The sequence below is a fragment of the Xanthomonas sp. AM6 genome (assembly GCF_025665335.1).
In the GTDB taxonomy this organism is placed as follows: Bacteria; Pseudomonadota; Gammaproteobacteria; order Xanthomonadales; family Xanthomonadaceae; genus Xanthomonas_A.
Map to the genome: position 1 here is coordinate 1,261,832 of NZ_CP106869.1, position 230,686 is coordinate 1,492,517.

Genomic DNA, 230,686 nt, shown 5'->3' on the forward strand with positions numbered 1-230,686 from the left:
CATGACCAGCATCAGGGCGATGAAACGGACGTGCGCGGAGAGCGGGACGGAGCGTCGGATCATGGGTTCGGGCAGGACACGTCAGGAATACGAAGGGGCGATGATAGCCTAGTGGCCTGTCCGGCGACTGACTACGGCCGCCGCGACCCTCCCTTTCCGACGTAGCCGTGCCCTTTCATGCCCAATACCCTCCCGGACGCCCCCGAGGACGCCGCCCCCGACGGCCCGCGCCAGGCGCGCGTGCCCGACCATGCCGCCGGCCGCCGCTTCGACGCGGTGCTGGCCGAGCTGTTTCCCGAATTCTCGCGTTCGCGCCTGGCCGAGTGGATCAAGTCCGGCGACGCGCTGCTGGACGGCGCCCCGGCACGGCCGCGCGACGCCCTGCGCGGCGGCGAGATCGCCAGCCTGCACGCGGTGCTGGAGACCCAGACCCACGCGCTGCCGGAGGACATCCCGCTGGAAGTGCTGTACGAGGACGACCAGGTCATCGTGCTGAACAAGCCGGCCGGGCTGGTCGTGCACCCGGGCGCCGGCAATGCCAGCGGCACCCTGGTCAACGCCCTGCTGTACCGCGATCCGTCGCTGGCGGCGCTGCCGCGCGCCGGCATCGTGCACCGCCTGGACAAGGACACCAGCGGCGCGATGGTGGTGGCGCGCACGCTGCCGGCGCACACCTCGCTGGTGGCGCAGCTGTCGGCGCGCGACGTGCACCGCCAGTACCTGGCGGTGGTGGCCGGGCCGCTGGTCTCCGGCGGCACCGCCAATGCGCCGATCGACCGCCATCCGCGCGACCGCCTGCGCATGGCGGTGCGCGAGGACGGCCGCGACGCGGTCACCCACTACCGGCTGCGCGAGCGCTTCCGCGCCCATACCGCGCTGGAATGCCGCCTGGAGACCGGGCGCACCCACCAGATCCGCGTGCACATGGCGCACCTGAAGCACCCGATCATCGGCGATCCGCTGTACGGCGGCCCGCTGAAGCTGCCCAAGGGCGCCACCGAGGACCTGATCGCCGAATTGCGTGGCTTCAAGCGCCAGGCGCTGCATGCCGAGACGCTGGAGTTCAAGCATCCGGTGCATGGCGAACCGGTGCGCGCCACCGCCGCGGTGCCGGCCGACCTGCAGCGCCTGCTGGCGGCGCTGCGCGAGGATTCGCGGCTGGCCGCCGAACAGGCGCGGCGCTGAGCATGGCCGTGGCGGGCACGGTGAAGCCGGGCAGGGGCAGTGGCGGAGTCGCGCAGGCGGCGCGCCTGCGGGCTGCACGGTGCCCAGTGGTGCAGGACGCGGCCGGGACCGCCGGCCGGCTGCGGGCGACCACCGGCCGCATTGCGAAGCGCCGCATCGGGACCGCCGCCGTGCCGCGGGCAGCTCTCCATGGCTGACGCCGCCGGCTTCTTCCTCGCCGCGGACTGGCCGGCGCCGCCACGGGTGCGCGCGCTGACCACGCTGCGCCACGGTGCCGGCGCCTCGTTGCCGCCGTTCGACCGTTTCAACCTGGGCAACCGCAGCGCCGCCGACGGCGACGATCCGGCCACGGTGCAGCGCAACCGCGACGAACTGGCCGCCCGCCTGGCACTGCCGTCGCCGCCGCACTGGTTGCGGCAGGTGCACGGGGTGCAGGTGCTGCGCCTGGAGCGGCCGCCCGCCGCCATCGGCATCGACGCCGAGCCGACCGCCGACGCCGCGGTCACCGCCGTGCCCGGCGTGGTGCTGGCGATCCTGACCGCGGACTGCCTGCCGGTGGTGTTCGCCGCGCGCGACGGCAGCGAGGTCGGCGCCGCGCATGCCGGCTGGCAGGGCCTGGCCGGCGGCATGCTGGAGGCCACCGTCGCCGCGCTGCGCACGCCGCCGGCGCAGCTGCAGGCCTGGCTGGGGCCGGCGGCCGGCCCGCAGGCGTACGAGATCGGCGCGAACGTGCGCGATGCGTTCCTGGACCACGACCCGGCCGCCGCCAGCGCCTTCGCCGCCACCCGCCCCGGCCACTGGCGGGTGGATCTGTATGCGCTGGCGCGGCAACGCCTGGCCGCCGCCGGGCTGGACCCGGCGCATGTGCACGGCGGCGGACTGTGCACGATCTCCGATCCGCACCGCTTCCATTCCTATCGCCGCGACCGCCGCAGCGGGCGCATGGCGACGCTGGCATGGATCGCGGACTGAGCGTGCCGCTGTTCGCGCGGCTGCTCGGCGACGGCTTCGCGCAGTTGCCGCCGGCGCTGCGCACGCTGCATTCGGTGCCACGGCGGCAGCGCTACCATGGCCGTGCCGAGGTGCGCCGCGGCCGCCATCCGCTGCTGCCGCTGTGCGCGTGGCTGGCGCGGTTGCCGCCGGCCAGCGCCGCCACGCCGGTCGACGTGGTCTTCAGCGCCGACGCGCAGGGCGAGCGCTGGCAGCGCCGCTTCGGCACGCATGCGATGCCGTCGCGGCTGTGGCTGCAGGACGGGCGGCTGCGCGAGCGCTTGGGCGCGGTCGAGTTCGAATTCGCGCTGCGCGTGGACGGCGCGGCCATCGTCTGGAGCGCCGCGCGCGCCTGGGCGTTCGGCGTGCTGCCGTTGCCGCGGCGCTGGCTGGCCGGCGTGCATTGCCGCGAAAGCGAGCGCGACGGCCGCTACGCGTTCCTGGTCGAGGTGGCGCTGCCGTGGATCGGCCCTTTCATCCGCTACGAGGGCTGGCTTGAGCCGGCCTGAGCGCCCGCGCCCGGCAGCGCCCGCGCTGGACGCGGACAGCGCGATCGTCGTGTTCGACGGAGTGTGCCTGCTGTGCAGCCGCTGGGTGCGCTTCCTGCTGCGCTTCGACCGCCGCGGCCGCTACCGCTACGCGTCGGTGCAATCGGCCAGCGGCCGCGCGCTGCTGCGCGACAACGGGCTGGACCCGGACGATCCGCTGTCGTTCCTGTTGCTGACGCCGCAGCGCGCGTGGACCGAGTCGGACGCGGCGATCGGCGTGATCGCCGGCCTTGGCGGCGCATGGCGCGGCGTTGCCGTGCTGCGCCTGCTGCCGCGGCGCTGGCGCGATGCCGGCTACCGGCTGCTGGCGCGCAACCGCTACCGCTGGTTCGGCACCTCCACGCAGTGCTTCCTGCCCGATCCCGAGCAGCGTTCGCGCTTTCTGGAGTGAGCGCGGCCGGCGGTGCGGCCGCGTGCGGGCGCCGGGCTCAGGCGCCGCGATGTCCTGCGACGCCGCGGACCACCGCGGCGGCGCTTCGCCTAGCCGGCGCTGCGCAGCAGCGGGGTGACGTTGCTGCCGTGCGCGGCGGCGCCGCGGTCGATGCGGAACACCGCCACCGCGGTGGCCAGGCTGCCGGCCTGTTCTTCCATGCTGCGTGCGGCGGCGGTCGCTTCCTCGACCAGCGCGGCGTTGCGCTGGGTCACCTCGTCCAGCTGCATCACCGTGCGGTTGACCTGCTCGATGCCGCTGGACTGCTCGGCGCTGGCGGCGCTGATCTCGCCGATCAGCCCGGTCACGCGCTGCACCGAGCCGACGATCTCGTGCATGGTCGCGCCGGCGCGGTTGACCAGCCCCGAGCCCAGCGTCACCTTGTGCGTGGAGTCCTCGATCAGGCCCTTGATCTCCTTGGCCGCGTCCGCCGAGCGTTGCGCCAGCGAGCGCACTTCCGAGGCGACCACGGCGAAGCCGCGGCCCTGCTCGCCGGCGCGCGCCGCTTCCACCGCGGCGTTGAGCGCCAGGATGTTGGTCTGGAAGGCGATGCCGTCGATGACGCTGATGATTTCGCCGATGCGCCGCGAGGAACTGCTGATCGCGCTCATCGTGGCGACCACCTCGTCCATCACCTTGCCGCCGGACTGGGCGATCTCGCCGGTGCCCTGCACCAGGCCGTTGGCCTGCTGCGCGTTGTCGGCGTTCTGCTTCACCGCCGAGGTCAGTTCTTCCATCGAACTGGCGGTTTCCTCCAGGCTCGCCGCCTGCTGCTCGGTGCGGTCGGACAGGTCGGTGTTGCCGGCGGCGATTTCCATCGAGGCGCGGCGGATCGCCTCGACCGCGCCCTGGATGCCGACGATGATCTCGGTCAGCTTGGCCACGGTGCGGTTGGTGTCCTCGCGCAGCTGCGCGAACACGCCCTGCGCCTGGCCGTCGACGCGGTGGGTGAGGTCGCCTTCGGCCAGCGCGGCCAGCGCGCTGGCCAGCGCCGCCAGGTTGCTTTCCACCGAATCGGAGATGCGGTTGACGCCTTCGGCCAGCGCCTTGAGCACGCCGTCCATCGTCGCGGTGTCGATGCGGCGGCTGAAGTCGCCGTGCGCGGCGGCCTCGATCACCGTGGTCAGCGCCTGCTCGGCGTTGACCTGCGCGGTCACGTCCTCCCACTGCGCGATGGTGCCCAGGCGCACGCCGTCGGCGCCGGTGATCGGGCTGTACACGAAATCGATCTGGCGGCCGAAGAACGGCGCGCGCACGCGCTTGGAACCGGTCAGCGCGCGCATGCGGTCGATCGCCGCCTGGCTGTCCGGATAGATGTCGCCGATGCTGCCGCCGACGAAGCCTTCGGCGCGGAACTCGGGGCGGAAGCTCTGCACGTCCGGCTCGATCGCGCGCAGCATCTGCAGCAGCTTGCGGTTGGCGAAGTGCACGCGGCCGTCGTCGTCGGCGATGCGCACCATGGTGTCCAGGTCGTCCAGCGCCTGGATCACGAAGCGGCCGCGGCGCAGTTCGGCCTCGGTCTCGGCCTGGCGCGCGGCCAGCCGCGCCTGCGCGGCCTGCAGCGCGCGCAGCAGCGCCGCGTCCGCGCCATTGCCGGCGGAGGCCAGGCGCTGCTCGAAGCGGCCTTCGCCCAGCGCCTGCACCGCTTGCACCGCGTGCTGCAGCGACGGCGCCGCGAGCCGCAGGCCGGCCCAGTACAGCGCCGCCACCATCAACGCCGCGATCGCCAGCGCCGGCGCCAGGCGCGCCAGCGCCGGTCCGTCCGGCCCGAGCTGGCGGCCGACGTGCAGCGCGTACAGCGCCATCGCCAGCAGGCCCAGCGCATAGGCCAGGGCGAGCAGCAGCGGGCGCAGGTGCGGACGGGAGCCGCCGGTCGAGGGAAGGGCTGAGGCGTCTGGCAAGGTCATGGCGGCTACCGGCTGGGAAGCGTCGGCGCAGTCCATTCGCGTCGGCGGTTCATCGTGAATGTCTTCCAGTATCGGCCGGCAGGTTCGCCGGCTTGACCGCGCCGGGTGCCGCTCGTCGGAAAGATTCGACCTGAATGGGCACGGCAGGTAGCTGAATACGCTGGTTTTTATGCTGCGCTGCGATGTCGGGCGGCGCATGCCGCGCTCTCGGCCGGTGCACCGTCGCCGGCACGGATGGCCGCCGCAGCCGCAGCCGCAGCTGCCGGACGCGGCAACGCGGACGCGCCCCTCGGACCGGCGGGCCACAGCCTCCTCCAAACGAAACCGGCCGTCTCGCGACGGCCGGTGGGGTCGAACGGCAGCGGCGGGGGCGCCTATTTCGCCGTGGCGGCGTCGGGCAGCGTCCAGGCGATCACGCTGTCGCCGGGCTTGGTCTCCATGCGGTCGTGGCCGCCGATCGCGGCGACGATGTACTGCTTGCCGTCGACCGTGTAGCTCAGCGGCGCGGCCTGCGGGCCGGCCGGGACCCGCACTTCCCACAGCAGCTCGCCGGTCTGGGTGTCGTAGCCGCGCAGGAAGTTGTCCAGCGCCGCGCCGATGAAGGTGACGCCGCCGGCGGTGGCCAGCGAGCCGCTGTTGTTCGGCGTGCCCAGCTCGAACTTCATCTTCGACGGGATGCCCATCGGGCCCTGGTCGTAGCCGGTGCCCAGCGGACGCCGCCAGATCACCTGCTGGGTGCGCAGGTCCACGCCGGAGATGTAGCCCCACGGCGGGGCGATGCACGGGGTGTTCAGCGGCGACATCCACGGCTCCTTGCGCGCGCCGTAGGCCAGGCCTTCCTGGGCCATGTAGCCGGGCGTCCTGCTCTTGCCGTTGAACACCGAGACCACGCCCAGTTGCTCCATCTTCTGCCGCGGGTACACGTTCTCGGTGTACGGCAGGCGGTTGCTGTTCATCACCATGATGCCGCGCTGCAGGTCCACCGACACGCCGCCCCAGTTGATGCCGCCGTGGTTGCCGGTGAACGACAGCGAGCCGCCGAGGCTGGGCGGGGTGAACATGCCTTCGTAGCGTAGCTGCTTGAACTGGATGCGGCAGGCCAGCTGGTCGAACGGGGTGATGCCCCAGGCGTCGGACTCGACGATGGTCTCGTAGTCCTTGCTCGGCGCGCCGACGGTGTTGGGCATGCCCGGCGAAACCGGCTGGGTCTTGGCGGTCCAGTCGCCGTGGTCGGTGCCCTGCGGCACCGGCAGCTGCTGCACCGGCATGATCGGCTTGCCGGTCTCGCGGTCGAGCACGAACACCTGGCCGGACTTGGTCGCCTGGATCACCGCCGGGCGCGTGCCGCCGCCGGGCACCGGGAAATCGACCAGGTTCGGCTGCGGGCCGATGTCGTAGTCCCACAGGTCGTGGTTGACCGTGCGGAAGTGCCAGCGCTCCTTGCCGGTGGCCGCGTCCACCGCGACCAGCGAGGCGGTGTATTCCTCTTCCTGCGGGGTGCGGCCCTTGCCGAAGAAGTCGCCGGAGGCATTGCCGGTGGGCAGGTAGACCAGCCCCAGTTCGTCGTCGGCGGCCATCAGCGACCACACGTTCGGGGTCGAGCGGGTATAGGTCTGCCCGGCCGGCGGCGCGGCGTCGATCGCCGGGTTGCCCAGGTCCCAGGCCCAGCGCAACTGGCCGCTGACCGCGTCGAAGGCGCGCACCACGCCCGACGGCGCGTCGCGTTCCTGGCCGTCGCGGACCTGGCCGGTGGGCTGGATCACCACCCCGCGCATCACCACCGGCGGCGAGGTCGGGCCGACGAAGCCGGGCTTGGTGTTGCCGGTGTCCTTGTTCAGATCGACGTAGCCGTGGTCGCCGAAGCTCTCGCACAGCTTGCCGGTGGCGGCGTCGAGCGCGCCCAGGCGGCCGTCGACCATCGGCCAGAAGATGCGCTTGGCGCATTCGGCGACCGGGGTGGTGGCCTCGAAATAGGACACGCCGCGGCAGGTGGTGGCGGCGACGCCGGCCATCGCCTTGGGGTCGGTCTTGGGATCGAAGCGCCAGCGTTCCTTGCCGGTGCTGGCCTCGACCGCGATCACCTTCTGCGTGGGCGTGCAGATGTAGACCAGGTCGCCGACCTTCAGCGGGGTGTTCTGGAACGCGTAGCCGAGCTTGGAGCCAGCCGGCTTGAGGTCGCCGGTATGGAATTCCCAGGCGATCTTCAGGTCCTTGACGTTGGCCGGGGTGATCTGCGCGCCGGGGCTGTAGTGGTTGGACAGGTTGGAGCCGGCATAGGCGGTCCAGTTGCCGGCATCGTGGTTGGCGGCGACGTTGCCGTCGGGGCTGGGCACGGCGGCGCGGCTGAACGCGGCCTGCGGCCGCTGCGCGGCCAGCGCGGGGTCGGCCAGCTCGATCGTGCGCGGGAACAGCAGCGGACCGAACACCAGCAGCGCGCCGAGCACCGGCAGCACGCCGGCGACCAGCGCGTAGCCCAGGCCGGACAGCGGCGCCAGGCGCCGGCGCGCCACCTTCCAGAACGGCAACAGCAGCAGGCCCAGCACCGAGATCATCGCCAGGCGCGGGATCAGCGCCCAGCCGTCCAGGCCGACTTCGGCCAGCGCCCAGGCGATGGTCGCGGCCAGGGTCAGGCCGAACAGCCACAGCCCGGCGCGGCGGCCGAGCGCCAGCAGCACGCCGGACACGGCCAGCGCCAGGCCGGCCAGCAGGTAGTACCAGGAGCCGCCGACGGCGACCAGTTGCCCGCCCATGAAGGCGAGCGCGATGCCCAGCAGGGCGATGACCACGGCATAGGCGGCGAACAGCCAGCGGCCGGGTCCGTGTGTGGGGGAATGATCGGTCATGGGATGGGGAAGGTCTGGCGAGGGTCCGCGCGCGTCGCGGAAAGCGGCTGCGGCGCCGTGCGGATCGTGGAGGGGAGCAGGCGAGGGCATGGCCGCATCGGCGGTGGTCCTGCGCACTTCGGGACAGCGCGCCACCCCTCCCAGGGTGCAGACAACGGCGCGCTGCGTGCGCCAATTTTAAGCGCGGCCGGTGTGCTGACCGTGACGGCAAACGAAACCTTGCGTCCCGCGGGCAGGGTTTGCGAAGCCCGGAAATGGAGACGTGGTGCCCGGACATGCGTGGAAACCGGGGCATCACCCGATTTTTCGTCGCGACGCGCTCGACCATGCGGCATGTCGATTCATGCGTGCGCGCTCCACGAAGGCCTCGCAGGAGCGGCGCAGCGTGGCACGGCGTCGTGGAACGGGCACGCCGGCGACCTCGCCGCAACGATGGCCAGATTCCCGGCGCCGCCTCCCGCAGATTGCTCACCTGCGGGAGAAGGAGAGCGAAGCCTCAGCCCTCCAGCGCCTGCAGGTAGCGCTGCCGCCACACGCCGATGTCGTTCTTGCGCAGATGGTCCATCATCGTCTGCCAGCGTTCGATGCGCTTGGCCTTGGGCAGCGAGGCGGCGGTGGCGATGGCGTCGGCGACGCCGTCCAGGTCGTGCGGATTGACCAGCAGCGCCTCCTTCAGTTCGTCGGCGGCGCCGGCCAGCAGCGACAGCACCAGCACGCCCGGATTCTCCGGGTCCTGCGCGGCCACGTATTCCTTGGCGACCAGGTTCATGCCGTCGCGCAGCGGCGTCACCAGGCCGACCTGGGCGGCGCGGTAGAAGCCGGTCAGGGTGGCGTGGGTGAAGTTGCGGTTGACGTAGCGCAGCGGGGTCCAGTCCGGCTCGGCGTGGCCGCCGTTGATGTGCCCGGCGATCTGCTCGAGCTGGTTGCGCAGTTGCTTGTACTCGGTGACGTCGCCGCGCGAGACCGGCGCGATCTGCAGGTAGGTCAGGCTGCCGCGCTGGTCCGGATGCCGCTCCAGGTAGCGCTCGAAACCGAGGAAACGCTCGGGCAGGCCCTTGGAGTAGTCCAGCCGGTCCACGCCGATCGCCAGCTGGCGGTCGCGCAGGCTGCTGCGCAGGTCGCGCACCGCCGGCTTGGTCACCGCCGCGCGCGCCTGCTGCGCGATCAGCTCGGTATCGATGCCGATCGGGAACTTCTCGGCGCGGAAGCGGCGCCCGCCGGGCGCTTCCAGCACGCCGTCCTGGATCACCTTGCCGCCGCCGAACAGGCGCACGTAGGCCTGGAAGCGGTCCACGTCGCGCTGGGTCTGGAAGCCGACCAGGTCGTAGGCGTAGAAGCCGGAGAACAGCCGCGCGTGGTCGGGCAGGGCCTGGATCAGGTCGGCCGAGGGGAACGGCACGTGCAGGAAGAAACCGATCTTGCAGCCGATGCCGCGCTCGCGCAGCAGCGAGGCCAGCGGGATCAGGTGGTAGTCGTGGATCCACACCGTGTCGTCTTCGCGCAGCAGCGGCGCCAGCTTCTCGGCGAACATCGCGTTGACCCGGCGGTAGCCTTCGCGGGTGGCGCGGTCGTAGTCCACCAGGTCCAGGCGGAAGTGCAGCAGCGGCCACAGCGTGCGGTTGGCGAAGCCGTTGTAGTACGCGTCCAGGTCGGCGCGGTTGAGGTCCATGGTGACGAAGCGGATGTCGCCCTGGGTCTGCTCGTGCAGCGCGCCGCTGTCGCCGCGCACGGTCTTGCCGCTCCAGCCGAACCACACCCCGCCGCGTTCCTTCAGCGCGGCCAGCAAGCCCACCGCCAGGCCGCCGGCGCGGTTCTCGCCGGGCAACGCCACGCGGTTGGATACCACTACGAGTCTGCTCATGAAGCCTCCTGCCAGCTGCGCGACAATCGCATCGCGGCGATGATCAAGCCGACGTGCGAGTAGGTTTGCGGGAAATTGCCCCAGGCTTCGCCGCCGTCGAAGGCCAGATCCTCCGACAGCAGGCCCAGGTGGTTGCGGCGCGCGAGAATGCGCTCGAACAGTTCGCGCGCCTCGTCCTTGCGCCCGATCGCGGCGAGCGCGTCGATGTACCAGAACGTGCAGATGGTGAAGCTGGTTTCCGGCTCGCCGAAATCGTCCGGCGCCACGTAGCGGTACAGCGCGTCGCCGTGCTTGAGGTCGCGGCCGATCGCCTCGACCGTGGCGACGAAGCGCGGATCGTCCGGGGCGATGAAGCCGATGTCGGCCAGCAACAGCAGCGAGGCGTCCAGGCGATGGCCGTTGAAGGTGTCGGTGAAGTGGCCGCGCTCGGCGCTCCAGGCGTCGGCCAGCACCCGCGCGTGGATGGTGTCGGCGCGCTCGCGCCAGTAGGCCACGCGCGCGTCCATGCCCAGCCGCGCGGCGATCTTGGCCAGGCGGTCGCAGGCGGCCCAGCACATCGCGCTGGTGTAGGTGTGCACCTCGGCGCGGCCGCGGAATTCCCACAGCCCGGCGTCGGGCACGTCGTGCAGCGCGAACGCGCGCTCGCCCAGCGGTTCCAGGCGCAGGAAGGTATCGGCGTCGCCCGGGTCCTTCAGGCGCAGGTCGAAGAACAGCTGGGTGGAAGCCAGCACCACGCTGCCGTACACGTCGTGCTGCTTCTGGATCCAGGCCAGGTTGCCGCGCCGCACCGGGCCCATGCCGCGGTAGCCGGCCAGCGATTCGACCTCGTGTTCCTCCAGCGCCGCCTCGAAGCCGATGCCGTACAGCGGCTGCAGGCTGCCGTCGGTGGTGGCGATGTTGAAGATGTAGCCGAGGAACTGCTCCATCGTGCGGGTGGCGCCGAGCCGGTTCAGCGCGCGCACCACGAAGGCGGCGTCGCGCAGCCAGCAGTAGCGGTAGTCCCAGTTGCGCGGCGTGTCCGGCGCTTCGGGGATGGAGGTGGTCATCGCCGCGATGATCGCGCCGCTGTCCTCGTACTGGCACAGCTTCAGCGTGATCGCGCTGCGGATCACCGCGTCCTGCCAGTCCAGCGGCACCGACAGGTAGCGCACCCACTCGCGCCAGTATTCCTCGGTGCGTTCCTGCGCTTCCTGGATGTAGCCGGTCAGCGAGCGGGTCAGCGATTCGTCCACGCCGAGCATCAGGTTGACCGGATGGTTGAGCACGAACGGCAGTTCGTCGCGGATGAAGCGCACCGGCACGTCGGTGGTCAGGCGCAGGGTGAAGTCCGGCAACAGCCAGCGCACGTGGTTGCTGCCCCAGGTGCTTTCCGGCTTGCGCGCGCCCCAGTCGGCCAGCGGCCGCGCCAGCACGCGGATGCGCGGGTTGCCGGACAGCGGCCGCACTTGGCGGATGATGCTGACCGGCCGGTAGAAGCGGCCGTGGTTGCGCCAGCGCGGCGCGAAGTCGATCACCTCCACCGCGCCGCCGTGCGCGTCGCGCAGCACGGTGCGCAGGATCGCGGTGTTGGCCAGGTAGTGCTGCTCGCTGTCGACGAAATCCTCCAGCTCGATGCTGAAATCGCCGCCGGGGTGGTCGCGCGGCGACAGCAGCGCGCAGAACGCCGGGTCGCCGTCGAAGGCCGGCAGGCAGCTCCACACCACGCGGGCCTGTTTGTCGACCAGCGCGCCGAAGCTGCCGTTGCCGATCACGCCGAGGTCGAGGTTGGGGGAACTCATGGAGCGGGCGGGTCCTTGTGCAGGGCGGGAGGGAAGGCGGGGACGAATCGGGCGCGCGCTGGCGCAGGCGCCGCGCTCATGCGGCGTTGTCGCGCAACCATGCGTGTACGCCGTGTGTATCGGGCAGCGCGAACGTCGCCGCGCTGTCCTCGCGCGTGCCGACCAGCACGCTCCAGCCGCCGGCGCGGTTGGCGGCCTGGAAACCGAACTCGTCGGTGAGGTCGTCGCCGACGAACACCGGGCGCCGGCCCTGGAACGGCGGCTGCTGCAGCAGCGTGGTCACCGCCAGGCCCTTGTCGCTGCCCTCGGGCACGAACTCGACCACGTGGTCGCCCGGCTGCAGGCGGTAGCCGGGCAGCGCGCCGATCTGTTCCTGGGCGAAGGCAAGCACCTGCGCGCCGGCGTCCGGCGCGGCGCGCCAGTGCAGCGCCATGCTGGCGCCCTTGTCTTCGATCAGCACGCCCGGATGCGCCTGGCGCAGGTGCGCGGCGCGCTGGTGCAGGCCATGCAGCCACTGCGAGGTGTCGGCGGGCATCGCCGCGCGCGCATTGATGTCGCTGCGCAGCTCGTGGCCGTGCAGGCCGGCGGCCGGCAGGCGCAGGGGTGCGAACAATGCATCCAGCTGCGCCAGCGGCCGTCCGCTGACCAGCGCCAGCGCGCCGTGCAGCCGGTCGCTGATGCGGCCGATCGCCTCGCGCACCTCCGGCAGCAGGTGCACGCCGTCGGGACGGTCGGCGAAAGCGATGAGGGTGCCGTCCACATCCAGGAACAATGCGCAGGCATCGTCAAGGCGCGGCGGCGGCGGTCGGAGGGGGAGCGCGTCAGCCATCCGTTCATGGTGGCGCAGGCGGCGTTAGCGCGAGGTGGAGTGGGTGGAGCCGGGATTGGGGATTCGGGATTGGCAAAAAGCCACACGCGGCCCCGCTGTGACGAATCCCCAATCCCAAATCCCAATCCCGCACCTTCGTCAGAAGGTGTACCTCACCCGCCCATAGTAATAAGCGCCGTTGCTGCCGATCGGCGACAGCACGTCGTAGGGCAGGTTGCCGAAGTAGTAGATGTCGGTATTGGAGCGGTCGGAGTAGTTGTCGGTGAGGTTCTGCCCGCCCAGCGCCACGCTCCACTGCGGGGTGATGCGGTATTCGACCTCGGCATCGAGCTGCCACTCGGCGCCGTAGGTCTGCCGCGGCACGAAGCCGTCGCCGAAGTCGAACACGCGGGTGGCGCTGCCGTAGCGGCTGACGCGGGTCTGCAGCGCCCAGCGGTCGTTGCTCCAGTTCGCGGCGAACTGGGCGCGGGTGCGCGGTGCGGCGTCGGTCAGGGTGTTGCTCTCCTCCACGCCGAACAGCACGTAATCGGGATTCAGCGCCAGCAGTTGCGATGGAGTGGCGACCACGTTCTCCAGTTCGGTCTTGGCGTAGCTCCAGGTGCCGGTCAGCTGCAGCTGGCCGTTGCCCAGTGCCTGGCGCCAGTTGCTGACCAGCTCGGCGCCGCGGGTGCGGGTGTCGGCGGCGTTGACGAAGAAGCTGGCGCTCTGCAGGCCGCTGACGCCGAAGTTCTGCGCCACGAACGCGGTCAATGCATCGCCACTGATGTCCTCCGACAGCGCGATGCGGTCGTCGATGTCGATCTGGAACAGGTCCAGCGACAGGTCGAAGTGCGAACCGATGCGGCTGGTGAAGCCGAGGCTGTAGTTGACCGACTTCTCCGGCTTCAGCGCCTTCGCGCCCAACGCCTGCGCGATCGGGTTGTTGACCGACAGCAGCCGGCCCTGCAGCAGCTGGCCGGATGCGTCGTAGCCGGTGGAGGTGGCCTCGTAGCCGATCTGGCTCAGCGACGGCGCATGGAAGTTGTTGGAGATCGCGCCGCGCAGCGCGAACGCCGGCACGAACTCGTAGCGCGCGGCCAGCTTGCCGGTCAGCTCGCCGCCGAAGTCCTGGTAGTGCTCGTAGCGCGCGGCCAGGTCGGTGGAGAACTTGTCGCCGAACTGGCTGGACAGGCTGGCGTAGGCGCTGGCGACGTTGCGCGACAGGTCGGCCGCATCCTGCGGGGTCAACCCGCCGCCGGCCTGGGCGCCGGTGGGGCGGTCGGTGTAGGCGCCGGCGGCGTAGCTGGCCGGATCGCCGGGACGGGTGCGGTAGTGCTCGCGGCGGAATTCCACGCCGCTGCCGACGCTGTGGGTGGCGCCGGCCGCGTCGAAGCTGCGGCTCAGGTCCAGGTTGGCCACGCTCTGCTCGAAGGCGTAGTCGCCGGTCTTGAAGCGGGTCGGGCTGCCGGGGCCGAGCGAGGCGTTGAGCGAGTTCTTCAGCCGGTAGGTGAAGTCGTTGCGGCCGTAGTCGAGGCTGGCGTCGTAGGCCCATTCGCCCCATTGCCCGCGCGCGCCGGCCACGCCCTGCAGGTCGCGGTTCTCGCCCAGCGACACCGGCCGGTAGCCGTTCGGGTAGACCTCGGTCCAGTTGGCGTCGCTGTCGGGATAGCGGAAGTAGTTGGCGCCGCGCGTGTCGCGCTGGTTGTAGGTGCCGAAGAAGTAGAACTCGCTGCCCTGGCCGAACGGCAGCTTGCCGTTGATCCAGGCGTTGAGGTCCTTGCTGGCGCCGTCGCCGAGCACGTAGTTGCGCTTGCCGGCCAGGGCCAGGTTGGCCGGGGTCTGTGCCTCGAAGAACGGGATCTGGTCGTAGCCGGCGCGGTTGGTGCCCTCGCGGTTCTTCAACTCCAGGCCGACCTTGAAGAAGCCGCCGTCCTCGCCCAGGCGGGTGCCGACCTTGGCGCTGGCGTAGCTGGTCTGGCCGTCGGTGACGGTGCGGTCGATCGGCTTCACGTCGGTGTGGTGGGCGCCGAAGCTGGCCTCCAGCGCGCCGCTGTCCGGGTCGTCGTCGAGGATCACGTTGATCACCCCGGCCACCGCGTCCGAGCCGTACTGCGCGCCGGCGCCGTCGCGCAGCACTTCGATGCGCTGGATGGCGCTGACCGGGATCGCGTTGAAATCCACCGGCGTGGTGCCCTTGCCGATCTTGCTGTCGGTGTTGACCAGTGCCGAGGTATGGCGGCGCTTGCCGTTGACCAGCACCAGCACCTGGTCGGGCGAGAGCCCGCGCAGCTGCGCGGCGCGGATGTGGTCGGCGCCGCCGGAGTTGGACTGGCGCGGGAAGTTGAACGAAGGCAGCAGCGCCTGCAGCGCGCTGCCCAGTTCGCCGTTGACCACGCCGGCCTTGCGGATGTCCTCGGCGCTGAGCACGTCCACCGGCGCGGTGGACTCGAGCACGGTGCGGCCGCTGGCGCGGGTCCCGGTGACGATCACCGTGTCCAGGTTGGTCGCGGCGGCCGGCTCGGCCTGCTGCGCCAGGGCGGGGGCCGACAGGGCCAGGGCGATGGCCAGGCTCAGCGGCTTGGCGAACGGGTGCGACATGGGGGGCTCTCTCCTGCAGTGGCGCGAAGACCGGCCGCGGCGGTGGTCCGTGCGCCGCGGGCGGATCGAAATTTGGTTACATCCATCCGGATGAAGCGATATATTATCTTATCGTTAACGCGGCCGCGAGCTACCGCGTCCGTTCCGTTCGGCATCAGCTGATGCCCGGCGGTTATCGGGCGGGTGCCGCTGTCGTCGCCTACCATCGCGTCCTTCCGTTCCGACTGCCGAGACCTGCCGATGCTGTTGCGCGCCCCCTTGCTTGCCGTGTTCCTGGCCCTGACCGCCTGCGCCAGCGTGGCGCCCTCGGCTTCCACCGCGCCGGCCACGGCCAGCGCCACGCTGCAGGGCGACGCCGCGCGCCCGGCACAGGCCAGCGGCTGGGTGCGCAGCGAGCTGTACTTCGGCGTCGGCGAGGAGAGCGGTCCGGCCGATCGCCCGCAGGCCGAGCCGATCAGCGAGGCGCAATGGCGGGCGTTCCTGGACAAGCAGGTCACGCCGCGCTTCCCCGACGGGCTGACCGTGTTCGACGCCTACGGTCAGTGGCTGTTCCGCGGCGCCAAGGAGCCGAACCGGCTCAACACCAAGGTGCTGGTGATCCTGCACGAGGACACGCCGCAGCGCCGCGCCGACATCGAGGCGATCCGGCTGGCGTGGAAGCAGGCCACCGGGCACCAGTCGGTGCTGTGGTCGCGGCAGGCGGTGGAGGTGTCGTTTTGAAGCCGGGATTCGGGATTGGGGATTGGGGATTCGGAAGAGCGGGGCGATGACGTTCTCGATCCGCCAGGACGATCTGTCCGGTGAAGCGGTGCGCGCGTTGCTCGCGTACCACCTGCAGCAGATGCATGCGCAGTCGCCGCCGGGCAGCGTGTATGCGCTGGACCTGTCCGGATTGCAGCGCGCCGACGTGACCGTGTGGAGCGTCTGGCGCGGCGATGCGTTGGCCGCGATCGGCGCGTTGCGCGTGCTGGGCGACGGCGGCGGCGAACTGAAGTCGATGCGCACCCATCCGGACTTCCTGCGCCAGGGCGCGGCCGCGGCCCTGCTGGAGCACATCGTGGACGCTGCGCGCGCCGCCGGCCTGCGTCGGCTGAGCCTGGAGACCGGGAGCGGCGCGGCCTTCGATGCGGCGCAGGGCCTCTACCGGCGCCGCGGTTTCCGCGACGGCCCCGCGTTCGGGGACTACGTGCCGAGTGCGTTCAACCGGTTCCTGCACCTGGACCTGTAGCCGCGCTGCGTTGCGCGGGCCGGGATGCTGCATCCCTGGCTGCGCGCCAATCCGGCCGCACCGCTTCCATTACCATCCCTCGACCCCCACGCGACCACCGCCCGCATGCCCACCAGCACCGCTTCTCCTTCCTCGCGCCCGCGCTGGTTCGTCGCCGGCGATCTCAACGGTTTCTTCGGGCTGGTGGTCGACAACCTGTCGATCCTCGGCTTCATCACCGCGGCCCTGGTCGGCCTGTTCCAGTTCCCGGCCGAGGTGATCTTCACCCGCATGATTCCCGGCACCGCGTTCGGCGTGCTGATCGGCAATCTGCTGTACACCTGGATGGCGCGGCGGCTGGCCGCGCGCAGCGGGCGCAGCGACGTCACCGCGATGCCGCTGGGCCTGGACGCGCCGACCAGCATCGGCATGGCGCTGCTGGTGCTCGGCCCGGCGTTCGTGCGCTACAAGCAGCAGGGCCTGGATCCGCAGGCGGCGGCGATCGCCACCTGGCACCTGGGCATGGCCGCGCTGGTGGTGATGGGCCTGCTGAAGACGGTGCTGTCGTTCTTCGGCGATGCGGTCACCCGCGCCCTGCCGCGGGCGGCGCTGCTCGGTTCGATCGCCGGCATCGCGCTGGTGCTGATGGGCTTTTTGCCGCTGCTGGAAACGCTGCGCGCGCCGCTGGTCGGGCTGGTCGTGCTGGGCCTGCTGCTGTACGTGCTGATCGCCAGGGGCCGCTTGCCGTACGGCCTGCCCGGGGTGCCGGTGGCGCTGGTGCTGGGCACCGGCCTGTACTACTGGTTGAACGCGGCCGGTTTCGGCATTCCCGGCTACCAGGCGCCGCAGTGGGTGGCGCCGCAGCTGGTGCTGCCGTGGCCGAGCCTGGGCTTCGTCGCCGGCCTGGCCGACACCGTGCCGCTGCTGCCGCTGCTGCTGCCGTTCGGCCTGCTGATGGTGGTCGGCGGCATCAACGTCAGCGAGAGCGCGCGCGCCGCCGGCGACGACTACCGCACCCGCGACATCCTGCTGGTGGAAGCCTGCTCGACGCTGGTCGCCGGCGTCTGCGGCGGCGTCGCCCAGACCACGCCCTACATCGGCCAGCCGGCGTACAAGCACATGGGCGCGCGCAGCGGCTACACGCTGCTGACCGGCCTGTTCATCGGCCTGGGCGGCATGCTCGGGCTGGTCGCCGGGCTGGTGCAGTGGCTGCCGATGGCGGTGCTGGCGCCGATCATCGTGTACGTGGCCATCGACATCACCACCCAGGCGTTCCAGGCCACGCCCAAGCGCCATGCCGGCGCGATGGTGCTGGGCTTCCTGCCGTCGGTGGCCTACCTGCTGGCGATCAAGGCGCCGGGCTGGATCCCGCCGGACAAGCTGGCCGCCTTGACCACCGCGCTGGACGGGCACGGGCTGCCCGAGCTGGCGGTGATCTTCACCCTGGGCAACGGTTTCATCATCACCGCGATGCTGTGGACCGCGGCGGTGGCGGCGATGGTCGACGGGCGCCTGCGCCGCGCCGCGGTGTTCCTGCTGGTGGCGGCCGGGCTGACCCTGTTCGGGCTGATCCACTCGGTGGATCCGCGCGGCGGCATCTACCTGCCGTGGACGCTCAGCGGCCTGCCCAAGCTGATCGCCTGGCAGTTCGCCGGCGGCTACGTGGCCCTGGCCGCGCTGCTCGGCCTGCTGTCGCTGCAGAAGCCGCGCGCGGTGCTGGTGGATTGAGCGCGCCGATGCCGGCGGCTCGCTGAAAGCAGCAGGCAGGGACCTGGCGGCGCGCGGAATCGCGCGCCGCCACGCATCACCCATCCAGTTCCGGATAGCGGCGGAAGATCCCGTTCTGGTTGAACGGCAGGCGCCGCGGCGAGGCCAGATAGGCGGCGATGCCGGGGCGCTCGGACACGCGCTGCTGCAATGCGCGCAACTGCGGCAGCTTCGGCGAGAGCTTCTTCATCGCGTTGGGGAAGGCGTAGTCCAGTCCGCTCATCAGCTGGAACAGCGACAGGTCCACGTAGGAGTGCTCGCGCAGCGCATGGCGCCCGCCCCCCTGGCCCAGCACCTGCTCGAAGTAGCCGAGGAACTTGGGCAGGCGCTGCGTGCGCAGGTCCTCGGCGCGGCGCCGCGCTTCGGGCTTCTGGTCGTCGTAGTACAGCGCGCTGGCGATGGGGTGGTGGCTGTCGTGGATCTCGGTCACCAGGTCGGCGATGGTCAGCTGCAGTTGCAGCGCCTGCAGCCGCCGCGATTCGCTGTCCGGCACCAGCCCCAGCGACGGGCCGAGGAAGTGCAGGATGTTGGCGACCTGCGCGACCACCTGCCGCCCGGTCTTCAGGAACGGCGGCGCGAACGGGCGCGCGCCCGGCCGCTCGCCGTCGAGGAAGGGCTGCATCGCCGCGTCGCCTTCCTCGCGGGCGACGTCGCGGTAGGCCGCGCCGGCATCCTCCAGCGCCAGCCGCACGAACTCGCCGCGGCCCTGGATGCCGGTCCAGTAATAGAGTTCGTAGTGCATTGCGGCTCCTGTGCGGGATCGGGAAGGCCGAGGGTAGGGCATGACCGGTAGCGGCGTGTGACCGTGGTGCGACCGGTGCCGGAGTCGCCGGAGTCGCCGGTGCCGTTCGGGAGCCGCCGGCGCATGCGCGCGGCAGGCGGAACTGTCACGTCGGCGGCGCTCGTGCGCCGACCGCCGCGCCCGCAAGGCGTCCCGCCGCGCGGCGGACGCGAGCGGCGGCGTTCCCTCCGGGCGAACGATGCGCGCGCCGCCGGTGTATACAGGCGGTCCCGGCGGCCTTGAAACATGCCGCGCCAACCGCATCTGACTAGCATGCCGGCACGGCCGGCCCTTCATTCAGAGGAACTTCCCGATGCGGATGGACAAGCTCACGTCGCGTTTCCAGCAGGCGCTGGCCGACGCCCAGTCGCTGGCCGTGGGCCGCGACCACACCATCGTCGAGCCGGTGCACGTGTTCACCGCGCTGCTCGACCAGTCCGGCGGCAGCACCCGGCCGCTGCTGGCGCAGGCCGGCGTCAACGTGCCGGTGCTGCGCGAGCGCCTGGGCGAGGCGTTGGAGAAGCTGCCCAAGGTCAGCGGCCAGCCCGGCAACCTGTCGATCGGCAACGACCTGAGCCGGCTGCTCAACCAGACCGACAAGCTGGCGCAGCAGCACAACGACCAGTTCATCGCCAGCGAGTGGTTCGTGCTGGCCGCGGCCGACGATGCCGGCGCGCTGGGCCTGGCGCTGCGCGCCGCCGGCGCCGACAAGAAGAAGATCGAGGCGGCCATCGACAAGCTGCGCGGCGGCGAGACGGTGCAGTCGGAGAACGCCGAGGACCAGCGCCAGGCGCTGGAGAAGTACACCATCGACCTCACCGCGCGCGCCGAGAGCGGCAAGCTGGATCCGGTGATCGGCCGCGACGAGGAAATCCGCCGTACCATCCAGGTGTTGCAGCGGCGCACCAAGAACAACCCGGTGCTGATCGGCGAACCCGGCGTCGGCAAGACCGCCATCGTCGAGGGCCTGGCCCAGCGCATCGTCAACGGCGAGGTGCCCGAAGGTTTGCGCGGCCGCCGCGTGCTGTCGCTGGACATGGGCGCGCTGATCGCCGGCGCCAAGTTCCGCGGCGAGTTCGAGGAGCGGCTCAAGGGCGTGCTCAACGACCTGTCCAAGACCGAAGGCCAGGTCATCCTGTTCATCGACGAGCTGCACACCATGGTCGGCGCCGGCAAGGCCGACGGCGCGATGGACGCGGGCAACATGCTCAAGCCGGCGCTGGCGCGCGGCGAGCTGCACTGCATCGGCGCCACCACGCTGGACGAGTACCGCAAGTACATCGAGAAGGACGCGGCGCTGGAGCGGCGCTTCCAGAAGGTGTTCGTCGGCGAGCCGACCGTGGAGGACACCATCGCCATCCTGCGCGGGCTCAAGGAGCGCTATGCGGTGCACCACGGCGTGGAGATCACCGATCCGGCGATCGTCGCCGCGGCCACGCTGTCCAACCGCTACATCACCGACCGCCAGCTGCCGGACAAGGCCATCGACCTGATGGACGAGGCCGCCAGCCGCATCCGCATGGAGATCGATTCCAAGCCGGAGGAACTGGACCGCCTGGAGCGGCGCCTGATCCAGCTGAAGATCCAGCGCGAGATGCTGAAGAAGGAGAAGGACGAGGCCTCGCGGCAGCGCCTGGCCGACTTGGAAAGCGACATCGACAAGCTCGAACGCGAGTTCTCCGACCTCGACGAGGTGTGGAAGTCGGAGAAGGCCGCGCTGCAGGGCGCGACCAGGATCAAGGAGCAGATCGAGCAGGCGCGGGTCGAGCTGGAGGCGGCGCAGCGGCGCCAGGACTACGCCAAGATGAGCGAGATCCAGTACGGCCTGCTGCCGAACCTGGAGAAGCAGCTGGCCGCGGCCGGCGATGCCGAGCATCACGATTTCACGCTGGTGCAGGACCGGGTCACCGCCGAGGAGATCGCCGAGGTGGTGTCGCGCTGGACCGGCATTCCGGTCAGCAAGATGCTCGAAGGCGAGCGCGACAAGCTGCTGCGCATGGAAGACGAACTGCACCGGCGCGTGGTCGGCCAGGAAGAGGCGATCAAGGTGGTGTCCGACGCGGTACGGCGCTCGCGCGCCGGCCTGTCCGATCCCAACCGGCCCAGCGGTTCGTTCCTGTTCCTGGGCCCCACCGGCGTCGGCAAGACCGAGCTGTGCAAGGCACTGGCCGAATTCCTGTTCGACAGCAGCGACGCGATGATCCGCATCGACATGAGCGAGTTCATGGAGAAGCATTCGGTGGCGCGGCTGATCGGTGCGCCTCCGGGCTACGTCGGCTACGAGGAGGGCGGCTATCTCACCGAGGCGGTGCGGCGCCGGCCGTATTCGCTGATCCTGCTCGACGAGGTGGAGAAGGCGCACAGCGACGTGTTCAACATCCTGCTGCAGGTGCTCGACGACGGCCGCCTCACCGATGGCCAGGGCCGCACCGTGGACTTCCGCAACACCGTGATCGTGATGACCTCGAACCTGGGCTCGCACCAGATCCAGGAACTGAGCGGCGACGATTCGGCGGAGGCCTACACGCAGATGAAGGCGGCGGTGATGGGCGTGGTGCAGGCGCACTTCCGCCCGGAATTCGTCAACCGGCTGGACGACATCGTGGTGTTCCATCCGCTGGACAAGGCGCAGATCAAGTCGATCGCGCGCATCCAGCTGCACGGCCTGGACAAGCGCCTGGCCGAGCGCGGGCTGAAGATCGAACTCAGCGACCGCGCGCTGGAACTGCTCGGCAACGTCGGCTTCGATCCGGTGTACGGCGCGCGGCCGCTGAAGCGCGCGATCCAGTCGCAGCTGGAGAACCCGCTGGCGCAGCAGATCCTGTCCGGGCAGTTCCTCAGCGGCGACACCATCCGCGTGGATGCCGAGGGCGGGCACCTGGTGTTCGCGAAGGCGTGATCCCTGCCGGATCCCGCGCGCGGGCCGCCGAGCCGGCGGTCCGCGCCTTGCTGGTGGACCTGGACGGCGTGCTGCGCCTGTGGCCGGACGACGATGCGGCACTGGAACGTGCGCACGGCGTCCCGCCGGGTAGCTTGCGTGCGGTCGCGTTCGCGCCGGCGTTGCTGGAGCGCGCGATCCGCGGCGAGATGACCGATGCGCAATGGCTGGCCGACGTCGCCGCGCGCATCGCCGCGCTCGCGCCGCAGGCGGATGCGGCCGCGCTGGTCGCCGCATGGTCGGCGCCGCAGGCGGCCACACTCAATCTGCCCGTGCTGGAACTGGTGCGGCGCGTGCGCCAGCGCATGCCGGTGCTGCTGCTGAGCAACGCCACTTCGCGCCTGCCGCGCGATCTCGCGGCGCTCGGCATCGCCGACGCATTCGACGCGGTGGTGAACTCGAGTACGGTCGGGGCGATCAAGCCGGAGCCTGCGATCTTCCTGCATGCGCTGGCGCAGCTCGGGATCGCCGCGGACGCCGCATTGTTCGTCGACGATACCGCGGTCCATGTCGAGGCCGCGCGCGCGCTGGGCCTGCGTGCCGAGCGCTATGTCGATGCCGGGCAGCTGCGCGCCTGCCTGCTCGCCCACGGCGCGCTCGGCGACGACTGAAGCGCCCTCGGCACGCCACGGTGGTGCGCCTCGCAGCGCTGACAACCCGGCGGCATGGCCTCATAACCGCAGGTTTGCATTCCCCGCCCGGCATGGCGCTATCGTCTCGGCTCCTCTTGCCGAGACCCGCCCATGTCCGACCCGAACTGGAAGCTGGAGACCATCGCCGTGCACGGCGGCTACCGCCCCGATCCGACCACGCGCGCGGTGGCGGTGCCGATCTACCAGACCGTGGCCTACGCCTTCGACGACACCCAGCACGGCGCCGACCTGTTCGACCTGAAGGTGCAGGGCAACATCTACAGCCGCATCATGAATCCCACCACCGACGTGCTGGAGCAGCGCATCGCCGCGCTGGAAGGCGGCATCGGCGCGCTGGCGGTGGCGTCCGGGCAGGCGGCGGTGACCTATGCGATCCAGACCATCGCCGAGGCCGGCGACAACATCGTCTCCTCCAGCGCGCTGTACGGCGGCACCTACAACCTGTTCGCGCACACGCTGCCGCTGTCGGGCATCCAGACCCGCTTCGCCGACTACCGCGAGCCCGACGCGTTCGCCGGGCTGATCGACGACCGCACCAAGGCGATCTTCGTCGAGTCGATCGGCAACCCGCGCGGCAACGTCACCGACCTGGAAGCGGTCGCCGAGGTGGCGCATGCGCACGGCGTGCCGCTGATCGTCGACAACACCGTGCCCACGCCGTACCTGCTGCGGCCGATCGAGTTCGGCGCCGACATCGTGGTGCACTCGCTGACCAAGTACCTGGGCGGGCACGGCACCAGCCTGGGCGGGGCGATCGTGGATTCGGGCCGGTTCCCGTGGGCGGAACATGCGCAGCGCTTCCGCCGCCTCAACGAACCGGACGTCAGCTACCACGGCGTGGTCTATACCCAGGCGCTGGGCGAGGCCGCCTACATCGGCCGCGCGCGGGTGGTGCCGCTGCGCAACACCGGCGCGGCGCTGTCGCCGTTCAACGCGTTCCAGCTCCTGCAGGGCATCGAGACGTTGCCGCTGCGGATGGACCGGATCAATCAGAACACGCTGGCGGTGGCGCGGCATCTGCAGACCGAGGCCAAGGTGGAATGGGTCAACTACGCCGGGCTGCCCGGGCATCCGGAGCATGCGCTGGCGCAGAAGTACCTGCGCGGGCATGGCTCGGGTGTGCTCACCTTCGGCCTGCGCGGCGGCCGCGCCGCCGGCGCGCGCTTCCTCGACGCGCTGCAGCTGTTCACCCGGCTGGTGAACATCGGCGATGCGAAGTCGCTGGCCACGCATCCGGCCTCGACGACGCACCGCCAGCTGTCGCCACAGGAACTGGAGCGCAGCGGCGTCAGCGAGGACACGGTGCGGCTGTCGGTCGGGATCGAGCACATCGACGACCTGCTCGCCGACCTGCGGCAGGCGCTGGCGCAGGCCTGACCCGGCCAGGAACGCGCGTGGCCGGGGCGGCCTGCGCGCCATCGCCGCGACGCAGGCCATCGTCCGCGGCGGCGACGGACAGCTGGGCGAAAGGATGGCGCGCCAGGCTAGGGCGTGCCATCCATCCCGAGCAGGCCGCACCGGGCCTGGCGTGCCGTCGGCTGGCGGTGCATGGCGTCGCGCCAGGCTGGGCGGTCGGGCCGCGCCGCGCGCCGCCGGCCGACGACCTGCCAAGCACGGCCGCCGCGCCGTTGCCGGCACGCGCTGCTCCGGGATGGAGGGCACCCGATGTGCCGGCCGCCGTGCCGGCGTTGCCGTGTCCGCAGGCCAGGAGCTCTCGCCATGTCGTCCATCCCGCATGCCTGGTCGGTCGTGGTCGCCGCGGTGGCCGAGCATGCGGTGACGCCGCTGCTGGCGGCGCTGCACCTGACCGGGCTCCGCGACGATCCGCGCGAGATCGCCGCGTCGTTGCTGATCGCGGCCCTGCAGTTGTGCATCATCGGCGCGCTGTTCCGCCCGCTGGAGAGCCTGTGGCCGGCCGAGCGCTGGGAGCACCGGCGCCTGGCCAGGATCGACTTCCACTCCACCTGGCTGATGCTGGTCTGGGTGTTCCCGCTGTTCTCGTTCCTGATTCTGACCCGCTGGCCAATGCGCTGGGCGGGGCCGATGCCGACGCGGCGGCGGCGCCGGCGTTCGGCCTGCGCCACGCGTGGCCGTGGCTGGACCGGCATCCGCTGGCTTCGCGCTGTACTGCCTGGCCTACGACTTCACCTACTACTGGATGCACCGGATGCAGCACTGGCTGCCGTGGTGGCGGGCGACGCACAGCATGCACCACAGCCAGCGCCAGCTCAGCTGCTGGGCCAACGACCGCAGCAACTACCTGGGCGGCGCGCTGCAATCCTTCGTGCTGGCCGCGGTCGGCGTGGCGTTCGGCATCGTCGCCGACGAGTTCGCTGGCTGATGCTGCTCGGCGAACTGGTGCAGAACCTGTCGCATGCCAACGTGCGTTTCGGGTTCGGGCCGGTGCTGGACAAGCTCCTAGTCGATCCGCGTTTCCACCGCCTGCACCACATGCGCGTGGACCCGCAGCGGCCGAACCTGCACAACTGCAATTTCGGCCAGGTGTTCGCGTTCTGGGACGTGCTGTTCGGCACCGCCTTGTACGGCGAGCCGCTGCGTCCCACCGGGGGCGGCGACCCGATGGTGGGCCGCGACAACGCGCTGGGCTGGTCGCGCTGCAACTGGAGGGATTGAAGCGGTTCTGGGGGGCGGTACGGCGCCGCGCCGGATGGACGCCAGGCGAGGTCGCCTTCAGCGAGGACTATGGGCCGATCCCGGTCGCGCACGTCCCGGTCGCGCATGCGGCGGCGAGCGAATTCGCGGCAGCGGACGATGCGCACGCCGAGGCCGCGGTACAGGGCGGTTCCCGCGTCCCGAGCGGCCTGCCCGGGAGCGGACGACAGAGCCTGGCGGCGCGGCGTCGCTGCAGCCCGACGCCGCGCCGCCGGCCGATCACCGCTTCTTCAGGCAGCCGCTCATGAAGGTCTTGCGCGCATCGCCCTGCAGCTTCTGCGTGGCGGCTTGCGCATTGCAGTCCTTCATCCGCTGCTGCGAGGCGTTGGCCGCCGGCGCCGCACTGCCGCCGCTGAGGCAGGCCTTCTGCGCGGCCTTGTACTCGTCGCCCGTCTTGCCCTTGTTCTGGGCCGAGCACTTGGCCATCAACGACTGCTGCGCGGTCTGCGGCTTGGCCGCGGCATCGGCCAGCAGCGGGGCGGCGCCCAGGCTCAGCAGCAGGCACACGGCGAGGGAGATGGAGCGGGTCATGGCAGCGGTCCGGTCGGGTGGTGCGCGCATCCTGCGCCCGCGGATCTGACCGAACTGTGACCCGGTCCGCTGACCGGCGCACTGACCCCGAGGACCGTTCCGGCGGCTGGCCGCGCCCGGGCATCGCGGCGCGCGCCGGGTCGGCATCGCCCGGTTCGACCGCCATGCCGGCAAGCGGTCGCCGGCCGCCAGCCGTTCCAGCCCGGGCGTAGGCCCAGCGGCCGCCGCCCATCCGCCCCTCGCTCCGGCCTCAAACCTGAGCGAAGCCCCCGTCCACGAACACTTCGCTACCGGTCATGAAGCTGCTCTCGTCCGAGGCCAGGAACAGCGCGGTCGCCGCGACTTCTTCCGCCCGGCCGATCCGGCCCAACGGCAGCTGCGCGGTCATGCCGTCGATGATCGCCTCTCGCTGGCCGGTGCCGGACAGCGCCAGGTCCAGGCCCGGCGTCGAGATCGGCCCCGGCGACAGCACGTTGACGCGGATGCCGGTGTCTTTCAGGTCCAGCGCCCAGCTCCTGGCGAAGTTGCGCAGCGCGGCCTTGGTGGCGCTGTACACGCTGAATGCCGGTGTGCCCATGGTGCCGGTGGTGGAGCCGGTGAGGATCACCGAACCGCCGGCGCGCATCAGCGGCAACGCTTTTTGCACAGTGAACAGCGTGCCCTTGACGTTGACGCCGAAGGTGCGATCGAAGGAGTCTTCGGTGATCGCGCCCAGCGGCTGGAACTCTCCGAGCCCCGCATTGGCGAACAGCACGTCGATGCGGCCCTTGGCGGCTTCGACCTGGGCGAAGACGCGGTCCAGATCGTCCAGCTTCGAAATGTCGCCCTGAATGGCGATGGCGTCGGCACCGATCAGGCGCAGCGCCTTGTCCAGTTCCTCCTGCCGGCGCCCGACGATGACGACCTGTGCGCCTTCGGCCGCGAAGCGAATCGCGCTTGCCAGACCGATGCCGCTGTTGCCGCCGGTGACCACTGCAATCTTGCCGTTGAGCCTGCTCATGATGCGCTCCAGAGAATGGGGAGGCGCAACTGTAGATCTCGGCTATTATTTTGAATAGTATGCACCATTTGGTAAGTACCTTGGGAGCGATCGGATCATGGCGAACTCCACATTCAGTTGCGGTCTCGAGGCCGCCCTGTCCGTGCTCGGCGGCAAGTGGAAGCCGCTGATCCTCTACAACCTGGCCAAGAACGTGCATCGCTACGGCGAGTTGCGGCGCGCCATCGGCGGGGTGACCGACAAGGTACTGATCCAGCAACTCAAGGAGCTGGAACGCGACCAGGTCGTTGCGCGCATCGACTTCCAGGAGATCCCGCCCAGGGTCGAGTACTCGCTGACGCCTTTCGGGCAGTCTCTGGCGGCGGCGCTGGGAGGACTGTGCGTGTGGGGCACGGAACACATGCAGACGGTCGAACGCATCAGCGAACGTCGCGCGTCCGCCGTCTCCAAATCCAAGTCCAACGCCTGATCGCCGATGCCATGGCCGGCATCGGCGCTGCATGGTCTTGAGGTACGCGCCTGGCCGCGCGGACAGCGCATGCGCGGCGGTGGCGTTGGCCGGGCGCTGGCGGCCGCGCTGTCGAAGCGTCGAGGCGCTGCTGCCGCTAGCGGAAGAACTGGCTCGGCGGTTGGCCGAACTGGCGCTTGAACATCGCGGTGAACGCGCTGGGGCTGTCGTAGCCCAGTTCCACCGCCACGTCGATGATGCGGTCGCCGGCGGCCAGCCGTTCCAGCCCGCGCAACAGGCGCAGTTGCTGCCGCCATTGGCCGAAGCTCATCTGCAACTCGCGCCGGCACAGGCGCTGGATGGTCTTGACGTTCACCTCCAGCCGCGCCGCCCAGTCGTGCAGGGTGGTGGTGTCGGCCGGATCGGCATCGAGCGCGGCGCCGATGCGCAGCAGGCGCGCATCGTGCGGTTGCGGCAGGTGCAGCGGCAGCGCCGGCAGGGCGTGCAGCTCGTCGAGGATCAGCCGCATCAGGCGCCCGTCGCGCGATTCGGCGGCGTAGTCCCAGGGCACGCCGGCGGCGCTGCGGATCAGCGCTTCCAGCAGCGGCTCCACCGCCATCACCGACGGCTGCGCCGGCATGCCGGCGATCGCGGCGGGGCGGATGTACAGGCTGCGCATGCCCAGCGTGCCGACGCAGCGCACGCTGTGCACGGTGCCCGCCGGCATCCACAGCGCGCGGGTGCTGGGCACCACCCAATGGCCCTGGCCGGAGCGCACCACCATCAGCCCGTGCAGCGCGTAGACCAGTTGGTGGCGTTCATGCCGGTGCGGGGCGATGACGGTGTCGCTGGGATAGTCGGTGGCCTTGCACACCACGTCGCCCGGCGCCTCGTCAACGCTCCAGGCGCGCGGCGCAGGCGGGCTGGCGATGTCCTTTTCTCGACGAGCGATGGGCATGTCACGCAGGAAGGCCGGGGCGGCTCAGCCTACCATGCGCGCCGTCGCCTCCATTGCCCGGTCCGCCATGTCCAGCCTGCGTCCTGCCGCCGCCGTTCCCGCCGCCGCCGCACCCCGCCCGGTGGTGGCCGGCGTGCTCGCCGCAATCACCTCCTCGCACCTGATCAACGACATGATGCAGTCGCTGATCCTGGCGCTGTACCCGGTATTGAAGGGCCAGTTCCAGCTCAGCTTCGCCCAGGTCGGGCTGATCACGCTGACCTACCAGCTCACCGCCTCGCTGTTCCAGCCGCTGATCGGGCTGCGCACCGACCGCCGTCCGGCGCCGTACTCGCTGCCGCTGGGCATGACCTCCACCCTGTGCGGCCTGCTGCTGCTGGCGTATGCGCCGAGCTTTGCGATGGTGCTGCTGGCCGCCGCGCTGGTCGGGATCGGCTCGGCGATCTTCCATCCGGAATCCTCGCGCATCGCGCGGCTGGCCTCGGGTGGGCGGCACGGGCTGGCGCAGTCGGTGTTCCAGGTCGGCGGCAACACCGGCACCGCGCTGGGGCCGCTGATCGCCGCGGCGGTGATCGTGCCCAACGGCCGCCACGCCGTGGCCTGGTTCGGCGCCGCCGCGCTGCTGGGCATCGCCCTGCTGTCCTACGTCGGCCGCTGGTACGCGCTGCACCTGCAGGCGGTGCGCGCGGCGCCGCGGCCCGCCGTGGCGGCGCCGGCGCTGCCGCGCAGGACCGTGCTGCGGATCGTGGCGATCCTGCTGCTGCTGATCTTCTCCAAGTACTTCTACATCGCCGGGCTGAGCAGCTATTACACGTTCTACCTGATCCAGCGCTTCGGGGTGTCGGTGCAGAGCGCGCAGCTGCACCTGTTCGCGTTCCTGCTGGCCTCGGCGCTGGGCACGCTGATCGGCGGCCCGGTCGGCGACCGGATCGGACGCAAGCCGGTGATCTGGGTGTCGATCCTGGGCGTGGCGCCGTTCGCGCTGGCGCTGCCGTACGTCGGCCTGCACGCGGCGACCGCGCTGACCGTGCTGATCGGCTTCGTGCTGTCCTCGGCGTTCTCGGCGATCCTGGTGTACGCGCAGGAAATGATGCCCGGGCGCATCGGCACCATCTCCGGGCTGTTCTTCGGTTTCGCCTTCGGCATGGGCGGGCTGGGCGCGGCGGTGCTCGGCCTGCTTGCCGACCGCGAGGGCATCGTGTTCGTGTACCAGGCGATGTCCTACCTGCCGCTGCTGGGCATCGTGGCGGCGCTGCTGCCGAGCCGGCGCCCGGTGCCGGCGCACTGAGCGCGGTCCGGCCGGGCCAGGCGATCGGCGCAAGATCGGGACCGCGCAGGGCCGGTCGCCGCGGCACACTGCCTCGACCTTGCGGAGACCGGCCATGATCCAGACGCGGATGTCCTCCCAGCAGCGCGGCATCGAACGCGCGCTCGCGCACCTGCAGCAGCGGTTGCAGGCGCACGCGGCCGTGCCGGATCTGGCCGAGCTGGCCGCGGTGGCGCACCAGTCGCCGTTCCACTTCCACCGCGTCTACCGCGCCATGACCGGCGAGACCGTCGGCCGCACCGTGACCCGGCTGCGCCTGCTGCATGCCTTGCAGCTGCTCGCCGGCACCGGTTCGATCACCGAGATCGCGCTGGCCGTGGGCTACGAGACGCCACAGGCGCTGGCGCGCAGTTTCCGCACCACGCTCGGCGCCAGCCCCAGCCGGCTGCGCGCCGATCCTGCGGCGCTGGCCGCGCGATCGCAGGCGCTGGCGCGGCCGCCGCGGCAGGCCGCGGACGCGCCGCCGGCGCCCTTGCAGGTCGCGGTGCGGGCGCTGGCACCGTTCGAGGTGGTGGTGCTGCGCCGGCGCGGTGCCTTCGATGCGCTGGACGCCGGCTTCGGCCGCCTGTTCGCCTGGGCGCAGCGCGCCGGCGTCGCCGAGCGGCTGCAGACGCTGGCCGGCATTCCGCTCAGCGACCACCGCGACGTGCCGGCGCGCGCGCACGTGTTCGAGTGCGCAATGGGCTTCGCCGCAACGGTGTCCCCGCCGGCACCGTTCGCGCTGCGCACGCTGGGCGGCGGCGACTACGTGGTGCTTCGCCAGGTCGGCAGTTACGCGCAGCTGGAAGCGGCGCTGGACCGGGTCCTGGCCGATTGGTTGCCGGGCAGCGGCTACGCGCTGCGCGACGTACCGCTGCATTACCTGTACCTGGACGATCCGGAAACCGTGGCCGAAGCCGCGCTGCGCGCCGACATCTGCGTGCCGGTGCGACGCGCCCCCGGCTAGCCCGGGAGCGCACGACGGCGGCACGGGCCGGCGCGGCGCCGGCCAGGCATTGGCGCTCTTGCTGGGCCGCAGCGCACGCGCGATGCGCGCCCGCGTGCCCGCGTGCGGTTCAGCGCGGCGCGGCGCGCAGCGCGCGGTACGGCGGCGTCGCCATCACCATCTCGGCCAGCGAATAGGCCAGCTCGCGCTCGGCCATCACCGTGCCGTCGGCGCCGTGGTCGAGCAGGTGCTTGACCTCGGCATCGCTGTGCGCGCGCGCCAGCAGGGTCAGCCCCGGGTTCAGCGCGCGCAGCTTGGCCAGCGCCTCGCCGGCCTCCAGCGGCTGCGGGATCGCCAGGATCGCGATCTTGGCCTTCTCCGGGTGCGCCTCGGCCAGCACCCGGTCGGCGGCGGCGCTGCCGCGGATGCCGGGGATGCCGTCGGCATGCGCGCGTTCCACGTGTTCGCGGTTGTCGTCGATCACCAGCACCGGCACGCCGCGTTCGCGCAGCACCGCGGCCAGGGTGCTGCCGACCCGGCCGTAGCCGATCACGATGGCGTGGTCGACCAGGTCCAGCGACGGCCCTGGCGGCAGTTCCGCTTCCACCGTCACCGGCGCTTCCACCGCCTGCCTGGCCTGCCAGCGGTCCAGCCAGGTGAACAGCAGCGGGTTGGCGATGATCGACAGCAGCGCGCCGGCCAGGATCAGGTCGCGCCCGGTCTCGGGCAGGATCGCCAGGCTGACCCCGAGCCCGGCCAGGATGAAGGAGAACTCGCCGATCTGCGCCAGGCTGGTGGAGATGGTCAGGGCGATGCCGGTGGGGTGGCCGAACGCGCGCACGATCACGAACGCGGCCAGCGACTTGCCCACGGTGATGGTCAGGAACGTGGCCAGCACCTGCCACGGATGCTCGAGCAGGATGTGCGGGTCGAACAGCATGCCCACCGAGACGAAGAACAGCACCGCGAACGCGTCGCGCAGCGGCAGCGAATCGCTGGCCGCCTTGTGGCTGAGCTCCGATTCCTTCAGCAGCATGCCGGCGAAGAACGCGCCCAGCGCGAACGACACCCCGAACAGCGTGGCCGAGCCGAACGCCACGCCCAGCGCGATCGCCAGCACCGACAGCGTGAACAGCTCGCGCGAGCCGGTCGCGGCGACCTTCTCCAGCGCCCACGGGATCGCGCGGCGGCCGACCACCAGCATCACCACCACGAACGCGGCCATCTTCAGCAGGGTGATGCCCAGCGCGCCGAGGATCGAGCCGGCGCTGCCGCCATCGCCCTTGCCGCCGAGCGCGTCGGCCAGCGCCGGTAGCAGCACCAGCGCCAGCACCATCACCAGGTCTTCGACGATCAGCCAGCCGACCGCGATGCGCCCGCGCTGGGTTTCCAGCAGGCGCCGCTCCTCCATCGCGCGCAGCAGCACCACGGTGCTGGCCACCGACAGCGCCAGGCCGAACACCAGCCCGTGCAGCGTCGGCCAGCCCATGCTCCAGGCCAGGCCCCAGCCGAGCAGGGTGGCGACCGCGATCTGCGCCAGCGCGCCGGGGATCGCGATCCACTTCACTTCCATCAGGTCTTCGAGCGAGAAATGCAGGCCCACGCCGAACATCAGCAGCATCACCCCCAGTTCCGACAGCTGGTTGGCCAGCGCCTGGTCGGCGACGAAGCCGGGCGTGAACGGGCCGACGCAGATGCCGGCCACCAGATAGCCGACCAGCGGCGAGAGCTTGATGCGATGGGCGAGCGTGCCGAGGACGAAGGCGAGGGCGAGCCCGACCGCGATGATGTCGATGAGGCTGGTGTCGTGATGCATTCAGATTCGCAGAACAGGAATGCCGGGAGTGTGGCCGATGCGGGTTTTGTGGGCAAATCGGCGTGGCTACAACTCCAGGAGGCGGCGCTGCGCGAGGCCTGGCGAGGTTGCAGCTCGCACCGCTGCCAACGGACGCAGCCGACCGGCGTGCTGGCGTTTCGCTTGCCGAGTCGTGCGATGTCGCTGCCCGCCGCTGCTCGATGACGCGACCTCCGAGGTCGACACATCCAGGCAAGCGAACGCGCGCTGCCGATGCAGGGGCGGCGATCCCGCGTGCCCGGGGTTTTCCGTCAAGACATGCGTCGCGTTCTCATTTTCTGCGTTTCATCGGGTTTCACCCGGAATGGGCGTTCCATCCGATTGCAGTAAAGCTGCTCCGTTCCGACAGAACGCCGACATTCGCCGCGCCGCATGAGGCTGCAGCGCGTAGCGCGGCCGCCAGCCCAATGGCGGCGGCACTCTCACGGATTCGTGATACGCGAAACCGTCAAAATAGCCCGGGTTCCGGATCGGTCGAATGAGAAACCTGTCCCAGCCTCCCCGCGCTTCCCGCAAACCCCTGCCAGGCAAGGCATTGCCGCCGTTGTGTGCGCTGCAAACTGTCTACTGTCCGGGTTCTCGGCGTGCTGTATGTTTGCGCCAATTAGGCGTCCTGCCAAGGATCAAGGTGGCATGGCTACACTGAAAAAATTCGCTGGCGGCATCCTCCTGAGCGCGGCGTACTGCGCGCTCTACATGATCGTGTGGCGCTGGTCGGTGGACCAATGGTTCCTGCCGGCAGGCGTGCGCGCGGCCGCGTTGCTGTTCCTGCCGTACCGGCTGTGGCCGTACGTGCTGCTGGGCGATGCCGCCGCGTTGCTGGCGATGCGCGTGCCGATGGCCAACCACGACGGCGTGAGCGAGGTGTGGGCATACCTGAGCCCGTTCCTGGTCGCGCCCTTGTTCGCGCTGCTGCCGTGGGCGTTCCGCAGCCGCTTCCCCGCCTCGTGGGCCGTGCAGCGCTGGCTGCCGTTCCTCACCGTGGGCCTGGCGCTATGGGGCCTGCTGGTCAACAAGGCGGTCAACGCGATGTTGGACGGGCCGGCCGCATTCATCACCCTGGAGCACAGCATCCGGTACTGGATCGGCAGCTACCTGGGCATCCTGATGTTCTTCCTGCCGACGCTGCTGTGGCTGCATCGCAAGAGCGACAAATCCTTGTCCGGCACGTTGCTGCGCGACTCGGCGATCGCGGTGCTCGCCGTGGCCGGCATCTTCGCGCTGGCGATGGGCACCCCGGGCCTGTTGCACCAGTTCCTGTTGCTGATGCTGCTGGTGCCGGGCGCCTGGCTGACGCTTTCGCATGGCTGGCGCGGCTCGGCGGTCGGCGTGGTGCTGGCCAACCTGGCGGTCGCCATGTCGCTGCCGCGTTCCAACTATGCCGGCGCCTACGACCAGCAGGGGTTCGACGTGCAGATGCTGATCGCCGTCGCCGCGACCCTGCTGTTCGTGCTCGGCTCGAAGATCTCCAGCGCCTTCCGCCAGGCGCGGCATTACGGCTATGCCGAGCAGCAGGCGCTGCAGGTGGCGCAGGCCAGCTACATGTCCGCCGAGCGCACGCTGCGCAACCGGGTGATCGAGTACACCGACATCCATGTCCACCTCAACAAGCTGCGCCGCGACATCGCCTCCTCGCTGAAGGAGCGCGGCCACTACGCGGCGGCCATGGAAATGAACCGCACCGGCGTGATCCAGGCGCAGCTGCTGGACGACTACGTCGCGGCGCTGTATCCGCTGGACATCGAGACCCATGGGCTCTACGGCGCGCTGAGTTCCATCGCCTTCGCCAATGCCTGCGACACCGAGGTGGAGACGCGGCTGCGCGGCGAATCCAGGCTACTGTCGATCGGCCTGCAACTGGCCGCGTACCGCTGCGTGCTCAATGCGATGGAGATGCTGCCGCGCAGCGGCCGGCATCGGATCACGGCGCGCGTGTGGAAGGCGCGTGGCCGGCGCGGCCTGGTGGTGACCGTCGCCGCCGATCCGGCGCTGCTGCTCGGCGCCGGCGACGCCAAGAACACGGACGAGATCGAGTGGGAACTGGCGAGCCGGCTGAAGGCTCATGACGGCACCTGTCGGCGTCGCCATGAGCTGAAGATCAGCTTCCTCGTCTCCGAACCGTCGGAGCGGCGCCCCGTCACTTCTTGATGGTGACGGTCCAGGCGTCGCCATTGGCGGTGCTGGACCTCTGCACGGTGAAGTAGCGCGCATCGTAGAGCACGATGCCGCGGCTCTGGTCCAGCGCATCGACGATGCTGACCCGGTCCACGTCCTTGCCCATCGGGGTCACCCAGGCGGTGTTTTCGATGCGCGCCACCGCGCCGCGGACCTGCCCGTTCGCATCGTTGATCTGCAGGTAGGTCACCCCGCCACGCTCGAACTGATAGATGCTCACGGTGGCGTTGGTCGACAGATCGGTGGCGGCCGGCATGCTCTCGCCCAGGCCCTGCGTTGCGATGTGGCTGCCGCCGCCGGTGGGGCAGCAGGTCTGTGCGTGAGCGACCGAGGCGAACGCCGAGCACAGCAAGACTCCCGAGGCCAGCGTCGCGATTTTCGAGATATTCCAGTCCATAGCTTGTCCTTCCCCTGCTAAGGGTTTTCTATCGCCTGCCGTTCAGGCGATTCCACCTTACGCGAGTCGCAGCGGGCAGCTGTTGACAAATATCGGGTAAAGAAACGGAGTTTTACCCTATGTCATTGATGCGGCGCGCATTCCGTGAATGTCTACCAAAGTAACTTCCTCCTGTTCCTGATCTGTGTTAGTTGGTGGAGTTAATCGGCGGGAAGCGCGATCGTTAATACGCGACGACCGTTTCGCAGCGCGCGGCAGACAAAAAAGCCCCGGCGAACCGGGGCTTTTTCCTGCTCGGCAGCGCCGCATCCGCTACGCCGTGCCGGCCTGCCTCACCACTTGTAGTTGACGTTGGCGTAGGCGAAGGCGCCGTTGAAGCCGAACGGCGAGGAGGTGCTGTACGGGAGGTAGGTGCGGGTGCCGGCACCGGCGCGCGACTGGTCCGGGTACTCGTTGAGCACGTTGTCGCCGCCGATGGTGAAGTCCCAGTTGCCGAGCTTGTAGCTGGCGGCCAGGTCCAGCGTCCACTTCGCCGTATAGGTCTGGTCGGCCGCCGGGGTGGTGCCGAAGTCGGTGAACTCGCCCCAGCGCGTGGCGGTGGCGGTGAATGCCCAGTCGCCCGGCGCCCACACGCTGCTCAGGAAGAACTTGTCGCGCGGCGCGCCCTTGGTGATGCGGCCGATCTCGGCGCGGCCGATGCGCACCGCGGTCGGGTCGATCGCCTCCAGCACCGCCGGGTTCTCGGCGATCTGCTCGATCTCGGTCTTGTTGTAGTTGTAGCCGGCGGTCAGGTCCAGGTTGCTGTTGCTCAGCGCGATCTTGTAGGTGCCGACCGCGTCCACGCCTTGGGTCTTGGTGTCGATCGCGTTGGTGAAGTAGCGGCCGCCGCCGATGCCGGCGTAGCCGTTGGCCTGCAGGTAGTTGCGCACCGCGGTGGAGGTTAGGTTCTCCGACAGCACGATGCGGTCGTCGATGTCGATGCGGTAGGCGTCGACGGTGACGTACAGCGCGTCGACCGGTTGCAACACCAGGCCCAGGCCGTAGTTCTTCGACTTCTCCGCCTTCAGCGGTTCGGCGCCGAGCGCGACCGCGGCCGGGTTGTCGGTGCGGAAGGTGCCGATCTCGAATGGCGTGGCGGTGATGCTGCCGTCGGGCTGGGTGACGTTGATGAAGTTGGTGGCGATGGACTGGAAATACTGCTGCTGCAGCGACGGCGCGCGGAACCCGGTGGAGGCGGTGGCGCGCAGCGCGACCTTGTCGGTGAAGGCATAGCGCAGCGACAGCTTGCCGGTGCTGGTGTCGCCGAAATCGCTGTAGTTCTCGTAGCGCCCGGCCAGGCCGGCGGAGAACTTGTCGGTGATGTCGGCTTCCAGGTCCACGTAGGCCGAATAGCTGTTGCGGTCGTAGTGGCCCGAATCGCTGGGCTTGAAGCCGGCATAGACCTGCGCGCCCGGCAGCAGCGTGCCGTTGGCCGAGGGCACCCCGCCGTTGACGTAGGAGGCCACGTCGCCGGGCGATTCGTTGAACTTCTCGCCGCGCCACTCGCCGCCGAAGGCCAGCGTGACCGGGTAGGCCAGGCCGATCTCCAGCGACTTGCTGAAGTCGGCGTTGAGCAGGTTCTGGGTGACTTCCAGCGAACCGGCATAGAAGTCGGTGGGGCTGCTCAGGCCCAGGCTGTTGTTGAGGCTGTTCTTGACCTCGAAGCTGAGGTTGTTGCGGCCGTAGTTGTAACTGATGTCGATGCCCAGCCCGCCCTCGGTGCTGGCCTTGAAGCCGCCGACCCAGGAGACGTCCTTGCTGACGTTGTAGATCTGCGGCAGGAAGCCGCCGGGATAGATCTCCGGACGGTTGCGGTTGTCGCCGGACCAGCGGAAATAGCCGTTGGACAGCACCTCGCGGCGGCTGAGCATGCCGTAGGAATAGAAGGTGATGTAGTCGGCCGGGCTGTACTGGCCGTTGTAGGAGAACGCGCCCTGGTCGACGTCCGGGTCGCCGTAGCGCTGCTGCACTTCGCCCAGGTATGGCTTGGCGCGGTCGGTCTGGTCCTGGTGACCGGCCTGCGCGGCGAAATGCACGGCGCCGTTCTCGCCGAACGCGAGCCCGGCGTCGCCGGACAGCTGGTACTGCTCGCCGTCGCCGGCGCTGTACTTGCCGTAGCGCGCGGCGATGCTGCCGCCGTCGCCGCTGCCCTTGAGCACGATGTTGATGACCCCGGCGATGGCGTCGGAGCCGTATTGCGCCGAGGCGCCGTCGCGCAGCACTTCGATGCGCTCCACCGCCGCGATCGGGATGGTGTTGAGGTCGGCCGGCGAGGAGCCGCGGCCTTGCGCGCCGTTGAGGTTGACCAGCGCGGTGGTGTGGTAGCGCTTGCCGTTGACCAGCACCAGCACCTGGTCGGGCGACAGGCCGCGCAGCTGCGCCGGGCGCACCGCGTCCGAACCGTCGGTGATCGCCGGGCGCGGGAAGTTCAGCGACGGCACCGCGCGCGACAGCGCGGTGGCCAGTTCGGTGGTGCCGGTGGACTGCAGCATCTCCGGCGAGATGATGTCGATCGGCGAGGCCGATTCGGCGACGGTGCGGTCGGCCACGCGGGTGCCGGTGACGATCACGGTATCCAGCGTGCGGGCGCTGTCGGCATCGCTTTGCGCGAGCGCGGGTAGGGCGGCGGTGGCCAGCGCGAGGGCGACGGCAGTAGCGAGAGGGCTGAACGTGCGGGTCATTGGCGGTCGGCTCCAGAACGGGGGGACGTCGTGCGCCGCCAGGTCCGCGATCACCCCCTCCCGGGTGTTGCGCGTCTCGCGAATGTGGCGGCTGCACCATGGATTACCGGGATATGTCGATTGTGTCAATGTTCCGTTAAACCCCTGAAATCGTTGCAGGCGCAACCACCGCTGCGATCCTTTACGGCACCGGCGATGACGGTATTCGCCGCAGCCGTAGACAAAAAAAGCGGCCGGCAATGCCGGGCGCCCCGTACGCGATCAGGGTCACGCATCGCGCGTGCCGGCCTGGGCGCGAGCGTTACGCGCTGCGTGCGATCGCTTCGCCCGGCTTGGAATGCGCTTGGGGATCCCTGCGGAGAAACGCCCGCGCGATCTGGTTGCTGCAGGATCAGAAGTCGATGCGCACCGCCTCGGCGCTGCGTTGCGCGGGCCCGTGGAAGACGGCTTCGAGGTTGTTGCCGTCCGGGTCGAGCACGAAGGCCGCGTAATAGCCGGGGTGGTACGGGCGCAGTCCCGGCGCGCCGTTGTCGCGTCCGCCGTGCGCCAGCGCGGTGCGGTGGAACGCGTCCACCATCGCGCGGTCGCGCGCCTGGAACGCGAGATGGTGGCGCCCGGTCAATTCGCCCTGGGCCAGCGTGCTGCGGTCGGACACGAACAGTTCGTCGGCCCAGAAATACCCGTCGCCCTGGCCGCCGAGCGGGATGCCGAGTTCGCGCAGCACGGCGGCGTAGAAGGCCTGGCTCGCCTGCAGGTCGCGCACCACCAGGTGCAGGTGGTCGATCAGGCGTCCGCGGTACAGCTGTTCGGTTTGCATGGGGATGGCTCCGCCGGAGAGGACGGCATCTGATACCACCGCTGCCGGCGAGGCGCCTTCACGGCGCGTGGACCGGCACCGGCGCCGTCGGCGGCGCAAACGAGAACGCCCCGGACCGGCCGTGGCGTTCTCGTCATAAGCGCCGGGCGTTGCGGCTTACCAGCGGTAGTTGATCCGCCCGTACACGTAGGCGCCGTTGAAGCCGTACGGCGAGTAGTTGCTGTACGGCAGCATGCCGAAGGTGGAGTTGACCAGGTTGGTGGTCTTGTCCGGGTACTGGTCCAGCAGGTTGTCCGCGCCCAGGGTCAGGGTCCAGTTGGCGCTGGGCTTGAAGCTGGCCGAGGCGTCCACCACCCAGCTCGCGTCGTAGGTCTGGTCGCGGGCGGCGCTGGCCGAGTTGCGCACGGTGAAGTCGCCGTAGCGGGTGGCGGCCAGGTTGAAGTCCCAGTGCTGCAGCTTCCAGGTGCCGCTGAGGATGATCTTGTCCTTGGGGAAGCTGTCCTCCAGGCGGCCGATCTCGTCGCGGCCGAGGATGGTCTGGGTCGAGCCGATGGCCGCCAGCGCCTGCGGCTGCTCGACCGCGTCGGTGATCTCGGTCTTGCTGTAGCCGTAGCTGGCGGTGAGGTCCAGGGTGCTGGCCGCGAACGGGATCGTGTAGGTGCCGACCAGGTCCACGCCGCGGGTGCGGGTGTCGGCCGCGTTGCTGAAGTAGCGCACGCTGGTGACGTTGGAATAGCCCAGTCCGCGCAGCTGCGCCAGCACCGCGGCGTCGTTGAGGTTGGAGGACAGCAGGATGCGGTCGTCGATCTTGATCTGGTACGCGTCCAGGGTCAGGTACAGGCGTTCGGCCGGCTGCAGCACCAGGCCCAGGCTGTAGGACAGCGAGGTCTCGGCCTTCAGCGGCGCGGCGCCCAGCGCCTGGGCCACGGCACTGTCCACCGGGAAGGTGCCCGATTCGAAGAAGGTGCCGTTGATGTAGTTGCTGGTCACCGCCTGGTACTGCTGCTGCGCCAGCGACGGGGCGCGGAAGCCGCTGGCCACGGTGCCGCGCAGCGCCACCTTGTCGGTGAACGCGTAGCGCGCCGACAGCTTGCCCGAGGTCTTGCTGCCGAAGTCGGAGTAGTCCTCGTAGCGGCCGGTGAGACCGGCGGAGAACTTGTCGGTGAAGTCCGCTTCCAGGCCGGCGTAGACGGCGTAGTTGTGGCGGTCCGAATGCACCGCGTTGGCCGGCGAGAAGCCGGCGAAGCCCTGCGCGCCGCCGGTGGTGCCGCTGTAGGAGTCCGGTTCGCCCGGCGACTGGTTCCACTTCTCCTGGCGGTATTCGGCGCCGAAGGACAGCGTCACCGGATAGGCCAGGCCCCATTCCAGCGGCTGGGTGAAGTCGGCGTTGACGATGTTCTGGGTGTACTCCAGCGCGCCGTCGTAGAAGCTGCTGGGGCTGTCGATGCCCAGGCTGTAGTTGATGCTGTTGCGGGTGTTGAAGCCGATCTTGTTGTAGCCGTAGTTGTAGCTCACGTCCCAGCCGAAGCCGCCCTCGGTGCTGCCCTTGAGCCCGGCGACCAGCGAGCGGTCCTTGGAATACTGGCCGATCTCCGGCACGTAGCCGTCCGGGTAGGTCTGCGCCAGCAGCGCGCTCTGCCCGTTGTGGTTGCGCGAGCGGTAGAACGCGAACGAGGTGATGTCGCGGTTGCTGGCGATGGCGGTGGCGTAGCCGGTGACGCGGTCGCTGAAGCGGAACTCGCCGTTGGCCGAGACCGCGGTCGCGTCGACCTGCGGGTCGCCGTAGACGAAGGTGGTCTCGCCGATGCCCGGATAGTTGCTGGTGTTCGGCGTGGTGCCCTGGTACGGGCCGGCGCGGTTGGTCGCGTCCTGCTGGCTGATCTGCCCGGCCACGTGCACGCTGCCGCGGCCGTCGCCGAAGCCGATCCCGGCATCGCCGGAGAGCTGCGACTTGGCGCCGTCGCCGGCCGAATAGCGGCCGTGGTCGATCGCCAGGCTGCCGCCTTCGCCCGCGCCCTTGAGCACGATGTTGATCACCCCGGCGATGGCGTCGGAGCCGTACTGCGCCGAGGCGCCGTCGCGCAGCACTTCCACCCGCTCGATCGCCGCGATCGGGATCGCGTTGATGTCCACCGCCGAGGCGCCGCGGCCGATGCTGCCGTTGACGTTGATCTGCGCGGAGGTGTGGCGGCGCTTGCCGTTGACCAGCACCAGCACCTGGTCGGGGGAGAGCCCGCGCAGCTGCGCCGGGCGGATGCCGCTGGTGCCGTCGGTCAGCGCCGGGCGCGGGAAGTTCAGCGAGGGCAGGGCGCGCGACAGCGCGGTGGCCAGTTCCGAAGTGCCGGTGGACTGCAGCGCTTCGGGGGTGATGATGTCGATCGGCGACTGCGATTCGGCCACGGTGCGGTCGCTGACCCGGGTGCCGGTGACGATGACGGTGTCCAGCGTGCTCGGCGTCGCCGCGGTGTCGGCGCTCTGGGCGAAGGCGGGGACGCCGACGAGGGCCGCGACGACGGCGATCGCGAGCCGGGAAACAGGGTGATTCATGAATTCTCCAATACAGCGGGCGGGCCTCTGGGGGCCCGATGGGGGCGGAACGGCGGCGATGCGGCGGAGGCCGCGAGGAGGGGCCGGGAAGGGTGGCCCGCGCACGCCTGAGCGTCAATTATTCGTTAACGGTAGAATCGTGTCCCAGGAAGCATGCTCATCTGCATATTCCCAACGGTTCTTTGGACGCTCTCCCCCGATGATTTCGCTACGTAATTTCGCCATGCGCCGCGGCGAGCGGCTGCTGCTGTCCAACGTCGATCTGACCCTGCATGCCGGCTACCGCGTCGGCGTGGTCGGGCGCAACGGCACCGGCAAGTCCAGCCTGTTCGCGGCGATCCGCGGCGAGCTGGAGGCCGACAAGGGCGACGTGGAACTGCCCGGCAAGCTGCGCACCGCCAGCGTCGCCCAGGAAACCCCGTCGCTGCCCGATCCGGCGCTGGACTTCGTGCTCGGCGGCGACACCGAGGTGGCCGCGGCGCTGCAGGCCGAGGCCGACGCGCTGGCCGCCGAGGACTGGGAGGCGGTGGCCGCCGCGCACGTGCGCCTGGAAGAGGTCGGCGGCTACGACGGCACCGCGCGTGCCGGCAAGCTGCTGCACGGCCTGGGCTTCCCGGCGGCGACGCACTCGCGCCCGGTCAAGGACTTCTCCGGCGGCTGGCGGGTGCGGCTGAACCTGGCGCGGGCGCTGATGATGCCCTCGGACCTGCTGCTGCTCGACGAGCCGACCAACCACCTGGACATGGACGCGGTGCTGTGGCTGGAGCAGTGGCTGCTGAAGTACCCGGGCACACTGCTGCTGATCAGCCACGACCGCGAATTCCTCGACAACGTCGCCACCCACACCCTGCACCTGCATGGCGGCGGCGCCAAGCTGTACGTCGGCGGCTACACCGATTTCGAGCGCCAGCGCACCGAGCAGCTGCGCCAGCAGCAGATCGCGCACGAGAAGGAACAGGCCGAACGCGCCCACCTGCAGAGCTTCATCGACCGCTTCAAGGCGCAGGCCAGCAAGGCCAGCCAGGCGCAGAGCCGGATGAAGCGGCTGGCCAAGATGGCCGGCACCGAGGCGGTGCGCGCCGAGCGCGAGTTCCGCATCGAGTTCGCCCAGCCCAACCGGCTGCCGCATTCGCTGATCCGGCTCAACCACGCCGATTGCGGCTACGGCAGCGAGGTGATCCTGCACCAGGCCGGGTTCGGCCTGGAGGCGGGCGACCGCATCGGCCTGCTCGGCCCCAACGGCGCCGGCAAGTCGACCCTGGTCAAGAGCCTGGTCGGCGAGATCCCGTTGTTGCGCGGCGAGCGCAGCGCGCACCCGGACCTGCGCATCGGCTACTTCGCCCAGCACACGGTGGAGTCGCTGCACGAAGGGCAGTCGCCGATCGACCATTTCCGCGAGATCTCGCCGGACGCCTCGATCCAGGCATTCCGCGATTTCCTCGGCAAGTGGAACTTCCCCGGCGACCGCGCCTTCGAAGTGGTGGACGGCTTCTCCGGCGGCGAGCGCGCGCGCCTGGCGTTGGCGCTGATCGCCTGGCAGCAGCCCAACGTGCTGCTGCTCGACGAACCGACCAACCACCTGGACCTGGAGATGCGCGAGGCGCTGGCCGAGGCGCTGAGCGACTTCGAGGGCGCGATCGTGATGGTCTCGCACGACCGCCACCTGATCGGCCTGGTCTGCGACACCTTCTGGCGCGTGGCCGACGGCGTGGTCGAGCCGTTTGCCGGCGACCTGGACGAATACGCCGCCTGGCTGCGCAGCCGCCCGGCCGCGCAGGGCACCAAGCAGAAGATGGCCGAGGCCGCGCCGACCCCGCCGCCGCCGGTCAAGCCGTTGCCGGCGAAGAAGCCGCCGAACCCGCACAAGCTGGCCGCCGCCGAGAAGCGCGTGGCCGAGCTGGAAGCGGCGCTGGCCGAGCTCGACCGCCAGCTCGCCGATCCCAGGCACTACGCCGACGCCGAGAAGATGGCGGTGCTGGGCCGCGACCGCGAGGCCACCGCGCAGCAGCTGGCGCAGGCCGAGCAGGCGTGGCTGGAGCTGATCGAGGGCGCGTAAGCGGCAGCGTTCCCCTGGCGGCGCGCTGCCTGGCGCCGCACGTGCACGCCATTCGCTAAGCTGCGCGTCGGGCCGGCGGCGCAGGGAGCAACCATGATCAGCGGCATCATCGGCGTGGACGACTACCTGGCCGCGCAACGCCTGCACACCCGGCACCAGCTGCGGCGCGCGTTGGCGGTGCTGGCGGCCGCCTTGCTGGTCGGGCTGGTGCTGGTGCTGTCGCTGCCGTCCGAGGCCACGGTGTTCGGCGCCCTGCTGGTCGGCGCCGGCGGCGGCGGGCTGATCGGCCTGGGCGTCACGCGTGCGTGGATCCTGCCGCGCAAGGTGCGGCGCCTGCACGCGCAGCAGGCCACGCTGCGGCATGTCGTCACCTATGCCTGGGACGAGACCGAGATCGAGGTCTCGTGGGCGGGCGGACGGGCGCGCCATCCCTGGACCGACTACGTCCGCTGTCGCGAGAACGCGCAGCTGCTGTTGCTGTACCACAACGACATGCTGTTCGAGGTGGTGCCCACGGCGTGGTTCGCCGATGACGCGCAGCGCGAAGCGTTTCGGCGCCTGGCGACGCGGGTGGGAACCGCTGCCCGCGCCGGATAGCGGCGTGCGCGGGTCCGTGGCGCGCACACACGGGCGACGCGTGGCATGTGGGGTGTGCGTGCGGCAGCGCCAGGCAGCGCGCCGGGCGTCGCCCCTGGCGCGCTTGCCCGGCGTGGCGCCGGTGGCCTGGCTTGGCTCAGGCGGCGGCGCTGGCCACGACCAGCAGGCCGCCGGCGATGGCGGCCCAATCCAGCGGCGTGCGCGAGCGCAGGCTGCGCAGCGACGGACGCGCCGTCGGCGTCGGCCGCAGGCCGGCCTTCAGCCCCATCAGCGCCAGCCCGGCCGCGCTGAGCGCCCAGTGCCATTCGCTGGCGCCGCTGCGCAGGAAATAGGCCAGATGCAGCACGCACAGGCAGGCCAGTGCGGCGGCCAGGACGATGTCGCGCGAAACCAGGGCCGGACGAGCGGCCATGACGAGACGGTTCATTGCGTGTTCCCCCCAGGAACGTGATCGCCTTCCCCTGGCGCCCCTTGCAACTGCGACTCCGATCATAGTTCCGCTCTCGGGCGGCCGCCAAGTGGCGGTGCACAAATCTTCACGTGGCTTGCCCTTGGGCGCCGTGCTCTCCTCGGCCGCCCTTGCCGGCGATCGTCGCTCGGGCGCCCTGGCTGGTGTCCCGTGCGATGGCCGTAACCGGTCCCGGTCTGCGTTGGATCGCTTGGTGGGTGTGGCGACAGCCGCCTGCGCCGGATGCGATGGATGCGGCGCGCAGTGGCCCGCGCCGCTGGCAGTGCACACGACCTCAAGGAGAACGGGATGAACCGAGTCATGGCAACAGTGCTGCTGTCCGCCTTGCTGGCCGGCTGCGCCGGCTACGGCCAGCAGCGAACGCAGCGGACGATCTGCCGCGAGACCTCGTCCCTGTCCAGCGAGTGCAAGGCAGCGGAGTTCCTCGTGCTGGACGGCGATGGCACGGCGCCGGCGCCGGCACTGGCCTTCGTCGAGTTCGACCAGAACGGTGCGCCCTACGATCCGGCATCGATCGACGATGTCATGGGCAAGATCGCCGCGCGCGCTGCGCTGCCGCCGCAACGCCTACTGCTGGTCGTGTTCATCCATGGCTGGAACCACAACGCGGCGCAGGGCGATGGCAACGTCATCGCCTTCAAGGCCTTTCTGCGCCAGCTGCAGGCGCAGGAACAGGTGCTGGCGGTGGGCAAGCGGCGTGCGGTGGTCGGCGTCTACCTGGGGTGGCAGGCCAAGGCTTCGGACAACAGCCTGCTCGAACTGCTCTCGTACCGGGACAAGAAGGAGTTGGGGCTGACCACCGGCGTGGAAGGCGTGCGCGGCGTGCTGGCGCGCCTGGCCGAGCTGCGCCGCGCCGCGCCGGAAAGCCGCCTGGTGCTGATCGGGCACAGCTTCGGCGGCGGCGTGCTGTTCACCGCGGTCAAGGACCGCATCGTCGCCGCCGTCGGCGATCCGCAGGCGCGTCGGCAGAAGGCGTATGGCGATCTGGTGATCCTGCTCAATCCGGCGATCGAGGCCGAACAGTTCGTCGCGTTGCACCAGGCCGTCGCGCAGACCGCGTTCCGGGCGTGCGAGCCGCTGGCCATGGCCAGCTTCACCTCCGACGCCGACACCGCGCTGTCCAGGGAATTTCCGCGCGGCATGCGCTTGTTCTATCCGCAGCGGCTGGCGGCGGCGGGCACGGACGAGGCCGAACTGATCACCACGCCGTACGGCCTGTATCCGCCATTTGCGCGCTATCGGCTGCGTGTGCTGCCCGGGGCAACGGTGCAGACCGCGCTGACCCCGGCGGCGTTCACCGCGGCGGCACGCACCTGGGGCGGTTTCAGGGCCGGCACCGGCGCGTTCGCACTGGGCGGGATCGAATTGGCGTCCAGCGCCGCGCCAGCGCCGCAGCCCTGGGTGCCGCTGTTGAACGTGCGCGTGGACAAGGCGCTGATCCAGGAGCACAACGCGATCTGGGATCCCGGGTTCGCCTATTTCGTCCGCGGCCTGGTCGGCATGGAATTCGCCAAGGGCGATGCGTGCCGGTGAGCCGGCAGCGCGTGCGCCGCGGATGGTGCAGGCCATGGCGTGCGCACGCGTCCTGGCACACGGCTGAACCTTCTGCGCGCGTTCCGCTCAGCTCGCCGCGCGCTGCTGCTCGGCCAGCAGCCACTCGCGCAGGCGGCGGCCGGCCTCGCTTTCGGCGCGCGAACGCAGGCGGGTGAGCCAGTAGCGTCCGGCGTCGATGCGGGTCGGGAACGGCGCGACCAGGCGCCCGGCGTCCAGGTCCTGCGCGAACAGGCGCAGCGGCAGCAGGGCCACCCCGGCGCCGGCCGCCGCGGCGCTGGCCAGGGTCAGCGAGGAATCGCAGATCGGCCCGCTGGCCAGCACTTCCGGCGCGGCCGCCGCCTGCAGCCAGCGCGGCCATTCGTCCAGCCGGTAGGAGCGCAGCAGCGGCACGCCGGCCAGGTCGGCCGGCACGCGCAGCGCGCGCGCCAGCGCCGGCGCGCACACCGGTGCGAACGGCGCGTCCAGGATCGGCGTGGCGCACTGGCCCTGCCAGTCGCCGTCGCCGAAGCGGATCGCCAGGTCCAGGCCCTCGCCGGCCAGGTCGACGCGGTTGTTGTGGGTGTGCACGCGCAGTTCGATGTCCGGATGCGCGGCGTGGAAGGCGTCCAGGCGCGGCAGCAGCCAGCCGACCGCGAAGGTGCCGACCACGCCGACGCTCAGCGTCTCGCGGTAGCGGCCGCCGGCGAAGCGTTGCAGGGTCGCGGCGATGCGGTCGAAGGCCTCGGTCAGCACCGGATGCAGGCGCTGGCCTTCGTCGGTCAGGGCCACGCCGCGCGGCAGGCGCTGGAACAGCACCACGCCCAGGCGCGCTTCCAGTTGCTTGATCTGGTGGCTGAGCGCGGCCTGGGTCACGCACAGCTCGACGGCGGCGCGGGTCAGGTTCTGGTGCCGCGCGGCCGCCTCGAAGGCGCGCAGGGCGTTCAGCGGCAGCTGCGGGCGGATCATGGTCAGGCATTAATTCCGTTCATGGCTGCAATTGAATAACCTCGCTGGTGGGCGGCGGTCAAGCTGCGCATCATCGACGCTTCGAACGGAGGTGGACGATGCTGGCGAGACGACGGTTTCTGCAGGGGATGGGGCTGGCGGCGGCAGCGCTGGCGGTCGGGACGGACGCGAAAGTGCCGCAAATCAAGGCGCCGTCCCTGGCCCGGCGGCTGGCCGCGATCGAGCGCGGCACGGGCGGCCGGCTCGGGGTGGCGCTGCTCGACGGCAGCGGCGCCACGCTTGGCGGGCAGCGGCAGGACGAGCGTTTCCCGATGTGCAGCACCTTCAAATTTCTATTGGCGGCGGCGGTGCTGCAGCGGGTCGATCGCGGCGAATTGGACCTGGAACGGCGTGTGCCGATCCGTGCCGCGGACATGCTGGCGCACGCGCCGGTCACCGAGCGCCACGTCGGCGGCACGCTGAGCGTGGCCGAGCTGTGCCGGGCGACGATGATCTTCAGCGACAACCCGGCCGCCAACCTGCTGTTCCCGCTGGTCGGCGACCCGCCTGGGCTGACCCGCTTCCTGCGCGCGCTCGGCGACGCGCAGACCCGCTCCGACCGCTACGAGCCGGAGATGAACCGCTACGCCGACGGCGATCCGCGCGATACCACCACCCCGGCGGCGATGGCCGCCACCCTGCGCGCGCTGCTGCTCGGCGACGTGCTGCAGCCGGCCTCGCGCACCCGGCTGACCGAGTGGCTGATCGACAACCGCACCGGCGACGATTGCCTGCGCGCCGGCCTGCCACGCGGCTGGAGGATCGGCGACAAGACCGGCAGCAACGGCACCGACACCCGCAACGACATCGCCATCGTGTGGCCGCCGGGCCGGCGCACGCCGCTGCTGCTGACCGCCTACCTCAACGGCGCCAAGGTCGACAGCGCCGCGCGCGACGCGGCGCTGAAGGCGGTGGCGGTGGCGGTGCGCGAGACGCTCGCGGACTGAGCGCCGCGGTTATGCGGCGAAGGCGTCGCGCCCGGCGAACTTGGCGATGCAGCGGTTGCGCCGGCTGGCGGTCTCGCGCATCCCTGGCGGGTGCGGCCGCGGCGCGCGCATTTGCGGATCGCAAGATCCTGGCGCCGGCGGATGCGCTGCCCGGCCGCAAGCGAACGCTTCGCGATTGCCACGCATCGCTTCCCTGTCGTCCATCCTCCATCCACTGGAGCAAGAACGCATGCGCAATCCCCTCTTTTTCGTGGTTTCCGCCGCCGCACTGCTGCTCGCCCACGCGCCGGCCCACGGGGAAATCTGGCAGCCCGCGCCAGGCCACGTGCAGGTGCCGATCTGGCCAGGCAAGGTTCCCGATGCATTGCCGCGCCCGAAGCCCGAATCGGTCGGCCCCGGTCCCGGACGCCCGTGGTGGCCCAGGGTCAACGACGTCAGCCGGCCGACGATGACGGTGTATGCGCCCAGCGGCCGCAACACCGGCGCCGCCGTGGTGGTGTTCCCCGGCGGCGGTTACCAGATGCTGGCCATGGACCTGGAAGGGACGGAGATCTGCGACTGGCTGACCTCGCGCGGCATCACCTGCGTGCTGCTGAAGTACCGCGTGCCCAATTCCGGGCCGACCTGGACCGACGGCGGCCGCTACTACCCCAAGGTGCAGACCGCGCTGCAGGACGCGCAGCGCACGCTGGGGCTGGTGCGCCTGCATGCGGCGCAGTGGGGCATCGATCCGCACAGGGTCGGGGTGATCGGCTTTTCCGCCGGCGGGCATCTGGTGGCCGCGGCCAGCACCCATTTCGCGCAACGCACCTATCCGGCGGTGGACGCCGCCGACGGGGAGAGCTGCCGCCCGGATTTCGCCATCGCGGTCTATCCCGGCCACCTGTGGGCGCACGAGGACGAGGATCGCGCCACGCGCGATCCGACCCGCCTGGACCTGCGCCCGGACATCACCGTCGGCACCGGCACCCCGCCGACCTTCCTGCTGCACGCCGAGGACGACGAGGTGGACAACGTCGCGCAGTCGCTGGCCTACTACGTGGCGCTGAAGCGGGCCGGCGTGCCGGCGGAAATGCACCTGTACGCGCAGGGCGGCCACGCCTTCGGCCTGCGCGCGGGCACGCTGCCGATCGCGCAATGGCCGCGCCTGGTGGAAACCTGGCTGGGAACCATCGGCATGCTGGACGCGGCCGGCGCCCGCTGACCGCCGCGGCAGGCGCAGCGCCTGCGCGCTGCGGCAGTTCCGCAGGCGGCCACCGCGCCGATGCGAAGCGCCGGCACCGATGCCACCTGGATTCCGCGACCCTCGATCTCGACCGCGGGCCGGCGCTCAACCGGGCGCGGCGATCTCGGCCACCTCGCTCTGGTACAGCTGCGCCGGCCCGCCCATGGCCGGATCGCTGACGCTGGCCTTGCCGGTTTCCACGCGCCCGGCCAGGCGCTGGCGCGCGCCGTCCTGCACCAGCCACAGGTCGTACCAGCCGCCCGTCGCCGCCGCGTTCCAGCTGCGCCGATGCTCCGCGCCCGGCGCCAGCTCCACGCGGTCGCGCGGCTGCGCCTGCGCATAGGCGCCCGGCTGCAGTTCCACGTGCAGCGCGCGGATGCCGGGATTGCGCAGCAGCAGGCACAGCGCCTGCGGGTCGTGCGCGTCCTGGGCGATCTCGGCCTGCAGCGGCGGCGCGGCGAGGTCGCCGCGGTAGTGGCGGTGGAAGCCGTTGGGGCCGAGCAGCCACAGGTCGTAGCGGCCGTCGTAGGTGGTCCAGGTCGGGTCCAGCGTGGCGCCGGCGCCGACCGTGTAGCGCCGCGGGACCGCCGCCAGGTCGTAGCGGTCGTAGACGTGCAGCACCGCCGCCGCGCCGGCATTGGCCAGGCGCAGCCGCACTTCGCCGCGCGCGTCCACGTGCTCGAACTGCACCGTCGGGCGATACGGCAGCGCGCGCGAGCGGCGCACGCCGAACGGCTGCTGCGGCGCCTGCGCGGTGGCCGGCAGCGGCGGCAGCGCATGCTCGCGCAGGGCGGCCGCGCGCGCCGCCGCGGCGCGCACGTCGGGCAGCGCGGCGACGAACGGGCGCGTGTCGGCCTGGCGGAAATCGAAGGCATCGACCAGGTCGCCGCAGACCGCGCGGCGCCACGGCGTCAGCCCGCTCGCGGCGACGCCGAAGCGGCGTTCCAGCAGGCGCAGCACCGAGGTGTGGTCGTAGACCTGCGAGTCGATCCAGCCGCCGCGGCTCCACGGCGAGATCACGTACAGCGGCACCCGCGGGCCGAGGCCATAGGGACGGCCGCGCAGCTCCGGCAGGTCGGCCTTCTCGTCGCCCGGCGCCGGATGCAGGTGGTATTCGCCGTCGGTGCCGACCGTGGAGGCGCCGGCCCAGCCGCCGGCCGCGGCCGGATCGGGCGAGGGCGGCGCCGGCGGCGGCACGTGGTCGAAGAAGCCGTCGTTCTCGTCGAACATCAGCAGCAGCGCGGTGCGCGACCACACCTTCGGATCGGCGGTCAGCGCGTCGAGCACGCGCGCGGTGTAGGCCGCGCCCTGCGCCGGGCTGGACGGATCGGGATGCTCGCTGCCGGCGGCGTCGGCGATGACGAAGCTCACCGCCGGCAGCCGCGCGCCGAGCACGTCCTCGCGCAGCTGCGCCAGCGTGCGCGTGCCGACGCCGCGTTCGCGCAGCTGCGGATCGTGGCCGGGCGCGCCGCGCCAGGCCGCGCGGAACGGGGCGAAGCCGGCCAGCGGGTTGTCGGTGAAGTTGTCGGCCATGTCCTGGTAGATCTGCCAGGACACGCCGGCCTGCTGCAGCGCTTCGACGTAGCTGGGCCAGCGGTAGTCGTCCGCATGCCCGCCCAGTTCGGGGAAGTTGTCGTGCGAGTTGGCGATCGCCGGCCCGCCGGCGCGCGCATGCGGATCGTTGTGGCCGGTCCACAGGAACACGCGGTTGGGATTGGTGCCGGCCTGGATCGCGCAGTGGTAGGCGTCGCACAGGGTGAAGGCCTCGGCCAGCGCGAACTGGAAGGGCAGGTCGTCGCGCTCGTAGTGGGCCAGCGCATGGTCGCGCTTGGCCGCGGGCCAGTGGCCCATGCGGCCGTGGTCCCAGGCCTGCTGCGCGTTCGGCCAGGTGTGCGGGGTGCCCTGCACGCGCATGGCGCGGAAGTCGCGCGCGGTGCGCAGCGGGAACGGCGCCAGCAGCCGGCTGCCGTCCGCGCTGGGCTGCAGCCAGACGCTGCGCCGCGCCGCCTCGGGCAGCGGCGGCGCCGGGATCGGGAAGCGGTCGCCGAAGCCGCGCGCGCCGGGAAAGCTGCCGAAGTAGTGGTCGAAGGCGCGGTTCTCCTGCATCAGGATCACCACGTGCTGCAGGTCCTGCAGGGTGCCGCTGCGCACGTCCGGCGCGATCGCGGCGGCGCGGGCGATGCTGGGCGGCAGCAGCGCGGCGGCGGCGCCGGCGACGCCGGCCTGCAGCAGGCGGCGGCGGGGAAGGTCGGTCATGGCGCGGGCACCGGCAGGACGGAACGAAGAGGGCTCGCCGGCGGCAGCGCGCCGCCGGCGAGGGCGCAGCATGCGGGCTGCGCGGTTACAGATCCAGCGTCAGGGTCAGGCCGACCGTGCGCGGCGCGGCGATGAACGCGCTGTCGCTGCCGTCCACGCCTTCCAGGTAGCGCTTGTCGGTGAGGTTGCTGACGTTGAGGTCCAGCTTCAGGCCCTGCAGCTGCGCCGACAGTTCCGACAGGCTCAGGCCCAGGTGCGCGTCGAAGGTGGTGACGCCGTCCAGGCTGGCGCTGTTGGACGCATCCAGGTAGCGCTTGCCCAGGTAGCGGCCGGAGAGGCCGAACGCCCAGGCCTGGCCCTGCCAGTCGGCCGAAGCGACCAGGGTGTGGCGCGGCTGGCCGATCACCTGCGAGCCCGGGGCGATCTCCAGCGCGGTGTCGCGAGCGGCGTCGCCGCTGCCCAGGTAGGTCGCCTTGTTGAAGGTGTAGGCGCCGTTGATCCGCCAGCCGTTGTCCCAGCCGTAGCCCAGCGCCGCTTCCACGCCGCGCGCATGCACGCCGCCGAAGTTCTCGTAGACGCCGTCGGTCTCGCCCAGGTAGTCGATGCCGTCGACGAAGTTGGCCGGCACGTAGACGATGCGGTTGTCGAAGCGGATGTCGTAGACGGTGACGCTGCCGGTCAGCGGCCAGCGGCTGATGCGCAGGCCCAGCTCGATGTTGTCGGCGGTCTCGGGCTTGACCCGGCTCAGCGCCACCGGGTCGGTCTCGCCGAGCACGCCGGAGGGGATCGCGGCGAAGTTCTGCGAGTAGCCGGCGAAGGCTTCCAGGCCCTTCACCGGCGTGGTCCAGGTCAGGCCGGCGGAGAACAGCGGGTCGGAGTGCGCGTCCGATCCGGCGTGCTGGCTGTCGCCGATGCGGCGGTCGCGGGTCTGGTCGACGAAGAACTGCTTGACGCCCACGCGCCAGGCGAAATCGCCGTAGCGCATCAGGTCCTCGACGTAGTACATGCGCTCGTCGGTGTCGTACTTGTCCTTGAACTGCACCCAGTACGGGGTGTGGTCGAAGGCGATGTCGGTGCCGACGTTGAGCAGGCGGTGCCAGTCGCGGGTGACGCTGCGCTGGTACTTCTCCAGCCACACGCCGGCGCGCACGGTGTTGTCGATCGCGCCCAGCGCGGCACGCCATTCGGCATCGGCGGTGAACCCGGCGCGGTCGTTGTCGTAGTGGCTGTGGCGGTAGGACTGCACCGCTTGCGAGCCGGCCGGGTAGCAGGCCGGGTTCGATTCGGCCGGCACGGTGGCGCTGCCGCTGCAGCCGGCAAGCAGCGTCGCCGCCGCGCCGCTGGGGGTGACGAAGTAGATCTTGCCCAGGTCGCTGCCGCCGTACACGGTGCGCCCGCCGCGGAATTCCGATTCCGGGTTGCCGCTGCCGTCGTTGCTCACGTCCACCAGGTACGGCGGGATCCAGTCGCCGCGGCCTTCCAGGCGGTGCGCGTAGCCGGCCAGCGTGGCCTTGAAGCCGTTGCCGCCGTCGAACGCGCCGCGCAGGTAGCCGAAGGTGTTCTTGCGCAGGGCGCGCGAGCCGGAGCGGTAGTTCTGGTCGAGGTAGGGAATGCCGGTCAGCGTGCCGGTCAGCAGGTCGTGCTCGGGATCGCGCGCGAACTGCTCGGGGGTGACGCTGGTGTATTCCGATTCGTCGGCGTCGTCGTAGGACAGGTAGCCGCTGAGCTTCCACGCGCCCAGATCGCTGTCGAACTTGCCGGCCAGGTGGTCGCGGGTGGTGTGGCCGCTGCCGTCGATCCAGTCGTCGTTGCTGCTGTGCGAGGCGCTGAGCCAGGCCTTGGTGCTGCCGATCAGGCCGGTGTCGTAGCGCGCGTAGTACTTGCGCGCGTCGTTGTCGCCGATGCCCACCGCCACGCGCACGCGCTGCGCGTCGAGCGGTTCGCCGGTCAGGTAGTTGAGCGTGCCGCCCAGCGCTTCGTTGGAGCGCGAGGCGATGTCGGCGGTGCCCTGGCTGACTTCCACCGTCTCCAGGTCCAGCGGGTCGATGAAGCGGTTGGCCTTGGCGCCGCCGCCGTAGGCCGAGCCGCCGTTGGGCAGGCCGTCGATGGTGGTGCCGATCTGCTGGGTGTCGCGGTTGCTGACGAAGCCGCGCATGCTGATCTGCGTGCCCCAGTCGGAGGAACCGAACGCGTCGGCCTCGGTCACGATCACCCCGGGCAGCTCGTTGAGCACGTCGTTGACGCTGCCCATCGCGAACTGGCGGTCCAGCATCTCCTTGCTGACGCTGGTCTTGGCATAGGTGGTGGCCTGGCCGACGACCTGCACCTGGTCCAGGGTGGAGACCTGATCGCCGGCCTCGGCGGGCGTGGCGGGAGCGCTTGCATCGGCGGCCTGGGCGTGGGCGACCATCGCCGACAGCAATAGGGCCAGCGTGGTCCGCCGCGGGACACGGAAACTTTTCGGGAAATTCATCAAAGGTGAACGCTTGCAGGTGGGGGACCGTGATGGTGTCGACACATGGTTGCGTGGGTGTGACTGCCGGTTCGCGGGTTCCTGCGCCTGTGTCTGCAGGATGGCGCGGTGTGTCGGTGCGTTGGCGGGTCGCTTCGCGCCGGACCCTCACCCCAACCCCCCCAATGGGAGAGGGACTAAAGCCCAGGGGAGAGGGACTGAAGCGCAACGCGGCGGTTCCCTTCTCCCCTCGGTGGAAGGTGCCCGGCAGGGGCGGATGAGGGTACGGGCGACGCCTCGTGCACCCTCTGCAGGCGCCGGCCTGGCGTCCAAGCCGGCCGCATCGCTTGAAAGCCGGCGCCCGGGCCCCATACTGGCGGCCTCTGTTCCTCTCGCGTTTTTGCCGCCATGCCGATCTATGCCTTCCAATGTGCCGAGTGCGGTCACAGCTTCGACCGCCTGCAGAAACTCTCCGATCCCGATCCGGACGCCTGCCCGTCGTGCGGCGCGCCCGCGGTCAAGCGGCAGCTGACCGCGCCGTCGTTCCGGCTGTCCGGCAGCGGCTGGTACGAGACCGATTTCAAGAAGGACGGCGACAAGAAGCGCAACCTGGCCGAGTCCGGCAGCGGTGGCAGCAGCAGCGGCGGCGACGCCAAGCCGGCCGCCGCGGCCGCCTCCACCGACGCCCCGGCCAAGCCGGCGGCGGCCGCCACGCCGGCGCCGGCCGCCAAGCCCGCCGCGACCTGAGCCCGGCGCCTGGCAAAAATGCGAACGGCCCGGAGTCGCCTCCGGGCCGTTCGCGTTCCTGGGCTTGCCGATCAGCGGGCGCCGAAGCGCGCCCGGCAGCCTTCCTTGACCCACACCGCGTTGCCCTCGTAGCCCCAGTTGCGGCCTTCGACGCAGGTGGTGCCGGACAGTTGCTGGATCACCGCCGGGCGCCCCTGGCGGCGGTCCCAGGCGCAGCTGCGCAGGCGCTTGTCGTCGCTGCTGCAGGTCACCGAGTAGTCGCCGCCGCCGGCGGGCGGACGGCCCGGACCCCAGCCGCCGCCACCGCCGCCGCGGCCTTCGGCGAACTCGCCGCGGCAGCCGTCGTCCACCCACACCGCGCCGTCGCGCTGGCCCCAGGTGCGGCCCTCGATGCAGCGGGTGTCGGACAGCTGCCGCACCAGCACCGCATTGCGCCAGCCGGTGTTGCACACACGCTGGCGCTGGTCCTGGCTCTCGCACCGGATGGTGCCGCCGGGGCCGGCGCTGCCGCCATTGCCGCCGCCGCCCCAGTTGCCGCCGCCACCGTCGCCCCAGCCGCCACGGCCCTCGGCGAAGCGGCCGCGGCAGCCGCGGTCCACCCACACCACGCCGGGGCCGGCGCCCCAGGTCTGGCCTTCGATGCACGGCGAGTCCGACAGCGTGCCGACCAGCCGCGCGCGGCCGCGGAACGGCGTGGCGCACTGGCGGCGCTTGCGGTCGGTGCTGGAGCAGGCGATGGTCTGCGCGTTCGAGCCCGGCTGCGGCCGCCATTGGCCGCCGCTGCCGCGCAGCGAGGTGGAGATGTCCTGCTGGATGCGGCCGAAGCCCCAGCCGCGGTCGATCTGGTCCAGGTAGAACTCCAGCTGGTCGTCGGGGATCTGCCGGCCGCGCGACTGGTCGGCGTACTCGCGCTCGATCACCCGCACCCGGCTCGGCACCGACAGCTGCCGCAGGTCCTCCGGCGCGTAGGCGCGCGTGCTTTGCGCCGCCGCCGGCGCGCTGGCCAGGGCCAGTCCGGCCATCAACAGCCAACCGCTCAGACGCTTCAACATGGGTCCCCTCCGATGCCCGTGAATGTGGGCGGACTATAGCCTCACGCAAACTTAAGGCCGGGTGAGCGGCGCCGCGATTTGCCCGGGCCGGCGCCGCGCCGCAGAATATCCGGCTTGCCGGCGCCTTCTGCGCCGGCCGCCCCTCCTTGGAGTTTGCGATGCGTACCCACTTCTGCGGCCTGGTCGACGAGACCCTGATCGGCCAAACCGTCACCCTGGCCGGCTGGACCGACGTCGCCCGCAATCTCGGCGGCGTGTGCTTCATCGACCTGCGCGACCACGAGGGCATCGTGCAGGTGATGGTGGAGCCCGAGAACGCGGAGGTGTTCGCGGTCGCCGCCAGCCTGGGCTACGAGGACGTGCTGCAGGTCGAAGGCGTGGTGCGCGCGCGGCATGCGGTCAACGACAAGATCCGCAGCGGCAAGGTCGAGATCGTCGCCAGCCGCATCGACATCCTCAACAAGGCCGCGCCGCTGCCGTTCCACGCGCACGAGAACCCGGGCGAGGAAACCCGCCTGAAGTACCGCTACCTGGACCTGCGCCGCCCGGAGATGCAGCGCATGCAGCGCACCCGCATCAAGCTGGTGCAGGCGCTGCGCCGCCACCTCGACGCCAGGGGCTTCCAGGACATCGAGACCCCGATCCTGGCCAACGTCACCCCGGAAGGCGCGCGCGACTTCCTGGTGCCGGCGCGCATGCACCCGGGCGAGTTCTACGCGCTGCCGCAGTCGCCGCAGCTGTTCAAGCAGATCCTGATGGTGGCCGGCTTCGACCGCTACTACCAGATCGCGCGCTGCTTCCGCGACGAGGCGCTGCGCGCCGACCGCCAGCTCGAGTTCACCCAGCTGGACATGGAATTCGCCTTCGTGCGCGAGCGCGACGTGCAGGACTTCGTCGAGGAGATGATCCGCGCCATCTTCAAGGAAGTGGTCGGCGTCGAACTGGACGCCAGCTTCCCGCGCATGACCTGGGCCGAGGCGATGCGCCGCTACGGCTCGGACAAGCCGGACCTGCGCATCGGGCTGGAACTGGTCGACGTGGCCGAACTGGTCAAGGACAGCGAGTTCGCGGTGTTCACCGCCGCCGCCAGCGACGCCGACGGCCGCGTGGCCGCGCTGCGCATCCCCGGCGGTGCCAGGCTGTCGCGCAAGCAGATCGACGAGTACGCCGCGCATGCGGCCAAGTACGGCGCCAAGGGCCTGGCCTACATCAAGATCGGCGACACCGGCGAGGTCACCTCGCCGATCGCCAAGTTCTTCGGCGAAGCGGCCTTCGCCGCGCTGATCGCGCACGTCGGGGCCGGCAACGGCGACATCGTGTTCTTCGGCGCCGGCGCCTACAACAAGGTGTCCGACTTCATGGGCGCGCTGCGGCTGAAGGCCGGCAAGGACTTCGACCTGGTCGCCGACGGCTGGCGCCCGCTGTGGGTCACCGACTTCCCGATGTTCGAGTACGACGAGGAGGCGCAGCGCTACGTCGCCCTGCATCATCCCTTCACCGCGCCGGCGGTCGAGGACATCGCCGAGCTGCGCGCCAACGCCAGGACCGCGGTGTCGCGCGGCTACGACATGGTGCTCAACGGCAACGAAATCGGCGGCGGCTCGATCCGCATCCACCGCACCGACATGCAGGCGGCGGTGTTCGAGCTGCTCGGCATCGGCGCCGAAGAGGCGCGGATCAAGTTCGGCTTCCTGCTCGACGCGTTGAAGTACGGCGCGCCGCCGCACGGCGGCATCGCCTTCGGCATCGACCGCATCGCCGCGCTGATGGCCGGCACCGACTCGATCCGCGACGTCATCCCGTTCCCCAAGACCACCGGCGCGCAGGACCTGATGACCGGCGCGCCGTCGCCGATCACCGAAGACCAGCTGGCCGAAGTGCACGTGCAGGTGCGCGCCAAGCCGGTGCAGGGCTGAGCGATGGCGCTGGCGATCCGTCAGGCCACGCCGGACGACGCCGCCACGCTGGCGGCGCTGGCCGCGGCCACCTTCACCGAGACCTTCGGCCATCTGTATCCGGCCGAGGACCTGCGCGATTTCCTCGAAGCGCACTACAGCGTCGAACGCCAGCGCACCATCCTCCAGCACCCGGACTACGCGGTCTGGCTGCTGGAGGACGACGGCGTGGCGGTGGGCCATGCCGCGGCCGGCCCCTGCGGCCTGCCGCACGCGGACGTGCGACCCGGCGACGGCGAACTGAAGCGGCTGTACCTGCTGCGCTCGCACCAGAACAGCGGCTGGGGCAGCCGCCTGTTCGAGACCGCGCTGGGCTGGCTGGAGCGCGCCGGGCCGCGCACGCTGTGGATCGGGGTGTGGTCGGAGAACTTCGGTGCGCAGCGCTTCTACGCACGTTATGGATTCGCGAAGGTCGGCGACTACGAGTTCCCCGTCGGCCGGATCCGCGATCACGAGTACATCCTGCGCCGGGCGGCGGGCCCGGACCGGGCGGAGCGATAGCGGGGACGCTTTCCCGGCGGCCGTTCCCCCGTTCCGAGGCGCAGCCCGTCCTACCCGCGGCAGGGCTTCCCCAACGCCTTCGGCTGAAGCCGCTGCGCGGGCCGGGGCGCAGCGATGCCGGGGTTGTCGGCCAGGTCCGCCGGGACCGCAGGCGACCGGGACCTCACCGGCTGGCGGCGCGCACCGCCGTCACTTCCGCGCGCGGCGGTGCGCCGAACAGCCGCTTGTATTCGCGGCTGAACTGCGAGGGGCTCTCGTAGCCGACCCGGTGCGCCGCGGCCGCGGCCTCCAGCCCGTCCACCAGCATCAGCCGGCGCGCCTCGTGCAGGCGCAGCTGCTTCTGGTACTGCAGCGGCGACAGCGCCGTCGCCGCCTTGAAGCCGCGGTGCAGCGCGGACACGCTCATGTGCACCGTCCGCGCCAGCGCCTCCACCCGCAGCGGTTCCAGGTAGTGCCGCCGCAGCAGCATGACCGCCTGCGCGACGCGCTGGTGCTGGCCGTCCTTGACCGCCAGGGCGCGCAGGTGCTCGCCCAGGTCGCCCTGCAGCACGCGGTAGAGGATCTCCCGGATCGCCAACGGCGCGAGCACGCGCAGGTCCTCGGGGGCGTCGAGCAGGCGCATCAGCCGCAGCACGGCGTCCAGCAGCGGCGTGCCGACCCGCGCGACATAGGCGGCACAGGCGCCGTCGCCGGCCTCGTTTTCGCCGGTCCGTTCGGGGCCGTCCAACAGCAGCCCGGCGATGTCTTCCGGCGCGAGGTCCAGGCGCAGGCACAGGTAGGGCTTTTCCGGGCTCGCTTCCACCACCTGCCCGATCATCGGCAGGGTCACCGGCACGACCAGGTAGTGCAGGGGGTCGTAGCGGTAGTGCTGCTCGCCCAGGATCGCCAGCTTGCTGCCCTGGACCACCAGGCACAGCCGCGGCTCGTAGACCGTCGGCATGCAGGCGGTCGGCGCGTCGAAGCGGACCAGGTGCAGTGCGGGCAGGGCGGTGCGATGGAAACCTTCGCCACCGGCGGTCAGCCGGGCGATGCGGCCGGTCAGTTCCGCCAGCGGCGCGGCGAGCGAGTGCTGGGCGATCAGCTCGGACGGGGATAGGGCATTCATGGACTTCGCTGGGCATGGCCTGCGGCGATACGCCGAAGAGTACCGGAGACGGGCCGTGCCGGTGGGACCGACGTACAGGATCCGGCAATCTTGCGGCAGTAACGGGCAAGCGCCGGCACGGGCATTTCGGAGAGTCTGTTGTGGCCGCCGCACGGCAGTGTCCCGCCCGGCCTGCTTGTGGCAATGGCCGTGCGACGCGCACTATCGATGTCCGCGAACCGCTCGCCCCAGTCCCCCATGGAGCCGTCCGCATGTGGATCGTCCAGTACGCGCTTTCGCGCCGCTACACCGTTGGCGTGCTCGCCATCCTGATCCTGCTGTTCGGGATCCAGTCGGCGCGGCGCATGCCCACCGACATCCTGCCCGAGGTCGGCATTCCCTCGGTCAACCTGATCTGGACCTACGCCGGCCTGCCGGCGGCGGAGATGGCGGCCAAGCTGACCTCGTTCTCCGAGATCTCGGTGCTCAACAACGTCGACGATCTCAAGGAAGTACGCTCGGAGAGCCTGAACGGCATCGGCATCGTGCGCGCCGACTTCCAGCCGGGGGTCAACCTGGAGCGCGCGCTGGCGCAGATGACCGCGGTCTCGCAGACCATCCTGCGGCGCATGCCGCCGGGCACCTCGCCGCCGCTGGTGGTGCGCAGCAACCTGTCCAGCACGCCGGTGCTGCAGCTGGTGCTGTCGTCCGATTCGATGAGCGAGGCGCAGCTGTACGACTACGCCCGCCTGCAGCTGCGCTCGCAGATCCAGTCGATCCCCGGCATCCGCATGAGCCTGCCGTACGGCGGCGCGGCGCGCCAGGTCATGGTCGACCTGGATCCGGAGGCGCTGCAGACCTATGGCCTGACCCCGCAGGAGGTGACCGGCGCGCTGGAGCGCGGCAGCCCGACGCTGCCTTCCGGCACGATCCGCGAGGGCGCGCGCGAGATGCAGATCTCGCTGGAGACCAGCCCGGAAAGCGCCGCCGGCTTCCTCGACCTGCCGATCGCCAGCCGCGGCGGCAACGTGATCTACGTGCGCGACGTGGCCAGCGTGCGCGACGGCGGCGCGCTGCAGACCAACATTGCGCGCATGGACGGCGCCAGCGCAGTGTCGGTGGCGCTGATCAAGATGGGCGGCGCGTCGGCGGTGGAGATCGTGCGCCAGGTGCGCGAGCGCCTGCCGGAGATCGCCGCCTCGGCGCCGCCGGGCACGCGTATCGAACCGATCTTCGACCAGTCGGTATTCGTCGACAACGCGATCGGTTCGATCCGCCACGAGGCGATCCTGGTCGGCCTGCTGGTCGCGGCGGTGGTGCTGGTGTTCGTCGGTTCGTGGCGCTCGAGCCTGATCGTGCTCTCGGCGATCCCGCTGGCGCTGCTGGCCTCGGTGACTGCGCTGTACCTGCTCGGCTACACCTTCAACGTGATGACGCTGGGCGGGCTGGCGCTGGCCATCGGCATCCTGGTCGACAACGCGGTGGTCGACGTTGAGAACACCAACCGCCACATCGCGATGGGCAAAGACGTACGCACCGCGATCCTGGACAGCGCCGGCGAGGTGGTGTTCCCGGAATTCGTCTCCACGGTGTCGATCTGCATCGTGCTGACCCCGATCCTGCTGATGACCGGCCTGTCGGCCTGGGTGTTCACCCCGCTGGCGCTGGCGGTGATCTTCGCGATGCTGGCCTCGTTCCTGCTGTCGCGCACGCTGATCCCGGTGCTGTGCTATCTGCTGCTGCCGGCCGATATCCGCAGCCGCGAGCAGCCGCGCTGGGCCGCCGAGCGCGCGCTGCTGCACCTGCACCACCGCATGGAACACGCGCTGGAGCGGCTGCGGGAGCGCCACCACGCGCTGTTGTACCGGCTCGGCCACCATGGCGGCGTGCTGGTGCTGGCAGCGTTCGTGCTGCTGGCGTTGGGGGCGGGCAGCGCCGCGCTGCTGGGGCGCGAGTACTTCCCGCAGGTCGACGCCGGACAGTTGCGCCTGCAGGTGCGGCTGCCGTCCGGCACGCGGCTGGAGCAGACCGCGCAGCGGCTGGCGCAGATCCAACGCGAGATCCGCCAGGTCATCCCCGCCGACGAACTGCAGACGGTCTACGAGCAGATCGGCATTCCCGACGCCGTCAACCTGGCCTGGGTGGACAGCGCGGTGGTCGGCGCGTTCGAGGCCGAGCTGATGCTGCAGCTGCGCACGCCGCACGCGCCGACCTCCGGCTACCTGAAGGCGATCCGCGAGCGCATTGCCGAGCGCTTCCCCGACGTGCGCGTGTTCGAGCGTCCCCCTGACGCGACCGGCCGCACCCTGGCCGGTTCGGCGGTGGGCGCGCTGGAGGTGCGCTTCAACGGCCGCGATGCCGCCGGCAACCTGGCGCTGGCGCGCGAGCTGGTGCCGCAGCTGCAGCGGATTCCCGGTGCCACCGACGTGATGGTGCGGCAGGTGCTCGACCTGCCCGAGTACCACATCGCCATCGATCGCACCCGCGCCGCGCAGCTCGGCATCAGCGCCCAGGACGCCAGCCGCGCGGTGCTGGCGGTGCTCGGTTCGTCCGGCACCGTGACCCCGGTGTACTGGGTCGATCAGGCCAGCGCCACTTCCTATACGGTGCAGTTGCAGGTGCTGCCCTCGGACCTGGCCGGCATCGACGCCCTGCTCAACACGCCGCTGCGCATCGGCGCGAACGGCACCGTCCTGCTCCGCAACATCGCCAGCGTGACCCCGCGCGCGGTGCCGGCCAGCGTCGGCCGGGTGATGATGGCGCCCACCGTCAGCGTCATCGCCAACGTGCAGGGACGCGACCTCGGCTCGGTGTACTCCGCCCTGGGCGGGCTGACCGAGCAGATGCGGCCGCGGCTCAAGCCGGGCAACCGCATCGAGATCGTCGGCCAGGCCGGCGAGATGCAGAACGCCTACGCCGAATTGGGCTCCGGCCTGCTGATGGCGGCGGTGCTGGTGTTCCTGGTGCTGGTGGTGAACTTCCAGTCCTGGGTCCAGCCGCTGGTGGCGATGTCCGGGCTGCCGCTGGCCATCGCCGGCGCGGCGGTGGCGCTGTTCGTCACCGGTACTGCGCTCAGCGTGCCGGCGCTGATGGGCGTGATGATGGTGATCGGCGTGTCCACCGCCAACAGCGTGCTGGTGACCAGCTTCGCGCGCAACCTGATCGCCGGCGGCCACGATCCCGAACAGGCCGCCTACGAGGCCGCGGCGGTGCGCCTGCGGCCGGTGCTGATGACCGCCAGCGCGATGGTGCTCGGCATCGTGCCGATGGCGCTGGGGCTGGGCGAGGGCGGCGAGCAGAACGCTCCGCTCGGCCGCGCCGTGATCGGCGGCCTGCTGTTCGGTACGCCCGCCACGCTGCTGCTGGTGCCCTCGATCCTGGCCGTGCTTGGCCGCCGCCACAACCGCCGCGTCGCCGCGGCCGCAACCACCGCCGCCGGCTTGCCGGCCGGCGGCGAAGGAGCCATTCGATGAACGTCCGCCACCTGTTGTTCCGCCCGGTTCCGTCCGCGGCGTTCGCCACGCCATTGCTGATGGCCGCCTGCCTGCTGGCGACCGGATGCGACAACGGTCGCGCCGTGCCCGCGTCCGACGCGGTGCCCGAGGTGTCGCTGGTACAGGCGCGCGCGGCCGCGGCCGACGCTGCGCTGGTGCTGCCGGCGCGCGCTCAGGCCGGGCAGAGCGCGCAGGTGTTCGCGCGCGCCACCGGCCTGGTCGGTACGCGACTGGCGGACATCGGCGATCACGTCCACGCCGGCCAGTTGCTGGCGACCATCGCCGCCCCCGAGATCGACCAGGCGGTGCGCCAGGCGCAGGCCGACCTGGCACAGGCCGAGGCCGGCCTGATCCTGGCCAGCGGCAACTACGAACGCGCCGCGGCGATGCTGCGCACCCAGCTGATCTCGCGCGAGGACTACAGCAGTCGCCTCGGCGCACGCGATGCCGCCCGGGCGGCGCGCGACGCGGCGCACGCGCAGCTGGCCAGCGCGCGCGAACGACAGGGCTTCGCCAGCGTGCGCGCGCCGTTCGACGGCGTGGTCAGCGCGCGCAACGTCGACGTCGGCGACCGCGTGGTGGGCGATACCGCCTCGGCGACGGTGCCGATGTTCCGCGTCGATGCGCTCGATCCGTTGCGGGTCGCGGCGGACGTCCCGCAGAGCGCGGCGCTGCAGGTGCGGCCGGGCTTGCGCGCGCAGGTCACGTTCCCGGAGTTGCCGGACGAGCAGTTCGACGCGGAGGTGGTGCGCACCGCGCACCGCATTTCCGAGGAGGTCGGCGGCATGCGGGTGGAACTGCGGCTGCCCAATCCGGGCAACCGCATCCCGGCCGGCATGGTCGGCCAGGTGCGCCTGAGCGTCCCGCGCACTGTGCCGGCGGTGGTGCTGCCGCTGGCCGCGGTGATGCAGGACGGTGCGACGGCCAAGGTGGCGAGGGTGACCGGCGACGGCCAGGTGCGTTTCGCCCAGGTCAGCCTGGGCCGCAATCTCGGCAACGAGATCGAGGTGCTGTCCGGCGTCGCCGCAGGCGACTCGGTGGTGCTGGCGCCCAACGCGCTGCTGGCGGACGGAATGCGGGTGCGCGGGCGGCCGCAGGCGCGGTAGGCGCGTCCGCGCCGCGTTCAGGCCGGGCGCCGTAGCCTGGGGACCCGCTCCGAGGACGGTCGCATGCCATCGGTCGTGTTGCTGCACGGAATCTGGAACCCTGCCTGGTGGCTGCTGCCGCTGGCGAGGCGCCTGCGGTGCGAGGGCTTCGAGGCGGACCTGTTCGGCTACTACGGGACCATGGCCGGGCCGGACGCCGCGGTGCAGGCGCTGGTGCGCTATCTCGGCCGCCTGGGCGGTCGGCCGGTCGCACTGGTCGGCCACAGCCTCGGCGGGCTGGTCGCGCTGGAAGCGGCGCGGCGTGGCGCACCCGGAGTGGAGAAGGTCGTCTGTCTCGGCAGCCCGCTGCTGGGCAGCGCGGCCGCGCGCGCCCTGTGCGGACACCGCGGCCGCGCCTGGATGCTGGGGCGGAGCCGCGCGTTGCTGCGCGAAGGCGTCGCGCCATGGACCGGAAACGCCGCGGTCGGGATGATCGCCGGCCGCCGCGCCGCCGGCCTGGGACGGCTGTTCGCCGAACTGGGCGAATCCGACGGCACGGTCGCGCTGGCGGAGACCCGGCTGCCGGGATTGGCCGACCATTGCGTGGTGGATGCCAGCCATACCGGGCTGGCGTTCTCCGCGGAAGTGGCGCGGCGGCTGGCGGGGTTCCTGCGCGAGGGACGCTTCGATGTCGGGACGGTCCCGAGAGGGGCGCCGCGGCCAATCGGGTAGAATCCGCGCCTGTCATCCAAGCAAGACCGGTAACCCCATGGGTAGAGGCCCCTCGATCGAAGCCCGCAAGAACGCATCCGATGCGAAGCGCGGCAAGATTTTCACCAAGATCATCCGCGAGATCGGCGTGGCCGCGCGCGCCGGCGGCGGCGACCCGTCCAACAACCCGCGCCTGCGCGTGGCGATGGACAAGGGCCTGGCCTCGAACATGTCCAAGGACGTGATCGAACGCGCGATCAAGAAGGCCACCGGCGAGCTGGAAGGGGTGGAATACGAGGAGATCCGCTACGAGGGCTACGCCCCGGGCGGGGTGGCGGTGATCGTCGACTGCCTGACCGACAACCGCGTGCGCACCGTGGCCGACGTGCGCCACGCCTTCAGCAAGTGCGGCGGCAACCTGGGTACCGAAGGCTCGGTGGCGTTCATGTTCAAGCGCCTGGGCGTGCTCAGCTTCGCCGCCGGCGCCGACGAGGAGAAGATCACCGAGGCGGCGATCGAGGCCGGCGCCGACGACATCGTGGTCTACCCGGAGGACGGCGCGATCGACGTGCTGACCTCGCCGGAGGCGTTCCAGGCGGTCAAGGACGCGATGCAGGCCGCCGGCCTGGCCGCCGACCATGCCGAGATCAGCTTCCGCGCCGACAACGACATCGCCGTGGAAGGCGACACCGCGCTGCAGGTGCGCAAGCTGCTGGACATGCTGGAAGACCTGGACGACGTGCAGGCGGTCTATTCGAATGCCGACCAGTCCGCGTTGAGTGGCGGCTGAGATGGCGATGCCCGGGACGCGGGACGTCGCCGGGACCCGGGACTCGGGACTCGGGAACCGGAACGGCGAGTCGGCGGCGGCGGATAGATCGTCGGCGCCCGGGGCCGTACCCGCTCACGCCCGCCGCTCGGCCAGTCCTTCGAGTCCCGAGCCCCGGGTCCCGGGTCCCGGCAAAGTCCGCATCCTCGGCATCGACCCAGGCTCGCAGCGCACCGGCGTGGGCATCATCGACGTCGATGCCGCCGGCCGCACCACCCATGTCCACCACGCGCCGCTGCTGCTGCTCGGCGAGGGCGACTTCTCGCAGCGGCTCAAGCGCCTGCTGCACGGGCTGGGTGCGCTGATCGAGCAATACCAGCCGCAGGAAGTGGCGATCGAGCGGGTGTTCATGGGCAAGAGCGCCGACGCGGCGCTCAAGCTCGGCCACGCGCGCGGCGCGGCGATCTGCGCGGTGGTGCTGCGCGAGCTGCCGGTGCACGAGTACGCGGCCAAGGAGATCAAGCTGGCGATCGTCGGCAAGGGTGCGGCCGAGAAGCAGCAGGTGCAACATATGGTCGGCCTGATGCTGAGCCTGACCGGCAAGCTGCAGGCCGACGCCGCCGACGCACTGGCGGTCGCCATCACCCATGCCCACGTGCGCGCGACCGCGCAGCGCCTGGGCGTCAGTACGCAACAGGCGTGGAGCAGGAAATGACAAAGGCCGGGATTCGGGATTCGGGAATCGGGAATGGGAAAGGCAGAAGCGGTGGGGCGGGCACCCGCTTTCCCCATTCCCCATTCCCCAGTCCCCAGTCCCGGCGCCTCGCCCGAGGCGCCCAATGATCGGGCGCCTGCGCGGGATCCTCGCCTACAAGCAGCCGCCGTGGCTGGTGATCGACGTGGGCGGGGTCGGCTATGAGCTGGAGGCGCCGATGAGCACCTTCTACGACCTGCCCGACGTCGGCCGCGACGTGATCCTGTTCACCCACTACGCGCAGAAGGAGGACAGCGTGTCGCTGTACGGCTTCCTGCGCGAGGGCGAGCGGCGCCTGTTCCGCGACGTGCAGCGGGTCACCGGCATCGGCGCCAAGATCGCGCTGGCGGTGCTGTCGGGGGTCAGCGTGGACGAGTTCGCGCGGCTGATCACCAGCGCCGACGTCGCCGCGCTGACCCGCATCCCCGGCATCGGCAAGAAGACCGCCGAGCGCATGGTGGTGGAACTGCGCGACCGCGCCGCGGACTTCAGCGGCGGCGCGCCGGTCACCGGCCAGCTCGGCACCGATGCGGTATCCGAGGCCACCGTGGCGCTGCAGCAGCTCGGCTACAAGCCCGCCGAGGCGGCGAAGATGGCGCGCGACGCCGCCGCCGACGGCGACGAGGTCGCCACCGTGATCCGCAAGGCCCTGCAGGCCGCGTTGCGCTGACCCGGCGCCGTACCCCTTTCTTCACGCCTTGCGGCGCTACCCTGATCCCCTCATGTCCTCCTCTCCCGTTCCATCCCCCGGCTCCGGCCATTCGGCCGATGCCGCGCATGGCAAGGCCGGCTTCGCGCTGATCATCGGCGCCATCGGCGTGGTGTTCGGCGACATCGGCACCAGCCCGCTGTACACGCTGAAGGAGGCGTTCTCGCCGCACTACGGCCTGAACAGCGACCACGACACCGTGCTCGGGGTGCTGTCGCTGGCGTTCTGGTCGCTGATGATCGTGGTGACGCTGAAGTACGTCACCATCATCATGCGCGCCGACAACGAGGGCGAGGGCGGGATCATGGCGCTGATGGCGCTGACCCAGCGCACCATGCGCAAGGGCTCGCGCTCGGCCTACGTGGTCGGCATCCTCGGCATCTTCGGCGCCTCGCTGTTCTTCGGCGACGGGGTGATCACCCCGGCGATCTCGGTGCTGGGCGCGGTCGAGGGCCTGGAAGTGGCCGCGCCGGGCCTGCACGCCTTCATCGTGCCGATCACCGTGATGGTGCTGGTGATCCTGTTCCTGGGCCAGCGCTTCGGCACCGAGAAGGTCGGCAAGGTGTTCGGCCCGATCACCTGCCTGTGGTTCCTGTCGCTGGCGGCGATCGGCATCTGGAACATCGTCGACGCGCCGGAAGTGCTGAAGGCGTTCAACCCGTGGTGGGCGATCCGCTTCTTCCTGGAACACGGCTGGCACGGGGTGTGGATCCTCGGCGCGGTGGTGCTGGCGGTGACCGGCGGCGAGGCGCTGTACGCGGACATGGGCCACTTCGGCGCGCGCCCGATCCGCCACGCCTGGTACTTCTTCGTGCTGCCGTGCCTGGTGCTGAACTACCTGGGGCAGGGCGCGCTGGTGCTCAAGCACCCGTCGGCGCTGAAGAACCCGTTCTTCGAGGCGGTGCCCGGCTGGGCGCTGTACCCGATGATCGTGCTGGCCACGCTGGCGGCGGTGATCGCCTCGCAGGCGGTGATCACCGGCGCGTTCTCGATCGCGCGCCAGGCGATGCAGCTGGGCTACATCCCGCGCATGCTGATCAAGCACACCTCGCACGACACCATCGGCCAGATCTACATCCCCGGCATCAACTGGCTGCTGATGGTGATGGTGATCGCGCTGGTGCTGATCTTCCGCAGCTCCACCAACCTGGCGGTGGCCTACGGCATCTCGGTGTCGGCGACGATGCTGATCGACACCCTGCTGCTGGCGCTGGTGGCGCGCGCGCTGTGGCCGCGCTGGCGCAACTGGGTGCTGCCGCTGTGCGTGGTGTTCTTCGTCATCGACGCCGCGTTCCTGATCGCCAATGGCGCCAAGCTGCTGCAGGGCGCCTGGTTCCCGGTGGCGCTGGGCATCGTGATGTTCACCATGATGCGCACCTGGCGCCGCGGCCGCGAGCTGCTGCGCGAGGAGATCCGCAAGGACGGCATCCAGATCGACAGCTTCCTGCCCGGGCTGATGCTGGCGCCGCCGGTGCGCGTGCCGGGCACGGCGGTGTTCCTGACCGCCGACGCGACCGTGGTGCCGCACGCGCTGATGCACAACCTCAAGCACAACAAGGTGCTGCACGAGCGCAACGTGTTCCTGACCGTGGAGACCCTGCCGGTGCCGTACGCCTCGGCCCGGCAGCGGCTGAAGATGGACGCCATCGGCGACGAGTTCTACCGCGTGATCGTGCGCTTCGGCTTCATGGAGACCCCCGACGTGCCGCTGGCGCTGATGCGCTCCTGCGACCAGGGCGGGATCTACTTCGACCCGATGGACACCACCTATTTCGCCAGCCGCGAGACCATCGTCGCCAGCGCCAACCGCGGCATGCCGATCTGGCGCGACAAGCTGTTCGCGGTCATGCACCGCAACGCCGCCCCGGCCACCGGCTTCTTCCGCATCCCCGGCAACCGGCTGGTGGAGCTGGGGGCGCAGGTGGAGATCTGAGGCCGCCTGCGGCGGCCGGGATTGGGGAGTCGGGGAGTCGGGATTGGTCAAGGCCGTAGCGCCGAAGCCATCCCGCAGCCGATACTATTGCGTTACCCATCCCGAATCCCGACTCCCCAATCCCGGCTCCCATGGACCGCATCATCGCCAGCAGCGCCACCCGCGAAGACGACGCGGTCGAGGCCAGCATCCGACCCAAGCGGCTGGCCGACTACCTCGGCCAGCAGCCGGTGCGCGAGCAGCTGTCGATCTACATCGAGGCGGCCAAGGCGCGCGGCGAGGCGATGGACCATGTGCTGATCTTCGGCCCGCCGGGGCTGGGCAAGACCACGCTCAGCCACGTCATCGCCAACGAGCTGGGGGTCAACCTGCGGGTGACCTCCGGCCCGGTGATCGAGAAGGCCGGCGACCTGGCGGCGCTGCTGACCAACCTGCAGCCGCACGACGTGCTGTTCGTGGACGAGATCCACCGCCTGTCGCCGGTGGTCGAGGAAGTGCTGTACCCGGCGATGGAAGACTTCCAGATCGACATCATGATCGGCGAGGGCCCGGCCGCGCGCTCGATCAAGATCGACCTGCCGCCGTTCACCCTGATCGGCGCCACCACCCGGGCCGGGCTGCTGACCGCGCCGCTGCGCGACCGCTTCGGCATCGTGCAGCGCCTGGAGTTCTACACCCCGGAGGAGCTGGGCAAGATCGTGCGCCGTTCCGCCGGCATCCTCGGCATCGCCTGCGACGCCGACGGCTGCGCGGAGATCGCGCGGCGCGCGCGCGGCACCCCGCGCATCGCCAACCGGCTGCTGCGCCGGGTCCGCGACTTCGCCCAGGTGCGCGCCGGCGGGCACATCGACCTGGCCGTCGCGCAGGCGGCGATGCAGATGCTCAAGGTCGACCCGGAAGGCTTCGACGAGCTCGACCGGCGCCTGCTGCGCACCATCATCGAGTACTTCGACGGCGGCCCGGTCGGGGTCGAGTCGCTGGCCGCCTCGCTGTCGGAGGAGCGCGGGACCCTGGAAGACGTGGTCGAGCCGTACCTGATCCAGCAGGGCTACCTGGTCCGCAGCGCGCGCGGGCGCATGGCGACCAACAAGGCGTATCTGCACTTGGGCCTTCAGCCCAAGCGGGATTCGGGATTGGGGATCGGGGATTCGGGAGCGCTGTTTTGACTGCGAGCCACCAGGACACGCCTTCGCTCGGCGAATCCCCAATCCCGAATCCCCAATCCCGGCAGCTATTCAGTTGGCCGACACGCATCTACTGGGAAGATACCGACGCCGGTGGGGTGGTCTACCATGCGCGCTACGTCGCCTTTCTGGAGCGGGCGCGCACGGAATGGTTGCGTGCGCTGGGCTATGGACAGGAGCGCCTGCGCCTGCAGCACGATCTGGTGTTCGCGGTGCGCGCGATGCAGCTCGACTTCCTGCGCCCGGCCCGCCTCGACGATACGCTGCAGGTCGGCGCCGCGCTGTCGCAATGCAAGCGCGCCAGCCTGGTGTTCGCGCAGTCGATCCACCGCGACGGCGAGTTGCTGTTGCGCGCGCAGGTGCGGGTGGCGGCGCTGGGCGCCGGCAGCTTCCGCCCGCGCGGCATGGACGACGCGCTGTACGACGCATTGAAAGTTCTCGAAATCACTGAAGCAGAATTACTGAGGAACGACGGATGATCGCATTGCTCCTGGCCCTGCAGGACACGGTGGTGGAGGCGCTGCCGCAGGACGTGACCCAGACCGCCGCGCAGGCCGTCGCCAACACGGCCGCCCACGGCGGCATCAACTACCTGGACCTGATGCTCAAGGCCAGCCTGCCGGTCAAGGTGATCGTGCTGCTGCTGCTGCTCGGCTCGCTGATCAGCTGGGTGATCATTTTCCGCAAGGCGCGGGTGTTCAAGCAGGCCAACCGCGACGCCGACGAGTTCGAGAACCGCTTCTGGTCCGGCACCGACCTGACCAAGCTCTACGCCGGCGCGGCCGACCGCAACCGCGTGGTCGGCGGGCTGGAGGCGATCTTCGAGGCCGGCTTCCGCGAGTTCACCCGCCTGCGCGACAAGCGCAAGCTCGATGCGCGCATCCAGCTGGAAGGCGCGCAGCGGGCGATGCGGGCGACCTATGCGCGCGAGGTGGACCGCCTGGAGCGCAACCTGGAACTGCTCGCCAACATCGGCTCCACCGCGCCCTACGTGGGCCTGGTCGGCACCGTGTTCGGCATCATGGTGACCATGCACGACATGATCAACAGCGGCCAGCAGGCGGGCATCGCCGCGGTCGCGCCGGGCATCTCCGAGGCGCTGTTCGCCACCGCCATCGGCCTGTTCGTGGCGATCCCGGCGGTGTGGGCGTACAACCGCTTCACCACCCGGGTCGAGCGCATGGCCGTCCGCTTCGAGACCTTCTCCGAAGAGTTCAGCTCCATCCTGCAGCGCCAGGCCAGCGGCGACTGAGCGCCGCCGCGCGCTCCGCCCCCGATCCCAGGATTCCCGCATGACTGCCGCCATTTCCCGCCGCAAGCGCCGCAAGCTCAAGTCCGAGATCAACGTCGTGCCGTACATCGACGTGATGCTGGTGCTGCTGATCATCTTCATGGTCACCGCGCCGCTGCTCAGCCTGAGCGTGGACGTGGACCTGCCCGATTCCACCGCGCGTTCGGTGGAAAGCAAGAAGGATCCGGTCATCGTCACCGTCGACGCGGAGGGCCGCTACACGCTGACCCTGCAGGACGGCAAGCCGGAGAAGATCGGCGCGCCGGAGCTCAAGGCCAAGATCCAGGCCTTCGTCGGCCAGAACAAGGACGTGCCGGTGTTCGTCGCCGCGCCGGGCAGTTCCAACTACCAGCTGGTCATGGACACCATGGTCATGCTGCAGCAGGCCGGCGTTCCCAAGGTGGGCCTGATGAGCCAGCCCGGTACCAATGCACGCTGAAGCCGATTCCCGACCGCATCTGGCCCAGGGCGACAGCGACGGCCTGATGTACGGCATCGCCCTGGCGGTGGGCGTGCACGTGCTGCTCGCGCTGCTGTTCTTCCTCGCCTGGTGGTGGTCGCCGGTGCGCGAGGTGGAGCCGGCGGCCGGTTCGCCGATGGTCGAGGCCTCGCTGGTGGTCTCGGCCGCGGACGTGCGCTCGGCGCAGAAGGCGGTGCAGGACGCGCCCAAGCCGTTGCCCGAGCCGCTGCCCGAACCGGTCAAGGAGGTCGCCGAGGAAGACACGGTGCCGCCGCCGCAGCCGGTGCCCGTGCCCAAGCCGCAGCAGGCGCCGACCGAGCAGCAGCAGAAGGCCCAGGACTTCATCCCGGTGCCGGACAAGGTCGACCAGGACCGCGCCTCGCGCACGGCGATCTCGCAGGAAAAGGAAAAGCAGGAGCAGGAAGCCAAGCGCCGCCAGGAGCAGGTCGACCTGACCGAGCAGAAGCGCCAGCAGGAGGCCGAGCAGAAGCAGCGCCTGGCCGCGCAGCAGGAAGAGGAGCGGCAGAAGAAGATCGCCGAGATCCGCAAGCAGCGCGAGCAGGCCGAGCGCGAGGCCAAGCTGGCCGAGCAGAAGCTGCGCCAGCTGGCCGACGTGCGCGCCAAGCAGGCCTCGGCCACCGCCGCGTCCACGCCGCAGGCCGCGCCCGGGCAGAACGGCACCAACACCGACCTGTCGGCCAAGTACGCCGCGGCGATCCAGCAGGCGGTGCTGAGCCAGTGGGTGCGCCCGGATTCGGTGCCGCTGGGGCAGAAGTGCAAGATCTCGATCAAGCAGATCCCCGGCGGCACGGTGATGGAGGCCAAGGTCAGCCCCGACTGCCCCTACGACGAGGCCGGGCGCCGCTCGATCGAGGCCGCGGTGCTGCGCGCGCAGCCGTTGCCGTACCGCGGCTTCGAGCCGGTGTTCGCGCGCGAGCTGACCTTCAACTTCACTGCGCAGGACCGGTAAGGCCGGGATTGGGGATTGGAGGGGGCGAGGTTTTGCTGCCTTGTCCCGGTTCCCGAAAGCCGGTTCCGGGCCTGGCGAACTCCCGGGCGGCGGCGCGATAGGCGATAATCCGGCGCGTCCTGCCGCCGGCTTCACATGCCGGTGTTCATGATTGCGAATACGTTCACCCGCGCATTGCTATCTCTTGCGCCTTCCCGAGTACTGCTGAGCGACCCATGAAGAAACTGCCGCGCTGGCTAGCCGTCCTGACTGCCCTGTTGCTCCCCTTGGCCGCGTCCGCGCAGGACAGGGGCCTGGAAATCGACATCGTCGGCGGCAACGCGTCGGCGACCCCGATCACCGTCGTGCCGATGCCCTACCAGGGCTCGGCCGCCGCGCCGTCCACCGACGTGGCCGCGGTGGTCCGCGCCGACCTGGACCGTTCCGGCCAGTTCCGCAACCTGCCCGAAGCGCAGATCGTCGAGCGCCCGACCCGCGGCAGCGAAGTCCAGTACGCCACCTGGCGCGCGCTGAAGCAGGACTACCTGGTCGCCGGCCGGGTCGTGGACGCGGGCGAGGGCGCCTACCGGGTCGAGTACGAACTGTTCGACGTGGCCAAGGGCGAGCGCCTGCTCGGCCTGGCGATGACCGCCCGCGCCAGCGCCATGCGCGACGTGGCGCACCAGATGGCCGATGCCATCTACGAGAAGATCACCGGCGTGCGCGGCGCGTTCTGGACCCGCATCGCCTACGTCACCGCCAGCGGCAAGGGCGGGGCGATGCGCTATGCGCTGATGGTCGCCGACTCGGACGGCTACAACCCGCAGACCATCGTGCGCTCGGCCGAGCCGCTGCTCTCGCCGAACTGGAGCCCGGACGGCAAGAAGCTGGCCTACGTGAGCTTCGAGCGCGGCAACTCCTCGATCTACATCCAGGACATCGCCACCGGCGCGCGCCAGCTGGTGTCCAGCTTCCGCGGCATCAACGGCGCCCCGGCGTTCTCGCCGGACGGCCGCAAGCTGGCCCTGGCGCTGTCGCGCAGCGGCAACCCGGAGATCTACGTGATGGACCTGGGCAGCAAGCAGCTGACCCAGCTGACCAACCACTTCGGCATCGACACCGAGCCGACCTGGGCGCCGGACGGCGGCTCCATCTACTTCACCTCCGACCGCGGCGGCCGCCCGCAGATCTACCAGGTGGCGGCGACCGGCGGCAGCGCCAACCGGGTGACCTTCCAGGGCAACTACAACGCCACCGCCAGCGTGTCCTTCGACGGCAACAAGATCGCCGTCGCCCAGGGCAGCGGCAACACCTACAAGATCGCGATGATGGACCGCAGCCTGGGTTCGCCGCGCTGGAGCACTTTGTCTACGGGCTCGCTGGACGAGTCGCCAAGCTTCGCGCCCAACGCCAGCATGGTCCTGTACGCCGCTCGCGAGGGCGGGCGCGGGGTGCTTTACGCGGTTTCGGCCGATGCCCGCGTGCGCCAGCGCCTGGTCCTGGCCGACGGCGACGTGCGCGAGCCGTCGTGGTCGCCGTATCGGACCGCGCGTTGACATGTAAGTTTGATGTTAATATTTCGCTGCGTTGAACCCCTCATCGGCTCAGGAGCCACAAAGGTATCCCCATGAACAAGACCACCCGCGTTCTGCTTGTTTCGCTGTTGTCCGTCGCAGCTCTGGCCGGCTGCTCCAAGAAGGTCAAGGAAGTTCCCCCGACCGACACCACCGGTACCACCGGCTCCACCACCCCGACCGGCCCGTCGACCTCCGGCCTGTACGGCCCGGGCGACCTGGACACCGATGCCTGCCTGCGCCAGCGCGTGGTCTACTTCGATCTGGACCAGGATTCGCTGAAGCCGGAATTCCAGGCGATCATGGCCTGCCACGCCAAGTACCTGCGTGACCGTCCGTCCTCGCGCATCACCCTGCAGGGCAATGCCGACGAGCGCGGTTCGCGCGAGTACAACATGGGCCTGGGCGAGCGTCGTGGCAACGCCGTGTCTTCGGCGCTGCAGGCTGCCGGCGGTTCGGCTGCCCAGCTGACCGTCGTCAGCTACGGCGAAGAGCGTCCGGTCTGCACCGAGTCGGGCGAGTCCTGCTGGTCGCAGAACCGCCGCGTCGAGATCGTCTACACGGCTCAGTAATAGATGCGTATCGGTGTCCTCACATCGATGATCGTCGCGGCGGCCCTCGTGGCCGCCGCGCCGGCTCATGCGCAACGCGCCAGCCTGGCCGACCGCGTGACCGTGCTCGAACAGCAGGCGATGAACACCCAGGCCAACACCGACATGCTGAACCAGCTCAACCAGCTGCGGACGCAGATGCAGTCGCTGGAAGCCACGATCGAGCAATTGCAGCACGACAACGAACAACTCAAGCAGCGCGCCAAGGACCAGTACCTGGACCTGGACGGCCGCCTGAACCGGCTCGAGGGTGGCGCCATGCCTCCGTTGCCGCCGGCCGGCGGAGCCGCACCGGCCGCTTCCGCACCGTCTGCCAAGCCGGCCGCCGCCGTTTCCGAGCGGCCGCCGTCGGTGCATGGCGATGCCGGCACGCTCAGCGCCACCGGCGACGAGCGCACCAGCTACAACGTCGCCTTCGACGCGCTGAAGGCCGGCAAGTACGCCGACTCGGCGAACCTGTTCCAGAGCTTTCTCGAGCTGTACCCGAACGGCGTCTACGCCCCCAATGCCTTGTACTGGCTGGGCGAGAGCTATTACGCCACCAAGAATTTCCCGCTGGCCGAGGCGCAGTTCCGCGACCTGATCGGCCGCTATCCGACCCACGACAAGGCGTCCGGCGCCCTGCTCAAGCTGGGCCTGTCGCAGTACGGCGAAGGCCATGCGCAGGAAGCCGAGCAGACCCTGCAGCAGGTGATCAGCCAGTATCCAGGCTCGGATGCCGCGCGCACCGCGCAGGACCGCCTGCAGTCGATCCGCATCGGCCAGCAACTGCGCTGAGCCCCCCAACGCTGCCGCCATCGTCGCGGGGCATCCTTTTCCCGCCATGGCCGCCGTTCCCAGCGATATCGTCCAAAGCCCGCTGCCGCGCCTGAAGCTGACGGAGATCTTCCTGTCGCTGCAGGGCGAGGCTGACAGCGCCGGCTGGCCGACCGTGTTCGTGCGCCTGACCGGCTGCCCGCTGCGCTGCAGCTACTGCGACACCGCCTACGCCTTCCACGGCGGGCAGTGGTGGGACATCGACGCGATCCTGGCCGAGGTGGCGCGCCACGGCGTGCGCCATGTCTGCGTGACCGGCGGCGAGCCGCTGGCGCAGAAGCGCTGCCTGCGCCTGCTCGAGCAACTGTGCGACGCCGGCTACGATGTGTCGCTGGAGACCTCCGGCGCGCTCGACATCGCCGAGGTGGACCCGCGCGTGTCGCGGGTGCTCGACATCAAGACCCCGGCCTCGCAGGAAGCGCACCGCAACCGCTGGGACAACCTGCCGCTGCTGACCGCGCGCGACCAGATCAAGTTCGTGCTGTGCGGCCGCGCCGACTACGAATGGGCGCGCGCGATCGTCGCCGAGCACCGCCTGCACGAGCGCTGCACGGTGTGGTTCTCGCCGAGCAAGAGCGAACTGGCCCCGCGCGACCTGGCCGACTGGATCGTCGCCGACCGCCTGCCGGTCCGCTTCCAGATGCAGCTGCACAAGCTGCTGTGGAACGACGAGCCGGGCCGTTGAGAAGCCGGGATTGGGGATTGGAGATTGGGGATTCGTAGAACTCCCTCCGATGTCCGATCGCGTGCTGTAGCTTTTGCGAATCCCCAATCTCCAATCCCCAATCTTGGCCCTTCAATGAAAAACGCCGTCGTCCTACTCTCCGGTGGCATGGATTCCGCCGTCGTCGTCGCCATCGCCCGCGAGCAGGGCTATGCCGTGCATGCGCTGAGCGTCAGCTATGGGCAGCGGCATACGTCCGAACTGGATGCGGCCACGCGCGTGGCCGCCGCGCTCGGCGCGGTGGCGCACAAGACCGTCAACGTCGACCTGCGCAGCATCGGCGGCTCCGCGCTGACCGACGACATCGAGGTGCCGGACGCGGGCGGCGCGGGCATTCCGGTCACCTACGTGCCGGCGCGCAACACCATCATGCTGTCGGTGGCGCTGGGCTGGGCCGAAGTGCTGGGTGCGGCGGACATCTTCTGCGGCGTCAACGCGGTGGACTACTCCGGCTATCCCGATTGCCGTCCGGAGTTCATCGACGCGTTCCAGACCCTGGCCAACCTGGCGACCAAGGCCGGCGTGGAGGGCGCAGGCCTGCGCGTGCATGCGCCGCTGCAGCGCATGAGCAAGGCCGACATCGTGCGCGAAGGCGTGCGCCTGGGCGTGGATTTTGGCCTGACCGTGTCCTGCTACCGCGCCGATGCCGACGGCCGCGCCTGCGGCCACTGCGACGCCTGCCGCCTGCGCGCGGCCGGTTTCGCCGATGCCGGCGTGGCCGACCCGACCCGCTACGCCTGATTTCGCGTTGACGCGGGGGTGGGGTAGAATACGCACCCCGGCGCAACGCCGGGGCATTGTTTTGGGCCGTTAGCTCAGTCGGTAGAGCAGAAGACTTTTAATCTTTTGGTCGATGGTTCGAATCCATCACGGCCCACCATTCAGTCCACTGATGTGCAGCCATCCAACGCCATTGGCGCGGCCCTGTACGGTCTGCCGGTGCTGGTTGGTGCCCATGCTGCGTGCGTCGAAGTCGGCCCGACAGTGGGCTCGTGGGCCTGGGGCGGCCCGATCTCAACGCGGGTTCGCCGCTTGGCTGAGCGGAATGGAGATCCGCGCTGGCACACCGAGTTGAGCCTTGCATTTCAGGTTGCCCTGCAAAGGGATCCAGTCCTGCGCTGCGAGCGGGCAGGCCGCGCGCAACTCGGCGACGTCCAGGACATCGCCCTTGAATCCCGGTATCTCCCATGGGTCTCCATGGAACTCGATCACCAACAGCCTGTCGGCTGGCCCTTCTTCGGGGACGGAGAAACCGTGCCGCCATTTGGTGAGGCCCCTCTCCATCTGCGTCCCGATGATGATTGCCGGCATACGTTTCTCCATATGAAAAACAAGGGCGGGGGTTCGCGGCCGCGCAAGCGGCGGGCCATGCATCCTTCCACTGGCAGGTCTCACCTGATGAGAATCGTCCGGGCCGGAAAGGGGCGCGTGCCCCGCGACGGATCGGAAGGGAGCTGCCGATCTTCACTCCCGGCATGGGCGCCAGCCACCTGTCCCGCGCGCTGCACTTGCAGGCGCTATGAAGCTTGGCGACGTGGGCGGTCGACCACGTGGGAACGCATGGCGCCTGCCGCAGCGAACCGGCGCCTGCCGTGCTGCGCCGGGCGCATCTCGATCCGGCGCATGCGGCTCAAGCGCCTTTCCGTCCGCGCTGCATGCTCGACGCCGCCGTGCGCAGCGCCTGGCTGATCTGCTGCAGCACGCTCGAACGTACCGCCGCGTGCTGCCAATAGAGCGGCACGTCGAGCCAGCGTTGCGGGTCGATGACGACGATCTGCTTCTCGCGCAGTCCGGCCGTGAGCATCTGCTCGGGAGCCAGGCACCATCCCAGGCCGCGCGCGGCGGCTTCGACGAAGCCGGTCGAGGTCGGCAGGTAGTGGATGGGAGGGGTCAGGCGGGTGCGGGTGATGCGTCGCACGAAGCGCGCCTGCAGGGCGTCCTTGCGGTTGAACACCATCATCGGCGCGTGAGCCAGCGCCGCCGCGTCGAGCCCCGCGGCGAAGTGGCGCGCGACGAACGCCGGCGAGGCGATCGCGTGGTAGCGCATGCTGCCCAGGGCATGCACGTTGCAGCCCTGCAGCGGCTTGCCCGCGGACGTGACCGCGCCGAGCACGGTGCCATTGCGCAGCAGCTCCAGCGTGTGGTCCTGGTCGTCCACGTGCACGTCGAACAGGAAGCCGTGCGCGTGGTGCAGCGACGCCAGCGCGGCGAGGAACCAGGTCTGCAGCGAGTCGTCGTTGACCGCGACCGCGATGCTGCGCGTGGGTCCGGCGTCGGTCGCGCCCGGTAGGAAATCGGCCATCGCCTCGGCTTCCAGCGCCTGCATCGGCCGCACCCGGCGCAGCAGTGCTTCGCCGGCAGGCGTCGGCCGGCACGGTGCCTGGCGCACCACCAGCACCTGCCCGAGGCGGTCCTCGAGCGCCTTGATCCGTTGCGAGATCGCCGACGGCGTCAGCGACAGCCGGCGCGCGGCCGCCTCGAAGCTGCCTTCGTCGAGCACGGCGGCGAACGCCGACAGTTGCGGATGAAGCAGGTCCATGCGCCCGGCCGATTAGAATTTCTGCATAGCCTACAGAATATTTAGCTTTTCTAATGGCACGGCCGAGGTCAGCATGCGCCTCCCGCAATCCTGGTCATCCTCATGGTTCTCGCAGCCTCGTTTGCCGGCTTCATCGCCAGTGCCGGCCTGATCATCGCGATCGGCGCGCAGAACGCGTTCGTCCTGCGCCAGGGCCTGAAGCGGCAACAGGTGGGCATGGTGGTGGCGGTCTGCGCGTTCGGGGACATCGCCTTGATCGTCCTCGGGGTGGCCGGCATCGGCGCGCTGGTGCAGCAATGGCCTGCACTGCTGCAGGTGCTGCGCTATGCAGGCGCGGCCTTCCTCGGCGTGTACGGCCTGATGGCGGCGCAGCGCGCCTGGCGCGGTGCCGGCGCATTGAAGGCGCAGGGCGAGGAGCCGGCGAGTCGGCGCCGCGTCCTGCTGACCTGCCTGGCCTTCACCTTTCTCAATCCGCACGTGTATCTCGACACGATGATCCTGCTCGGCAGCCTGTCCACCCGCTATCCGGGCGCGCTGCGCTGGGCGTTCGCGCTCGGCGCCTGCCTGGCCAGCGTGACCTGGTTCAGCAGCCTGGGCTATGGCGCGCGATGGCTGCAGCCGGTGTTCCGCACGCCCCGCGCATGGCGGGTGCTGGACGCCTGCATCGCGGTGTTCATGCTGGCGCTGTGCGGCCTGTTGCTGGTGCGTCCGCTCGGCTGACGCGAGCGGCCGTGCCGCGGGATGCGGCATCGGCATGCCGCGGTGCGCAGGATGCGCGCAATGGCGATGGCTACGCGGAGGCGGGCGCGGACCTGAGCATGCCGGCGAGGCTTTCGCTGAGGATCAGTTGCAGGTGCATGCGCTTGAGCTCCACGCCCACCATCATCATGTGCAGGCCGACGCACATCGCCGCGACCGCGTAGACGCGCGCCTGGAACTCCTGCTCGCTGCCATTCCAGCCGCCGTGGCCGCGCAACAGGCGCTTGAGCATGTCGCCGAGGTGTTCGATCAGGGAGATGCCCCGGCGCCGCGAATACTCGGCCAGTTCGGGGTCGCGCGCGGCCGCCAGGTCTATTTCCAGACCGAGCCGCAGCCGGCGGCCGTCGGCCTCGGACAGCAGCCATTCCTCCAGCGCGCCGGCGATGAAGTCGGTCGCGTCCAGGTGCGGCGGCCGCTCGATCATCCACATGGCGCGCAGCGATTGCTCGTAGCTGCGTTCCATCAACGCCCGCACTAGTCCGCGCTTGTCGCCGAAGCGCCGGCGCAACGCGCTGCAGGACACGCCGCCGGTCTCGGCGATCAGCTCGAAGGTGGTCGCGCCGAGGCCCTTGTCGGTGATGCACTGTTCGGCCGCGTCCAGCGCGGCGTCGCGGATGCGCTGCTCGCGTTCCCTGGCGCTGCGCAGGTCAACGAGATTGGACATGAGGAGCGTCCTGGCGAAAAGGTGGATGGTGACGGGATTGTGCCGGCGACGCCATGCCGCGCGCATGCGCGCGGCTGCTCTGCGGAGCGGCCACCGCGGCGGCCGAGCCGGCGATTGCAAGTATAATAATCATTCTCATTTGTCGGCGGCGTCTGGGTGGCGCCGCCTCGTCTCAAAGGATCCGTTGATGCCTTCGCCGCTTCCCCTGTCCGTCGCGCTGCTTCCGGCGCTGGCGGCCATCGCCTGCGCCCACGCGCAGTCGCCTTCCGCGCAGACCCTGGATACCGTCGTGGTCAGCGCCTCGCGCACCGACCAGCCGGCCGAAACGGCGCCGCAGACCGTGGTGGTGATCGACCGGCAGGAGATCGCCCAGCAGCTCGCCATCAGCAGCAATTCGTCGGATCTGCTGTCCAGCCTGCTGCCGTCGTATACGCCGAGCCGCGGCAAGATGAACGGCAGCGGCGAGACCTTGCGCGGGCGCACGCCGCTGATCCTGGTCGACGGCATTCCGCAGTCCAATCCGCTGCGCCCGACCGGGCGCGAAGCGCACACGATCGACTATGCGATGGTCGAGCGCATCGAGGTGATCCAGGGCGCCAATGCGATGAACGGCCTGGGCGCCACCGGCGGCACCATCAACCTGGTCACGCGCCGTCCGCAGCCGGGTGCGCTCAACCAGCACGTCGAGGTGCAGGCGACCGTGCCGACCACCGACGTCGACGCCGAGACCGCAAGCTACAAGGCCGGCTACCGCATCGACGGACGCCGCGACAAGCTCGACTACCTGCTCGCGGTCGGCTACGAGGACCAGGGCCTGTACCTGGATGGCGACGGGCGCGCGATCGGCACCGACGTGACCCAGGGCGACCTGATGGCCACCCGCGCCTACGACGTGCACGCCAAGCTGGGCTACTGGATCGACGACCGGCAGGAACTGCAGTTCAGTTCCAACCGCTATCGCATCAAGTCCAAGGCCGAGTACCTGAGCGTGGCCGGCGATCGCGAGCTCGGCATCCCCACCACCTCGGTGCGCGGCCGGCCGGAGGGCACGCCGCCTTGGAACGACGTGTGGACCACCGGCCTGTCCTACGCCCATCACGACCTGGCCGGCATGGAACTGAAGGCGATGGTGTTCAACCAGGAGTTCGAGGGGCTGTTCGGCGCCGACAACTCGGCCACCTTCCAGGACCCGCGCATCGCGCCCAACGGCACGCTGTACGACCAGTCGCGCTCGGTGGCGTCCAAGTGGGGATCCAAGACCAGCCTCGGCAAGGACGGCCTGCTCGATGGCCGGCTCAAGCTCACCGGCGGCGTCGACACCCTGTGGGACAGCGGCAAGCAGGACCTGTACGGCACCGGCCGCACCTACGTGCCCGAATCGGAGTACCGCGACCTGGCCGCGTTCGTGCAGGGCGAATACCGGCTGCTGCCGCAGCTGACCGTGCATGGCGGCCTGCGCCACGAGGACGCGAAGCTGACCATCGACAGCTACCAGACCCTGGCGCGCTACAACCGGGTGCAGGTGCAGGGCGGCCGCCTGTCCTTCGCCGAGACGCTGTACAACGCCGGCGCGGTGCTGGCGCCGAGCGAGCGCTTCAACGTCTTCGCCAGCTATTCCGAAGGCTTCGGCATGCCCGACGTGGGCCGGGTGCTGCGGTCGATCAATACGCCCGGCACCAGCGTCGCCAGCCTCAGCGCGCTGCAGCCGGTGCTCACCCGCAACGTGGAACTGGGCACGCGCATGCGCGGCCAGGCCTGGGACGTCGATGTGGGCGTGTTCCAGTCGCGCTCGGATTACGGCACCCGCGTGATCGCGGTGGACGGCGCGTTCCAGATGGCGCGGGAGAAGACCCGCATCGAGGGCGTGGACGCCAGCGTCACGTACCGGGTCGACGACCGGCAGCGCCTCGGCCTGGCCTATGCGTATACGCGCGGGCGCTACGACAGCGACGGCAACGGCAGCCTGGACGCGCATCTGGACGGGCTGAACGTCGCGCCCAACCGCGTCATCGGCAGCTGGGCGTCGCAGTGGACGCCGCGGCTGTCCAGCTTCGTGCAGGCGCAATACGCCTTCAGCCGCAGCTTCGACGATCCGCAAAAGCGCTTCAGCGGCTACGCGCTGGTCGATGCGGCGCTGAACTACAGGCTGCGCCAGGGCGAGCTGCGCCTGGCCGCGGCCAACCTGCTCGATCGCCAGTACATCACCTACTACTCGCAGAGCGCGCTGGTCGAACCGGACCGCTACTTCGCCGGGCGCGGGCGCACGCTGACGGTGGGCTACAGCCTGGATTTCTGAGCGGCGGCCGCTGCGCGCGCGGGCGGAGACGCGTTTCGCGTCCTTGCTGCGCGCGCACGTCGTCACACGCTTTCGTCTGGCGACGGATGCAGGGTATGCAGCGGAAGGTTGACGCTCCGCCTGCGGATTCCCAACGCTAGCGGTTCTCCTGCGCGTCTACGCGTCGCTCCGCTGGAGCCAGGCGTGGCGCATGCGCCGGCTGGCGCGCGTGGCGAGACCTTGGCTGCCGACGACCTGGGCATGACGGATGGCAGCTTGCGCGGCGCCGGCGCAAGCACGCTGCCGCTGCTGCGCGGCTGGCTGGCGGCTACCAGCCGCCGTAGGGATAGCCGTAGCCGCCGCGGCCGTAATAGCCGCCGTGGCCTTCGCTCTGGCCGACGCTGATGCTGATGCCGACTTCGCGCGGCTTGCCGTCGTCGTTGTAGTAGGTCTTGCACAGATTGAGGTTGGCGGCCTGGTAGTTGCTGTTGCCGCCGCGCGAGGAATAGCCGAAACCGGTGGCGACGCTGCCGTGGACGTCGCCCTTGCAGCGGTCGGCGCGGGCCTGTTCGGCCTCGGCCAGGGCCTGGATGGCCGCGGCCTTCTGCGCCGAGGCCGAGGTGCCGCTGGTGTCGCCGTAGTAGGCGCCGGGCGGGTCGGCCTTGTACACCGGGTCGCTGCCGTAGGTGATCGGCTGCTGCGGCACGCTCAGGTCCAGCGCGCGCTTGGCCGCTTCGCCGTCGCTGGTGCTGCCGTTGGCGGCGGTCTGTGCCATGGCCGGGCCGGCGAGCAGGGCGCAGGCGAGCAGGAGGGATCGTTTCATCGGGCATACGCCAAGGAAAGAGGGGCCGGGTGGCGGCAGCCGCAGTCGCCGTCACCGTGAACCGACGCTATCAATACCACGTTGAACCCGGCCTGTCGGCGGCCGGGAATTTTCTTGCCGGTGCCGGCCACAAGCCGCGACATGGCGGCAAACGGCCGGCGCGGACGCGCCGGCTAGCCCTGTTGCTGGACGATGTCGATCAACTGCTGGCCGTAACGGGCCAGCTTGGTGCCGCCGATGCCGCCGACGTGGGCCAGTTCGTCCAGGCTGGTCGGGCGCTGTTCGGCGATGTTGCGCAGGGTGCTGTCGTGGAAGATCACGAACGCCGGCACGTTCTGTTCCTTGGCCAGGCTGGCGCGCAGGTCGCGCAGCGCGTTGAACAGGGTCAGGTCCTGCGGCTGCACCGGCACGCCGGTGCGCGGGCTGCCGCTGCGGTCGCCGCGTTCGCGGCCGCGGCTGGGCGCCTCGCGGCGCATCATGATCTGGCGCTCGCCCTTGAGCACCTGGCGGCTGGCGTCGGTCAGGCGCAGCCCGCCGTAGGCGTCGCTGTCCACTTCCAGCAGGCCGGTGGCGACCAACTGCCGAAACACGCCGCGCCAGGCGCGCGCGTCCAGGTCCTTGCCGATGCCGTAGGTGCTGAGCCGGTCGTGGCCGAACTGCTTGATCTTCTCGCCGTCGCTGCCGCGCAGGATGTCGATCAGGTGGCCCACGCCGAAGCGCTGGCCGCTGCGGTAGACGCAGCTCAGCGCCTTCTGCACGGCGACGGTGGCATCCCAGGCCGCGGCCGGGGTCAGGCAGTTGTCGCAGTTGCCGCAGGGCTGCGGGTAGGTCTCGCCGAAGCTGGCCAGCAGCACCTGGCGCCGGCACTGCATCGATTCGCAGTAGCCGAGCAGCTGGTCGAGCTTGCGCCGCTCCACCCGCTTGCGGTCCTCGCCGGCCTCGCCCTGTTCGATCATCTGCTTGAGCAGCACCACGTCGCCCAGGCCGTAGCACAGCCAGGCTTCGGCGGGCTCGCCGTCGCGGCCGGCGCGGCCGGTTTCCTGGTAGTAGCCTTCCAGCGACTTGGGCAGGTCGGTATGCGCGACGAAGCGCACGTCGGGCTTGTCGATGCCCATGCCGAAGGCGATGGTGGCGCACATCACGATGCCGTCCTCGCGCAGGAAGCGGCGCTGGTTGCCGGCGCGGACCTCGGCCGGCAGGCCGGCGTGGTAGGGCAGGGCGTTGAGCCCTTCCTTGGCCAGGAACTCGGCGGTTTCCTCGACCTTGCGCCGCGACAGGCAGTAGACGATGCCGGCGCTGCCGCGGTGGGCGCGCAGGAAATCCAGCAGCTGGCGGCGGCTGTTGTCCTTCTGCACCACGGTGTAGCGGATGTTGGGGCGGTCGAAGGAGCTGACGAAGTGGCGCGCCTGGGTCAGGTCCAGGCGCTCGGCGATCTCGCGCTGGGTCGGCGGATCGGCGGTGGCGGTCAGGGCGATGCGCGGGATCTGCGGCCAGCGCTCGTGCAGCACGGTGAGCTGGCGGTATTCGGGGCGGAAGTCGTGGCCCCACTGCGACACGCAGTGCGCCTCGTCGATCGCGAACAGGGCGATGCGGCTGCGCTCGACCAGCGACAGGAAGCGCGGGGTCAGCAGGCGCTCGGGGGCCACGTACAGCAGGTCCAGTTCGCCGGCCAGCAGTTCGCGCTCGACCCGCTGCGCGGTCTCGCCGTCCAGCGTGGAGTTGAGGTACTCGGCGCGCACGCCGAGCTGGCGCAGCGCCTCGACCTGGTCCTGCATCAGCGCGATCAGCGGCGAGATCACGATGCCGGTGCCGTCGCGCAGCAGCGAGGGGATCTGGTAGCACAGCGACTTGCCGCCGCCGGTGGGCATCAGCACCAGCGCGTCCTGGCCGGCGGCGACATGTTCGACGATGTCCTGCTGCGGGCCGCGGAACTGGTCGTAGCCGAACACGCGGCTGAGCACGGAATGAGCGGAAGATTGCATGCGCCTAGGATACCGCGTAGGTCAAGCGCGGCCGTGCGGCGCCACCGCGCCTGGCGGCGTCAGGCGAGCGCGGCGGCGTGCGTAGGCATTGCCCGACGTGCGCGGCGCCTGCCGACGAAGTGGCCGAACAGCAGCACCGGCAGCGCGACCAGCAGCGCCGCCGAGCAGGCCAGCGCCGGCGCGATCGGCGCCAGCAGTTGCACCGGATGGCCCGGGTCGTACCCGCGCGCCCACAGCGCCACCGCCATCATGCCCAGGCCGCTCAGCAACACCAGCAAGGCCAGCGCGGTGGTCTTCGGCAGGCTGCGCTGCTGCGGCTGGCAACTGTCCACCGCCAGCGCCAGCGTGACGCACGCGGCCCATACCCCGGCGAACCAGTTCAGCGCGGGGACGAGGAAGCCGACGCTGTAGTTGATCGCGGTCAGCACGGCCAGCAGCAGTGCGACCAGGCCATGTCCGCCGTTGCTGGGCACGCCCGAGTCGCCCAGCTGCCACCAGGAATGCAAGCCGGCGGCCAGGCCGGCCGCGACGCCGGCGGCGCAGCCCAGCACGATGGCCAGCAAGGGGCGACGCAGCGAGGGGTACGGAGCAGGCATCGAACGTCCATGTGGGCGGAGCGGGCGCTCCGCCCGCCAGTATGCACGACGCCTGGGAAACAAGCGTCCCTTGCGACCCAGGCGCCGCGTGCAAGCCCTCTTAGGCAGGGCCCGCGGTGCCATTCGACAGGCTCAACGCGCTGGAATGCGGCAGCCTTCGCTGGCAGCGCCTGGACGAGATTCCCCAAGGCCTTCGCGCCACCGGTCCGCCACAGCGCTTCGGCGGGAATCGGAAGCCGCGTGCAGGCCCGAAGTCCGCATCGCCCCCGGGGAAAGCCATGCCTGCCGGGCAGGCATGGCCGTCGTGCCTGTCACTGCAGCAGCGAACGCAGCATCCAGGCGTACTTTTCGTGGGTCTGCAGGCGCTGGGTCAGCATGTCCACCGATGGATCGTCGCCGGCGTCGTCGGCGGTCTTGAGTACCTTGCGCGCGGTGCGGCACACCGCCTCGTTGCCGACCACCAGCTGGCGCACCATCTCGCGCCAGTCGGCGCTGTCGGTCAGGCCCGGCTCTTCCGGGATCGAGGTCAGCGCGGCGAATTCCTTGTACGAGCCCGGCGCGTTGAAGCCCAGCGCGCGGATGCGCTCGGCGACGTCGTCCAGCGCGGCCCACTGTTCGGTGTACTGGGTCTCGAACATCAGGTGCAGCGAGTTGAACATCGACCCGGTCACGTTCCAGTGGAAGTTGTGGGTCTTCAGGTACAGCGTGAACGCGTCGGCCATGAACTGCGACAGGCCGTCGGCGATCTTCTTGCGGTCGCCGCCGCTGATCCCGATATCGATGTTCGGGGCCGAGGGCGCCAGCGCGGCCAGCGACGGGTTGGGCGGGGTCTTGCTCTTGCCGGGGGTCTTGCTCTTGGCCATGGGTGGATCCTCCTGAGGGGTTACGAACGATATGGCGTCACAATAGACAGACTAAAGCATTGGCTGTCATTCAAAGTTCAACGGCACCTGATTGATGAGCACTATCGAAAAACACCTGGCCACCCGCCTGCGCGAGCGCCGCGCCGCCATCGATGCGGCGCTGACCCGCGACCGCGGCCGCCTGTTCGGCCTATGGTCGCGCTGGCAGGCCGCGCCCGGCAATCCCGCGGCGGAAGCGGCGTTCGAGCAGGCGCTGGCCGCGTCGCGGGCGCGCTGCGAGGCGCGCGCGGCGGCGCAGCCGGCGATCACCCTGGACGAGCAGCTGCCGATCGCGCGCGAGGCCGAGCGCATCGTGGCGCTGATCCGCGCGCACCAGGTGGTGGTCATCGCCGGCGAGACCGGCTCGGGCAAGACCACCCAGCTGCCGAAGCTGTGCCTGGCCGCCGGCCGCGGCGCCGCCGGCATGATCGGCTGCACCCAGCCGCGGCGCCTGGCCGCGCGCGCGGTGGCCACGCGCGTGGCCGAGGAACTGCGCACGCCGGTGGGCGGCGCGGTGGGCTTCCAGGTGCGCTTCAACGACCGGGTCGGCGAGGAGACCCGGATCAAGTTCATGACCGACGGCATCCTGCTGGCCGAGATCGCCAGCGATCGCTGGCTGTCCAGCTACGACACGATCATCGTCGACGAGGCGCACGAGCGCAGCCTCAACATCGATTTCCTGCTCGGCTACCTCAAGCAGCTGCTGCGCAAGCGCCCGGAGCTGAAGGTGATCGTGACCTCGGCCACGATCGACACCGCGCGCTTCGCCGAGCATTTCGACGGCGCCCCGGTGATCAGCGTCGAGGGCCGCACCTTCCCGGTGGAGGTGCGCTACCGGCCGCTGGAAGAGCCGGGATTGGAGAGTGGGGAGTTGGGATTGGCAGAAGCGCGAGAGGGCCAGCGTTCGCCGCGAACGGCCGTTGCGAATCCCCAATCCCCCATCCCGACGCCCGGCCTCACCGTCAACGACGCGATCGTGGCCGCGGTGGACGAGATCACCCGCCTGGACCCGCGCGGCGACGTGCTGTTATTCCTGCCCGGCGAGCGCGAGATCCGCGACGCGCACCAGGCGCTGGAGCGGCGCAAGTACCGCGAGACCGAGGTGCTGCCGCTGTACGCGCGGCTGTCCAACAGCGACCAGGACCGGGTGTTCAATCCCGGCCTGCGGCGGCGCCTGGTGCTGGCCACCAACGTCGCCGAGACCTCGCTGACGGTGCCGCGGATCCGCTACGTGGTCGATCCGGGCTTTGCCCGGGTCAAGCGCTACAGCCCGCGGCAGAAGCTGGACCGGTTGCACATCGAGCCGATCTCGCAGGCCAGCGCCAACCAGCGCAAGGGCCGCTGCGGACGCGTGGCCGAGGGCATCTGCTACCGGCTGTACGCCGAGGCCGATTTCCAGGCGCGGCCGGAATTCACCGATCCGGAGATCCGCCGTTCCAGCCTCGCCGGGGTGATCCTGCGCATGCTGCAGCTGGGCCTGGGGCGGATCGAGGATTTCCCGTTCCTGGAGCCGCCGGACGAGCGCGCGGTGGCCGACGGCTGGCAGCAGCTGGTGGAACTGGGCGCGGTCGGCGAGCCCGACCGCCACGGCCTGCGCAAGCTCACCGAGATCGGCCGCAAGATGGCGCGGCTGCCGGTGGACGTGAAGCTGGCGCGGATGCTGGTGGCCGCGCAGCAGCACGGCTGCCTGCGGCCGATGCTGGTGATCGCCGCGTTCCTGGGCATCCAGGACCCGCGCGAACGCCCGCCGGAGGCGCGCGAGGCGGCCGACAACGCGCACGCGAAGTTCGCCGATGCGCGCTCGGAATTCGTCGGCATCCTGCGCCTGTGGGACGGCTACCGGCAGGCGCACGAGGAACTGACCCAGTCCAAGCTGCGCGACTGGTGCGGGCGGCATTTCCTTGGTTTCCTGCGCATGCGCGAGTGGCGCGAGCTGCACCGCCAGCTGCACCTGCTGTGCGAGGAACTGGGCTGGAGCGAGGAGCCGGCGGCAGCCTCGCTGCTGCCGTTGCTGGCCGGCGCGGCATCGCCGCCGCCCACCCGCGACGCCGAGACCAGCGCACGCGCCACGCGCGGGCAGTTGCACCGCGCCGCGCGGCTGGCGCGCGAGGGGCGCAGCGACCCTGCGCCGGCGCCCGCCGAGCAGTCCCGGCCCGCGCCGCCGGCCAGCGCGGCCGACGACGCGCCGCGCGCCAGCGAGCGCGAACGCGCCGCCGCCTACCAGGCGCTGCACCGCGCGCTGCTCGCCGGCCTGCCGACCCAGGTCGGCCACCGCACCGAGAAAGGCGATTTCCTGGCGCCGCGGCAGCGCCGCTTCCTGCTGTTCCCCGGCTCGGCGCTGGCGCGCAAGCCGCCGCCGTGGGTGCTGCCGGCCACGCTGCTGGACACGCAGAAGGTGTGGGGCCTGACCAATGCCGCGGTCGAGCCGGACTGGGTCATCGCCGAGCTGCCGCACCTGCTGGCGCGCAAGCATTTCGACCCGCACTGGTCGCGCGCGCAGGGGCAGGTGCTGGCGTCGGAGCAGATCAGCCTGTTCGGGCTGGTGCTGGCGCCGAAGAAGCCGGTGCACTACGGCCGCATCGATCCGCCCGGCGCGCACGATCTGTTCGTGCGCCAGGGCCTGGTGCCTGGCGAGATCAACACCCGCGCCAGCTTCGTCGCCGACAACCAGAAGGTGCTGGCGCAGGCGCACGAGGAAGAGGCCAAGCTGCGCCGCGCCGGCATCGTCGCCGACGAGGACTGGCAGGCGCGCTGGTACCTGGACCGGATTCCGGGCGAGATCCATTCGGCGGCGGGTCTGGACGCGTGGTGGAAGGCGTTGCCGCCGGAGCAGCGGCGCGCGCTGCACTGGTCGCTGGCCGACCTGCTGCCGGGCGAAGGCAGCGAGGCCGATCGCTACCCGAAGTACTTCGCGCTGGGCGATGCGCGGCTGGCGCTGCACTACACGTTCGAGCCCGGTGCGGCCGACGACGGCGTGACCCTGGAGGTGCCGCTGCACCTGCTCAATGCGCTGGATCCGGCGCGGCTGTCGTGGCTGGCGCCGGGCTTCGTCGCCGACAAGGCCGCGGCGCTGATCCGCAGCCTGCCCAAGGCGCTGCGGCGCAACTACGTGCCCGCGCCGGATTTCGCCCGCGCCTTCCACGAGGCGTTCCCGCAGCCCAGCGCCGACGACATCCGCGGCGAGCTGGCGCGCTTCCTGCAGCGCGCCACCGGTGCGGCGCTGGGCGCGCTGGACTTCGACGACGGCGCGCTGGAGCCGCACCTGCGCATGAACCTGCGCCTGCGCGACGAGAGCGGCAAGGTGCTGGCCGAGTCGCGCGACCTGGAGGCGCTGCGCGCGCGCTTCGGCGACCGCGCCGGGCAGGCATTCGCCGCGCGTGCCGGGCGCGAGATGGCCGCCGAGGGCCTGCGCGAGTTCCCGTCCGCGCCGATCCCGCTGCAGGTGCCCGGCGAGGCCGGGGTGCCGGCGTATCCGGCGCTGGTCGACGAAGGCGAGGCGGCGGCGCTGCGCATCTTCGCCGACCGCGCGCAGGCCGAGGCCGAACACCCGCGCGGCGTGCGCCGGCTGCTGGAGATCGCGCTGGCCGACAAGGTCAAGCAGGCGCGCAAGCAACTGCCGGTGTCGCCGAAGACCGGGCTGCTGTATGCGGCGATCGAATCGCAGGAGCGGCTGCGCGGCGACCTGGTCGATGCGGCGTTGAATGCCTTGCTCGAAGATGGCCTGGACGCGATCCGCGATCCCGGCAGCTTCGCCCAGCGCCGCGACGCGGCCGGCAGGCAGCTGTTCGGCGAGGCGATGGAGCGGCTGAAACTGGCCGAGGCGATCATGGGCGCGGCGGCGGAACTGAAGCCGCAGCTGGAATCGCCGCTGATGGGCTGGGCCAGCGGCAACCTCGACGACCTGCGCGCGCAGCTGGCGGCGCTGGTGCATCCGGGCTTCCTGCGCGAGACCCCGGCCACCGCGCTGGCGCAGTTCCCGCGCTACCTGCGCGCGATGATCCTGCGCGCCGAGCGCGCCAAGCGCGATCCGGCGCGCGACCAGGCGCGGATGCTGGAACTCAAGCCCTTCGTCGATGCGCTGGCGGACGCCGCCGCGGCCGGACGCAGCGCCGATCCGCAATGGCAGGCGCTGCGCTGGGACCTGGAAGAGTTGCGGGTGTCGCTGTTCGCGCAGGAACTGGGCGCCAAGCCCGGGATCTCGGCGAAGAAGCTGGCGCAGAGAGTCACGGCGTTGAGGTGAGACTCGGGACTCGGGACTCGGGACTCGGGACTCGGGACTCGGGACGACAGGATGATGTTCCTGCGCAAATCGCTGTCAAGCGATTTGATGAAAGAAGTGCCGCTTTCTTTGAAGAAAAAGCGACTTTTCTAGCTGTGGATCATTCGCTTTTCTGTAGGAGCGGCTTCAGCCGCGACGCGTTGTCGATAGAGCGTCGCGGCTGAAGCCGCTCCTACAGAAAAGCAAGCATGCGGCGCACTTGCGAAAATCCCGAGTCCCGAGTCTCCGATCAATCATCCACCCGCTCGCCCATCAGCTCGCGCTGGCGCTTGTCCAGTTCCTCGGCGTAGCGCTTGCGCACGAAACCCTCGGTCAGCACGCCGAGCACCTTGCCCTGTTCGTCGACCACCGCCAGTTCGTCGCTCTGGGTCAGGTCGAACTGGCGCATCGCGGTGACCACGTCGGTGTCGGCGCGCAGCGCCACGTCGCGGTTGCCGGCGTAGTCGGCGATCGCCGCGTCGGCGTTCACGCCGTCGGCGTAGGCCGCGGCCAGCGTCACCAGCCCCGCGTAGTGGCCGTCCTCGTCTTCCAGCACCACGCGCGTGCCCGAGCCGAGCGGGAAGCGGCGGCGGAACTCGGCCACCGAGGTGCCGGCGGCGAGCGGGTGCACGTCCTTGCGCATCATCCGCCCGGCGCTCAGGTGCTTGACCCAGCCCACGTCGCGCGCGCTCTTGATGGTCTCCCCGCGCAGGTGCAGGCGCCAGGTCGAGAACGAATAGCCGAACACCTGGCGCACGATGGTGTTGGCCACCAGCACCGCCACCATCACCGCGCTGGCCAGCACGAAATCGTGGGTGCCCTCGAGCACCAGCATCGCCATCGTCATCGGCGCGCCGACCACCGCCGCGGCCAGCGCCGCCATGCCGGCCAGCGAGGCGGCGGTACCGTCCACCAGCGCCATGCCGCTGCCCAGGTTCAACAGCCCGGCGAACAGCCCGCCGACCAATGAGCCCATGAACAGCGAGGCGAAGAACAGCCCGCCGCGGAAGCCGAAGCCCAGCGAGATGCCCGAGGCCAGGCACTTGAGCAGCAACAGCATGCCCAGCCATTGCAGCGAGGTCGGGCTGGTCAGGTCCAGGTGCAGCGCGCCATGCCCGGAGGAGAGCACCTGCGGGGTGATCAGCGCCAGCGGGATCAGCATCAGTCCGCCGGCCACCGGCCGCGCCCAGCGCGGCAGCGGGCTGCGGTTGACGATCTGTTCGATCGCCGCGACCAGACGCATCACCGCCACCGCCAGCAGCGCGCAGATCGCGCCCAGCAGCGCGTACAGCGCGTAGTCGCGCGCTTCCAGCGCCGACGCCGCCGAGGCCGGCAGCAGGTACGGCTGCACGCCGGCGGCCTGGGCCACGAACACCGCGCCCAGCGACGCCACCGCGACCGGCGCCAGCGCCGACGGCGAGTACGCGCCGATCACGATCTCGAACGCGTAGAACGCGCCGGCCAGCGGCGCACCGAACGCGGCGGCGATGGCCGCGCCGGCGCCGGCGCCGACCAGGGTGCGGATGTCGGCGCGGCGCAGGCGCAGGATCCGCCCCAGGTGCGAGCCGCTGCCCGCGCCCATTTGCGTGTACGCCGCTTCCAGCCCGACCGAGGCGCCGCAGCCGTTGGACAGCAGGGTCTGCGCGGACACGATCAGGTTGTCGCGCATCGACATGCGCCCGCCGTACAGCGCGTTGGCCTCCACCGCATCGATCAATTGGCGCTTGCGCGCGCGTGCGGCCATGCCGAGCAGGCCGACCAGCAGCCCGCCCAGCGGCAACACCAGCAACTGGCCCAGGCTCAGTTCGGGCAGCGCGCTGAGCCGGGCATCGACGTCCAGGCCGTACAGCCAGGCCTGGGCGCGGTGGGCGAGGCCGCTCTGCAGCAGGGTCAGCAGGCCGGCGACCAGCCCGACCAGCAGCGCCAGCGCGATGAACCAGACGTCGCTGGCGCGAAAGCGCCGGCGCAGCGCGTCGGCGAGGCTGTGCGAGGCATCGGCCAGGCCCAGCCGCGGGTGCCGGCGCACGTTCACGGCACGCGGCTTACTTGACGCGCCGCACCTTGGCCTGGGTGTTGTAGGTGTCCACCTGCATGTACCACACGCCGGCGATGCCGGGCTTGATCCGCACCTTGGGCGCGTTGCGGCGCACGCTGCTCAGGCTGGCCGATTCGGTCTGCTCCCATTCCTGGCCGTTGGCCAGCACGTAGCGGCGGCCCTTGGAGAAACCGGTGAACTCGCCGACCAAGGTGCTCTCGATCGGTTCCTGGCTGCCGAAGTCGAAGAAGCCGCGGTTCTTCACGATCACTTCCTGGCGGCCTTCCTCCTTGGCCTTCTCCAGCGCCACCGCGGTTTCCTGGGCGACCTTGCCCTGCAGCCAGGCGTTGAGCGCGGCCAGTTCCTGCGGCGACAGCTTGTCCAGGCCGGCGGCCTTGAACTCCTGCGCCGACATCTGCGTCTGCAGGTCGCCGGCGACGGCGCGCTGGGCGGCGGCGGGAGCGGCGGACACGGCGAGCGCCGCGCACAGGACCAGGGGGGAAAGGCGCGCAAGGAGCATGGCGGGATCCGGGCAGTGGAATGCCGGGTAGTGTAGTCGCAAGCCGCGCCGCGGGCGCCGGTTCCAGGCCGGGCGCGTCGCGATGCGTCGCCTGCGTTTGCGCGTCATGGCGAGGCGCGGCGGCGCGCTCGTCGCCAAGACGGACGCGGGGGGCGGATACCCCGGCGCTCAGCCGCTCCCGGGCTCGGTGGCGGCGTTCGCGCGCGCCGGTCGCCGGTACACGAACGCCGGCGCGTCGCCGGCGGCCTCGCGCTGCGCCAGCGCCTGCAGCTCGGCATGCTCCGGCGCGCGCTCGCAGACCGGGTCCAGCGTGGCCGCGTCGCCGCTCAGCGCCAGCGCCTGGCAGCGGCAGCCGCCCCAGTCGATCTCGCGCTTCGGGCAACCCTGGCAGACCTCGGGCATCCAGGCCGTGCCGCGGAAGCGGACGAACGCCTCGCCGTCTTGCCAGATCGCCGCCAGCGGCCGTTCGCGCAGGTTCTCGAACACCATGTCCGGCAGGGTCTCGGCGGCGTGGCAGGGCAGCACGTCGCCGCGCGGGGAGATGTTGACGAAACGCTGGCCCCAGCCGCCCATGCAGGCCTTGGGCCGGTGCGCGTAGTAGTCGGGGGTGACGAAGTCGATCGTCAGCCGCTCGCCCAGGCGTTCGCGCGCCGCGGTCACCGCGACCACGGTGGCGTCGATCTGCGCGCGGCTGGGCATCAGCGCGGCGCGGTTGCGCAGGCCCCAGCCGTAGTACTGGGTGTGCGCCACTTCCAGGCGCTCGGCGCCCAGTTCCAGCGCCAGCTCGATCATCGCCGGCACCCGCTCGGCGTTGTGGCGGTGGATCACCGCGTTGATCGTCAGCGGCAGTGCCAGCGCGCGCACCGCGGCGGCGAAGGCGCGCTTCCTGGCCAGGCTGTCGCGGTAGCCGGCGATGCGGTCGGCGCCGGCCGCGTCGGCGTCTTGCACGCTCAGCTGCACGTGCTCCAGTCCGGCGTCGGCGAGCTGCGCCAGCATCGGCGCGCCGCCGGCCACGCCGGAGGTGATCAGGTTGCTGTACAGGCCCAGCGCGCGCGCATGCGCGACCAGGTCGGGCAGGTCCTTGCGCAGCATCGGCTCGCCGCCGGAGAAATGCGCCTGCAGCACGCCCATCGCCGCGGCCTGGTCCAAGGCCGAGCGCCAGCCGGCGGTGTCCATCTCCTCGCGCAGCGCGGCCAGCGCGATCGGGTTGGAGCAGTACGGGCAGGCCAGCGGGCAGCGGTGGGTCAGCTCGAGCAGCAGCGACAGCGGCGGCGGCACGGTCGCGTTCATGCGCGCAGCAGACGTTTGTCGTGCAGTTGCGCGGCCAGTTCGAGCACGTCGCGTTCGACCTCGGCCGGGTCGGCGTCGAACTGAGCGGCCAGCTCCGCGGCGATCGCCGCCAGCGACCGCTGGCCGTCGCAGCGCGACACGATCGCGTGCGCGATCTCGTCCAGCTCGATCACCCGTTCCGGCGCCAGCAGCACCCATTGCGCGCGGGCGCGGTCGTGCTGCAGGCGCACGCCCGGCGCCAGCCGCGGGCAGCTGTCCGGCGCGAACGCGCTCATGCCACCGCCTGCGCCGGCACAGGGGCGAACGCCTCGGGCCAGGCGACGCCGGGTTGCACGTAGGCGAAATGCAGCGCGTCCAGCTGCGACCACAGCACCCCGCACTTGAAGCGCAGTGCGTCCTTGACCAGCTGCTGCTTTTCCACGGTGTCGGCGTGCTGCTTGACGTAGTCCAGGGCGAAGTCCGAATCGCGCGGCGCCTCGTGCAGGCGGTGCTCGAAATACGCCAGCGCCTCGCGCGAGACGAAGTCGTAGTGCTGCAGCATGCCGGCGACGCGGCGGCCGATGATGCCCGGCGCGAACAGTTCGGTCAGCGAGGAGGCGATCGCCTCCAGCAGGCTCTTCTCGCGCACGAAGTGCAGGTAGGCCTGCACCGCGAAGCGGGTGCCGGGCAGCAGCGCGCGGCCGGACTGCACCAGCGCGCGGTCCAGGCCCAGCGCATCGGTCAGGTGCAGCCAGCGCGCGATGCCGCCTTCGCCCTCGGCGCTGCCGTCGTGGTCGACGATGCGCTGGCGCCAGATCCGGCGCAGCGCCGGATCGTCCATGCGTGCCAGGATCGCCGCGTCCTTCAGCGGGATGCAGCGCTGGTATTCGTAGCGGTTCAGCGCCCACGCCTGCACCTGGCCGCGGTCGAGCCGGCCGCCGTGCAGCAGCGCGTGGAATGGATGCTGGTCGTGGTACAGGCGCGCGCCGATCGCGCGCAGCTCCGCTTCCAGCTGCTCGGGGCTCAGCAAGGCGCTCATGGGCGAAGGTTCACGGGCAGGGTGCTCACAGGACGATGTCCATGCCGTCGTGGGCGACGTCCCAGCCGTGCGCGGCCACCGCCGCGCGTTCGGCCGAGCCGGCGTCCAGGATCGGGTTGGTGGTGTTGATGTGGATGAAGACCTTGCGCGCCACGTCCAGCCCGGCGAACGCGCGCAGGGTGCCGGCCTCGCCGTCGATGCTGAGGTGGCCCATGCGCTGGCCGGTCTTGGCGCTGATCCCGAGCTGCACCAGTTCGTCGTCGCGCCACAGGGTGCCGTCGAAGAACACCAGTTCGGCGCCGCGCAGGCGCGCGCGCAGCGCGTCGGTCATCGCCGCGCAGCCGGGGATGTAGTGGAGGCGGTGGCGGCCGTCGTCGATGGTCAGGCCCAGGGTTTCCTCGTCGGAGCCGGCCAGGTCGCCGCCGTGGCGGCCTTCCATGAACAGCGGCACCTTGCCCGGCACCGCGAACGGGGTCACCTGCAGGCCGAGCAGCGACAGCGGCGTGTCCAGGGCGAAGGCGTGGCGCTGCACGTAGGCCGGATTCAATGCATCGAACACCGGGTTCTGCGCCAGCAGCTCCAGCACGCGCCCGCTGGCGTACAGGTCGAAGCGCTGGCTTTCGCGCATCGACAGCAGGCCGGCGATATGGTCGATCTCGCCGCTGGTCAGCAGCACGGCTTCGATCGGGGAGTGGCGCAGGTCGCGTTGCGGCCACAGCGCCGGGGTCGCCAGCAACTGCTGGCGGAAATCGGGCGAGGCGTTGATCAGCAGCCAGCGCTGGTCGTCGGCGCTGACCGCGATGCTGGCCTGGGTCCGACGTTGGGCACCCGGATGTTGCTGCCAGGCCCGCAGGCTCGCGGGCGTATGGCAGTTCCATTGCGGGTGCCCCCCGCCGGCCGCCGATCCCAATACGATGAGGTGCATCCGGTCTCCGTCTGCGGCGCCTGGCCGGTCACATCGTCTCGGGAAAGGAGCTAACGCGCGATCAAAGCTCGCCGGAGGCGTAGCAGTTGATTTCCGCGCCGACGCAGATCTCGCGGATCACTGGCTTGTTCCACTTCTTCATGGGCATTCCTCTTCGAGTGGGACGACGGGGCGACGACGGCGGCATCCGCCTGCGGCGGGGCGACGGCGTCGGCTTCGAGAATAGGCCTGCCCCTGCCCGCGGATGTGAAATTCCGGTAAAGCAGGGCCCAAGTCGCAAGCGCGTCACAGTGAGCTTGCGGTACGCGTGCGCGATGCCCGCGGCGGCGCCCGCGGCGCCGCGCGCAATTGTGGGAAAGCGCGCAGGCGCGCTAGTGTAGGCGGCACGTTTTCGCCACGACCGCCCGTCCTTGAACTCCTCTTCCCATTCCGGCCTGGAGGCGCTGCTGCAGCGTCCGGCGGCGGCTGCCCTGGCGCCGGCGCTGCGCGAGGCGCTGCTGCAGGCCTGGCACGCGCAGCCGGAGCAGGCCGCGCGCGCGCCGTGGCCGGTGCTGGCCGACACCCTGGACGCGCTGGCGCTGCTGTCCGCCGACGAGGCGGCGCTGCTGGCCGCGCTGCTGTTCGACCTGCCCGGACTGCGCGAGCGGCTGGCGCAATTGCCGGTGGCGCCGGCGGCGCGCGCGCAGGCGGTGGTCGGCCTGCTCGACGGGCAGGACGCGGCCGACCAGGTGTGGGCGCTGCATGCCGGGCGCGAGGCCGGGCGCAACAGCGAGGGCCTGCGCCGGCTGCTGCTGTCGATCGTGCAGGACCTGCGCGTGGTGCCGATCCTGCTGGCGCGGCAGCTGGCCAAGATGCGCGTGGCCGACAGGCTGCCCGAGGCGCAGCGCCGCGCGCTGGCGCAGCTGACCCGCGACATCCACGCGCCGCTGGCCAACCGCCTGGGCATCTGGCAGCTGAAGTGGGAACTGGAGGACCTGGCGTTCCGCCACCTGGAGCCGGACACCTACCGGCGCATCGCGCGCGAGGTGGACGAGAGCCGGGTGGCGCGCGAGCGCTATATCGAGGCGGTCAAGAAGATCCTGTCCAAGGCGCTGGGCGAGCAGGGCCTGCGCGCGGAGATCAGCGGCCGGCCCAAGCACATCTACAGCATCTGGCGGAAGATGCAGAAGAAGCGGCTGGCCTTCGACCAGCTGTACGACCTGCGCGCGGTGCGGGTGATGGTCGACGACGTCGCCGCCTGCTACGCCGCGCTGGGCGTGGTGCACGCGCTGTGGGCGCCGGTGCCCAGCGAGTTCGACGACTACATCGCCCGGCCCAAGGCCAACGACTACCGCTCGCTGCACACCGCCGTGGTCGGCCCGGAAGGGCGCACGATCGAGGTGCAGATCCGCACCCACGAGATGCATGCGCAGGCCGAGCTGGGCGTGGCCGCGCACTGGAAGTACAAGGAAGGCGGCAAGGGCGCGGAGAAGGCGTTCGACCGCAAGATCACCTGGATGCGGCAGCTGCTGGAGCAGTCGCAGGACGGCGAGCAGGGCGGGCTGGCCGGCGCGCTCGATGCCGAACTGGTCGAGGACCGGGTCTACGCGCTGACCCCGATGGGCGAGGTGATCGACCTGCCGCAGGGCGCCACGCCGCTGGATTTCGCCTACCACGTGCACACCATGGTCGGGCACCGCTGCCGCGGCGCCAAGGTCAACAACCGCATCGTGCCGCTGACCCACAAGCTGCGCAGCGGCGACCGCGTGGAGATCCTCACCGGCAAGGAGGCCGAGCCGCGCCGCGACTGGCTGCTGCCGGCCAACGGCTACCTGGCCAGCGGCCGCTCGCGCGACAAGGTACGCGCCTGGTTCCACAAGCTCGACCGCGCGCGCAACGTGCAGGCCGGCAAGGACCTGCTCGAGCGCGAACTCAAGCGCCTGGGCCTGCAGCACGCCGACCTGCTGCCGGCGGCCAAGAAGTTCCATGCCGACGGCATCGAGGAGCTGTACATCCAGGTCGCGCTGGGCGACGTCGGCCCCAGCCAGGTCGGCCGCGCCTTGCACGAGGCCGAGCGCGCCGCGGCGCAGCCGGCGGCGCCGGCCGTGCCGCGGCCGACCGCACGGCGCGGCGGGCTGGCCAAGTCCAAGTTCACCGTGCAGGGCGTGGGCAACCTGCTGGTGCAGCTGGCGCGCTGCTGCCAGCCGGTGGCCGGCGAACCGATCGCCGGCTACCTGACCCGCACCCGCGGCGTCACCGTGCACCGGGTCGACTGCGCCGCCTTCGCCCGGCTCGCCGCCGGCAGCCCGCAGCGGGTGCTGCCGGTGGAGTGGGGCCAGGCCGGCGGCGGCTACGAGGTCGACGTGCTGGTGCGGGCGGTGGACCGGCGCTGGCTGCTCAAGGACATCACCAACCTGATCGCGCAGGAGGACGCCCACGTGCTGGAGATCAACAGCGACAACGTGCGCGACAGCGGCCGCGCGCAGCTGCGGCTGCGGCTGAAGGTGGGCGACTACGGCCAGCTGTCGACCCTGCTCGGCAAGCTCGACGCGCTGCCCGGGGTGGACGAGGCGCGGCGCCTGGGCTGAGGACGGCGCGCGCGCCGGCCAGGTGCGCGGCGGACTTGGTGCCGGGTCCGCGATGCCATTGCTGGCGCGATGCGGCGCGGCGCAACAGGCATCGTCATGCACGCACGCTAAGCTTGCGCGGTGAGCAAGCCGCCAGATCAGATCAGGGACGAACGCCGGCGCAGGCCGCGGCCGGTGCCGCTATGGCGCGATCGCCGCGTCTGGCGCTGGGCGCTGGCCGCCTTGCTGCTGGTCGCGATGACCCTGGTGGTGTTCCGCCGCCCGCTGGCCGACCTGCTGTGGCCGGAGACGCGCATCCAGCAGTTGCTCGACCAGGGCCATGCCGCCCTGCGCGCCGGCCGCCTCAGCGCGGCCGACGGCAGCGGCGCGCGCGAGCGCTTCGAGGCGGCGCTGGCGTTGGATGGCGACCGCCTGCAGGCGCGCGCCGGGCTGGCCGCGACCGGCCGCGCCGCGCTCGGCCAGGCGCGGGCGGCGCTGGCGGCCGGGCGCTACGCGCAGGTGCGCTCGGCGCTGGCGCTGGCGCGCGCGCTGCAGGTGCCGCGCGCCGAGGCCGACCGCATCGAGGCCGCGCTGCGCCAGCGCGAGGCCGCGCATGCCGGGCTCGACCAGCTGCTGCAACGCGCCGCGCAGGCGCGCCGCGAGGGGCGCCTGGACGGCGCGCCGGATGCGGCGCTGCCGCTGTACCGGCAGGTGCTGGAGTTCGCCCCGGAGCGCACCGAGGCGCTGGAAGGGCGCGAGGACGCGCTGTCGGAACTGCTGCAGCGCGCGCAGGCGGCGCTGGCGCGCGGCGACGTGGCGGCGGCTGCGGCGCTGGTGGCCCGCGCGCGCGACTACGATCCCGGGCACGTCGACCTGCCGGCGGCGCAGGCGGCGCTGAACCGCGCGCTGGACGCCTTGCAGCGCGAGGCCGAATCGGCCCTGCGCCGGCAGCGGCTGGAGGCGGCGGCGCGCGCCTTCGCCAAGCTGCGCGCCGCCGCGCCGGATGCGCCCGGCGCGGGCGACGGCGAGCAACGCGTGGCCGCGGCGTATGCGGCGCAGGCCACGCGCGCCGCCGCCGATTTCCGTTTCGCCGAGGCCGAGCGCGCCTTGCAGCGGGGGGAGGCGTTGGCGCCCGACAACCGCGCGCTGGGCGACGCCCGGCAGGCGTTGGCGCGCGCAAGGCAGAGCCAGGCCACGCTGCAGTCGCGGCTGTCGCCGGCCGAGCGCGCACGCCGGCTGCAGGCGCTGCTGGCGGCGCTGCAGGCGGCCGAAGCGCGCGGCGACTGGCTGACCCCGCCCGGCGCCAGCGCCTACGACACGCTGCTCGCGGCGCAGGTGCTGGCGCCGCGCGATGCGCGCGTGCGCAGCGCCGAGCAGCGCGTGCTGGCGGCATTGCGGCAGTGCTTCGACGAGGAACTGCGCGGCAACCGGGTGCTGGCGGCGAGCGCGTGCTACGACGCCTGGCGCGCGCTGGCGCCGGGCGGCAACGGCGTGGCGGCGGCGCGGCGGCGCCTGGCGCAGCGCTGGCTCGCGGTCGGCGACGAGCGCCTGAGCGCCGGCGACGCCGAATTCGCGCGCGAGGCGCTGCGCCGCGCCCGCGCGATCGACCCGGGCACGCCGGAACTGGCGGCGTTCGCGCGGCGCTTGCGCAGCTTGTCGCCTGGGCGATGAGCGTCTGCGCGCATCCAGGTGGTATCCCGGCCTTGTAGGGAGGGTTGCAGCCTCGCGGCTGCCAGGCCTGCCATTTGCCGCCGATTCTGCCGCGGCGATGGCTTGAGCCTGGATGGAACCGTTTCTATGGGAGCTGGCCGGCGCACGGCTCATGCTTCTTCGGACGCGATCCGAAACTGTCGGGTCCACCGCTTCGTTCGTCGCGACTGAAGCCGCTCCTGCAGGGACCTGGCGGGCGCTTGCCGGGTGCACTGTAGGAGCGGCTTCAGCCGCGACGCTTTACCGGTAGCGCATCGGGTCGATGGCCCGACCCCGGTCGGAGCCGCTTCCGTCCGCACATGCCGGGTGTCAACGGGCCGCCGCAGCCCTAGTCGAGAAACACCTGCCGCACCGTGGCGCGCGCCGCGTCCAGCGAGAAGTGGGTGGCGATGTTGCGCAGGCCGTTGCCGGCCAGCGTGTTCCACAGCGCTTCGTCGGTGTACAGCTGCGCCAGCGCGGCGACGAACTGCGGTGCGCTGTCGGCGATCAGCACGTCCTCGCCGTGGCGCAGGTGCATGCCTTCCACCGCGCAGGGGGTGGCGACCACCGGCTGGCCGTGCGCCATGCTCAGGTTGACCTTGCCCTTGACCCCGGCGCCGAAGCGCAGCGGCGCCACCGCGATGCGGATGCCGTCCATGTACGCGGCGATGTCCGGCACGTGCCCGAGCAGCTCCACGCCGGGCGTGGCCGCGCCGAGGCGGCGGATGTCCTCGGGCATGTCGGCGCCGATGCAGTGGAAGCGCAGGTCCGGCAACAGCGCGCGCAGCGGTGGGAAGATGTCCTGCAGGAACCAGCGCACCGCGTCCACGTTGGGCGCGTGGCGGAAGCCGCCGACGAACACCAGGTCGCGGCGCTGCGCCCACGGCAGGCCCGGCCCGGCGACCTCGTGCAGGTTGGAGATCAGCGCGGTGCGCACCTGCGGCGCCTCGCGCTGCAGTTGTTCGCGCTCGACCTCGCTGACCAGCACGGTGACGTCGACCTGGCCCATCACCTCCAGCTCGCGCGCGCGGGTGCGCTCGGCCTCGCGCAGCAGGCGCGCGTCGCCGGCCAGCTCGGCGCCGCGGCGTTCGCGCAGGTAGTGCAGGTCGACGGTGTCGAACAGCCGCCGCGCCTGCGGCGCGAAGCGGCGCAACAGCGGCAGGCAGGCGTGGGCAACATGGTGGCGCACCAGCAGCACGGCGTGGAAGCGCGCGCCATGCTGCTGCAGGAAGCCGCTCACGCTCTTCAGGTACGGCGCGTACCACACCTCCACGCCGAGCCGCTGCAGCGCCTCGCTGTGGCGGCTGGCGTACTCGCGGCCGCTGGGCACCAGCACCACGTGCGCGCCTTCCTGCAGCAGCAGGCGGATCAGGTTGAGCTGGCGCAGCGAGGCCGAATCGCGGTCCGGCTGCGGCAGCGCCTCGTCGATGATCAGCACCTGGCGCTGGTGGCGGTGCAGCAGCGCCGGGGTCGGGGTGGTGCCCGGCGCCAGCTGCCGCGCCAGCACGCCGGCCCATTTGTCGGCGAACACGCCGCGGTTGCGCACTTGTTTGACTTTGATGTCCACGCCCTCGTCGTGCACCACCTGGCTCGCCGGCTGCAGCACGGTGCGCAGGCCGGCGTCGCGCACGGCGAAGGCCAGGTCGGTGTCCTCGTAGTAGGCCGGCATGTAGCGCGTGTCGAAGCCGCCTAGCGCCAGGAAGCGCTCGCGCTCGATCGCCAGCGCCGCGCCGGCGGCGTAGTCGATGTCGCGCAGGTAGGCGTAGCGCGGGTCGTCCGGCGATTCGAAGCGGCCATAGCTCCAGGCGCTGCCGTCGGCGAAGACCACGCCGCCGGCGTCCTGCAGGCGCCCGTCCGGGTACAGCAGCTGCGCGCCCACCAGGCCGGCCTGCGGCAGCTGCGCGAAGGTGTCCACCAGCGCGTCCAGCCAGCCCGGTTGCGGCACCGTGTCGTTGTTGAGGAACACCAGGTAGCGGCCGCGCGCGCGCGCCGCGCCGTCGTTGCAGGTGGCGATGAAGCCGCCGTTCTGCGCCCGCACGTGGTAGTGCAGGCCCTGGACCTGCGGCAGCCACTGCACGGTCTCGTCGCTGCTGCCGTCGTCGATCACCAGGATCTCGCAGGCCGCCGCCGGCGGGTGCGCGGCCAGCGCGCGCAGGCAGGCCAGGGTGTGCGCGACGTGGTTGTAGACCGGGATCACGATGCTCGCCAGCGGCGCGTCGCTGGCCGGCACCGCGAACGCGGCGAACGGCCGTGGCGCGACCGTGAACAGCGCGCGCCGCGGCGGCGGCAACGGCTGCGCATGCACGCGCAGCCGTTCCCAGGTGCTGCGCCAGCCGCGCGTGCGCAGGCTCGCCAGGCCGCGCCGGAGCAGGCCGCTCAGGCGGTTCAGGGCGTAGCGCGCGTTCGCCCAGGACATCGACATCCGTTGCAACTCCAACTTAAACAAAAGGGGGCCCGCGCCGCGCTGCCTGCTGGCCTGCGCTAGACTCGCCGGAATTTACATTCTCGCATCCCCGTGCCACGACGCTACGACGACAACGACACCGACGATCAGGACACCGACGATCTCGACAGCGGCGCCTCGCCCTGGCGCCGGCGCCTGCTCACCTGGGGCCTGGCCGCGGCCGCGCTGGGCCTGGGCTTCCTGATCCCGTACACGGTCTATCTGAACAAGCAGGTGACGCAGCGCTTCGGCGAACTGCGCTGGCAGATCCCGACCCGGGTCTACGCACGGCCGCTGGCGCTGGCGCCGGACACGGCGATGGACGCGCAGACGCTGAAGACCGAACTGGACGCGGCCAGCTATCGCGAGGACCCAGGCGCACAGCGCCCCGGCAGCTACCAGCAGGACGGCGGCCGCTTCGTCATCGCCAGCCGCGGCTACGTCGACGTGGACGGCCGGGTCGCGCCCAAGCGGGTGGAAGTGAGCCTGTCCGGCGGCCGCGTGGCGGCGTTGCGCGATGCGCAGACGCGCAAGTCGCTGACCGCCGTACGTCTGGATCCGGCGCGCATCGCCACCTTGTACGGGCAGAAGCAGGAAGAGCGGCGGCTGGTGCGGGTGGACGAAGTGCCCGAGCTGCTGGTCACCGGGCTGCAGGCGGTGGAAGACCGCGACTTCAACTACCACCACGGCATCGACCTCAGCGGCATGGTGCGCGCGGCGTGGGTGATGGTGCGCTCCGGCGGCAAGAGCCGGCAGGGCGCCAGCACCCTGACCCAGCAGCTGGCGCGCAGCGGCCTGCTCGGCATCGGCAAGGAGCAGACGCTCACCCGCAAGTTCAACGAGATCCTGTACGCGCTGATCATGGAGGCGCGCTACGACAAGCGCACCATCCTGGAGGCCTATCTGAACCAGGTGTACCTAGGGCAGCGCGGCAGCCAGGCGATCCACGGCGTCGCTTCGGGCGCGGAATTCTGGTTCGGGCGCGAACTGGACGCGCTGCCGCCGGAACAGGTGGCGCTGCTGATCGGCCTGGTCAAGGGGCCGTCCTACTACGATCCGCGGCGCTATCCCGAGCGCGCGCTGGACCGGCGCAACTTCGTGCTCGGCAAGCTGCGCCAGAGCGAGCTGATCGACGAGCCCACCTACCGCCAGGCGCTGGCCGCGCCGTTGGGCGTGCCGGCCAACCCGGGGCTGGTCGCGGCCAACCGCTTCCCGGCCTACGTGGACCTGGTGCGCCGCCAGCTGGCGCGCGACTACCCGGAAAGCGCGCTGCAGGGCGCCGGGCTGAGCGTGCTGACCGGCATGTCGCCGTCGGCACAGGCCTATGCCGAGGGCGCGGTGACCCGCACCCTCAAGTCGCTGGAGACCAACAGAAAGCGGCCGCCGCTGCAGGCCGGCCTGGTGTTGACCGACACCCACAACGGCGACGTGCTGGCGGTGGTCGGCAGCCGCGACGTGTCGCAGCCCGGCTTCAACCGCGCGATCGAGGCGCAGCGCCAGGTCGGCTCGCTGCTCAAGCCGTTCGTGTACCTGCTGGCGCTGGCGCAGCCGGACCGCTATTCGCTGGCCAGCTGGGTCGACGATTCGCCGGTGACGGTGCAGCTCAGCCGCGGCAAGCGCTGGACCCCGGGCAATTCCGACAACCGCAGCCACGGCACGGTGCGCCTGGTCGATGCGCTGGCGCATTCGTACAACCAGGCCACGGTGCGGATCGGCATGCAGGTCGGGCCGGAGCGGGTGGCGCAGCTGGTCAAGGTGCTGGCCGGGCTCGAGGCCGAGGTCAATCCTTCGCTGATCCTGGGCGCGACCGACCAGAGCCCGTATGCGATGACCCAGCTGTACCAGTTCCTCGCCTCCGGCGGGCAGATCCAGCCGCTGCACGCGGTGCGCGGCGTGCTCGATCCGCAGGGCAAGCTGCTCAAGCGCTACGACAAGGCGCCGGCGCCGGCGCAGGAAGGCGACTCGGTCGCCGCCAACCTGGTCGGGCTGGCGCTGCAGCAGGTGGTCAGCAACGGCACCGCGCGGCAGCTGCTCGGCGACGGTCTGGGCAGGCTGTCGCCGGCCGGCAAGACCGGCACCAGCAACGATGGCGTGGACAGTTGGTATGCCGGCTACACCGGCGACCACCTGGCGGTGATCTGGATCGGCAACGACCAGAACAAGCAGACCGGCCTGTACGGCGCCACCGGCGCGATGCGGGTGTGGTCGGGCATCTTCGCGCGGCTGCCGAGTTCGCCGCTGAAGGTGCAGGGCAAGGGCATCGACTGGCAGTGGATGGACCCGGCCGGCAGCAACAGCACCGACCCCAGCTGCCCAGGCGCGCGCCAGTTCCCGTTCGTGGTCGGCTTCGCCCCGGCCTACGCCCCGTGCGCGCCGCCGCAGGCGCTGCCCGAGGAGGAGGCGGCGCCCGCCGACGGCGAGCAGCACCAGGGCGGCGGCTGGCGCAGCTGGTTCGGCCTGGACAAGAAGAAGGAAACGCCGCCTGCCGACGCGGCCTCCACACCGCCAGCGCAATGATCCCCCGGATGCCTGCCATGACCCGATACGCCCCCGCCGTCGCCGCCCTCAGCCTGCTGCTGGCCTCCTGCGTCAGCGCGCCGCCGCCGCCGCCCCCGCCGCCGGCGGACACCACCACGCCGGCGCAACGGCTGGCCGCGGTCGAGGCCAGCGGCGGCGCCGACGACACCGAACTGAGCGTGCAGCCGCTGCGCGATCCCCAGGTCGAGGACCTGCGCGACAGCGCCAAGCGCAAGCGCGCGGCCGGCGACCTGGCCGGCGCCGCGGCAGCGCTGGACCAGGCCCTGCAACTGGTGCCGGACGACCCCACGACGCTGCAGGACCGCGCCGAAGTGGCGCTGCTGCAGAAGGACAACGCGCAGGCCGAGGCCTTCGCCAAGCGCGCCATCGACCTGGGCTCGCAGACCGGCCCGCTGTGCCGCCGCCACTGGGCGACGATCGAGCAATCGCGCCTGGCGCGCGGCCAGAAGGAGAATGCGGTCTCCGCGCACGCGCACATCGAAGGCTGCACGGTGCCGGGGTTGAAGCGCTATTGAGTGGGGCCGGGATTCGGGATTGGGGATTCGCGAGGCGAAGTTCACCGGATGTTCCGGATGAGCCGCACCGCTGCAGTGTTCCCCCCTTTCATGTTTGGCGCGCACGCATAAGCCGCGGGCGCAACGCGCCGCTTTTGCCAATCCCCAATCCCCACTCCCAATCCCGGCCCCATGTCCCTCGCCCACGCCAGCACCGAAGCGCTCAGCGACGGCGGTGCGCTCGCCCGCCAGCTCGATGCGTTCGTGCCGCGCGCGGCGCAGCTGCGGCTGACCGCGGCGATCGCCGAGGCGTTCGAGCAGCGCGACGTGCTGCTCGCCGAGGCCGGGACCGGCACCGGCAAGACCTATGCGTACCTGGTGCCGGCGCTGCTGTCGGGGCTGAAGACCATCGTCTCCACCGGCACCCGCGCGCTGCAGGACCAGCTCTACCACCGCGACCTGCCGCGGGTGCGCGCGGCGCTGGGCGTGGGCCTCAACAGCGCGCTGCTGAAGGGCCGCGCCAACTATCTGTGCAAGTACCGGCTGGAGCAGGCCAAGGGCGAGCCGCGCTTCACCGCGCGCGAGCAGATCGCGCAGTTCCAGCGCATCGTCGCCTGGGGCGGACGCACCCGCTTCGGCGACATCGCCGAGCTCGACGCGCTGCCCGACGATTCGCCGCTGCTGCCGCTGGTCACCTCGACCATGGACAACTGCCTGGGCACCGAGTGCCCGTTCTGGGGCGAGTGCTTCGTGGTGCAGGCGCGGCAACGCGCGCAGGCCGCCGACGTGGTGGTGGTCAACCACCACCTGCTGCTGGCCGACCTGGCGCTGAAACAGGAAGGCTTCGGCGAGATCCTGCCCGGCGCGCAGGCCTTCGTCATCGACGAGGCGCACCAGCTGCCGGAACTGGCGGCGAACTTCTTCGGCGAGAGCTTCGGCATGCGCCCGCTGCAGGAACTGGCGCGCGACTGCCTGGCCGAGAGCCGCCACGTCGCCGGCGCGCTGGCCAGCCTGCAGGCGCCGGTGCAGGCGCTGGAGCAGGCCTTGCGCGAACTGCGCGCGGCGATGGAAGGGCTGCCCACCCGCGGCACGCAGTGGCGCCTGCTGGCCAAGCCGCAGGTGCGCGACGGCTTCGATGCGTTGCTGAGCGAGCTGGCGCGGCTGCAGGAGAGCCTGGCGGTGCTGCGCGAGGCCTCGCCCGGCTTCGACGCCTGCGCCGCGCGCGCGCAGGACATGCGCGCGCGGCTGGGCCACTGGCTCGGCGACGACGCGCCGATCCCGGATTTCGATGCCGAGCCGGCGCCGCCGTCCAACGACGTGCTGTGGTACGAGCTGAGCGCGCGCGGCTTCCGCTGCCAGCGCACGCCGCTGGACGTGTCCGGCCCGCTGCGCATGCATCGCGAGAAATCGCACGCGGCGTGGGTGTTCACCTCGGCGACGCTGGCGGTGAAGGGCGATTTCGAGCACATCGCCACGCGCCTGGGCTTGAGCGACCCGATGACCCTGCTGCAGCCCAGCCCGTTCGACTGGGCGCGGCAGGCGCTGTGCTACCTGCCGGCGTTGCCGGACCCGAACGCGCGCGGCTTCGGCACCGCGCTGATCGCCGCGCTGCATCCGGTGCTGCAGGCCTCGCAGGGCCGCGCCTTCTTGCTGTTCGCCTCGCATCGCGCGCTGCGCGAGGCGGCCGAGGCGCTGCGCGACGGGCCGTGGCCGCTGTTCGTGCAGGGCGAGGCGCCGCGCGCGACCTTGCTGCAGCGTTTCCGCGAGTCCGGCAACGGCGTGCTGCTCGGCTCGGCCAGTTTCCGCGAGGGCGTGGACGTGGTGGGCGATGCGCTGAGCGTGGTGGTGATAGACAAGCTGCCGTTCGCCGCGCCGGACGATCCGGTGTTCGAGGCGCGGCTGGACGCGATCCGCCGCGACGGCGGCAACCCGTTCCGCGACGAACAGCTGCCGCAGGCGGTGATCGCGCTGAAGCAGGGCGTGGGCCGGCTGATCCGCAGCGAGACCGACCGCGGCGTGCTGGTGCTGTGCGATCCGCGACTGCTGTCCAAGTCCTACGGCCGCACCTTTCTGGAATCGCTGCCGCCGTTCGCGCGCACCCGCGACGTGGAGGACGTGCGGGCGTTTTTTGGGTCGGGACTCGGGAACGGGGACTCGGGACTCGAAGAAGCGCAGGCGCATTGAACGCGACACGGCGTCATCGCGCTCCAGCCGGCAGCCATTGGACACGGCGCTCCTTGCCCCGGTGATCGAGCGATGGATGCTAGGCTTTTCGCCTTTGCGAATCCCCGATCCCCGATCCCCAATCCCGGCCCCATGAACATTCTCGCCTTCGAAACCGCCACAGAAGCCCTGTCCGTCGCCGTGCACGTCGACGGCAAGGTACTCGAGCGCTTCGAGCTGGCGCCGCGCCGGCATGCCGAACTGGCGCTGCCGTGGGCCGAGCAGTTGCTGGCCGAGGCCGGCATCGGCCGCAGCCAGCTCGATGCGGTCGCCTTCGGCCGCGGCCCCGGCGCGTTCACCGGCGTACGCCTGGCGATCGCGCTGGCGCAGGGCATCGCCCTGGCGCTGGACCTGCCGGTGCTGCCGGTGTCCACCCTGCACGCGCTGGCCCTGCGCGCGCCGGCCGACGCGCCGCGGGTGCTGGCCGCGATCGATGCGCGCATGGGCGAGATCTACGCGGCGACCTTCGTGCGCGACGCCGCAGGACTGCATGCGCTGACGCCAGAGCAGGTCCTGGTCCCGGACGCGTTCGTGCTGCCGCAGGCGGATGCGCCCTGGCACGGCGTCGGCACCGGGCTGGCCGCCATCGACGGCACGCTGCAGCGGCGCCTGGGCGCGCAGTTGCGCAGCGCCGATGCGCAGGCCCTGCCGCATGCCGCCGACGTGTTGACCCTGGCGCTGGCCGCGCACGCCCGCGGCGAAGCGATCGCGCCGGAACGCGCCGAGCCGGCCTACCTGCGCGACAACGTCGCCCTGACCCTGGCCGAGCAGCAGGCACAGCGGGCCGCGCGGTGACCGAGGCTCAGGCCCAGGCCGAGCGCGCGCGTTTTCGCGGCTGCCTGCTGGGCCTGGCGGTCGGCGATGCGCTTGGCACGACGCTGGAATTCAAGGCGCCAGGCAGCTTCGCGCCAATCGACGACATGGTCGGCGGCGGTCCGTTCGAGCTGCGGCCCGGGCAGTGGACCGACGACACCTCGATGGCGCTGTGCCTGGCGCACAGCCTGCTGTACCGCGAAGGCTTCGACGCGGCGGACCAGATGAACCGCTATTGCAACTGGTACCGGCATGGCTACCTCAGCAGCACCGGCATTTGCTTCGACATCGGCAGCACCGTGCGCCAGGCGCTGGAGCGCTATCTGGACGGCGGCCCGGCCTTCAGCGGCAGCGAGGACCCGCACGCGGCCGGCAACGGCTCGCTGATGCGGCTGGCGCCGGTGGCGATGTATTACGCGCATCGCCCCGAGGTGCTGGCCGAACGCGCCGCGGACAGTTCGCGCACCACGCATGCCGCCGCCGAGGCGCTGGACGCCTGCCGGCTGTTCGCGTTCCAGTTGCGCGCGGCGCTGCTCGGCGGCGACCGCGCGCAGCTGCTGCAGGCGCCGCAGCTGGTCCTGGACACGCCGGCGCTGCGCGCGCTGGCCGTCCGCGACCACGCCGCGGTGCCGGCCACCCGGATCCGCGGCACCGGTTACGTGGTCGATGCGCTGTCGGCGGCGCTGTGGTGTTTCGCGACGACCGATTGCCTCGCCGACGCAGTGCTGCGCGCGGCCAATCTCGGCGACGATGCCGATACCACCGCGGCGATCTGCGGGCAATTGGCCGGCGCCTTCTACGGCATCGATGGCATTCCCGCGGCCTGGCGCGCACGGGTGCAGGACGCGGCGGAGATCGTCGCGCTGGCCGACCGCCTGCATGCGGCCAGCGTCCCCGGGTGAGTGCGCGCAGGAAGGCCGGCCGTCCCTGGCCGGCGCCCCCGCAGGCCGCGGGGGCGGTCAGTAGTCGTAGCTGACGCTCAGCCGCACCGAACGCGGCGCCTGGCGCAGCAACGCCGCGCCATACACCGGATCGCTGTTGCCCGGGTCCGTTTCCGAATACGGGTACTTCCACAGCGTGGCCTGGCCGTTCAAGGCGTTGAACACGTCCAGGTTGAAGGCCAGCCTGTGGTCGGCCGCCGCCGGCCGCCACGACACGCCGAGATCGAGCTGCTTCAGCCACGGCAGGCGGCCCTGGCTGCCGGGAGGGGCCGCTTCGCCCTGGTAGTAGTGGTAGGCGATGCCGTAGCCGGACGGATCGCTCTGGTCGGCGCCGTACGAGCCGAGCGCACTGAACGGCGTGCCGGACATCGCCTTGAGGTTGGCCGACACCAGCCATTCGGGCGTGAACTGGTAGTAGCCGTAGAACTTGAACTGGTGGGTGTGGTCGTTGCTCTGCGGGCCGTTGGTGTGTTCCATCAGCTGCGCATAGTCCCAGGCCTGGGTGGTGGACACCGCGGTCTGGCCGATGCCCGACAGCAGCTGGCCTTCGGTGGTGCCGTAGCTGCGCGACCAGGTGTAGTCCAGGCGCCCGTACCAGCGCTGGTCGAACGGGTGCTCCAGCGACAGGTTGAGCCCGTAGTAGTTGCGCTTGAACTTGGGGAAGCCGAGCTCGGCATTGCTCAGCGGCACGCTGACGTAGTTGCCCGACGTGTCCACCAGGGTGAAGGTGTTGGACTTGCCCGGATTGATCAGCCAGCAGCTGACCGGGTTGCTGTCCAGGGTCACCGTATGCCCTTGCGCCGCCGCCGCCGCGAACACCGAGTCGCTGTCGCAGTAGTCGTCCACGCCGCTGCGCAGGACGCGGTAGGTGCCCTTGGCGCCGTAGACCCAGTTGTCGCCCCAGGCCTTGGTGAAGCCGAGGATGAACTCGTCCTGGAACGAGGGCTTGATGCCCTGCGTGGCCACGGTCCTGGGATCGGGCAGGATGCCGTAATTGTTGTTGGAGGAGACCGCGTCGGAGATCTGGGTCAGGCCGGTGGGATAGCCGTTGGCGTCGATGCCGCCATAGGTGTAGTAGGTCGAGGTCGCCAGGGTCGCGCCGGCGGCGTTGAACGCCGGATTCAGCGGCAGCGCCAGGTAGTAGCGGCCGGCGTTGCCGTACACCTTGAAGCGCGCATCGCCGTCGACGTCCCAGCTGAAGCCCAGGCGCGGCGCCCACTGCCCGCTGGTCTGCTTGATGTACGCGTCGCCGTCGCGGTTGTAGTTGGTGAACTGGTCCAGGCGCAGGCCGAGGCTGAGCAGCAGGCGCTCGCCGACCTGCCAGTTGTCCTCGATGTACTGCGCACGTTGCGCCGCACGGACCGAGGCCAGCGCGCTGTAGACGTACCTGCGCACGTAGTAGCCGTCCTCGCCGTTGGCGTAGCCGCCGGTGGCCGGCACCCCGAGGCCGGTGTTGATCGGCACGTTCGGGTTGGACTGGCCGTAGATCCACTGGTAGCCGTCGGCCGAGGCCACCGAGCCGCGGTTGAGCGCGCGCGCGTTCTGGTTGTCGATGCCGATGGTGATGCTGTGCTCGCCGATGACGTAGTTCAGGTCCAGCCGCAGGTTGTCGGTGCGGTTGCCGCGGTCGGGATCGACCAGCAGCGCGGTGGTCTGCGCGTTGGTGATGGGGGTGCCGCCGGTGTAGGCCGGGTTCTGGAACACGGCGTCGTCGACGTAGGTGAGCGCGCCGCTGTAGTTGGGGTTGCCGGTGTAGTCGTCGGTGCGCTGCTTGCCGTACTGGGCGCTGAAGGTCAGGCGGTCGGTGAGGTAGCCGGTGTACTTGGCGGTCCACAGGTCACCGCCGGTCTTGGTGGTGTCGGCGCTGCCGCGGCGCGCGCCGATGTCGTGGCCGCTGTAGTCGTAGTAGCTGCCGCGGGTGATGTAGCGGCTGGAGGCGCCGGTGATCTCCAGCAGCTGGTTGTCGCTGATGTTCCAGTCGAGCTTGGCGTACCAGCTCGGCCGCCGGTAGTCGTAGTCGTAGTAGCCGGTGTTGTTCTCCCGGGAGCCGTAGAACCTGCCGCCGTCCTGCCGCTGCAGTTCGTAGGAGCCGAAGAAGAACAGCCTGTCCTGGATCAGCGGGCCGCCGGCGTACAGGCTCTGCGTGCTGAGCGTGGCGCTGCTCTTGCTGTCCGGCCGGTACAGCGTGCCGTCGCCCGGCGCGTGGACGTCCCTCTGCGAGGCGCGCAGGCCATCGGGCTCCCAGGTCGCCTGGCCGCCGAAATGCCATTCGTTGCTGCCGCGCTTGCCCACCGCGTTGATCACGCCGCCGTCCGAGCGCCCGTACTTGGCGCTGTAGCCGCCGGTGTAGACCTCCAACTGGTCGATGCTGCCGTAGGGCAGGGTCAGCCCGCCCAGCCCACGCAGCGGGTCGGTGGTGTTGAAGCCGTTGATGTAATAGGCGTTCTCCGCGGCCGAAGAGCCGCCGAAGCTGAGCAGTTGCGCGCCGGTCGGGCCGCTGTAGGTGCCGCTGCCGCTGTTGCCGGCCACGCCGGGCGCCAGCTGCGCGATCGCCTCGGCCGAGCGTCCCAGCGGCAGCCGCTGCAATTGTTCGGCATCGATCACGGTGCGCGAGTCGACGCTGCTGACGTCGATCGCCGCGGCGGCGCGGTCGGCGCTGACGTTGACCCCGGTCAGGCTGGTGACCGCAGCGAAGGAAACGTCGGTGACCGCGCCGACGGTCAGGCCCACACCCTCGCGGCTGCCGAGCACGGCGTCGTCGGCGCCCTTGGCGACGATGGTGTAGGTGCCCAGCGGCAGCTGGCCGATGCTGTAGCGGCCGCGCGCGTCGACCGCGACTTCGCGGCTGAGGCCGCTGTCGCTGCGCACCTGCACGCGCTGCGCATTGGCCGGCGCCTGCCCGGCGACGGCGCCGGTGGTGGACTGCGCCAGGACCGGCGGCGCGGCAAGAGCGGCGCCCAGCGCCAGCGCGAGCAGGGCGGGCCTGCGGAGTAGGGGATGCTTTTTCATGGGAGACGGCTCGGGTGGTGGGGGCGGGGATGCGCGCCGGCCTCCGATCCATTCGTCCTTGGCGATGCGGTGTGCGCGGTAACGTTCCCCGTCCCCATTAACCTTAATGCGGCGCCTATTCAGAAATGCCGCGTGGTTATGTCGGCGGCACCAATCGTTATCTCGGGCGATGGCGCCTGGGCGCAGTCGCCCGGCGCGCGTCGCTGTTGCGGATGCGCAGGAGCGCCTGCCATCTTTCGCTGCAGATCTCCTCTCCATGGCGCAACGCAGGCAGCTCCCTTCTCCCGGCGGGAGAAGGGAGAAGGTGCCCCGAAGGAGCGGACGAGGGACGGCGGAGCCTAGGCGGTTCGGGGAGCGCGGCCGTCCGTGCCGACGCACCCTCACCCCGACCCTTTCCCGGTGGGAGAGGGGCCGGAGCGGCTCGATGCTGTCAGTACATGAGGCTGGGCGTGATGCCGCGGGCGCGCGGCTCAGCGGTCGTCGCGCAGGGTGCCGCCGGGCAGGAAGACCCAGGTGCGGGTCACCTGCAGGATGTCGATGTTGTCTTCGGTGTGCGGCAGCGGCGGGAACGGCTGCGCCAGCTGCACCACCCGCAGCGCCGCGGCGTCGAGCATCGGCACGCCGCTGGAGCGCAGCACGCGGCTGCTCTCGATGCTGCCGTCGCGGCGCACGCCGACGCTGATCACCACCTGGCCGCCCAGCCGCTGCCGGCGCGCCTCGTCGGGGTAGTTGAGGTTGCCGACCCGCTCGGCGCGGTCGACCCAGGCGCGCAGGTAGTTGGCGTAGGCGTACTCGCGGGTGCTGGCGGACACGAACTTGCGGTTCGGGCGCTTGGCGTACTGCTCCGAGCGCAGGTGCACCTCGGCGGCCAGGCGCGCCATCTCCGCGTCGCGCTGTTCGCGCTGCGCGTCCACCGGCCGGGTCGGGGCGTCGGTGCGCGGCTGGGTCTGCGGCGCCGGCTGCGAGCGTTCGCCGCGCGCGCTGCTGACCACGCGCGGGGTCGGCTCCGGCGCCGCCGCCGCGGTCTGCGCGCGCAGCGCCTGCGGCGCCAGGCCGTCGTGCTGCTGCGGCACGACCCCGGGCTGGCTGTCGCGCGGGCGTTGCGCCTTGTCGTGGTCGCCGCCGCCCTGCTGGTTGGCCTGGGCCAGGAAATCGGCCTGCTTCGGGGTCAGCGGGGTGCTGGTCTGGCTGAAGATCACGTCCAGGGTCGGCACCAGCGGCGCGTCGTCGTCGATCGCGAAGCCGACCCCCAGGATCAGCAGGCCGTGCACGATCAGCGACAGCACCAGGGTGGCGCTGAGCCGTTCGCGCTCGCCGATGCGCGGCGCGGGCGTCGCGGCGGCCGCGCTCATCGCGCCGGGTAGGCCTCGATCGCGTCGAACAGCAGCCCGGCGATGTTCAGCCCGTACTGCGCGTCCAGCTCGCGCACGCAGGTGGGGCTGGTGACGTTGACCTCGGTCAGGTAGTCGCCGATCACGTCCAGCCCGACGAAGCGCATGCCGCGCCGCTTCATCTCCGGGCCGACCTGGCCGGCGATCCAGCGGTCGCGCTCGCTCAGCGGGCGGCCTTCGCCGCGGCCGCCGGCGGCCAGGTTGCCGCGGAACTCGTCGCCCTGCGGGATCCGCGCCAGGCAATAGTCCACCGGCACGCCGTCGACCAGCAGGATGCGCTTGTCGCCGGCGCTGATGTCGGGGATGAAGCGCTGCGCCAGGGCCAGCCTGCGGCCGCCATCGGTCAGCGTCTCCAGGATCACGTTGAGGTTGGGGTCGCCGGTGCCGCTGCGGAAGATCGAGCGCCCGCCCATCCCGTCCAGCGGCTTGAGCACCGCCTGGCCGTGCTCCAGCACGAACGCCTTCAGCGCCGCCGCGTCGCGGCTGACCAGGGTCGGCGCGCAGCACTGCGGGAACAGCAGCGCGGCCAGCTTCTCGTTGAAGTCGCGCAGGCCCTGCGGGTCGTTGATCACCTGCGCGCCGGCGCGCTGGGCCACGCTCAGCACGTGGGTGTCGTACAGGAATTCGGGGTCGAACGGCGGGTCCTTGCGCATCAGCACCACCTGCCCGGTGCCGAACGCCAGCTCGGCGAACGCGCCCAGCTCGAACCAGCCGGCCTTGTCGTCGCGCACCTGCAGCGGCGCCGCCTGCGCCAGCGCGCGGCCCTCGCGCAGCGACAGCCCGCCGGGCCGCACGTAGTGCAGCCGGTGGCCGCGGCGCTGGGCTTCCAGCAACATCGCGAAGGTAGTGTCTTTGGCAATCTTGATGCTGGCGATGGGATCCATCACCACGATGACATCGAACGGCATGGCGGCACCTGGGGGACTGAGCGGAGGATGGTAGCGGGTCGGCGGCGGGCGCGCGCAAGGGCGTCGCGACGGGGCCGCGCGGCGCCCTGCGGCGGCAAGCAAACTGTGACATAGTTGGCGCTGGACGGTGGTCCAACGCAACGCCGTGGCGACGGCCTTGACAGTCTGAGCGGGTCTTGGGATACATGTCGTTTCGCAGCGACGTCGGATCCGATGAAGCGTCGCGCGCCTGGGGGGCAAGTGAATGAGTGAAAACACGACTGCGGGTGGGGAACTCGCAGGACTGAGGGTCATGGTGATCGATGACTCGAAGACGATCCGCCGTACCGCCGAAACGCTGTTGAAGCGCGAGGGTTGCGAGGTGGTCACCGCCACCGACGGGTTCGAGGCCCTGGCCAAGATCGCCGACCAGCAGCCGCAGATCATCTTCGTGGACATCATGATGCCGCGGCTGGACGGCTATCAGACCTGCGCGCTGATCAAGGGCAACCAGCTGTTCAAGGCGACGCCGGTGATCATGCTGTCCTCCAAGGACGGCCTGTTCGACAAGGCGCGCGGCCGCATCGTCGGTTCCGAGCAGTACCTCACCAAACCCTTCACACGCGAAGAACTGCTGGGCGCGATCCGTACATACGTCAACGCCTGACCAGGGGGAAAGGCACCATGGCTCGAATCTTGTTGATCGAGGACTCACCGACCGACCGGGCGGTGTTCACGCAATGGCTGGAAAAGGCCGGGCACGAGGTGCTCGCCACCGACAATGCCGAGGACGGGCTGAAACTCGTCCGCGAGCAGGCGCCCAGCCTGGTGCTGATGGACGTGGTGCTGCCGGGGATGAGCGGCTTCCAGGCCACCCGCGCGCTGTCGCGCGACGAGGCCACCCGGCACATCCCGGTGCTGATCATCAGCACCAAGAGCATGGAGACCGACAAGGTCTGGGGCATGCGCCAGGGCGCCACCGACTACATCGTCAAGCCGCCGCGGGAAGACGACCTGATCGCCCGCATCAACCAGCTGGTCGGCTGACGTGCGTTCGCCCTTCGACATCCTCGAGGCCTACGAGCGGCGCAGCCTGGCGCACGCGGTGCAGATGCCCGAGCGCGAATTCGACGAGAACATCTGGCGCGGGGTCGGCTTCCGCGTCGGCAACCGCCATCTGGTGTCCGATTTCCGCGAGGTGGTGGAAATCGTGCGCATGCCGCCGATCACCCCGGTGCCGGGCGCGCAGCCGTGGCTGCTGGGCGTGGGCAACCTGCGCGGCAACCTGTTCCCGGTGGTCGATCTGAAGCAGTTCATGGAAGGCCAGCGCACCTCGCTGCTGGAAGGCCAGCGCGTGCTGATCATGCGCCAGAGCGGCGGCGACGTGGCGCTGACCATCGACGAACTGTTCGGCCAGCGCAGCTTCACCGAGTCGCAGGCGGTGGAGCCCGGCGAGCTGGCCCACGGCCGCTACGCGCACTTCGTCGACCGCGCGTTCCGCGGCGACAGCAACGACTGGGGCGTGTTCTCGCTGTCGCTGCTGTCGCGTACACCCGAATTCCGTCAAGCCGCCGCCTGAGCGCGCGGCCTGCCTTCGCATCGAAGATCGAGGTCGAATCATGAGTACTGCAGCGGACGCCCCCAAGGCCAGCAAGCTTGGCAGCATGGGGACGAGTTTCTGGCTGGGCCTGCTGGCACTGTCGCTGATCGTGTTCGGCGCCAACACCGGCGTGGCCACCTGGCAGGGCAACCGCCTGGCCGGCGCCAGCACCGGCGCGGCCGACCTGCAGGTGCTGTCGCAGCAGCTGGCCAACCAGGGCCGCGACGCGGTATCCGGCAACGCCGCCACCTACAAGCAGTTCAAGCAGACCAAGACCCGGGTGGAGAGCACGGTCGCCGAGCTCAACGCGCGCTATGCCGACGAGACCGGCATCGCCGGCCCGCTGGCCGAGCTCAACCGCACCTGGGCGCCGCTGGGCAAGAACGCGCAGCAGGTGGTGGACAGCGAGCCGGCGGTGCTGGCGCTGGCCGGCAACGCCGAGCGCTTCGTCGGCGGCGTGCCGCAGCTGCAGGCGCAGCTCAACGAGGTGGTGCGCGCGATGACCGTGGGCGGCGCCCCGGCCGCGCAGATCTACAACACCCTGCAGCAGGTGGTGGTGGCCGGCACCATGGCCCGCCGCGTCACCGAGATGCGCGCCGGCGGCAGCGGCGCGGCCAGCGCCGGCGATGCGCTGGCGCGCGACTCGGTGGTGTTCGGGCAGATGCTCGAGGGCCTGCGCAACGGCAACGAGGAACTGGGCATCGCCCCGGTGCGCAACGCCGCCGCGCTGGCCGCGCTGGAGCAGTCGCAGGCGCAGTGGGCGGAAATGAAGAAGGACCTGGACGCGCTGCAGGCCAGCTCGCGCAGCCTGTTCGCCGCGCAGTCCTCGGCCGCGGCGCTGACCGCCGGCTCGGACAAGATGCTCCAGGACAGCAAGAAGCTGTTCGACGCGTTCTCCACGTTCGGCTCCGTGCGCGACACCCGCCCGTTCCCGAACTTCTGGCTGGGCGTGGTGTCCGGCCTGCTGGCGCTGCTGTCGATCGTCGGCTTCGTCTGGACCTCGGTGCGCAGCCGCACCCGCGAGCAGGAAATCCGCTACCAGACCCAGGTCGAGTACAACAGCCGCAACCAGCAGGCGATCATGCGCCTGCTCGACGAAATCAGCTCGCTCGGCGAAGGCGACCTGACCGTCAAGGCCTCGGTCACCGAGGACATGACCGGCGCCATCGCCGACGCGATCAACTACGCGGTCGACGAGCTGCGCCACCTGGTGACCACGATCAACGACACCTCGGCCAAGGTCGCCATCTCCACCGAGGAGACCCAGGCCACCGCGCTGCAGCTGGCCGAGGCCGCCGGCCACCAGGCCGAGCAGATCGGCTCGGCGTCCGAGCGCATCAACGAGATCGCCGCCAGCATCGAACAGGTCTCGCGCAACTCCAGCGAGTCGGCCGAGGTGGCGCAGCGCTCGGTGGTGATCGCCGCCGAGGGCGCCGGCGTGGTCCGCGAGACCATCCAGGGCATGGACCAGATCCGCGACCAGATCCAGGAAACCTCCAAGCGCATCAAGCGCCTGGGCGAATCGACCCAGGAGATCGGCTCGATCGTGGAACTGATCAACGACATTTCCGAGCAGACCAACATCCTGGCGCTCAACGCCGCGGTGCAGGCCGCCTCGGCGGGCGAGGCCGGCCGCGGCTTCGCGCTGGTCGCCGACGAAGTGCAGCGCCTGGCCGAACGCACCTCCGGCGCCACGCGCCGCATCGAAGGCCTGGTGCAGACGATTCAGGCCGACACCAACGAAGCGGTCAGCTCGATGGAGCAGACCACCTCCGAAGTGGTGTCCGGCGCGCGCCTGGCCGAGGACGCCGGCACCGCGCTGACCGAGATCGAGCGCGTCTCCAACGCGCTCAACAACCTCATCAAGAACATCTCCATCGCCGCGCACCAGCAGTCCGCCGCGGCGACGGACATCACCCAGACGATGGACGTGATCCGTCGCATCACCGGACAGACCTCGCAAGGCGCCGGCCAGACCGCCGACTCGATCGGGCGGCTGGCGCAGCTGGCGGCGGACCTGCGGCGCTCGGTCGCCGACTTCAAGCTGCCGGCGTGAGCGGATCGGAACAGGGTGGAAGGAAGCGCACATGACGTACCGTGAAAAATCCCTGCACACCGCCGCCGCGCATGCGCGGCATGGCGCGTGGCCGTCCGCAGGGGCGCCGCGATGAGCGCGCTGCGCGATGCGATGAGCCACGCCGCGCTGGGCTGGGTCAAGCCGGAGCTGGACGAGACCCTGCGCCAGGTGCGCGGGGAGATCGAATACTTCGTCGAGGACCCGGCCGACACCAGCCGCATGCGTTTCTGCGCCGGCTACCTGCACCAGGTGCAGGGCACCTTGCGCATGGTCGAGCTGTACGCGCCGGCGATGGTCGCCGAGGAACTGGAACTGCTGGCCATCGCCGTGCAGAACGGCCAGGCGCCCGACCGCGACGAGGCCTGCGCGACGCTGATGCGCGGCACGGTGCTGCTGCCCGACTACCTGGAGCGCCTGCAGGACGGCCACCGCGACATCCCGATCGTGCTGCTGCCGCTGCTCAACGACATCCGCGCCGCGCGCGGCGAACCGGGCCTGAGCGAAGGCGCGCTGTTCGCGCTGTCGCCGGACGCTGCCAGCGCCACCGAGGCCGAGCTCGATCACGCGCGCGGCAGCCTCAGCGGCCGCAACCGCGAACTGCTCGACACCGTCGGCACCGCGATCAAGGAAGAACTGCTGCGGGTCAAGGACGCGCTCGACCTGCACCTGCGCACCGGCGGCGACGTCGCCGCGCTGCAGACCCAGGTGGACGAACTCGGCAACGTCGCCGACACCCTCGGTGTGATGGGCCTGGGCGTGGCCCGCGGCGTGGTGGTGCAGCAGCGCGATTCGCTGCGCAGCATCGTCGACGGCGAGCGCGAGGCCGACGAAGGCCTGCTGCTGGATATCGCCGGCGCGCTGCTGTACGTGGATGCCTCGCTCGACGACCAGGTCGCCTATCTCGGCGCCAGCGCCGGCATCCACGACGACGCCAGCGCCGCCGAGGCGCGGCGCACGGTGGAAGTGCTGGCGCACGAGGCGATCGCCAATTTCGCCGCGGCGCGCGAGCATTTCGTCGCCTTCATCGAGACCAACTGGGACCACGAGCGCCTGAGCGAAGTGCCGCGCCTGCTGGGCGAGGTCGCCGGCGCGCTGCGCATGCTGGAACTGCCGCAGCCGGCCGACTACCTGGAAGGCGTGCGCCGCTACGTCGCCATCGAACTGATCGGCAAGCGCCGCGTGCCCAGCGGACGCCAGCTCGACACGCTGGCCGATGCGATGGCCAGTCTGGAGTACTACCTGGAAGCGCTGCGCGAGCGCCGCCCGGGCCGCGAGGAAATCCTCGACATCACCCGCACCAGCCTGGAAACGCTGCGCTACTGGCCGCTGCCGAGCGATGCGCCGGCGCCGCAGGAGGTGCTGGCAGGGCAGGAGGTGGCAGCCGACGACGGAGCCGCGGCGTCGCTGCTCGAGCCGGATGCCGCGCCGGCCGCCAGCGAAGCGCCGCGCGCGGCCGTCGCGCCGCCGCCGGTGCCGTCCTGGGATCTGGCGCCGGTCGCGGACGCGCCGCTCGCCGCAAGCGTACTGCCCCCGTTGCCGGGCGAGGCGCCGCGGGCGTCGCAGTGGACGTTGGACGACGTCACCGAGACCGCGGGGAACACCGAGGCTGTCGAGCGCGTCGATCGCGCCGACGACGGCGTGCCGTCCGGCATCGCCGCGCACGGTGCAGATGGAGCAGATGCCGTCGGCGCCCCGGCGTCGCCGATCAGTTTCGACCCGGTCGCCGCCGAACAGGACGAATGGTTGGCGGGCTCCGAGCCGCTGCACATCAGCGTCGATACGCTGGCGCTGGAAGGCGATGCGTTCCGGCCGGAGGGCGCAGACGCGTCGGCCGGCGAGTCCGCCGCGCCTGCCGACACGGCGCCCGCGTCCGACGCTGCCGCGCCGGCCGGCTATGGCTTCGACCCGGTGGCCGCCGAGTCCGCCGAGTCCGCATCCGCTGACGATTCCGGCAGCGACGACACGACCCTGCTCATCGTCGACGCGCCGAACGCCGGCTTCGCCGGCACCGCCGACGCCGACGTGCTGGTGATCGAACTGGAAGACGCGCCGGCCTTCGCCGACGCGCCGCTGGCCGCAGCCGACGACGCGCACGGCATCGCCTGGAACGAGACGCCGGCGACCCTGGCCGACGACGACGCGTTCGCCGCCGAACTCGGCGCGCACGCCACCGAACCGTCGTCGGACGATGCCACGTCCGCGAGCGCGGCCGATGCTGCCGCGTCGCCGCACGCGCATGCCGGTGCGGCAGTGCCTGGCGACGCCGATGCCGACATCGACGCCAATACCGATACCGAATCTAGCCCGTTCGTCGACCTGACCTGGCCGGAGCCGTCTCCGGCACCGGAAGCGCCGGTGCCCGGCGTGCACAAGGCCAGCATCCAGCCGATCGAACTGGACGACGCGTCGGCGGCGTTCCTGGCCGAACTCGACGCCGCGGCCGCGCAGTTCAACGTCGCCGCGCCGCCTGCCGCGACCGGCACGGCCGGCGCAACGCAGGGCAGCGACGAACCGGCGCCGCCGGCAAGCGACGCAGGCACAGGCGCCGCGTCTCCCGCGCCCGTCACCATCGACGGCGGCTTCGTCGACGACGGTGGCGAGATCGATGCCGACATCCGCGACGTATTCCTCGAGGAGTTCGACGAGGAACTGGTCAACCTCGGCAGCCTGCTGCCGGCCTGGCGCGCCTCGCCGAGCCACATGGAAAGCCTGCGCCCGATCCGCCGCGTGTTCCACACCCTGAAGGGCAGCGGCCGGCTGGTCGGCGCGCGCGTGCTCGGCGAGTTCAGCTGGAAGATCGAGAGCATGCTCAACCGCGTGCTCGACGGCACCCGCGCGGCCAGTCCGGCGGTGGTGACGATGGTCGAACTGGCCTACGAGGTCCTGCCGCAACTCAACGCCGCGCTGCGCGGGCACGGCGTGATCCACGCCGACCTGGACGCGATGCAGGCGGTCGCCGAGCGCATCGCCGCCGGCGAGGACGCCTACTACTTCGCCGCCGCGCCGACGCCGGCCGCGGCCGCGCCGCGCGCCGGCACCCCGGCCTCGGTGGACAGCGTGCTGCGCGAGATCCTCGAAGCCGAGGTCGGCACCCACCTGGAGACGGTCCGCGACTGGCTGCAGCATGCGCCGCAGCCGGCCACCGAGGCGCTGCTGCGCGCGGTGCACACGATGAGCGGCGCGTTCGCGATGACCGACGTGCCGGAGATCACCGAGGTCACCGGCCCGGCGGAAAACTACGTCAAGCGCCTGCTGGCGGCCGACCTGCCGCCCAGTGCCGATGGCGTCCGCGCGCTCGACGATGCCGCGCACGCGATCGCCGGCACCATCGCGGAACTGCAGGCGCCGTCGCCGGTGATCCCGCCATACACCGAGCTCTCCCAGCGCCTGCGGGCGCTGGTGGCCACGCTGCCGGAAGCGCAGTGGTCCGCGGTCGCGCGCGACGAGGACGAGGGCGAGGACGGGAGCGACGGCCACGCGGCGCCGGCGCAGGCCGACGCGGCGCTGGACCCGACGGCGCTGCAGGCGATCGAACTCACCGCGGCCGACGACCTGTCGGCGTACCTGGGCGACGCCAGGCATCTCGACGCAGCCACGGGCGCGGACCATGCCGCCGCTGCTGTTGCCGACGATGCCGATGCCTCCGTGGCGCAAGCGGCCGATGCGCCACTGGCGCAACCGCCGGTTTCCGACGATGCGCATGCGCCAGCGGCGAGCGACGCCTCTGCCGAAGGCGACGCCTCGGCGACGGCTGTCGTGGACGACGGCAATGCAGCCTTCACCGAGGAAGACCGCGGCGCCAGCGTGGCGGCGGGCGAGGACGAGGCAGAGGAATCGAATGCGGCCGTCGCCGCGCCGGCCGACAGCGACGCCGCGCCTGCCGCGATCGACGCCGACGAACAGGCGCTGCTGGCCCAGGACGGCAAGCTCGACGAACTGACCGTCGATGCGCCGCTGGCCGACGAGCGCGTGCCGACGGACAGCGAACTGCCGCCGCCGGAAGGCGCGGCCGAAGTCCAGGAACCGGACGCGGCAGCCGTCGACGCCGCGGCGCACGACGAATCGCAGCACGACGCGCACGGCCGGGATCGCGACCAGGACGCGTTCGCCGAGCACGAGCACGACCAGGAGCGCGATCCGCAGGGCTATGCGTTCAGCGCCGAGTCCGCGCAGCCGTCCACGCGTTGGCACGGCACCGAACCGGTCTCGGCCAACGACGATGCCGAACCGTCGCTGGCGGCGGACGACGCTGCGGTGCATGCCGATGCCGATGCGCATGGCGCTGCCGCGTCGCAAGCGCAGGGCGACATGGACGCGGCTGCGGACGATGCCGATAGCCATGCCGCCCCGGCCGATGCCGAGACGCATCCGGCCGACGCGGGCGATGGCGCTGCCGACGCTGCGTCGCACGCCCAGGAAGGCGCGGACGCCACGGCCGAATGGCAGCCGGATGGCGCCGCCGACGATATCGACGGTCGCACTGCACACGCCGACGTCGAGACGCCTTCGGCCGATGCTGCTGCGACCGACGCGAGCGAAAGCGCGCCGGCAATGCATGCCGACGCTGCATCGCACACCCAGGACGACGTGGACACTGCAGCCGACCTGCAGCCGGACGCCGCCGCCGATATCGACCGCCATGCCGAACAGGCCGACGCCGATACGCATTCGGCGACCGCCGACGCGACCGACGCGGGCGACCACCTGTTGGCGCCGCATGCCGACGGCGTCGCGCACGCCACGTCCGATGTAGCTGACGCCACGCCTGCCGCCTCGGACGATGCCGAAGTCACTCATCCGACCGACACGGCCGACGCGCCAACGCACGTCGCCGCGCACGAGGACGAAGCCGGTAACGACGCCACGTCGCATGCCCATGACACGCAAGCCGACCAGATCCAGCCGGCCGAACAAGCCGACGCCGGGCAGCCGACGGATGCCGAGCCTGCACACGCGGATGCCGCTGCACTGGAGACCATCGAACCTGCGACGGAGGCCGACCTCGAACCGTCGCATGCAGATGCCGCCGAACTTGCGGACGCCACAACCGGCGACCAACACTACGCCCCCACCGGCGCAGCCGACGCCCCGTCCACCGCCGAACCCGCCCAGCGCGACGCCGTGCCGGCCGACCTGGCCGCGGTCGATCTGGGGCCGCTGGACTTCGCCGACCTGGACCGCGAACTCGTCGACATCTTCGTCGAGGAAGGCAAGGATCTGCTCGACCATTGCGATCGCCTGGTCGCCGAGCTGCGCGTGGCGCCGCAGGACCGCGACGCGCTCGCCGGCCTGCAGCGCGACCTGCACACGCTGAAGGGCGGCGCGCGCATGGCCGGGGTCAACGCGATCGGCGACCTCGGCCACGGCATCGAATCGTTGCTGGAGGCGGTGGCCGCCAACCGCACCGAACTCGACCGCGGCGACGTGCAACTGCTCGAGCGCGGCTTCGACCGCCTGCACCAGTTGCTCACCCTCACCGGCACCCACCGCGCGGTGGCGATGCCGGCCGACCTGATCGGCCGCTTCGACGCGCGCACCCACGGCCGCAGCGTGCAGGTCGATGCCGGCGCCGAGGTCCGTGCCGACGATGCCGACGTGGCGGCGATGATCCAGGCCGCGGTCGATCCGGAATCGGTGCCCGCACCGGAGCCGGCGCCGCTGTCGGCCCCGTTGCCGGTGGACGGCACGCTCGACGAGGAGTCGATGATCGCGCGGCCGATGCAGGAACAGGTGCGCGTACGCGCCGACCTGCTCGATCGCCTGGTCAACCACGCCGGCGAAGTGGCGATCTACCGCTCGCGGCTGGAACAGCAGCTCGGCGCGTTCCGTGGCGCGATGTCCGAACTGGACCGCACCAACGCGCGTCTGCGCGACCAGCTGCGGCGCCTGGACCTGGAAACCGAGGCGCAGATCGTCGCCCGCTACCAGCGCGAACAGGACCAGACCGAGCAGAGCTTCGATCCGCTGGAACTGGACCGCTTCTCCACGCTGCAGCAGCTCAGCCGCGCGCTGAACGAATCGGCGGCCGACCTGGGCGGCCTGCAGGGCGTGCTCGACGACCTGGCGCGGCAGTACGACGGCCTGCTGCAACAGCAGTCGCGGGTGAGTTCGGAACTGCAGGACGGGCTGATGCGCGCGCGCATGGTGCCGTTCGACGGCCTGGTGCCGCGCTTGCGCCGCGTGGTGCGCCAGGCCGCCAGCGAAACCGGCAAGCAGGTGCACCTGACCCTGGAAGGCACCCACGGCGAACTCGACCGCAACGTGCTCGACCGCATGATCGCGCCGCTGGAACACATGCTGCGCAACTCGGTCGCGCACGGCCTGGAAACGCCGGAACAGCGCCGCGCCGCCGGCAAGCCGGAGGAGGGCAGCATCGCCATCCGCCTGCGCCGCGAAGGTTCGGAAATCGTGCTGGAAGTGGCCGACGACGGCGCCGGCCTCAACCGCGACGCGATCCGCCACCGCGCCGAACAGCGCGGGCTGATCGCGATCGGCGCCGCGCTGTCCGAGGAAGAACTGGATTCGCTGATCTTCGCTCCCGGCTTCAGCACCTACGACCAGGTCAGCCAGCTGGCCGGCCGCGGCGTGGGCATGGACGTCGTGCGCAACGAAGTGCGCCAGCTCGGCGGCTCGGTGGATATCCATTCGGTGTGGGGTCAGGGCGTCACCTTCACCCTGCGCCTGCCGCAGACGCTGGCGGTGACCCAGGCGGTGTTCGTGCAGATCGGCGAGACCACCTTCGCCGTGCCGGTGGCCTCGGTCAGCGGCATCGGCCGCATCAGCCGCGAGCGCTTCGAGGCGGCCGACGGCGGCTACCACTACAGCGGCGAGGAATTCGCGCTGCACGACCTCGGCTCGCTGGTCGGCCAGGCCCCGGCGCGCGCCGAAGGCCAGGCGCAGGTGCCGCTGCTGCTGGTGCGCGCCGGCGACCTGCGCGCCGCGGTGGCGATCGACCAGGTGCTCGGCAACCGCGAAATCGTGGTCAAGCCGGTCGGCCTGCAGATCGCCTCGGTGCCCGGCATCTACGGCGCCACCATCACCGGCGACGGCCGCGTGGTGGTGATCCTGGACGTCGCCCCGCTGGTGCGCCGCTACCTGGCGCAGCCGGCGCGGCCGGTGGTGGAAGCGGCGCCGACCGAACAGCGGCGCGTGCCGCTGGTGATGGTGGTCGACGATTCGCTAACCATGCGCAAGGTCACCGGCCGCGTGCTGGAACGCCACAACTTCGACGTGATCGCCGCGCGCGACGGCATCGAGGCGCTGGAGCGCCTCGAAGAGCGCGTGCCCGACCTGATGCTCTTGGATATCGAGATGCCGCGCATGGATGGCTACGAACTGGCGACCGCGATGCGCGCCGACCCCCGCTACAAGGCGGTGCCGATCGTGATGATCACCTCGCGCAGCGGCGAGAAGCACCGCCAGCGCGCCTTCGAGATCGGCGTGCAGCGCTACCTGGGCAAGCCCTATCAAGAGCTGGATTTGATGCGCAACGTGTACGACCTGCTGGGAATCGCCCGTGTTCGCGAATGACGGCACCGCCACCGGCACCCCGGTCGCGCTGCTGGCGCGTCCCGGCCAGGCGCGCGAGCGCCTGCGCGAGGCGCTGCACCAGGTCGGCGCGGCGATCGTGCTCGAGGACGACCCGGCCGCGATCGACGCGCAGACCCTGGCCGATGCCGCGCCCAGCGCGGTGCTGATCGCGCTGGAACCGGCGATCGAGGACGCGCTGGAACGGCTCGACGCAGCGCTGGACCTGCCCGGCATCACCGTGATCTTCGACGAGGCCGACCTGGCCGCGCGCCGCGAGGGCTGGGAAGCGCAACGCTGGGCGCGGCACCTGGCGGCCAAGCTGCAAGGCCACCAGGACGTGCTGCCGCCGGGACGCGAGAACGACACCGGCCTGCAGCCCGAACCCGGCCTGCCGGTAACCCCGGCGCAGCTGCACGAAGGCGCACCGATCGGCTTCCACGTCGAGGAAGCGGCCAGCTTCGCCACCACCGTGCCCGGCGACAGTTTCTACGCCTGGCAGCCGCCGGCCGATGTCGCGCCCGGGTTCGAGGAATTGCAGTTCTCGCGCGACCAGGCCGCGGCGGGCGATGCGGCCGCGCCAGCAACGGCGCCGCAACCGGCGGCCGCGAGCGCAGCGGCGCCGGCCGAACCCGAGCCGGCCAGCGCACCGCCCGCGTTGCCGGCCAGCGCCTGGTCGCTGGTGGACGACGACGCCCCGCTGGCCGTGCAGGCGCGCGCGCCGCTGAGCCAGATGCAGATCTCCACCGAAGGCCTGTCGTTGGTCGCGCTGGATTCCGAAGCGGACGCCGCCACCGATCCTGCAACCGGTCGCGCCACCGCCGCCGCGCAGGGTGCGGTGCTGGTGATGGCCGGCATCGGCGGTCCCGACGCCATCCGCCGCCTGCTCGCCGCATTGCCGCCGGATTTCCCGCAGCCGCTGCTGGTGCAGCTGCGCCTGGACGGCGGCCGCTACGCCAACCTGGTCAAGCAGATCGCGCGCGTGTCCGCGCTGCCGGTGCTGTTGGCCGAAGCCGGCGCGACGGTGGGCGCGGGCAACGTCTACATCCTGCCCGACGACGTCGGCGTGCGCGGCGGCGAAGGCGCCGGCCTGCGCTTCGTCGTCCAGGACGCCGGCGCCTCGGTCGTCGCCGGCCTGCCGGCCGCGCACAGCGCCGTGCTGCTGCTCAGCGGCAGCGACCCGCAACAGGTCGACGACGTGGTGGCACTGGCCGCGCAAGGCGCCTGGGTCGCCGGCCAGACCGGCGACGGCTGCTACGACCCGGTCGCCGGCGCGCACCTGATCGGCCGCGGCCATCCCGGCGGCGACCCCGTGCAGCTGGCGCAAGCCCTGTCCGCGCGATGGAGCGGCTGAGCCGCCACCCGCGCGTTTTTCCCGGTTCCAGGACGACGTAACCCATGAGCAGCAGCTACGCCAGCAACGACGAAATCCGCGGTGTCCTGATCCAGGCCGGCAGCGAGCGCGTCCTGCTGCCCAACGCCACCGTCGCCGAAGTGATGTCGCGCATCCCGGTTGAACCGCTGCCCGACGCCCCGCACTGGCTGCTCGGCCAGATCGCCTGGTACGGCTGGAAAGTCCCACTGCTCTCGTTCGCCCGCCTGACCGGCCTGGGCAGCGAGACCGTCGCCTCCAACAACAAGATCGTCGTGCTGAAGGCGCTGGGCGGCAACCCCGACCTGCCGTACTTCGCGTTGCTGACCCAATCCTTCCCGCAGCTTATTTCCGTGCCGCGCGACGGTTTGCTTGCCGACGCTTCCGAGGAAACCCTGCCGGCTGGCGTGCATATGCGAGTGCTGCTTGGCGAGCAGAGCGCGTTGTTGCCGGATATGGAGGCGATCGAGGGGATGATTTCGGAGCGGTTTTCGGCTGTGAGATGAACTTTCGCCGCCTGACGGTGACATCGCTTCCTCAGCGTGAAGCAAGAAAAATTGATTTGATGGATCGCAAGAAATCCAAAAGGATGTGATGAAAATGACCCTGCTGAAATCGGCTCTTGCACTCTTGCTCGTTGTATTGGCTGCCTGCGGAGTGGCGCCAGCCAGTGCGCAGGATTATTCGCGTTGCGTATATCCAGGTGGCAACGGTGACGATGCCAATTCCACTTGGTGTCCTGACGCAGCCATGGCTGCGTCACAAGCAACCGTTCTTGCGAACGCTGTGCTGCCTTACTTCGATGAGTTGGCCATTCGTTATAAGGGCGAGCTAAATAAGGTGTGCCCGCCAATGCACTTCAGTGGCGAACTCAGTGACTCAGTCGTGGCTTATGTCAAAAGGATTAGTGGAAATTGTAATATTCCTGATGATGGGAAGGGCGTATGGGCGGCGTGGCGAAACTATCCAAAAAAGAGCCAGGCGAATTTAGGTGCGGCATGCTGCAAGCTTCGTGCTGGCAATCCGATCAATTTCGGTACCGGTAACAAGTATCTGGTCGATCATGATTTTTCGACTGCTAGCGGTTTGCAGCTGGATCGGCACTACAACAGCTATGAGTCCTTAGGCCGTATTTCGCTAGGCCTAGGTTGGCACTTGTCCTATGATCGTAGCGTGGAACCTGTAGGCGATTCACTGACAGCTGTGATCGTAACGCGGCAGGATGGAAAACGTCTTAAATTCAAGAAAACGAACGATTTGTGGACTCCTGAGGTCGGTATCAGTGATGCTCTCGTCGAGAAACTCGACAGCACTGGAGAGCGTGCAGGCTTCGTCTTCAAGCCGTCCGATGGTTTTTCCAGTGAGTTTTATGGTTCGTCTGGTGCGCTGGAGCGCATAGAGTGGAATGACGGCCGGCGCGTCTTTTTGCAGTACAGCGATGCTTCCACTCCGGTAGCGATAGCTCCCGCAACTGGTTACTTGATTGGTGTTGTGGACGGCAACGGTCGCAGTCTGGGGCTGGCCTATAGCGAGAATAGGTTGGCGCGTGTGAGTCTCCCCGATGGAGGCGAGCTGCAGTATCAATACGATACGTCCAAGCGGCTCGTTGGGGTAATGTATGCCGATGGCGCTACAAAGGCCTACACTTATAACGAGCAATCCTACACGTCCGGATCCCCGCTGACCGCGGCACTGACCGGTGTCGTGGACGAGCGTGGTGATCGCTATGCGACCTATGTTTACGAAAAATCCGGTCGCGCCATTTCCACGTTCCATGGGCCTGGCTATGAGAAGGTGGATGTCGAATACAGTGGGGATACGTCGGCAACCGTTCATTATCCCACGGGCCTCTCTACAACTTTTCAGTTTGCTTTTCCCGCTGGCATTGTCCGTTTCGAGGCTGGCTCCGGGTTCTGTATCGGTTGCGGGAACGAATTCAAATCGGAAACCTACGATGCCAACGGCTTCCCCGACCAATTGGTTGGGCAGGACGGCTTGACCGTTGACCGTGATTACAATGCTCGAGGGCTGCTTGTCCAGCAGATAGAAGCCGATGCCACGTCGAGCAAGCGCAGCGTCCAGACCGATTGGCACGCCAGTATGCGCCTGCCGGTCGCGCGACGTAGCTATGATGCGAGCAGCGCACTCGTTGCCAGTTCCTCATGGACCTACAATGCGCGTGGGCAAACGCTGACTTCGACTAGGGTCGACCCAGCTGCTAGTGTCGCGCGTGCGACAACCACGACGTATTGCGAGCAGCAGGATATCGACGCAGCTCGCTGCCCGATGTTGGGATTGATTACTTCGATCAATGGCGCGCGCACTGATCTAAGTGATGTTTCCATTTTTGCTTACTATGCAAGCGACGATACCAATTGCGTCACATCCTTCGCTGCTTGCCCGCACCGCAAGGGCGATCTGTGGAAAGTCACCAATGCCCTGGGCCAAGTGACCGAGTACCTGTCCTACGACGGTGCCGGCCGCGTGCTGTCGGTGAAGGACGCCAACGGCCTCATCACCGACTTCACCTACCACGCGCGCGGCTGGCTCACCGCCAGCAAGGTCCGCGGTGCCGACGACACTAGCGAAAGCGACGACCGCATCACCCTGATCGACTATTGGCCGACCGGTCTGGTCAAGCAGGTCACCCAGCCGGACGGCGCGTTCACCGCCTTCACCTACGATGCGGCGCACCGCCTGACCGACATCACCGACAACGCTGGCAACACGCTGCACTACACGCTGGACAATGCCGGCAATCGGATCAAGGAAGACACCAAGGACGCATCGGGCGCGCTCAAGCGCACGCTGTCGCGTGTCTACAACCAGCTTGGCCAGCTGGCCACGCAGGCCACCGCCGGTGGCGACCCGACCGACTTCGGCTACGACGCCAACGGCAATACCGAAACGGTGACCGACGCACTCGGCCACGTCACCCAGAACGACTACGACCCGCTCAACCGCCTGGCGCGCACGCTGCAGGACGTGGGCGGCATCAATGCCGAAACCAAGTTCAGCTACGACGCGCTCGACAACCTGACCAAGGTCACCGATCCGAAGGGCCTGGATACCACCTACACCTACAACGGCCTCGGCGATCTGACCAAGCTGACCAGCCCGGACACCGGCGTCACCACGTACACCTACGATAGCGCCGGCAACCGCGCCACGCAGATCGACGCGCGCAACGTCAAGACGACCTACAGCTATGACGCGCTGAACCGGCTGACCAAGGTCGCGTATCCGACCACCAGCCTCAACGTCACCTATACCTACGACGTGAGCCCGACCGTCTGCGCCAGCGGCGAGACCTACGCGGTCGGCCGCCTGGCACGGATGCAGGACACCACCGGCACCACCGAGTATTGCTACGACCGTTTCGGCGATCTGGTCCGCAAGGTGCAGACCACCAACGGCAAGGTGTTCGTGCTGCGCTACGCCTACACCAAGGCGGGCCAGCTCAGCCGGCTGACCTATCCCGACGGCGCGGCAGTGGACTATGTGCGCAATGCCCAGGGCCAGACCACCGAAGTCGCCGTGACCCCGGCCGGCGGCACGCGGCAGGTGTTGCTGAGCAACGCGACCTACTACCCGTTCGGCCCGGTGGCGAGTTGGTCCTATGGCAACGGCCGCCCAATGCAGCGCGTACTGGACCAGGACTACCGTCCGCTGGCAGTCAGCGACACCCGCACTGATGGCCTGAGCACCGGCTTCGCCTTCGACCCGGCCGGCAACCTCAGCGCCCTGACCGCTGCAGGCAACACTGCCCCGGTGGTCAGCCTGGACTACGACGCGCTAGGCCGCCTGACCGCGTTCAAGGACGGCCCGACCGGCACGGTGATCGATGGCTACAGCTACGACGCTACTGGTAACCGGCTCAGCGCCAAGGTCAACACCACGACGCAGACGTACACCTATCCCACCAGCAGCCACCGCCTGGACGCAGTGGCCGGCGCTGTCCGCACCTACGACGCGATCGGCAATACGTTGTCGATCGGCGGCACCGCGCAGGAGTTCGTGTACGACGCCAACGGCCGCATGGGCCAAGCCAAGCGCGCGGGCACGGTGGTGATGAAGTACAGCTACAACGGCCGCGGCGAGCAGGTGCGGCGGGTCGGCAAGACCAACACCTACACGCTATACGACGAGAGCGGCCATTGGCTGGGCGACTACGACATCAACGGCGCCGCGCTGCAGCAGGCGATCTGGCTGGACGACCTGCCGGTAGGCGTGCTGGCCAAGAACAGCCTGCGCTACGTGCAGCCGGATCACCTGGGAACCCCACGTGCAGTGATCGACCCGGTGCGCGACGTAGCGATCTGGAAGTGGGACTTGAAGGGTGAAGCCTTCGGCAACACCCCGCCGGACCAGGACCCGGACAAGGACGGCATCGCGTTCGTGTTCGACATGCGCTTCCCGGGTCAGCGCTACGATGCGGCGACGGGGCTCAACCAGAATTACTTCCGGGATTATGAGCCGGGAATTGGGCGATATGGGCAGAGTGATTTAGTTGGTTTGTCAGGTGGCATCAGTACATACAGTTATGTGTTCTCGAGACCGTTCGAAATGCATGATGTATCAGGCTTGGTAGCAGTGCCAATGTCCATCCCTGGGATCCCACCTCCGCATCCTCTAGTCTGGGCTGCTCTAGCAGGCTTTGCTATTGGGGAAGGATTTAATTATGGCTACGAATATCTGTCGGGAGGTAGTCCGGGGACTGATCTTTATGACTGGACTCATCCGCAATATTCGCAGCCTTTTGACGAATCATCAGGTATAGCTGATATTCCTGCTTCAAGAGCGGTTCCTGTTCCTTATCCTGATAGATTTCGGGGTGGCTTTAGTTGCATCTGTCGAGCAAATCGGGATGGCAGGAGCGCGGATAATTGCTCCAACGATAATCAGCAGTCTGCAATGGGCTATGGCCAAGGCGCTACATTGTCTGAGGCAAAAAAAATGGCTGAAAAAAACGCTAAAGATAATCTTGGCGCAAAATCAACTCATCATGTCCAATGTCGTTGCACCGGGCCTAAGGGGGATAGGATTATTCCGCATGGATAAGAATAGCCAACAATTGCTGCTGGCGGATGCTAGGCAGCTTATTGAGCGAGGTGAGTATTCTGATGCTTATGAAAAACTCGCTGATCTCGTAGTTGAAGAGAATCCTGAAGCTTTATTTTTATGCTCTACTTTTAGTTCTTCGCCTGATGAGAGTGACAGAAGTTTTGAAATAAGAAGTTTTAATTTTTTGTCAAAATCGGCAGAGCTTGGCTTCGCTCCCGCAATGTATGCTCTTGCTTTATGTTACGCCAATGGTGACTTGGTTGATCAGTCTGATGAGCGGGCCGCTTATTGGTGCAAGGCTGCTGCCGAAGGTGGAAGCGATTCTGCAAAGCTTTACTATGCGACTGCTCTATTGGATGGCTTAGGTGTGCCTAGAAATGTTGATGCCGGACTGAGACTAATACAGGAGCTTTTGGATTCTGGAAATGTCGCAGCAGGGGAAATGCTTCCCGAGATCAATGAGCGTTTTCCGGGTGTGCTAAGAAGAAATTTCATCGGCTCAAGACCTCGCAAGCCATAGGGGCTTAAGTTGGGGCGGATCAGGTAGCGTGGCAGGTGCTGTAGCACGGTGGCGCGGCGCTGGATGCTTGGGTGCGAGTACCGCTGGAGGTCGAGCCCAAAAAGTCGACGATAGGGCGGGCGGCTAGCGCTTGGCCCTGATCGGGGTGCCACGAGGCCTGCTCGCCGACGCCTCCGAAGAGGCCGACCCCGTCCGCCGGTATGCACATGCACATGCTGCTGGGCGAGCAGAGCACACGCTGCTGCCTAATATGGAGGGTGATCGAAGACATGATTTCGGAGCGGCTTCAACTGTTGGTCGACCGAGCTTTAGTTCTGAACAAAAACGAGTCGCAGCTGTACATCAAGTCAGCCCGCATTGATGCCAGGACTGTGGTGGAGTGCGCTGATTTGGTTGACAATAGGGAGGCGCGCTACATGTGTCGGCATATTTCTTTTAGCTCAGTCGCTGCATCTGGGAATCGATAGATTATTCATCGGTGGAGTAAATGGAACGTTTCTTTATGTCGGCTAACAGCGTCAGGTCTTTGTGCTGTTTTCTGGGGTTTTTTTGTTTGGCGTGCTTGACGCTAGGCAATACAGCTCTGGCGGCGGGGTCGGCACGTCAGCAGAATCCTGCATGCGGCTACGATTCCTGCGATGAGGCTTCTGCGTATGCGGAGTGTAGCGACGAACTCTCCTTGGCCAAGAAGGATCCAGGGCTGCAGCCCTGGGCGCAAGGTCTGATCTGCTATAACGGCCATGGGCGTAACTCTTACAATATTGTTCACTCGGATCCGTTGGGGCTCGATGCGGGACTTAACGACTATCAAAATGGATTCCCTTATGTGACGGGAGCCGCGTTGCTCAATCCCGGGTCGGCCCTGGGTGTGCCTCGCTGTAGGGAGCAGTGCTTCGGCGATCCGATCAATGCAGGTATCGGCAATAAGTTCGAGACGCATGTCGAGTACCGGGGGGAAGGAGTTTTCCCGCTGTCCTTGGCGTTGACCTACAACAGCTCGCGCAGGATTAGCTATTATCCTGACCAGTTGAACGTGTTTGGCCGAAATCGTACACATAGTTATTTGCGCCGCATCAACTATTTCGATACGTCTTCTGGTCCTGTCGTCTATGTTTCGCGCCCCGACGGCGAGGCGCTGCGCTTCACCCAATCCAGCTCGGGCTGGGCGCCGGACGTGCCGGGCGACGGGCAGCTTTCCATGTCATTGGATGGCGGAGGAGCCATCGCGGGTTGGCAGTTGCGTGAAAACAAGGGAGGCGTAGAGATTTTTGATGCAGAGGGGCAATTGTCTGAAATCCATGATGCATCCGGATTTAGGCAGGTGCTCGCTTACGATGACGCGGGACGCCTTGCCGCTGTAAGGGACGTCGTCGGTCGAGCAATGCGATTCGAATACGGTGACGACGGGTTGGTCGAGAGCGTGTGGTTGCCTGATGGGCGGCAGCTGAGCTTTTACTACACGGAGAGCAAAGATCTCGAGCGGGTAAGCTATCCGGATGGGCACGAAGTAAAGTATCTGTACGACGAGCCCGACCATGTCAGTGGCTACGCACCGGCTGGAATGTATACGGGGTTCATCGACGAGCAGCAGCAACGTTACTCGACGACCATTTATGCGAAGTCGCTGTACGGAAGCGACGCGAAGGCGCTAGGAACCTATCTTGGCGACGCCGTGGATCGATACATGGCGGACTATACCTTCGCCGGTGGCGAAACCTATGCGACTGCTGCGGCCATCACCTCCAGCCTGGGTAGTGTCAAGACGATCGATTTCGCCTTGGTCGACGGCATCGTGACGCCGGTATCGATCGTAAAGTCGTGTGACAACTGCGCGTCGCAAGAGGTGTCTTATGAGTATGCTGCCGATGGGCAGGTCTCCAGCAGCACGACATCCGGCGTCACCACGAGTTATGTCCATAACGCCAGAGGGTTGTTGGACTCTCGTGTAGACGCATCCAATGATGCAGCGGGCAATAAACGGACCACTCAGGCCGATTGGCATCCGGATTTCCCCTTCCCGCTGGAGCGCCGAATCTACAATGCGGCGGGTGCGTTGACCGAGAAGTCAACATGGTCCTACAACGCTCGCGGCCAAGCGCTGACGGCGTCCCGCACCGATCCGGCTGCCGGCACGAACCGTACATCTACTACGGCGTACTGCGAACAGGCCGATGTCGATGCGGGCGCTTGCCCGTTGCTGGGTTTAGTGACCTCGATCGACGGTCCGCGTACCGATGTCACGGATCGTCTCTCCTATACGTACTACGCTGCCGACGATGGCACCTGCGCCAGCGCTCCGACCACCTGCCCGCACCGCAAAGGCGACCTGTGGACAGTTACCAACGCCTTGGGCCAAGTGACCGAGTACCTGTCCTACGACGGTGCCGGCCGCGTGCTGTCGGTGAAGGACGCCAACGGCCTCATCACCGACTTCACCTACCACGCACGCGGCTGGCTGACCGCCAGCAAGGTCCGCGGTGCCGACGGCACTAGCGAAAGCGACGACCGCATCACCCTGATCGACTATTGGCCGACCGGTCTGGTCAAGCAGGTCACCCAGCCGGACGGCGCGTTCACCGCCTTCACCTACGATGCGGCGCACCGCCTGACCGACATCGCCGACAACGCTGGCAACACGCTGCACTACACGCTGGACAATGCCGGCAATCGGATCAAGGAAGACACCAAGGACGCATCGGGCGCGCTCAAGCGCACGCTGTCGCGTGTCTACAACCAGCTTGGCCAGCTGGCCACGCAGGCCACCGCCGGTGGCGACCCGACCGACTTCGGCTACGACGCCAACGGCAATACCGAAACGGTGACCGACGCACTCGGCCACGTCACCCAGAACGACTACGACCCGCTCAACCGCCTGGCGCGCACGCTGCAGGACGTGGGCGGCATCAATGCCGAAACCAAGTTCGGCTACGACGCGCTCGACAACCTGACCAAGGTCACCGACCCGAAGGGCCTGGATACCACCTACACCTACAACGGCCTCGGCGATCTGACCACGCTGACCAGCCCGGACACCGGCGTCACCACGTACACCTACGACAGCGCCGGCAACCGCGCCACGCAGATCGACGCGCGCAACGTCAAGACGACCTACAGCTATGACGCGCTGAACCGTCTGACCAAGGTCGCGTATCCGACCACCAGCCTCAACGTCACCTATACCTACGACGTGAGCCCGACCGTCTGCGCCAGCGGCGAGACCTACGCGGTCGGCCGCCTGGCACGGATGCAGGACACCACCGGCACCACCGAGTATTGCTACGACCGTTTCGGCGATCTGGTCCGCAAGGTCCAGACCACCAACGGCAAGGTGTTCGTACTGCGCTACGCCTACACCAAGGCGGGCCAGCTCAGCCGGCTGACCTATCCTGACGGCGCGGCAGTGGACTATGTGCGCAATGCCCAGGGCCAGACCACCGAAGTCGCCGTGACCCCGGCCGGCGGCACGCGGCAGGTGTTGCTGAGCAACGCGACCTACTACCCGTTCGGCCCGGTGGCGAGTTGGTCCTATGGCAACGGCCGCCCGATGCAGCGCGTACTGGACCAGGACTACCGTCCGCTGGCAGTCAGCGACACCCGCACTGATGGCCTGAGCACAGGCTTTGCCTTCGACCCGGCCGGCAACCTCAGCGCGCTGACCGCTGCAGGCAACACTGCCCCGGTGGTCAGCCTGGACTACGACGCGCTGGGCCGTCTGACCGCGTTCAAGGACGGCCCGACCGGCACGGTGATCGATGGCTACAGCTACGACGCCACCGGCAACCGGCTCAGCGCCAAGGTCAACACCACGACGCAGACGTACACCTATCCCACCAGCAGCCACCGCCTGGACGCAGTGGCCGGCACTGTCCGCACCTACGACGCGATCGGCAATACGTTGTCGATCGGTGGCACCGCGCAGGAGTTCGTGTACGACGCCAACGGCCGCATGGGCCAAGCCAAGCGCGCGGGCACGGTGGTGATGAAGTACAGCTATAACGGCCGCGGCGAGCAAGTGCGGCGGGTGGGCAAGACCAACACCTACACGCTGTACGACGAGAGCGGACACTGGCTGGGCGACTACGACATCAACGGCGCCCCGCTGCAGCAGGCGATCTGGCTGGACGACCTGCCGGTGGGCGTGCTGGCGAAGAATAACCTGCGCTACGTGCAGCCGGACCACCTGGGCACTCCGCGCGCGGTGATCGATCCGGTGCGCGACGTGACGATCTGGAAGTGGGATCTGAAGGGCGAGGCGTTCGGCAACACCTCGCCGGATCAAGACCCGGACAAGGACGGCACTGCGTTCGTTTTCGATATGCGTTTCCCCGGGCAGCGCTACGATGCGGCGACAGGGCTTAATCAAAATTACCAACGCGAATATGAGTCGCTAACAGGAAGGTATAGCCAGGCTGACCCTATTGGATTAAAGGGTGGCCTAAGTACTTATCGTTATGTCTATGCCAGTCCATTCTTATACATGGATCCAGAGGGGCTGATGTGCGTGCCATTAATTACAATTAATACTGGAAGCGAGCGGCGCATGAAAAGCCGTGAGCTTATTAATGATTCTGGATGGTCTTTGAGCAGAGTTTCGGTTGATCCTCCAGCGCCTGGTACCCCAATGATGGGTCGTGCTCACGCCAGCCAAGGTGGCGGCTGGGCAAGGATGATACTTGGCGGTGAATCTGGAGACTGCTGGGCTAAAAAAGTGAAGTCTTATAAAGAAGAATATGAGGAAAAAAATAGCTTTTATACGCTAGAATTTTGTACTGATGAAGATTGTGACGCTAAAAGATCCTACCTCCGTGGGCGGAGTGGGGTGGGTGATATTAATATGTATTCGTCAATGAGTGACGATATTGAATTCACTACTGGCAGAGCATCAGGACAGATACTTCTTTTCAAGTGTTTAGAATGGCTCAAGACTTTGCGATAGAGGGTGCGGGTCATGTTGCGTTTTTTTGCATTAGGAGTTGCTTTTCTATCCTGGGTGATTTTTGATTGGTATTTTTTTCGCATTATTGAGAGATGGCTTTTCCCTATGGGAGGGGTTTTAGATGTGCTATCATTTATTATTCCAATCATAGCATTTAGGTTTATTTATGGATTTATTGCTGGAGTGTTTTTTACTTTAGTCATATTCAGGTTGAAGATTTTTAGTGCGCGATGGATTTTATTTTATTTTTTGATTTTGTACTTCTTGGGAAAATTCTTTTTTACGGAAATATGGTTTGCCCATGATCTAATTTCTCGTGCTCTTGTTGCTGGGCCGTATATAATTTTCTTTGCTGGTTACCTTGTTGCAGGTCCAGTTTTTCGTAATTTCTTTAATGGAGCTCAAAAAAATATCGGATAGCTTTGCCTTTGCCTCTATTCGCTGATTGATGCTTTTACTGCCGTGGCATTCAGATTAATCTCTCTCTCGCATCATGCAAGGCCAACCTAGCGCGCTTTGCGCTACGTCATCCTTCCCAGCGCCGGAGCCACCCCATGCACGAACGCCGCCATTTCCTGAAGACCGCCGCCTTTGGCGCCATTGCCACCGGCTTGGCCGCCGCGTTGCCGCGCGCGTGGGCGACCGACAAAGGCGGCGTCCCACCACTGCCACGCGGCGCAGCGCGGGTGATCTCGACCTGGGACTTCGGGATCGCGGCTAACCAGGCGGCGTGGCAAGTGCTGTCGCGCGGTGGCGCGGCGTTGGATGCGGTGGAGGCCGGGGTGAAGGTGCCGGAGGCCGACCCGAACAATCCCACCGTCGGGCTCGGCGGCTATCCCGATCGCGATGGGCGGGTCACGCTGGACGCCTGCATCATGGATCACACCGGCGGCTGCGGGTCGGTGGCGGCGCTGGAAGATATCGTGCATGCGATCTCGGTGGCGCGGCGGGTGATGGAGAAGACGCCGCACGTGATGCTGGTCGGCGACGGGGCGCTGCAGTTCGCGCTGGCGCAGGGCTTCGAGCGCACCAACCTGCTCACGCCGTCGTCGGAGAAGGCGTGGAAGGAGTGGCTGAAGACCTCCAAGTACGCGCCGGAAGCGAACATCGAGAACCGTGCCTACCAGAAGGGCACGCTGCCCGGCGGCAAGGACAACCACGACACCATCGGCATGCTGGCGCTGGACGCGCACGGCAATCTGTCCGGGGCCTGCACCACCAGCGGCATGGCGTGGAAGATGCACGGCCGGGTCGGCGACAGTCCGATCATCGGCGCCGGGTTGTATGTCGACAACGAGGTCGGCGGTGCCACGTCCACCGGCGTCGGCGAGGAGGTGATCCGCAACGTCGGCAGTTTCGCGGTGGTGGAGATGATGCGCCAGGGCAAGAGCCCGGCCGAGGCCTGTCGCGAGGTGGTGATGCGCATCGTGCGGCGCAAGCCGCAACTGACCCGCGACCTGCAGGTCGGGTTCCTGGCGATGAACAAGCGTGGCGAGGTCGGTGCGTTCGCGATCCAGCCTGGTTTCAGTTATGCGGTCTGCGATGCGCAGCGGCAGGATCTGCTACTGCCCGGGCAGAGCCATTTCGCGGCGCCGGCCGCATGAGCGAGGTGGTGAAGATGGGACTGGAGGTGGCCGCCGATTCGATCGGCTCGGCGCTGGCGGCGCAGGCTGGCGGGGCGATGCGGGTGGAATTGTGCGGCGGCCTGGACGGTGGCGGGCTGACGCCGTCGTTCGGCACGCTGGCGGTGTTGCGCGATCGATTGACCATTCCGCTGTACGTGCTGATCCGTCCGCGGGTCGGCGATTTCGTGTTCGACGAGGCGGAAGTGGAGGCAATGCGTCGCGATGTGGAGCAGTGCGTGCGGCTGGGCTGCGACGGGGTGGTGCTGGGTGCGCTGGATCCGGCCGGCGAGGTCGACATGGCGACGATGCGGGTGCTGATCGCGGCGGCTGGATCGCTTGGCGTCACGTTCCATCGCGCCATCGACGTCAGCGCCGATCCGCGGCGTGCGCTGGAGGATGCGATTGCGCTGGGGTGCGAGCGAGTGCTGACGTCCGGCGCGCGCGAGACGGCGGAGGAGGGCGCGGCGCTGATCGCGGAGCTGGTGCAGCAGGCGGGCGCGCGCTTGAGCGTGATGCCGGGGTCGGGGGTGACCGAGACCAATCTGGCGCGGTTGCGTGCGCTGACCGGTGCGCGCGAGTTCCATGGGTCGGCGCGCGGGCCGCTGGCCTCGCGCGCCTTGGCGCCGCATCCGCATGTGCGCAGCCTGGGCGGCGATCGCATGCAGACCGATGTGGAGCGGGTGCGGCGGATGGTGGCGTTGTTGGCGGAGTAGTGGGTGGTGTGGCGATTGGTTGTGAAGCGATTCGTCCGGTGGTGTGGGGCGTGATCGTGGTTGCTGTCGATGGTGTTGGTCGCAGTGGTAGGTGTGGGGTGTAGCGGCACCTGTAGGGGGGCTTTAGCCTCGGCACTGTCCGAAGCCGTCAGGTTCACCGCGTCGCTTGTCGCGACTGAAGTCGCTCCTACAGGGGGTTTTGGTTGGCTGATTGGGACGTCCTGTCACGGGGCTCCAGCCTGGTATCGGTGTGGACAGCTTGCGGTCGCGGTGTGTCTATCGCTTCGCTTGTCGCGGCTGAAGCCGCTCCTACAGGGGGCGCGGTTAGCTGGTTGAGTGCAGTGAGGAGAGTGTCAGTTCTGGCTGTGCCCGAAGCCGTTGGGGCGCTGCTCCGTTCGTCGCGACTGAAGTCGCTCCCACAAGGGGGTGCGGCTAGCTGGCTGGGGGCACTGTGGGAGGGGCTTCAGCCCCGACGCGCTGCTGCTGCAGCGCGTGCGGGCGCTTGCTGCGATGCTGTCCGAAGCCGTCAGGTTCACCGCTTCGCTTGTCGCGGCTGAAGCCGCTCCTACAGGGGGGCGGCTAGCTGGTTGAGTGCAGTGAGGAGAGTGTCGGTTCTGGCTGTGCCCGAAGCCGTTGGGGCGCTGCTCCGTTCGTCGCGACTGAAGTCGCTCCCACAGGGGTTTGCGGCTAGCTGGCTGGGTGCACTGTGGGAGGGGCTTCAGCCCCGACGCGCTGCTGCTGTAGCGCATGCGGGCGCTTGCTGCGATGCTGTCCGAAGTCGTCAGGTTCATCGCTTCGTTCGTCGCGGCTGAAGCCGCTCCTACAGAGGGTGAATCTGCGGGATCTCGCGGCGTTCAATGTTGTCTGCAGCACGATTTCCGTCTGGCGAGGCGCAATGTGGCTTCGCGCAGCGAGCGCCTCATGCCGGCGCGCGATCTCATTCCTTGCCGCCAGACTCCACCGCCGCAGCACGCAACCGCTTCGGATCCAGCACCACATGCTTGATGCGTGTGCGCTTCCAGGTGTAGCTGATGTGCACCAGCCCGTCGCGGGTCTGGATCACGGCTGGATAGGAGTACTCGTCCTTGGCACTGTCTTCCAGGGTCAGTACGCGGGTCCAGTGGGTGCCGTCGTCGGACAGGGCCACCGCCAGGGTGCCGCGGCCGTCCCACCAGTCCTTGCCGGCTTCGGTGGGGTTGTAGACCAGGAGCGAGCGGCCGTCGGCCAGCACTACGGCGTCGGTGCCGGAGTTGGGGTTGGCCAAGTCGAGCAGAGTCATCGGTTCCCAGCTGCGGCCGTGGTCGCGCGACCAGGTGCTGAACACGTGGTTCTGCTGGCTGCGGCCGATCGCCTGCAGGCGGCCGTCGGCATGCACCAGCACGCTGGGCTGGATCGCGCCGATCCGCGTGGGGTCGTTCAATGCGGGGCCGCGGGTCCAGTGCGCGCCGTCGTCGTCGGACCACTCCATGTGCGCGACCCAACCCGCGTCCTCGCTGCTGCTGGGGCTGAGGATGCGCCCCGTCGCCAGATGCACCGGCTTGTTCTTGATCGGGCCGAGGATGCCGTCGGGCAGGCGCACGGGCGCGGACCAGTGCGCGCCGCCATCGGTGGAGGTGATCTGCATGCCCCACCAACGCTTCGGGTCGGGGCCTACTTTGTAGAACAGCCGCAGCGGCCCCTGCGCGGGCTGGAACAGCACCGGATTCCACGCCGGCAGCGGCGCGCCCTGCGGCTGCGCGCCGTCGGCCACGCGCTGCGCCGGCTGCCAGCCGCGGGCATCGCGGCGTGCGACCCAGATGCCGACGTCGTCGGCGCCTTCGTGGCGCCCGCCGAACCACGCGGCGAGCAGGCCGTCGCGGGTTTCCACCAGGGTCGAGGCGTGACATTGCGCGGTCGGCGCGTCGGCGTTGACGAATTCGCTGTAGACGATCGGCGAGGGCGGGGTGGACGACGGCGCGGTCGGCGCGGGGGCGGCGATCACGCGTACGGCGAACAGCGACAGCAGCGGGAGCAGCAAGGAACGCAGCATGGTGGTCCGGTCCTGTGCCGGTCTGGAAGATACCTATCTATCATCACTTAAATACCACATGCCGTGGTGCCGGTGGCAAACGGCTGCCCGGCGACCGCGGGGACCTAACCGCGATGGCGGTGGAATGGATCAACGACGGCCAGCTGGTGCAGAAGTACGCGGTGGAAGTGTTCCGCGACGGCGCCCGGGTCAAGATGGCGGAGGCGCAGGCGGTCAGGCGCATGATGATCGATCACTTCCAGGCGGTCACCGACTCGCGCGTGCGCCTGAACACCTGTCAAGCGCCGATGCCGCGCATATCCGCGAGTTCCAGCCGTTCGACGTGGGCGCTGCCGCGGCGCGCTGGAACTCGCCGGTTGCGACATGCACAGCTGCGTCCGGGTATCTGGACGCTGCTTTTTTGCATGGTGATGGCGCTGGTTTAGGCGCTTGGATGCGATGAGCGCGCTTGGCGCCGTTGTCCGTGCAGTGGTCCCGGTGCGTTGGTCCCCGCTCGCCGGCTACTGAACGCGCGTTACGCGAACAACTCCACGGCGGCATCGTTCCACGCATGGCCGTGCATACCCCACGGGCTGTCTTCCGCAGGCGGCGGGAACCCGGTCCGGCAGTAACCGCGCTTTGCCTCGAAATCGAACACCGCATGCGGATAGCCGTTGATCAGCAGCACCACCTTCTTGCTGTCCTGGGACCAGCCGATCTGCACTTCGGAAGGTTCTTCTTTGTCGGCGACGTCGGCAGCGTTGTAGATGTGCAGAGCGTCCTCGATGGGGTTGTCATCTGCCGACGTGTCGAGCGCATAGAAATAGCCGGTGTCGCCGTCGTCTTCGAAGACGGCAACGAAGGGCGACCGAGGCGCTTGCGCCTCGATAACCAAGGCCGTGCCGACGATCAACTCGTTTTCGGCGGTGATGGTGATGGGCATGTTCGTTCGTGCTCGGATGCTGGATAAAACGCGCCGCTGCTCGGCGCGGCTTGGTCGTCAGACGGTCGGCCCGCCACGACCAAGGCTGTCCTGATTTCGCTGCGTCGCTTCCTGCGCAAGCTGCTGCTCCTGCGATCGGTTCAGGGCCAGCGCTTGCTGCGACGTTTCCTGCAGTGGGGGAGCCGGTTCGTTGGTATTGACCGACACCCTGAATCCCGGCGTGGTTCCGGTCACCCACAGCGTGTCGCCCGCCATCCGCACGCCGCCGATCGTGCTGGCGTCCGTCATGCCTTCCTTCTTGCTCAGCAGCATGGCGTGGGCCACGTGATCGTCCGAGATCTGTGGTGGCGTATCGCTCCTGAGTTTCGCGAAAAGCGCCTGATCGTGCGGGGGAAGTTGCCCCAGAGCCGGTGTCTGCCTGTCGGTGTGCTCGGCCGCGGCCACCGTCGGTGCGCCGTTCGCCGGCAGGGAGGCATGCGGTTTGGCCTCCGCGGGCTTGGCCTCGCTCTTGATCGCCGGACTCTGGCCGTCCAGTGCCGGTTGTTGCGCCTGCTTGATCTCTTCGGCGGTCGTGATGGCCTTGGGCACCATCTTGCTTTCGGACAAAAATCCGTCGCGACCATCGTCCATCATCGTCACGATCGCGCTGTCCGGGCCTGGACGGCCGGTCTTGGGATCGGGCTGCAGCGTCAGGGAGTACGGCTTGCCGACATCCAGGCCGTCGCGGGCGTGCGTGCGGGCGACGGCGGCCGTGGCGGCGTCGATCTCCGCTTCCGTTCGCGCAATCCCGGCGCTGGCGTAGGCGCCGGCCACCATGCCGCGCATCGTCGCGGCTTTCGGCAGCGTCGGATTGGCCTGCGCTTCGGCGGCCATGGCCGCGTATTCCTGCAACCCGGCCTGCTGGCTGCGATGCACCTCGTTCAACTCGTCGCGGACGTTGCCCTGGGCCTGGTTGGTGCCGTAGAGCATGCCCGGCGTCGTCCACTCGCCATTGGCGCCACGGGTGTAGGTGTGGCCATCGGACGCCTGCAGGGAGTCCGTCTGCGCGCTGGCGTGCTTCACCGCGGCCGGCATGTTGCCGTGCTGGTGCCAGCCGAACTGGTTGTAGGCCACCTGGTAACGGCCCGCGATCGCCGCCGGCGTATTGGCCGCGTTCTGGGCAATGATCAACTTCGAGGCCTGGTCCAGCTCGGCCGCACGTTGCGGGGTGGCGATTTCGGCATGGGTGACCTTCATGCCGTGCTCGATGTACTGGTCGACGACGGTCCGCGACCAGCCATGGGTTTGCGGATCACGGACCCAGTGTCCTTCCCCGTCCAGGCTGCGGGCTTCGCCTTTGCCCGATGGGATGGAATAGGGGTTCTGCGGCTGCGACAGATTCGCCAGTCCCAGTTCGTAGGACGCGTTGGCGGACTTGTAGTTCAGTTGGTTGGCCAGCACGTCTCCGGCCACGTACCTGACCTTGCTGTAGGTGGCGCTTCCGCCTTCCGGCGATGCCGTGGTGGTCGTGGCCTTGATCTGCTGCGTCTCGGCGACCCGCGACCAGGTGCCTTTCGGATCGTTGGGGTCGCGGCTCCATTCGTTGCCGTCCCGGTCCTGCTGGGTGAAGACCCGTTTGATGTCCTCCTGCTGCGCCCATTTCTCGCCGAGGAAGGCACCGCCGACGCCACCGGCCACGCCGCCGATCGCCGACGTGACGAGCGCGCCCGGGCCGCTCGGTGAGCCACCCGCCAGGCCATAGCCGGCACCGGCCAGGAAGCCCACGGCGATGCCCCCGCCGATACCGCCGACATTGCGGCCGATGAAGTGGGTCTTGGCCGACTCGGCGCCTGTCGTATTGCCCTGCGCTTCCAGCTTCACCACCTGATGGCCGGTGGTGGAGAAGTCGTACGCCAGCGCGGCCACCGCGATCACGGTCCCGCCTTTCGCCAGCATGCCGGGGCGCAGGCCCTTGGACGCCGCCACGGCCTCACCGGTGATAGCCGCTTCTCCCACCGACGCCGCAGGCGTGCTGAATCCGGTGGGCGCACGGGTCAGGCCCGCGTTTGCCAGTTCGGCAGCGGGCGGGAACTTGGCGGCATCTGCGCCGAGGGTCGCGGCAGCCTCGCGTGAAATCGTGACCTTGGTGATCTTCGGATCAACGTTCTCGGGCGACACGAAGATGCCCTTGGGCGCCGCCTCGATGAACTGCGCCTGCACCTTGGGCAGTACGGCATCGGCGCCACCTTGGGCGTAGAGCGCTTTCAGTTCGCTTACCGGCTGCCCGCCCAGGGTTCGGACGTTGGGGTTCTCCAACACCGCAGGCAGTTCCACCTTGCCGAAGACACGCTCTACATTGGCGTTGGTGGCGACTACCTTGATGTCACCGCGCAGCGAACCCGCGAATTCGTTGGAGGCTTCGCCCCAAAGAGAGCCTTCCAGTGAAGTGGCGCTTCGAGCGGCCGCCTTCGGGTTGCCATACAGGAAGTCTGCCACGGACTTCTCGACTTGATCGAGATCTTGTCCTTGCACCGTGAATATGCGCTCAGCTGCGTCAGCGATGGCCATTTCGACATCCTTGTTGCCAAGGAACCGTGCCCGCGCAGTATTGTTGATGATAGGTTCGCCGGTCTTACTCGCGAGTTCCTTGGCAATCACCTCGGATGAAACGTCGCCGACTGGGCGACTGTAGAGAATGCCCCCTTCGCCTATGGCTTTGGCAGGATACTGGCGCGCGATCGCTTGAATTTCTTCAAGAGAAGTTGCCTTCTTTATCTGCTCGATATGCTTGGAGTAGTCGTCACTCATGGCGTACCCCGTCATCCATGACTAAGGCCCAGCCGTCCCTGAAGAAAACTTCACCCATGAAGTGGGCATTCGGATACTCGTTCAGCAGCGTGGGTCTATTCGAAAAATGTGTGCCAGCATTGATCAGCCGAACGATTAGTGTCTGAACAGCGTGGATCTCTGCTGTCGTGAAGACTCGGCATGCGCCTGGCATGGGCATGCCGATGTCACCGTCACGGCCGTAGCCAAATGAGACGACTTCAATGTTGTAGTCATTGTGATTCGGCAGAAAGGCTCTTCTAATTTCGCCGAAGTAATCTTCGCCATCCACCTCGACGGCGAACGTCTCATGACGTTGTTCATCCATGATGCCGCGCACGCCGCCTGAAAACCTGGCGCGTCCCTCTGGGAACTGCAGCCAATCGAAAGTGGGGTGGTTGGATAGGTCCATGCTTAGTCTTCCATGTTGGATCATCGGAAATACAACCCCGCAAGCGGGCTTCCAGTTGCCAGGTCCGGTCAGGCGATTCGCCTGAAGATCGACCTGCGAGCCCTACTCTACGACTCCGGGATAGCTTCTGCCATCACAGAGGGGATTTCAAGAAAGACCCCATGGTTGTGAACGGAAGTGGTTCAAACATCCGCGACCAAAGCCCAGCCATCCTTGAAGCTGACCTGGCCCATGAAGTGGGCATTTGGGTATTCCGTCAATACAGACGGTCTATCCGAAAATTGAGTGCCAGCAGCGATCAGTTGAACAGCCAGTGCCTGAATGGTGTCGATCTGAGCTGGCGAGAAGATCTGGCATCCATCAGGCATCGGCATGCCGAGATATTCTTCGCTACCGTAGCCGAAGCAGACCACTTCAATGTTGTAGTCATTGTTGTTGGGCAAGAAGGCTGTTTGGATTTCTCCAAAGAACTCGTTGCCATCTACCTCGACAGCGAACGTCTCGTGCCCAAGCTCGTCAACGCCTCGCACCAAGCCCGAAAATCTGGCGCGCCCCTCTGGGAATTTCAGCCAATCGAAGGTGCGGTGGTCCTGCAAGTCCATGCTCATTGCTTCCTGTCAGGCAATCGGATTCCGACGTCGTGCACCCGATTGTCCAGCAGCGATGCCAGGTCGTGCAATCTTGGGGGGGGGGCGGCAGAGTGCATTGCGTGCTCTGGCCCCGGTGTTCCTCGGACTACGAGCGTACCGGCATCGGCCTTAGCCGCGGCGAGTAAGTGTCCTGTGGCCATGCGGATGCGCTTTGCGGATAGCAGCAGGCAAAGCGCTGAGTCCTTTGGACGTGATAGCAGAAGCAGCAGCACAATGGCGAGAGCGTGTGCCGGCTGTTTGTTTGCCCAAGCCGGCGATCGGCGACCCCTATGCCCAACGCTCGAACGAGTGCTCTAATGCCGGAGCCGCCATCGGCTTTACCGTCCTGGAGCAAACACCTTGAACGCCCGTCGATTTCTTGTCGCCGCGTTGTCCGCTTGCCTGACCACGTTGCCCGGGCTCGCGGCCGCCGCGACGCAGACGTCCGTCGCTCCGGCGAACGTGATGATGTTTGGCTCGTTCCACTTCGAGAATCCGGGGCGAGACATGGTGAAGTTCAAGGTCTCCGACGTGATGTCGAAAGACAATCAGGCCTACCTCGCGGGCCTTGCCGCGCGGCTCGCCGCGTTCCGACCCACCGACGTCCTGGTGGAATGCGAGCCGTCCGAGCAGGCGAACTACGACGCAGCTTTTGCCCGCTACCGCGACGGTCAGTCGGCCCTGCCGGCTAACGAAGTCCACCAAATCGGCTTCCGCGTCGCCAAAGCCTCGGGGATTGCGGGAGTAACGTGCTTCGACGAGGGCCAGATCGGCTGGGAAGCCGATCCGATGTTCGATTACATCAAGGCGAACGACCCGGCAATGCAGGCGACGATGGATGCCACGTTCAAGACGCTTTCCGCGCGCGCCGACCGCGAGCAATCGACGCTGCCGCTGGCCGAACTGCTGCGCCTGACCAACGATCCCGCCCGCGACCGGGAAAACAAGAATCTCTACATCAGCACCAATGCCGTGGATGCCGGTGGCAGCTTTGCCGGTGCCGACGCTGCGGCCAGTTGGTGGCACCGCAACTTCCGCATGTATGCCAACGTGCAGAAGGTCGCTCAACCCGGCCACCGCGTGCTGGTGATTGCTGGATCCGGCCACACGGCGATCCTCAAGGACCTGTTGGCGATCGACATGCAGCGCACTGCCGAGGACGTGAGCGGGTATCTGGCGCCGTAAGTCGACCTGACGTTAAGGGCAACAGCGGGACTCGGCGGTGGGGCGGAGGAAATATGCGATTTAAATTGATATTTCCTCTGGCCCGTTGTTAGCGATCCCTATCGGTGCGGTAACCGTGAGGATGCACCATGCGAGTGCTTTTTCAGACAAAAGCCGTCGCACAATGTTGATTGATAAGAACTAAGGCTGGGAAACGTCAGGATCTGTGCCCCGTCTCCCAGTTTCATACCCGACACCGACCACGCCGACCTCCAGCCATGACCAAAGTTCTGATCCTCAGTGTAAGCGCCGGCAATGGCCACGTGCGCGCAGCACAGGCGCTTGTTGCCGCCGCACACTCTTTCGCTCCCTCGTGCACGGCTGTACATATCGACACCATGGCCCATGTGTCAGGGGCATTCCGCAGGATCTACACCGATTGGTACATCCAACTCGTGAATCGCGCGCCCGAACTCTGGTCGTATCTGCATCAGCGTAGCGATGTCACGCCGCACCACGCGGCGTCGCAGCGCTTGCGCCGCGGCATCGAGCGACTGAGCACCGGCGCGCTGCTGCGCGAGATTCGAAACGCGAAGCCCGATGCTGTGATTTGCACCCACTTCCTGCCGGCCGAGTTGCTGATGCGCGAACGCAGAAACGCTCGTCTCGACTACCCCGTCTGGTTGCAGATCACCGACTACGACCTGCACAACATGTGGCTCGTTCCCGAGATGACCGGCTACCTGGCGGCGAACGAAGAGGTCGCATTCCGGCTTCGCGCACGCGGCATTCCGGCCGACCGTGTGCACGTCACAGGAATTCCGGTGATGCCGGCATTCTCGAAGCCCGACGCACCGACGCTGGAGCGCGACGCTTGCGCGGCAGCCCTGGGTCTGGATCCATCGCGCTCCACGCTTCTGATGGCGTCAGGCGGCGCTGGCGTTGGCGATCTTGCGAGCATGGTCGAACGTGCCCTGGGCATGGCAAGCGATTTCCAGGTAATCGCCGTGGCGGGTCGCAATGCCGAAACATACGCCAGACTCGCGGCGCTGGCGCTTCGCCATCCGGGCCGGATGATTGCTGTGGGCTTCACCGACGAGATGCACAAGCTCATGGCAGCTGCCGATCTGGTCGTCACTAAGCCCGGCGGCCTCACCGTGTCCGAATGCCTGGCGCTGGGCAAGCCGATGCTGCTGATCTCGCCGATCCCTGGCCAAGAAGAACACAACGCAGGCTTCCTGATGGAAGAGGGCGCAGCATGGCTGGCCTACGATGCAATTGGCCTTGACTACAAGGTCGAACGACTGATGGCCGATCGGGCGAAATTGCGAACCATGTCCGCTCGCAGCCTTGCGCTCGGCAAGCCCCAGGCCGCAGCGACGGTGCTTCAACGTGTGCTGCAGAGCATGCCCGCATGATGCGAGCCGCAGATAGAGCGCCCATCCGTCGCACACTGGTCCACCTGGCCTGGGTGCTTGTGATGGCGTTCTATCGAGCTGACATGTAGCGGGTTTGGCTTGAATGAATTATTGAGCGAGCTACGTATCCAATGACACATGAGACGGACACCCATTGACGAAGTAGCAGGTAAAGATATGCCCGGAATTGTCGGTTAGACACTCAAAGGAGATGTCCCAGGGTTGAGTCTCAACTCCATGGAGCGGGACGCCTACGCCGCAGAGTCTAAGCGCCGAGCGCCATTGTGCCGGAAAGGGCCTTCCGAAGAACTGCTCATGCCTGGGGACAATTAGCTCAGCTACCTGTGAAAAGGCCATGTCGGGGTCGAGAGTAATTTTTTTGAAGAATTCCGCCTGCGGCTCTGTAGGAGGGGTGGTATCCAGAGAGTCGATTGATACTGAAATGTCATCGTCTTCGTATGCGTCATGCATCCAGTAAAAGCCTTTCTTGCCTCTTTTTTCTAGGATGATAAGTCCGAAGATAGGATGGTCGAGCCTGATGGGTGTATGCCAAAGAAAGTCTAGAAGTGACATGAGCGCTTAACGTCTGAGCTGATTTGGTCTGTCTGGCACGAAAAAATATATGCTGCGACATTGCAGGGGGGAGGGCTGTCGGTGTCGTACAGCATCTTAGGGGGAGGTTCACTGTTCCCCTGTTTTCCTAGTGAGAGATCGGCTTCTTTAATATCCAAGAGTTATTGCGACATTGTATGCTGCGTAACCACCGACGAGATAGCTAATTATGAACGATAGAGATTTTATTCTTCCAATATGAGTCCAAAGTATTCCGGCTATGTTGAGCATGGCAAATAAATTTCCAAAATGGAGGGCTGCTGCTAGAGCGCCGAGTGCCAGCAAGCTCTCCGGAATATGCTGTGCGGGCGGGAATATCATTAGGAATTGAAAGCCAAGCAGGGCGCCGACCGAGATTCTGGGTAAGGAGAATATTGTCTGTGAAGCAAACCTGCTGGGCCAGTCGCCATCGGCTTTGGCGAGAAAAAATGGATTCAAGAGGCTTGCATCTTCAGTTAGTGTTGCAATCGGCTTGCTTGGTTCGCGGCTGACTTTGATTTTTTTATCGATGAGCAACGCGAGGCGGCATACGTGCCACATCAATAGTCCATTGAACATGAATAATAGATAGACGCCTGCTATTCTCGGAAGCTTTGCGCCTGCTAGGGGAATGTCTTCGGAAACAACAGTGGCAGCAGCAATGAGCGTAAGCAAAATTGGCAGTGGAATCGTCAATGTCTTGATGAACGAATCAAGCAGGTTCTTGAGGTCGGTCTGATCTTGCGCTTTCGACGCATTCATATGTCACCTCATGGTTCGCCATTTTTACCGTTTGATCTGAAGCTGAGCCGGGGCGGCCACACTTCCCTTACGCAGGTTATCGATGTTGCCTGATGGGTAGATCGTTTGAATGCGCCGACTCTGATCCGATCCCATGGCGAGGGATTGCACGTGCGGCTGGATATCCCCGGTGTTGCTCAGCATATCGTATAGCCGGGCACCGACAGGCTGGTCATCGCCGTACAGGCTTATGTATTGGGTGACGAGCCGTGTGCGCTGGCAATGACCGCTTCCGTGTGGCCATCGAGCGGCAGCTCGGCCGTCATGTCGCACCCGCCGCGCGAATAAATGGGCTACCGAAGGTCGGGCTGACAGGTGAGGAAGTGCACTCCTGCACCTGTTTTCCCGATTTTCCTTCCTGGAAGCTCTCGCGTGGCGTCAGGGCACAATTGCCTCGCCAAGCGTGCATCCCGGAGCTTCGGCCGGCGCACGTGACATCTCGCTGGTGCGGTACGACTCGCCCCATTCGCGAAGGCTGATCAATACCGGGGCGAGGGATCTGCCAAGCGGAGTGAGCGCATATTCGACCTTGGGCGGCACCTGCGGATAGACGTGCCGCACGATGACGCCGTCCTCCTCGAGCTCGCGCAACTGCAACGTCAGCATGCGCTGCGTGGCGTTCGGAATCAGGCGCGTCAGTTCCATGAAGCGCTTCTTTCCAGAGAGCAGGTGGAACAGGATCACGGGCTTCCAGACGCCGCCGATCACGGAAAGCGTGACTTCGACCGCGCAGCCGCTCTTGCCGTCTAGACGTTTCAGACGCATGGTTTTTTACCTACAAAATTGATAGTACCAGTGAAAATTGTACGTACTTGCGATGTGGGAGGTACCTGCTGACAATGCCTGCAATGCGGCAGCGCTGCAAATGGTGCAGCGCCGCCCTTCGCCACCTTTCCACCAAGGATGCCGTACTCATGAAAGCCATCACCCTGCGTCAGCCCGCTGGCCTAGACAAGCTCCGCCTCGTCGATCTACCCGACCCCGGCCAACCGGGCGCCGGAGAAATCCGCGTGCGTGTGCATGCAAGCTCGCTCAACTTCCACGATCTGGGCGTGGTGACTGGCCGGATGCCCAGCGTCGACGGTCGCATCCCGATGTCCGACGGCGCCGGCGTGGTGGAGGCGGTTGGCGAAGGCGTCGACGAGTTTGCCGTAGGCGATTCGGTCGTTTCGACGTTCTTCCCAACATGGCTGGATGGCGGGCCGACCATCGCCGATTTCGCGACCGTGCCCGGCGACGGTGTCGACGGCTATGCGCGCGAATACGTCGTTCGCCCAACGCATTGGTTCACGCACGCACCGCGCGGCTACAGCCACGCCGAAGCGGCGACGCTGACGACCGCCGGGCTCACCGCGTGGCGGGCGCTGGTGGTCGATGCGCGCCTGAAGGCCGGCGACACCGTACTGGTGCTCGGCACGGGGGGCGTGTCGATCTTTGCGCTGCAGTTCGCCAAGCAGATGGGTGCCACCGTGATCGCAACGTCGTCCTCCGACGAGAAATTGGCACGTGCGCAGGCACTAGGCGCCGACTTCACGATCAACTACCGGCGCGATACCGACTGGGCGGCCAAGGTGCTCGAGTACACGAACGGCCGTGGCGTCGACAACGTGATCGAAGTGGGTGGCCCCGACACGCTGGGGCAATCCATCCAGGCCTGCCGCATCGGCGGACATATCGCCTTGATCGGCGTGCTGACCGGCATTGCCGGCCCGGTGCCGACGGTGGCGCTGATGCAACGCCACCAGACCCTGCAGGGCTTGATCGTCGGAAGCCGCAGCCACCAGCGCGACATGGTCCGCGCCATCGACGCAACCGGCATCAAGCCGGTGGTCGACCAGACATTCGCGCTGGAAGACATCGCCGATGCATTTGCGCATCAGGCGGCGGGCAAGCATTTCGGCAAGCTGTGTCTGTCGATTTGAGGTGCGCGCAGGCGTGCTCCGCCATGCGGGATCAGGAACATCGAATTCCGTGAGCGCAGCGTCTGGAATGTAATGCGGTCAGGTTCACTTAGAAGTCAACCTGACCCGTTCCTGCGGTCCCCAACGTCTGAATTAAAACGCGCCGCGCCGCGCGGCGTCGTTAGGTATAAAACTCATCCATCAGAGGAGCGGGCGTGGGCCACGGTAGTCAGTGCCCGAAGTAGGCTCAGCGCGCCATCCGACAAAACTGCCAAGTGTCACGTGCTGAAGTTGAGCGACACATCCCAGGATGGTGCCCTCCCAAGTGTCGTCCAACATCTTGGAGGAAAGTACACTCTGCCCCCAGTTTTTCACTGACTCCAGGTTTTCAAACGGTTGCCATCCGTCTCAACCTGCAGCGCCAACATGCGCTGGGCAACGAGCGCTTCCGTGCGGCCATCGAGCTGCAGCTGGCCGCCGCGTCGGGCCCGCTGCGCGAATGGGCAGGCCGCGGAAGGTCAGGCTGATAGGGGACGAAAGTGCACGCTGACCCCTGTTTTCTATCGGGGAAGGCCCATTGCCCAAAGCCAGAAAGTTGCTCAAACGATCCTCGTCCATTCAGCTCCATCGAAAGACATAAGATCGGACTCGCCATTCGACCACATGACGCCATTGCCGGCGCTCAGCTGGTAACAGGACTCTGGACGATCATCGCCGAAGTCCACAGGCTCCAGCTGCGATTCTTTCAGTCGATAGACATTCGACAGGGTGGAGACGTAAAGAGCATCGATGAACCATTCCAGATCCCAGATATCATCGGAGACTGCCGTTTGATCGATGACGCTCCACATATCCTTGCGCCCTTGCAGCAGCACACCGCGATGGCCGGCTATGTACACCGTTCCATCAGGCGCGCACTTGACCGATGTGAGCGTCACCGACGTTGGCGATTCACAAGGGTGCCAATGCTGGCCATCGAATCGCCATATCGCGCCATCCCGGCCAACTGCATAGATTTCTGCACTTGAGAAGCCATGAATCGCCTGCGCATCGAACGTTTCCGGCAAGCCATCATCGATCCGTATCCAGCGTTTTGGGCCGTCAAAGCGGTACACCATGCCCCTTAGGCCGACCGCGAAGGCCTGTCCGTCGATCGCCGCCACGCCACGAATGCCGCCCGTTCTCGGCTCTTGAGGTGCAGGTGTGCTGTCGTCGAATATGTCGCCGGTAGTGGTGCCGCTTGCCATGATGGCTGAGTAATGGCCGGTGCCAGATACGGCGATGAGTCCAAGCTCAGGCTGAGAAACAACGGCTAACGAATGGGCATCGTAGTTGGCCTCGCCTCTGGTAAAAGTGCCGTCCTTGTATTTGAACGTAATGGCGTGTGGAATCTCATCGGCTTCTTTTTTGGGGTCTGCGGCATAGATATAGCCAAGGCCGGGCAGGCGCACCACCGCAGTGCGCATGATGAGGCCATTCAACGGTGTGTCAGGCATGTGGCGCTTCCTTGAAAATAGAGGTTGTAGGGCGGTTGTACACGCTGTTGTCGCTTGCGCTGCACCGGCACGGGAGTACAGCCGCCTGCTGCGAGCCGATCTCTCGCGGGGGCCAAGATCGCGGCCGCAGGCTCAGGCGGAGCCCTTGGCCGGAGGCGCGCATATCCAGGGACGTGCGGTGGGCGCGCCGATCTTGATGGCGCCGCCACAGTGGAAGGCGGACCTTCGACCTTGGCATGGTCCAGCCCTGAACCTTGCTCGTATCGTCCATCGGCAGCGGAAGAGTTTGCATGCCGGTCAGCGGCTTGCCGTCGAGCAGCGTGGGTCGCCAGCTTAGCGCACCATCGGCCATGAGCGTAGTTGAGTACACTTCAAAGCAAAACGCCAATAGATCCGAAGCCCAAGCGATGCGCACCACGACCTACAAGCATCGCCCAAGACCGAAATTTCTTCAGGACTGTTTCTATTGGAAACAGCGCGGGTACCACTATTCCAGCGCCGCGCCTGAGGAAATACTGTCGCCTGATGGATGCGCGAGTGACGATCCCTGGATCGCGCTTGCTTCGATCATCGAATGCGCGAAGCAGGGGGATTACAGCCATATATCCCAGCTGAGAAAGTGGATAGTGGACAAGGATAACGATCCGACACTGGTGTCGGCCTGCCTGGGTCTGACTGCCGATGCAGGGCTTGATGCGGACCTGGAGTTCCTTGCCGAACTCATGATCGACGGGCCCCGCTATCTGCGCGTCGAGGCGAGCCTGGCGGCGCAATGGTCGGGGGTGCTTTGGCTGATTCCCTACATGGTCGAAGCCTGGTGTTCGCTTGACCGGCGCGCCGACCGGGATGCCGTCGAGGCAAACATCTCCAACCTGCTCGATGCCCGTGAAGGCGAGCCCGCGTTCTTCGATACCGGTCTGGGCAAGGCCGACTACAGGCGGGCGGTCGAGGCGCGGCTCGCCGAGTTGAGCGATACCCATGGCAGCGACCGAGTCGCGGTCCTGGCAGGCGAGCCCGTCGATATGGACAAGCAGGTCTGGCTGATGAGAAAGGCGCTTGTACCTAGAGGCACCGACGAGTGGATCGATTGGAGCGACTTCCTGCTCTGGCGGCGCAAATTCGAGGTGTACTCGGGCGTCGACTGTTCGGGGTTCTACGGGAAAAACGCCGAGTTTCTGCCGCACAACGCGGCCGCCATCCTGGACAAGTACATGTCCTCGCCCCTGCGTTTCGATGTTGGGAAGCGCTACTTCTTTGGGAACCTTGTTCAATAGCAGGCAGCAAGCGCTCTGGATGCCTACCGCCGCTGGGTGCCCTGCAGTGGGCACACCTGTCCAAGTGAGTGGAGGAGCATGACGATTCCAGCGACCGGCTTAGAGGCGGCAGAGCGCATCGTGTGCAGCCTGGCGCTGCCTCTCGAAAAGCCGGCATCTGCTGGGGGTGTGTGGCCACACACAACGGGTGCCCCGGCGGGCGCCGGGCGATTCAGCCCTTGCCGGCCGCCGTGACGACCAATTCGCCATCGCGCACGGTGATGCGCAGCGTGCTGCCGATGGTGAAGCCCAGTTCCTCCATCCAGCGACCGCCCAGGCGCAGCGCCGGCGTGCGCTCGCCGTTGGCGGCGTGGCCGCAGCCGACGGTGCACTGCTGCGGCGGGCGTGGGTGGCGGGGCGCGCGCGAGGCGCGGGCACGATCGGCGGCATCGGCGGCGGCGACCTGTTCGGGCGTCAGCATGGGGATGAGCGTCGATTCGGCGATCGTCCACTGCGGGCAGTGGCGATGCTTGTGCGACTTGCGCTTGCGGGGAGCGGCGGGGCGGGATGACGGTTGACGCATGGCACAGCCTCCTTGGCAGACAGAAGCCCGCGCCGAACGGCGACGGGATGTCGGGAGGTTAGAAACCGCACAGAGCCGGCGGGCTTATTTCCCCGAAGGGTGTTGTATTCACCGCCCTCCCGACGCAGACAGCGCGTCGGAGTGAGCCTGCGGACAGGCACAAAAAACCCACCGGTTTGACGGAGGTGGGTGCCGCTCTGTGAGGAGTTTCTACGCTCCTTGGAGGGGATGTTGCTACTGGTTTTTGAGGATGTCAAATGGTTTTTGGCCGTAAAAACCAAGATGGGCTTTTAAGTGAACCTGATCCCGTTATCCTTTGCGCAACGAAGTGGCTTCGGCTTGAACGCATTGTTAGGCGCGCCTGTCGCCAACGTTGTAAGGCTTAAGCAAGAGCTTGCCATCCGCAACATCTTGAGCGAATTGCTCTGCAATCTGTTCCGCTCTAGCCTCTAGTTGAGCAGCCATCGCCGCTAAGTACTTGACATGCCCCTCGAGCTTCTTCAGCTCTTCACGAACGTTAGATATAGGCATAAGTCCGTACTGCACGTTCGGCTCATCGGTCTCCTCAAACTTCATTGCGTCTGTCGGGATCTTTTGATTGCCCAGGCTCGCTGTGAAAAAAATCAAGGCGTCATGACCAGGAACCCGCCGACCGGCCCAGTGCGCGAACATATGGCGGAGGTGGCGATGCTGCATCAGGATCTCTGCAGCCTTCCGGATACCCTCCGCCAAATCAAGATTCCAAATGCAGGTCTCAGCGCAGGCCATGAGATGATCCAGCGCGTCTTTGTCATTAAGCTTTAGCGCAAACTCGGTCGGCGCGCCCTTCCTGATGTGAGTGAGGTGGTTGATCACTCGCCGCGACTCAAGGTCGGCGAAGCAGTACGTCTGAACAAATCTCCCGATCAACTCGTAGTCTTGAGCTGAGAGTGGGTGAGAGTCATTTATTACATGACTTAGAGACATTCTCGCTTTGAGCAAATCGTCTGTCCCAAGGTCGGCCCGAGTCAGCGCCATTGTGTCGGCTCCCATTTCAGGCTTGCCATGACGGCCCCCAGCGCCTATCGCTTGAATTAAGCCGACCCGCGAAGCGGGTTCGGCTTGAATGAATTGTTAGACAGGAGCTTAATCATCTAGCCCTAGGAGCTTTTGAGCGGCTTTCGCGATAATTTGGCGACTCTCTTTTGACGTACCAACTTTGCTTACGGCTAGCCAGAGCTTGTTGCCAGCAGTCTTGTACCAGGTGCCCCTTGGATATCCGCTCAAATTTGCCTTGATGGCAGTTATTTCTTGGTTTAACCGATTTACCTCTTGCTGTGTTAGTTCATGCCTCTCCTGCATCTCATGGAACTTTGTCATTAGGTCATCAAGCTTGCCCCTCAGCTCGTCAGCCTCCTCTTGACTGAACTGTTCTTGAGGGTTTTCGACGTGTTCCTTGACGTGCCTTTCGATTGTCTCCCGTAGCTCATCGAGCTCGGAGTAAACGGGGATAGTTGTACGCAACTCGTCCCGAATATTTCTAGCCCAGTTCAGGACTTTTTCCGGTGCCTCTGACGGATTTTCGACGCGTACGTACTCTTGGGTTTCATGCTCGCCCGGTGCCGCTAGAACCATGTAGCTGTCGGAGCCGGACTTGTTAAGGACAAACGTGTACGCGGAATTGTGTCTGAAAGTGATCTTGAGCAGCGAATCGCGGCCGTCAGTCACTACGTGAAAGTCGGCAGGAGAAAATGGCGATCTCTCGATCGCACTCCAGACACCTGCGATAACAGAATTTCTCAGTGGCAAAGTTGTCTCTCCCCTGTCTAATGCCTGAGTTAAGCCGCGCCGCGAGGCGGCGTCGGCTTGGGCGAATTTTAGGCCGCTGCTGACCTGATGTACGACTCAACCATATTCTGGAACGCCGCGCGATCACTCGGCGATACGAACGCACGGTTAGGAACAACATGCGCCAAGCCGGCCGACACGTAGATAGCGAAAAACCCCGGACGCTTCACCGCCAACCGTACGCCGCGCCAGTAGAACTCCGACCTATTGAATGCGGTTTCCTCCAGCAATCCGTTCTCCCGAAGCTCCAGTGTGTGTTTGGTGAGAACCGTCGGATCACTCCGGCCGCCAACATAAAAAGCGAGAAACAGCGCTTGAAGCAGCCACAGAATGCTGTGCGCCAACACGGCAAGTAATACTGCAGCAACCAAACCGCTTGCTATGACTGAGTAGCCAATCAGTGCGGCAAACAAAAGGAAGACGAGCTGAAACCCGGGCGACAGGAACTGGTGCATGAGGTTGAACACAACCAGATCAGATCGACGTGTGACGTACGAGACGCGCATGACTGTCCTAGCGGCCTAACAGCTGAATTAAACCGACCCGCCCGACGAATTCCAGTTTTGGCGTGGAGCCACGAAGAGGGCTCGGCTTGAATGAATTGTTAGGCCGACGACGTAGGTGGCCGGAGTAGCGATTGAATGTACAGCGAACTAGAACCATCCCAGCCGCAAATGACGCATTGCCCCGAGATGAACTCATGTGAGCACTTGGTAGTGCCATAAAGGACATGAGCGCACTCTGGGCAAAGTGATGACATGCTTGAGGCAGCGGTGACATATGGACTCTGGCATTCATCGCATTCCTTCGAACCTCTGTCCATTGTTGCCTAACACCTGGATTAAGCCGCGCCGCGAAGCGGCGTCGGCTTGGACGAATTGTTAGGTTGGAGCTGCGGCGCCCGGGAGCCACGGAGGCCAAGCACCTCTTCCTTGTCCTGGAGCGGCCGCATAAAGACCCCAGGTTTGATGCCTTGAAAATCTGGTCCCTTCAGAAGGATCAGCCGCTGCTCGGACTCTTGGGCGTGCGCAGCCTGGATTTGGCCAAGGCTGTAATGGAGGTGAGATGCTAGTGGCACGTAGAGGACTGGCGGGACCTTCGGGGCATTTGTGACAATAACCTCGTCAACAGCGATGCGCAGCCTGATTTGATTATTGAGTCCGGGGCCAGTTCGCGCCTCCGGGTCGCGGATTTTCCTACCGGAGCCGCTGAGCATGTCTACTCCCGTCACGCGGCCGACCAGGACGTGGTCCGCACTGGTTGCCATCTCTTCTAGCGTCGCTTCAAATGGAAATCCTGCCAGGGCAACAGCTGGTAGAAGAGCAAGGACGGTTAGCAGGATGCGACGCATGTTTTTCTCCAGCCTAACACCTGAATTAAGCCGGCCTGCGAAGCGGGTTCGGCTTGAATGAATTGTTAGATGCCAGCTCAGACGATTGCATCGCCGCGCTGCGCGTAAAAGGTGGTCTCGCTCGGACCCAGCCCCATGAGATTGCGTGTGGCCTCAACATTGCCGCCAGTAGCGTTGACGAAGCAAACGCGCAAGCGAAACAGACACTGTTGCATGCCGAATTTTGTTAACACATCCTCATAATCCTCTCTAGAAATGGAGAATCCGACACTACGCTTTCCGTTCGGAGGAAGATGGAACAGACCTTCGACGTTGAATTTGTAGTAAGTGCCTTCGGACTGCCCGCCATAGTCAATGAATATGTTGCGGATCTCTACAGGCTTAATTCCGACGTTCACCAATTCTGCAGAGTAATGAAAAGCCTCTGGGCCGCTACCGCCTTGGATGCTTTCATTCTCCAGATGCAGGCGAGTCGCGTAGTCATAGGTTTGATTGCTTCGAGTGCGCCAATAGCTCGCTATCGCGATCCCGGTTGAAATCACGGATAGGGACAATGATACAAGTGCGATAGCAAGCGTTGAAGTCACGACGATACCTCGCTGGCATCTAACTACTATTCGGCGGCAAAATGGCGTGTAAAGCAGGTGTGTAGCGTGCCGATACAGCCGTTTTTCGTAGCAGCACGTGTTGCAGTTTCGATCTTTCGTGGTTCGAGCCGTCGCCTAATCCTTGCGTCTAAACCCACAGCCATTCCCCAGTGCATCCCGCACAAGGCCGACGCTATCACTTGTTGACGGCTGTCACAAGTTGGACGCCGCTCGGCGGAACCGCAGGCGGCCCTAATTTGTAGACAAGTTATTTGATCTCGCGCCTTCCAGAAGTACTGGATGGCGCGCTCTGCAGATAACTCAATTACCCGGCGCATTCCAAACCTGCGTCTTAACCCCGCGCACGCTCGCATCCGCCGAACTATCCAAATCAAACACAATCACGCTGTTCTCGCCCTTGCGCTGCATCGGCGCCGGGAAATACAGCGCCCGCTGCGGCCCGATCTTCCAGTGACGCCCCAGGTTGTGGCCGTTGGCCCAGGCGAAGCCTTTGCCGAACGCCTGCATGTCCAGGAAGGTGTCGGTGGGCGTGGCGATCTTGACGGTGCCGCGGTGGAAGGCGGGGCCTTCGACCTTGGCGGTGGTCCAGCTGGTGATCTTGTTCGCGTCGTCCATCGGCAGCGGGAAGGTCTGCCAGCCGGTCAGCGGCTTGCCGTCGAGCAGGACGGGGTCGACCAGGCCGGCGCGGCCGTCGGCCAGGTGGGCGCCGTAGTTGATGCGGCCGCCGTTTTCCACCAGCACGTCGAGGGTGTGGGTGCCGGCGGGGATGTCCACGTCCACGGCCACCTGCTGCAGGCGGCGTTCGGCGCTGCCGGCGAGCTGGCGATCGACGTAGACGCGGGCGTAGTCGCGCACGTCGCCCAGGTACAGGCTGCCCTTGCGCGGGCCGGTGACGGTGGTGCGGTAGAGGATGTAGCCGTAGGCCTGGCCGTAGCGCTCCATCGGCTGCGGGCTGTCGGTGGTGGCGGCCGGTGCGGGCAGGTTGTCCCACAGCGAGGCCGATTCGCGCAGCGGGGTGGCGGGCAGTTCGGCGAAGCGGATCGGCTTGGGCAGGGCGGGTGGCTGCACGCCGGTGACGCGGGCGATGGCGTCGCGGAACAGGACGAACTTGGGCGTGGGTCGGCCGGCTTCGTCCAGTACGGCGTCGTAGTCGTAGCTGGTGGTCTGCGGGGCGTAGTGGTCGCTGGGGTTCTTCTGGAAGTTGGCGCCGTTCATGAAGCCGAAGCTGGTGCCGCCGACGAACATGTACAGGTTGGCCGAATGGCCCTGGCGCAGGATCCATTCGAATTCGCTGGCCTGTTTGGCGCCATCGGTGGCGGCGTGTTTGGCGCCCCATTGGTCGAACCAGCCGGCCCAGTATTCGCCCACCATCTGCGGCTGGCCGGGGCGGAACTTGGCCAGGGTCTGGAAGGCGCTCTTCGCTTCGCCCGGGGCGAAGTTCACCACCGCCAGGGTGTCGGGCAGGGTGCCGTTGGCCAGCATGTCGGCGCCGTCGGAGGTGAACAGCAGCGCCTGGTCGAAGCCGGCCTTGACGAACATGGCGCGGTTGGCCTGCATGTAGGCGTGGTCGTCGTTGTAGGAGCCGTATTCGTTCTCGACCTGCACGGCGATGATGGGGCCGCCGTTGCGGTTGAGCTTCGGCTTGACCTGCGCGGCGACGGCGTCGAGGTAGGCCTGGCTGGCGGCGAGGAAGCGCGGGTCCTGGCTGCGCACGCGCATGCCCGGTTCGGCGAACAGCCAGGCGGGGTAGCCGCCGGCTTCCCATTCGGCGCAGACGTACGGGCCCGGGCGCAGGATGACGTTGAGGCCCTGGGCGGCGGCTTCGTCGATGAAGGCGGCGACGTCGTTGTTGCCGCTGAAGTCGAACTGGGCTTGGCGCGGTTCGACCAGGTTCCAGAACACGTAGGTCTCCACGGTGTTCAGGCCCATGGCGCGCGCTTTCTGCAGGCGGTCCTTCCAGTAGGCGCGGGGGATGCGCTGGTAGTGGATGGCGCCGGAGATGATCTGGTACGGCTTGCTGTCGCGGGTGAAGTGTTCGCCTTGGGTGGCGAAGGCGGGCCAGGCGTTGGCGCCGGCCGCGTGCACGGCGGTAGCGGGCAGAGCGAACGCCAGGGCGAGGGCGAGGGCAGCGAGGGTCTTGCGTGGCATGGGGGCCTCTCGAAAAGGGCAATGCGAATTAAACACGGCGGCAGCCGGTGCGGCGCGCGCGACGCAGTTCGCCTGCATCACGCGCGCGGGGACAACGGAGCGCAGGAATCACCAATCCCCATTCCCGATTCCCCAATCCCGGCTTTCAAACAAACGACGGCGGCAGGTCTTCCTTGGCCGCGCCGAAGGCGGGATTCGGCTTCGGGCCCATCTCCAGTTCCAGGGTGCCGCCGGCGGCGAGGTCGGCGTGGCGCAGCCAGCTGCGGGTGTAGGGCTTGCCGTTCCAGCGGGCGCGCTGGATGTAGACGTTGGTGGGGCTGTTGCCGTGGGCGACGATGCTGAGGGTGCGGCCGTTGCCGACGTCGACGTCGGCGCGCTTGAACAGCGGGCTGCCGAGCACGTAGGTGGCGCTGACCGGGTCCACGGCGTAGAAGCCCAGGGCGCTGAGCACGAACCAGGCGCTCATCTGCCCGCAGTCCTCGTTGCCGGACAGGCCGTTGCGCGCGTCGTGGTATTGCTCGCGCAGCAGCCGCCGCACCATCGCCTGGGTCTTGTACGGTTGCCCGGCGTAGGCGAACAGGTAAGCGACGTGGTGGCTGGGTTCGTTGCCGTGCGCGTACTGGCCGACCAGGCCGTCGATGTCCGGCGGTGCGTCGGCCGGCAGTTCGGAGCTGGTGGTGAACAGTTCGTCGAGCTTGGCGACGAAGCCGTCGCGGCCGCCGAACAATTCCATGTAGCCGTACAGGTCGTGCTGGTTGAGGAAGGTGGCCTGCCAGGCGTTGGACTCGGTGAAATCGCGCCATTTCGTGAGGTGGCCCATCGCGCGCGGATCGAACGGGGCGGCCCAGTCGCCGTTGCTCAGCCGCGGCTGCACGAAGCCGCTGGCGCGGTTGAACACGTTGCGGTAGTTGCGCGAGCGTTCGCGCAAGGCGCTCGCGTCCTTGGCGGCGCCGGCGGCCTGCGCCAGGTGCGCCACCGCCCAGTCGTCGTAGGCGTATTCGAGGGTGCGGCTGACCGCTTCGTCCACTTTGTCGCTGGGGATGTAGCCGAGTTTGCGGTACTCGCCCAGGCCGTGCGTGGTGTCGTCCATCGCGCGCTTGCGATACGCCGGCCAGGCGGCGGCGTAGTCGATGCCGGTGAAGCCCTTGGCGTGCGCTTCGGCCAGCACCACCGCGGAGTGGTAGCCGATCATGCAGCCGGTCTCCACGCCTTGCAGCGGCCAGATGCCGACGCCGTCCGGGCATTCGTTGGCGCCGCGCACCAGGCACTGCACCAGGTCGGGCACGCGCTCGGGTTGTACCAGGGTCAGCAACGGATGCAGGGCGCGGTAGGTGTCCCACAGCGAGTAGGTGCTGTAGTTGTGGTAGCCGGCGGGCAGGTTGTGCAGCTGCAGGTCCATGCCGCGGTAGCGTCCGTCGACGTCGCTGAACAGGGTGGGCGCGAGCAGGCTGTGATACAGGCCGGTGTAGAAGATGCGGCGTTGCGCGTCGTCGTCGGTGTCGATGCGCACCCGCGCCAGTTCCTTCTCCCACGCGGCCACCGCGGCGGCGTGGACGCGCGCGAAATCGAAGTCGGGCAGTTCGGCGTCGAGGTTGGCCAGGGCGTTCTCGGCGCTGACCGCGGAGATGCCGACCTTGACCAGCAGCGGCGCGTCGGCGGCGTCGGGGTAGTGCAATGCCACCTTCAGGTGGGTGCCGTCGGCCTGGCGCGCGTCGGCGGCCAGCGGCTGGTCTTCCGAATACAGCTGCGCGGTGGCGAATGGCCGCGACAGGCGCATGGCGAAGTAGATGTGGCGGCCCTTCGCCCACTGATGGACACGGCGTCCGCCGGTCAGCGTGCGCGCATCGACGATGCGCAGCTGCGCGTCACTGACCCGCGTGGGGATGCCGGGCTTGTCCTGCATGCCGTGGCACAGGTCCAGCAGCAGGTGCGCGGGCTTGCCCTTGGGGAAGTGGTAGCGGTGCAGGCCGGCGCGCGCGGTGGCGGTGAGTTCGGCGTGCACGCCGCTGTCCTTCAGGCGCACGCGGTAGTAGCCGGGCGAGGCGGCCTCGTCGGCATGGTCGTAGCGCGAGCGGTAGCCGGCATCCGGATTGTCGAGTGGGCCGGGGACCAGCTTCACTTCGCCGGTGGCCGGCACCACCAGGAAATCGAGCATGTCGCCGATGCCGGTACCGGACAGGTGGGTGTGCGAGAAGCCCATGATCGAGCCGTCGGACTCGTGGTAGCCCGAGCACGAATCCCATACCGCGTTGTAGGTGTCCGGGCTCAGCTGCACCATGCCGAACGGCAGCGTGGCGCCGGGGAAGGTGTGGCCGTGGCCGCCGGTGCCGATGAACACGTCGACGTGGCGGGTGAGCGCGGCCTTGGCACGCGCGTCGGCGGGCAGCGCGTAGCTGCCGGCGCGCGCCTGCGCCAGCCGGGCGATGCCGCTGCTGCCGAACAGGGCCAGGGCGATGGCGCCCTGCAGGAAACCGCGTCGTGTGGCCATGGTGCTGTCCTCGGGTGTGCGCGAAGAGGGGAGATGTTTTTTCTGTAGGAGCGGCTTCAGCCGCTGCCGGGTGTTGCCGGTAAGGCCCGGTCGCGGCTGAAGCCGCTCCTACAGGAGGCGGTGTGGTGGTCAGGCTTTCAGCAGGTGCGGCTTGCGCTGGTGCAGGTCGATGATCAGTTCGCCGAACAGGGTGTTGGCCCAGGCGAACCAGTCGCGGGTGAATTTGCTGGGGTCGTCCTTGTCGAAGGCTTCGTGCATGAAGCCGGTGCCGGCGTCGGTGTTCTTCAGCCAGGCCAGGCATTGGCGGATCTGCGCGTCGTCGTCGCTGGCCAGCGCGTACTGCATGATCGCCATCGGCCAGATCGTGCCCATGCCGCTGTGCGGGCTGCCCACGCCTTCGGCGGCGCGGCCACGGTAGAAGTACGGGTTGCGCTCGCTCCACGCCAGCTGGCGGGTGCGCAGGAACAGCGGGTCGCGGCGGTCGCAGCAGCCCAGGTAGGCCAGGCTCAGCAGGCCCGGTGCGTTGGCGTCGTCGATGAACAGCTGGTTGCCGTAGCCGTCCACTTCGAAGGCCCAGAACGCCTGCCCGTCGGCATCGCGCATCTGCCCGAAGGTGCGCGTGGCGGTCTCGACCTCATCGGCCAGTGCGTGGCATTCGCCGGCGAAGGCGGCATCGCGGTGCAGCGTTTCGCTCATCGTCGCCAACTGGCGCAGCGAGGCCACCGCGAACAGGTTGGCCGGCACGAACAGCGGATACACGCAGGCATCGTCGGACGGGCGGAACATCGAGTGGATCATGCCGTTGGGCTTGGTCGGCTGGCCGTAGCCTTCCAGCACCAGGGTCTCGGTAGCCAGCGGCGAGGGGCGCTGGAAGCGGTAGGGGCCGCGGTCGTGCAGGCGCTGCTGTTCGCGGAAGGTCCTGACCACCACGTGCATCGCCGCGCGCCAGTCGTCGTCGAACGGCGCGGTGTCGCCAGTGGCGCGCCAGTATTCGTGCGCCAGCCGGATCGGATAGCACAGCGAATCGATTTCCCATTTGCGCTCGCCGACGCCGGGCTTCATCTCGGTGATGTCGGCCACCGACCATTTCAGGCGCTGGCTGGTGCCGTCGGGCAGGAAGGCGTTGGCGTAGGGATCGAGCTGGATGCAAGCGGCCTGGCGCTGGATCAGGCCATGGAACATGCGCCGCAGCGCCGGATCGCGCTTGGCCAGCGGGATGTACGGATGCACCTGCGCGGAGGAATCGCGCAGCCACAGCGCCTCGATGTCGCCGGTGATGACGAAGGTGTCCGGCTTGCCGTTGCGGGTGCCGGTGCGCACGGTGGTGTCGAGCGTGTTCGGGTAGCAGTTCTCGAACAGCCAGGCCAGGCGCGGGTCGGCGATGTCGGCCTTGATCGTGCGCAGGTGCATTTCCACGGTGGCGCTGACGAACTGCCGTTTTGCCGGCGGTGGGCGCTTGCTGGCCAGCGCTGTCGCCGATGCGCTGGATGCGGCGGCGAAGCCGGGGACGGCGGTGGCGAGCAGGCCGGCGCCGGCGGTGGTGCCGAGCAACTGGAGGACGTCGCGGCGGGAGGGCATGGGGAACTCCTGGGGTGTCGGTGTGCGTGGTTGCGCGGCGGCGGCTGTGCGTTGCGTTGCTTTCTGTAGGAGCGGCTTCAGCCGCGACCGGGTGTTACCGGCAAGGCACGGTCGCGGCTGAAGCCGCTCCTACAGGAACGCGGTGCGCCGCGCGTCCATTGGTCAGCGCGGCAGGGGCACGCTGCCCTGGATCGAGAATGCGGCTTCGCCGCCGGGGGCGCCGGTGCCGGGCTGGCCACCGCCGACGAACACGCGGTAGTCGCCCGGCTGCACCGCGCGCTGGCCGGCGCGATCGACGTCGCTCAGTTGCCGCGGGTCCAGCTCGAAACTCACCTTGCGCGTTTCGCCCGGCTGCAGCGTCACCCGTTGGAAGCCGACCAGGCTGCGCAGCGGCGACTGCGGGCGTTGCGGGTACTGCAGGTACACCTGCACCACTTCGTCGCCGGCGCGGCTGCCGCTGTTGCGTACCTGCGTGCTCACCCGCAACCGCTCGCCCGCCTGCAGCGTCGCCGTGGACAGGTGCGGTGCGGTGTACGCGAAGCTGGTGTAGCTGAGCCCGCTGCCGAACGCGAACAGCGGCTCGCCCTTGAAGTAGCGGTAGGTACGGCCCTTCATGTCGTAGCTGACGTACGGCGGCAGGTCCTTGGTGGAACGGTAGAAGGTCACCGGCAGGCGCCCGCCCGGGTTGACGTCGCCGGCCAGCACCTGCGCGATCGCGGTGCCGCCGGATTGCCCCGGGTACCACGCCGCGACGATCGCGTCGGCATGCTGCCTGGCCCAGTTCAGCGCCACCGCGCTGCCGCTCATCAGCACCACCACCAACGGTTTGCCGCTGGCCTTGGCGCGCTCCAGCAAGGCCTGCTGCGCCGCGGGCAGGGCGAGGTCGTTGCGGTCGCCGCCGTCGAAACCGGGGACGTCGATGCGCAGTTCCTCGCCTTCCACGTCCGGCGACAGGCCGACGAAGGCGACCACCGCATCGGCCTGCGCGACCGCGCGTTCGGCCTCGGCCAGTTGCGGCGCGGCCGGGGCCAGCCATTCCAGGCGCACGCCCTGGTCCTGGCCGCGATGCTCCAGTTCCAGGCGGATGCGGCGCGGGCGCGTGTCGTCGAAATGCAGCACGGTCTCGACGTTGCGGCCGTCGGCGTTGTGCATGCCGGCCGGCAGGTGCTTGTCCTCGGCGTTGCCGGCGACGACCAGCTTGTCGTCGATGTACAGCCGCACCGGATCGTGGCCGCTGCAGTCGAAGCAGCGCGCCACGCGCACCGCCAGGGTGTAGTCGCCCGGCCCGGGCGGCAGCAGTTCGCCGCTCCAGCGCACCGAGTAGCGATCCTTGTCCACGCCCTTGGCCGGCGCCACGTGGTCCCAGTTGAAGCTGACCACGCGGTCCTGGCGCTGCGTGCGCGGGGTGCCGGCCAGGTCGACGTTGTCGAAATACTCGCCACGCAGGCCGGACTTTCCGTCGCTGCGCAAGGCGGTCTCGGGGATCATGCCGGGCACGCCCGCGGCGAGCGGGGCGCCTTGCGCATAACTTACGTTCGCGGCGCCGAAGCGCTCGCGCAGGCCCAGCAACGGCGTCACCGGCGCGGCCGAGGTGCCCTGGTAGTTGGCTTCCAGCGCGGCCAGCGCGTCGGCGTTGGGGCCGATCACCGCCAGGCGCAGGCCCGGCTTCAGCGGCAGCGTGGCGTTGCGGTTGTGCAGCAGCACGATCGACTCCTGCGCGGCCTGCAGCGCCAGCGCGCGGTGCGCGGCGCTGTCCACGTCCTTGGCGCCCAGCCGCGCGTACGGGTCCTTGCGCTGTGGCTGCAATTCGCCGAGCCGGTAGCGCGCGGCGAACAGCCGCACCAGCGACCGGTCGAGCAGGGCTTCGTCGGCGTCGCCGCGTTCGATCGCCTGGCCCAGGTCGCGGTAGGCGTGGCCGCAGTTGAGGTCGTGGCCGGCCTTGAGCGCGGCGGCGGACGAGCCGGCGTTGTCGGCGCGGAAATAGTGGAACTGGGTCATGTCGTCGACCGCGTCGCAGTCGGAGACCACGAAGCCCTTGAAGCCCCAGTCGCCGCGCAGGCGGCCGTCGAGCAGCCAGTCGGCGGCGCAGGCCGGGGTGCCGTGCAGCGAGTTGTAGGCGCACATCACCGAACCGGCGCGGCCGTCGACGATGGCCGCGCGGAAGGCGGGGGTGTAGGTCGCTTCCAGGTCGCGCGGCGAGACGTCCACGTCGAAGCCGTGGCGGCCGGGTTCCGGGCCACTGTGCACGGCCAGGTGCTTGGGCGTGGCGATGGTGCGCGGATGCGTCGGGTCGTCGCCCTGCAGGCCGCGGATGAAGCCCACCGCCAGTTGCCCGGTGAGGTAGGGGTCCTCGCCGTAGGTCTCCATGCCGCGGCCCCAGCGCGGGTCGCGGAAGATGTTGATGTTCGGCGACCAGATGGTCAGCCCGGCGTAGCGCGGGTGGTCCTTGCCGGGGCGGCCGGCGAGGTTGAACTTGGCGCGCGCCTCGGTCGAGGTGACGGTACCGACCTGCTCGAGCAGGGCGGTGTTCCAGGTCGCGGCCAGGCCGATCGCCTGCGGGAACACGGTGGCGTAGCCGTTGCGGGCGATGCCGTGCAGGCCCTCGCTCCACCATTCGTAGGCGGGCACGTCCAGGCGCGGAATCGCCGGTGCATCGTTCATCGCCTGCGCCACTTTTTCCTCGCGGGTCATCTTCGCCACCAGCGCGGCGGCGCGGTCTTCGGCGTCGTCGGCGTGGGCCAGGGGGAAGGCCAGCAGCCCCAGCACGCATGACACCTGCAGGAGGGACTTCAGTCCCGATCGGGCGTCACCGGTACGACGTCGGGACTGAAGTCCCTCCCACAAAAGTGCCCCACCCAGCGCCGCCCTCGACGCCGGCGAGCCGAACAGCACGATGTGCGCCTCATCCGGCATGGCGGGCTGGCGTGTGTTTCCCGCCCGCATCACTTCGCCTCCGCCGGCTCGGCCGGCGCGCCGGCCAGCGTGGCGGCCAGGTCGCGCACCTGCAAGGCGCCGCGCAACTGCTCCAGCGTGGCGCTGCTGCGCACGTGCACGGTCAGCGGTTCGCCCGGCAGCAGGTCGAACGCGTTGTCCGACAGCGTGGCGTCCAGGTCGCCGAACGCCAGCCACACCTCGCGCGCGAGGGTGGTGCTGGTCAGGGTGATCGCATAGCCGTCGCCGTCGGCGCGCAGCTCGCTGCGGATGTCGGGGCTGGGCAGCTGCAGGCGCTTGGCCGCATCGAAGAACACCAGGTTGCGCGACAGCACGCGCGCGCCGTCGAGCAGCTCGAACACGGCGAAGCTGCGCTTGGGATCGGCGCGGCGCAGCAGCTGCGCATCGCTGAAGTTGCCCACGCGCACGCTGGACAGCGGCGCCAGCGTCACCGGCTTCTCGCTCTTGCTCAGCACCTTGCCGGACACGTCCATCACCCGCATGCGCCAGCGCGCGGCCAGCGGCACGGTGCGGTCGGAGACCAGCGACACTTCGGTCTGGCCCTTGTCGTTGCGCAGCGCGGCGATCAGCTCCGGCGCGTAGAAGCGCCTGGCGTGGTAGTGCAGCGCCTTCCAGCGGCCGAAGTAGTCCAGGCTCGACCACGAGGCGCCCGGCCACACGTCGTTGAGCTGCCAGTACAGCGAGCCCATCGATTGCGGACGCGATGCGCGCAGGTGCTCGGCGGCCAGGGCGATGCCCTCGGCCTGCATCAGCTGGCTCAGGTAGACGAAGCTCTCGAAGTCCTTGGGCTCGCCGAATTCGCGGCGGATGTACAGCAGCAGGCGCTGGTTGCCGTTGCCCTTGTCGAACTTCTGGTGCGCGCGCATCACCGGCGATTCCGGCTGCAGGTCGCCGGGTTCGGCGAAGGCGCGGATCGTGCGCATCTCCGGGAACGACTGCAGGCCGTACTCGGACATGAAACGCGGGGTCACGTTGAGGTATTCGGTGGCCGGCAGCGCCGGGCCGCCCCACACCTTCCAGTAGTGCATGTCGCCATCGTCGGGCTGGTCGGCGCCGCCGTCGAAGTCGGTGCCGGGCGAGGTGGCCCAGTACGGGGTGTCGCTGTCGTACTTGCTCACCGCCTCGCGCAGCACGGTGCCGAACAGCGTGGTCATGCCGCGCTCGATGCGGGTGCGTTCCTCCGGGTCGATCGACTGCTTGAACTTGACCCGGTCGCCCCAGTTCTCCCAGCCGGTCTGCACTTCGTTGTTGCCGCACCAGATGACGATGCTGGGGTGGTCGCCCAGGCGCTTGACCTGCGCTTCGGCCTCGGCGCGGGTGTTCTCGCGGAACGCCACGTCGTAGGGCGGGATCGCGCCGCCGAACATGAAGTCCTGCCAGATCATGATGCCCAGGCGGTCGGCGTCCTCGTAGAAACTGTCCGGCTGGTAGTGGCCGCCGCCCCACATGCGCAGCATGTTCATGTTGGCGTCGCGCGTGGACTGCAGGATGCCGCGCATGCGCGCGGCGTCGACGCGGCTGGGGAAGCTGTCGAACGGGATCAGGTTGGCGCCCTTGGCGAACACCGGGATGCCGTTGACCACGATCGCCATGCCCTTGCCCCACTTGTCCTTCTCGCGGCGCAGCTCGACGCTGCGCAGGCCGGTGACGCGCTGGGCGTCGTAGCTGTCGCCGGCGGCGTCGCGGATGCGCGCCTTGAACGTGTACAGGTCCTGCTTGCCGTAGCCGGCGGGGAACCAGCGTTGCGGCTTGGCGATGCGCACCGGCACGGTGAGGGTGTTGCTGCCGGGATCGAGCACCGCCTTCTGGCTCAGCTGCGCCACGCGCTGGCCGTCGGGGCCGAGCACGTCCAGGTCCAGCTGCACCTCGCCGCTGCGGCCGGCCTGCACCTCCAGCTGCGCCAGCAGTTGCGCGGTCTCGGCATCGACGCGCTGCTGGGCGATGTGCAGGCCGTCCACGCGCAACGCGTCCCAGGCTTCCACGCGCACGTCCTGCCAGATGCCGGCGGTGACGATGCGCGGGCCCCAGTCCCAGCCGAAGGTGTACGGCGCCTTGCGCACGTAGGTGGAGCTGTGCCGCGCCAGCGGTTCGTCGCCGAACGCCGAGTCGTAGGCGCCGGGCAGCGCGTACGGCTGCTTGGCCAGCCACGGCTGGATCTTCTTGATCGGCGAGTACAGCCGCACCTCCAGCACGTTGTCGCCGCGCTTGAGCAGCGGCTTGGCGTCCACGCGCCACTGCCGGAACATGTTGTCGGCGGTCAGCAGTTTCTTGCCGTTGAGGTAGACCTCGGCGAACGTGTCCAACCCGTCGAACACCAGCTCCACGTGCTCGCGCGCGAGCAGCGCGGCGTCGGCCTTGAAGCGGGTCTGGTACTGCCAGTCGCTCAGGCCCGCCCACTGGATCTTGGCCTCGTTGTCGCGATAGAACGGATCGGGCACTACGCCGGCCGCGATCAGGTCGGTCTGCACCGTGCCCGGCACCTGCGCCGGCAGCCACTGCGCCGCCTTCGGGAATTCCTTGGCGCGGGTCTCGCCCGGCGCCAGCCGCACCTGCCAGCCCTGCTGCAACGACAGCGAGGCCGGCGGCGCCGCCTGACCCAGTGCCGGCACGGCCAGCGCCAGCAACAGCCCAAGCCGGGCGGGAATGCGCGAACGCGGCGCGGAACGGGGACGGCGGTGCGGCTGGGTCATGCGGGGTCTCCAGGGGTCAGCGCGCGGCGGCGGGGGGCGCCTGCGCGGTGGTTTCGATCAGATGGACGGCGCCGATGGCGTAGTACGGACCGTCGATGCGGGCGGTGGAGCGCAGGCACAGGTCGTGCGTGCCGGTCTGCTTGGGCAGCGGCGCTTCCAGCGAGAACTGCTCGCCCAGCGCCTTGCCGCCCGGAAGCGGGATGCGCGCCAGCAGCTTGCCCTTGCAGTCGCCCAGGCGCACTTCCAGCTCGCCGTGCGCGGTCTTGGCCGGGTAGCGCTTGACCTTGACCTGGTCGTGCGCCAGCCCGTAGTTGCGCGCCAGCCGCGCCGCGTCGATGCGGATGCTGCCGACGCCGTCCAGGCGCGCGTCGGCATAGCGCCAGCAGCTGCTGAACAGGTCGACGTTGAACACCGGCGTGTCCTTGCCCGGCAGGTCCGGCAGCAGCGGCACGCGCAGGCCCAGGCTGCCGTCGGCGCAGGAACTCAGGCCCTGGGTGTCGCGGCTGAGCAGGCCGGCGCGGTCGAGGATGCGGGTGCGCGGGGCGGCCAGCATGGTGCCGTCGTCGGCGAAGGTGGCCACGCGCACCGTGGCCGGCAGCGCGACCTCGAACGGCGCCGCGTAGCGCGGCGAATCGGCCTTGGGTTCGCTGCCGTCGGTGGTGTAGCGGAAGCTGCCGAACCTGGCCTGGTTGCCGAGCGCAATCGTGGCCTTGCCGCTGTCCAGCGCCGCGTTGTCGCCGCCCTGGATGGCGATGTCCGGCGCGAACGCGCCGTCGCCGTAGTCGATGCCGAGCGCGCGGTAGCGGTTGAGCTGCGCCGGCAGGCGCTGCAGGAAGCCGTCCCAGCTGCGCACCGCCATCGGCGACCACGCCGCCTCGGCCAGCGCGCCCAGGCGCGGGAACAGCGCATGGTCGATGTGCCAGGCCGAGGGAATGTACTCGGCCCACAGCGCGGCCTGCGCGCCGAGCACGTGCTTGGCTTCCTCGGCGCTGAGCGCGGCCGGCACCGGATCGAACTCGTAGACCTTCTGCAGCGGCAGCACCGCCAGGCGGCCGTTGGGCTCGTCGCTGCGCGCGCTCTGCAGGTTGTCCAGGTACAGCCAGCCGGCCGGCACCAGCACCACGTCGTGGCCCTGCTTGGCCGCGGTCACCGCGCCGTCGACGCCGCGCCAGGACATCACCGAGGCGCTCGCCGGCAAGCCGCCTTCCAGGATCTCGTCCCAGCCGATCAGGCGCCGGTCGTGCTTGCTCAGGTAGTCGGACAGCTGCTGGTTGAACCAGCCCTGCATCGCGTGCGCGTCCTTGACCCCGAGCTTGCGCATCTGCGCGCGCACCGCCGGCGACCGCTCCCACTGGTCCTTGACCGCTTCATCGCCGCCGATGTGGATGTACTGCGACGGGAACAGCTGCAGCACTTCGTCGAGCACGCCCCGGATGAAGGTCAGGCTCTTCTCGTCGGTGTCGAACAGGTAGGGATTGACGCCCCAGTCCACCGACACCTTCGGCCGCTGCTTGGTCACGCCGACCAGTTCCGGATACGCCGCCACCGCCGCCTGCGCATGCCCGGGCATGTCCAGTTCCGGCACGATGGTGATGTGCCGCGCGGCGGCGTAGGCCACCAGGTCGCGGATCTGGTCCTGGGTGTAGAAGCCGCCGTAGCGGTCGGGCACGCCCTGCGTGCCGGCGCCGGGCGGGATGCGCCAGGCGCCGATCTCGGTGAGCTTGGGATAGCGCTTGATCTCGATGCGCCAGCCCTGGTCGTCGGTCAGGTGCAGGTGCAGCACGTTGAGCTTGTGCTCGGCCATCGCATCGATGACGTGCTTGACCGTGTCCGGGCCGTGGAAGTGGCGGGCCACGTCGAGCAGCAGGCCGCGCCAGCCGAAGCGCGGCCAGTCGCGGATCTTGACCTCCGGCACCTCCACTTCGCCCTTGCCGGCGTCGGGAGTGAGCAGCTGCCAGGCGCTCATCGCGCCGTAGAACAGGCCGCGCTCGTCGCGCGCCTGGATCAGCATGGTGTTGCCGTCCACGTCCAGCGCGTAGCCTTCCGGCGCATCCACCCCGGTGTTGGGGTTCATCTGCAGGCGGATGCTGCCGTTCGGCGGAATGGTCTCCGCGCGCACCTCCAGCGCCAGGCCGCGGGTGCGTTCCAGCAGCGCGGCCAGTTGCCGGGCCACGCGCATGGCCGCCTCGTCGTCGGTCGGCACCGACAGCGTGCTGCCGGTGCCGATGGTCAGCGTGGCGTCGCCGCGCTTGACCTGCGCCGGCGCCGGGAGCAGCGGCAACGGCGCGGTGTTGGCCGGCTTCGGCGCGGCCGGTGCCGGCGCCGCGGCGGGCTTGGCGGTCTGCGCCGGAGCGGGGGCGTCGCGGCCGCAACCGCTCAGCAGCGCAGCGCATGCGAACAGGGCAAGCCCCAGCCACGTGGTACGGGAGGCCGCCGCGACGCCTGCCGGGGCGGTCGTCGGGCGGTGTGGCGTGCGCGGGGGTGCACCTGCTGCAGTCATGCGGTCTATCTCGTTCCGTGGGGCCTCTATCGTAGTGGATCAGCGTGAGGCGGTCGGCAGCTCGTCCCACACCTTCGGGTCCTCGGCGCCCAGCACCCAGCAGCTGAAGCCTTCCAGGCCGTAGTCCTTCACCAGGTCGTAGCGCGCCTTGAAGCTGCGCGCATCCGGGCGGAACACCCACTCGCGCATGTCATCGCGGTAGAAATAGAACCACGACTCCTGCTCGACCGGATCCCACTGCACGGTGGCGTTCTGCTCGATCGCCAGCGGGAAGGATTCGTCGGCGTCGATGTAGGTCGCCGAGATGTTCGACGCTTCGGTGCCGTCTTCCTTCACCGGGTTGCCGGTGTACCAGCGGTAGCCGTAGGTGGCGATGCCCAGCGACAGCTTCTCCTTCGGCACCTGGGTCAGCGCGTAGTCCAGGTGCTTCTTCATCCATACCATGCCGTCGACCGGGCCCGGCGTGGTCCAGCGGGTGTGTTGGTCGTAGGTCATCAGGCTGACCAGGTCCACCGCCTGGCCCAGCGCCTTCAGGTCGTAGGCGCCGCGCCAGTATTCCCACATCCACTTGGAGAACTGCCCGCCCTCGCCATAGCCCGGCGCGTTGGGCACCACCGCCACCGACATCTTGAAGCCGGCCTTGTGCAACGCGTCGGCGGTCTGCTTGACCATCAGCGTGTAGGCGTCGCGGTCGGTCCAGGCGATGTTCTCGAAATCGAACTGGAAGCCGTAGTAGCCGTGCTTTTTGCCGTGGATCAGCAGCGAGGCGATCATGCGCTTCTTCGCGTCCTCGTCGTGCATCAGCTTGTGGAAGCCGTCACGGCCGGTGGTCATCGACAGGATCGGCATCACCCGCAGCTTCTTGCGCTTGGCGATGTCGTAGATGTAGGCGTTGGGGGTGCCGTTGACCAGGCCGTTCTGGTCCACGCCGTACCAGGTCGGCACCACCACGTCGATCTTGTCGACGTTGGCCAGGAACGAGTTGGTCGATTTCTGCGTGCTCATCAGATAGAACAGCGCGGTCGGGTTCTTGGCCATGGCTGGGGTGCAGACCATGGCCAGGGCAAGCAGCAGCCCTGCGAATCGCTTCATCATCGGGGGATATCCGTTAGCGGGTGGGGGAGGGCAGGTCGATGCGGAATACGTAGGCGTGTTCGCCGGCGGGCTTGGCCGGCAGGGTCAGGTGCAGGCCGTCGGCGCGCTGTTCGAACGGCACTTTCCTGCCGGTGGCCAGCAGGGTCACGCCGCGCACGCCGTCCTCGGGCGTGAGCGAGCGGATCACCGCCTTGCCGCCGGCCGGCCAGCCCAGCTCGATCGCGTACAGCGCGCCGTGGCCGGTGGTGAAGCGGAAGTCCTCGGCGGTGTAGGGCTTGGTCTTGGTGTCCTGGAAGGTGCCGCCGACCACTTCGGTCGGACCTTCGCCGTAGGTGCGCCACGGCTGGCTGTCGTAGATCGCCTCGCCGTTGGTCTTGAGCCACTTGCCGATCGACAGCAGGATGTCGCGCTCGGTGTCGGGGATCGAGCCGTCGGCGCGCGGGCCGATGTTGAGCATGAGGTTGCCGTTCTTGCTGACCACGTCCACCAGCATGTGCACGATGAAGGTCGGGGTCTTGTAGGTGTCGTTCTCCACGTAGCCCCACGAGGCGTTGCTGACCGAGGTGTCGGTCTGCCAGTGGGTGGGGTGGATGCCGGTGAGCTGGCCACGCTCGATGTCCAGCGTGCCCGCGCCGTCCGGGAACGCGCCGAGCTTGTAGTTCACCACCACCCCGTCGCCGCGCGCGGCGCCATGGTTGTAGTAGTACGCCAGCATGGTCGGCAGGGTGCTGCGGAAGGTGGGGTGGGCGATCCACCAGTCGAAATAGATCAGTTCCGGGTCGTAGCGGTCGACCAGCTCGGTGGTGCGCGCCAGCCAGTCGTCCAGCCAGGCCTGCGACACCGGCGTCCAGTCGTTGGCGACGTCGGCGTCGTCCTTGCCGCGCAGCCGGATCTGCGCCGGGCCGTACAGGCCGGCGTAGCGCGGATCGTTGACGTCGGACTCGAACGTGCGGCCGCCGTCGAAGAACCAGTTGTGCTCGGCGCGGTGCGAGGACAGGCCGAAATGCAGGCCTTCGGCGCGGATCGCCTTGGACAGCTCGCCGATCACGTCGCGCTTGGGGCCCATCTTGGCCGCGGTCCATTCCGACAGCCGCGAGTCGTACATCGCGAAGCCGTCGTGGTGTTCGGCCACCGGCACCACGTAGCGCGCGCCGGCATCGCGGAACAGCCTAGCCCAGCCCTGCGGGTCGAACTTGGGCGCGGTGAACAGCGGGATCAGGTCCTTGTAGCCGAACGTGGCTTGCGGGCCGTATTTCTCGCGGTGGTGCGCGTAGTCCTTGCTCTCTTTGCTGTCGGGTTGGTACATGTTGCGCGAGTACCACTCGTTGCCGAAGGCCGGCACCGAGAACACGCCCCAGTGGATGAAGATGCCGAACTTGGCGTTGTCGTACCAGCCGGGCGATCGGTAGTTCTTCAGCGAGGCCCAATCCGGACGGAACGGTCCCTTGCGCGCGCCGGCGGCGGCTTCGCGGACCAGCCGCGCGCGCTCGGGCGCGTACGCGGCGGTGGCCTGCAGCCATTGCTGGTCGATCTGGTCGGGGCTGAGCGTGGCGGCGGTGGGCGCGGTCGGCGACGGCGCATCCGCGGCGTCGGCGGACACGGCCGCCAACGCGAGAATGAGGGAGAAACTGCTTGCCAGAGTCTTGCGTACAGCTCCGGCGTGGCGGGATCGGTCCGCGCGCAGGCGGGTCTCGGACGTCATGGAACTGCACTCCTGTGTCGAAGTCGGTCCCGGCGCATGGACGCGCCGGCCCGGGAATTGTAGGAGCGGCCCTGCGCGCCCGGACCGGTGGACGCGTGGCGCGCGCTGCGCTCCTGCATGTAGCGGTGTCGCGTGGATCGGACAGGCAAAAAAAGGGCGCGCCACCGTGGAGGGTCGGTGGCGCGCCAGTCCTACATCAGAACTTGAAGTTCAGCTGCGCCTGGTAGCCGCGGCCGTTCTTGTACATGCCGATCGGCGCGTACTTGACCTCGTTGTACCAGTAGTAGGTGGAGTCGAGCAGGTTGGTGGCGCTGATGTTGACGCTCATCCAGTCGTTGATCTCGTACGAGGCGGTCAGGTCGAGCTGCTTGTACTCGTCGGTGAAGACGTTCGAGTCCAGGCGGCCGATCTGGGTGAAGTACTTGGAGCGGTAGCTGTAGTTCACCCGCACCATCCACGGACCGTTTTCCCAGTAGGGGATCACGTTGTAGGTGTTGCGCGACAGGTACGGCAGGTTCAGGCCGTCCTCGGAGCTGGACTCGGCATAGGTGTAGTTCGCCTGCAGGCCGAAGCCGTAGCCGAACGCCTGCTGGTAGTTCAGCGACGCGCCCTTGACCTTGGCGCCGGTGGCGTTGACCGGACGGGTCACGCTATACGGCTGGTTGACGATGCCGTTGGTCGGGTCGCTGAGGATCTCGGTGGTCGTGGTGCTGACGATGTAGGAACCGATGTCGCGGTAGAACAGTTCCGCCGACAGCATGCTGGACGGGGCGAAATACCATTCGGCGGCCAGGTCGTAGTTGGTCGACTCGTACGGCTTCAGGTCCGGGTTGCCGCCGCTGGCGGTCAGGTCGCCGCTGGTGCTGTTGAGCGAGAACGAACCGGCCAGGTCGCCGTAACGCGGACGCGCGATCACCTTCGCCGCCGAGAAGCGCAGCACCTTGGTGTCGTCCAGGTCATAGGCGATGTTGAAGCTCGGCAGCGGCTTCTTGTATTCGTTGCTGACCTGCTGGAACGAGTAGGTGGTGCCGCCATCGCTGGTCTGGTAGTACTGCGACTTGTCCTTGGTGTCGGCGTAGCGCAGGCCCACGTTGCCGCGGAACTTGCCGGCCTCGAAGTTCATCTGCGCGTACAGGTCACTGGTGATTTCCTTGACGTCGTAGATCTGGCCGAACTTGGGCGTCAGCGCGGGCTGCGGCAGACCCTTCAGGTAGTCCAGCACCGAGTTGAGGTTGGCGGTCGGCCAGGTGACCAGGTCGCCGCTGGCGCCCAGGCCGTCGTACAGGCCGCCCGGCGTGGTGCCCGGGCTGAAATCGGTGAGCAGCACGTCCTGGTTGGCGAAGATCGCATTGCCGCGCGAGTTCTGGCCGTTGTTGTGGTTGATGTACTTGTAGCCCACCAGCACCTTGTTGAACGGGCCCCATTCCAGATCGCGGGCCGCATCGAACTGGAAGTACTTTTCCTTGTCCTCGGTGGTGGTGTACTCGACGCCGCCGGCCTGCTGGCCGGACGCCAGGCCCCAGTTGGAGGCGCTGTTGTTGTCGTAGGTGACGCCGGTGTGCGAGCCGTCGTAGTTGAAGTTGTAGCCGCCGTCCTGCAGCAGGAACTTCATCAGGTATTCCGGATTCTTGCCGCCGGTCGCCTTGGTGGTGCCGACCTGGGTGGTGAACACCCAGTTGTCGCCGTACCAGTCGTGGCGCAGGTTCACGCTCTTGGTGGTGACCTCGCTCTCGCGATAGTTGGTGTCGAGCTGGGCGTACGGCTGGCCGGCGGCGCCATCGGTGACGGTGCCGGAGGTGATGTAGCCGTTCTGGACGTTGGCGCTGGTCACCTTCTGCAGATCGCTGTTGCACGCCGGACAGACGTAGCGCGATTCGCTGAAGTTGTTGTACTTGCCCTTGATGTAGATGCCGGTCAGGTTGAACTCGTTCTGCTCGTTCGGCTTCCACTGCAGCGCGCCCTGCAGGCCGTTGCGCTCGCGGGTCTGCTGGAAGTAGGCGCTGTTGATGCCGGCCGGAACCTTGGCAGTAGCAACGTTACCTCCGTCGCCCGAAATGGCAGCGGTGGCGGGGATACCGGCGCCGGTGGTGTAGCCGAAGAACTCGATGCCGGCGCGCGCGATGTCCTGCTTGTCGTGGGTGGCGGAGATCAGCGCGCCGAAGGTCTCGTCGTCGTTCTTCCAGCTCCACAGCGCCGAGCCGCGCGGATTGCCTTCTTCCGAACGGTCGTTGTAGTTGTAGCCGACCGAGCCGCGGATGGTGTTCTTCGGCAGGTCCAGCGGCTTGCGGGTGTGCACGATCACGGTGCCGCCGATTGAGCCTTCGTCGATGCGGGCTTCCGGGGTCTTGTAGACCTCCATCAGGCCGATGATTTCCGGCGACAGCAGGGTGTAGTTGAAGGTGCGGCCGCTGGTGTCGGACGGGTTGCCGCCCCAGTCGCCCGAAGCGATGGTCTGGCCGTTGAGCAGCACGCGGTTCAGCGCCGGGTCGGTGCCGTTGATGCTGACCTTCTCGCCTTCGCCGAACTGGCGGTCCACGCTGATGCCGGGCAGATGCGCCAGCGACTCGGCGGCGTTGGTGTCCGGGAACTTGCCGATGTCCTCGGCGCTGATCGCGTCGACGATGGAGTTGGCCGAGCGCTTGACTGCCTGGCTCTTCTCCAGCGAGGCGCGGTAGCCGGTGACGGTGATCGTGTCCAGTTCCTGGACGTTCTTCGACTCTGCGCCGGAAGCGGGTGCTTCCTGCGCCATTGCATTACCGGACAGGTACAGCGCGGCCATGATGCTGATGGCTAACGTAGTGGTGCGGCTATTCATTGGCTAAACCTCTGGGTTGGTACATGGGCATGAGGTGCCAACCGGTGTTCCGGCGTGCTGGCCGCTGCCCGGCCTGTATGGCGCGTCCCCTTGCGGTGGCTGCGCGTGTCGCGTTCGGTGCGCGTCGTCCGGTCGCTGACGCGGAAGTAGCCGGCCGGCGGCACCGAAGCGCCGGTCCTTCCTTTGTTTCCTGGTGCAAAACCAAATACAGCAAGCAGTGCATGTCCTGATATTCCGTGCTCGCCGGACGTCCCGGCGGGCAGTGGCGCAAGCGATCCGCTTTCCATCGCGGGCGCGCGCCGTAGGACGGCTCCGGTACGCGCTTGCCATGACGCTGGAACTGCAGTCGGTGCTGGTTCCAGGCCCTGAACGTGCCATGTCTCGAAGCTGTAAAAATTTGTGTGATTCGAGTCTGTAATAGCGCTGACAGCGTTGTCAACACATGCTTCACGGAATCTTGACAAATCTCGGTGCGATTGCCGCCAAGTGCACCGCAATGGCGTGGGAGAAGGCGCCAGTGCTGGACGTAGGTATTTGTCTACGAAGGAAATTATGCCGCGGGCAGAATTGAGGGGTGCATTTGCTGCCGCATCTGCGGTGTCCCGCCCATTGTGGTCGGCAGCACACTTTTTTCGTAATTTTGTGCATTGCGGCGAACTTTTTGCGACAACTGTTCACTGGTGGACAGCCCTGCATGGCATGGGTGTGACCCGTTCGGACAGGACAACGACCACGCCACGATGGCGATGGTGAAGGAGCGAGGAAGGGCGAGACTGGACGACATTCACCTTGACAACGTTGTCAAAGTGGTCCGAAACTCGATCGATCAACAGGCCAGTTGGCGTGCGCCCCATCGGGCGCAACGGGAGAATACGTGTCTGCAAGCAGTTCGCCAGTAGGAGCGGCCGCCTCGCGCGCCGAGCCTTTCATCGCCGCCGACGTCGGCGGCACGCATGTCCGGATCGGCCTGGTGGCGCGCGGTGACGCGACCGACACCGCGCCGGTCAAGGTGCTGGACTATCGCAAGTACCGCTGTGCCGACTACCCGGGCCTGGCCGAGATCATCGGCGAGTTCCTGTCCGGGGTGACCGGGCCGGCGCCCACCCGCGGCGTGATCGCCAGCGCCGGCTATGCGCTGGAGGACGGCCGGGTGATCACCACCAACCTGCCGTGGAGCCTGTCGCCGCCGGAGATCCGCGAGCGCCTGGGCCTGCAGGCATTGCACCTGGTCAACGATTTCGAGGCGGTGGCGTACGCGGCCTCGTCAATGGACGCCAGCGAAGTGCTGCACGTGACCGGCCCGCGCAAGGCGCAGCGCGGACCGGCGCTGGTGATCGGCCCGGGGACCGGGCTGGGCGCGGCGGTCTGGATTCCCGCCAACGGCGGCGCCGTGGTGCTGGCCACCGAAGCCGGCCATGCGGCCCTGCCGCTGGGCAGCGAACTGGAGTTGGCCATGGCGCAACGGCTGCTGCGCACGCGCAGCTACGTGCCGGTGGAGCATTTCCTGTCCGGTCCCGGGTTGCTCAACCTCTATAGAGTGTTGTGCGAACTGCGCGACGCTGCGCCGGTGCATGCCACGCCCAGCGAGGTCACCGCGGCGGCGCTGGCCGGGCACGATGCGCTGGCGCGCGAGGCGCTGTCGGCGTTCTGCGGCCTGCTCGGCAGCGTGGTCGGCGACATGGCGCTGCTGTACGGCATCCAGAGCGGCATCTACCTGGCCGGCGGCTTCCTGCCGCAGATCGGCGAATTCCTGGCCGCCAGCGATTTCGTCGCGCGCTACTTGAACAAGGGCGCGATGCGTCCGGCGCTGGAGCAGATCCCGGTGAAGCTCGTGGAGCACGGCCAGCTCGGGGTGATCGGCGCGGCCAACTGGTTCCTGCAGCAGCAGCGGTAGCGCGTCGCGATCCGGTGGTTCGCGGCGTCGAAGCGGACCGGTTGCGACCGGTCGGTCGGTAACGCACGCCGCGACTGAAGTCGCTCCCGCATGCAGGCGGCCGCGTCGGGCGGGCGCCGCGTGGCCCGTCGCGGCGATCCGTCGCCACGGGCTTTTTCTTCTCGATCTCGGCGCCCGTCGCCGGCGCGCAATCGCTCCTGCAGCGACGTTTCGTGCCGGCCAGCGACGAAGCCGCGGCCGGGCATGCGCGCATGGCGGCGGCGGCCGCGCCGCCGCCGCCATCGCCGCGACTACAGCGTGAAGTGCACGCTGAGCATGTAGCCGCGCCCGTTCTTGTACAGGTAGTAGGGCTGGCTCTCCTGGCCGACGTAGCTGTAGTAGGTCTCGTCGAGCAGGTTGCTGCCTTCCAGCTGCAGCTTGACCTTGTCGGTGATCGCGTAGGACACCGACGCATCGAGCTGGGTGAAGGCGTCGGTCATCTGGTTCGCGCCCAGGCGCCCGATCTGGGTGAAGTAGGCCGAACGCCAGCCCAGGGTCAGCCGCGCTTCCCAGGGCCCCTTCTCGAAGTAGGGGCTGAGGTTGTAGCTGTTCTTGGAGTTGTAGGGCAGGTTGTAGTCGCCCTGGGTGTCGGCCTTGGAATAGGTGTAGTTCGCCGCCACGCCGAAACCGCCGCCCAGTTCCTGCTGGTAGCTCAGCGACACGCCCTTGACCTTGGCCGCGCCGGAGTTCTGCGGCAGGGTCACCTCGTAGATGTCCTCGCGGTTATAGGTGTTGTTGTGCAGCGGCCGCTGCACCAGGGTCTGCAGGATGTAGTTGGAGATGTCGCGGTAGAACAGCTCGCCGGCGAGCACGCTGTTGGGCGCGAAATACCATTCCAGCGACGCGCCGTAGTTGGTGGAGCGGTACGGATCCAGCGCCGGATTGCCACTGCTGGCGGTGAGCTTGTTGTCGTCGGCGTTGACGTAGGGGGTGAGGTCGGCATAGCGCGGGCGGGCGATCACCTTGGCCGCGGCCACGCGCAGGATCAGTGCGTCGGACAGGTCGTAGGCGAAGTTCAGCGACGGCAGCCATTCGCCGTAGGACTTGTTGTAGCGCACCGGCGCATAGGCGCTGCCGTCGTACTGGTAGCCGCCGATCGCGTCGCGGGTGTTGACGTAGCGCACGCCGATGTTGCCGCGGTAGTTGTAGCCGGAGAAATCGGCCTGCAGGTAGGCGGCGCGGTTGCGCTCGACCACGTCGAAGGTGCTGCCGTAGCTGGGCGCCAGCGTATCGCTGCCGGGCAGGCCGCTGACGTAGCCGATCAGCGCGCCCGGGCTCTGCCGCGGCCAATGGCGCATGTCGTCGCTGACCGACAGGCCGTCCAGGTAGCCGCCGGGCGTGTCGCCGCCGTAGACCGCGCCCAGCGTGGTGGCCGGATCGGCCGGGAAGCTGTCGTAGTACATGTCCTGGGCGGTGCTGTGGCGGGTGGCCTTCACTCCGAGCCGCAGCTTGGTGATCGGGCCCCAGGCCACGTCGTGGTCGAAGTCCAGCTGCGCGTAGCGTTCCTTGTCCAGGTTCGGATAGCGGTTCACGGTGGCGCCGATCACCGACATCGTGTCCAGCGCCGACGGCGGCACGGCGTAGTCCACGCCGACCCTGCGATGGTCGATCGCGTAGTCGTAGGCGCCGTTGCCGCGGAAGGTGAGGCCGTAGATGCGGTCGGCGCCGCCGGCCGAGCGGGTCGCGCCGACCTGGCCGGAGACGTTCCAGCCGTCGCCATGCCAATCGCCGCGCAGGGTGTTGCTGCTGGTCTTGACCGTGGTGTTGCGCACGTACGAATCGAGGATGGTCTCGGCGTTGCCGCCGTAGGCGCCGGAGGTGGCGACGCCGTCGACCACGTCCAGCGCGGTGGCGTTGGCCGGGACGAAGTTGGCGTAGCGGCTCTGGTTGACGTTGTCGAAGGTCTCCTCGACGTACAGGCCGGTGTAGGTCAGCTCGAACGCGTCGTTGGGTTTCCACTGCAGCGAGCCGGTGACGCCGTCGCGCTTGCGGGTCTGGGTGAACAGCGCGCTGTTGATCGCGGTCGGGTAGACGCCCTGCTTGCCGGCGGCGACCGCATCGGGGAATCCGGCGCCCTGGATGTCGCTGTAGCCGAAGATCTCCACGCCGTCGCGGCGCAGCGAGCGTTCCGAATGCATCACCGAACCGAGCACGCCGAGCGTGCCGGCGTCGTTCTTCCAGTTGTACAGCAGCGAGGCGTTGGGCTTGCCGTCCTCGGAGCGGTCGTTGTAGCCGTAGCTGACGCTGCCGGTCAGCAGGTCCGGCTCCAGTTCCAGCGGCTTGCGCGTGTGCAGGATCACGGTGCCGCCGAGGCTGCCTTCGTCGATGCTGGCCTGCGGGCTTTTGTACACCTCGGCGCTGCCGATCACCTCCGGCGCCAGCAGCGAGTAGTTGAACGAGCGGCTGTCCGGGTTGTTCGGATCGCCGCCCCAGCTGGTGGAGGCGATGCTCTGGCCGTTGAGCAGGACCCGGTTCAAGGCCGGGTCGGTGCCCAGGATCGACACCTTCTCGCCTTCGCCGAACTGGCGGTCGACGCTGACCCCGGGCAGGTGCGACAGCGATTCGGCGACGTTGGCGGCGGGGAACTTGCCCACGTCCTCGGCCGAGATCGCATCGACGATGGCGTCGGCGTTGCGCTTGATGTTGAGCGATTTCTGCAGGCTGGCGCGGTAGCCGGTGACCTTGACCGCATCCAGTTCCTGGACCGCGGGCGAAGCCTGGGCGCTAGTCGTGGCGGCCGTGCCGTCGGCCGTGGGCGGCGCCGTGGCGTCGCGCGGTTGCTCGGGAAGTTGTTGGGCGAGGGCGCTGGCGGGCGCGGCCAGGACGGCGGCGACGGCGAAGGCCAGGGGAGCGAGGCGGATGCGATTCAAGCGGGCGGTCTCCGAAAGATGCACAGGACACGAAAGGCCCGCCGGCGTGGCGGCGGGCAAGCGACGCCATCGGCCCGGATGCGGCGCGATGGGTGAATCGAAACGGGCGGCAGCGCGCGCCTGCCGCCGAGCGGCGGATGCGGCGTCCGGAATCCGGCCGTGCTGCGTGCCGGCGAGCGCGCGCAGCGGATGGATGCGGTAGCGGCGGAGGGCGCGCGTCGTGCTGCGTGCGGACGTCGTCGGGGCAGGCCGCCGCACGGCGATGCTGCGTGACAGGGTTTTGATCGATCCAAACCGGAGGGATCCGTGTTGGCTCAGGAGCGCCGACTGTGTCGCGCTTGTCCTTCGTTGTCAACGCGTGCGCGGCGGCGATTTTGTTCAAAAACCGCTGTTTTCCAGGCGAATACGCAAGCGCGAGGCGCGCTGCGGCGCCGTTTTGCGCGGCACCTTTCCGCGCCGATGTCTACACGATTGTGTGCGTCAGCTCACAGGTCGCCATGCTGCGCCTGCAGCACCGCGATCGCGGCCAGCCCGGCGGTTTCGGTGCGCAGGATGCGCGGCCCCAGGCGCAGCGCGGCGAAGCCGGCGGCCTGCAGCGTGGCGCGATCGCGCGGCGACCAGCCGCCTTCCGGGCCGATCGCGATCGTCGCTGCGTTGCCGGCGATCTGCAGCGTGCGCAGCCGGTGCTCGCCCTGCGGATCGAGGGTGAGCTTCAGTTGTTCGCCGGCCACGGCCGCCGCGGCATCGGCCAGCGCCAGCGGCGCGGACAGCGCGGGCACGCGCGCGCGGCCGGATTGCTCGCAGGCCGAGACGACCACGCTGCGCCAGTGCGCCACGCGCTTGTCCACCCGCGCGGCGTCGAGCTTCACTTCGGTGCGCTCGGCCCACACCGGCACGATCGCGGCCACGCCCAGTTCGGTCGCCTTCTGCAGGATCAGGTCCATCTTCTCGCCGCGCGCCACGCCCTGCAGCAGGGTGATCGCCAGCGGCGATTCGTTGTGCGCCGGCCGCGCCGCGCCGATCCGCGCGCTGGCGCCGCGCTTGCCGACCTGCAGCAGTTCGGCGTCGTAATCGCAGCCGTCGCCGTTGAACAGCACGCAACGGTCGCCCTCGCGCAAGCGCAGCACGCGCAGCAGGTGCCCGGCGACGTCCTCCGGCAGTACCAGGTCGTCGCCCTCGCGCAGCGGCAGCTCGACATGGCAGCGGGTCAGGCGCATGCCACGGCCTCGTCGATCGCGGCCAGGGTGGTTTCGGCGAGCAGCGCCAACTGCTCGTCGTCCACGCAGTACGGCGGCATCCAGTACAGCACGTCGCCCAGCGGGCGCAGCACCACGCCGCGCCGCAGCGCCGCGCGATAGGCGTGCAGGCCGACCCGCGCGCCGGCCGCGAACGGGGTGCGCCTGTCGCCGTCGCGGGTCAGTTCGAACGCGACCACCATCCCGGCCTGGCGCACGTCGGCCACGTGCGGGTGGTCGTTGAACGGCGCCGACAGCGCGCGCATGGTCTCGGCCGTGCCGCGGTTGCGCATGATCACGTCGTCCTGCTGGAAGATCCGCAGGCAGGCCAGCGCCGCGGCGCAGGCCAGCGGGTTGCCGGTGTAGCTGTGCGAGTGCAGGAACGCGCGCTCGCGGCTGTCGTCGAGGAAGGCGTCATATAAGTGTTGCGTGGCCAGCACCGCCGATAGCGGCAGGAAGCCGCCGGTCAGGCCCTTGGACAGGCACAGCAGGTCCGGCATCACCCCGGCCTGCTCGCAGGCGAACAGGGTGCCGGTGCGGCCGAAGCCGGTGGCGATCTCGTCGGCGATCAGGAACGCGCCGTTGGCGTCGCACAGTTCGCGCGCGCGGCGCAGGTAGGCCGGATCGTGCATGCGCATGCCGCCGGCGCATTGCAGGCGCGGTTCCAGGATCACCGCGCAGATCTCGCCCGGATGGCGGTCGAACAGGTCGGCCAGCGCATCGGCGGCGGCATCGGCGCGCTGCCGCGCGGTCTGCCCCGGCGCGGCGAGGTAGGCATCGGGCGAGGGCGCGAACAGCGCCTCGGCCAGCAGCGGCGCGTACACCCGCCGGTACAGCGGGATGTCGCCGACCGCCAGCGCGCCGATGGTCTCGCCGTGGTAGCCGTTCTCCAGCGCGACGAAGCGGGTGCGGCGGGTCTCGCCGCGGTTGTGGAAATAGTGGAAGGCCATCTTCAGCGCCACTTCGACCCCGGCCGAGCCGTTGTCGGCGTAGAACACCTTGGCCAGCGGCGCGCGCCCGTCCTGGCGCGGCGCCAGCGCCAGCAGCTGCTCGGCCAGCTCCACCGCCGGCGCGTGGCTGAAGCCGGCCAGCATCACCTGTTCCAGCTGCGTGGCCTGCGCGGCGATGGCCGCGGCGATGCGCGGCTCGCTGTGGCCGAACAGGTTGGTCCACCAGCTGCTCACCGCATCCAGGTAGCGGTTGCCCTCGTGATCGATCAGCCAGGCGCCTTCGCCGCGCGCGATCGGCAGCAGCGGCAGGGTGTCCGGATGCTCGCGCATCTGCGTACAGGGGTGCCACAGCACGGCGAGGTCGCGTTGCCGCCACGCGGCGGCAGTCTGTGATGCGGTCAGGTCTGTTAGCATTTCGCGCTCATGAACAGGTTCTTCGCTCCGTGCATTCTATCGGCCGACGCCGCGCCGCGCCGCGGGGTGGCGGCGTGAGCCGTCCGTTGCCGATCATCCATGCGCTGCGCGAGCGCAGCGAGTCCGCCAGCGAACGCAAGGTCGAGGAGCTGGACCTGGAGTTCAGCAACGGCGAGCGGCGCGTGTTCCACCGGCTCAAGTCCCCCGGCCACGGCGCGGTGGTGGTGGTGCCGATGCTGGACGCGCAGACCGTGCTGCTGGTACGCGAATACGCCGCTGGTGTGCACCGCTACGAGCTGGGCCTGGTCAAGGGCCGCATCGATGCCGGCGAGACGCCGCTGCAGGCGGCCGACCGCGAACTCAAGGAAGAGGCCGGCTACGGCGCCCGGCAGCTGCAGGTGCTGCGCGCGATGACCCTGGCGCCCACCTATATGAGCCACCAGTCGTGGCTGGTGCTGGCGCAAGACCTCTATCCCGAAAAACTGGCCGGCGACGAGCCGGAGGAACTTGAAGTGGTGCCCTGGAAACTGGCTGAACTGGATCAATTGATGTTGCGCGAGGATTTTTCCGAAGGGCGTTCGCTGGCGGCGCTGTTCATCGTCCGCGAGTGGCTGGGTCGCGCCGGATGATCCGCATCACCGCAGACCTGCGCGAAACCGTCATCGCCATCGCCATCGACGCCGCCGCGGCGATCATGGCCGTCTACGCCACCGGCTTCGAGGTCGAGCACAAGGCCGACGCCAGCCCGCTGACCCAGGCCGACCTGGCCGCGCACCGGATCATCGTCGAGGGCCTGGAGCGGCTGACCCCGGACCTGCCGGTGCTGTCGGAGGAATCGGCGCACATTCCGTGGGAGGTGCGCGAGCACTGGACGAGCTACTGGCTGGTGGACCCGCTCGACGGCACCCGCGAGTTCGTCAAGCGCAACGGCGAGTTCAGCGTCAACATCGCGCTGATCCACCAGGGCGCGCCGGTGTTCGGCGTGGTCCAGGCGCCGGTCGACGGCCGCGTCTGGCACGCGGTGCGCGGCGAGCAGGCCTACCGCCGCGACGGCTTCCGCGACACCGCGCTGGACACGCGGCGGCCGGCCGCCACGCCGCTGCGGGTGGCCGCCAGCCGTTCGCACCGCGATCCGCGCACCGATGCGCTGCTGCAGCGCATGGGCGAGACCGAGGTGATCGCGCAGGGCTCGTCGCTGAAGTTCTGCCGCATCGCCGACGGCGAGCTGGACGTGTACCCGCGCTTCGGCCCGACCTCCGAATGGGACACCGCGGCCGGCCAGTGCGTGCTGCAGTCCGCCGGTGGCGTCTTGCTCGCAGCCGGTACCGGCAAGCCGTTCCGCTACAACCGGCGCGAATCGCTGCTCAACGGCGACTTCATGGCGCTGGGCGATCCGTCGCTGCCCTGGCGCAGCTGGCTGGGCTGAGCGGCGCTGCCGGCGGCTTCGGCGTCGCCGCTGCGGTTGACCCGGTTGCGACGCGCGCCGCTGGCAACGCAGGAGGTTTGCGGCGTTCGGCGCACCTTGTGCACGAACGCCGCGTAGCGCCGGTCGCCGCGTGCGTGCCGCCCGCCGCGCCGGCCGCTCTGCCAAACTAACGGCCAGGCGGCGCCGTTGCCGTCGCATCGGAACCACCCCGTGACCGCAGCCCGTTACGACCTTCCCGCCCTGCTCGAGATCATGGCGCGCCTGCGCGACCGCGAGCACGGCTGCCCCTGGGACCTGGAGCAGGATTTCGCCAGCATCGCCGCGTACACGATCGAGGAAGCGTACGAGGTCGCCGACGCGATCGACCGCCACGACCTGGGCGAACTGAAGGACGAACTCGGCGACCTGCTGCTGCAGGTGGTGTTCCATGCGCAGATGGCGCGCGAGCAGGGGGCCTTCGGTTTCGACGACGTGGTCGAAGCGATCTGCGACAAGATGGTGCGCCGGCATCCGCACGTGTTCGGCGACAGCCAGGTCGCCGATGCCCGGCAGCAGACGCTGAACTGGGAGCAGATCAAGCGCGACGAGCGCGCCGCGGCCGGCAAGACCGACAGCTCGGCGCTGGCCGGGATCGCGCGCGGCCTGCCGGAATGGCAGCGCGCGGTGAAGCTGCAGGCGCGCGCGGCGCGGGTCGGCTTCGACTGGCCGCAGCCGGGGCCGGTGCTGGACAAGCTGCAGGAAGAACTGGAGGAAGTGCGCGCGGAGTTCGCGCGCGGCCCGGTGCAGGACAACCAGGCGCGGCTGCAGGACGAGATCGGCGACCTGCTGTTCGTCTGCGCCAACCTCGCGCGCCACGCCCAGGTCGACGTCGGCGCCGCGCTGCGCCACGCCAACCAGAAATTCGAGCGCCGCTTCCGCGCGATGGAGCAGCTGGCGCAGCACGACGGCACTGCGCTGGATGGCCTGGCGCTGGAGCAGCAGGAGGCGTACTGGCAGCGCGCCAAGCGCCAGGAACGCGACCCGGCGCGGTGAAGACGCTGCTGCTGTTCGTGCTGACCGCGCTGGCCGAGATCGCCGGCTGCTACCTGCCGTACCTGTGGCTGCGCGAGCAGCGCAGCGCCTGGCTGCTGTTGCCGGCGGCCGCCAGCCTGGCCCTGTTCGTCTGGTTGCTGAGCCTGCATCCGCAGGCCAGCGGCCGCGTCTATGCCGCCTACGGCGGCGTCTACATCGCGGTGGCGTTGCTGTGGCTGTGGGCGGTGGAATCGATCCGGCCCACGCGCTGGGACCTGCTCGGCGCCGGCCTGTGCCTGCTGGGCATGGCGGTGATCATGTTCGCGCCGCGGCAGGGCTGACGCGCGCGGCGGGTCGGCGCACGCCGTGCGCCGCAATCGTCCAGTACGGCGACCGGCGTTGCGGGGCCGCTCAGCATCTTCCACGAGACGTTCGACGTCACCGCGCTGGGCGCGTGCGGATGCAGCAGCAGGCCGCGGTGGTCGCGGCGCTGCCCGATGCCGACCCCCGGACCGCTCGGCTGGATGGGCAGGGCGCCATGCGCCTGCAGCGCCGGCGCGGGCACACCTTCTTTAATACGGGCGCCAGTGCGGCGTATGCTGGCGGCCTGCGTTGCCTCGGGAGGGCCGCCGCATGCGCCGCTTCGCCAGCTTCCGCGAGTTCTATCCATTCTATTTGAGCGAGCACCGGCATCCGCTGTCGCGGCGGCTGCATTTCGCCGGCAGCGTCGCGGTGCTGCTGGCCGTGCTGCTGGCGCTGTGCACCGGCCAGCCGCGCTGGCTGTGGGCGGCGCCATTGTGCGGCTACGGCTGCGCCTGGATCGGCCACTTCCTCTTCGAGAAGAACCGCCCGGCGACCTTCCGCCACCCGCTGTATTCCTTGGCCGGCGACTGGGTCATGTTCAGGGACATGCTGCTCGGGCGCATCCGCTGGTAGCGCCGGCCGCCTGGCGGCGCTCGCTATACTCGCGCTGCAGTCATCCTTTTGGTTAATGGAGCAACCTGATGCCGTCCACCTATTTCCTCGCGCTGGTGATCCTCATCGCCGGCGTCATCGTCCTGTTCAAGACCGTGCGCATGGTGCCGCAAGGCTTCCAGTGGACGGTGGAGCGTTTCGGCCGCTACACCCACACCCTGTCGCCGGGCCTGCACTTCCTGATCCCGGTGGTCTACGGCGTGGGCCGCAAGGTCAACATGATGGAGCAGGTGCTGGACGTGCCCAGCCAGGACGTGATCACCAAGGACAACGCGGTGGTGCGCGTGGACGGGGTGGTGTTCTTCCAGGTGCTGGACGCGGCCAAGGCCGCCTATGAAGTGTCGAACCTGGAGATCGCCACGATCGCGCTGGTGCAGACCAACATCCGCACCGTGATCGGCTCGATGGACCTGGACGAATCGCTGAGCCAGCGCGAGACCATCAACGCGCAGCTGCTCAGCGTGGTCGACCACGCCACCAATCCGTGGGGCATCAAGGTCACCCGCATCGAGATCCGCGACATCCAGCCGCCGCGCGACCTGATCGATTCGATGGCGCGGCAGATGAAGGCCGAGCGCGAGAAGCGCGCGCAGATCCTCGAGGCCGAGGGTTCGCGGCAGTCGGAGATCCTGCGCGCCGACGGCGAGAAGCAGGCCGCGGTGCTGGAAGCCGAAGGCCGCAAGGAGGCCGCGTTCCGCGACGCCGAGGCGCGCGAGCGCCTGGCCGAGGCCGAGGCGCGCGCCACCGCGATGGTGTCCAAGGCGATCGCCGAGGGCGACGTGCAGGCGATCAACTACTTCGTCGCGCAGAAGTACGTGGAGGCGTTCAAGGAACTGGCCACCGCGCCGAACCAGAAGTTCGTGCTGATGCCGATGGAGTCCAGCGGCATCATCGGCTCGATCGCCGGCATCGCGGAACTGGCGCGCGAGGCGCTGGGCAAGCAGCAGGCCGCGCCGCCGGCGGTGCCGCGCGGCATGCCGCCGCGCAGCGGAGCCTGAGCCATGCGCGCGGAGGTGGTGGCGTGGGGCGCGCTGACCTTGCTGCTGTTCGCGGCCGAAGCGCTGGCGCCGGGCGCGTTCATGCTGTGGATGGGCTTCGCCGCCGCGGCGGTGTTCGTCGCGGTGCTGGTGCTGCCGGACGTCCCGCTGCTGCTGCAGATCGCGGCCTTCGTGGTGCTCAGCTTCGTCTCGATCCAGGTGTACCGCACTTGGTTCCGCGGCCGCGACCGGGTCAGCGACCGGCCGCTGCTCAACCGCCGCGCCGAGCAGCTGATCGGCCGCGTGGTGACCCTGGACCAACCGATCCAGGCCGGCCGCGGCCGCGCCAAGGTCGACGACGCGTTCTGGGTGGTCGGCGGCCCCGACCTGCCGGCGGGCAGCGCGGTGCGCATCGTCGGAGTGGATGGGATGACGCTGTTGGTGCAGGCGGAGTGAGGCTGGGGAGCCGGGATTGGGGATTCGGTTGCGCAAGCGCTAGGCATGCGTGCTCTTCTGTGGGAGGGGCTTCAGCCTCGACGCGTTACCACTAATGCGTCGGGGCTGAAGCCCCTCCCACGGAATGCGTGGGTCGAAATCAGGCCGCCCTTGCTTCTTCGGCATCCGCGCTTTCATCGGATCGCTCGACCGCGACCTGGAACCGCGCGGCATCCTGCAATCCCGAATCCCGGGTCCCGTTCCTTCTCCCCCGCACGGCCGGCGATAATGGGGGACTTTTCCTCACGGACCCGCGCCATGACCCAGAAGACCATCCTCAACGACAGCCATCGCGCCCTCGGCGCCAAGATGGTCGACTTCGGCGGCTGGGACATGCCGATCCACTACGGTTCGCAGATCGACGAGCACCATCAGGTGCGCAGCGACGCGGGCATGTTCGACGTCAGCCACATGACCGTGGTCGACCTGCATGGCACCCAGGTGCGCGGGTTCCTGCGCCACCTGCTGGCCAACTCGGTGGACAAGCTGAAGCTGCCGGGCAAGGCGCTGTACACCTGCATGCTCAATCCCCAGGGCGGGGTGATCGACGACCTGATCGTCTACTACATGTCCGACACGTTCTTCCGCCTGGTGGTCAACGCCGCCACGCGTGCCAAGGACCTGGCCTGGATCGGCGCGCAGGCGCAGGCGTTCGGCGTGGAGGTGCGCGAGCGCGAGGACTTCGCGATGATCGCGGTGCAGGGTCCCAACGCGCGCGCCAAGGTGATCGGCCTGCTGCGCGAGGACGACCGCGCCGCGGTGCAGAAGCTGGGCCGCTTCGCCGCGTTCGAGGCGACCTCGGCCGACGGCGTGGCGCTGTTCGTCGCGCGCACCGGCTACACCGGCGAGGACGGCTTCGAGATCGTGCTGCCGCAGGAGCAGGCGGTGGCGTTCTGGAACGCGCTGCTGCAGGCGGGGGTCAAGCCGGCCGGGCTGGGCGCGCGCGACACGCTGCGCCTGGAGGCGGGCATGAACCTGTACGGGCAGGACATGGACGAGACCGTCTCGCCGTACGAGGCGGCGCTGGCCTGGACGGTGACGCTGGACGAGGGCCGCGTGTTCGTCGGCCGCGACGTGCTCGAGGCGCACAAGGCCAACGGCGCGCCGCGGCAGATGATCGGCCTGGTGATGGACGACAAGGGCGTGCTGCGTCACGGCCAGAAGGTGCTGACCGCGCAGGGCGAGGGCGAGATCCTCTCCGGTACGTTCTCGCCGACGCTGGGCAAGGCGATCGCGTTCGCGCGCGTGCCGGCCGGCGAACCCGGTGCGGTGCGCGTGGACATCCGCGGCAAGGAGGTGCCGGTGCGCGTGGTCAAGTTCCCGTTCGTGCGCGAAGGCCAGGTCCAGCCCGGCATTGTCGGTTGAGCCGCCGGTCGCCGCGATGCGTCGGCGACTTCTTCCCGGAGCATCCGGTTCGCTACACTAGCCGTCCATCCCCGACATCGTCTTCTTCCGGAGCAGCCCCATGAGCGAGATCCCTGGCGACCTCAAATTCCTCAAGTCCCATGAATGGGCGCGCGTCGAAGGCAACGGGCGCGTGACCATCGGCATCTCCGATCATGCCCAGGGCCTGCTCGGCGACCTGGTCTACGTCGAACTGCCCAACGTCGGCGACGAGGTCGTCGCCGGCAACGGCGTGGCCGTGGTCGAGTCGGTCAAGGCCGCCTCGGACGTGTACAGCCCGCTCACCGGCAAGGTGGTCGAGGTCAACGCCGCGCTCAGCGACAAGCCGGAGACGATCAACGAGGACGCCTACGGCGAAGGCTGGATCTTCGTGCTGGAGATCGACGACCAGGAACAGTTGAACGACCTGCTGACCCCCGACGACTACGCCGAACTGCTCGAGGAAGACGGCCACTGAGCCGATCCGCCTTTTCGCGACAGCCGAACCGGCCGCCTTGTGCGGCCGGTTTTCGTTTGGGGCGCCGCAGGCGAACCGGCGGTGCGGCAAGGAGCCGAGTGTGCTCGGCAACCGCCTGTTCGGCGCGCGGCGCGGATGGGCGAGACGCGGCGTGCGCGAAGGAGGCGGCGCACGCGCCGCGCTTTGCGGCGCGCCCAGCGTCGTCGCTGCCGGCCAGCCGAAGCGGCATCGCGGAAGAGACGCGGCCGCGAGCGGATGTCGCGTCGGATTTTTGGCACTGGCCGCGCTGCGCGTTGCATCCCATCGCAGCACGGGGCGCACGCCGGCCGGCTGCCGACCGCCGCAGCGCTCGATGCGCTCCGACGGCTTGGTCCGAACGTCGCATGCGTCCGCTCCGAACGCGTTCGCCGCGGCGCGCACATGCGGCGCCATCGGCGAGACGAACGCGCGCTCGGCGACGGACGCGATGCGCGACGAAACGCGGCGCGTCGGCGGCATGGGCGTGACGTGCCGGTGAGGAAAGCGGCGCGTCGAACGCAGGTCGCGCCGCCGTCGCGTGTCTGCGCGATGCGCCGCGCGGCGGCGCGCGCACGCGCCGGCAAGCGCCGAACAGCGCGAAAAAGTTTGCGCAGTTTTGCGCATTTGCTCTTGTGCGATGCCGGAACAGCACGCGCGGCGAAAAGTTTTTTCAGCTTGCGGACAGCCTCGCGCGCGCGTCGCGCTGCCGCCGACGCTGCGCGCGACACCGCGCGGAACTGCCGGTCGCATCGGCCTGTTGCAAAAAACCACGGGAATTTCCGCTGTTTTTGTTTGCGTGGAAGATTCGTCGCGGGTTTGGCGGCCGCCGCCGTCGCGGTCCGCACGCCGCCGATCGCGGCGATCGCGGCCGTCGCCGCGCGCGGCGCCTGAAAAAAAATTGCGCGGAACTGTTGACAGTAAAAAAAACCGTGATTAGGTTTCGCCCAGCAGACGTTGCTGCGAAAGCGAGTGAATCGGATCGACATCAAAACGCGAAGCACAACTTGGACATCCGCCAGGAACCCGATGATGGTGGATCAGGTGTCGCTTCCCTCCGAGAAACGCAATGTCTCCCCTGGCACGGCACCCGTATCGAGTTTCGGTACGGGTGTTTCTGTATCCGACCCGGCCCGCATTACGCGCCGGCGGATCCCGCAGGCGGACCAGCGCCGCGGGTTTGCTTTAACTGGGCGTTTTCAATCCATAGTTCACTGACGAGGAGCCATCCCATGGCCACGAAGAAAGCTGCGAAAAAGAAGCCGGCCGCTAAGAAAGCGGTCAAGAAGACTGCCGCCAAGAAGCCGGCAGCGAAGAAGGTCTCGGTAAAGAAGGCGGTCAAGAAGGCTGCCAAGAAAGTCGCCAAGAAGGTCGCCGGGGTGAAGAAGGCCGTCAAGAAGGCCACCACCAAGAAGACCGCTGCGAAGAAGGCGGTGAAGAAGACTGCGAAGAAGGCAGCCACCAAGAAGACCGCCACCAAGAAGACCGCGAAGAAGGCCACCGCGAAGAAGGCGGTGAAGAAGACCGCGAAGAAGGCCACGGCGAAGAAGGCGGTCAAGAAGTCGGCTGCCAAGAAGCCGGCCGCGAAGAAGGCCGTCGCCAAGAAGGCCGTCGCGAAGAAGAAGCCGGCTGCCCGCAAGAAGAAGACCGCTCCGGTCGCGCTGCCGGCAACCCCCGCGCCGCTGATCTGATCTGATAAATCCCGATAGCCGTACCTAAGCTCTCTCCCCGGTGCCCAGCGGGGAGGGAGCTTTTTTATGGGCGCCCGCTTGCCGTCGTCGCGGTGCGCGCCGTGCGCCGGCGTGCCGCCGAGGTGCCACCGAAGTGCGTCGACGGATCGTCCGCGCAGTGATCGGTCTGCGAGCCGGCGGCGTTGCCGCCATCGCGTTCCATCGTCGCCTGCATGCGTCCGCGCTGGACCCGGACTGGCTGCAGGCAGCAACGATGCTGCGCGAGTCCGCCAAGCGACCGCCTTGCTGTCGCAGGCAGCCGTGTTCGCCGACTTCGATCGGCTTCTCCTTCGGCTGCGCGATGGCGTCCAGACGGCGCAGTGCCGGTGCTGGCTGGCAGCCTGGGTGGTTCAATCATCGCGCCATCGCTGACGCGGTTGCCCTGCTCGGTGCGTCTGCCTGGGATGCGCGCGCGCGGTGGGAGAGCGCGCTTGGGTACCGGCAACGCACCGCGGCAGTGCCGGCCTGTCGCGCGGCTTGATCGGCTGATCCTCCTGTTCCCACCGGGACCATGGCCCCATTTTCGGGGGAGATGGCGCTCAGCATCGAGGGGGGCGTGCATAGCGGCGCGTGGGCATGCGCACCCGATTGCGTGCGGCTTCGCCCGGACCCTCGACCCAACCCTTCTCCCGGTGGGAGAGGGGCTTTGTCCCGCCCGCTGGGACATCGGCGCGCACGTCCGCAGCCGATCCGGTGGCCGGTGGTGGCGGCAGGCGACGGCCGACTCAGCCAAGGCGTTTCAGCCGGCGACTTCAAGCGGCGCTGTCGCGGGGAGCGAGGCGGTGCCACTGCCGCGCGCTGCTCCTCTGTAGGAGCGGCTTCAGTCGCGACCGCCTCGCCGGGGTTTCGCCAAAGTCGGATCGAGCGCAGTTTGCTTGCGTAGCGCCATCAGCTCGTCGCGTTGAAGCCGCTCCTGCAGCGCCGGCTCGCGAAGCTGGGGCGCAGACAGCAGAAAGGCGGCTCGCGCCGCCTTCCGCTGGACCGCTGGCAGGCCGCAGCCGTCAGTGCGGCGAGGCCACCGACTTGGATGCGGAGGCGCCCTTCTTGTCCTTCGGGTCCGGACGCTCGGCCATCATGTTGTCGCTGCCGAAGTCGGTGTCCACGTCCAGCCAGCGCTGCGCCGGCAGGCCGATCGCGCGGTCGAGGATGGTCGGCAGCAGGCCGGACGGCAGGCCGCTCTCGCCGTTCCACAGGATCGCCACGCCCAGGTCGCGTTCGGGCACCAGCGCGACCAGGCCGCGATAGCCCTGCACCGCGCCGGCATGGAACACCACTTGGTGGCCCGAGTAGTCGAAGACGCGCCAGCCCAGCGCGTAGCTGGCCGAGTTGACCCGCTCGCGGCGCCAGCCCGAGCGCATCTCGCCGGGGGTCAGGATCAGCGGCGCGTGCAGCGTGGCCAGCAGCGGCGCCGGCAGCACGTCCGGGCGGTGCCCGGTCTGCGCGATCAGCCACTGCGCCATGTCGCTGATGCTGGCGTTGACGCCGGCCGCCGGCGCCAGCCGGTAGTAGGTGGGCTTGGGCGTCAGCGACACCCAGCCGTTGCGGCTGCGCACGTGCGGGCGCGCCCAGCGCGGGCTGGCCTGGATCCCGGCCAGGCCCATGCTGGCGTCGTTCATGCCCAGCGGCTTGAAGATGCGGCGCTCCACCGACTGCTCGTAGAAGCTGCCGGAGGCGGCGAACACCACGTCGCCGATCAGGCTGAAGGCGACGTTCTGGTAGGCGTAGCACTCGCCCGGCGCGCACTTGAGCGGGGCGTAGGCGAGCTTGTGGCTGAGCGTGTAGTAGTCGGCGTTGGATTCGACGTCGCGGTCGTAGGCGTTGTAGGTCAGGCCGACGCGATGGCTGAGCAGGTCGGCCACGTTCAACTGGCGGGTGGCGACCGGGTCGCTGAGCTGGAAGCCGGGCACGTAGTCGGTGACCTTGCTGTCCCAGCGCAGGGTGCCGTCGTTGACTAGCAGGCCGGCCATGGTGCCGGCGAAGGCCTTGGACAGCGAGGCCAGGCGGAACACGGTGTGCGCGTCGACCGGCTCGGGGCGGTTGACGTCGGTGACGCCGAAGCCGCGCGCGCTGATCACCTGGCCGTTGTGCACGATCGCCACCGCCAGGCCGGGCACGCGCTCGCCATAGGTGAGCTGCTCGGCCATCGCTTCCAGGCTGGCGACATCGAAGTCCCTGGCCAGTGGCAGCACCTTGCTCTCCGGCAGCGCGGCGCGGTACGGTAACGGCTGGGTGGGCGAGGTGTAGCGCGTGGCCTCGGTGTAGATCGGCGGCGGCAGCGGCTGCGAAGGCGCCGGCGTCTGCGCGGTGGAGGACATCGCAAAGGGCAGCAATGCCCCGAGCAACCCGGTTGCCACCGGTCGAAGGAGCCGGTGCCTGCTGTTCTGTTTCATCGCGCGTGTGGCCTGTGAGGTGCTGCCGAAACCGATTCTAGCGCCGCTTTTCGCCATTGCACAAACCGGGAGAAGATGAATGGGCATCGTCTTGATCCTGCTGGTGATTTTGTCGGGCGGAAGAGGCCGGCGATCCGGCATCGGCCGCGGTTGCCGCGACGGCGCGGCGGTGCCTGGAGTGCATGCAACCGATGTGCCGAGGCTGCCATGGGCGCCGCTGTCCAGGCTGAACCGTTGCCGGCGCAGTGACGCCGCCGCGGCGCTGCGGGATCATGGCGCATGCCCGATCCCGCCCCGTCCCCGATCCCCGCCGCGCGTGCGGCGCCCAGCGCCGCGACCTGGCTGGGACTGGCCTTCGTGCTGGTCTGGTGCACCGGCTACATCGCCGGCAAGCAGGTGGTGGCGCATGCCGCGCCGTTCACCGCGCTGCTGTGGCGCTTCGGCCTGACCGCGCTGTGCTTCGCGCTGGCCGCCGGCCCGGCGCGGCTGAAGGCGCTGCCGCAGCAGGAACTGGCGCGCAGCGCCGTGGCCGGGGTGCTGATGCTGGCCTTGCAGTTCGGCGGGGTGTACGCGGCGTTCGCGCTGGGCACCGGCTCGGGCGTGGCCGCGCTGGTGATCGGGGCGATGCCGCTGCTGGTGGCCTGGGCCAGCCCGTGGTGGGGCGGGGCGCGGCTGCGCGCTGCGCAGTGGCTGGGCATGGCGCTGGGCTTCGCCGGCGTCGCCACGGTCGCTGCCGACCGCATCGACGGGGCGACGCCGTGGGGCGGCTGGCTGGCCTTGCTGGTGGGCCTGTTCGGCATCGCCGCCGGCACCCTGTACCAGAAGCGGCATGCCGCGCAGCTGGACCTGCGCGTCGGGCTCGCGGTGCAGAACGCGGCGGCGACCGTGGTGCTGCTGCCGCTGGCGGCGTGGGAAGGCTTCCGCTTCCAGGCCAGCGATGGGTTCGTCGCGGCGATGGCGTGGCTGGTGCTGGTCAATTCGATCGGCGGCTTCGCGCTGCTGTTCCTGCTGCTGCGGCGCGGCGCCGCCACCCAGGTAGCGAGCCTGTTCTTCCTGATGCCGCCGGTGACCGCGGTGTTCGGCCACCTGCTGCTCGGCGAGCACCTGACCGCGCTGAAGCTGTGCGGCTTCGCGCTGGCGGCGCTGGGCGTGTGGCTCGCGGGGCGCGTGCGCTGAGCCGCGCGGTCGCCGGCGACGCGCGGCGGCTCAGTCGCGCAGCACGCTGCGGCCGCGGATCAGGTCCGCGGCGCGCTCGGCGATCATCATCGTCGGGCCGTTGGTGTTGCCGCTGACCAGGCGCGGCATCACCGACGCATCGACCACGCGCAACCCGTCCAGCCCGCGCAGGCGCAAGTGCGGATCGACCACCGCCTGCGCGTCGCTGCCCATCCGGCAGGTGCCGATCGGGTGGTAGATGGTCTCGGCCTTGGCGCGGATGTAGGCGACCAGGCCGGCTTCGTCCAGGTCCTCGCGCGCCGGCAGCAGCGGCGCGCCGCGCCACGGATCGAACGCCGGCTGCTGCAGGATGCGCCGCGACAGGCGCGCGCATTCCACCAGCATGCGCAGGTCGAAGCCGTCGGGGTCGCTGAGATAGTTCGCCTGGATCCGCGCCGGCGTGCGCGGGTCGGCATCGTTGAGCGACAGGCGGCCGCGGCTGCGCGGCTGCAGGTGGCAGGCGTGCAGGGTGAAGCCGTCGCCGGGCAGGCGGTTGCGGCCGTGGTCGTCGAGCATCGCCGGCACGAAATGCAGCTGGATGTCGGCGCGCGCGTCCGGCGCCAGCGGCGAGCGGACGAAGCCGCCGGCCTCGGCGATGTTGCTGCTGCCGGCGCCGCGGTGGCCGCGCAGGAAATAGTCGAAGGCGATCTTCAGCTGGTTGCGGCGGTCGTAGCTGATGCCGGGGCGGGTGCGGTACAGGGTGCACACGTCCAGGTGATCCTGCAGGTTGGCGCCGACCTGCGGCTGGTCCAGGCGCACCGCGATGCCATGGCGTTGCAGTTCGTCGGCTGGGCCGATGCCCGACAGCATCAGCAACTGCGGCGAGTTCACCGCGCCGGCGCTGAGCAGCACTTCGCCGCTGGCGCGCGCCTGCACTTCGGCGCCGCGCTGCGCATAGGCCACGCCGACCACGCGCGCGCCTTCGACCAGCAGGCGCAGCACCAGCGCGCCGGTGACCACCTGCAGGTTGGCGCGCGCCCGCGCCGGCGCCAGGTAGGCGACCGCCGCCGAGCAGCGCGCGCCCTCCTTCTGGGTGACCTGGTACAGGCCCACGCCCTGCTGCTGCGGTCCGTTGAAATCGGTGTTGTGGGCGAAGCCGGCCTGCTGCCCGGCGGCGATGAACACGTCCGAGAGGGGATTGCGGTAGCGCAGGTCGGACACGTGCAGCGGCCCGTCGCCGCCGTGCAGCGCATCGCCGCCGCGGCTGTTGCATTCGCTGCGCCGGAAATACGGCAGCACGCCGCGCCAGTCCCAGCCCTCGGCGCCATCGCCGGCGGCCCAGTCGTCGTAGTCGGCCGGCACGCCGCGCACGTAGCACATCGCGTTGATCGAACTGGAGCCGCCCAGCACCTTGCCGCGCGGCCACCACAGGCGCCGATCGTTCAAGGCCGGCTCCGGCGCGGTGAGGTAGTTCCAGTTGATGCGGCGGTTGTTGGCCAGCCGCGCCAGGCCGGCCGGCATGTGGATGAAGGGGTTGCGGTCGCGCGGCCCGGCCTCGATCAGCAGCACCTTGCAGTCGCGATCCTCGCTGAGCCGGTTGGCCAGCACGCAGCCGGCCGAGCCTGCGCCGATGATGATGTAGTCGTACACCCGCCGTTCCCCTCTTTCGTAGCGCCGACGCTAGACGCCGCCGATAGAGCATATGCTCGGCGCGGCGCCCGCGTGCCTGCGGCGCCGTGGCGGTGGGGCTTGCGCGCGGCGGTGGCGCTGGCGATGTTGCAGTGCATCGGCTACCGTGCGCGCAACCAGGCGGCGAACGGCAAGCCGATGCAAGCGGAAAACAAGCGCGTCCACACCGGCGAGCTGCGCGCGGTGCTGCTGTCCTTCGTCTATTTCTTCTGCGTGCTGTCGGCGTACTACGTGATCCGGCCGGTGCGCGAACAGTTGTCGGCGGCGGTCGGTTCGACCCAGCTGCCGTGGTTCTTCATGGCCACCTTCGTCGCCACGCTGGTGCTGACGCCGCTGTTCGCGTGGATGGCGGCGCGCTGGCCGCGGCGGATCGTGGTGCCGGCGGTGTACGTGTTCTTCGCGCTGTGCCTGCTCGGCTTCGTGCCGCTGTTCAACGGCCAGGGCGGGCTCGGTCCGCGCGCGCTGGGCATCGTGTTCTTCGTCTGGGTCAGCGTGTTCAACCTGTTCGTGGTGTCGGTGTTCTGGAGCTTCATGGCCGACATCTGGAGCAACGAGCAGGCGCGGCGGCTGTTCCCGCTGATCGGCCTGGGCGGCACCGCCGGCGCCGTGGCCGGGCCACTGCTGACCCGCGGGCTGGTCGGGGTGATCGGCGTGGCGCCGCTGCTGGTGGTGTCGGCGGCGCTGCTCGGCGTGGCGCTGGTGTGCGTGGTCCTGCTCGGGCGCTGGGCGCGGGTGCACGGCGCGCGCCGCCACGACGCCGGCCACGAGGCGGCGGTCGGCGGCGGCATGTTCGACGGCCTCAAGCAGATCCTGGCCAATCCGTTCATGCGCGGCATGGCGCTGCTGATGCTACTGGGCGATTGCATCGGCACGGTCGGCTACGCACTGATGACCGATTATTCCGGCGCCACCTTCCACAACGCGGTCGAGCGCACCCAGTTCGCCGCCAACATCGACATGCTGACCAACGTGCTGCAGGTGCTCGTGCAGATCAGTGTGACCCGCTGGCTGCTGGTGAAGAAGGGCGCCGGCGCGGTGATCGCGCTGTGGGCGCTGGTCAGCGTGGGCACGCTGCTGGCCACCGCGCTGTCGCCCGATCCCTACGCGCTGGCGGTGTGGATCGTGCCGTGGGTGGTGCTGCCGCTGGTCATCACCCGTTCGCTGACCTACGGCATGGTCAGTCCGGCGCGCGAATCGCTGTACACGCGGGTGCCGCGGCAGCTGCGCTACCAGGGCAAGAACGCGGTGGACACGGCGGTGTGGCGCGCCGGCGACGTGGCCGTGGCCTCGGCGATGAACGGCCTGCGCGCGCTGGGCATGGGCGTGCCCGGTTTCGCCGCGCTGGCCGCGCTGGCGGCGACGCTCTCCGGCGTCATCGGCTGGCGCCTGGCGCGTACGGTGGAAGGCACCGCGCCTGCGGCGGCGGAGACGACGCCCACGCGCTGAGCTTCCAGCGCAGGCCGTGCGTCGGCGATGCCGGCCGCTGCGCCAGCGGCTATGCTGTGCCTCCTCTTTCGCCGACGGACGCGCGCATGACCCTGCTGGCCTCGATCCTGGTATGCCTGGTGGCGTTGCTGCACGTGTACTTCCTGGTGCTGGAGATGTTCCTGTGGACCCGGCCGCTGGGCATGAAGGTGTTCCGCAACACGCCGGACAAGGCGCAGCTGACCCGCGTGCTGGCGGCCAACCAGGGGCTGTACAACGGCTTCCTCGCCGCCGGCCTGGGCTGGGGCGTGGTAGCGCAGCGCGCGGACGTGATGCTGTTCTTCCTCGGCTGCGTGGTCGTGGCCGGGCTGTACGGCGCGTGGAGCGTCAGCCGCCGGATCCTGTTCGTGCAGGCGCTGCCGGCGGCGCTGGCGATCGCGGCGGTGCTGCTGGCGTATTGAGCGGAGCGCAGGCCCTGCCCGCCGCGGCTAGGCTTTGGCCGGCGCGCGCGGCGACACCCACATGGCGATGCTGGCAAAGAACACCACCTGCTCGCGTGCGTCGCGGATTTCCACGCTGACCGGCAATTCGTAGCCGCTGTCGGCGGCCACGATCGCCCGGTCCGGCGTCGCCACCGCGCGCATCGTGCCGCGGGCCTTGCTGCGGTATTCCACGCGCATGCCTTTTGGGATCCAGCGCATCGACGGCGGCAGGCTGGCATCGACCATGACCCCACCGGCCAGTTCGGCCAGGTTGCACAGCGCGATCGCATGCACCGTGCCGAGATGGTTGCTGACCCGGCGCCGGTGCGCGATGCGCGCTTCGCAGCGGCCCGGCTGCAGCACGGTGATGCGCGGGGCGATGCTGGCGAAATAGGGCGCCTTGAAGCACACCGCGCGCGAGAACAGCCATTGCCCGGCCGGCCAGCGTTGCATGCGTTGATGGAGCGACAGCAGTTTGCTCATGGTGCGTGCCTCAAATGAAGACGGCGGACCGAAGTCCGCCGTCGTGATGAGCGTATTGCCGAGTGGGTCTCAGGCCGCTTCGCGCGAATGGTCGTCGCCGGCCGTGGCGCGGTGGTAGTAGCTGGCCGAACGCAGTTCGTCGGCGTCGAAGTCGTCCACGCTGATCGTGTCCATGGTGATCTCGCGCAGTTCTTCCAGCTGGCGGCGCTCGTCGGCCGACAGCACGCCTTCGCGCACCGCCTCGTCCAGCTGCGAGGCGAAGTCCAGCGCCTCGATGCCCTTGCTCTTGAGCGCCTTCAGGAACTTGCGCTCGACCGGCTCGGCCAGCACCGCCTTGGTCAGGTAGCTGGCGATGCGCCCGCCCGGATTGTTCTCGCACGGGGTCAGGAACACGCCCTGGCCGAGGCGGTCGCGGGCTTCGTTCGGGGTCATCAGCAGCGCGGCGACGCGGTGGCCCAGGCGGTCGCCCGGCGCCTCGGCGCGGCGGCCCCACGGGAAGATCAGCGCCCACATCAGCCAGCCCACCGGGCGGATCGGGAAGTTGCGCAGCGCCGCCGACAGCGCCAGTTCGATCTTGTGCACGCTGTCGTGGAACGCCCAGGCCAGCAGCGGCTGGTCGGTCGCCGGCGCGCCGTCGTCGTGGTAGCGCTTGAGCATCGCGCTGGTCATGTAGATGTGGCTCAGCACGTCGCCCAGGCGGCCGGACAGCGATTCCTTGAACTTGAGCTTGCCGCCGAGCATCAGCATCGACACGTCGGCCATCAGCGCCAGGTTCGCCGAGTAGCGGTCCAGCTTGCGGAAGAAGCGGCGGGTATAGGCATCGCCCGGCGCGGCGCCGATGCGCGCGGCGGTCAGGCCGAACCACAGCGAGCGCACCGCGTTGGAGATCGCAAAGCCGATGTGGCCGAACAGGTTGCGGTCGAACTCGTCGACGCCGGCCTTGTGGTCCGGATTGCCGGCGGCCTTCATCTCCTTCATCACCCACGGATGGCACAGGATCGCGCCCTGGCCGAAGATCAGCAGGCTGCGGGTCATGATGTTGGCGCCTTCCACGGTGATCGCGATCGGCGCGGCCTGCCAGCTGCGGCCGGCGAAGTTGCGCGGCCCGAGGATGATGCCCTTGCCGCCGACCACGTCCATCACGTCGCTGATCACTTCGCGGCTCATCGTGGTGCAGTGGTACTTGGCGATCGCCGACGGCACCGACGGCACGTCGCCGCGGTCCACCGCCGCGGCGGTGGCCTGCGACAGCGCGCTGATCGCATAGGCCTTGCCGCCGATCCGCGCCAGCGCCTCTTCCACGCCCTCGAAGCGGCCGACCGACAGGCCGAATTGCTTGCGGATGCGCGCGTAGGCGCCGGTGACGATCGCGCCGTACTTGGCGCCGCCGCTGGCGGTGGAGGGCAGGGTGATCGAGCGGCCCACGGCCAGGCACTCGTTGAGCATGTTCCAGCCCTTGCCGACCATGTCCACGCCGCCGATCAGCTGGCTGAGCGGGATGAACACCTCGCGGCCGTGGATCGGGCCGTTCTGGAACGGCGAGTTGAGCGGGAAGTGGCGGCGGCCGATCTCCACGCCGGGCGTCTCGCGCGGCAGCAGCGCCAGGGTGATGCCGATGTCCTTGGTGTCGCCGATCAGGCCGTCCGGGTCGTACATGCGGAACGCCAGGCCGACCAGCGTCGCTACCGGCGCCAGGGTGATGTAGCGCTTGTCGAAGGTCAGCTTGACGCCGAGCACGTTGGCGCCGTTCCACTCGCCCTTGCAGACGATGCCGTAGTCGGGGATCGAGGTCGCGTCGGAGCCGGCGAACGGGCCGGTCAGGCCGAAGCACGGCACTTCCTGGCCCACCGCCAGGCGCGGCAGGTAGTAGTCCTTCTGCTCCTTGGAGCCGTAGTGCAGCAGCAGTTCGCCCGGGCCCAGCGAGTTCGGCACGCCGACGGTGGAGCTGACCACGCTCGACACCGAGGCGATCTTCTGGATCACCTTGTGGTGGGCCAGCGCGGAGAAGCCCAGGCCGCCGTACTCCTTCGGAATGATCATGCCGAAGAACTTGTGCTTCTTGATGAAGCTCCACAGTTCCGGCGGCAGGTCGGCGTGGACGTGGGTGATCTCCCAGTCATTGGTCATCCGGCACAGCTCTTCCACCGGGCCGTCCAGGAACGCCTGCTCCTCGGCGGTGAGCTGCGGCTTCGGATAATTGAGCAGCTTCTGCCAGTCCGGGTCGCCGGTGAACAGTTCGCCCTCGAAGCCGACCGAACCGGTTTCCAGCGCGATGCGCTCGGTCTGCGACAGCGGCGGCAGCACCTTGCGGAACACCTTGAGCATCGGCGCGGTCAGCAGCGGCTTGCGCACGAACGGCAGCAGCAGCGGCACCGCGACCAGCGCCAGCAGCACCGCGGCGACGAGGGTGGCGGTGTGGCTGGCGCCGAGCAGCCAGCACGCGACCAGCAGCGTGGCGCTCAGCGCGGCCCAGACGGCGAGCCGCATGCGGTGATAGGCGGCGAAGGCGCCTGCCAGCAACAACACGAGGAAGGGTGCGACGATGCTCATGGGCTTGCTCCGGGGACATGCTCGGTGACGGCGGACGGTGCGGCGGCGCTAGCCGGTGGCAGTGCGTCCAGATAATGCAACACAGTGGCGGTAAATGCGGCGTTGTCGTCGCCGGCCAGCATGTGCGTGGCCTCGGGCAGGTGCACATGCTGCGCATGCGGCACCAACGACAGGAAGTCTTCGATGGTCTGCGGGGTGACCAGGTCGCTGCGCCCGCCGCTGACCAGCAGCAGCGGGCACTGCACGTTGCTGGCCGCCTGCGCGATCGCGTCCTGGTGCTGCTCGCTGTCGCGCGCCAGTTCCTCGACCAGGCGCGGATCCCAGTGCCAGTACCAGCGGCCGTCGTCGTGCCGGCGCAGCACGCTGCGCAGCGCCTCGGGCGACTTGCGCGCGCGCTGCGGCAGGTAGGCGGCGATCGCGTCGCCGGCCTCGTCCAGGCTGGCGAAACCACGCGGATGCGCGGTCATGAAGGCGAGGATGCGCTCGACCCCGGCCGGCTGCCAGCGCGGGGTGATGTCGACCAGCACCATCGCCCGGAACAGGCCCGGCCAGCGCGCCTCGGCCATCAGCCCGAACAGCCCGCCCATCGACGCGGCGACCAGCACCGGCGCAGGCGCCATCTCGCCGGCGACCACGATCAGGTCGTCGGTGAACTGCTCGCCGCGATACGGCAGGGCGGCAGGGTTGCGGGTGGAATCGCCATGGCCGCGCGCGTCGTAGGCGACGCTGCGATAGCCGTGCGCCTGCAATGCCGCGGCGCTGGCCATCCAGGCATGCCGGGTCTGGCCGAAGCCATGCGCGAACAGCACGCTGCCGGCGTCGCCGGGCGCCATGACCGTCGCGGCCAGGCGCATGTCGTCCGCGCCGGAAAGCACGGTGGAGGCGGCGTGGGGCGCGCTGGAAGGGGAGGAAACCATACGAGCTAGTATGGATGAGCGCGCGGGGATGTCAATACGATGCAGTATGGAAAAGAAAAGCCAATGCCAGCGGGCATTTGCGCCCGATTCATGGAGCCCACGTACTGCAATCGACGGCCCCGTATGGTTAAATCGACGGATGACCAATGCCTCCGCGCCTTCCTCCGACGATGCCGCCGCTCCAGGCGGCGGCCGCAACAACCGACTCAGCGCCGAGGACTGGGCGCAGGCCGCGCTGGACCTGATCGCCGAACAAGGCGTCAACGCGGTGGCGGTGGAGCCGCTGGCACGCCGCCTGGGCGTCACCAAGGGCAGCTTCTACTGGCATTTCCCTTCGCGCGATGCGCTGCTGCAGGCGGCGCTGGAGCGTTGGGAACTGGTCGAGCAGCAACAGGTGTTCGGCAGCCTGGAAGAAGTGCCGGATCCGCGCACCCGCCTGCGCGCGCTGTTCCAGCTGGTCGCGCACGAGGTCAAGCCGCACATCATCTACAGCGAGTTGCTGAAGGCGCTGGACCATCCGGCGGTGCGCCCGGTCATCGACCGGGTCTCGCAGCGGCGCATGGAATACCTGATCGCCTCGTTCCGCCAGGCCGGGCTCAGCCGCACCGACGCCCAGCACCGCGCGCGGCTGGCCTATGCCGCCTATGTCGGCTTCCTGCAGCTGTCGCTGCAGTTGCACCAGCCCAAGCAGGCGCGCGAGGAATTCGAGGCCTACGTCGAACACGTCATCGTGACCCTGATCCCGGGCTGATGTTCCAGGAACTGACGCGCGCGAGCATGCACGAGCAGGTGCGCCGGCACCTCGCCCAGGGCGACTATCGGCGCGCCGATGCGTTGTGCGAACAGGTGCTGGCCACCGCGCCGGACGACGTGACGCTGCGCCGCATGCACGCGGCGCTGTTGACCGAAAGCGGCCAGCTCGCGCGCGCGGCCCAGGCCTGGAGCCTGGTGGCCGCCGCCGAACCGACCCTGGAGGCGTGGAGCCGGCTCGGCGTGTGCCTGGCCCACCTGGGCGAGCATGCGCAGGCGCTGCCGGCGTTCGAGCAGGCCCTGCAGCTCGCGGCGGACGCGTTCCTGGTGCGCCTGTGCTACGCCGAGAGCCTGGATGCGCTGGGGCGTGGCGACGATGCCTTGCCGATGTACTTCGCCGCGGTGCACGCGGCGCAGGCCAAGGGCCGCTGGCTCGACCAGCACAGCACCGCGCCGGAGCTGCGGCCGCGGGTACTCGCGGCGATGGCGCGGATCGACCAGGGCCGGCACGCCTTGTTCGCCGCCGCGGTGCAGCCGCTGGTCGACCGTTTCGGCGAAGCGGCGCTGCGCCGGGTGACGGCGGCGCTGCGCATCTACCTGGGATTGCAGCCGCGTCCGGCCGACGATGGCCAGCGCCCGACCTTTCTCTATGTGCCCGATCTGGATCCTTCGCCGTATCTGCGGGCCGAGCGCTTTCCCTGGTATGCGCGGCTGCAGGGCGCCACCGAGGGCATCTGCAACGAGGTGCGGCAGGTCCTGGCCTCGCGCCAGGCGGTGCAGCCGTTCCTGGATTTCAGCAACGGCGCCACGCCGCAGGACTATCTCAGCGCCAGGCAGGGCGACGGCGCCTGGGATGCCTACTTCTTCTATCGGCACGGCGTGGCGCATGCCGAAAACCTGCAGCGTTGCCCGGTCACCGCGGCGGCGCTGGCGCACGTGCCGCTGACCCGGATCGACCTGCATGCGCCGGAGGTGCTGTTCTCGATCCTGGCGCCCGGCACCACGATCAAGCCGCACTACGGCGTCAGCAACTCGCGCGTGGTCACGCACCTGCCGCTGATCGTGCCGCCGGACTGCGCGCTGGAGGTGGCCGGCATCGCCCACGCCTGGCAGGTCGGGCGACTGGTCACCTTCAACGATACCTGCCTGCACCAGGCGTGGAACCACAGCGACCAGGTGCGGGTGGTGATGATCCTGGATACCTGGCATCCGGACCTGGAAGAGGCCGAGACGCTGGCGCTGCGGCAACTGGTCGAGACCATCGGCGCGTTCAACCTGCGCGCGGGCCTGTAGCCGCAGGCCGCGTTGGCGCGGCCGGGCCGGCGCGCGGCGCGATGCTCAGCGCTTGAACATCAGGTAGGTGGACAGGATGTACTTGTCGTTGGAGACCGGTGGGTTGCCGACGTGCTGGTACATCCAGTACGGCGGGAACATCAGCAGCCTGCCGGTGCGCGGCACGGTTTCCACGTCCAGGTCGCAGAAGCGCGTGGTGCCGCCCTCGGCCACGTCGTTGAGGTACCACAGGAACACCAGGTAGCGCTCGGACACCTCGTCGATCGAATCGAAGTGCGGCTGGAAGCGGTCGCCGCCGCCGACCTGGTACTTCTTCAGGATCAGCCGGTCGATGGTCGGGCGGTACGGGATCGACAGGGTCAGCCCCAGCTCCTGGTTGTAGCGCGCCAGGTAGTGCTCGATCTTGTCCAGGAAGAATCCCAGGAACGCCGGGTCGGCGAGCCTGCCGACATCCAGTTCGGTCCAGTTGCTGTCGCCCAGCACCGCGCGGCTGTTGCTGCCGTTGCGCTGGTGATGCGCGCGCGAGGCCTCGAAGCCGTCGATCAGCTGGCGGCAGAACGCCTCGGGCAGCGCGTCGTCGTAGCTGCGGATGTAGTCGCTGAGCGCTTTCATGGCGCAGGCATCTCCAGGTCGTAGCCCCAGTGCGCGGCCACCGGTTGCAGGATCGGCAGCGCGCCGCCCAGCCACGGCGCGTACGCATGCCAGCGGTCCACCGCGCGCCGGTTCACCGGCTCCACCACCTGCGAATAGCTGGGCGTGCTGATGTAGCCCTTGCGCGCGGCATGCTGGCTGAAGCCGGCCAGGAATTCGGGTTGCGCGATGCCCAGGAAGCCGCCGATGCGCTGCACCTGTGCCGGGAAATCGGCCACCGTCTCCTCGTACTTGAGGACCAGCAGGTCCGGCTGCAGCAGCGCCTGGTGGTGGATCCAGAAGCGCATCGCGTTGACGTAGCTCTTGGCCAGCCGCTCCAGGCTGGAACACAGCACCATGAACGCCGGGGAGCGGAAGTTCTGCATGTAGCAGCTCAGCAGCACGTCGCAGGGATGGCGCAGGGCCAGGATGATCCTGGCGTTCGGGAACAGGCGCATGATCATCGGCAGGCGCAGCATGTTGAGCGGATTCTTGTCGACCAGCTGCTGGCCCGGCGCCAGCGCGATGACCTTGGCGATCTCCGACCAATACACCTGGCGCATCGCCTCGACCTGCGCCTCGTCCAGTTCGCCGAGATCGTAGGGATAGCGCTTGCCCTGCGCCTCCATCCACTCGATGCAGCGCTGCAGGATGGCGCGCTCGTCCATCGATGCGTAGCCCGGATGGGCATCGAGCATCTGTTCGAGCATGGTGGTGCCCGAGCGTGGGAAACCGACGATGAACACCGGCGAGGCGTCGCTGCCGGGCGCGGTGTCGCGCGCCTCCGCATAGCGCGCCTGCGCGGCGTCCAGCCACAGGCTCGAAACCTTCAGCGGTTCTTCGTTGGAGTGCGCGATCTCCGGCACGGTCTCGGCCGCGAGCTTGAAATGGATCGCATGCGCCTTCTCCAGCATGGCCATCGCGGCGGCGGGATGGCGTTGCTTGTCCTCGATGCCGGCCAGTGCGAAATAGGCGTTTGCCTGGGCCTGGATCTGCGGCTGCAGCGCGAGCAGGTTCTCGGCGGCGCCGCGTGCGGCCGCGTAGTCCTTGCGCCGCAAGGCCAGCGAAGTTTCCAGCTGCAGCACATCGACGCGCGTCTGCCGGTCGTGCTGCTGCGGCGTCGATGCCGCTTGCGCGAGCAAGGCTTCGGCCTGCTCGACGCGATTGGTGCGCTCGTAGAGTTGGGCCAGGCGGATGAGATTGGACAGCGACGGGCTTTGCCCCGGCCGGTTCTGCGACAGCAGCGCCTCGGCTTCATCGGTGCGGCCGACCTGGATCAATGCGGTCGCCAGTTCCTCGCGCAGGTTGTCCGGAAGCTGCGGCCAGATCGCCGGTGGCGGCAGCAATGCCGCCGCGCGCTGCGCGTCGCCGCACTCGAAGCAGGCGATGGAGGCATAGATGCGACCCTCGGCCTGGGCAGGATCCAGGTCCACGGCATCCAGGAAGCGGTGGCGGGCACGGGCGATGTCGCCCTTGTCCAGCAGCAGCAGGCCGTAATCGACCAGGTAGTGGTAGGTGTGCGGCGCCAGCGAAAGCGCCTGCTGATAGGCGTGCTCGGCCGGAGCATGTTCGCCGAGCGTGCGCAAGGTCAGGCCGAGGTTGGCCCAATGTGCGGATTCGTGCGGCTGCAGTTCCGTCAGCCTCCGGTAGATGGCGGCGGCGCCAGCTGTGTCGCCGGCGTGCTGCAGCGACATCGCCAGCAATGTGTTCCAGGAGGGATCGCCGGGATCGCCGGCAAGCGCCTGATGGCAGAGAGCGGCGGCCGCCGCAGCCTGTCCCTGGTCGATCAGGTGAATCGCGTACTGCAGTTGCAGAGAGTTCATTCGGGTCTGCCAAATAAAAAGGGCCGCGCGAATCGTTCGCGCGGCCCCGTCTTCAAACAAAGAGCGTCGTTGCCGTGCTCAGAAGTTCATGCTGTAGCGAGCCCACAGGTAGCGGCCCACGGTGTCGAAGCTGTTGACGTCCGTGTTCGCGTTGAGCACGTTGTTCTGATACAGCATGGGCGGCTGCTTGTCGAACACGTTGTCCAGGCCGACTTCCACCTTCGAATTGAACCACGGCAGCGCGTAGCTCGCACTGACGTTGTGCACGAAGTAGGAACCGTAGCTGCTCACGACGCCGCAGAACTGAGGAGCGCTGATCGGATTGCAGCCAGCGTCCGAGTTCGCGATGTCGAACGGACCGATATAGCGCACTCGCCAGCTTGCGCCCAGATCTCCCTTCTGCCAGTTGACGAACAGGCGGCCACGAATGCGCGAATAGAGACCATAACTATTGTTATAGGTGCCCGCAACATGCGTGATGGGGTTGGTGGGGCTTGCCGGATTGGTGTTGTTGTCGTAGCGCGCGATGTAGGTGCCGTCCAGGCCGAAGGTGTAGCTGCCCCACGCGGTATCCGGCAGGCGGTAACGCAGCGCCAAATCCCAGCCCTTGGTGTCGAGGCGGCCCAGGTTGACGATCGGCTCGCGGATGAAATTGACTTGACCGTCCGAGAAGCGGTTGATGAAGCCGCAGAACGGGCTGCTGCCGTCTTCGTAGCAGATTTCGGTCACGGTCTGTGCGTCGGCACGATTGATCGTGTCGTTCAGATACAGGCGCCAGTAGTCCAGGCTGACCGAGAAGCCGGGCAGCCACTCCGGGTCGTACACCACACCCCAGTCGAACGACTTGCCCTGTTCGGGCTTCAGTTCAAAGCCGGCCGCGACCGAACCGGACCATACGCCATTGGTCTGCGAGTTCGCAGCCGGAGCGATACCGGTGGCCGGAATCGCAGTCGCGCCCGTTGGAGCACCGCACGCCGCCTCGTGGTCACGCGGGGCACCGGCGGCACCGTATCCGAGGCAGGGGTCGTTCAACTGTGGGGCATCGCCGGAGGCGCCGCTATACAGGTTGTCGATGGTCGGGGCGCGGAACACCTCGGCGACCGTACCGCGCAGCAGCAGGTTCTCGATCGGGCGCCATTCCAGCTGGACCTTGCTGTTGGTGGTGTTGCCGAAGGTGTTGTAGTCGGAATAGCGCGACCCCAGGGTCACCGCCAGCAGGTGCGCGAACGGGACTTCCGACAGCAGCGGGATGTACAGTTCGCCGTAGAGTTCCTTGACGTTGTACTTGCCGCTCAGCGGAGTGCCGCAGGCTTCCTGCGAGATGAAGCAGTTGCCGTCCGGATCGGCGATGGCGATGTAGTCGACCGAGTTCTTCTGGTACTCCTCGCGCCAGGAGACGCCCACCGCCAGCTGCGCGGCGCCGGCCGGCAGCGTGAACAGCTCGCCGTTGGCGTTGGCTTCGAAGCTGCGCATCTGGTACGTGGTGGAGTAGGTCGGACGCGCTTCGTAATCTTCCAGGGTGGAGATCGTCTGCGGATCGTTGATGTTGAAGATGTTGAGCGGGGTGCAGCCGGTGATCACGCTGCCGGGGCTGCCGCACTTGACCACGCCATCGGTGTCCTGGAACGACGGGCCCAGCGCGTCGCGCAGGCCGGCGTAGTACACGTAGCCGTAGCTGGTGTTCTCGCGGGTGTAGTGGCCGTAGTTCATCGCCACGTCCCATTTCCAGGACGTGTCGCCGACGAAGCCTTCCAGGCCGGCGACGACCTGGTCGGTGACGGTGCTGTAGTACGAACGGCGCTGGCCCAGCGAGGTGAAGCGGGTCAGGAACTGGTCGTAGGTGTTGCCGGCGACGTCGGCGCCAAAGTTGACGCCGAACGGGTTGTAGAAGTTGTCGGCGGAGATGACCACCTTGTCGCTGCGGGCGTCGAACGGCAGCGCGGCGATCGCGAAGTTCGAACTGGTCTTGTTGTGGTAGACCTGGGCGAACGCGTTGATGCTGTCGGTGATCTGGTAGTTGGCCAGGAAGAACGCGTTGGTGCGCTCCTGCGGCGTCATGATCAGGTTGGTGGCCTGATAGTTGAACGAGTCGCGCGCACCGGAGTAGCAGCGGTAGTCGGCCTGCGACGCGCCGCTGGCGCCGGGGATCAGGGTGACGGAGCCGCAACCGTACTGCGCGGCCAGGTTGGCCGGCATGGTGATGCGGCCGCCCGGCGTACGGCTGGACCCGAGGATGGTCACGTAGCCGCTGTACAGGTAGGTGGCGTCCTTGGAGTACTTGCGGTCGGCCGAGGAGATGCCGTCGAACTTGTTGTAGTTCAGGCCCGCCATGATGTTGCCGCGATCGCCGACCTGACCGAAGGTCACCGAGCCGCCATTGCGTGCGCCGTCGCTCAGGTGGGTCGCCTGGCCGTAGTCGACGCTGACCGACAGGCCTTCGAAGTCCTTGCGCAGGATGAAGTTGACCACGCCGGCGACGGCGTCGGAGCCGTACACCGCCGAGGCGCCGCTGGTCAGCACTTCGATGCGCTCCACCGCGGTGGCGGGGATCGAGTTGACGTCGTTGTTGGCGACGCGGCGGCCGTTGACCAGCAGCAGCGTGCGCTCGTCGCCCAGGCCGCGCAGGTCGACCGAGGACTTGCCGTCGCCGCCGCCGTTGTTGACCGCCGGGGTGGACGGCGCGCCGGACATCGCCGGCAGCTCCTGCACCAGGTCGCCCAGGGTCAGCTTGCCGGTCTGCTCGATCGCCGCGCGATCGATCACCACCACCGGGCTGGCGGTCTCGGTCTCGACGCGGGCAACGCGCGAACCGGTGACCTGGATCGTATCCAGGGTCTTGGAGGGGTCGCTGGAAGTGCTGTCCTGGGCAACCGCCGTGCCCGTTCCGAGCAGGGCGGTGGTGCCAGCGGCGAGCGCGAACGTGATGGCGTCGCGCAGGCGGTGGGTCTTGCAATTCATTGGCTCTCTCTCCGAATGAGGTGTGATGCGACTGAAGGTTCTCCAGCGGTGGCGACGAAGGGCGACACCAAAATCCGCAGGGTGAACCGATAGTAACTGCCTCTTCAGGGAAATTAAAGAGTTGTTAATAAGATCAGAGAAAGTGTGGTGGGATTCACGTTATTGAGAGGGCCGGGAACGAAAAAAGGCCCCTTCGCAGGGGCCTTTTGATCGAAAAACCGCTTTCGGAACAAGACGTTGGATTTTACAAGTCCTGTTCGTAGCGCACGTAAGGAATGGTGCCTTCCTCGGTGCTGATGTTGTTCGGGGCGAACGGATTCTTGCCGCGGGTGATCACGTTCTCGGCGCCGACGGTCAGCTGGCCGCTCCACGGGGTGCGCCAGGTCAGGCCCACGCCGAGACCGGACCATTTGCCGGGCTGGCCGGGCGCATCGACGACGCGGCCGATGACGTTGGCGCTGAACGAGCCGTAGCCGCCGCCGATGCTCAGGCTCTTGCTGTCCCACTGGTCGACCAGCGCCTGCGAGGCGTCGGCGATCGGCACCAGGCGGGCGCGGGCATAGGTGCCGCCGATCGAGACGAAGCCTTCGCGGCCGATGTTCTGCTGCGCGAACACGGTCAGGTCGTTCTGCTCCATGCGCAGCGCCGGGGTCTTGGTGGCCCCGGCCAGCCACGCCGGCATGTTCTCGCGGCCGGTGCCGGCCGACAGCGATACGCGCCCGCCGGGACGATTGAAGGTGGTGGTCGCGGCGATGTGGTGGCCGCCGGCATCGCCGTCGTCGTCGCCCAGGCTGGCGAGCATGCAGTGGCTGGCCAGGCCGCTGATGCTGCTGCCGCTGGCGCTGTTGCACAGCAGGCCCAGCGAGTCGCCGGAAGACAGGCCGAAGGCGGCGTCGAGCGAATTGCGGCCGAAGTGCCAGCGTGCGCCGGCCGCCTGTTCGCCGGTCGGCTCCAGGTACAGCAGGGCCTCGACCTTGCCGCTGCCCTTGTTCCAGACCGGCAGGACGGTGCGGTCGCCGGCGGGCTTGCTTTGCGCGTGCGCGCCCGTGGCCGCCGCAAGGGCGATCAACAGGGCTAGTGGCAGGCGCAATAGGGCTCGCATCGGCGGTCTATGACTCTCGCGCAGGAACTAAAGTTCCCGCCGGGGCAGGGTGGATGATGCTAGTGGGTTTATGTTTCTTTAACAAGCCAGACTCCCCGTCCCAAAGCTCGTTCCCCGACTATTGCAAGCGCTCTGGCGGCGCCGGTTCAGCCGGGGTTACAGCGAACAATACGCCGAATTCCGTCAAGGGGAAGTCATAGTGCCGGCCGCAGAACTCGCAGCGGATCTCGACCTGGCCGGTCGCCTCGGCGGCGGCGCGGGCTTCCTCCTCGCCCAGCGAGCGCAGCATGGCCGCCACCCGCTCGCGCGAGCAGGAGCAGCCGAAGCGCAGCGGCTTGGTGCCGAGCAGCTGCGCCGCTTCCTCGTGGAACAGCCGGTGCAGCAGGGTCTGCGCCGGCAGCGCCAGCAGTTCGGATTCGTCTACGGTATCGAACAGGGCGCCGGCGCGGTTCCAGCCGTCCTCGTCGCCGGCGTCGCCGGGCAGCTTCTGCAGCAGCAGGCCGGCCGCCCGGTCGCCGTCGGCGGCCAGGATCAGTCGGGTGGGCAGCTGTTCGGACTGGCGGAAATAGTCCTCGAAGGCCTCGCCCAGCTCGGCCGCCGACAGCGCCACCAGGCTCTGGTAGCGCTGCGGTTCGCGCGGGTCCAGGCCGGGATTCTCGATGGTGATCGCCAGCAGCGCGGCGTCGCCGAGCGCGCGCAGGTCGCGCGGGGCATCGCTGCCCTCGGTCAGCTGGACGATGCCGCGCAGGGTGCCGGCCGCGGTGCATTCGGCGAACAGGGTGCGCAGCGCGCCCTGGCTGCGCAGCTGCACCGACAGGCGGCCGTCGACCTTGGTGTGGCCGGTGAACAGCGCCGCGGCCACGCAGGCCTCGCCCAGCAGCTCGGTCGCCGCGGCGGGATAGCTGGCCGGCGCGAGGATCTCGCGCCAGGCCGACTCCAGGCGCACGTGCACGCCGCGCACGCCGGCGCCGGGCAGCAGGAAGCGGGTCAGGTGATCGTGCTCGGAAGAACTCATCGCGGCCTCGCTGCGCATGGGAAGATGGCGACCGCAGGATAGTGGGTCATCTCGGTGGACAAAGTCGAAGAACGCATAGCAATGGGGGCGACGCGGGGCGTTGCAAGTGGCGCGGCCGTGCCGCGGCGGCGGCGCTGGTTGCGCTGGCTGTTGATGGCGCCGCTGCTGTTCGTGTTGGCGAGTACGTCGCAGGTGCTGGCGCTGCGCTTCGTCGACCCGCCGTTCTCGGCGATGATGCTCGAGCGCCAGCTCGGCGCCTGGGGCGAGGGCGACTGGGCGTTCCGCGTCGCCTACGACTGGCGCGACAGCGCGCAGATCGCCTCCAGCCTGCCGATCTCGCTGGTGGCCGCCGAAGACCAGCGCTTTCCCAGCCACCACGGCTTCGACCTGCAGGCGATCGAGAAGGCGCGCGACCACAACGCGCGCGGCGGCCGCCTGCGCGGCGCCAGCACGATCAGCCAGCAGGTGGCCAAGAACCTGTTCCTGTGGCAGGGCCGCAGTTGGCTGCGCAAGGGCCTGGAGGCCTGGTACACGGTACTGATCGAGGCGCTGTGGCCGAAGCGGCGGATCCTGGAGGTCTACGCCAACGTCGCCGAGTTCGGCGACGGGGTCTACGGCGTGCAGGCCGCGGCGCGCAGCTTCTGGGGCAAGGACGCCGCGCAGCTGAGTCCGGCGCAGAGCGCGCTGCTGGCGGCGGTGTTGCCGGCGCCGCAACGCTACAACGCCGCGCGGCCAGGCCCCTACGTGCAGCGCCGCGCCAGCTGGATCCAGCGGCAGGCGCGGCAGCTGGGCGGACCCGCCTACCTGCAGGCGCCGTAGCCGAGACCGCAGCTCTAGCCCCTCTCGCATCGGGAGAGGAGTTGGGGCGAGGGTGCGGCCGTCCACGCAGAGTTCGGCGGCGGGCGTACCCTCATCCGCCCCTTCGGGGCACCTTCGCCCGAGGGGAGAAGGAGAGGCACTGGTCCCGTCCGGTGCTGGCGCTGGTGAACGTGCGGGCCGCTCCGTACCATCCATGCATGGATTCCGAGCGCCTCACCGTCGTCGTCACCGCCTTCAACGAGGCGCAGACCCTGCCGCTGCTGCATCCGCGCATCCTCGCCGCGCTCGATGGCCTGGACGGCGTGGAGGGGCGGGTGCTGTACGTGGACGACGGCAGCCGCGATGCGACCTGGGAGGTGATCCTGGCGCTGGCCGCGGCCGATCCGCGGGTCGGCGCGCTGCGCCTGTCGCGCAATTTCGGCAAGGAGCTGGCGCTGACCGCGGGCCTGGATTTCGTCGAGCAGGGCGCGGCGATGCTGCTGGATGCCGACGGCCAGGATCCGCCGGAGCTGATCGCGCAGTTCGTCGCGCATTGGCGCGCCGGCTACGACGACATCTACGGCACCCGCATCGCGCGCGAGGGCGAGAGCTTGCTCAAGCGCGGCACCGCGTCGCTGTTCTACCGGGTGATCGGGCGCCTGTCGAAGACGCCGATCCCGGCCGACACCGGCGATTTCCGCCTGCTGTCGCCGCGCGCGCTGGCGGCGCTGGGGCAGTTGCGCGAACGCCACCGGTTCATGAAGGGCCTGTTCGGCTGGGTCGGCTTCCGCCAGTTGGCGCTGCCGTACCGGCGCGCGCCGCGCCTGGCTGGGCGCAGCAAGTTCGGCCTGTGGCGGCTGTGGAACTTCGCGCTGGAGGGCATCACCAGCTTCTCCACCGCGCCGCTGCGCGCGGCGACCTATCTGGGCCTGGCGACCGCGGTGGGCGCGTTCCTGTTCGCGGCGTGGATCGTGGTCAAGGCGGCGCTGTGGGGCGATCCGGTCGCCGGCTGGCCGACGATGATGACGGCGATCCTGTTCCTGGGCGGCGCGCAGCTGATCGCGCTGGGCCTGATCGGCGAATACCTGGGCCGGCTGTACGAGGAATCCAAGCAGCGCCCGCTGTATCTGGTCGACACCTGGCGCGCACCGGCCGGAGGAGTATCCTCGGCCGTGCGATCCAGCGAACCGGGAGGCAGTGATGCGTACGGTGCGACAGTTGTTGGGCGACAAGGGCGGTGAGATCCACGCGGTCTCGCCGGATGCGGCGGTGATCGATGCGCTGCGGCTGATGGCCGACAAGGGCATCGGCGCGGTCCTGGTGATGCAGGACGGGCGCCTGGCCGGGATCCTCTCCGAGCGCGACTATGCGCGCAAGGTGGTGCTGCAGGATCGCTCGTCGGCGACCACGCCGGTGCGCGACATCATGAGCGCGAAGGTCTACACGGTGGACCCGTCGCAGAGCGTGCAGCAGTGCATGGAGCTGATGACCGGCCAGCGCATCCGCCATCTGCCGGTGGTGCAGGCCGGCGCGGTGGTCGGGGTGATCTCGATCGGCGACCTGGTCAAGGCAGTGATCGAGGAGCAGCAGCAGGAACTCGATCAGCTGCAGCGCTACATCACCAGTTAGCGCGGGATTCGAGTTGGACGAGCTGCGTACACCCACCAGTCCGGGGCGATGTGCCGCTGCGGCACGCGCGCCGGCGGCACCTGGGATTGGGGATTCGGAAAATCAAAGGCGCATCAGTCCGCTTTTGCGAATCCCCAATCCCAAATCCCCAATCCCGGCTCACTTGGCATAGCTGCCGCCGCAGTCGCTGTCCTTGCCCGGGCCGGTTTCCAGCGTCGCCAGCAGGGCGGCCGGCGGGGCGATGCTGCCCAGCGCCAGGGCGATCGCGCCGCGCATGCCCAGGGCCTTGAAGTCGGGGCGGAAGCTCGGGTCCTTGAAGGTGCCGCCGACGCGCAGCGGCGAGCGCAGCGACAGGATGCTGCGGTCCTTCGGACGCGCCTTCAGCAGCAGGTCCAGTTTCTCCTGGTCCAGGTCGATGGTGCCGCTGCCGACGATCAGCGTGTCGGTGCTGTCGAAGGCCAGCGCGCGCGTGTCCATCACCCCGTCCCTGACCGCGAAATCGCCGAATGCGCAGCGCACCGGGATCTCGCGGTCCTTGGTGATCAGGAACTTCAGCGACTCGGCGATGTCCAGCCCGGCCAGTTCCATGATCAGGTTGCTGATGTGGCCCTTGCCCATGCCGATGGCCACGCTGCCGTCGGAAGTGCCGAGCATCTGCGCGATCGAGTTGCCGGTGCCGGCCAGCGCGATCTCGCCGCCGATCGCGCCGGAGGCTTCCTTGGCCAGTTGCCCGTCCGGGAACAGCTTGCCCAGCTGCATGCCGCGCACCGAGATCTGCGCGCGGGTGGCGATGGTCGGCTTGCGCGCGTCCATGCGGATGTCCGAGCGGATGTTGCCGCCGGCCACGCCGAAATTGAGCGGTTGCAGCAGCAGGACGCCGTCGTTGAGCTTCAGGTGCGCGTCCATGTCGTCCAGCGGCAGCTTTTGCGCGTTGATCCGCTGCGCCTTCCAGCGCACGTCGGCGTCCATCGAGCGCAGCTTGCCGAGGTTGTACGGGGTGGAGGGCAGCACCTTGGTATCGGCTGCGAGCTTGGCGGCCTGTTCCTTCTGCTGCTCGTTGGCGGTCTCGCCGGCGCCGGTGCGCGGCGGCGCGCCGACGAAGCCGGCCAGGTCGTCGAAGTCCAGGCGCCGCGAGCGCAGGTCCGCGCGCAGGAACGGGCGCTGCCCGGCGGTGTCGATCTGCACGTCGCCGGCCAGGTCGCTGTCGCCGGCGCGGCCGCTGAAATCCTCGTAGCGCCAGATTTCGCCGTTGCGCTTGAGCCGGCCGTCGAGCTGGTAGGGCGGCGTGGACGGAATGGCGATGCCGAGCAGCGGGTACAGGTGCGCCATGTCCGCGCCGGCCAGGTTCAGCTGCAGGTCGAACACGCGCAACTGGAACGGATTGGTCAAGGTGCCGCGCATGTGCGCGCGGGTGCTGCCGGCGCTGCCGCGCAGGTCGATCTTGAACGGATGATCGCTTTCGCTCAGTTCCAGCGGCGAGGCGGTACTGCCCTTGAGCGTGAACGGATTGCCGCGCCAGCGGCCGTCGCCGGCGACCGCGATCGGCGGTGCGGCATCGCCGCGGCGGCGCTGCGAGGTCAGGCTGTCGACGCTGACGTCGATGTCGGTGCGGCCGGGGACGTCCTGGAACTTGAGCCGTCCCTGCTGCACCAGCAGGCGCCCGAGCACCACCTGGGTGCCGCCGTCGTTGCTGCCGAAACTCCAGTTGCCCGGCCGCCCGTCCGGCCCGGTTTCCAGCAGCAGGTTCGGCTGCGTCAGGCGGATCTCCGGGACGCGCACCTTGCCGCGCAGCAGCGGCCACAGCGCCAGGTCGATCTCGGCGCGTTGCGCGCTGGCCATCTGCGGTTGCTTGGACCAGTCGGCGTTGGCGAAGCGCAGGCCATCGCCGCGGATCGTGGTGGTGCCACCGAGGTCGACGTCGAGGTCGCCGTCGATGTGGAATTCGCGGCCGGTCTTGGCCTGCACCGCGCGCTCGACCGGGCCCTTGAACCAGTTCCAGTCGAAGATCAGGATGACGATCAGCAGCACCAGCACCAGCGCGCCGAGCACGAACGGCCAGCGCCGCAGGCGGCCGTCGGGACGGCGCCAGGGCCAGGAGCGGTGCCGGCCTCGTGCCGCGGGAGTGGGTTCGCGATCCATCGCGCCATACTAGGCGCCGGCCGTGCAGGCGACGCGAAAGTCCGCCGCGCTCAGAGCACTTGCGCGGTCACCGCGACGAAGTGGCAGACGCTGCCGGCGAGCACGAACAGGTGCCAGATCGCATGGAAGTAGCGCACCGTGTCGCGCTGGTAGAAGTAGGTGCCCAGCGTGTAGAACAGGCCGCCGGCCAGCAGCCAGCACAGGGTCGGGACGTCGACCGAATGCAGCAGCGGCTCGATCGCGACCACGATCAGCCAGCCCATGGCCAGGTAGAGGATGGTCGACAGCAGGCGGAAGCGGCCGGTGAAGAACAGCTTGAAGATCACCCCGGCCAGGGCGATGGTCCAGATCGCCGCGAACAGGCCCCAGCCCCACGGGCCGCGCAGGCCGATCAGGGTGAACGGCGTGTAGGTGCCGGCGATCAGCACGTAGATCGCGCAGTGGTCCAGTACCTGCAGCCGTGCCTTGGCGCCGGGATGCGGGATGGCGTGGTACAGCGTGGAGGCGGTGTACAGCAGCAGCAAGGCGACCCCGAACACGATCGCGCCGGCCAGTTGCCAGCCGTCGCCGTAGATCGCGGCCAGGGTGATCAGCACCGAACTGCCGGCCAGCGCGGCGACCGCGCCCAGGCCGTGGGTCAGGGCGCTGGCGAGTTCGTCGCGCCAGTCGGTAGAAGGTGGCGCGTCTGCGTGGATGAGCGAGGACGGCTGATCGGCTTCCATGGCCGGAAACGGTACCGCACTTGCGAGCGATTCGCATCCGTTGCGCCGCAGCACGTGGCGCGCGGTTCACGCCCGCGCGCCGTGCGGCGTCAGCCCAGGGAATTCAGTGCGGCCTGATCAGTCCAGCGCCACGCTGTGCGCATGCTCGCGGGTCGCGGCGAAGCGCACGTCCGGCGCGCGTTCCTGCGCCAGCTGCAGGTTGACCCGGGTCGGCGCCAGGTAGACCAGTTCGCCGGCCGCGTCGATGCCCAGGTTCATCGCGTTCTTCTCGCGGAACTCCTCCAGCTTCTTCGGGTTGTCGCAATGCACCCAGCGCGCGGTGACCACGCCGACCGGCTCGAAGCTGGCGTCCACGCCGTATTCGTCCTTGAGCCGGTAGGCGACCACGTCGAACTGCAGGGTGCCGACCGCGCCCAGGATCAGGTCGTTGCTCATCAGCGGGCGGAAGAACTGGGTGGCGCCTTCCTCCGACAGCTGCGCCAGGCCCTTCTGCAACTGCTTGAGCTTGAGCGGGTCGCGCAGCCGCGCGCGGCGGAACAGCTCGGGGGCGAAGTTGGGGATGCCGGTGAACGACAGCGCCTCGCCCTCGGTGAAGGTGTCGCCGATGGAGATGGTGCCGTGGTTGTGGATGCCGATCACGTCGCCCGGGTAGGCCTCGGCGGCGATCTCGCGGTCGCTGGCCATGAAGGTCAGCGCGTTGGCCAGCTTCACTTCCTTGCCGGTGCGCACGTGCAGGGTCTTCATGCCGGCGCTGAAACGGCCCGAGCAGATGCGCATGAAGGCGACGCGGTCGCGATGCTGCGGGTCCATGTTGGCCTGGATCTTGAATACGAAGCCGGTCAGCTTCTCCTCGGTCGCGTGCACCTCGCGGCCGGTGGTGGCGTGCGGCTGCGGCGCCGGCGCGTGCTCGGCGAAGAAGTCCAGCAGCGGCTGCACGCCGAAGTTGTTGACGCCCGAGCCGAAGAACACCGGGGTCTGCCTGCCGGCGCGGTAGGCGTCCAGGTCGAACGGATGGCTGGCGCCCTGCACCAGTTCCAGTTCGTCGCGCAGTTCGGCCAGCATCTGCTCGCCGATGCGCTCGGCTAGGCCGGGCGCGTCCAGCGACGGGAAGATGGTCGAGTCCTGGCGGGTGAAGTTGCGGCCCTGCTCGTACAGGTGCACTTCGCCGCTGATCAGGTGCACCACGCCCTTCAGGCGCTGGCCCATGCCGATCGGCCAGGTCACCGGCGCGCACTGGATGCCGAGCACGGTCTCCACTTCGTCGAGCAGGTCGATCGGGTCCTTGCCCTCGCGGTCGAGCTTGTTGATGAAGGTCATGATCGGCGTGTCGCGCAGCCGGCACACCTCCATCAGCTTGATGGTGCGTTCCTCCACGCCCTTGGCCACGTCGATCACCATCAGCGCCGAGTCCACCGCGGTCAGCACGCGGTAGGTGTCCTCGCCGAAGTCGGCGTGGCCGGGGGTGTCGAGCAGGTTGATGATCTTGCCCTCGTACGGGAACTGCATCACCGAGGAGGTCACCGAGATGCCGCGCTCCTTCTCCAGCGCCATCCAGTCGGAGGTGGCGTGGCGCGCGGCCTTGCGGCCCTTGACCGAGCCGGCCATCTGGATCGCGCCGCCGAACAGCAGCAGCTTTTCGGTCAGCGTGGTCTTGCCGGCGTCGGGGTGGGAAATGATGGCGAAGGTGCGGCGGCGCGCAGCTTCCTGGGCAACATCGGACATGGCAACGGCGCCCACTGGGCGATCACGGCAACAGGGAAGGGCGGAATTATAGCGCCGCGGCGCCGGCCACGGGTTGCACGGGGTCCGTGGCCCCGGCGCTGCGCGGCAGCTTGAGTTCGCCGAGCGCACCGGCCATGCGGAACGGGATCGACTCCAGGCGCATGCCGCGGTTGACCTGCACGGCGAAGTGCAGGTGCGGCGCGGTGCTCAGGCCGGTGTTGCCGGACAGCGCCAGGCGTTGCCCGGCGGCCACGCGCTGGCCCGGCTGCACCGCCACGCCCTGCGGCGCCAGGTGCGCGTACAGCGCCATGCTGCCGTCGGCGTGCAGGACGCGCACGAAATTGGCGCGGCCGCCGAAGGTCTCGCGGTCCAGCCCGGCCTCGGCGAAGCCCGCTTCCACCTGCATCACCGTGCCGGCGCGCGCGGCCAGCACCGGCGTGCCTTCGGCCAGGGCGAAATCCAGCGCGTCGTGGTTCTGTGCGTCGTGGTGGCTGAAGCGGCCGCCCGCGCCCTGGTCCACGCGCACCGGGACATCGGCGAACGGCAGCCGGTACAGGGCGTCCTGCGGCCTGGCGGCCGGATCGCCGGGCACGGCCTCCAGCACCAGGTCGAGCGGGGCGGCGTAGCGCGGGTCGCTGGCGTACAGCCGCGACAGCAGCGCGCTGCCGCGGGCCGGCAGGACCGCGCGCAGCGGCAGCGCCGGCACCGCGGCGACGTTGTCGGCGCGGCGGTAGCGCAACTGCACCTGCACGGGGCCGTCCAGGCGGTTGTCGGCCCAGGCCTGCTGGCGCGCCGGCTGGCCTTCCAGGCGCAGCCGCGCCAAGGCCATCTGCGTTGGCGGGTGCGCCTGCGGCGCCTGTTCCGGTATCGCGTCGCGCTGCGGATCGGCGGCGTGGTCGCCGTAGTGGGCGATGCCGTCGGCGTCCCGCCACGCATACAGGGTGGCCGCATCCAGGCAGGCCGCCGTGGCCAGCAGCGGCCAGGCGGCCAGCAGCAGACGGTACGGCACGGCGCGGCGGGGATGCCGCAGCGCGGCGGCGCGGGCGGGGGCGGTGGCGGTGGCCGGGCACTGGCCGGGCATCTGAACTCCTGGCGCGGCGCGGGGGATCGCCGTGGCAGCGCGGAGTATGCGGCAGCGGCGGCCGCGGCTTCCTTATATCGCTCCATCCGAATAAAGAGATTTGACATTGCCGGAAAACGCTGGCATCGTGGCTCCACCATCGAGACCGGCGGAGGGACAGGCCCTTTGATGCCGGGGCAGCCAGCGGACGCGCAAGCGGACGTGTAGGTGCCAAATCCTGCGGGGACCACCGCGTCCGCCGAAAGATGGTTCGATCCGTGCCTTCCGCACGTCGAACGCGAGCTCCGCGAAGCTCGATGGCCGTTCCTCCCCGGATATCGCCATGAGCCTCGTGAATACGCCCAACCGTCCCCTTGCCGTGAATGCGCCGCTCGACCGCCACGCCGCCGACGTGGCGCCGGCCGCCGATGGCCTGCTCGCGCTGCGCGGCGAAGCCGCGGTGGCGCTGCCGCTGCGCCATGCCGGCGTGCAGCTGCTGCGGCTGCGCTACGAACTCACCGGCCCGGCCCACGCGCCGGTGGTGTTCGTCGCCGGCGGCATTTCCGCGCACCGCCATCTGGCCGCCAACGCCAGCTTCCCCGAGAAGGGCTGGGCCGAGGGCCTGGTCGCCGCCGGGCGCGCGCTGGACCCGAGCCAGCGGCGGCTGCTGGCGTTCGATTTCGTCGGCGCCGACGGCAGCCTGGACGCGCCGATCGACAGCGCCGACCAGGCCGATGCGATCGCCGCGCTGCTGGACGCGCTGGGCATCGCGCAGCTGCATGGCTTCGTCGGCTATTCCTACGGCGCGCTGGTCGGCCTGCAGCTGGCGGTGCGGCATCCGCAGCGGCTGCACAGGCTGGTCGCGGTCAGCGGCGCGCACCGCGCGCATCCGTACGCGGCGGCGTGGCGCGCGCTGCAGCGCCGTGCGGTGGCGCTGGGCCAGTTGCAGTGCGCCGAGAGCCACGGGCTGTCGCTGGCGCGTCAGTTCGCGATGCTCAGCTACCGCACCCCGGAAGAATTCGGCGAGCGCTTCGATGCGCCGCCGGAAGTGATCAACGGCCGCGTCCGCGTCGCCGCCGAGGACTACCTGGATGCCGCCGGCGCGCAGTACGTGGCGCGCACCCAGGTCAACGCCTACCTGCGCCTGTCCGAGTCCATCGACCTGCACCGCATCGACCCGGCCGCCGTCGCCGTGCCCACCGTGGTGGTCGCGGTCGAAGGCGATCGCCTGGTGCCGCTGGCCGACCTGGTCACCCTGGTCGAAGGGCTGGGCCCGCGCGGCAGCCTGCGCGTGCTGCGCTCGCCGTACGGCCACGACGCCTTCCTGAAAGAAACCGACCGCATCGACGCGATCCTCGCCACCGCCCTGCGCCCCACCGGAGCTACCGCATGAGCACTGCCCACGACAACGATCTGCCCTGCAGCGCCGCCACCGCCGCGGTGCGCGCCGGCATCGACCGCGACACCGCCTACGGCGCGGTGACCCCGCCGATCGTGCTGTCGTCGAACTTCAGCTTCGACGGCTTCGGCAACAAGCGCCAGTACGACTACACCCGCAGCGGCAACCCGACCCGCGACCTGCTCGGCGAGGCGCTGGCGGAGCTGGAAGGCGGCGCCGGCGGCGTGATCACCGCCACCGGCATGGGCGCGATCAACCTGGTGCTCAACGCGCTGCTGCAGCCCGGCGACAAGCTGGTGGTGCCGCACGACGCCTACGGCGGCAGCTGGCGCCTGTTCAACGCGCTGGCCAGGAAGGGCCACTTCGACCTGATCACCGCCGACCTGACCGATCCGCGCTCGCTGGCCGAGGCGCTGGCGCAGTCGCCGAAGCTGGTGCTGATCGAGACCCCGTCCAACCCGCTGCTGCGCATCACCGACCTGCGCTTCGTCATCGATGCCGCGCACAAGGCCGGCGCGCTGGCGGTGGTCGACAACACCTTCCTGTCGCCGGCGCTGCAGAAGCCGATCGCCTTCGGTGCCGACCTGGTCATCCACTCCACCACCAAGTACGTCAATGGCCACAGCGACGTGGTCGGCGGTGCGGTGATCGCCGCCGATGCCGAGCTGCACCAGCAACTGGTGTGGTGGGCGAACGCGCTGGGCCTGACCGGTTCGCCGTTCGATGCGTTCCTGACCCTGCGCGGGCTGCGCACGCTGGACGCGCGGCTGCGCGTGCACCAGGAGAACGCGCAGGCGGTGGTGGCGCTGCTGGACGGGCATGCGGCGGTCAGCCAGGTCTACTACCCGGGCCTGGCCACGCATCCGGGGCATGCGGTCGCGGCACGGCAGCAGCAGGGCTTCGGCGCGATGATCAGCTTCGAGCTGGCCGGCGGCGAGGCCGAGGTGCGCGCCTTCGTCGACGGCCTGCGCTATTTCACCCTGGCCGAATCGCTGGGCGGCGTGGAGAGTCTGGTGGCGCATCCGGCGTCGATGACGCATGCGGCGATGACCGCCGAGGCGCGCGCCAGTGCCGGCATCGGCGACGGCCTGCTGCGCCTGTCGGTGGGCATCGAGTCCAGCGAAGACTTGATCGCCGACCTGCAGGCCGGTCTGCTGCGTGCGCAGCAGGCCGGCGAGGCGCTGGCGCGCAAACGGGTGGACGCGTGAGCCGTCTCGCCGACGACGCACTGGCGCCACAGCGGCACGCCGTCTCGGCGCCGCATGCGCCGCGGCTGGCCTTGCTCGGCACCGGCACCGTCGGCCGCGCCTTCGTCGCGCGTTACCAGGCCTTGCGGCAGCGGCGCGCGGGCCTGCCGGCCTTCGCCTGGCTGGCCAATTCGCGCACGCGCCAGGCGTGCCTGCCCGATGCCGCCGCGCAGGCGCTGGACGCGGCCAACGCCGCCCCGCGCGGCGCGCAGGCGCAGGCCCTTGCGCTGGACGACCTGCGCCGTGGCGACGTGCTGGTCGACGCCACGGCCAGCGACGCCGTCGCGCAGCGGCATGCGCAGTGGCTGGCGCGCGGCGTGCACGTGGTCACCGCGAACAAGCTCGGGCGCGGCGCGGCGCTGGAGCGCGCGCAGCAGATCGAGGCGGCGCGGCACGCCGGCGCCACCCACTACGGCGACAGCGCCACGGTCGGCGCCGGCCTGCCGCTGCTGAGCAGCCTGCGCGCGCTGGTCGCCGGCGGCGACCACATCCACGTGGTGGAGGGCGTGCTGTCGGGCTCGCTGGCGTGGCTGTTGCACCGCTACGACGGCACCCGCGCGTTTTCCGACTGCGTGCGCGAGGCCGCGGCGGCCGGCTATACCGAGCCGGATCCGCGCGAGGACCTGTCCGGCGAGGACGTGCGCCGCAAGCTGCTGATCCTGGCGCGCGCCGCCGGGCTGCCGCTGCGCGCGGACCAGGTGCAGGTGGAGTCGCTGCTGCCGGCGGCACTGGCCGCGGCGGCGCCGGCCGCGGTGGACGCGGCGCTGTCGGCGCTGGATGCGCCGCTGGCCGCGCGCCTGGCGCAGGCGCGCGCGAACGGCGCCTGCCTGCGCTTCGTCGGCCGGTTCGACGCCGACGGGGCGTCGGTGGCGTTGCGCGAGCTGCCGCTGGACCATCCGCTGGCCAGCGGTGCCGGCACCGACAACCGCGTCGCCCTGCACAGCGACCGCTATCTGCGCCAGCCGTTGCTGATCCAGGGCCCGGGCGCCGGCGCCGAAGTGACCGCCGCGGCGTTGCTGGACGACGTGCTGCGCATCGCCGCCGACTGAGCGGCCGCTCCGCGACGGCGCTCGCCCCCGTATCGGGACGGGCAAAGAGAAACGCCGGCTTGCGCCGGCGTTTCGTTCGGGTGGAGGGCGTCGCTGCGCCGCCTATTGCAGGCCGTTGCTGACCGCCTTGACCAGTTCCGCCTGCGGCGCATCGCCGCTGAACTCCCAGAAGAAGGCGCCGCCCAGTCCCTGCGCCTTCACGTAGCCCATCTTCTGGGTGATCACGCCGGGCGTGTCGTAGCTCCAGAACGTGCTGCCGTTGTACTTCCAGTGCGCGCCGGCGGCGCTGTCGGTGTGCGAGGTGCCGGCCGCGTTCTTGAGGACCTTGTAGTCCTCGATGCCGGCCTCGTAGGTGCCCGGCGCCGGGCTGCCGCTCTGGTACAGGCCGTTGTTGACGTTGGGCACGTTGGTCCAGCCGCGCCCGTAGAAGCCGATGCCGAGATTGAGCTTGGCTGCGGGCACGCCGGCATCCAGGAACGCCTGCATCGCATCGTTGCTGTTGTAGTAGCGCTGGTCGCCGGTGGACGGATCGGCCGGCGAATCGAACAGCGCCGAGTGGTGGTTGGTGGTGGGCTCGAACGCGCCGTGGAAGTCGTAGGTCATCACGTTGATGTAGTCCAGCGACGGGTGGTACTGCGCCGGGTCGGTCGCGCGGATCTTGTCCACGCCGGCGCCCACCGCCACGGTCAGCAGCAGGCCGGAGCGGACCTCGTTGAGCTGGCGGCGGAACTCGGCCAGCAGCGCGGTGAAGTTCTGCCGATCCTCGGCGCTGCCGCAGCTGATCCCGCAGGCGTTGGGATATTCCCAGTCGATGTCGATGCCGTCGAACACGCCGGCCGCCGCCGCTGCGCCGCCGGCGCCGTCGGTGACCGGCAGGTTGCCGCGGATGTAGGCGTCGATGCACGAAGCCACGAAGGCCTGGCGGTTCTCAGGGCGCGCGGCGCTGGCGAAGCCGCGCGACCAGGTCCAGCCGCCCAGCGAGATCAGCACCTTCAGGCCCGGGTGCTTGGCCTTGAGCTTCTTCAGCTGGTTCCAGTTGCCGCGCAGCGGCTGGTCCCAGGTGTCGGCCACGCCGTCGACGCTCTGCGCGGCCGCGAACGCCTTGGTGTAGTCGGCGAACGCGTCGCCGCCGGCGCCGGTGTTGGGGTCGGACGGCTGCACCACGCCCACTTCGCAGCGGTTGTTGCGCACGTTGCCGAAGGCGTAGTTGATGTGGGTCATGTAGTTGGCCGAGCCGCTCTTCTCGATGTCGGCGACCTGGTAGTTGCGGCCGTAGATGCCCCACTGCACGAAGTAGCCGATGACGCGCTTGCCGCCGCCGCTGCCGGACGGCCTGGTGCGCACGCTCAGCGCCGCGCTGTTGGCCGAGGCGTTGCCGGCGTTGTCGCGCGCGGCCACCTGGTAGCTGTAGCTGGTGTCGGCGCTCAGCGCCGAGTCGGTGTAGGCGGTGCCGGTCGGCGAGCCGACCAGGGCGCCGTTGCGGTACACGCGGTAGCCGGCGATGCCGCTGCCGCCGGCGTTGTCGCTGGCGGCGTTCCACGACAGGGTGACGCTGCTGCTGGTCTGGCTGCTGGACGCCAGGCCGGTGGGCACGCTCGGCGGCGTGGTGTCGGTGGGCGCGGTGCCGGTGACGGTGATGCTGCGCGCCGCGGAGGTGGCGCTGGCGCCCTGGTTGTCGGTGGCCACGGCGGTGAGCTGGTGGCTGCCGGCGCTGGCGTTGCTCCAGGTGACGCTGTAGGGCGCGCTGCTGTCGCTGCCCAGCGAGGTGCCGCCGCGGAAGAACTCGACCTTGGCGATGCTGCCGTCCGCATCCGTGGCGTTCGCCGACACGGTGATCGCCGCACCGCTGGCGAAACTGGCGCCGCTGGCCGGCGCGGTCAGGGCCACGCTCGGCGGCTGGTTGGCGGTGGTGCTGCAGGTGCCCAGTTCCTGGTACCAGCCGCAGCTGGTGCAGTAGTTGGGCGCGGCGTTCCAGATCTGCGTGGTGGCCTGGTACAGCTTGCCC

At 68.9% G+C, this 230,686-nt stretch carries 168 protein-coding genes, 1 tRNA gene, 4 pseudogenes and 1 riboswitch (2 of these 174 cut by a window edge); of the genes and pseudogenes, 91 read left to right on the forward strand and 82 right to left on the reverse strand.

The window, feature by feature from the left end:
- Positions 1-63: the 5' end (the start) of an outer membrane protein assembly factor BamD gene (locus OCJ37_RS05260; protein WP_263112635.1), read on the reverse strand. Its footprint begins 816 nt before the window's first position; the window shows 63 of its 879 coding nt (coding positions 1-63); the start codon lies at positions 61-63; its stop codon lies off the left edge, out of view.
- A 114-nt stretch (positions 64-177) separates the two neighbouring features.
- Here OCJ37_RS05260 and rluD point away from each other — a divergent pair, with 114 nt between their 5' ends.
- From rluD to OCJ37_RS05280, 4 genes are all read left to right on the forward strand, one after another.
- Positions 178-1,185, forward strand: a complete 1,008-nt coding sequence (rluD, locus tag OCJ37_RS05265; protein WP_263112636.1) for a 23S rRNA pseudouridine(1911/1915/1917) synthase RluD — start codon at positions 178-180, stop codon at positions 1,183-1,185.
- Positions 1,186-1,374: 189 nt separating this feature from the next.
- Entirely contained in the window at positions 1,375-2,157 is a 783-nt protein-coding gene (gene pgeF, locus OCJ37_RS05270; protein ID WP_263112637.1) for a peptidoglycan editing factor PgeF, read from the forward strand.
- A 2-nt stretch (positions 2,158-2,159) separates the two neighbouring features.
- Complete coding sequence (locus tag OCJ37_RS05275) at positions 2,160-2,684, forward strand: DUF4166 domain-containing protein (protein WP_263113592.1); 525 nt, start codon at positions 2,160-2,162, stop codon at positions 2,682-2,684.
- Positions 2,671-3,114, forward strand: a complete 444-nt coding sequence (locus OCJ37_RS05280; RefSeq protein WP_263112638.1) for a thiol-disulfide oxidoreductase DCC family protein — start codon at positions 2,671-2,673, stop codon at positions 3,112-3,114. Before OCJ37_RS05275 ends, OCJ37_RS05280 begins: the two co-directional genes overlap by 14 nt.
- Positions 3,115-3,203: 89 nt before the next feature.
- Here OCJ37_RS05280 and OCJ37_RS05285 read toward each other — a convergent pair whose 3' ends face one another.
- The 6 genes from OCJ37_RS05285 to OCJ37_RS05310 all read right to left on the reverse strand — a co-directional run bounded on the left by OCJ37_RS05285 (position 3,204) and on the right by OCJ37_RS05310 (position 14,948).
- Positions 3,204-4,958 (reverse strand): methyl-accepting chemotaxis protein, encoded by a 1,755-nt coding sequence (locus tag OCJ37_RS05285; RefSeq protein WP_317633226.1) that lies wholly within the window; start codon positions 4,956-4,958, stop codon positions 3,204-3,206.
- A gap of 476 nt (positions 4,959-5,434) precedes the next feature.
- Positions 5,435-7,864 (reverse strand): membrane-bound PQQ-dependent dehydrogenase, glucose/quinate/shikimate family, encoded by a 2,430-nt coding sequence (locus OCJ37_RS05290; RefSeq protein ID WP_263113594.1) that lies wholly within the window; start codon positions 7,862-7,864, stop codon positions 5,435-5,437.
- 535 nt (positions 7,865-8,399) lie between these two features.
- Positions 8,400-9,764 carry an alpha,alpha-trehalose-phosphate synthase (UDP-forming) gene (otsA, locus tag OCJ37_RS05295; RefSeq protein ID WP_263112639.1) on the reverse strand — a complete coding sequence of 455 codons (1,365 nt, stop codon included), beginning with the start codon at positions 9,762-9,764 and terminating at the stop codon, positions 8,400-8,402.
- Positions 9,761-11,542, reverse strand: coding sequence for a glycoside hydrolase family 15 protein (locus OCJ37_RS05300; protein WP_263112640.1), 1,782 nt, complete (start codon positions 11,540-11,542; stop codon positions 9,761-9,763). The genes otsA and OCJ37_RS05300 overlap by 4 nt, the downstream gene beginning before the upstream one ends.
- 76 nt (positions 11,543-11,618) lie before the next feature.
- The gene (gene otsB / locus OCJ37_RS05305; RefSeq protein WP_263112641.1) at positions 11,619-12,371 is read right to left on the reverse strand and encodes a trehalose-phosphatase; all 753 of its coding nucleotides are present in this window, start codon (positions 12,369-12,371) and stop codon (positions 11,619-11,621) included.
- A 138-nt stretch (positions 12,372-12,509) separates the two neighbouring features.
- The gene (locus OCJ37_RS05310; protein WP_263112642.1) at positions 12,510-14,948 is read right to left on the reverse strand and encodes a TonB-dependent receptor plug domain-containing protein; all 2,439 of its coding nucleotides are present in this window, start codon (positions 14,946-14,948) and stop codon (positions 12,510-12,512) included.
- Positions 14,949-15,188: 240 nt separating this feature from the next.
- On the opposite strand from OCJ37_RS05310, the gene OCJ37_RS05315 reads away from it, so the two are divergent.
- The 3 genes from OCJ37_RS05315 (at position 15,189) to OCJ37_RS05325 (ending at position 17,883) form a co-directional block, all read left to right on the forward strand.
- Positions 15,189-15,668 (forward strand): DUF3574 domain-containing protein, encoded by a 480-nt coding sequence (locus OCJ37_RS05315; RefSeq protein WP_263112643.1) that lies wholly within the window; start codon positions 15,189-15,191, stop codon positions 15,666-15,668.
- A 46-nt stretch (positions 15,669-15,714) separates the two neighbouring features.
- On the forward strand, positions 15,715-16,176 hold the full coding sequence (locus OCJ37_RS05320) for a GNAT family N-acetyltransferase (RefSeq protein WP_263112644.1): 462 nt from the start codon (positions 15,715-15,717) through the stop codon (positions 16,174-16,176).
- Positions 16,177-16,281: 105 nt separating this feature from the next.
- On the forward strand, positions 16,282-17,883 hold the full coding sequence (locus OCJ37_RS05325) for a hypothetical protein (RefSeq protein WP_263112645.1): 1,602 nt from the start codon (positions 16,282-16,284) through the stop codon (positions 17,881-17,883).
- Positions 17,884-17,959: 76 nt separating this feature from the next.
- Here OCJ37_RS05325 and OCJ37_RS05330 read toward each other — a convergent pair whose 3' ends face one another.
- Positions 17,960-18,664 carry a glutathione S-transferase gene (locus OCJ37_RS05330; protein ID WP_263112646.1) on the reverse strand — a complete coding sequence of 235 codons (705 nt, stop codon included), beginning with the start codon at positions 18,662-18,664 and terminating at the stop codon, positions 17,960-17,962.
- A 352-nt stretch (positions 18,665-19,016) separates the two neighbouring features.
- Between OCJ37_RS05330 and clpB the strand changes: the two genes are divergently transcribed.
- The 4 genes and pseudogenes from clpB to OCJ37_RS05350 form a co-directional block, all read left to right on the forward strand.
- Entirely contained in the window at positions 19,017-21,602 is a 2,586-nt protein-coding gene (gene clpB / locus OCJ37_RS05335; protein ID WP_263112647.1) for an ATP-dependent chaperone ClpB, read from the forward strand.
- Entirely contained in the window at positions 21,599-22,252 is a 654-nt protein-coding gene (locus OCJ37_RS05340; RefSeq protein ID WP_263112648.1) for an HAD-IA family hydrolase, read from the forward strand. The genes clpB and OCJ37_RS05340 overlap by 4 nt, the downstream gene beginning before the upstream one ends.
- 132 nt (positions 22,253-22,384) lie before the next feature.
- Complete coding sequence (locus OCJ37_RS05345; protein ID WP_263112649.1) at positions 22,385-23,671, forward strand: O-acetylhomoserine aminocarboxypropyltransferase/cysteine synthase family protein; 1,287 nt, start codon at positions 22,385-22,387, stop codon at positions 23,669-23,671.
- A gap of 342 nt (positions 23,672-24,013) precedes the next feature.
- Positions 24,014-25,020: pseudogene (locus OCJ37_RS05350) on the forward strand (sterol desaturase family protein); the annotation flags it as partial.
- A gap of 166 nt (positions 25,021-25,186) precedes the next feature.
- Here OCJ37_RS05350 and OCJ37_RS05355 read toward each other — a convergent pair.
- Positions 25,187-25,498: a PsiF family protein gene (locus OCJ37_RS05355; RefSeq protein ID WP_263112650.1), complete on the reverse strand. Its 312-nt coding sequence runs from the start codon at positions 25,496-25,498 to the stop codon at positions 25,187-25,189.
- Between the two features lie 250 nt (positions 25,499-25,748).
- Positions 25,749-26,498 (reverse strand): SDR family NAD(P)-dependent oxidoreductase, encoded by a 750-nt coding sequence (locus OCJ37_RS05360; RefSeq protein ID WP_263112651.1) that lies wholly within the window; start codon positions 26,496-26,498, stop codon positions 25,749-25,751.
- 97 nt (positions 26,499-26,595) lie between these two features.
- On the opposite strand from OCJ37_RS05360, the gene OCJ37_RS05365 reads away from it, so the two are divergent.
- Positions 26,596-26,967, forward strand: coding sequence for a winged helix-turn-helix transcriptional regulator (locus tag OCJ37_RS05365; protein ID WP_263112652.1), 372 nt, complete (start codon positions 26,596-26,598; stop codon positions 26,965-26,967).
- A gap of 136 nt (positions 26,968-27,103) precedes the next feature.
- Here OCJ37_RS05365 and OCJ37_RS05370 read toward each other — a convergent pair whose 3' ends face one another.
- Complete coding sequence (locus tag OCJ37_RS05370) at positions 27,104-27,904, reverse strand: AraC family transcriptional regulator (RefSeq protein WP_263112653.1); 801 nt, start codon at positions 27,902-27,904, stop codon at positions 27,104-27,106.
- 67 nt (positions 27,905-27,971) lie between these two features.
- On the opposite strand from OCJ37_RS05370, the gene OCJ37_RS05375 reads away from it, so the two are divergent.
- Positions 27,972-29,192, forward strand: coding sequence for an MFS transporter (locus OCJ37_RS05375; protein ID WP_317633217.1), 1,221 nt, complete (start codon positions 27,972-27,974; stop codon positions 29,190-29,192).
- A gap of 94 nt (positions 29,193-29,286) precedes the next feature.
- Entirely contained in the window at positions 29,287-30,177 is an 891-nt protein-coding gene (locus OCJ37_RS05380; protein ID WP_263112654.1) for an AraC family transcriptional regulator, read from the forward strand.
- 109 nt (positions 30,178-30,286) lie between these two features.
- On the opposite strand, the gene ybaL is transcribed toward OCJ37_RS05380, so the two are convergent.
- The gene (ybaL, locus tag OCJ37_RS05385; protein WP_263112655.1) at positions 30,287-31,972 is read right to left on the reverse strand and encodes a YbaL family putative K(+) efflux transporter; all 1,686 of its coding nucleotides are present in this window, start codon (positions 31,970-31,972) and stop codon (positions 30,287-30,289) included.
- 672 nt (positions 31,973-32,644) lie between these two features.
- Here ybaL and OCJ37_RS05390 point away from each other — a divergent pair.
- The gene (locus tag OCJ37_RS05390; RefSeq protein WP_263112656.1) at positions 32,645-34,159 is read left to right on the forward strand and encodes an MASE1 domain-containing protein; all 1,515 of its coding nucleotides are present in this window, start codon (positions 32,645-32,647) and stop codon (positions 34,157-34,159) included.
- Here OCJ37_RS05390 and OCJ37_RS05395 read toward each other — a convergent pair.
- The 4 genes from OCJ37_RS05395 to OCJ37_RS05410 all read right to left on the reverse strand — a co-directional run bounded on the left by OCJ37_RS05395 (position 34,149) and on the right by OCJ37_RS05410 (position 40,667).
- Entirely contained in the window at positions 34,149-34,583 is a 435-nt protein-coding gene (locus OCJ37_RS05395; protein ID WP_263112657.1) for a hypothetical protein, read from the reverse strand. The two genes, OCJ37_RS05390 and OCJ37_RS05395, sit on opposite strands and share 11 nt — an antisense overlap.
- 332 nt (positions 34,584-34,915) lie before the next feature.
- Positions 34,916-37,303 (reverse strand): TonB-dependent receptor plug domain-containing protein, encoded by a 2,388-nt coding sequence (locus OCJ37_RS05400; RefSeq protein WP_263112658.1) that lies wholly within the window; start codon positions 37,301-37,303, stop codon positions 34,916-34,918.
- A 391-nt stretch (positions 37,304-37,694) separates the two neighbouring features.
- The gene (locus OCJ37_RS05405) at positions 37,695-38,120 is read right to left on the reverse strand and encodes a VOC family protein (RefSeq protein ID WP_263112659.1); all 426 of its coding nucleotides are present in this window, start codon (positions 38,118-38,120) and stop codon (positions 37,695-37,697) included.
- A 156-nt stretch (positions 38,121-38,276) separates the two neighbouring features.
- Entirely contained in the window at positions 38,277-40,667 is a 2,391-nt protein-coding gene (locus OCJ37_RS05410; RefSeq protein ID WP_263112660.1) for a TonB-dependent receptor plug domain-containing protein, read from the reverse strand.
- 199 nt (positions 40,668-40,866) lie between these two features.
- Between OCJ37_RS05410 and OCJ37_RS05415 the strand changes: the two genes are divergently transcribed.
- Positions 40,867-42,723 (forward strand): ABC-F family ATP-binding cassette domain-containing protein, encoded by a 1,857-nt coding sequence (locus tag OCJ37_RS05415; RefSeq protein ID WP_263112661.1) that lies wholly within the window; start codon positions 40,867-40,869, stop codon positions 42,721-42,723.
- Between the two features lie 93 nt (positions 42,724-42,816).
- Positions 42,817-43,320, forward strand: coding sequence for a YcxB family protein (locus OCJ37_RS05420; RefSeq protein ID WP_263112662.1), 504 nt, complete (start codon positions 42,817-42,819; stop codon positions 43,318-43,320).
- A 136-nt stretch (positions 43,321-43,456) separates the two neighbouring features.
- Here OCJ37_RS05420 and OCJ37_RS05425 read toward each other — a convergent pair whose 3' ends face one another.
- Complete coding sequence (locus OCJ37_RS05425; protein ID WP_263112663.1) at positions 43,457-43,747, reverse strand: hypothetical protein; 291 nt, start codon at positions 43,745-43,747, stop codon at positions 43,457-43,459.
- A gap of 330 nt (positions 43,748-44,077) precedes the next feature.
- Here OCJ37_RS05425 and OCJ37_RS05430 point away from each other — a divergent pair, with 330 nt between their 5' ends.
- The gene (locus OCJ37_RS05430) at positions 44,078-45,322 is read left to right on the forward strand and encodes an alpha/beta hydrolase (protein WP_263112664.1); all 1,245 of its coding nucleotides are present in this window, start codon (positions 44,078-44,080) and stop codon (positions 45,320-45,322) included.
- A gap of 87 nt (positions 45,323-45,409) precedes the next feature.
- On the opposite strand, the gene ampR is transcribed toward OCJ37_RS05430, so the two are convergent.
- The gene (gene ampR, locus OCJ37_RS05435) at positions 45,410-46,288 is read right to left on the reverse strand and encodes a LysR family transcriptional regulator AmpR (protein ID WP_263112665.1); all 879 of its coding nucleotides are present in this window, start codon (positions 46,286-46,288) and stop codon (positions 45,410-45,412) included.
- Between the two features lie 206 nt (positions 46,289-46,494).
- Here ampR and bla point away from each other — a divergent pair.
- Both bla and OCJ37_RS05445 read left to right on the forward strand, forming a co-directional pair.
- A pseudogene (bla, locus tag OCJ37_RS05440) lies at positions 46,495-47,274 on the forward strand (class A beta-lactamase); the annotation flags it as partial.
- Positions 47,275-47,503: 229 nt separating this feature from the next.
- Positions 47,504-48,478, forward strand: a complete 975-nt coding sequence (locus OCJ37_RS05445) for an alpha/beta hydrolase (protein WP_263112667.1) — start codon at positions 47,504-47,506, stop codon at positions 48,476-48,478.
- A gap of 126 nt (positions 48,479-48,604) precedes the next feature.
- Here the strand turns inward: OCJ37_RS05445 and OCJ37_RS05450 are convergent, their stop codons facing one another.
- Positions 48,605-50,755 carry a phosphocholine-specific phospholipase C gene (locus OCJ37_RS05450; RefSeq protein WP_263112668.1) on the reverse strand — a complete coding sequence of 717 codons (2,151 nt, stop codon included), beginning with the start codon at positions 50,753-50,755 and terminating at the stop codon, positions 48,605-48,607.
- Positions 50,756-50,840: 85 nt separating this feature from the next.
- Complete coding sequence (locus OCJ37_RS05455) at positions 50,841-53,165, reverse strand: TonB-dependent receptor (protein WP_263113596.1); 2,325 nt, start codon at positions 53,163-53,165, stop codon at positions 50,841-50,843.
- A gap of 450 nt (positions 53,166-53,615) precedes the next feature.
- On the opposite strand from OCJ37_RS05455, the gene OCJ37_RS05460 reads away from it, so the two are divergent.
- Positions 53,616-53,954: an FmdB family zinc ribbon protein gene (locus OCJ37_RS05460; protein WP_263112669.1), complete on the forward strand. Its 339-nt coding sequence runs from the start codon at positions 53,616-53,618 to the stop codon at positions 53,952-53,954.
- A gap of 71 nt (positions 53,955-54,025) precedes the next feature.
- Here OCJ37_RS05460 and OCJ37_RS05465 read toward each other — a convergent pair whose 3' ends face one another.
- Positions 54,026-55,006, reverse strand: a complete 981-nt coding sequence (locus tag OCJ37_RS05465) for a DUF3011 domain-containing protein (protein ID WP_263112670.1) — start codon at positions 55,004-55,006, stop codon at positions 54,026-54,028.
- A 158-nt stretch (positions 55,007-55,164) separates the two neighbouring features.
- On the opposite strand from OCJ37_RS05465, the gene aspS reads away from it, so the two are divergent.
- Together aspS and OCJ37_RS05475 are read left to right on the forward strand one after the other, a co-directional pair.
- The gene (gene aspS / locus OCJ37_RS05470) at positions 55,165-56,922 is read left to right on the forward strand and encodes an aspartate--tRNA ligase (RefSeq protein WP_263112671.1); all 1,758 of its coding nucleotides are present in this window, start codon (positions 55,165-55,167) and stop codon (positions 56,920-56,922) included.
- Positions 56,923-56,925: 3 nt separating this feature from the next.
- Entirely contained in the window at positions 56,926-57,462 is a 537-nt protein-coding gene (locus tag OCJ37_RS05475) for a GNAT family N-acetyltransferase (protein ID WP_263112672.1), read from the forward strand.
- A 163-nt stretch (positions 57,463-57,625) separates the two neighbouring features.
- Here OCJ37_RS05475 and OCJ37_RS05480 read toward each other — a convergent pair whose 3' ends face one another.
- Entirely contained in the window at positions 57,626-58,567 is a 942-nt protein-coding gene (locus tag OCJ37_RS05480; protein WP_263112673.1) for an AraC family transcriptional regulator, read from the reverse strand.
- A gap of 251 nt (positions 58,568-58,818) precedes the next feature.
- Here OCJ37_RS05480 and OCJ37_RS05485 point away from each other — a divergent pair, with 251 nt between their 5' ends.
- The 18 genes from OCJ37_RS05485 to OCJ37_RS05570 all read left to right on the forward strand — a co-directional run bounded on the left by OCJ37_RS05485 (position 58,819) and on the right by OCJ37_RS05570 (position 76,490).
- Positions 58,819-62,019, forward strand: a complete 3,201-nt coding sequence (locus OCJ37_RS05485; RefSeq protein WP_263112674.1) for an efflux RND transporter permease subunit — start codon at positions 58,819-58,821, stop codon at positions 62,017-62,019.
- Positions 62,016-63,146 (forward strand): efflux RND transporter periplasmic adaptor subunit, encoded by a 1,131-nt coding sequence (locus OCJ37_RS05490; RefSeq protein WP_263112675.1) that lies wholly within the window; start codon positions 62,016-62,018, stop codon positions 63,144-63,146. Before OCJ37_RS05485 ends, OCJ37_RS05490 begins: the two co-directional genes overlap by 4 nt.
- Positions 63,147-63,209: 63 nt before the next feature.
- Positions 63,210-63,857, forward strand: coding sequence for an alpha/beta hydrolase (locus tag OCJ37_RS05495; RefSeq protein ID WP_263112676.1), 648 nt, complete (start codon positions 63,210-63,212; stop codon positions 63,855-63,857).
- A 37-nt stretch (positions 63,858-63,894) separates the two neighbouring features.
- Positions 63,895-64,626, forward strand: coding sequence for a YebC/PmpR family DNA-binding transcriptional regulator (locus OCJ37_RS05500; RefSeq protein ID WP_263112677.1), 732 nt, complete (start codon positions 63,895-63,897; stop codon positions 64,624-64,626).
- Between the two features lie 181 nt (positions 64,627-64,807).
- Positions 64,808-65,320, forward strand: coding sequence for a crossover junction endodeoxyribonuclease RuvC (ruvC, locus tag OCJ37_RS05505; protein ID WP_263113597.1), 513 nt, complete (start codon positions 64,808-64,810; stop codon positions 65,318-65,320).
- Positions 65,321-65,444: 124 nt separating this feature from the next.
- Positions 65,445-66,029 carry a Holliday junction branch migration protein RuvA gene (gene ruvA / locus OCJ37_RS05510; RefSeq protein WP_263112678.1) on the forward strand — a complete coding sequence of 195 codons (585 nt, stop codon included), beginning with the start codon at positions 65,445-65,447 and terminating at the stop codon, positions 66,027-66,029.
- Between the two features lie 52 nt (positions 66,030-66,081).
- Complete coding sequence (locus tag OCJ37_RS05515; RefSeq protein WP_263112679.1) at positions 66,082-68,001, forward strand: potassium transporter Kup; 1,920 nt, start codon at positions 66,082-66,084, stop codon at positions 67,999-68,001.
- A gap of 131 nt (positions 68,002-68,132) precedes the next feature.
- A complete protein-coding gene (gene ruvB, locus OCJ37_RS05520) occupies positions 68,133-69,167 on the forward strand; it encodes a Holliday junction branch migration DNA helicase RuvB (protein ID WP_263112680.1) in 1,035 nt (344 codons plus the stop codon).
- Positions 69,164-69,664 (forward strand): tol-pal system-associated acyl-CoA thioesterase, encoded by a 501-nt coding sequence (ybgC, locus tag OCJ37_RS05525; protein ID WP_263112681.1) that lies wholly within the window; start codon positions 69,164-69,166, stop codon positions 69,662-69,664. Before ruvB ends, ybgC begins: the two co-directional genes overlap by 4 nt.
- Positions 69,661-70,437, forward strand: coding sequence for a protein TolQ (gene tolQ, locus OCJ37_RS05530; RefSeq protein ID WP_263112682.1), 777 nt, complete (start codon positions 69,661-69,663; stop codon positions 70,435-70,437). The genes ybgC and tolQ overlap by 4 nt, the downstream gene beginning before the upstream one ends.
- Before the next feature lie 40 nt (positions 70,438-70,477).
- Positions 70,478-70,915, forward strand: coding sequence for a protein TolR (gene tolR / locus OCJ37_RS05535; RefSeq protein WP_263112683.1), 438 nt, complete (start codon positions 70,478-70,480; stop codon positions 70,913-70,915).
- Positions 70,905-71,906: a cell envelope integrity protein TolA gene (gene tolA, locus OCJ37_RS05540; RefSeq protein ID WP_263112684.1), complete on the forward strand. Its 1,002-nt coding sequence runs from the start codon at positions 70,905-70,907 to the stop codon at positions 71,904-71,906. Before tolR ends, tolA begins: the two co-directional genes overlap by 11 nt.
- Before the next feature lie 215 nt (positions 71,907-72,121).
- Positions 72,122-73,441 carry a Tol-Pal system beta propeller repeat protein TolB gene (gene tolB, locus OCJ37_RS05545; protein ID WP_263112685.1) on the forward strand — a complete coding sequence of 440 codons (1,320 nt, stop codon included), beginning with the start codon at positions 72,122-72,124 and terminating at the stop codon, positions 73,439-73,441.
- A gap of 71 nt (positions 73,442-73,512) precedes the next feature.
- A complete protein-coding gene (pal, locus tag OCJ37_RS05550; RefSeq protein ID WP_263112686.1) occupies positions 73,513-74,031 on the forward strand; it encodes a peptidoglycan-associated lipoprotein Pal in 519 nt (172 codons plus the stop codon).
- 3 nt (positions 74,032-74,034) lie between these two features.
- Entirely contained in the window at positions 74,035-74,847 is an 813-nt protein-coding gene (ybgF, locus tag OCJ37_RS05555; RefSeq protein ID WP_263112687.1) for a tol-pal system protein YbgF, read from the forward strand.
- Between the two features lie 46 nt (positions 74,848-74,893).
- On the forward strand, positions 74,894-75,571 hold the full coding sequence (gene queE / locus OCJ37_RS05560) for a 7-carboxy-7-deazaguanine synthase QueE (RefSeq protein ID WP_263112688.1): 678 nt from the start codon (positions 74,894-74,896) through the stop codon (positions 75,569-75,571).
- Positions 75,572-75,685: 114 nt separating this feature from the next.
- Positions 75,686-76,351 carry a 7-cyano-7-deazaguanine synthase QueC gene (gene queC, locus OCJ37_RS05565; protein ID WP_263112689.1) on the forward strand — a complete coding sequence of 222 codons (666 nt, stop codon included), beginning with the start codon at positions 75,686-75,688 and terminating at the stop codon, positions 76,349-76,351.
- 63 nt (positions 76,352-76,414) lie between these two features.
- A tRNA-Lys gene (locus tag OCJ37_RS05570) sits at positions 76,415-76,490 on the forward strand.
- 134 nt (positions 76,491-76,624) lie between these two features.
- Here OCJ37_RS05570 and OCJ37_RS05575 read toward each other — a convergent pair.
- Both OCJ37_RS05575 and OCJ37_RS05580 read right to left on the reverse strand, forming a co-directional pair.
- Complete coding sequence (locus OCJ37_RS05575) at positions 76,625-76,921, reverse strand: hypothetical protein (RefSeq protein ID WP_179566524.1); 297 nt, start codon at positions 76,919-76,921, stop codon at positions 76,625-76,627.
- Between the two features lie 319 nt (positions 76,922-77,240).
- The gene (locus OCJ37_RS05580; protein WP_263112690.1) at positions 77,241-78,149 is read right to left on the reverse strand and encodes a LysR family transcriptional regulator ArgP; all 909 of its coding nucleotides are present in this window, start codon (positions 78,147-78,149) and stop codon (positions 77,241-77,243) included.
- 102 nt (positions 78,150-78,251) lie between these two features.
- Here OCJ37_RS05580 and OCJ37_RS05585 point away from each other — a divergent pair, with 102 nt between their 5' ends.
- The gene (locus OCJ37_RS05585) at positions 78,252-78,869 is read left to right on the forward strand and encodes a LysE/ArgO family amino acid transporter (protein ID WP_263112691.1); all 618 of its coding nucleotides are present in this window, start codon (positions 78,252-78,254) and stop codon (positions 78,867-78,869) included.
- A 70-nt stretch (positions 78,870-78,939) separates the two neighbouring features.
- Here the strand turns inward: OCJ37_RS05585 and OCJ37_RS05590 are convergent, their stop codons facing one another.
- Complete coding sequence (locus OCJ37_RS05590) at positions 78,940-79,572, reverse strand: TetR/AcrR family transcriptional regulator (protein WP_263112692.1); 633 nt, start codon at positions 79,570-79,572, stop codon at positions 78,940-78,942.
- A 187-nt stretch (positions 79,573-79,759) separates the two neighbouring features.
- Between OCJ37_RS05590 and OCJ37_RS05595 the strand changes: the two genes are divergently transcribed.
- Positions 79,760-81,868, forward strand: a complete 2,109-nt coding sequence (locus tag OCJ37_RS05595) for a TonB-dependent receptor (protein ID WP_263112693.1) — start codon at positions 79,760-79,762, stop codon at positions 81,866-81,868.
- Between the two features lie 307 nt (positions 81,869-82,175).
- Here the strand turns inward: OCJ37_RS05595 and OCJ37_RS05600 are convergent, their stop codons facing one another.
- From OCJ37_RS05600 to OCJ37_RS05615, 4 genes are all read right to left on the reverse strand, one after another.
- The gene (locus OCJ37_RS05600; RefSeq protein WP_263112694.1) at positions 82,176-82,670 is read right to left on the reverse strand and encodes a hypothetical protein; all 495 of its coding nucleotides are present in this window, start codon (positions 82,668-82,670) and stop codon (positions 82,176-82,178) included.
- Positions 82,671-82,843: 173 nt separating this feature from the next.
- The gene (recQ, locus tag OCJ37_RS05605) at positions 82,844-84,652 is read right to left on the reverse strand and encodes a DNA helicase RecQ (RefSeq protein ID WP_263112695.1); all 1,809 of its coding nucleotides are present in this window, start codon (positions 84,650-84,652) and stop codon (positions 82,844-82,846) included.
- Positions 84,653-84,711: 59 nt separating this feature from the next.
- On the reverse strand, positions 84,712-85,248 hold the full coding sequence (locus OCJ37_RS05610) for a hypothetical protein (protein WP_263112696.1): 537 nt from the start codon (positions 85,246-85,248) through the stop codon (positions 84,712-84,714).
- A 311-nt stretch (positions 85,249-85,559) separates the two neighbouring features.
- Positions 85,560-86,111: a Dps family protein gene (locus OCJ37_RS05615; RefSeq protein WP_263112697.1), complete on the reverse strand. Its 552-nt coding sequence runs from the start codon at positions 86,109-86,111 to the stop codon at positions 85,560-85,562.
- Positions 86,112-86,205: 94 nt separating this feature from the next.
- Between OCJ37_RS05615 and hrpA the strand changes: the two genes are divergently transcribed.
- Positions 86,206-90,390: an ATP-dependent RNA helicase HrpA gene (gene hrpA / locus OCJ37_RS05620; RefSeq protein WP_263112698.1), complete on the forward strand. Its 4,185-nt coding sequence runs from the start codon at positions 86,206-86,208 to the stop codon at positions 90,388-90,390.
- A 268-nt stretch (positions 90,391-90,658) separates the two neighbouring features.
- On the opposite strand, the gene OCJ37_RS05625 is transcribed toward hrpA, so the two are convergent.
- The 6 genes from OCJ37_RS05625 to pqqB all read right to left on the reverse strand — a co-directional run bounded on the left by OCJ37_RS05625 (position 90,659) and on the right by pqqB (position 96,196).
- Positions 90,659-92,440 (reverse strand): chloride channel protein, encoded by a 1,782-nt coding sequence (locus OCJ37_RS05625; protein WP_263112699.1) that lies wholly within the window; start codon positions 92,438-92,440, stop codon positions 90,659-90,661.
- A gap of 10 nt (positions 92,441-92,450) precedes the next feature.
- On the reverse strand, positions 92,451-92,963 hold the full coding sequence (locus OCJ37_RS05630; protein ID WP_263112700.1) for a hypothetical protein: 513 nt from the start codon (positions 92,961-92,963) through the stop codon (positions 92,451-92,453).
- Positions 92,964-93,131: 168 nt separating this feature from the next.
- On the reverse strand, positions 93,132-94,253 hold the full coding sequence (pqqE, locus tag OCJ37_RS05635; RefSeq protein WP_263112701.1) for a pyrroloquinoline quinone biosynthesis protein PqqE: 1,122 nt from the start codon (positions 94,251-94,253) through the stop codon (positions 93,132-93,134).
- Entirely contained in the window at positions 94,250-94,528 is a 279-nt protein-coding gene (gene pqqD, locus OCJ37_RS05640) for a pyrroloquinoline quinone biosynthesis peptide chaperone PqqD (protein WP_263112702.1), read from the reverse strand. The genes pqqE and pqqD overlap by 4 nt, the downstream gene beginning before the upstream one ends.
- Entirely contained in the window at positions 94,525-95,271 is a 747-nt protein-coding gene (pqqC, locus tag OCJ37_RS05645; protein WP_263112703.1) for a pyrroloquinoline-quinone synthase PqqC, read from the reverse strand. Before pqqC ends, pqqD begins: the two co-directional genes overlap by 4 nt.
- Positions 95,272-95,296: 25 nt before the next feature.
- Entirely contained in the window at positions 95,297-96,196 is a 900-nt protein-coding gene (gene pqqB, locus OCJ37_RS05650) for a pyrroloquinoline quinone biosynthesis protein PqqB (RefSeq protein WP_263112704.1), read from the reverse strand.
- A gap of 410 nt (positions 96,197-96,606) precedes the next feature.
- Between pqqB and OCJ37_RS05655 the strand changes: the two genes are divergently transcribed.
- Both OCJ37_RS05655 and OCJ37_RS05660 read left to right on the forward strand, forming a co-directional pair.
- A complete protein-coding gene (locus OCJ37_RS05655; protein ID WP_263112705.1) occupies positions 96,607-98,763 on the forward strand; it encodes a RelA/SpoT family protein in 2,157 nt (718 codons plus the stop codon).
- Positions 98,764-98,937: 174 nt separating this feature from the next.
- Entirely contained in the window at positions 98,938-100,413 is a 1,476-nt protein-coding gene (locus OCJ37_RS05660; RefSeq protein WP_263112706.1) for a hypothetical protein, read from the forward strand.
- A 367-nt stretch (positions 100,414-100,780) separates the two neighbouring features.
- Here the strand turns inward: OCJ37_RS05660 and OCJ37_RS05665 are convergent, their stop codons facing one another.
- Entirely contained in the window at positions 100,781-102,853 is a 2,073-nt protein-coding gene (locus OCJ37_RS05665) for a glycosyltransferase (protein ID WP_263112707.1), read from the reverse strand.
- 93 nt (positions 102,854-102,946) lie between these two features.
- Here OCJ37_RS05665 and mrcB point away from each other — a divergent pair, with 93 nt between their 5' ends.
- From mrcB to OCJ37_RS05690, 5 genes are all read left to right on the forward strand, one after another.
- The gene (gene mrcB, locus OCJ37_RS05670) at positions 102,947-105,391 is read left to right on the forward strand and encodes a penicillin-binding protein 1B (protein WP_263112708.1); all 2,445 of its coding nucleotides are present in this window, start codon (positions 102,947-102,949) and stop codon (positions 105,389-105,391) included.
- Between the two features lie 17 nt (positions 105,392-105,408).
- On the forward strand, positions 105,409-105,927 hold the full coding sequence (locus OCJ37_RS05675) for a tetratricopeptide repeat protein (protein ID WP_263112709.1): 519 nt from the start codon (positions 105,409-105,411) through the stop codon (positions 105,925-105,927).
- 171 nt (positions 105,928-106,098) lie between these two features.
- Positions 106,099-108,090, forward strand: a complete 1,992-nt coding sequence (locus OCJ37_RS05680) for a DNA repair helicase YoaA (protein WP_263112710.1) — start codon at positions 106,099-106,101, stop codon at positions 108,088-108,090.
- A gap of 132 nt (positions 108,091-108,222) precedes the next feature.
- A complete protein-coding gene (gene tsaB, locus OCJ37_RS05685) occupies positions 108,223-108,924 on the forward strand; it encodes a tRNA (adenosine(37)-N6)-threonylcarbamoyltransferase complex dimerization subunit type 1 TsaB (RefSeq protein WP_263112711.1) in 702 nt (233 codons plus the stop codon).
- Positions 108,921-109,844 (forward strand): ADP-ribosylglycohydrolase family protein, encoded by a 924-nt coding sequence (locus tag OCJ37_RS05690; protein WP_263112712.1) that lies wholly within the window; start codon positions 108,921-108,923, stop codon positions 109,842-109,844. Before tsaB ends, OCJ37_RS05690 begins: the two co-directional genes overlap by 4 nt.
- 57 nt (positions 109,845-109,901) lie before the next feature.
- Here the strand turns inward: OCJ37_RS05690 and OCJ37_RS05695 are convergent, their stop codons facing one another.
- The 3 genes from OCJ37_RS05695 to gshB all read right to left on the reverse strand — a co-directional run bounded on the left by OCJ37_RS05695 (position 109,902) and on the right by gshB (position 115,191).
- Positions 109,902-112,892 carry a TonB-dependent receptor gene (locus OCJ37_RS05695; RefSeq protein ID WP_263112713.1) on the reverse strand — a complete coding sequence of 997 codons (2,991 nt, stop codon included), beginning with the start codon at positions 112,890-112,892 and terminating at the stop codon, positions 109,902-109,904.
- A 470-nt stretch (positions 112,893-113,362) separates the two neighbouring features.
- The gene (locus tag OCJ37_RS05700; protein ID WP_263112714.1) at positions 113,363-114,244 is read right to left on the reverse strand and encodes an energy transducer TonB family protein; all 882 of its coding nucleotides are present in this window, start codon (positions 114,242-114,244) and stop codon (positions 113,363-113,365) included.
- Positions 114,241-115,191 (reverse strand): glutathione synthase, encoded by a 951-nt coding sequence (gshB, locus tag OCJ37_RS05705; protein WP_263112715.1) that lies wholly within the window; start codon positions 115,189-115,191, stop codon positions 114,241-114,243. Before gshB ends, OCJ37_RS05700 begins: the two co-directional genes overlap by 4 nt.
- Before the next feature lie 244 nt (positions 115,192-115,435).
- Between gshB and pilG the strand changes: the two genes are divergently transcribed.
- The 13 genes from pilG (at position 115,436) to OCJ37_RS05770 (ending at position 140,604) form a co-directional block, all read left to right on the forward strand.
- Positions 115,436-115,837, forward strand: a complete 402-nt coding sequence (pilG, locus tag OCJ37_RS05710; RefSeq protein ID WP_003472648.1) for a twitching motility response regulator PilG — start codon at positions 115,436-115,438, stop codon at positions 115,835-115,837.
- A gap of 17 nt (positions 115,838-115,854) precedes the next feature.
- Positions 115,855-116,217, forward strand: coding sequence for a response regulator (locus tag OCJ37_RS05715; protein ID WP_145702163.1), 363 nt, complete (start codon positions 115,855-115,857; stop codon positions 116,215-116,217).
- Position 116,218: 1 nt separating this feature from the next.
- Complete coding sequence (locus OCJ37_RS05720) at positions 116,219-116,749, forward strand: chemotaxis protein CheW (RefSeq protein ID WP_263112716.1); 531 nt, start codon at positions 116,219-116,221, stop codon at positions 116,747-116,749.
- 40 nt (positions 116,750-116,789) lie between these two features.
- Positions 116,790-118,826 carry a methyl-accepting chemotaxis protein gene (locus tag OCJ37_RS05725; protein ID WP_263112717.1) on the forward strand — a complete coding sequence of 679 codons (2,037 nt, stop codon included), beginning with the start codon at positions 116,790-116,792 and terminating at the stop codon, positions 118,824-118,826.
- A gap of 111 nt (positions 118,827-118,937) precedes the next feature.
- A complete protein-coding gene (locus OCJ37_RS05730; protein WP_263112718.1) occupies positions 118,938-126,377 on the forward strand; it encodes an Hpt domain-containing protein in 7,440 nt (2,479 codons plus the stop codon).
- Positions 126,364-127,728, forward strand: a complete 1,365-nt coding sequence (locus OCJ37_RS05735; RefSeq protein WP_263112719.1) for a chemotaxis protein CheB — start codon at positions 126,364-126,366, stop codon at positions 127,726-127,728. The genes OCJ37_RS05730 and OCJ37_RS05735 overlap by 14 nt, the downstream gene beginning before the upstream one ends.
- A 44-nt stretch (positions 127,729-127,772) precedes the next feature.
- On the forward strand, positions 127,773-128,252 hold the full coding sequence (locus OCJ37_RS05740) for a chemotaxis protein CheW (RefSeq protein WP_263112720.1): 480 nt from the start codon (positions 127,773-127,775) through the stop codon (positions 128,250-128,252).
- Between the two features lie 94 nt (positions 128,253-128,346).
- The gene (locus tag OCJ37_RS05745) at positions 128,347-132,807 is read left to right on the forward strand and encodes an RHS repeat-associated core domain-containing protein (RefSeq protein ID WP_263112721.1); all 4,461 of its coding nucleotides are present in this window, start codon (positions 128,347-128,349) and stop codon (positions 132,805-132,807) included.
- Positions 132,800-133,330 (forward strand): tetratricopeptide repeat protein, encoded by a 531-nt coding sequence (locus OCJ37_RS05750; RefSeq protein WP_263112722.1) that lies wholly within the window; start codon positions 132,800-132,802, stop codon positions 133,328-133,330. Before OCJ37_RS05745 ends, OCJ37_RS05750 begins: the two co-directional genes overlap by 8 nt.
- A gap of 679 nt (positions 133,331-134,009) precedes the next feature.
- Positions 134,010-138,266, forward strand: coding sequence for an RHS repeat-associated core domain-containing protein (locus OCJ37_RS05755; RefSeq protein ID WP_263112723.1), 4,257 nt, complete (start codon positions 134,010-134,012; stop codon positions 138,264-138,266).
- A 12-nt stretch (positions 138,267-138,278) separates the two neighbouring features.
- Positions 138,279-138,686: a hypothetical protein gene (locus OCJ37_RS05760; RefSeq protein WP_263112724.1), complete on the forward strand. Its 408-nt coding sequence runs from the start codon at positions 138,279-138,281 to the stop codon at positions 138,684-138,686.
- A 134-nt stretch (positions 138,687-138,820) separates the two neighbouring features.
- Positions 138,821-139,870 carry a glycosylasparaginase gene (locus tag OCJ37_RS05765; protein ID WP_263112725.1) on the forward strand — a complete coding sequence of 350 codons (1,050 nt, stop codon included), beginning with the start codon at positions 138,821-138,823 and terminating at the stop codon, positions 139,868-139,870.
- Positions 139,871-139,884: 14 nt separating this feature from the next.
- Positions 139,885-140,604: a copper homeostasis protein CutC gene (locus tag OCJ37_RS05770; RefSeq protein ID WP_263113598.1), complete on the forward strand. Its 720-nt coding sequence runs from the start codon at positions 139,885-139,887 to the stop codon at positions 140,602-140,604.
- A 937-nt stretch (positions 140,605-141,541) separates the two neighbouring features.
- Here the strand turns inward: OCJ37_RS05770 and OCJ37_RS05775 are convergent.
- Complete coding sequence (locus OCJ37_RS05775; protein WP_263112726.1) at positions 141,542-142,633, reverse strand: sialidase family protein; 1,092 nt, start codon at positions 142,631-142,633, stop codon at positions 141,542-141,544.
- A 119-nt stretch (positions 142,634-142,752) separates the two neighbouring features.
- Here OCJ37_RS05775 and OCJ37_RS05780 point away from each other — a divergent pair, with 119 nt between their 5' ends.
- Entirely contained in the window at positions 142,753-143,058 is a 306-nt protein-coding gene (locus tag OCJ37_RS05780; RefSeq protein ID WP_263112727.1) for a hypothetical protein, read from the forward strand.
- An 89-nt stretch (positions 143,059-143,147) separates the two neighbouring features.
- Here the strand turns inward: OCJ37_RS05780 and OCJ37_RS05785 are convergent, their stop codons facing one another.
- From OCJ37_RS05785 to OCJ37_RS05800, 4 genes are all read right to left on the reverse strand, one after another.
- Positions 143,148-143,555 carry a DUF2251 domain-containing protein gene (locus OCJ37_RS05785; protein WP_263112728.1) on the reverse strand — a complete coding sequence of 136 codons (408 nt, stop codon included), beginning with the start codon at positions 143,553-143,555 and terminating at the stop codon, positions 143,148-143,150.
- 57 nt (positions 143,556-143,612) lie between these two features.
- Positions 143,613-146,342, reverse strand: a complete 2,730-nt coding sequence (locus OCJ37_RS05790; RefSeq protein ID WP_263112729.1) for a hypothetical protein — start codon at positions 146,340-146,342, stop codon at positions 143,613-143,615.
- Entirely contained in the window at positions 146,335-146,772 is a 438-nt protein-coding gene (locus tag OCJ37_RS05795; RefSeq protein ID WP_263112730.1) for a hypothetical protein, read from the reverse strand. The genes OCJ37_RS05790 and OCJ37_RS05795 overlap by 8 nt, the downstream gene beginning before the upstream one ends.
- A 182-nt stretch (positions 146,773-146,954) precedes the next feature.
- Positions 146,955-147,374 carry a hypothetical protein gene (locus OCJ37_RS05800; RefSeq protein ID WP_263112731.1) on the reverse strand — a complete coding sequence of 140 codons (420 nt, stop codon included), beginning with the start codon at positions 147,372-147,374 and terminating at the stop codon, positions 146,955-146,957.
- Positions 147,375-147,761: 387 nt separating this feature from the next.
- On the opposite strand from OCJ37_RS05800, the gene OCJ37_RS05805 reads away from it, so the two are divergent.
- Positions 147,762-148,586, forward strand: a complete 825-nt coding sequence (locus OCJ37_RS05805; protein ID WP_263112732.1) for a DUF5694 domain-containing protein — start codon at positions 147,762-147,764, stop codon at positions 148,584-148,586.
- A gap of 257 nt (positions 148,587-148,843) precedes the next feature.
- A complete protein-coding gene (locus OCJ37_RS05810; protein WP_263112733.1) occupies positions 148,844-149,983 on the forward strand; it encodes an MGDG synthase family glycosyltransferase in 1,140 nt (379 codons plus the stop codon).
- A 720-nt stretch (positions 149,984-150,703) separates the two neighbouring features.
- Here OCJ37_RS05810 and OCJ37_RS05815 read toward each other — a convergent pair.
- Positions 150,704-151,336 (reverse strand): hypothetical protein, encoded by a 633-nt coding sequence (locus tag OCJ37_RS05815; protein ID WP_263112734.1) that lies wholly within the window; start codon positions 151,334-151,336, stop codon positions 150,704-150,706.
- Between the two features lie 417 nt (positions 151,337-151,753).
- On the reverse strand, positions 151,754-152,140 hold the full coding sequence (locus tag OCJ37_RS05820) for a winged helix-turn-helix transcriptional regulator (RefSeq protein WP_263112735.1): 387 nt from the start codon (positions 152,138-152,140) through the stop codon (positions 151,754-151,756).
- A 149-nt stretch (positions 152,141-152,289) separates the two neighbouring features.
- Between OCJ37_RS05820 and OCJ37_RS05825 the strand changes: the two genes are divergently transcribed.
- Positions 152,290-153,297, forward strand: coding sequence for a zinc-dependent alcohol dehydrogenase family protein (locus tag OCJ37_RS05825; protein ID WP_263112736.1), 1,008 nt, complete (start codon positions 152,290-152,292; stop codon positions 153,295-153,297).
- 578 nt (positions 153,298-153,875) lie between these two features.
- Here the strand turns inward: OCJ37_RS05825 and OCJ37_RS05830 are convergent.
- Positions 153,876-154,772: a WD40/YVTN/BNR-like repeat-containing protein gene (locus OCJ37_RS05830; RefSeq protein WP_263112737.1), complete on the reverse strand. Its 897-nt coding sequence runs from the start codon at positions 154,770-154,772 to the stop codon at positions 153,876-153,878.
- A gap of 407 nt (positions 154,773-155,179) precedes the next feature.
- On the opposite strand from OCJ37_RS05830, the gene OCJ37_RS05835 reads away from it, so the two are divergent.
- Complete coding sequence (locus OCJ37_RS05835) at positions 155,180-156,046, forward strand: hypothetical protein (protein WP_263112738.1); 867 nt, start codon at positions 155,180-155,182, stop codon at positions 156,044-156,046.
- 211 nt (positions 156,047-156,257) lie between these two features.
- Here OCJ37_RS05835 and OCJ37_RS05840 read toward each other — a convergent pair whose 3' ends face one another.
- From OCJ37_RS05840 to OCJ37_RS05910, 15 genes are all read right to left on the reverse strand, one after another.
- On the reverse strand, positions 156,258-156,608 hold the full coding sequence (locus OCJ37_RS05840; protein WP_263112739.1) for a SymE family type I addiction module toxin: 351 nt from the start codon (positions 156,606-156,608) through the stop codon (positions 156,258-156,260).
- Between the two features lie 351 nt (positions 156,609-156,959).
- On the reverse strand, positions 156,960-157,463 hold the full coding sequence (locus OCJ37_RS05845) for a hypothetical protein (RefSeq protein ID WP_263112740.1): 504 nt from the start codon (positions 157,461-157,463) through the stop codon (positions 156,960-156,962).
- A gap of 270 nt (positions 157,464-157,733) precedes the next feature.
- Complete coding sequence (locus OCJ37_RS05850; RefSeq protein ID WP_263112741.1) at positions 157,734-158,315, reverse strand: hypothetical protein; 582 nt, start codon at positions 158,313-158,315, stop codon at positions 157,734-157,736.
- A gap of 149 nt (positions 158,316-158,464) precedes the next feature.
- Positions 158,465-158,902, reverse strand: a complete 438-nt coding sequence (locus OCJ37_RS05855) for a YcxB family protein (protein ID WP_263112742.1) — start codon at positions 158,900-158,902, stop codon at positions 158,465-158,467.
- Positions 158,903-159,276: 374 nt separating this feature from the next.
- Positions 159,277-159,786 carry a hypothetical protein gene (locus OCJ37_RS05860; RefSeq protein WP_263112743.1) on the reverse strand — a complete coding sequence of 170 codons (510 nt, stop codon included), beginning with the start codon at positions 159,784-159,786 and terminating at the stop codon, positions 159,277-159,279.
- Between the two features lie 77 nt (positions 159,787-159,863).
- Positions 159,864-160,373, reverse strand: a complete 510-nt coding sequence (locus OCJ37_RS05865) for a hypothetical protein (protein ID WP_263112744.1) — start codon at positions 160,371-160,373, stop codon at positions 159,864-159,866.
- Positions 160,374-160,694: 321 nt separating this feature from the next.
- Positions 160,695-162,542, reverse strand: a complete 1,848-nt coding sequence (locus tag OCJ37_RS05870; RefSeq protein WP_263112745.1) for a glycoside hydrolase family 35 protein — start codon at positions 162,540-162,542, stop codon at positions 160,695-160,697.
- A 145-nt stretch (positions 162,543-162,687) separates the two neighbouring features.
- Entirely contained in the window at positions 162,688-165,030 is a 2,343-nt protein-coding gene (locus OCJ37_RS05875; protein WP_263112746.1) for a GH92 family glycosyl hydrolase, read from the reverse strand.
- Between the two features lie 129 nt (positions 165,031-165,159).
- Positions 165,160-166,608: a glycoside hydrolase family 125 protein gene (locus OCJ37_RS05880; RefSeq protein WP_263112747.1), complete on the reverse strand. Its 1,449-nt coding sequence runs from the start codon at positions 166,606-166,608 to the stop codon at positions 165,160-165,162.
- A gap of 162 nt (positions 166,609-166,770) precedes the next feature.
- On the reverse strand, positions 166,771-169,383 hold the full coding sequence (locus OCJ37_RS05885) for a glycoside hydrolase family 3 C-terminal domain-containing protein (protein WP_263112748.1): 2,613 nt from the start codon (positions 169,381-169,383) through the stop codon (positions 166,771-166,773).
- Positions 169,384-169,550: 167 nt separating this feature from the next.
- Positions 169,551-172,250: a beta-mannosidase gene (locus OCJ37_RS05890; RefSeq protein ID WP_263112749.1), complete on the reverse strand. Its 2,700-nt coding sequence runs from the start codon at positions 172,248-172,250 to the stop codon at positions 169,551-169,553.
- Between the two features lie 16 nt (positions 172,251-172,266).
- The gene (locus OCJ37_RS05895; protein ID WP_263112750.1) at positions 172,267-174,750 is read right to left on the reverse strand and encodes a family 20 glycosylhydrolase; all 2,484 of its coding nucleotides are present in this window, start codon (positions 174,748-174,750) and stop codon (positions 172,267-172,269) included.
- 39 nt (positions 174,751-174,789) lie between these two features.
- Positions 174,790-175,845, reverse strand: coding sequence for a glycosyl hydrolase family 18 protein (locus OCJ37_RS05900; RefSeq protein ID WP_263112751.1), 1,056 nt, complete (start codon positions 175,843-175,845; stop codon positions 174,790-174,792).
- Between the two features lie 13 nt (positions 175,846-175,858).
- The gene (locus OCJ37_RS05905; RefSeq protein WP_263112752.1) at positions 175,859-177,547 is read right to left on the reverse strand and encodes an alpha-L-fucosidase; all 1,689 of its coding nucleotides are present in this window, start codon (positions 177,545-177,547) and stop codon (positions 175,859-175,861) included.
- 196 nt (positions 177,548-177,743) lie between these two features.
- Entirely contained in the window at positions 177,744-180,362 is a 2,619-nt protein-coding gene (locus OCJ37_RS05910; protein WP_263112753.1) for a TonB-dependent receptor, read from the reverse strand.
- A gap of 874 nt (positions 180,363-181,236) precedes the next feature.
- Between OCJ37_RS05910 and OCJ37_RS05915 the strand changes: the two genes are divergently transcribed.
- The gene (locus OCJ37_RS05915) at positions 181,237-182,256 is read left to right on the forward strand and encodes a glucokinase family protein (protein WP_263112754.1); all 1,020 of its coding nucleotides are present in this window, start codon (positions 181,237-181,239) and stop codon (positions 182,254-182,256) included.
- Between the two features lie 290 nt (positions 182,257-182,546).
- Here the strand turns inward: OCJ37_RS05915 and OCJ37_RS05920 are convergent, their stop codons facing one another.
- From OCJ37_RS05920 to bioA, 3 genes are all read right to left on the reverse strand, one after another.
- Complete coding sequence (locus OCJ37_RS05920) at positions 182,547-185,165, reverse strand: TonB-dependent receptor (RefSeq protein WP_263112755.1); 2,619 nt, start codon at positions 185,163-185,165, stop codon at positions 182,547-182,549.
- Positions 185,166-185,650: 485 nt separating this feature from the next.
- Positions 185,651-186,382, reverse strand: a complete 732-nt coding sequence (locus tag OCJ37_RS05925; protein WP_263112756.1) for a 16S rRNA (uracil(1498)-N(3))-methyltransferase — start codon at positions 186,380-186,382, stop codon at positions 185,651-185,653.
- Entirely contained in the window at positions 186,373-187,764 is a 1,392-nt protein-coding gene (gene bioA / locus OCJ37_RS05930; protein WP_263112757.1) for an adenosylmethionine--8-amino-7-oxononanoate transaminase, read from the reverse strand. Before bioA ends, OCJ37_RS05925 begins: the two co-directional genes overlap by 10 nt.
- A 74-nt stretch (positions 187,765-187,838) precedes the next feature.
- Here bioA and nudE point away from each other — a divergent pair, with 74 nt between their 5' ends.
- From nudE to OCJ37_RS05980, 10 genes are all read left to right on the forward strand, one after another.
- Positions 187,839-188,393: an ADP compounds hydrolase NudE gene (gene nudE / locus OCJ37_RS05935; protein WP_263112758.1), complete on the forward strand. Its 555-nt coding sequence runs from the start codon at positions 187,839-187,841 to the stop codon at positions 188,391-188,393.
- Positions 188,390-189,190: a 3'(2'),5'-bisphosphate nucleotidase CysQ gene (gene cysQ, locus OCJ37_RS05940; RefSeq protein ID WP_263112759.1), complete on the forward strand. Its 801-nt coding sequence runs from the start codon at positions 188,390-188,392 to the stop codon at positions 189,188-189,190. The genes nudE and cysQ overlap by 4 nt, the downstream gene beginning before the upstream one ends.
- A 252-nt stretch (positions 189,191-189,442) precedes the next feature.
- Positions 189,443-190,222 (forward strand): nucleoside triphosphate pyrophosphohydrolase, encoded by a 780-nt coding sequence (gene mazG / locus OCJ37_RS05945; RefSeq protein WP_263113599.1) that lies wholly within the window; start codon positions 189,443-189,445, stop codon positions 190,220-190,222.
- On the forward strand, positions 190,219-190,542 hold the full coding sequence (locus OCJ37_RS05950; RefSeq protein ID WP_263112760.1) for a YnfA family protein: 324 nt from the start codon (positions 190,219-190,221) through the stop codon (positions 190,540-190,542). The genes mazG and OCJ37_RS05950 overlap by 4 nt, the downstream gene beginning before the upstream one ends.
- A 292-nt stretch (positions 190,543-190,834) precedes the next feature.
- Positions 190,835-191,137, forward strand: coding sequence for an Mpo1-like protein (locus OCJ37_RS05955; protein ID WP_263112761.1), 303 nt, complete (start codon positions 190,835-190,837; stop codon positions 191,135-191,137).
- 68 nt (positions 191,138-191,205) lie between these two features.
- Positions 191,206-192,174: an SPFH domain-containing protein gene (locus OCJ37_RS05960; protein WP_263112762.1), complete on the forward strand. Its 969-nt coding sequence runs from the start codon at positions 191,206-191,208 to the stop codon at positions 192,172-192,174.
- A gap of 3 nt (positions 192,175-192,177) precedes the next feature.
- Positions 192,178-192,609: an NfeD family protein gene (locus OCJ37_RS05965; RefSeq protein ID WP_263112763.1), complete on the forward strand. Its 432-nt coding sequence runs from the start codon at positions 192,178-192,180 to the stop codon at positions 192,607-192,609.
- Between the two features lie 297 nt (positions 192,610-192,906).
- Entirely contained in the window at positions 192,907-194,013 is a 1,107-nt protein-coding gene (gcvT, locus tag OCJ37_RS05970; protein ID WP_263112764.1) for a glycine cleavage system aminomethyltransferase GcvT, read from the forward strand.
- A gap of 100 nt (positions 194,014-194,113) precedes the next feature.
- Positions 194,114-194,509: a glycine cleavage system protein GcvH gene (gene gcvH, locus OCJ37_RS05975; protein WP_263112765.1), complete on the forward strand. Its 396-nt coding sequence runs from the start codon at positions 194,114-194,116 to the stop codon at positions 194,507-194,509.
- 100 nt (positions 194,510-194,609) lie between these two features.
- The gene (locus tag OCJ37_RS05980; protein ID WP_263112766.1) at positions 194,610-195,026 is read left to right on the forward strand and encodes a hypothetical protein; all 417 of its coding nucleotides are present in this window, start codon (positions 194,610-194,612) and stop codon (positions 195,024-195,026) included.
- 729 nt (positions 195,027-195,755) lie between these two features.
- Here OCJ37_RS05980 and OCJ37_RS21000 read toward each other — a convergent pair.
- Positions 195,756-196,163 (reverse strand): annotated as a pseudogene (locus tag OCJ37_RS21000) (hypothetical protein); the annotation flags it as partial.
- 1,092 nt (positions 196,164-197,255) lie between these two features.
- A complete protein-coding gene (locus OCJ37_RS05990; RefSeq protein ID WP_263112768.1) occupies positions 197,256-198,644 on the reverse strand; it encodes a serine hydrolase domain-containing protein in 1,389 nt (462 codons plus the stop codon).
- A gap of 279 nt (positions 198,645-198,923) precedes the next feature.
- Here OCJ37_RS05990 and OCJ37_RS05995 point away from each other — a divergent pair, with 279 nt between their 5' ends.
- Entirely contained in the window at positions 198,924-199,820 is an 897-nt protein-coding gene (locus OCJ37_RS05995; RefSeq protein WP_263112769.1) for a DMT family transporter, read from the forward strand.
- 30 nt (positions 199,821-199,850) lie between these two features.
- On the opposite strand, the gene OCJ37_RS06000 is transcribed toward OCJ37_RS05995, so the two are convergent.
- Positions 199,851-201,449, reverse strand: a complete 1,599-nt coding sequence (locus OCJ37_RS06000) for a GMC family oxidoreductase (protein ID WP_263112770.1) — start codon at positions 201,447-201,449, stop codon at positions 199,851-199,853.
- Between the two features lie 123 nt (positions 201,450-201,572).
- Between OCJ37_RS06000 and OCJ37_RS06005 the strand changes: the two genes are divergently transcribed.
- Both OCJ37_RS06005 and OCJ37_RS06010 read left to right on the forward strand, forming a co-directional pair.
- A complete protein-coding gene (locus tag OCJ37_RS06005; RefSeq protein ID WP_263112771.1) occupies positions 201,573-202,934 on the forward strand; it encodes an NTP/NDP exchange transporter in 1,362 nt (453 codons plus the stop codon).
- 86 nt (positions 202,935-203,020) lie between these two features.
- Positions 203,021-203,374 carry a DUF1304 domain-containing protein gene (locus tag OCJ37_RS06010; RefSeq protein WP_263112772.1) on the forward strand — a complete coding sequence of 118 codons (354 nt, stop codon included), beginning with the start codon at positions 203,021-203,023 and terminating at the stop codon, positions 203,372-203,374.
- Between the two features lie 27 nt (positions 203,375-203,401).
- Here OCJ37_RS06010 and OCJ37_RS06015 read toward each other — a convergent pair whose 3' ends face one another.
- The 3 genes from OCJ37_RS06015 to OCJ37_RS06025 all read right to left on the reverse strand — a co-directional run bounded on the left by OCJ37_RS06015 (position 203,402) and on the right by OCJ37_RS06025 (position 207,282).
- Positions 203,402-203,878 (reverse strand): hotdog fold domain-containing protein, encoded by a 477-nt coding sequence (locus OCJ37_RS06015; protein WP_263112773.1) that lies wholly within the window; start codon positions 203,876-203,878, stop codon positions 203,402-203,404.
- Positions 203,879-203,947: 69 nt separating this feature from the next.
- A complete protein-coding gene (locus OCJ37_RS06020) occupies positions 203,948-206,428 on the reverse strand; it encodes an acyl-CoA dehydrogenase (protein ID WP_263112774.1) in 2,481 nt (826 codons plus the stop codon).
- A complete protein-coding gene (locus tag OCJ37_RS06025; protein WP_263113600.1) occupies positions 206,425-207,282 on the reverse strand; it encodes an alpha/beta fold hydrolase in 858 nt (285 codons plus the stop codon). The genes OCJ37_RS06020 and OCJ37_RS06025 overlap by 4 nt, the downstream gene beginning before the upstream one ends.
- Positions 207,283-207,484: 202 nt before the next feature.
- Here OCJ37_RS06025 and OCJ37_RS06030 point away from each other — a divergent pair, with 202 nt between their 5' ends.
- Both OCJ37_RS06030 and OCJ37_RS06035 read left to right on the forward strand, forming a co-directional pair.
- Complete coding sequence (locus OCJ37_RS06030) at positions 207,485-208,096, forward strand: TetR/AcrR family transcriptional regulator (protein WP_263112775.1); 612 nt, start codon at positions 207,485-207,487, stop codon at positions 208,094-208,096.
- On the forward strand, positions 208,096-209,388 hold the full coding sequence (locus OCJ37_RS06035) for an aspartyl/asparaginyl beta-hydroxylase domain-containing protein (protein ID WP_263112776.1): 1,293 nt from the start codon (positions 208,096-208,098) through the stop codon (positions 209,386-209,388). The genes OCJ37_RS06030 and OCJ37_RS06035 overlap by 1 nt, the downstream gene beginning before the upstream one ends.
- 45 nt (positions 209,389-209,433) lie before the next feature.
- Here the strand turns inward: OCJ37_RS06035 and OCJ37_RS06040 are convergent, their stop codons facing one another.
- From OCJ37_RS06040 to OCJ37_RS06060, 5 genes are all read right to left on the reverse strand, one after another.
- Positions 209,434-210,000: a 2OG-Fe(II) oxygenase gene (locus tag OCJ37_RS06040; RefSeq protein ID WP_263112777.1), complete on the reverse strand. Its 567-nt coding sequence runs from the start codon at positions 209,998-210,000 to the stop codon at positions 209,434-209,436.
- Positions 209,997-211,841: a tetratricopeptide repeat-containing sulfotransferase family protein gene (locus OCJ37_RS06045; protein ID WP_263112778.1), complete on the reverse strand. Its 1,845-nt coding sequence runs from the start codon at positions 211,839-211,841 to the stop codon at positions 209,997-209,999. The genes OCJ37_RS06040 and OCJ37_RS06045 overlap by 4 nt, the downstream gene beginning before the upstream one ends.
- Positions 211,842-211,919: 78 nt before the next feature.
- Complete coding sequence (locus OCJ37_RS06050) at positions 211,920-214,799, reverse strand: TonB-dependent receptor domain-containing protein (protein ID WP_263112779.1); 2,880 nt, start codon at positions 214,797-214,799, stop codon at positions 211,920-211,922.
- Positions 214,800-215,043: 244 nt separating this feature from the next.
- On the reverse strand, positions 215,044-215,901 hold the full coding sequence (locus tag OCJ37_RS06055; RefSeq protein ID WP_263112780.1) for an XOO1806 family protein: 858 nt from the start codon (positions 215,899-215,901) through the stop codon (positions 215,044-215,046).
- A 118-nt stretch (positions 215,902-216,019) separates the two neighbouring features.
- Positions 216,020-216,934 carry an Hsp33 family molecular chaperone HslO gene (locus tag OCJ37_RS06060; RefSeq protein ID WP_263112781.1) on the reverse strand — a complete coding sequence of 305 codons (915 nt, stop codon included), beginning with the start codon at positions 216,932-216,934 and terminating at the stop codon, positions 216,020-216,022.
- A 63-nt stretch (positions 216,935-216,997) separates the two neighbouring features.
- Here OCJ37_RS06060 and mtgA point away from each other — a divergent pair, with 63 nt between their 5' ends.
- From mtgA to OCJ37_RS06075, 3 genes are all read left to right on the forward strand, one after another.
- Positions 216,998-217,735 carry a monofunctional biosynthetic peptidoglycan transglycosylase gene (gene mtgA / locus OCJ37_RS06065; RefSeq protein ID WP_263113601.1) on the forward strand — a complete coding sequence of 246 codons (738 nt, stop codon included), beginning with the start codon at positions 216,998-217,000 and terminating at the stop codon, positions 217,733-217,735.
- 197 nt (positions 217,736-217,932) lie between these two features.
- On the forward strand, positions 217,933-218,955 hold the full coding sequence (locus tag OCJ37_RS06070; RefSeq protein ID WP_263112782.1) for a glycosyltransferase family 2 protein: 1,023 nt from the start codon (positions 217,933-217,935) through the stop codon (positions 218,953-218,955).
- Complete coding sequence (locus tag OCJ37_RS06075; protein ID WP_263112783.1) at positions 218,915-219,343, forward strand: CBS domain-containing protein; 429 nt, start codon at positions 218,915-218,917, stop codon at positions 219,341-219,343. Before OCJ37_RS06070 ends, OCJ37_RS06075 begins: the two co-directional genes overlap by 41 nt.
- 159 nt (positions 219,344-219,502) lie before the next feature.
- On the opposite strand, the gene OCJ37_RS06080 is transcribed toward OCJ37_RS06075, so the two are convergent.
- From OCJ37_RS06080 to OCJ37_RS06095, 4 genes are all read right to left on the reverse strand, one after another.
- Positions 219,503-221,482, reverse strand: a complete 1,980-nt coding sequence (locus OCJ37_RS06080; protein ID WP_263112784.1) for an AsmA family protein — start codon at positions 221,480-221,482, stop codon at positions 219,503-219,505.
- Positions 221,483-221,532: 50 nt separating this feature from the next.
- The gene (locus OCJ37_RS06085; RefSeq protein ID WP_263113602.1) at positions 221,533-222,177 is read right to left on the reverse strand and encodes a PAQR family membrane homeostasis protein TrhA; all 645 of its coding nucleotides are present in this window, start codon (positions 222,175-222,177) and stop codon (positions 221,533-221,535) included.
- 144 nt (positions 222,178-222,321) lie between these two features.
- Entirely contained in the window at positions 222,322-223,926 is a 1,605-nt protein-coding gene (locus tag OCJ37_RS06090; RefSeq protein WP_263112785.1) for a peptide chain release factor 3, read from the reverse strand.
- Between the two features lie 46 nt (positions 223,927-223,972).
- The gene (locus tag OCJ37_RS06095; RefSeq protein ID WP_263112786.1) at positions 223,973-225,007 is read right to left on the reverse strand and encodes a M23 family metallopeptidase; all 1,035 of its coding nucleotides are present in this window, start codon (positions 225,005-225,007) and stop codon (positions 223,973-223,975) included.
- Positions 225,008-225,140: 133 nt separating this feature from the next.
- A riboswitch (SAM riboswitch) is annotated at positions 225,141-225,259 on the forward strand.
- 70 nt (positions 225,260-225,329) lie between these two features.
- Here OCJ37_RS06095 and OCJ37_RS06100 point away from each other — a divergent pair.
- From OCJ37_RS06100 to OCJ37_RS06110, 3 genes are read left to right on the forward strand one after another with little or no spacing between them, the layout of a single operon-like run.
- The gene (locus OCJ37_RS06100) at positions 225,330-226,379 is read left to right on the forward strand and encodes a homoserine O-succinyltransferase MetX (RefSeq protein WP_263112787.1); all 1,050 of its coding nucleotides are present in this window, start codon (positions 225,330-225,332) and stop codon (positions 226,377-226,379) included.
- Complete coding sequence (locus tag OCJ37_RS06105) at positions 226,376-227,593, forward strand: O-succinylhomoserine (thiol)-lyase (protein WP_263112788.1); 1,218 nt, start codon at positions 226,376-226,378, stop codon at positions 227,591-227,593. The genes OCJ37_RS06100 and OCJ37_RS06105 overlap by 4 nt, the downstream gene beginning before the upstream one ends.
- 20 nt (positions 227,594-227,613) lie before the next feature.
- Positions 227,614-228,681: a homoserine dehydrogenase family protein gene (locus OCJ37_RS06110; RefSeq protein WP_263113603.1), complete on the forward strand. Its 1,068-nt coding sequence runs from the start codon at positions 227,614-227,616 to the stop codon at positions 228,679-228,681.
- Between the two features lie 102 nt (positions 228,682-228,783).
- Here the strand turns inward: OCJ37_RS06110 and OCJ37_RS06115 are convergent, their stop codons facing one another.
- Positions 228,784-230,079 (reverse strand): glycoside hydrolase family 18 protein, encoded by a 1,296-nt coding sequence (locus OCJ37_RS06115; protein WP_263113604.1) that lies wholly within the window; start codon positions 230,077-230,079, stop codon positions 228,784-228,786.
- 348 nt (positions 230,080-230,427) lie between these two features.
- Positions 230,428-230,686 (reverse strand): annotated as a pseudogene (locus OCJ37_RS06120) (Ig-like domain-containing protein); its annotated part runs 152 nt beyond the window's last position; the annotation flags it as partial.

Bases quoted from the DNA above. Each gene is read 5' to 3' on its own strand.
- rluD (WP_263112636.1), top strand. From the start codon at position 178: ATGCCCAATACCCTCCCGGACGCCCCCGAGGACGCCGCCCCCGACGGC.
- pgeF (WP_263112637.1), top strand. From the start codon at position 1,375: ATGGCTGACGCCGCCGGCTTCTTCCTCGCCGCGGACTGGCCGGCGCCG.
- OCJ37_RS05285 (WP_317633226.1), bottom strand. From the start codon at position 4,958: ATGGCGCTGTACGCGCTGCACGTCGGCCGCCAGCTCGGGCCGGACGGA.
- otsA (WP_263112639.1), bottom strand. From the start codon at position 9,764: ATGAGCAGACTCGTAGTGGTATCCAACCGCGTGGCGTTGCCCGGCGAG.
- OCJ37_RS05300 (WP_263112640.1), bottom strand. From the start codon at position 11,542: ATGAGTTCCCCCAACCTCGACCTCGGCGTGATCGGCAACGGCAGCTTC.
- otsB (WP_263112641.1), bottom strand. From the start codon at position 12,371: ATGGCTGACGCGCTCCCCCTCCGACCGCCGCCGCCGCGCCTTGACGAT.
- OCJ37_RS05310 (WP_263112642.1), bottom strand. From the start codon at position 14,948: ATGTCGCACCCGTTCGCCAAGCCGCTGAGCCTGGCCATCGCCCTGGCC.
- OCJ37_RS05315 (WP_263112643.1), top strand. From the start codon at position 15,189: ATGCTGTTGCGCGCCCCCTTGCTTGCCGTGTTCCTGGCCCTGACCGCC.
- OCJ37_RS05320 (WP_263112644.1), top strand. From the start codon at position 15,715: ATGACGTTCTCGATCCGCCAGGACGATCTGTCCGGTGAAGCGGTGCGC.
- OCJ37_RS05325 (WP_263112645.1), top strand. From the start codon at position 16,282: ATGCCCACCAGCACCGCTTCTCCTTCCTCGCGCCCGCGCTGGTTCGTC.
- OCJ37_RS05330 (WP_263112646.1), bottom strand. From the start codon at position 18,664: ATGCACTACGAACTCTATTACTGGACCGGCATCCAGGGCCGCGGCGAG.
- clpB (WP_263112647.1), top strand. From the start codon at position 19,017: ATGCGGATGGACAAGCTCACGTCGCGTTTCCAGCAGGCGCTGGCCGAC.
- OCJ37_RS05345 (WP_263112649.1), top strand. From the start codon at position 22,385: ATGTCCGACCCGAACTGGAAGCTGGAGACCATCGCCGTGCACGGCGGC.
- OCJ37_RS05355 (WP_263112650.1), bottom strand. From the start codon at position 25,498: ATGACCCGCTCCATCTCCCTCGCCGTGTGCCTGCTGCTGAGCCTGGGC.
- OCJ37_RS05360 (WP_263112651.1), bottom strand. From the start codon at position 26,498: ATGAGCAGGCTCAACGGCAAGATTGCAGTGGTCACCGGCGGCAACAGC.
- OCJ37_RS05365 (WP_263112652.1), top strand. From the start codon at position 26,596: ATGGCGAACTCCACATTCAGTTGCGGTCTCGAGGCCGCCCTGTCCGTG.
- OCJ37_RS05370 (WP_263112653.1), bottom strand. From the start codon at position 27,904: ATGCCCATCGCTCGTCGAGAAAAGGACATCGCCAGCCCGCCTGCGCCG.
- OCJ37_RS05375 (WP_317633217.1), top strand. From the start codon at position 27,972: ATGTCCAGCCTGCGTCCTGCCGCCGCCGTTCCCGCCGCCGCCGCACCC.
- OCJ37_RS05380 (WP_263112654.1), top strand. From the start codon at position 29,287: ATGATCCAGACGCGGATGTCCTCCCAGCAGCGCGGCATCGAACGCGCG.
- ybaL (WP_263112655.1), bottom strand. From the start codon at position 31,972: ATGCATCACGACACCAGCCTCATCGACATCATCGCGGTCGGGCTCGCC.
- OCJ37_RS05390 (WP_263112656.1), top strand. From the start codon at position 32,645: ATGGCTACACTGAAAAAATTCGCTGGCGGCATCCTCCTGAGCGCGGCG.
- OCJ37_RS05395 (WP_263112657.1), bottom strand. From the start codon at position 34,583: ATGGACTGGAATATCTCGAAAATCGCGACGCTGGCCTCGGGAGTCTTG.
- OCJ37_RS05400 (WP_263112658.1), bottom strand. From the start codon at position 37,303: ATGACCCGCACGTTCAGCCCTCTCGCTACTGCCGTCGCCCTCGCGCTG.
- OCJ37_RS05405 (WP_263112659.1), bottom strand. From the start codon at position 38,120: ATGCAAACCGAACAGCTGTACCGCGGACGCCTGATCGACCACCTGCAC.
- OCJ37_RS05410 (WP_263112660.1), bottom strand. From the start codon at position 40,667: ATGAATCACCCTGTTTCCCGGCTCGCGATCGCCGTCGTCGCGGCCCTC.
- OCJ37_RS05415 (WP_263112661.1), top strand. From the start codon at position 40,867: ATGATTTCGCTACGTAATTTCGCCATGCGCCGCGGCGAGCGGCTGCTG.
- OCJ37_RS05420 (WP_263112662.1), top strand. From the start codon at position 42,817: ATGATCAGCGGCATCATCGGCGTGGACGACTACCTGGCCGCGCAACGC.
- OCJ37_RS05425 (WP_263112663.1), bottom strand. From the start codon at position 43,747: ATGAACCGTCTCGTCATGGCCGCTCGTCCGGCCCTGGTTTCGCGCGAC.
- OCJ37_RS05430 (WP_263112664.1), top strand. From the start codon at position 44,078: ATGAACCGAGTCATGGCAACAGTGCTGCTGTCCGCCTTGCTGGCCGGC.
- ampR (WP_263112665.1), bottom strand. From the start codon at position 46,288: ATGATCCGCCCGCAGCTGCCGCTGAACGCCCTGCGCGCCTTCGAGGCG.
- OCJ37_RS05445 (WP_263112667.1), top strand. From the start codon at position 47,504: ATGCGCAATCCCCTCTTTTTCGTGGTTTCCGCCGCCGCACTGCTGCTC.
- OCJ37_RS05450 (WP_263112668.1), bottom strand. From the start codon at position 50,755: ATGACCGACCTTCCCCGCCGCCGCCTGCTGCAGGCCGGCGTCGCCGGC.
- OCJ37_RS05455 (WP_263113596.1), bottom strand. From the start codon at position 53,165: ATGGTCGCCCACGCCCAGGCCGCCGATGCAAGCGCTCCCGCCACGCCC.
- OCJ37_RS05460 (WP_263112669.1), top strand. From the start codon at position 53,616: ATGCCGATCTATGCCTTCCAATGTGCCGAGTGCGGTCACAGCTTCGAC.
- OCJ37_RS05465 (WP_263112670.1), bottom strand. From the start codon at position 55,006: ATGTTGAAGCGTCTGAGCGGTTGGCTGTTGATGGCCGGACTGGCCCTG.
- aspS (WP_263112671.1), top strand. From the start codon at position 55,165: ATGCGTACCCACTTCTGCGGCCTGGTCGACGAGACCCTGATCGGCCAA.
- OCJ37_RS05475 (WP_263112672.1), top strand. From the start codon at position 56,926: ATGGCGCTGGCGATCCGTCAGGCCACGCCGGACGACGCCGCCACGCTG.
- OCJ37_RS05480 (WP_263112673.1), bottom strand. From the start codon at position 58,567: ATGAATGCCCTATCCCCGTCCGAGCTGATCGCCCAGCACTCGCTCGCC.
- OCJ37_RS05485 (WP_263112674.1), top strand. From the start codon at position 58,819: ATGTGGATCGTCCAGTACGCGCTTTCGCGCCGCTACACCGTTGGCGTG.
- OCJ37_RS05490 (WP_263112675.1), top strand. From the start codon at position 62,016: ATGAACGTCCGCCACCTGTTGTTCCGCCCGGTTCCGTCCGCGGCGTTC.
- OCJ37_RS05495 (WP_263112676.1), top strand. From the start codon at position 63,210: ATGCCATCGGTCGTGTTGCTGCACGGAATCTGGAACCCTGCCTGGTGG.
- OCJ37_RS05500 (WP_263112677.1), top strand. From the start codon at position 63,895: ATGGGTAGAGGCCCCTCGATCGAAGCCCGCAAGAACGCATCCGATGCG.
- ruvA (WP_263112678.1), top strand. From the start codon at position 65,445: ATGATCGGGCGCCTGCGCGGGATCCTCGCCTACAAGCAGCCGCCGTGG.
- OCJ37_RS05515 (WP_263112679.1), top strand. From the start codon at position 66,082: ATGTCCTCCTCTCCCGTTCCATCCCCCGGCTCCGGCCATTCGGCCGAT.
- ruvB (WP_263112680.1), top strand. From the start codon at position 68,133: ATGGACCGCATCATCGCCAGCAGCGCCACCCGCGAAGACGACGCGGTC.
- tolQ (WP_263112682.1), top strand. From the start codon at position 69,661: ATGATCGCATTGCTCCTGGCCCTGCAGGACACGGTGGTGGAGGCGCTG.
- tolR (WP_263112683.1), top strand. From the start codon at position 70,478: ATGACTGCCGCCATTTCCCGCCGCAAGCGCCGCAAGCTCAAGTCCGAG.
- tolA (WP_263112684.1), top strand. From the start codon at position 70,905: ATGCACGCTGAAGCCGATTCCCGACCGCATCTGGCCCAGGGCGACAGC.
- tolB (WP_263112685.1), top strand. From the start codon at position 72,122: ATGAAGAAACTGCCGCGCTGGCTAGCCGTCCTGACTGCCCTGTTGCTC.
- pal (WP_263112686.1), top strand. From the start codon at position 73,513: ATGAACAAGACCACCCGCGTTCTGCTTGTTTCGCTGTTGTCCGTCGCA.
- ybgF (WP_263112687.1), top strand. From the start codon at position 74,035: ATGCGTATCGGTGTCCTCACATCGATGATCGTCGCGGCGGCCCTCGTG.
- queE (WP_263112688.1), top strand. From the start codon at position 74,894: ATGGCCGCCGTTCCCAGCGATATCGTCCAAAGCCCGCTGCCGCGCCTG.
- queC (WP_263112689.1), top strand. From the start codon at position 75,686: ATGAAAAACGCCGTCGTCCTACTCTCCGGTGGCATGGATTCCGCCGTC.
- OCJ37_RS05575 (WP_179566524.1), bottom strand. From the start codon at position 76,921: ATGCCGGCAATCATCATCGGGACGCAGATGGAGAGGGGCCTCACCAAA.
- OCJ37_RS05580 (WP_263112690.1), bottom strand. From the start codon at position 78,149: ATGGACCTGCTTCATCCGCAACTGTCGGCGTTCGCCGCCGTGCTCGAC.
- OCJ37_RS05585 (WP_263112691.1), top strand. From the start codon at position 78,252: ATGGTTCTCGCAGCCTCGTTTGCCGGCTTCATCGCCAGTGCCGGCCTG.
- OCJ37_RS05590 (WP_263112692.1), bottom strand. From the start codon at position 79,572: ATGTCCAATCTCGTTGACCTGCGCAGCGCCAGGGAACGCGAGCAGCGC.
- OCJ37_RS05595 (WP_263112693.1), top strand. From the start codon at position 79,760: ATGCCTTCGCCGCTTCCCCTGTCCGTCGCGCTGCTTCCGGCGCTGGCG.
- OCJ37_RS05600 (WP_263112694.1), bottom strand. From the start codon at position 82,670: ATGAAACGATCCCTCCTGCTCGCCTGCGCCCTGCTCGCCGGCCCGGCC.
- recQ (WP_263112695.1), bottom strand. From the start codon at position 84,652: ATGCAATCTTCCGCTCATTCCGTGCTCAGCCGCGTGTTCGGCTACGAC.
- OCJ37_RS05610 (WP_263112696.1), bottom strand. From the start codon at position 85,248: ATGCCTGCTCCGTACCCCTCGCTGCGTCGCCCCTTGCTGGCCATCGTG.
- OCJ37_RS05615 (WP_263112697.1), bottom strand. From the start codon at position 86,111: ATGGCCAAGAGCAAGACCCCCGGCAAGAGCAAGACCCCGCCCAACCCG.
- hrpA (WP_263112698.1), top strand. From the start codon at position 86,206: ATGAGCACTATCGAAAAACACCTGGCCACCCGCCTGCGCGAGCGCCGC.
- OCJ37_RS05630 (WP_263112700.1), bottom strand. From the start codon at position 92,963: ATGCTCCTTGCGCGCCTTTCCCCCCTGGTCCTGTGCGCGGCGCTCGCC.
- pqqE (WP_263112701.1), bottom strand. From the start codon at position 94,253: ATGAACGCGACCGTGCCGCCGCCGCTGTCGCTGCTGCTCGAGCTGACC.
- pqqD (WP_263112702.1), bottom strand. From the start codon at position 94,528: ATGAGCGCGTTCGCGCCGGACAGCTGCCCGCGGCTGGCGCCGGGCGTG.
- pqqC (WP_263112703.1), bottom strand. From the start codon at position 95,271: ATGAGCGCCTTGCTGAGCCCCGAGCAGCTGGAAGCGGAGCTGCGCGCG.
- pqqB (WP_263112704.1), bottom strand. From the start codon at position 96,196: ATGCACCTCATCGTATTGGGATCGGCGGCCGGCGGGGGGCACCCGCAA.
- OCJ37_RS05665 (WP_263112707.1), bottom strand. From the start codon at position 102,853: ATGTCGATGTCCTGGGCGAACGCGCGCTACGCCCTGAACCGCCTGAGC.
- OCJ37_RS05675 (WP_263112709.1), top strand. From the start codon at position 105,409: ATGACCCGATACGCCCCCGCCGTCGCCGCCCTCAGCCTGCTGCTGGCC.
- OCJ37_RS05680 (WP_263112710.1), top strand. From the start codon at position 106,099: ATGTCCCTCGCCCACGCCAGCACCGAAGCGCTCAGCGACGGCGGTGCG.
- tsaB (WP_263112711.1), top strand. From the start codon at position 108,223: ATGAACATTCTCGCCTTCGAAACCGCCACAGAAGCCCTGTCCGTCGCC.
- OCJ37_RS05695 (WP_263112713.1), bottom strand. From the start codon at position 112,892: ATGAAAAAGCATCCCCTACTCCGCAGGCCCGCCCTGCTCGCGCTGGCG.
- OCJ37_RS05700 (WP_263112714.1), bottom strand. From the start codon at position 114,244: ATGAGCGCGGCCGCCGCGACGCCCGCGCCGCGCATCGGCGAGCGCGAA.
- gshB (WP_263112715.1), bottom strand. From the start codon at position 115,191: ATGCCGTTCGATGTCATCGTGGTGATGGATCCCATCGCCAGCATCAAG.
- pilG (WP_003472648.1), top strand. From the start codon at position 115,436: ATGAGTGAAAACACGACTGCGGGTGGGGAACTCGCAGGACTGAGGGTC.
- OCJ37_RS05715 (WP_145702163.1), top strand. From the start codon at position 115,855: ATGGCTCGAATCTTGTTGATCGAGGACTCACCGACCGACCGGGCGGTG.
- OCJ37_RS05725 (WP_263112717.1), top strand. From the start codon at position 116,790: ATGAGTACTGCAGCGGACGCCCCCAAGGCCAGCAAGCTTGGCAGCATG.
- OCJ37_RS05730 (WP_263112718.1), top strand. From the start codon at position 118,938: ATGAGCGCGCTGCGCGATGCGATGAGCCACGCCGCGCTGGGCTGGGTC.
- OCJ37_RS05740 (WP_263112720.1), top strand. From the start codon at position 127,773: ATGAGCAGCAGCTACGCCAGCAACGACGAAATCCGCGGTGTCCTGATC.
- OCJ37_RS05745 (WP_263112721.1), top strand. From the start codon at position 128,347: ATGACCCTGCTGAAATCGGCTCTTGCACTCTTGCTCGTTGTATTGGCT.
- OCJ37_RS05750 (WP_263112722.1), top strand. From the start codon at position 132,800: ATGGATAAGAATAGCCAACAATTGCTGCTGGCGGATGCTAGGCAGCTT.
- OCJ37_RS05760 (WP_263112724.1), top strand. From the start codon at position 138,279: ATGTTGCGTTTTTTTGCATTAGGAGTTGCTTTTCTATCCTGGGTGATT.
- OCJ37_RS05765 (WP_263112725.1), top strand. From the start codon at position 138,821: ATGCACGAACGCCGCCATTTCCTGAAGACCGCCGCCTTTGGCGCCATT.
- OCJ37_RS05770 (WP_263113598.1), top strand. From the start codon at position 139,885: ATGGGACTGGAGGTGGCCGCCGATTCGATCGGCTCGGCGCTGGCGGCG.
- OCJ37_RS05775 (WP_263112726.1), bottom strand. From the start codon at position 142,633: ATGCTGCGTTCCTTGCTGCTCCCGCTGCTGTCGCTGTTCGCCGTACGC.
- OCJ37_RS05785 (WP_263112728.1), bottom strand. From the start codon at position 143,555: ATGCCCATCACCATCACCGCCGAAAACGAGTTGATCGTCGGCACGGCC.
- OCJ37_RS05790 (WP_263112729.1), bottom strand. From the start codon at position 146,342: ATGAGTGACGACTACTCCAAGCATATCGAGCAGATAAAGAAGGCAACT.
- OCJ37_RS05795 (WP_263112730.1), bottom strand. From the start codon at position 146,772: ATGGACCTATCCAACCACCCCACTTTCGATTGGCTGCAGTTCCCAGAG.
- OCJ37_RS05800 (WP_263112731.1), bottom strand. From the start codon at position 147,374: ATGGACTTGCAGGACCACCGCACCTTCGATTGGCTGAAATTCCCAGAG.
- OCJ37_RS05810 (WP_263112733.1), top strand. From the start codon at position 148,844: ATGACCAAAGTTCTGATCCTCAGTGTAAGCGCCGGCAATGGCCACGTG.
- OCJ37_RS05815 (WP_263112734.1), bottom strand. From the start codon at position 151,336: ATGAATGCGTCGAAAGCGCAAGATCAGACCGACCTCAAGAACCTGCTT.
- OCJ37_RS05820 (WP_263112735.1), bottom strand. From the start codon at position 152,140: ATGCGTCTGAAACGTCTAGACGGCAAGAGCGGCTGCGCGGTCGAAGTC.
- OCJ37_RS05825 (WP_263112736.1), top strand. From the start codon at position 152,290: ATGAAAGCCATCACCCTGCGTCAGCCCGCTGGCCTAGACAAGCTCCGC.
- OCJ37_RS05830 (WP_263112737.1), bottom strand. From the start codon at position 154,772: ATGCCTGACACACCGTTGAATGGCCTCATCATGCGCACTGCGGTGGTG.
- OCJ37_RS05835 (WP_263112738.1), top strand. From the start codon at position 155,180: ATGCGCACCACGACCTACAAGCATCGCCCAAGACCGAAATTTCTTCAG.
- OCJ37_RS05840 (WP_263112739.1), bottom strand. From the start codon at position 156,608: ATGCGTCAACCGTCATCCCGCCCCGCCGCTCCCCGCAAGCGCAAGTCG.
- OCJ37_RS05860 (WP_263112743.1), bottom strand. From the start codon at position 159,786: ATGCGTCGCATCCTGCTAACCGTCCTTGCTCTTCTACCAGCTGTTGCC.
- OCJ37_RS05870 (WP_263112745.1), bottom strand. From the start codon at position 162,542: ATGCCACGCAAGACCCTCGCTGCCCTCGCCCTCGCCCTGGCGTTCGCT.
- OCJ37_RS05875 (WP_263112746.1), bottom strand. From the start codon at position 165,030: ATGGCCACACGACGCGGTTTCCTGCAGGGCGCCATCGCCCTGGCCCTG.
- OCJ37_RS05880 (WP_263112747.1), bottom strand. From the start codon at position 166,608: ATGCCCTCCCGCCGCGACGTCCTCCAGTTGCTCGGCACCACCGCCGGC.
- OCJ37_RS05890 (WP_263112749.1), bottom strand. From the start codon at position 172,250: ATGACCCAGCCGCACCGCCGTCCCCGTTCCGCGCCGCGTTCGCGCATT.
- OCJ37_RS05895 (WP_263112750.1), bottom strand. From the start codon at position 174,750: ATGACTGCAGCAGGTGCACCCCCGCGCACGCCACACCGCCCGACGACC.
- OCJ37_RS05900 (WP_263112751.1), bottom strand. From the start codon at position 175,845: ATGATGAAGCGATTCGCAGGGCTGCTGCTTGCCCTGGCCATGGTCTGC.
- OCJ37_RS05905 (WP_263112752.1), bottom strand. From the start codon at position 177,547: ATGACGTCCGAGACCCGCCTGCGCGCGGACCGATCCCGCCACGCCGGA.
- OCJ37_RS05910 (WP_263112753.1), bottom strand. From the start codon at position 180,362: ATGAATAGCCGCACCACTACGTTAGCCATCAGCATCATGGCCGCGCTG.
- OCJ37_RS05925 (WP_263112756.1), bottom strand. From the start codon at position 186,382: ATGCGCCTGACCCGCTGCCATGTCGAGCTGCCGCTGCGCGAGGGCGAC.
- bioA (WP_263112757.1), bottom strand. From the start codon at position 187,764: ATGCTAACAGACCTGACCGCATCACAGACTGCCGCCGCGTGGCGGCAA.
- cysQ (WP_263112759.1), top strand. From the start codon at position 188,390: ATGATCCGCATCACCGCAGACCTGCGCGAAACCGTCATCGCCATCGCC.
- mazG (WP_263113599.1), top strand. From the start codon at position 189,443: ATGGCGCGCCTGCGCGACCGCGAGCACGGCTGCCCCTGGGACCTGGAG.
- OCJ37_RS05955 (WP_263112761.1), top strand. From the start codon at position 190,835: ATGCGCCGCTTCGCCAGCTTCCGCGAGTTCTATCCATTCTATTTGAGC.
- OCJ37_RS05960 (WP_263112762.1), top strand. From the start codon at position 191,206: ATGCCGTCCACCTATTTCCTCGCGCTGGTGATCCTCATCGCCGGCGTC.
- OCJ37_RS05965 (WP_263112763.1), top strand. From the start codon at position 192,178: ATGCGCGCGGAGGTGGTGGCGTGGGGCGCGCTGACCTTGCTGCTGTTC.
- gcvT (WP_263112764.1), top strand. From the start codon at position 192,907: ATGACCCAGAAGACCATCCTCAACGACAGCCATCGCGCCCTCGGCGCC.
- gcvH (WP_263112765.1), top strand. From the start codon at position 194,114: ATGAGCGAGATCCCTGGCGACCTCAAATTCCTCAAGTCCCATGAATGG.
- OCJ37_RS05990 (WP_263112768.1), bottom strand. From the start codon at position 198,644: ATGAAACAGAACAGCAGGCACCGGCTCCTTCGACCGGTGGCAACCGGG.
- OCJ37_RS05995 (WP_263112769.1), top strand. From the start codon at position 198,924: ATGCCCGATCCCGCCCCGTCCCCGATCCCCGCCGCGCGTGCGGCGCCC.
- OCJ37_RS06005 (WP_263112771.1), top strand. From the start codon at position 201,573: ATGTTGCAGTGCATCGGCTACCGTGCGCGCAACCAGGCGGCGAACGGC.
- OCJ37_RS06010 (WP_263112772.1), top strand. From the start codon at position 203,021: ATGACCCTGCTGGCCTCGATCCTGGTATGCCTGGTGGCGTTGCTGCAC.
- OCJ37_RS06015 (WP_263112773.1), bottom strand. From the start codon at position 203,878: ATGAGCAAACTGCTGTCGCTCCATCAACGCATGCAACGCTGGCCGGCC.
- OCJ37_RS06020 (WP_263112774.1), bottom strand. From the start codon at position 206,428: ATGAGCATCGTCGCACCCTTCCTCGTGTTGTTGCTGGCAGGCGCCTTC.
- OCJ37_RS06025 (WP_263113600.1), bottom strand. From the start codon at position 207,282: ATGCGCCTGGCCGCGACGGTCATGGCGCCCGGCGACGCCGGCAGCGTG.
- OCJ37_RS06030 (WP_263112775.1), top strand. From the start codon at position 207,485: ATGACCAATGCCTCCGCGCCTTCCTCCGACGATGCCGCCGCTCCAGGC.
- OCJ37_RS06035 (WP_263112776.1), top strand. From the start codon at position 208,096: ATGTTCCAGGAACTGACGCGCGCGAGCATGCACGAGCAGGTGCGCCGG.
- OCJ37_RS06040 (WP_263112777.1), bottom strand. From the start codon at position 210,000: ATGAAAGCGCTCAGCGACTACATCCGCAGCTACGACGACGCGCTGCCC.
- OCJ37_RS06045 (WP_263112778.1), bottom strand. From the start codon at position 211,841: ATGAACTCTCTGCAACTGCAGTACGCGATTCACCTGATCGACCAGGGA.
- OCJ37_RS06050 (WP_263112779.1), bottom strand. From the start codon at position 214,799: ATGAATTGCAAGACCCACCGCCTGCGCGACGCCATCACGTTCGCGCTC.
- OCJ37_RS06055 (WP_263112780.1), bottom strand. From the start codon at position 215,901: ATGCGAGCCCTATTGCGCCTGCCACTAGCCCTGTTGATCGCCCTTGCG.
- OCJ37_RS06060 (WP_263112781.1), bottom strand. From the start codon at position 216,934: ATGCGCAGCGAGGCCGCGATGAGTTCTTCCGAGCACGATCACCTGACC.
- mtgA (WP_263113601.1), top strand. From the start codon at position 216,998: ATGGGGGCGACGCGGGGCGTTGCAAGTGGCGCGGCCGTGCCGCGGCGG.
- OCJ37_RS06070 (WP_263112782.1), top strand. From the start codon at position 217,933: ATGGATTCCGAGCGCCTCACCGTCGTCGTCACCGCCTTCAACGAGGCG.
- OCJ37_RS06075 (WP_263112783.1), top strand. From the start codon at position 218,915: ATGCGTACGGTGCGACAGTTGTTGGGCGACAAGGGCGGTGAGATCCAC.
- OCJ37_RS06080 (WP_263112784.1), bottom strand. From the start codon at position 221,482: ATGGATCGCGAACCCACTCCCGCGGCACGAGGCCGGCACCGCTCCTGG.
- OCJ37_RS06090 (WP_263112785.1), bottom strand. From the start codon at position 223,926: ATGTCCGATGTTGCCCAGGAAGCTGCGCGCCGCCGCACCTTCGCCATC.
- OCJ37_RS06095 (WP_263112786.1), bottom strand. From the start codon at position 225,007: ATGCCCGGCCAGTGCCCGGCCACCGCCACCGCCCCCGCCCGCGCCGCC.
- OCJ37_RS06100 (WP_263112787.1), top strand. From the start codon at position 225,330: ATGAGCCTCGTGAATACGCCCAACCGTCCCCTTGCCGTGAATGCGCCG.
- OCJ37_RS06105 (WP_263112788.1), top strand. From the start codon at position 226,376: ATGAGCACTGCCCACGACAACGATCTGCCCTGCAGCGCCGCCACCGCC.